Source organism: Sphingomonas sp. LR59 (genome assembly GCF_036855945.1).
GTDB lineage: Bacteria > Pseudomonadota > Alphaproteobacteria > Sphingomonadales > Sphingomonadaceae > Sphingomonas.
This window is the reverse complement of record NZ_JASPFL010000001.1, coordinates 2,583,216-2,813,901: the sequence shown is the minus strand read 5'-3', so window position 1 is coordinate 2,813,901 and position 230,686 is coordinate 2,583,216. Positions and strand designations below refer to the sequence as shown.

Annotated in this window: 189 protein-coding genes, 2 tRNA genes, 23 pseudogenes and 1 riboswitch (2 of these 215 only partly in view); of the genes and pseudogenes, 114 read left to right on the top strand and 100 right to left on the bottom strand. The window is 66.1% G+C overall.

Annotated elements, in window-relative coordinates:
- The 7 genes from flhA to QP164_RS13030 form a co-directional block, all read right to left on the bottom strand.
- A protein-coding gene (gene flhA, locus QP164_RS13060) for a flagellar biosynthesis protein FlhA (RefSeq protein ID WP_333923408.1) crosses the window boundary here: on the bottom strand, positions 1 to 563 show its 5' end (the start). The gene continues 1,498 nt to the left of window position 1, outside the view; the window shows 563 of its 2,061 coding nt (coding positions 1-563); it begins with the start codon at positions 561 to 563; its stop codon lies beyond the left edge, outside the window.
- Positions 564 to 566: 3 nt separating this feature from the next.
- On the bottom strand, positions 567 to 1,412 hold the full coding sequence (locus QP164_RS13055; RefSeq protein ID WP_333923407.1) for a lytic transglycosylase domain-containing protein: 846 nt from the start codon (positions 1,410 to 1,412) through the stop codon (positions 567 to 569).
- 244 nt (positions 1,413 to 1,656) lie between these two features.
- Positions 1,657 to 1,974, bottom strand: coding sequence for a flagellar protein FlgN (locus tag QP164_RS13050; RefSeq protein WP_121885744.1), 318 nt, complete (start codon positions 1,972 to 1,974; stop codon positions 1,657 to 1,659).
- On the bottom strand, positions 1,961 to 2,278 hold the full coding sequence (gene flgM, locus QP164_RS13045; RefSeq protein ID WP_332754905.1) for a flagellar biosynthesis anti-sigma factor FlgM: 318 nt from the start codon (positions 2,276 to 2,278) through the stop codon (positions 1,961 to 1,963). Before flgM ends, QP164_RS13050 begins: the two co-directional genes overlap by 14 nt.
- A gap of 83 nt (positions 2,279 to 2,361) precedes the next feature.
- A complete protein-coding gene (locus QP164_RS13040) occupies positions 2,362 to 2,856 on the bottom strand; it encodes a flagella basal body P-ring formation protein FlgA (RefSeq protein ID WP_333923406.1) in 495 nt (164 codons plus the stop codon).
- Positions 2,853 to 3,389 (bottom strand): hypothetical protein, encoded by a 537-nt coding sequence (locus tag QP164_RS13035; protein ID WP_332754903.1) that lies wholly within the window; start codon positions 3,387 to 3,389, stop codon positions 2,853 to 2,855. Before QP164_RS13035 ends, QP164_RS13040 begins: the two co-directional genes overlap by 4 nt.
- Positions 3,386 to 4,078, bottom strand: a complete 693-nt coding sequence (locus QP164_RS13030) for a motility protein A (protein WP_443027442.1) — start codon at positions 4,076 to 4,078, stop codon at positions 3,386 to 3,388. The genes QP164_RS13035 and QP164_RS13030 overlap by 4 nt, the downstream gene beginning before the upstream one ends.
- Before the next feature lie 590 nt (positions 4,079 to 4,668).
- On the opposite strand from QP164_RS13030, the gene QP164_RS13025 reads away from it, so the two are divergent.
- From QP164_RS13025 to QP164_RS12965, 13 genes and pseudogenes are all read left to right on the top strand, one after another.
- Complete coding sequence (locus tag QP164_RS13025; RefSeq protein WP_333923405.1) at positions 4,669 to 5,031, top strand: flagellar basal body rod protein FlgB; 363 nt, start codon at positions 4,669 to 4,671, stop codon at positions 5,029 to 5,031.
- Position 5,032: 1 nt separating this feature from the next.
- Positions 5,033 to 5,443 (top strand): flagellar basal body rod protein FlgC, encoded by a 411-nt coding sequence (gene flgC, locus QP164_RS13020; RefSeq protein WP_056061586.1) that lies wholly within the window; start codon positions 5,033 to 5,035, stop codon positions 5,441 to 5,443.
- A 2-nt stretch (positions 5,444 to 5,445) separates the two neighbouring features.
- Positions 5,446 to 6,126 (top strand): flagellar hook assembly protein FlgD, encoded by a 681-nt coding sequence (locus QP164_RS13015; protein ID WP_132736538.1) that lies wholly within the window; start codon positions 5,446 to 5,448, stop codon positions 6,124 to 6,126.
- A 29-nt stretch (positions 6,127 to 6,155) separates the two neighbouring features.
- Positions 6,156 to 7,424, top strand: a complete 1,269-nt coding sequence (locus QP164_RS13010) for a flagellar hook protein FlgE (RefSeq protein ID WP_132736535.1) — start codon at positions 6,156 to 6,158, stop codon at positions 7,422 to 7,424.
- Between the two features lie 24 nt (positions 7,425 to 7,448).
- Positions 7,449 to 8,200: pseudogene (gene flgF, locus QP164_RS13005) on the top strand (flagellar basal-body rod protein FlgF).
- A gap of 13 nt (positions 8,201 to 8,213) precedes the next feature.
- Positions 8,214 to 9,002, top strand: coding sequence for a flagellar basal-body rod protein FlgG (gene flgG, locus QP164_RS13000; protein WP_132736530.1), 789 nt, complete (start codon positions 8,214 to 8,216; stop codon positions 9,000 to 9,002).
- Between the two features lie 5 nt (positions 9,003 to 9,007).
- Positions 9,008 to 9,697 (top strand): flagellar basal body L-ring protein FlgH, encoded by a 690-nt coding sequence (locus QP164_RS12995; protein WP_132736528.1) that lies wholly within the window; start codon positions 9,008 to 9,010, stop codon positions 9,695 to 9,697.
- A 179-nt stretch (positions 9,698 to 9,876) separates the two neighbouring features.
- Complete coding sequence (locus QP164_RS12990; protein ID WP_333923404.1) at positions 9,877 to 10,983, top strand: flagellar basal body P-ring protein FlgI; 1,107 nt, start codon at positions 9,877 to 9,879, stop codon at positions 10,981 to 10,983.
- Positions 10,980 to 11,318 carry a rod-binding protein gene (locus QP164_RS12985; RefSeq protein WP_333923403.1) on the top strand — a complete coding sequence of 113 codons (339 nt, stop codon included), beginning with the start codon at positions 10,980 to 10,982 and terminating at the stop codon, positions 11,316 to 11,318. The genes QP164_RS12990 and QP164_RS12985 overlap by 4 nt, the downstream gene beginning before the upstream one ends.
- Positions 11,315 to 12,661, top strand: coding sequence for a flagellar hook-associated protein FlgK (flgK, locus tag QP164_RS12980; RefSeq protein WP_333923402.1), 1,347 nt, complete (start codon positions 11,315 to 11,317; stop codon positions 12,659 to 12,661). The genes QP164_RS12985 and flgK overlap by 4 nt, the downstream gene beginning before the upstream one ends.
- A gap of 5 nt (positions 12,662 to 12,666) precedes the next feature.
- On the top strand, positions 12,667 to 13,587 hold the full coding sequence (locus QP164_RS12975) for a flagellin N-terminal helical domain-containing protein (RefSeq protein WP_333923401.1): 921 nt from the start codon (positions 12,667 to 12,669) through the stop codon (positions 13,585 to 13,587).
- Positions 13,588 to 13,708: 121 nt separating this feature from the next.
- Positions 13,709 to 14,572 carry a flagellar motor stator protein MotA gene (gene motA, locus QP164_RS12970; RefSeq protein ID WP_132736518.1) on the top strand — a complete coding sequence of 288 codons (864 nt, stop codon included), beginning with the start codon at positions 13,709 to 13,711 and terminating at the stop codon, positions 14,570 to 14,572.
- 12 nt (positions 14,573 to 14,584) lie between these two features.
- Positions 14,585 to 15,487 carry a flagellar motor protein MotB gene (locus QP164_RS12965; protein WP_333923400.1) on the top strand — a complete coding sequence of 301 codons (903 nt, stop codon included), beginning with the start codon at positions 14,585 to 14,587 and terminating at the stop codon, positions 15,485 to 15,487.
- Positions 15,488 to 15,581: 94 nt separating this feature from the next.
- On the opposite strand, the gene QP164_RS12960 is transcribed toward QP164_RS12965, so the two are convergent.
- Entirely contained in the window at positions 15,582 to 16,082 is a 501-nt protein-coding gene (locus tag QP164_RS12960; RefSeq protein ID WP_333923399.1) for a MucR family transcriptional regulator, read from the bottom strand.
- Positions 16,083 to 16,346: 264 nt separating this feature from the next.
- On the opposite strand from QP164_RS12960, the gene QP164_RS12955 reads away from it, so the two are divergent.
- A complete protein-coding gene (locus tag QP164_RS12955; RefSeq protein WP_333923398.1) occupies positions 16,347 to 18,659 on the top strand; it encodes a glycoside hydrolase family 3 C-terminal domain-containing protein in 2,313 nt (770 codons plus the stop codon).
- A gap of 206 nt (positions 18,660 to 18,865) precedes the next feature.
- On the opposite strand, the gene QP164_RS12950 is transcribed toward QP164_RS12955, so the two are convergent.
- The 3 genes from QP164_RS12950 to QP164_RS12940 all read right to left on the bottom strand — a co-directional run bounded on the left by QP164_RS12950 (position 18,866) and on the right by QP164_RS12940 (position 23,292).
- Positions 18,866 to 19,951: a sialidase family protein gene (locus QP164_RS12950; RefSeq protein WP_333923397.1), complete on the bottom strand. Its 1,086-nt coding sequence runs from the start codon at positions 19,949 to 19,951 to the stop codon at positions 18,866 to 18,868.
- Positions 19,952 to 19,957: 6 nt separating this feature from the next.
- Positions 19,958 to 21,772: a DUF885 domain-containing protein gene (locus QP164_RS12945; protein ID WP_333923396.1), complete on the bottom strand. Its 1,815-nt coding sequence runs from the start codon at positions 21,770 to 21,772 to the stop codon at positions 19,958 to 19,960.
- A gap of 431 nt (positions 21,773 to 22,203) precedes the next feature.
- Entirely contained in the window at positions 22,204 to 23,292 is a 1,089-nt protein-coding gene (locus tag QP164_RS12940; RefSeq protein WP_333923394.1) for a mannose-1-phosphate guanylyltransferase/mannose-6-phosphate isomerase, read from the bottom strand.
- 156 nt (positions 23,293 to 23,448) lie between these two features.
- Here QP164_RS12940 and QP164_RS12935 point away from each other — a divergent pair, with 156 nt between their 5' ends.
- The 6 genes and pseudogenes from QP164_RS12935 to QP164_RS12910 all read left to right on the top strand — a co-directional run bounded on the left by QP164_RS12935 (position 23,449) and on the right by QP164_RS12910 (position 31,169).
- Positions 23,449 to 24,837 carry a TIGR03013 family XrtA/PEP-CTERM system glycosyltransferase gene (locus QP164_RS12935; RefSeq protein ID WP_132736501.1) on the top strand — a complete coding sequence of 463 codons (1,389 nt, stop codon included), beginning with the start codon at positions 23,449 to 23,451 and terminating at the stop codon, positions 24,835 to 24,837.
- Positions 24,838 to 24,856: 19 nt separating this feature from the next.
- Positions 24,857 to 26,896 carry an XrtA/PEP-CTERM system histidine kinase PrsK gene (prsK, locus tag QP164_RS12930; RefSeq protein WP_333923393.1) on the top strand — a complete coding sequence of 680 codons (2,040 nt, stop codon included), beginning with the start codon at positions 24,857 to 24,859 and terminating at the stop codon, positions 26,894 to 26,896.
- Positions 26,893 to 28,263: a PEP-CTERM-box response regulator transcription factor gene (prsR, locus tag QP164_RS12925; RefSeq protein WP_333923392.1), complete on the top strand. Its 1,371-nt coding sequence runs from the start codon at positions 26,893 to 26,895 to the stop codon at positions 28,261 to 28,263. Before prsK ends, prsR begins: the two co-directional genes overlap by 4 nt.
- A gap of 13 nt (positions 28,264 to 28,276) precedes the next feature.
- Positions 28,277 to 29,323 (top strand): tetratricopeptide repeat protein, encoded by a 1,047-nt coding sequence (locus tag QP164_RS12920; RefSeq protein WP_333923391.1) that lies wholly within the window; start codon positions 28,277 to 28,279, stop codon positions 29,321 to 29,323.
- Entirely contained in the window at positions 29,323 to 30,264 is a 942-nt protein-coding gene (locus QP164_RS12915) for a tetratricopeptide repeat protein (RefSeq protein WP_333923390.1), read from the top strand. The genes QP164_RS12920 and QP164_RS12915 overlap by 1 nt, the downstream gene beginning before the upstream one ends.
- An 84-nt stretch (positions 30,265 to 30,348) precedes the next feature.
- Positions 30,349 to 31,169, top strand: a pseudogene (locus QP164_RS12910) (DUF815 domain-containing protein).
- Positions 31,170 to 31,214: 45 nt separating this feature from the next.
- Here the strand turns inward: QP164_RS12910 and QP164_RS12905 are convergent.
- On the bottom strand, positions 31,215 to 31,496 hold the full coding sequence (locus QP164_RS12905) for a hypothetical protein (RefSeq protein WP_333923389.1): 282 nt from the start codon (positions 31,494 to 31,496) through the stop codon (positions 31,215 to 31,217).
- Positions 31,497 to 31,558: 62 nt separating this feature from the next.
- Positions 31,559 to 33,339 (bottom strand): annotated as a pseudogene (locus QP164_RS12900) (ABC-F family ATP-binding cassette domain-containing protein).
- Between the two features lie 120 nt (positions 33,340 to 33,459).
- Here QP164_RS12900 and QP164_RS12895 point away from each other — a divergent pair.
- From QP164_RS12895 to QP164_RS12885, 3 genes are all read left to right on the top strand, one after another.
- Complete coding sequence (locus QP164_RS12895) at positions 33,460 to 33,774, top strand: hypothetical protein (protein WP_333923388.1); 315 nt, start codon at positions 33,460 to 33,462, stop codon at positions 33,772 to 33,774.
- 23 nt (positions 33,775 to 33,797) lie between these two features.
- Positions 33,798 to 34,463 (top strand): response regulator transcription factor, encoded by a 666-nt coding sequence (locus tag QP164_RS12890; RefSeq protein ID WP_056061146.1) that lies wholly within the window; start codon positions 33,798 to 33,800, stop codon positions 34,461 to 34,463.
- Positions 34,464 to 34,545: 82 nt separating this feature from the next.
- Entirely contained in the window at positions 34,546 to 35,856 is a 1,311-nt protein-coding gene (locus tag QP164_RS12885) for a sensor histidine kinase (protein ID WP_132736936.1), read from the top strand.
- Positions 35,857 to 35,893: 37 nt separating this feature from the next.
- On the opposite strand, the gene QP164_RS12880 is transcribed toward QP164_RS12885, so the two are convergent.
- Entirely contained in the window at positions 35,894 to 36,796 is a 903-nt protein-coding gene (locus tag QP164_RS12880) for a prephenate dehydratase (protein ID WP_132895609.1), read from the bottom strand.
- 105 nt (positions 36,797 to 36,901) lie between these two features.
- On the opposite strand from QP164_RS12880, the gene QP164_RS12875 reads away from it, so the two are divergent.
- Complete coding sequence (locus QP164_RS12875) at positions 36,902 to 37,618, top strand: c-type cytochrome (RefSeq protein ID WP_333923387.1); 717 nt, start codon at positions 36,902 to 36,904, stop codon at positions 37,616 to 37,618.
- Between the two features lie 224 nt (positions 37,619 to 37,842).
- Here the strand turns inward: QP164_RS12875 and QP164_RS12870 are convergent, their stop codons facing one another.
- Together QP164_RS12870 and QP164_RS12865 are read right to left on the bottom strand one after the other, a co-directional pair.
- The gene (locus QP164_RS12870) at positions 37,843 to 38,727 is read right to left on the bottom strand and encodes a TIGR00730 family Rossman fold protein (RefSeq protein ID WP_333923386.1); all 885 of its coding nucleotides are present in this window, start codon (positions 38,725 to 38,727) and stop codon (positions 37,843 to 37,845) included.
- Positions 38,728 to 38,907: 180 nt separating this feature from the next.
- Positions 38,908 to 39,562, bottom strand: a pseudogene (locus tag QP164_RS12865) (extensin family protein).
- A gap of 210 nt (positions 39,563 to 39,772) precedes the next feature.
- Between QP164_RS12865 and QP164_RS12860 the strand changes: the two are divergent.
- From QP164_RS12860 to QP164_RS12840, 5 genes and pseudogenes are all read left to right on the top strand, one after another.
- The gene (locus QP164_RS12860; protein ID WP_333923385.1) at positions 39,773 to 40,927 is read left to right on the top strand and encodes a phosphoserine transaminase; all 1,155 of its coding nucleotides are present in this window, start codon (positions 39,773 to 39,775) and stop codon (positions 40,925 to 40,927) included.
- 212 nt (positions 40,928 to 41,139) lie between these two features.
- Positions 41,140 to 42,716 (top strand): annotated as a pseudogene (gene serA / locus QP164_RS12855) (phosphoglycerate dehydrogenase).
- A gap of 151 nt (positions 42,717 to 42,867) precedes the next feature.
- Positions 42,868 to 43,188 carry an endonuclease domain-containing protein gene (locus tag QP164_RS12850; RefSeq protein ID WP_056061804.1) on the top strand — a complete coding sequence of 107 codons (321 nt, stop codon included), beginning with the start codon at positions 42,868 to 42,870 and terminating at the stop codon, positions 43,186 to 43,188.
- Positions 43,185 to 44,283, top strand: a pseudogene (locus QP164_RS12845) (ATP phosphoribosyltransferase regulatory subunit). Before QP164_RS12850 ends, QP164_RS12845 begins: the two are co-directional and overlap by 4 nt.
- A 30-nt stretch (positions 44,284 to 44,313) precedes the next feature.
- On the top strand, positions 44,314 to 45,603 hold the full coding sequence (locus QP164_RS12840; protein WP_333923384.1) for an adenylosuccinate synthase: 1,290 nt from the start codon (positions 44,314 to 44,316) through the stop codon (positions 45,601 to 45,603).
- Positions 45,604 to 45,662: 59 nt separating this feature from the next.
- Here the strand turns inward: QP164_RS12840 and QP164_RS12835 are convergent, their stop codons facing one another.
- The 7 genes and pseudogenes from QP164_RS12835 to QP164_RS12805 form a co-directional block, all read right to left on the bottom strand.
- Positions 45,663 to 46,130 (bottom strand): hypothetical protein, encoded by a 468-nt coding sequence (locus QP164_RS12835; RefSeq protein ID WP_333923383.1) that lies wholly within the window; start codon positions 46,128 to 46,130, stop codon positions 45,663 to 45,665.
- A 57-nt stretch (positions 46,131 to 46,187) separates the two neighbouring features.
- Positions 46,188 to 47,254, bottom strand: a pseudogene (aroC, locus tag QP164_RS12830) (chorismate synthase).
- A complete protein-coding gene (locus tag QP164_RS12825; protein ID WP_333923382.1) occupies positions 47,251 to 47,604 on the bottom strand; it encodes a DUF2442 domain-containing protein in 354 nt (117 codons plus the stop codon). The pseudogene aroC and the gene QP164_RS12825 overlap by 4 nt, the downstream one beginning before the upstream one ends.
- A complete protein-coding gene (locus QP164_RS12820; RefSeq protein WP_243643245.1) occupies positions 47,588 to 47,800 on the bottom strand; it encodes a DUF4160 domain-containing protein in 213 nt (70 codons plus the stop codon). The genes QP164_RS12825 and QP164_RS12820 overlap by 17 nt, the downstream gene beginning before the upstream one ends.
- A 35-nt stretch (positions 47,801 to 47,835) precedes the next feature.
- Complete coding sequence (gene fabI / locus QP164_RS12815) at positions 47,836 to 48,627, bottom strand: enoyl-ACP reductase FabI (RefSeq protein ID WP_056054995.1); 792 nt, start codon at positions 48,625 to 48,627, stop codon at positions 47,836 to 47,838.
- A gap of 23 nt (positions 48,628 to 48,650) precedes the next feature.
- The gene (locus QP164_RS12810; protein ID WP_333928694.1) at positions 48,651 to 49,526 is read right to left on the bottom strand and encodes a YihY/virulence factor BrkB family protein; all 876 of its coding nucleotides are present in this window, start codon (positions 49,524 to 49,526) and stop codon (positions 48,651 to 48,653) included.
- 82 nt (positions 49,527 to 49,608) lie between these two features.
- Positions 49,609 to 50,544 (bottom strand): DnaJ C-terminal domain-containing protein, encoded by a 936-nt coding sequence (locus tag QP164_RS12805; protein ID WP_333923380.1) that lies wholly within the window; start codon positions 50,542 to 50,544, stop codon positions 49,609 to 49,611.
- Between the two features lie 94 nt (positions 50,545 to 50,638).
- Between QP164_RS12805 and QP164_RS12800 the strand changes: the two genes are divergently transcribed.
- Positions 50,639 to 50,782: a hypothetical protein gene (locus QP164_RS12800; RefSeq protein ID WP_333923379.1), complete on the top strand. Its 144-nt coding sequence runs from the start codon at positions 50,639 to 50,641 to the stop codon at positions 50,780 to 50,782.
- A gap of 40 nt (positions 50,783 to 50,822) precedes the next feature.
- Here QP164_RS12800 and QP164_RS12795 read toward each other — a convergent pair whose 3' ends face one another.
- The 4 genes and pseudogenes from QP164_RS12795 to ku form a co-directional block, all read right to left on the bottom strand.
- Positions 50,823 to 51,707: a transglutaminase family protein gene (locus tag QP164_RS12795; RefSeq protein WP_333923378.1), complete on the bottom strand. Its 885-nt coding sequence runs from the start codon at positions 51,705 to 51,707 to the stop codon at positions 50,823 to 50,825.
- A gap of 150 nt (positions 51,708 to 51,857) precedes the next feature.
- Positions 51,858 to 54,307: pseudogene (locus QP164_RS12790) on the bottom strand (circularly permuted type 2 ATP-grasp protein).
- A 368-nt stretch (positions 54,308 to 54,675) separates the two neighbouring features.
- Positions 54,676 to 57,189, bottom strand: a pseudogene (ligD, locus tag QP164_RS12785) (DNA ligase D); the annotation flags it as partial.
- A gap of 231 nt (positions 57,190 to 57,420) precedes the next feature.
- A pseudogene (gene ku / locus QP164_RS12780) lies at positions 57,421 to 58,307 on the bottom strand (non-homologous end joining protein Ku).
- Positions 58,308 to 58,415: 108 nt separating this feature from the next.
- Between ku and pdxH the strand changes: the two are divergent.
- The 3 genes and pseudogenes from pdxH (at position 58,416) to QP164_RS12765 (ending at position 60,769) form a co-directional block, all read left to right on the top strand.
- Complete coding sequence (gene pdxH / locus QP164_RS12775) at positions 58,416 to 58,994, top strand: pyridoxamine 5'-phosphate oxidase (protein ID WP_333923377.1); 579 nt, start codon at positions 58,416 to 58,418, stop codon at positions 58,992 to 58,994.
- A complete protein-coding gene (locus QP164_RS12770; RefSeq protein WP_333923376.1) occupies positions 58,991 to 59,938 on the top strand; it encodes a cation diffusion facilitator family transporter in 948 nt (315 codons plus the stop codon). The genes pdxH and QP164_RS12770 overlap by 4 nt, the downstream gene beginning before the upstream one ends.
- A 40-nt stretch (positions 59,939 to 59,978) precedes the next feature.
- Positions 59,979 to 60,769, top strand: a pseudogene (locus tag QP164_RS12765) (PhzF family phenazine biosynthesis protein).
- A gap of 157 nt (positions 60,770 to 60,926) precedes the next feature.
- On the opposite strand, the pseudogene QP164_RS12760 reads toward QP164_RS12765, so the two are convergent.
- Together QP164_RS12760 and mnmA are read right to left on the bottom strand one after the other, a co-directional pair.
- A pseudogene (locus QP164_RS12760) lies at positions 60,927 to 61,147 on the bottom strand (UvrB/UvrC motif-containing protein).
- Between the two features lie 42 nt (positions 61,148 to 61,189).
- A complete protein-coding gene (gene mnmA / locus QP164_RS12755) occupies positions 61,190 to 62,311 on the bottom strand; it encodes a tRNA 2-thiouridine(34) synthase MnmA (protein WP_333923375.1) in 1,122 nt (373 codons plus the stop codon).
- Positions 62,312 to 62,506: 195 nt separating this feature from the next.
- Between mnmA and QP164_RS12750 the strand changes: the two genes are divergently transcribed.
- The 3 genes from QP164_RS12750 to QP164_RS12740 all read left to right on the top strand — a co-directional run bounded on the left by QP164_RS12750 (position 62,507) and on the right by QP164_RS12740 (position 63,487).
- Entirely contained in the window at positions 62,507 to 62,734 is a 228-nt protein-coding gene (locus QP164_RS12750; protein ID WP_132736423.1) for a hypothetical protein, read from the top strand.
- A 102-nt stretch (positions 62,735 to 62,836) separates the two neighbouring features.
- Complete coding sequence (gene sciP, locus QP164_RS12745; protein WP_056412261.1) at positions 62,837 to 63,136, top strand: CtrA inhibitor SciP; 300 nt, start codon at positions 62,837 to 62,839, stop codon at positions 63,134 to 63,136.
- A gap of 93 nt (positions 63,137 to 63,229) precedes the next feature.
- Complete coding sequence (locus QP164_RS12740; RefSeq protein WP_055881539.1) at positions 63,230 to 63,487, top strand: GlsB/YeaQ/YmgE family stress response membrane protein; 258 nt, start codon at positions 63,230 to 63,232, stop codon at positions 63,485 to 63,487.
- Between the two features lie 224 nt (positions 63,488 to 63,711).
- Here QP164_RS12740 and QP164_RS12735 read toward each other — a convergent pair whose 3' ends face one another.
- The gene (locus tag QP164_RS12735) at positions 63,712 to 64,452 is read right to left on the bottom strand and encodes an SIMPL domain-containing protein (protein ID WP_132736420.1); all 741 of its coding nucleotides are present in this window, start codon (positions 64,450 to 64,452) and stop codon (positions 63,712 to 63,714) included.
- A gap of 228 nt (positions 64,453 to 64,680) precedes the next feature.
- Here QP164_RS12735 and QP164_RS12730 point away from each other — a divergent pair, with 228 nt between their 5' ends.
- From QP164_RS12730 to QP164_RS12720, 3 genes and pseudogenes are all read left to right on the top strand, one after another.
- A complete protein-coding gene (locus tag QP164_RS12730) occupies positions 64,681 to 65,859 on the top strand; it encodes an efflux RND transporter periplasmic adaptor subunit (RefSeq protein ID WP_132895590.1) in 1,179 nt (392 codons plus the stop codon).
- Between the two features lie 4 nt (positions 65,860 to 65,863).
- A complete protein-coding gene (locus QP164_RS12725) occupies positions 65,864 to 69,094 on the top strand; it encodes an efflux RND transporter permease subunit (protein WP_333923373.1) in 3,231 nt (1,076 codons plus the stop codon).
- A gap of 146 nt (positions 69,095 to 69,240) precedes the next feature.
- Positions 69,241 to 70,448: pseudogene (locus QP164_RS12720) on the top strand (DUF445 domain-containing protein).
- Positions 70,449 to 70,635: 187 nt separating this feature from the next.
- Here the strand turns inward: QP164_RS12720 and QP164_RS12715 are convergent.
- The 3 genes from QP164_RS12715 to QP164_RS12705 form a co-directional block, all read right to left on the bottom strand.
- A complete protein-coding gene (locus QP164_RS12715; protein ID WP_333923372.1) occupies positions 70,636 to 71,187 on the bottom strand; it encodes a hypothetical protein in 552 nt (183 codons plus the stop codon).
- A 548-nt stretch (positions 71,188 to 71,735) separates the two neighbouring features.
- Entirely contained in the window at positions 71,736 to 71,951 is a 216-nt protein-coding gene (locus QP164_RS12710; RefSeq protein WP_277982548.1) for a hypothetical protein, read from the bottom strand.
- Positions 71,952 to 72,097: 146 nt separating this feature from the next.
- A complete protein-coding gene (locus tag QP164_RS12705) occupies positions 72,098 to 72,463 on the bottom strand; it encodes a hypothetical protein (RefSeq protein WP_333923371.1) in 366 nt (121 codons plus the stop codon).
- Between the two features lie 1,305 nt (positions 72,464 to 73,768).
- On the opposite strand from QP164_RS12705, the gene QP164_RS12700 reads away from it, so the two are divergent.
- Positions 73,769 to 74,182: a hypothetical protein gene (locus QP164_RS12700; protein WP_132895583.1), complete on the top strand. Its 414-nt coding sequence runs from the start codon at positions 73,769 to 73,771 to the stop codon at positions 74,180 to 74,182.
- A gap of 288 nt (positions 74,183 to 74,470) precedes the next feature.
- Here the strand turns inward: QP164_RS12700 and QP164_RS12695 are convergent, their stop codons facing one another.
- Positions 74,471 to 75,175: an HAD family hydrolase gene (locus QP164_RS12695; protein WP_333923370.1), complete on the bottom strand. Its 705-nt coding sequence runs from the start codon at positions 75,173 to 75,175 to the stop codon at positions 74,471 to 74,473.
- Positions 75,176 to 75,237: 62 nt separating this feature from the next.
- Here QP164_RS12695 and QP164_RS12690 point away from each other — a divergent pair, with 62 nt between their 5' ends.
- The 5 genes from QP164_RS12690 (at position 75,238) to QP164_RS12670 (ending at position 79,166) form a co-directional block, all read left to right on the top strand.
- Positions 75,238 to 76,347, top strand: a complete 1,110-nt coding sequence (locus QP164_RS12690) for an ABC transporter permease (RefSeq protein ID WP_132736411.1) — start codon at positions 75,238 to 75,240, stop codon at positions 76,345 to 76,347.
- Positions 76,347 to 77,255 carry an ABC transporter ATP-binding protein gene (locus QP164_RS12685; protein WP_333923369.1) on the top strand — a complete coding sequence of 303 codons (909 nt, stop codon included), beginning with the start codon at positions 76,347 to 76,349 and terminating at the stop codon, positions 77,253 to 77,255. The genes QP164_RS12690 and QP164_RS12685 overlap by 1 nt, the downstream gene beginning before the upstream one ends.
- Complete coding sequence (locus QP164_RS12680) at positions 77,255 to 78,217, top strand: MlaD family protein (protein ID WP_333923368.1); 963 nt, start codon at positions 77,255 to 77,257, stop codon at positions 78,215 to 78,217. Before QP164_RS12685 ends, QP164_RS12680 begins: the two co-directional genes overlap by 1 nt.
- 8 nt (positions 78,218 to 78,225) lie before the next feature.
- Complete coding sequence (locus tag QP164_RS12675; protein ID WP_333923367.1) at positions 78,226 to 78,807, top strand: ABC-type transport auxiliary lipoprotein family protein; 582 nt, start codon at positions 78,226 to 78,228, stop codon at positions 78,805 to 78,807.
- Positions 78,808 to 78,872: 65 nt separating this feature from the next.
- Positions 78,873 to 79,166: a plasmid stabilization protein gene (locus QP164_RS12670; RefSeq protein ID WP_333923366.1), complete on the top strand. Its 294-nt coding sequence runs from the start codon at positions 78,873 to 78,875 to the stop codon at positions 79,164 to 79,166.
- Between the two features lie 139 nt (positions 79,167 to 79,305).
- Here the strand turns inward: QP164_RS12670 and QP164_RS12665 are convergent, their stop codons facing one another.
- From QP164_RS12665 to QP164_RS12635, 7 genes are all read right to left on the bottom strand, one after another.
- Positions 79,306 to 80,142 (bottom strand): HpcH/HpaI aldolase/citrate lyase family protein, encoded by an 837-nt coding sequence (locus tag QP164_RS12665; RefSeq protein ID WP_333923365.1) that lies wholly within the window; start codon positions 80,140 to 80,142, stop codon positions 79,306 to 79,308.
- A 19-nt stretch (positions 80,143 to 80,161) separates the two neighbouring features.
- Positions 80,162 to 81,781 (bottom strand): alpha-D-glucose phosphate-specific phosphoglucomutase, encoded by a 1,620-nt coding sequence (locus QP164_RS12660; RefSeq protein ID WP_333923364.1) that lies wholly within the window; start codon positions 81,779 to 81,781, stop codon positions 80,162 to 80,164.
- On the bottom strand, positions 81,778 to 83,223 hold the full coding sequence (gene glgA, locus QP164_RS12655) for a glycogen synthase GlgA (RefSeq protein ID WP_333923363.1): 1,446 nt from the start codon (positions 83,221 to 83,223) through the stop codon (positions 81,778 to 81,780). The genes QP164_RS12660 and glgA overlap by 4 nt, the downstream gene beginning before the upstream one ends.
- Before the next feature lie 146 nt (positions 83,224 to 83,369).
- On the bottom strand, positions 83,370 to 84,629 hold the full coding sequence (gene glgC / locus QP164_RS12650; protein WP_443027486.1) for a glucose-1-phosphate adenylyltransferase: 1,260 nt from the start codon (positions 84,627 to 84,629) through the stop codon (positions 83,370 to 83,372).
- A gap of 90 nt (positions 84,630 to 84,719) precedes the next feature.
- On the bottom strand, positions 84,720 to 86,882 hold the full coding sequence (glgB, locus tag QP164_RS12645) for a 1,4-alpha-glucan branching protein GlgB (RefSeq protein ID WP_333923361.1): 2,163 nt from the start codon (positions 86,880 to 86,882) through the stop codon (positions 84,720 to 84,722).
- Positions 86,879 to 89,305, bottom strand: coding sequence for a glycogen/starch/alpha-glucan phosphorylase (locus QP164_RS12640; protein WP_333923360.1), 2,427 nt, complete (start codon positions 89,303 to 89,305; stop codon positions 86,879 to 86,881). Before QP164_RS12640 ends, glgB begins: the two co-directional genes overlap by 4 nt.
- Positions 89,306 to 89,458: 153 nt before the next feature.
- A tRNA-Tyr gene (locus QP164_RS12635) sits at positions 89,459 to 89,545 on the bottom strand.
- Positions 89,546 to 89,721: 176 nt separating this feature from the next.
- Between QP164_RS12635 and rlmB the strand changes: the two are divergent.
- Positions 89,722 to 90,464 (top strand): annotated as a pseudogene (rlmB, locus tag QP164_RS12630) (23S rRNA (guanosine(2251)-2'-O)-methyltransferase RlmB).
- Positions 90,465 to 90,628: 164 nt separating this feature from the next.
- Here rlmB and QP164_RS12625 read toward each other — a convergent pair.
- Positions 90,629 to 90,946 (bottom strand): 2Fe-2S iron-sulfur cluster-binding protein, encoded by a 318-nt coding sequence (locus tag QP164_RS12625; RefSeq protein WP_056484766.1) that lies wholly within the window; start codon positions 90,944 to 90,946, stop codon positions 90,629 to 90,631.
- Positions 90,947 to 91,006: 60 nt separating this feature from the next.
- On the opposite strand from QP164_RS12625, the gene QP164_RS12620 reads away from it, so the two are divergent.
- Positions 91,007 to 91,630 (top strand): DNA-3-methyladenine glycosylase family protein, encoded by a 624-nt coding sequence (locus QP164_RS12620; RefSeq protein ID WP_333923359.1) that lies wholly within the window; start codon positions 91,007 to 91,009, stop codon positions 91,628 to 91,630.
- 191 nt (positions 91,631 to 91,821) lie between these two features.
- Positions 91,822 to 93,138, top strand: a complete 1,317-nt coding sequence (locus QP164_RS12615) for an Nramp family divalent metal transporter (protein ID WP_333923358.1) — start codon at positions 91,822 to 91,824, stop codon at positions 93,136 to 93,138.
- On the opposite strand, the gene QP164_RS12610 is transcribed toward QP164_RS12615, so the two are convergent.
- The 4 genes and pseudogenes from QP164_RS12610 to QP164_RS12595 form a co-directional block, all read right to left on the bottom strand.
- On the bottom strand, positions 93,135 to 94,652 hold the full coding sequence (locus QP164_RS12610; RefSeq protein ID WP_333923357.1) for a lipopolysaccharide biosynthesis protein: 1,518 nt from the start codon (positions 94,650 to 94,652) through the stop codon (positions 93,135 to 93,137). The two genes, QP164_RS12615 and QP164_RS12610, sit on opposite strands and share 4 nt — an antisense overlap.
- Positions 94,653 to 94,770: 118 nt before the next feature.
- A pseudogene (gene polA / locus QP164_RS12605) lies at positions 94,771 to 97,546 on the bottom strand (DNA polymerase I).
- 309 nt (positions 97,547 to 97,855) lie between these two features.
- Entirely contained in the window at positions 97,856 to 98,812 is a 957-nt protein-coding gene (locus QP164_RS12600) for an isopenicillin N synthase family dioxygenase (RefSeq protein ID WP_333923356.1), read from the bottom strand.
- A 123-nt stretch (positions 98,813 to 98,935) separates the two neighbouring features.
- Positions 98,936 to 99,433, bottom strand: coding sequence for a hypothetical protein (locus QP164_RS12595; protein WP_132736366.1), 498 nt, complete (start codon positions 99,431 to 99,433; stop codon positions 98,936 to 98,938).
- Between the two features lie 128 nt (positions 99,434 to 99,561).
- Here QP164_RS12595 and QP164_RS12590 point away from each other — a divergent pair, with 128 nt between their 5' ends.
- Both QP164_RS12590 and QP164_RS12585 read left to right on the top strand, forming a co-directional pair.
- Positions 99,562 to 100,821 carry a multidrug effflux MFS transporter gene (locus QP164_RS12590; RefSeq protein WP_333923355.1) on the top strand — a complete coding sequence of 420 codons (1,260 nt, stop codon included), beginning with the start codon at positions 99,562 to 99,564 and terminating at the stop codon, positions 100,819 to 100,821.
- 78 nt (positions 100,822 to 100,899) lie between these two features.
- Entirely contained in the window at positions 100,900 to 101,244 is a 345-nt protein-coding gene (locus QP164_RS12585; protein WP_132736360.1) for a DNA primase, read from the top strand.
- 51 nt (positions 101,245 to 101,295) lie between these two features.
- Here QP164_RS12585 and QP164_RS12580 read toward each other — a convergent pair whose 3' ends face one another.
- Positions 101,296 to 101,505 (bottom strand): hypothetical protein, encoded by a 210-nt coding sequence (locus tag QP164_RS12580; RefSeq protein ID WP_132895566.1) that lies wholly within the window; start codon positions 101,503 to 101,505, stop codon positions 101,296 to 101,298.
- 308 nt (positions 101,506 to 101,813) lie between these two features.
- Here QP164_RS12580 and QP164_RS12575 point away from each other — a divergent pair, with 308 nt between their 5' ends.
- The 4 genes from QP164_RS12575 (at position 101,814) to QP164_RS12560 (ending at position 104,465) form a co-directional block, all read left to right on the top strand.
- The gene (locus QP164_RS12575) at positions 101,814 to 102,479 is read left to right on the top strand and encodes an outer membrane protein (protein WP_132736355.1); all 666 of its coding nucleotides are present in this window, start codon (positions 101,814 to 101,816) and stop codon (positions 102,477 to 102,479) included.
- A 538-nt stretch (positions 102,480 to 103,017) separates the two neighbouring features.
- Complete coding sequence (locus tag QP164_RS12570; RefSeq protein WP_333923354.1) at positions 103,018 to 103,824, top strand: thermonuclease family protein; 807 nt, start codon at positions 103,018 to 103,020, stop codon at positions 103,822 to 103,824.
- A 220-nt stretch (positions 103,825 to 104,044) separates the two neighbouring features.
- The gene (locus QP164_RS12565; RefSeq protein WP_333923353.1) at positions 104,045 to 104,335 is read left to right on the top strand and encodes a type II toxin-antitoxin system RelE/ParE family toxin; all 291 of its coding nucleotides are present in this window, start codon (positions 104,045 to 104,047) and stop codon (positions 104,333 to 104,335) included.
- The gene (locus tag QP164_RS12560; RefSeq protein WP_333923352.1) at positions 104,319 to 104,465 is read left to right on the top strand and encodes a hypothetical protein; all 147 of its coding nucleotides are present in this window, start codon (positions 104,319 to 104,321) and stop codon (positions 104,463 to 104,465) included. Before QP164_RS12565 ends, QP164_RS12560 begins: the two co-directional genes overlap by 17 nt.
- A gap of 34 nt (positions 104,466 to 104,499) precedes the next feature.
- Here the strand turns inward: QP164_RS12560 and QP164_RS12555 are convergent, their stop codons facing one another.
- Genes QP164_RS12555 through QP164_RS12540 form a run of 4 tightly spaced genes read right to left on the bottom strand, consistent with a single transcriptional unit; the run spans position 104,500 to position 106,906 of the window.
- Positions 104,500 to 104,745 (bottom strand): helix-turn-helix domain-containing transcriptional regulator, encoded by a 246-nt coding sequence (locus QP164_RS12555; RefSeq protein WP_333923351.1) that lies wholly within the window; start codon positions 104,743 to 104,745, stop codon positions 104,500 to 104,502.
- 22 nt (positions 104,746 to 104,767) lie between these two features.
- On the bottom strand, positions 104,768 to 105,562 hold the full coding sequence (locus QP164_RS12550) for an HAD family hydrolase (RefSeq protein ID WP_333923350.1): 795 nt from the start codon (positions 105,560 to 105,562) through the stop codon (positions 104,768 to 104,770).
- 27 nt (positions 105,563 to 105,589) lie between these two features.
- Positions 105,590 to 106,642 carry a ribonucleotide-diphosphate reductase subunit beta gene (locus tag QP164_RS12545; RefSeq protein WP_132895561.1) on the bottom strand — a complete coding sequence of 351 codons (1,053 nt, stop codon included), beginning with the start codon at positions 106,640 to 106,642 and terminating at the stop codon, positions 105,590 to 105,592.
- A gap of 60 nt (positions 106,643 to 106,702) precedes the next feature.
- Positions 106,703 to 106,906, bottom strand: coding sequence for a hypothetical protein (locus tag QP164_RS12540; RefSeq protein WP_132736349.1), 204 nt, complete (start codon positions 106,904 to 106,906; stop codon positions 106,703 to 106,705).
- Positions 106,907 to 106,962: 56 nt separating this feature from the next.
- On the opposite strand from QP164_RS12540, the gene QP164_RS12535 reads away from it, so the two are divergent.
- Positions 106,963 to 107,223, top strand: coding sequence for a DUF2171 domain-containing protein (locus QP164_RS12535; protein WP_056055125.1), 261 nt, complete (start codon positions 106,963 to 106,965; stop codon positions 107,221 to 107,223).
- Positions 107,224 to 107,361: 138 nt separating this feature from the next.
- On the opposite strand, the gene QP164_RS12530 is transcribed toward QP164_RS12535, so the two are convergent.
- The 4 genes from QP164_RS12530 to QP164_RS12515 all read right to left on the bottom strand — a co-directional run bounded on the left by QP164_RS12530 (position 107,362) and on the right by QP164_RS12515 (position 115,815).
- The gene (locus QP164_RS12530; protein ID WP_443027441.1) at positions 107,362 to 109,248 is read right to left on the bottom strand and encodes a ribonucleoside-diphosphate reductase subunit alpha; all 1,887 of its coding nucleotides are present in this window, start codon (positions 109,246 to 109,248) and stop codon (positions 107,362 to 107,364) included.
- A gap of 705 nt (positions 109,249 to 109,953) precedes the next feature.
- On the bottom strand, positions 109,954 to 112,059 hold the full coding sequence (locus QP164_RS12525; RefSeq protein WP_333923349.1) for an ATP-binding protein: 2,106 nt from the start codon (positions 112,057 to 112,059) through the stop codon (positions 109,954 to 109,956).
- Between the two features lie 105 nt (positions 112,060 to 112,164).
- A complete protein-coding gene (locus QP164_RS12520) occupies positions 112,165 to 112,890 on the bottom strand; it encodes a haloacid dehalogenase type II (RefSeq protein ID WP_333923348.1) in 726 nt (241 codons plus the stop codon).
- A 210-nt stretch (positions 112,891 to 113,100) separates the two neighbouring features.
- On the bottom strand, positions 113,101 to 115,815 hold the full coding sequence (locus QP164_RS12515; protein ID WP_333923347.1) for an EAL domain-containing protein: 2,715 nt from the start codon (positions 115,813 to 115,815) through the stop codon (positions 113,101 to 113,103).
- Between the two features lie 201 nt (positions 115,816 to 116,016).
- Here QP164_RS12515 and QP164_RS12510 point away from each other — a divergent pair, with 201 nt between their 5' ends.
- Both QP164_RS12510 and QP164_RS12505 read left to right on the top strand, forming a co-directional pair.
- A complete protein-coding gene (locus QP164_RS12510; protein ID WP_333923346.1) occupies positions 116,017 to 117,156 on the top strand; it encodes a Gfo/Idh/MocA family protein in 1,140 nt (379 codons plus the stop codon).
- A 4-nt stretch (positions 117,157 to 117,160) separates the two neighbouring features.
- Entirely contained in the window at positions 117,161 to 117,748 is a 588-nt protein-coding gene (locus QP164_RS12505; protein WP_333923345.1) for a 3'-5' exonuclease, read from the top strand.
- Positions 117,749 to 118,250: 502 nt separating this feature from the next.
- Here QP164_RS12505 and QP164_RS12500 read toward each other — a convergent pair.
- The 3 genes and pseudogenes from QP164_RS12500 to QP164_RS12490 all read right to left on the bottom strand — a co-directional run bounded on the left by QP164_RS12500 (position 118,251) and on the right by QP164_RS12490 (position 124,353).
- Positions 118,251 to 119,839: pseudogene (locus QP164_RS12500) on the bottom strand (efflux transporter outer membrane subunit).
- Entirely contained in the window at positions 119,836 to 123,114 is a 3,279-nt protein-coding gene (locus QP164_RS12495) for an efflux RND transporter permease subunit (RefSeq protein WP_333923344.1), read from the bottom strand. The pseudogene QP164_RS12500 and the gene QP164_RS12495 overlap by 4 nt, the downstream one beginning before the upstream one ends.
- 6 nt (positions 123,115 to 123,120) lie before the next feature.
- Positions 123,121 to 124,353: an efflux RND transporter periplasmic adaptor subunit gene (locus tag QP164_RS12490; protein WP_435368407.1), complete on the bottom strand. Its 1,233-nt coding sequence runs from the start codon at positions 124,351 to 124,353 to the stop codon at positions 123,121 to 123,123.
- Between the two features lie 570 nt (positions 124,354 to 124,923).
- Between QP164_RS12490 and rpiA the strand changes: the two genes are divergently transcribed.
- From rpiA to QP164_RS12420, 14 genes and pseudogenes are all read left to right on the top strand, one after another.
- Complete coding sequence (gene rpiA / locus QP164_RS12485; protein ID WP_333923343.1) at positions 124,924 to 125,598, top strand: ribose-5-phosphate isomerase RpiA; 675 nt, start codon at positions 124,924 to 124,926, stop codon at positions 125,596 to 125,598.
- Between the two features lie 69 nt (positions 125,599 to 125,667).
- Positions 125,668 to 127,758, top strand: coding sequence for a transketolase (gene tkt / locus QP164_RS12480; protein WP_333923342.1), 2,091 nt, complete (start codon positions 125,668 to 125,670; stop codon positions 127,756 to 127,758).
- Positions 127,758 to 128,882, top strand: coding sequence for a transaldolase (gene tal, locus QP164_RS12475; protein ID WP_333923341.1), 1,125 nt, complete (start codon positions 127,758 to 127,760; stop codon positions 128,880 to 128,882). Before tkt ends, tal begins: the two co-directional genes overlap by 1 nt.
- 127 nt (positions 128,883 to 129,009) lie before the next feature.
- Positions 129,010 to 129,993, top strand: a complete 984-nt coding sequence (gene gnd, locus QP164_RS12470) for a phosphogluconate dehydrogenase (NAD(+)-dependent, decarboxylating) (RefSeq protein ID WP_333923340.1) — start codon at positions 129,010 to 129,012, stop codon at positions 129,991 to 129,993.
- An 8-nt stretch (positions 129,994 to 130,001) separates the two neighbouring features.
- Positions 130,002 to 130,814: a Cof-type HAD-IIB family hydrolase gene (locus QP164_RS12465; RefSeq protein WP_333923339.1), complete on the top strand. Its 813-nt coding sequence runs from the start codon at positions 130,002 to 130,004 to the stop codon at positions 130,812 to 130,814.
- A complete protein-coding gene (locus tag QP164_RS12460; RefSeq protein ID WP_333923338.1) occupies positions 130,811 to 131,554 on the top strand; it encodes an HAD-IIB family hydrolase in 744 nt (247 codons plus the stop codon). The genes QP164_RS12465 and QP164_RS12460 overlap by 4 nt, the downstream gene beginning before the upstream one ends.
- Before the next feature lie 4 nt (positions 131,555 to 131,558).
- On the top strand, positions 131,559 to 132,026 hold the full coding sequence (locus QP164_RS12455) for a GreA/GreB family elongation factor (RefSeq protein ID WP_333923337.1): 468 nt from the start codon (positions 131,559 to 131,561) through the stop codon (positions 132,024 to 132,026).
- On the top strand, positions 132,026 to 132,208 hold the full coding sequence (locus QP164_RS12450) for a hypothetical protein (protein ID WP_055881387.1): 183 nt from the start codon (positions 132,026 to 132,028) through the stop codon (positions 132,206 to 132,208). Before QP164_RS12455 ends, QP164_RS12450 begins: the two co-directional genes overlap by 1 nt.
- A gap of 481 nt (positions 132,209 to 132,689) precedes the next feature.
- On the top strand, positions 132,690 to 133,862 hold the full coding sequence (locus QP164_RS12445; RefSeq protein ID WP_333923336.1) for an NAD(P)/FAD-dependent oxidoreductase: 1,173 nt from the start codon (positions 132,690 to 132,692) through the stop codon (positions 133,860 to 133,862).
- Positions 133,863 to 133,918: 56 nt separating this feature from the next.
- Positions 133,919 to 135,739, top strand: coding sequence for a DEAD/DEAH box helicase (locus QP164_RS12440; protein WP_333923335.1), 1,821 nt, complete (start codon positions 133,919 to 133,921; stop codon positions 135,737 to 135,739).
- Positions 135,740 to 135,968: 229 nt separating this feature from the next.
- Complete coding sequence (locus tag QP164_RS12435; protein ID WP_333924252.1) at positions 135,969 to 136,427, top strand: YaiI/YqxD family protein; 459 nt, start codon at positions 135,969 to 135,971, stop codon at positions 136,425 to 136,427.
- Positions 136,428 to 136,651: 224 nt separating this feature from the next.
- Positions 136,652 to 137,950, top strand: a complete 1,299-nt coding sequence (locus QP164_RS12430) for an Hsp70 family protein (RefSeq protein WP_443027440.1) — start codon at positions 136,652 to 136,654, stop codon at positions 137,948 to 137,950.
- Positions 137,947 to 138,608, top strand: a pseudogene (locus QP164_RS12425) (spermidine synthase). Before QP164_RS12430 ends, QP164_RS12425 begins: the two are co-directional and overlap by 4 nt.
- Positions 138,609 to 138,732: 124 nt before the next feature.
- Entirely contained in the window at positions 138,733 to 139,662 is a 930-nt protein-coding gene (locus QP164_RS12420) for an AbrB family transcriptional regulator (RefSeq protein ID WP_333923334.1), read from the top strand.
- 124 nt (positions 139,663 to 139,786) lie between these two features.
- On the opposite strand, the gene QP164_RS12415 is transcribed toward QP164_RS12420, so the two are convergent.
- Together QP164_RS12415 and QP164_RS12410 are read right to left on the bottom strand one after the other, a co-directional pair.
- Positions 139,787 to 141,112, bottom strand: coding sequence for a sigma-54-dependent transcriptional regulator (locus tag QP164_RS12415; protein WP_333923333.1), 1,326 nt, complete (start codon positions 141,110 to 141,112; stop codon positions 139,787 to 139,789).
- Entirely contained in the window at positions 141,109 to 142,893 is a 1,785-nt protein-coding gene (locus QP164_RS12410) for a sensor histidine kinase (RefSeq protein WP_333923332.1), read from the bottom strand. Before QP164_RS12410 ends, QP164_RS12415 begins: the two co-directional genes overlap by 4 nt.
- Before the next feature lie 207 nt (positions 142,894 to 143,100).
- Here QP164_RS12410 and QP164_RS12405 point away from each other — a divergent pair, with 207 nt between their 5' ends.
- The 4 genes from QP164_RS12405 (at position 143,101) to QP164_RS12390 (ending at position 148,594) form a co-directional block, all read left to right on the top strand.
- A complete protein-coding gene (locus tag QP164_RS12405) occupies positions 143,101 to 144,444 on the top strand; it encodes a dicarboxylate/amino acid:cation symporter (protein ID WP_435368404.1) in 1,344 nt (447 codons plus the stop codon).
- Between the two features lie 66 nt (positions 144,445 to 144,510).
- Positions 144,511 to 146,049 carry an alginate export family protein gene (locus QP164_RS12400; protein WP_243693162.1) on the top strand — a complete coding sequence of 513 codons (1,539 nt, stop codon included), beginning with the start codon at positions 144,511 to 144,513 and terminating at the stop codon, positions 146,047 to 146,049.
- 261 nt (positions 146,050 to 146,310) lie between these two features.
- Entirely contained in the window at positions 146,311 to 147,507 is a 1,197-nt protein-coding gene (locus QP164_RS12395) for an acyl-CoA dehydrogenase family protein (protein ID WP_192976669.1), read from the top strand.
- A gap of 4 nt (positions 147,508 to 147,511) precedes the next feature.
- Positions 147,512 to 148,594 (top strand): acyl-CoA dehydrogenase family protein, encoded by a 1,083-nt coding sequence (locus QP164_RS12390; protein WP_333923331.1) that lies wholly within the window; start codon positions 147,512 to 147,514, stop codon positions 148,592 to 148,594.
- A 105-nt stretch (positions 148,595 to 148,699) separates the two neighbouring features.
- Here QP164_RS12390 and QP164_RS12385 read toward each other — a convergent pair whose 3' ends face one another.
- Both QP164_RS12385 and QP164_RS12380 read right to left on the bottom strand, forming a co-directional pair.
- On the bottom strand, positions 148,700 to 149,017 hold the full coding sequence (locus QP164_RS12385) for a hypothetical protein (protein WP_333923330.1): 318 nt from the start codon (positions 149,015 to 149,017) through the stop codon (positions 148,700 to 148,702).
- A gap of 41 nt (positions 149,018 to 149,058) precedes the next feature.
- Complete coding sequence (locus QP164_RS12380; protein ID WP_333923328.1) at positions 149,059 to 149,973, bottom strand: LysR family transcriptional regulator; 915 nt, start codon at positions 149,971 to 149,973, stop codon at positions 149,059 to 149,061.
- A 107-nt stretch (positions 149,974 to 150,080) separates the two neighbouring features.
- On the opposite strand from QP164_RS12380, the gene QP164_RS12375 reads away from it, so the two are divergent.
- Positions 150,081 to 151,607: a CoA-acylating methylmalonate-semialdehyde dehydrogenase gene (locus QP164_RS12375; RefSeq protein WP_333923327.1), complete on the top strand. Its 1,527-nt coding sequence runs from the start codon at positions 150,081 to 150,083 to the stop codon at positions 151,605 to 151,607.
- Positions 151,608 to 151,701: 94 nt separating this feature from the next.
- Here the strand turns inward: QP164_RS12375 and QP164_RS12370 are convergent, their stop codons facing one another.
- On the bottom strand, positions 151,702 to 152,013 hold the full coding sequence (locus QP164_RS12370) for a GIY-YIG nuclease family protein (protein WP_132895537.1): 312 nt from the start codon (positions 152,011 to 152,013) through the stop codon (positions 151,702 to 151,704).
- A 127-nt stretch (positions 152,014 to 152,140) separates the two neighbouring features.
- On the opposite strand from QP164_RS12370, the gene QP164_RS12365 reads away from it, so the two are divergent.
- The 4 genes from QP164_RS12365 to mmsB all read left to right on the top strand — a co-directional run bounded on the left by QP164_RS12365 (position 152,141) and on the right by mmsB (position 156,314).
- Positions 152,141 to 153,286, top strand: coding sequence for an acyl-CoA dehydrogenase family protein (locus tag QP164_RS12365; protein WP_187504454.1), 1,146 nt, complete (start codon positions 152,141 to 152,143; stop codon positions 153,284 to 153,286).
- A gap of 115 nt (positions 153,287 to 153,401) precedes the next feature.
- A complete protein-coding gene (locus QP164_RS12360) occupies positions 153,402 to 154,445 on the top strand; it encodes an enoyl-CoA hydratase/isomerase family protein (RefSeq protein ID WP_132736282.1) in 1,044 nt (347 codons plus the stop codon).
- 94 nt (positions 154,446 to 154,539) lie between these two features.
- Complete coding sequence (locus tag QP164_RS12355) at positions 154,540 to 155,316, top strand: enoyl-CoA hydratase (RefSeq protein ID WP_333923326.1); 777 nt, start codon at positions 154,540 to 154,542, stop codon at positions 155,314 to 155,316.
- A 128-nt stretch (positions 155,317 to 155,444) separates the two neighbouring features.
- Complete coding sequence (mmsB, locus tag QP164_RS12350) at positions 155,445 to 156,314, top strand: 3-hydroxyisobutyrate dehydrogenase (RefSeq protein WP_333923325.1); 870 nt, start codon at positions 155,445 to 155,447, stop codon at positions 156,312 to 156,314.
- Positions 156,315 to 156,317: 3 nt separating this feature from the next.
- On the opposite strand, the gene QP164_RS12345 is transcribed toward mmsB, so the two are convergent.
- From QP164_RS12345 to QP164_RS12305, 9 genes are all read right to left on the bottom strand, one after another.
- The gene (locus QP164_RS12345) at positions 156,318 to 156,716 is read right to left on the bottom strand and encodes an MAPEG family protein (protein ID WP_333923324.1); all 399 of its coding nucleotides are present in this window, start codon (positions 156,714 to 156,716) and stop codon (positions 156,318 to 156,320) included.
- Positions 156,717 to 156,753: 37 nt separating this feature from the next.
- Positions 156,754 to 156,975, bottom strand: a complete 222-nt coding sequence (locus QP164_RS12340; RefSeq protein ID WP_333923323.1) for a hypothetical protein — start codon at positions 156,973 to 156,975, stop codon at positions 156,754 to 156,756.
- An 85-nt stretch (positions 156,976 to 157,060) separates the two neighbouring features.
- Complete coding sequence (locus QP164_RS12335; RefSeq protein ID WP_333923322.1) at positions 157,061 to 158,434, bottom strand: MATE family efflux transporter; 1,374 nt, start codon at positions 158,432 to 158,434, stop codon at positions 157,061 to 157,063.
- 498 nt (positions 158,435 to 158,932) lie between these two features.
- The gene (locus tag QP164_RS12330) at positions 158,933 to 160,051 is read right to left on the bottom strand and encodes an extracellular catalytic domain type 1 short-chain-length polyhydroxyalkanoate depolymerase (protein ID WP_333923321.1); all 1,119 of its coding nucleotides are present in this window, start codon (positions 160,049 to 160,051) and stop codon (positions 158,933 to 158,935) included.
- A 93-nt stretch (positions 160,052 to 160,144) separates the two neighbouring features.
- Positions 160,145 to 161,362: an adenosylmethionine--8-amino-7-oxononanoate transaminase gene (locus QP164_RS12325; protein ID WP_333924250.1), complete on the bottom strand. Its 1,218-nt coding sequence runs from the start codon at positions 161,360 to 161,362 to the stop codon at positions 160,145 to 160,147.
- Positions 161,363 to 161,399: 37 nt separating this feature from the next.
- A complete protein-coding gene (gene bioD / locus QP164_RS12320; protein ID WP_333923320.1) occupies positions 161,400 to 162,017 on the bottom strand; it encodes a dethiobiotin synthase in 618 nt (205 codons plus the stop codon).
- Positions 162,014 to 163,135: an 8-amino-7-oxononanoate synthase gene (locus QP164_RS12315; protein WP_333923319.1), complete on the bottom strand. Its 1,122-nt coding sequence runs from the start codon at positions 163,133 to 163,135 to the stop codon at positions 162,014 to 162,016. Before QP164_RS12315 ends, bioD begins: the two co-directional genes overlap by 4 nt.
- A gap of 424 nt (positions 163,136 to 163,559) precedes the next feature.
- Positions 163,560 to 164,195, bottom strand: a complete 636-nt coding sequence (locus tag QP164_RS12310; RefSeq protein WP_333923318.1) for a 2-dehydro-3-deoxy-6-phosphogalactonate aldolase — start codon at positions 164,193 to 164,195, stop codon at positions 163,560 to 163,562.
- Positions 164,192 to 165,055, bottom strand: a complete 864-nt coding sequence (locus QP164_RS12305; protein WP_333923317.1) for a 2-dehydro-3-deoxygalactonokinase — start codon at positions 165,053 to 165,055, stop codon at positions 164,192 to 164,194. Before QP164_RS12305 ends, QP164_RS12310 begins: the two co-directional genes overlap by 4 nt.
- Before the next feature lie 217 nt (positions 165,056 to 165,272).
- On the opposite strand from QP164_RS12305, the gene QP164_RS12300 reads away from it, so the two are divergent.
- Positions 165,273 to 168,440: a helicase-related protein gene (locus QP164_RS12300; protein WP_443027439.1), complete on the top strand. Its 3,168-nt coding sequence runs from the start codon at positions 165,273 to 165,275 to the stop codon at positions 168,438 to 168,440.
- Between the two features lie 265 nt (positions 168,441 to 168,705).
- Here the strand turns inward: QP164_RS12300 and QP164_RS12295 are convergent.
- Positions 168,706 to 169,260: pseudogene (locus QP164_RS12295) on the bottom strand (N-formylglutamate amidohydrolase); the annotation flags it as partial.
- 183 nt (positions 169,261 to 169,443) lie between these two features.
- On the opposite strand from QP164_RS12295, the gene cpdR reads away from it, so the two are divergent.
- The 9 genes from cpdR (at position 169,444) to alr (ending at position 178,480) form a co-directional block, all read left to right on the top strand.
- Positions 169,444 to 169,821: a cell cycle two-component system response regulator CpdR gene (gene cpdR / locus QP164_RS12290; RefSeq protein WP_055881295.1), complete on the top strand. Its 378-nt coding sequence runs from the start codon at positions 169,444 to 169,446 to the stop codon at positions 169,819 to 169,821.
- A gap of 44 nt (positions 169,822 to 169,865) precedes the next feature.
- Positions 169,866 to 169,940 (top strand) — tRNA-Val (locus tag QP164_RS12285).
- Between the two features lie 94 nt (positions 169,941 to 170,034).
- The gene (locus QP164_RS12280) at positions 170,035 to 172,119 is read left to right on the top strand and encodes a TonB-dependent receptor (protein ID WP_333923316.1); all 2,085 of its coding nucleotides are present in this window, start codon (positions 170,035 to 170,037) and stop codon (positions 172,117 to 172,119) included.
- A gap of 321 nt (positions 172,120 to 172,440) precedes the next feature.
- Positions 172,441 to 172,639, top strand: a riboswitch (cobalamin riboswitch).
- Positions 172,640 to 172,754: 115 nt separating this feature from the next.
- A complete protein-coding gene (locus QP164_RS12275; RefSeq protein WP_333923315.1) occupies positions 172,755 to 174,653 on the top strand; it encodes a TonB-dependent receptor plug domain-containing protein in 1,899 nt (632 codons plus the stop codon).
- Positions 174,654 to 174,756: 103 nt separating this feature from the next.
- Positions 174,757 to 175,194, top strand: coding sequence for an ABC transporter substrate-binding protein (locus QP164_RS12270; RefSeq protein WP_333923314.1), 438 nt, complete (start codon positions 174,757 to 174,759; stop codon positions 175,192 to 175,194).
- Positions 175,188 to 175,460 (top strand): hypothetical protein, encoded by a 273-nt coding sequence (locus tag QP164_RS12265; protein ID WP_333923313.1) that lies wholly within the window; start codon positions 175,188 to 175,190, stop codon positions 175,458 to 175,460. The genes QP164_RS12270 and QP164_RS12265 overlap by 7 nt, the downstream gene beginning before the upstream one ends.
- 151 nt (positions 175,461 to 175,611) lie before the next feature.
- A complete protein-coding gene (locus QP164_RS12260; RefSeq protein WP_333923312.1) occupies positions 175,612 to 176,580 on the top strand; it encodes a FecCD family ABC transporter permease in 969 nt (322 codons plus the stop codon).
- Positions 176,571 to 177,350 carry an ABC transporter ATP-binding protein gene (locus QP164_RS12255; RefSeq protein ID WP_333923311.1) on the top strand — a complete coding sequence of 260 codons (780 nt, stop codon included), beginning with the start codon at positions 176,571 to 176,573 and terminating at the stop codon, positions 177,348 to 177,350. The genes QP164_RS12260 and QP164_RS12255 overlap by 10 nt, the downstream gene beginning before the upstream one ends.
- Before the next feature lie 119 nt (positions 177,351 to 177,469).
- Entirely contained in the window at positions 177,470 to 178,480 is a 1,011-nt protein-coding gene (alr, locus tag QP164_RS12250) for an alanine racemase (RefSeq protein ID WP_333924248.1), read from the top strand.
- Positions 178,481 to 178,649: 169 nt separating this feature from the next.
- Here alr and QP164_RS12245 read toward each other — a convergent pair whose 3' ends face one another.
- The 3 genes and pseudogenes from QP164_RS12245 to QP164_RS12235 form a co-directional block, all read right to left on the bottom strand.
- Positions 178,650 to 181,925 (bottom strand): TonB-dependent receptor domain-containing protein, encoded by a 3,276-nt coding sequence (locus QP164_RS12245; RefSeq protein WP_333923310.1) that lies wholly within the window; start codon positions 181,923 to 181,925, stop codon positions 178,650 to 178,652.
- Between the two features lie 161 nt (positions 181,926 to 182,086).
- Positions 182,087 to 183,270: pseudogene (locus QP164_RS12240) on the bottom strand (acetyl-CoA C-acetyltransferase).
- A gap of 179 nt (positions 183,271 to 183,449) precedes the next feature.
- Entirely contained in the window at positions 183,450 to 184,298 is an 849-nt protein-coding gene (locus tag QP164_RS12235) for an alpha/beta fold hydrolase (RefSeq protein WP_333923309.1), read from the bottom strand.
- A 77-nt stretch (positions 184,299 to 184,375) separates the two neighbouring features.
- Here QP164_RS12235 and phaR point away from each other — a divergent pair, with 77 nt between their 5' ends.
- Both phaR and QP164_RS12225 read left to right on the top strand, forming a co-directional pair.
- The gene (gene phaR / locus QP164_RS12230) at positions 184,376 to 184,918 is read left to right on the top strand and encodes a polyhydroxyalkanoate synthesis repressor PhaR (protein WP_107961437.1); all 543 of its coding nucleotides are present in this window, start codon (positions 184,376 to 184,378) and stop codon (positions 184,916 to 184,918) included.
- A gap of 3 nt (positions 184,919 to 184,921) precedes the next feature.
- The gene (locus QP164_RS12225; RefSeq protein WP_333923308.1) at positions 184,922 to 185,107 is read left to right on the top strand and encodes a hypothetical protein; all 186 of its coding nucleotides are present in this window, start codon (positions 184,922 to 184,924) and stop codon (positions 185,105 to 185,107) included.
- Between the two features lie 4 nt (positions 185,108 to 185,111).
- On the opposite strand, the gene QP164_RS12220 is transcribed toward QP164_RS12225, so the two are convergent.
- The 4 genes from QP164_RS12220 to QP164_RS12205 form a co-directional block, all read right to left on the bottom strand.
- Positions 185,112 to 186,119 (bottom strand): hypothetical protein, encoded by a 1,008-nt coding sequence (locus tag QP164_RS12220; RefSeq protein ID WP_333923307.1) that lies wholly within the window; start codon positions 186,117 to 186,119, stop codon positions 185,112 to 185,114.
- Positions 186,120 to 186,186: 67 nt separating this feature from the next.
- A complete protein-coding gene (locus QP164_RS12215; RefSeq protein WP_333923306.1) occupies positions 186,187 to 186,561 on the bottom strand; it encodes a hypothetical protein in 375 nt (124 codons plus the stop codon).
- Positions 186,562 to 186,569: 8 nt separating this feature from the next.
- Positions 186,570 to 187,793: a PDZ domain-containing protein gene (locus QP164_RS12210; protein ID WP_333923305.1), complete on the bottom strand. Its 1,224-nt coding sequence runs from the start codon at positions 187,791 to 187,793 to the stop codon at positions 186,570 to 186,572.
- A gap of 489 nt (positions 187,794 to 188,282) precedes the next feature.
- On the bottom strand, positions 188,283 to 189,758 hold the full coding sequence (locus QP164_RS12205; RefSeq protein WP_333923304.1) for a CpaF family protein: 1,476 nt from the start codon (positions 189,756 to 189,758) through the stop codon (positions 188,283 to 188,285).
- 219 nt (positions 189,759 to 189,977) lie between these two features.
- Here QP164_RS12205 and QP164_RS12200 point away from each other — a divergent pair, with 219 nt between their 5' ends.
- Both QP164_RS12200 and QP164_RS12195 read left to right on the top strand, forming a co-directional pair.
- A complete protein-coding gene (locus tag QP164_RS12200) occupies positions 189,978 to 190,727 on the top strand; it encodes a S1C family serine protease (RefSeq protein ID WP_333923303.1) in 750 nt (249 codons plus the stop codon).
- The gene (locus tag QP164_RS12195; protein WP_333923302.1) at positions 190,714 to 191,481 is read left to right on the top strand and encodes a hypothetical protein; all 768 of its coding nucleotides are present in this window, start codon (positions 190,714 to 190,716) and stop codon (positions 191,479 to 191,481) included. The genes QP164_RS12200 and QP164_RS12195 overlap by 14 nt, the downstream gene beginning before the upstream one ends.
- Here QP164_RS12195 and ada read toward each other — a convergent pair.
- Positions 191,457 to 192,509, bottom strand: coding sequence for a bifunctional DNA-binding transcriptional regulator/O6-methylguanine-DNA methyltransferase Ada (gene ada, locus QP164_RS12190; protein ID WP_333923301.1), 1,053 nt, complete (start codon positions 192,507 to 192,509; stop codon positions 191,457 to 191,459). The genes QP164_RS12195 and ada overlap by 25 nt on opposite strands.
- A gap of 113 nt (positions 192,510 to 192,622) precedes the next feature.
- On the opposite strand from ada, the gene QP164_RS12185 reads away from it, so the two are divergent.
- The gene (locus QP164_RS12185; RefSeq protein ID WP_333923300.1) at positions 192,623 to 193,468 is read left to right on the top strand and encodes an oxidoreductase; all 846 of its coding nucleotides are present in this window, start codon (positions 192,623 to 192,625) and stop codon (positions 193,466 to 193,468) included.
- Positions 193,469 to 193,755: 287 nt separating this feature from the next.
- Here QP164_RS12185 and QP164_RS12180 read toward each other — a convergent pair whose 3' ends face one another.
- Positions 193,756 to 194,433, bottom strand: a complete 678-nt coding sequence (locus tag QP164_RS12180) for a dienelactone hydrolase family protein (RefSeq protein ID WP_333923299.1) — start codon at positions 194,431 to 194,433, stop codon at positions 193,756 to 193,758.
- A gap of 317 nt (positions 194,434 to 194,750) precedes the next feature.
- Here QP164_RS12180 and QP164_RS12175 point away from each other — a divergent pair, with 317 nt between their 5' ends.
- The 5 genes from QP164_RS12175 (at position 194,751) to QP164_RS12155 (ending at position 199,763) form a co-directional block, all read left to right on the top strand.
- On the top strand, positions 194,751 to 195,305 hold the full coding sequence (locus QP164_RS12175) for a F0F1 ATP synthase subunit delta (protein WP_187505215.1): 555 nt from the start codon (positions 194,751 to 194,753) through the stop codon (positions 195,303 to 195,305).
- 4 nt (positions 195,306 to 195,309) lie between these two features.
- Positions 195,310 to 196,839: a F0F1 ATP synthase subunit alpha gene (gene atpA / locus QP164_RS12170; protein WP_056488470.1), complete on the top strand. Its 1,530-nt coding sequence runs from the start codon at positions 195,310 to 195,312 to the stop codon at positions 196,837 to 196,839.
- Positions 196,840 to 197,001: 162 nt separating this feature from the next.
- Positions 197,002 to 197,895 carry a F0F1 ATP synthase subunit gamma gene (locus tag QP164_RS12165; protein ID WP_056065178.1) on the top strand — a complete coding sequence of 298 codons (894 nt, stop codon included), beginning with the start codon at positions 197,002 to 197,004 and terminating at the stop codon, positions 197,893 to 197,895.
- A gap of 17 nt (positions 197,896 to 197,912) precedes the next feature.
- Positions 197,913 to 199,394 (top strand): F0F1 ATP synthase subunit beta, encoded by a 1,482-nt coding sequence (gene atpD / locus QP164_RS12160; RefSeq protein WP_056488474.1) that lies wholly within the window; start codon positions 197,913 to 197,915, stop codon positions 199,392 to 199,394.
- A gap of 117 nt (positions 199,395 to 199,511) precedes the next feature.
- Positions 199,512 to 199,763 carry an ATP synthase F1 subunit epsilon gene (locus QP164_RS12155; RefSeq protein WP_132895509.1) on the top strand — a complete coding sequence of 84 codons (252 nt, stop codon included), beginning with the start codon at positions 199,512 to 199,514 and terminating at the stop codon, positions 199,761 to 199,763.
- A 765-nt stretch (positions 199,764 to 200,528) separates the two neighbouring features.
- Here the strand turns inward: QP164_RS12155 and QP164_RS12150 are convergent.
- From QP164_RS12150 to QP164_RS12140, 3 genes are all read right to left on the bottom strand, one after another.
- Positions 200,529 to 202,700 (bottom strand): primosomal protein N', encoded by a 2,172-nt coding sequence (locus QP164_RS12150; protein WP_333923298.1) that lies wholly within the window; start codon positions 202,698 to 202,700, stop codon positions 200,529 to 200,531.
- Between the two features lie 88 nt (positions 202,701 to 202,788).
- A complete protein-coding gene (locus QP164_RS12145) occupies positions 202,789 to 203,484 on the bottom strand; it encodes a sensor domain-containing diguanylate cyclase (RefSeq protein WP_333923297.1) in 696 nt (231 codons plus the stop codon).
- Positions 203,397 to 204,248, bottom strand: a complete 852-nt coding sequence (locus QP164_RS12140) for a GAF domain-containing protein (protein WP_333923296.1) — start codon at positions 204,246 to 204,248, stop codon at positions 203,397 to 203,399. The genes QP164_RS12145 and QP164_RS12140 overlap by 88 nt, the downstream gene beginning before the upstream one ends.
- Positions 204,249 to 204,401: 153 nt before the next feature.
- Between QP164_RS12140 and QP164_RS12135 the strand changes: the two are divergent.
- Positions 204,402 to 205,270 (top strand): annotated as a pseudogene (locus tag QP164_RS12135) (tyrosine recombinase XerC).
- Here QP164_RS12135 and QP164_RS12130 read toward each other — a convergent pair.
- From QP164_RS12130 to rsmI, 4 genes and pseudogenes are all read right to left on the bottom strand, one after another.
- Entirely contained in the window at positions 205,271 to 205,870 is a 600-nt protein-coding gene (locus tag QP164_RS12130) for a DedA family protein (protein ID WP_132736193.1), read from the bottom strand.
- Positions 205,871 to 206,091: 221 nt separating this feature from the next.
- Entirely contained in the window at positions 206,092 to 207,045 is a 954-nt protein-coding gene (gshB, locus tag QP164_RS12125; protein ID WP_333923295.1) for a glutathione synthase, read from the bottom strand.
- A gap of 176 nt (positions 207,046 to 207,221) precedes the next feature.
- On the bottom strand, positions 207,222 to 207,575 hold the full coding sequence (locus QP164_RS12120) for a YraN family protein (RefSeq protein ID WP_333923294.1): 354 nt from the start codon (positions 207,573 to 207,575) through the stop codon (positions 207,222 to 207,224).
- 124 nt (positions 207,576 to 207,699) lie between these two features.
- A pseudogene (gene rsmI, locus QP164_RS12115) lies at positions 207,700 to 208,544 on the bottom strand (16S rRNA (cytidine(1402)-2'-O)-methyltransferase).
- 10 nt (positions 208,545 to 208,554) lie between these two features.
- Here rsmI and QP164_RS12110 point away from each other — a divergent pair.
- Positions 208,555 to 209,763, top strand: coding sequence for a penicillin-binding protein activator (locus tag QP164_RS12110; RefSeq protein ID WP_333923293.1), 1,209 nt, complete (start codon positions 208,555 to 208,557; stop codon positions 209,761 to 209,763).
- A 205-nt stretch (positions 209,764 to 209,968) separates the two neighbouring features.
- Here QP164_RS12110 and coaD read toward each other — a convergent pair.
- The 7 genes and pseudogenes from coaD to QP164_RS12075 all read right to left on the bottom strand — a co-directional run.
- Positions 209,969 to 210,472 (bottom strand): annotated as a pseudogene (gene coaD, locus QP164_RS12105) (pantetheine-phosphate adenylyltransferase); the annotation flags it as partial.
- Positions 210,473 to 210,493: 21 nt separating this feature from the next.
- Positions 210,494 to 211,384 carry a polyprenyl synthetase family protein gene (locus QP164_RS12100; protein ID WP_333924247.1) on the bottom strand — a complete coding sequence of 297 codons (891 nt, stop codon included), beginning with the start codon at positions 211,382 to 211,384 and terminating at the stop codon, positions 210,494 to 210,496.
- A gap of 13 nt (positions 211,385 to 211,397) precedes the next feature.
- Positions 211,398 to 211,637 (bottom strand): exodeoxyribonuclease VII small subunit, encoded by a 240-nt coding sequence (locus QP164_RS12095; RefSeq protein ID WP_056060585.1) that lies wholly within the window; start codon positions 211,635 to 211,637, stop codon positions 211,398 to 211,400.
- A gap of 74 nt (positions 211,638 to 211,711) precedes the next feature.
- Positions 211,712 to 211,912, bottom strand: a complete 201-nt coding sequence (locus tag QP164_RS12090; RefSeq protein ID WP_333923292.1) for a hypothetical protein — start codon at positions 211,910 to 211,912, stop codon at positions 211,712 to 211,714.
- A gap of 91 nt (positions 211,913 to 212,003) precedes the next feature.
- On the bottom strand, positions 212,004 to 213,683 hold the full coding sequence (locus QP164_RS12085; RefSeq protein WP_443027438.1) for a diguanylate cyclase domain-containing protein: 1,680 nt from the start codon (positions 213,681 to 213,683) through the stop codon (positions 212,004 to 212,006).
- Positions 213,684 to 214,231: 548 nt separating this feature from the next.
- Positions 214,232 to 216,549, bottom strand: a pseudogene (gene clpA / locus QP164_RS12080) (ATP-dependent Clp protease ATP-binding subunit ClpA).
- 305 nt (positions 216,550 to 216,854) lie between these two features.
- Positions 216,855 to 217,049, bottom strand: coding sequence for a DUF1192 domain-containing protein (locus QP164_RS12075; protein ID WP_333923290.1), 195 nt, complete (start codon positions 217,047 to 217,049; stop codon positions 216,855 to 216,857).
- A 124-nt stretch (positions 217,050 to 217,173) separates the two neighbouring features.
- On the opposite strand from QP164_RS12075, the gene QP164_RS12070 reads away from it, so the two are divergent.
- Together QP164_RS12070 and QP164_RS12065 are read left to right on the top strand one after the other, a co-directional pair.
- Positions 217,174 to 218,154, top strand: coding sequence for an NAD(P)H-quinone oxidoreductase (locus QP164_RS12070; RefSeq protein ID WP_333923289.1), 981 nt, complete (start codon positions 217,174 to 217,176; stop codon positions 218,152 to 218,154).
- A gap of 92 nt (positions 218,155 to 218,246) precedes the next feature.
- On the top strand, positions 218,247 to 218,474 hold the full coding sequence (locus QP164_RS12065) for a hypothetical protein (RefSeq protein WP_333923288.1): 228 nt from the start codon (positions 218,247 to 218,249) through the stop codon (positions 218,472 to 218,474).
- Positions 218,475 to 218,899: 425 nt separating this feature from the next.
- Here QP164_RS12065 and QP164_RS12060 read toward each other — a convergent pair whose 3' ends face one another.
- Positions 218,900 to 219,151 (bottom strand): hypothetical protein, encoded by a 252-nt coding sequence (locus QP164_RS12060; RefSeq protein WP_333923287.1) that lies wholly within the window; start codon positions 219,149 to 219,151, stop codon positions 218,900 to 218,902.
- A gap of 179 nt (positions 219,152 to 219,330) precedes the next feature.
- On the opposite strand from QP164_RS12060, the gene QP164_RS12055 reads away from it, so the two are divergent.
- The 8 genes from QP164_RS12055 (at position 219,331) to QP164_RS12020 (ending at position 225,158) form a co-directional block, all read left to right on the top strand.
- Positions 219,331 to 220,215 (top strand): UDP-2,3-diacylglucosamine diphosphatase, encoded by an 885-nt coding sequence (locus QP164_RS12055; protein ID WP_132895496.1) that lies wholly within the window; start codon positions 219,331 to 219,333, stop codon positions 220,213 to 220,215.
- A gap of 161 nt (positions 220,216 to 220,376) precedes the next feature.
- Positions 220,377 to 221,399 carry a glycosyltransferase family 4 protein gene (locus QP164_RS12050; RefSeq protein ID WP_333923286.1) on the top strand — a complete coding sequence of 341 codons (1,023 nt, stop codon included), beginning with the start codon at positions 220,377 to 220,379 and terminating at the stop codon, positions 221,397 to 221,399.
- Between the two features lie 99 nt (positions 221,400 to 221,498).
- On the top strand, positions 221,499 to 222,176 hold the full coding sequence (locus QP164_RS12045; protein WP_056484483.1) for a DUF1013 domain-containing protein: 678 nt from the start codon (positions 221,499 to 221,501) through the stop codon (positions 222,174 to 222,176).
- Positions 222,177 to 222,377: 201 nt separating this feature from the next.
- A complete protein-coding gene (locus tag QP164_RS12040) occupies positions 222,378 to 222,740 on the top strand; it encodes an MBL fold metallo-hydrolase (protein ID WP_333923285.1) in 363 nt (120 codons plus the stop codon).
- Positions 222,737 to 223,111 (top strand): hypothetical protein, encoded by a 375-nt coding sequence (locus QP164_RS12035; RefSeq protein ID WP_333923284.1) that lies wholly within the window; start codon positions 222,737 to 222,739, stop codon positions 223,109 to 223,111. The genes QP164_RS12040 and QP164_RS12035 overlap by 4 nt, the downstream gene beginning before the upstream one ends.
- Entirely contained in the window at positions 223,006 to 223,440 is a 435-nt protein-coding gene (locus QP164_RS12030) for a hypothetical protein (RefSeq protein WP_333924246.1), read from the top strand. The genes QP164_RS12035 and QP164_RS12030 overlap by 106 nt, the downstream gene beginning before the upstream one ends.
- A 34-nt stretch (positions 223,441 to 223,474) precedes the next feature.
- Entirely contained in the window at positions 223,475 to 224,344 is an 870-nt protein-coding gene (locus QP164_RS12025) for a dienelactone hydrolase family protein (protein ID WP_333923283.1), read from the top strand.
- A gap of 199 nt (positions 224,345 to 224,543) precedes the next feature.
- Positions 224,544 to 225,158, top strand: coding sequence for a glutathione S-transferase family protein (locus QP164_RS12020; RefSeq protein ID WP_333923282.1), 615 nt, complete (start codon positions 224,544 to 224,546; stop codon positions 225,156 to 225,158).
- Between the two features lie 818 nt (positions 225,159 to 225,976).
- Here the strand turns inward: QP164_RS12020 and QP164_RS12015 are convergent.
- The 3 genes from QP164_RS12015 to QP164_RS12005 form a co-directional block, all read right to left on the bottom strand.
- Positions 225,977 to 226,495 carry a thioredoxin family protein gene (locus QP164_RS12015; protein WP_332754975.1) on the bottom strand — a complete coding sequence of 173 codons (519 nt, stop codon included), beginning with the start codon at positions 226,493 to 226,495 and terminating at the stop codon, positions 225,977 to 225,979.
- A 5-nt stretch (positions 226,496 to 226,500) separates the two neighbouring features.
- Entirely contained in the window at positions 226,501 to 228,210 is a 1,710-nt protein-coding gene (locus tag QP164_RS12010) for a DEAD/DEAH box helicase (protein ID WP_333923281.1), read from the bottom strand.
- A 267-nt stretch (positions 228,211 to 228,477) separates the two neighbouring features.
- Complete coding sequence (locus tag QP164_RS12005; protein WP_333923280.1) at positions 228,478 to 228,969, bottom strand: hypothetical protein; 492 nt, start codon at positions 228,967 to 228,969, stop codon at positions 228,478 to 228,480.
- Positions 228,970 to 229,090: 121 nt separating this feature from the next.
- Between QP164_RS12005 and QP164_RS12000 the strand changes: the two genes are divergently transcribed.
- Entirely contained in the window at positions 229,091 to 230,491 is a 1,401-nt protein-coding gene (locus tag QP164_RS12000; RefSeq protein ID WP_333923279.1) for an FAD-binding oxidoreductase, read from the top strand.
- A gap of 131 nt (positions 230,492 to 230,622) precedes the next feature.
- A protein-coding gene (locus tag QP164_RS11995; protein WP_132895488.1) for a SapC family protein crosses the window boundary here: on the top strand, positions 230,623 to 230,686 show its 5' portion. The gene runs 719 nt beyond the window's last position; the window shows 64 of its 783 coding nt (coding positions 1-64); its start codon is at positions 230,623 to 230,625; its stop codon lies off the right edge, out of view.

Here is a 230,686-nt window from a genome sequence, read left to right as displayed (position 1 = left end):
TCCATCGAGCCGTAGAAATCGGCTTCGGTCGAGACTTCGACGCGGCGCGCCTTGGCTTCGTCGGGCGTGATGAGGCCCGCGTTCAAGTCGGCATCGATCGCCATCTGCTTGCCGGGCAGCGCGTCGAGCGTGAAGCGCGCGCTGACTTCGGACACGCGACCGGCGCCCTTGGTAACGACGATCATGTTGATGATCATCAGGATCGCGAAGACGAAGATGCCGACGACGTAATCGCCGCCGATCAGGAACGTGCCGAACGCTTCGATGACATGGCCCGCCGCGCTCTCGCCCTCATGGCCGTGGACCAGCACGATGCGGGTCGAGGCGACGTTCAGGCCGAGGCGGAACAGCGTGGCGAACAGGAGGACGGTCGGGAAGGCGGAGAAATCGAGCGGCTTCTGCGCGTTCAAGGCGACCATCAGCACGGCGAGGCTGATCGCGATGTTCGCCACGAAGAAGATGTCGAGCATGAACGCCGGGATCGGCACGACCATGACGAGCACGAGCAGCAGAATCGCGAGCGGCAGGACCGACGCGCGAGCATTGGAGAGGATGCGGTTCATGGCTTAGCCGCCCAACCGTGCGAGCATCATGTAGGCGAGGCGCGCGGTGTCGGGCGTCGGGCGCAGGATGCTCGCGGCGGCCTGCGTCGTCTTGCCGGTGAACCTGCCCATCGCGGTAGTTGCCCAGGCCAGCGCGTCATCGGCGCTTTCGTTGTTGCCGGTGATGACCGTGCTGCCATTCATGTCGAGCGCCTGCGCGGCGTAGTTGGCGGGCGTCGCGGTCGCGCTTGCCCCGGCGGCGGCACCGCCGAGCTTGTCGGCAAACCGGTCGTAGATCGCCGACAGCGTACGTGGCTGGTTGTTCGAATCGTAGAAGACATTATGGTTCGCGCGCGCCGCGGCGGGGAAGAGCGCGGCGCCGCTCGCCTGCGGGTTGGCCTGCATCGTCTTGAGGAACTTGGTCGCGCCACCGAGACCCATGAAGTGCGCCATATACAGGTCGGTGCCCGACGCCGGGCGGTTCAGCGTGCCTTCGAGCGAGGCCTTGTTGTCCGAGGCGTATTCGGCGGCCATCAGCGAGGCGGCGTTGGGATCGTTGCGGAGTGCGAGGATCGCCGCCTTGGTGCCGGCGTCGCCGACCGAGAGGCGGCCGCTCGACGACTGGCCGATGCTGTTCGCGGCCCACGCCATGCCGTGCTCGGCGCCGTGCTTCTTGACGACGGAGAGCCAGCTCTGTTCGATGAACTGGTAGAGGCCGGAGGCGCTCGACGTGCCGGCCTTGGCGTTGGCGTTGAGCCCGCTCTCGAGCTTCGCCTGGCCCAGCAGATAGTCGAAATCCACGCCCGTCTTGCTGCTCGCAAGCGCGATCGCGGACTGGATACGGCCGGTAGTGATAGGATTGACGGTCATGCCCGTGTGCGGTGCCCCTGGTTCAAGGGATCCTCAGCAAGGGGCGTGCCAGTTTCGACTTTGGGGCTCTAATCTTAAGATCGGCGATACGGCGCTCTCTCGGAGCACCGTCCCCAAACTCCGTCACCCCAGCGAAAGCTGGGGTCTCCCGCTGCAAGGATGCGCCCTATCACGGGGATACCCCAGCTTTCGCTGGGGTGACGGACATTTGGGGGAAGGGGGCCCGTGTCAGACGGTCGCGATGTTACGCGTACGCTGCCCTAAGTCCCGGCCGGTACCCGGCAACGGCACCGTCGCCGGTCAGGGTTTGCAGGCGGCGGCGAACATTTGCCGCCATCAAATTGGTGTAGATCCGGCACGTCTCGTTGAGCCGGTTCGCCTCGTCGGCCAGCTCGCGGATCTCGGTGCCCGCAGGCCCGGTGCCGAGCAGCGCGACCTGTTCGATCCCGGCGAGCTTGTCCGCGGTCGCGCGCTCGAGGCTGGCGACGTCGTTCGACTTCAGCGCGGCGATCTCGGCATGCAGCGAGTCGATCACGCGGATCAGGGCTTCACGCCGCTTCATTGGAATTCCAGGCGAGGCTGAGCGCCATCAGCCGATCGGCGATGGTCGCGGGAAGGATGGGGAAGGTGCCGCTGGCGATCGCCTTCTTGATCTCGGCAACGCGCGTCGCGTTGATCGGCGGCGACGATGCCATCGTCCTGGCCAGTGCCAACGAGTCCGAGAGGACCGGGTTTTGCGCCTGTGCCGCGGCTTGCGGCGAGGGCTGTACCGGAGCCTGAACGGGCGTCGTCGGCGTCGCGGCGGCGACGCGCGCGACGGAGCGATCTCCTGCTACTGACGGCTTCGCACCGATCGAGTCCACCATGTCCGCATCCTCTGGTTTGCGCTGACATGAAAAGAAACGACCGCACCGCGAAAAGCTTTAGCAAAATTAATCTGTTCGAAAATTTAGTTCGACCAGCCGGGCAAAGTCGCGCGCCCCGCCTCCACGGCGATCGCCTGGACCGGCGTTCGCGTCGCGTCCACCTTGACCATGAAGCGCCCGCCGGGCGCGGCATCGCCCATCGCGACGCCTTCGCGGCTGATCGAGAAGCCCTCGGTGCCAGCCTCGATCACGATCGGATCGCCGCGCTTGATGACCGGCGCGGCCTTGGCCACGGGTACGAACGACGCGGCAATCGCGGCGGGAGCGTTTGCCGGCCGGATCACGGGCACGAAGATCCGCCATGATGGCCCTTCGCACGAGACGACAACCGCATCATGCTGTTCGGTACGCCACGACAGCGACACCGTCGGGCAGGTCGCGAGCCGCAGCCGGACATCGACGGGCGTGCGTGCGCCACCCTCGGCGCCGATCGGGCGCCCGGTAAACGCGGTGACCGAGCGATCGAGCGCGGCGGTATCCTGGAAGCTCGCGGCCATGAGCAGGAACGGGATGATCATTGCGGTGTCCTTCGAACTGGTCCCGTTTGGAGTTCGCCGACAAAGGCGACGGAGACGATCGCGGCGCGGCGGCCGGGTTTGGTGGCGGTGACGATCGCGACACGAGACGGCGCGACCGCGGCGAGCGCGGCGGCGACGGTGCGCGCGCGGTCGGCGGCGAGGATCGCGGCGCTACCGGTGACGCGATCGATATCGCCTGGCGTACCGTCGGTGGATCCGGTAACCGTGAGCATCACGCGGGGATCGCGTGCCGCTTCCCGCGCCCAGGCGACGAGCGCGCCGGGCGTGGTCGGCAAGATCGCCGAGCCGGGCGCGAAATCGAGGATCCCGGCGGCGGCGACAGGCATCGGCGCGGGCTCGGCATCGTTGGCGCCAAAGCCTTCGCGGATACCCTTTGCCAAATCCTTGCCGCCGATGTGCTGGGTCGCTTGCAGGAGCACGAGGAAGCCGACCAGCAACAAGGCGAGGTCGGCGAGCGTGATCAGCCAGAGCGGCTTGCCGGTCGGCGCATCAGGATAGTCGCTGGCGTTCATGCCACGGTAGCCAGGGTCGGTGCCAAGCTTGGCGCGACATAGCCCCGCGGCGTCTCGCGTTCGGCGAGCGCCAAGAGCGGCGCTTCGATGCGGGCGCGCTCGAACGCTTCGTTGCGTCCTTGCGCGCGCAGGCGGTTGGCGATCGGCATGAAGAGCAAATTGGCGAACAGCGCGCCGTACAACGTGGCGAGCAGCGCAACCGCCATCGCGCCACCGATCGCGCCGGGATCGCTCATCGTCGCGAACATCTCGGCCAGGCCGATCAGCGTGCCGATCATGCCCATCGCGGGGGCGACTTCGGCAGCGCCGGCCCAGACGTCGGCGGCGGCGACGTGGCGCTCGATGCGGGCACGGCGGCGGTGCTGGACGAGCGTCGAAACGTCTGTCGCCGAGGCTCCATCGACGATCGCGGCGATCGCGGCGGCGACGTCTGCATCGGCAATGACCGAGCGATCGAGCGCCATCACGCCGTGGCGCTTGGCGATCCGGGCGAGCGCGGTGATCTGCTGGAGCAGCGGGTCGGCATCGAACCGACCGCGGGCGAGCGTCGTGACCGCAACGAGCGCGCGGCCGAGATCGCGGAACGGGGTGCGGAGGATGACCGCCAGCGCGGTGCCGCCACCGACGATGGCGAGCGCTGCTGGGTCGAGAAGTTGGGCGAGCGTGATCATGTGCGTGGGGTGATGCAAGGGGTGTGCCGGATTGGGTTTGGGGCGTCTCCGTCATGCCGGACCGGTTCCGGCGGCTACCTACCGGGTAGGCGATGGCATCCAGTGTGCGGAGCAATGGACCCCGGATCAGGTCCGGGAGGAAAGAGCGGGTGGGACCTCTCAATCCCTCCACCAAAGCACCTCCCCGGCGAAGGCCGGGGCCCAATTGAGGGACGTCGCTCACTGAGCGCGCGCTTCGTTACTGCAACCTCTCCAATTGGGCCCCGGCCGTCGCCGGGGTGGTCGACCTGTTGGGATAGGTACCCGCGCGCCACTCCGGTGAAGGGTGTCGCAACCATCGCACGGCAGCACTCTTCTCCTTGTTCTCCCGCGAAGGCGGGAGCCCAGGCTGGATCCCCGCCTTCGCGGGGAAACATGATAGGGCGGGTGTCGGAGTTCGGTTTGCCGACTTGACCGATCCAACCGGCAACCGCCTTGCCGGCCATCCCTGCAACACCGGCAACCGCTTGCCGCTCGCCTTGCCGCCCGCTTGCCGTCACCCGGCAAACCGCCATCCGCCACCCTCGCACCAAAAACTGGCACGGCCATTGCTTATGTCCGGTTGCGCAATGGTTGCGCCGGGAGACGGGCTTGTGTCAGGCGACACGCTTTTCGGGGTTCATGGGGCGGCACTCGAGGTGCGCTCGCAGCGCATGGGTGTGCTGGCGTCGAACATCGCCAACGCGTCGACGCCCGGCTTTAAGGCGCGCGACATCGATTTCCAGTCGGCGCTCGCGTCGGTCGAGAATGAGGGCAGCACCAGCGCCGCGACCAAATACCGCGTGCCGACGCAGACCTCGATGGATGGCAACACCGTCGAGCTGAGCCAGGAGCAGACCGCGTTCGCCGAGAACGCCGTCCAGTATCAGACGACCCTGTCGTTTCTGAACGGGCGGATCGGCCAGATTACGCGCGCGCTGAAGGGGGAATAAGATGTCCAATCAGCCCATGACGATTTTTCAGGTCGCCGGCCGCGCGATGTCCGCGCAGCTCGTCCGGATGAACACCACCGCGTCGAACCTCGCCAATGCCGGCGGCACCACCGGCTCGGCGGAGACCGCGTACAAGACGATGAAGCCGGTGTTCCGCACCAGCTTCGATGCGGCCAGCGGCATGTCCACGGTCGACGTCGAGCGCGTCGTCACCGCCGGTGAAGCGCCGACCAAGCGCTACGACCCTGACAATCCGATGGCCGATAAGGATGGCAACATCTTCGAGGCGGCAGTCGATGAAACCCGCGAGATGGTCGACATGATGGAGACCGCCCGCAGCTACCAGAACAACATCGAAGTGATGAACACCGCGAAGTCGCTCATCATCGATACCCTCAAGCTAGGCCGCTGATCATGGCAACTTCCTTCGATTCCACGCTGAACGGTCTGGGCATCACGCGCACCTCGACGACCGCCACTACAAGCACCGCGGCCAGTGCATCGACGCTGAATCAGAACGACTTTCTCAAGCTGATGACCGCGCAGATGCAGAATCAGGACCCGTTCAATCCGGTCGACAACACGCAGATGGTCGCACAGATGGCGCAGTTCTCTTCGCTCGCCGGCATCTCCGAGATGAACACGACGATGAAGGCGATCTCCGACAAGCTCGGCGCGACCAGCACCAGCGATGCGCTCGCCTATGTCGGCAAGACCGTGCTGACCGAAGGGTCGACGGCCTATGGACGCAGCTCTGGCGGGATTGCGGGATCGGTCGAACTCGGCGGTGCGGCAACCGGCGTCAACGTCACGATCAGCGATGCCAACGGTGTCGCGATCAAGACGATGCAGCTTGGCGCGCAAGCCAAGGGCACGGTCGGCTATGACTGGGACGGCAAGGACAGCGCCGGGGCCGACGCCGGCAGCGGCCCGTTCAAGGTCAGCATCAACGCGCAGAACGACGGCACCGCGGTCGCCGCGACCAGCCTGGTCTGGGCGCCCGTCCAGTCGGTCTCGACCACCACCGGTTCCGCCATCCTCACCCTTCCCGGGATCGGCGAAGTGCCGGTCAGCGCCGTCCGCCAGATCGGCTGACCGCACCCTAATTCAACGGAGTCAAACGCATGTCCTTCTACACTTCGCTTTCCGGTCTCCAGGCATCGCAGACCGAGATGTCGACGATCTCGCACAATCTGGCGAACGTCTCGACCAACGGCTTCAAGAAGAGCCGCACCGATTTCGCCGACGTGATCGCGTCGAGCGTCTCGGTCGCGCCGTCGCAGCAGATCGGCTCGGGCGTCATGGTCAAGGGCAACCGCCAGCAGTTCGCGCAAGGCAATCTGATCCAGTCGTCGAACGCGCTTGATCTTGCCGTGTCGGGTGACGGGTTCTTCGTGGTGAAGCCCGACAGCGCGTCGTCGCAGGTCAACTTCACCCGCAACGGCGGCTTTCTGGTCGACGCCAACCGCTTCGTCGTCGATTCGAGCGGCAGCCATCTTCAGGTATATCCGGTGGATGGGTCGGGTTCGGTCGTCGCGACCGGTCTCAATTCCGCGGTCAGCCTGCAGCTGCCGGAAACGAGCGGCACCGCAGCGCCGACCAAAGCCGTCGCGCTCAGCGTCAATCTCAATTCGAGCGCGACCGTGCCGACGACTGCGACCTTCGATCGCTTCGATCCGTCGAGCTACAACCAGTCGGCGCAGACCACGGTCTATGACGCGTCGGGCAATGCGATGACGCTCACCAATTATTTCAAGCGCACGTCGTCGCCGACCGCGGACAATCCGAACAGCAGCTGGGAAGTCCATAGCTTCGTCGGCGACAAGGAGCTGACGTCGGGCGGCAATGCCGGCACGACGATGACGTTCGACTCCGCGGGCAAGATGACCGCACCGACCGGCCCGATCACGTATGACGAGTTCACCACCGCCGGTTCGGCCACGCCGCAGAACATCGCGTTCACGTTCGGCGCGGATACGACGCAGAAAGCCAGCGCGTTCAACGTCACGTCGCGGACGCAGGACGGCAAGGCGGTCGGTCAGATCCAGGGCGTGACGATCGACGAGAAGGGGATCGTCAAGGCGAGCTTCTCGAACGGCGATACGCAGGCGCTGGGTCAGGTGATGCTCGCCAATTTCTCGAACCCGGAAGGGTTGCGGCAGATCGGCAACAGCAACTGGTCGTCGACCGGCGTGTCGGGCGAGGCGAAGCTGGGGTCGGCGGGCGCCAATGGGTTCGGCAATCTGATGTCGGGAACGATCGAGCGATCGAACGTCGATATCACCGAGGAACTGGTCGACCTGATCGCGGCGCAGCGCAATTTCCAGGCGAACTCGAAGGCCTTGGATACCGCCAGCCAGATCTCGCAGACCATCTTCAACATCCGCAGCTAAGCAAGCGCGCGCAGGGGACCCTGAATGGACAAGCTGGTCTACACCGCGGCGACGGGCCTGCGCGCGCACATGGCGGCGCAGGCAGCGATCGCCAACAACATGGCGAACGCGTCGACCACCGGATTCCGCGCCGACCGCGTGGTGTTCGACCGGTTGAACCTGAAGGGCGATGGCACCACGATCGAGGCGCGCGCGCCGACCTCGGAAGAGGTGACCGACGCGGACCGCGCACCCGGTGCGATCCAGCTGACCGGGCGTCCGCTCGACGTTGCGATCACCGGCACCACCGCATGGCTCGCGGTGCAGGCGTCGGATGGGTCGGAGGCGTACACCCGCCGCGGCGATCTCGAGGTGGCGCCATCGGGCGTGCTCCAGACCGGCGACGGGCACCCGGTGATCGGCTCGGGGGGCCGATCACGCTGCCACCCTATCAGTCGCTGACGATCGCCGGCGACGGGACGATCTCGATCGTGCCGCAGGGGGGCGACGCGAAGAACCCGCAGGTCATCGACAAGCTCAAGCTCGCCGACACCAAGGGGTCGGACACCGTCAAGGGCCTCGACAACCTGCTGCGCGTGAAGGGCGGCGGCACGCTGCCCGAGGATCTCGACGCGAAGGTGCAGGGCGGCGCGATCGAGGGATCGAACGTCAACATGACCCAGGCGCTGGTCGACATGATCGAGAACCAGCGCAGCTACGAAGTCCAGGCGAACATGATGAAGAACGCCAAGGACATGGATGAGAGCGGTGCATCGCTGATGCGCCTGCCGAGCTAGAAGGAACCGACGAATGTCATCCGCAGCCATGCATATCGCGCGCACCGGGCTCGACGCCCAGGACATGCGCATGCGCGTCATCTCGAACAATCTCGCCAACGTGAACACCACCGGCTTCAAGAAGGACCGCGCGGCGTTCGAAACGCTCGCCTACCAGACCGTCACGACGCCGGGTGCGCAGAGCACGTCCGAGACCAAATATGCGACCGGGCTCAATCTCGGCACCGGCGTCAAGATCCAGGGCACCGCGCGCGTCGATACGCAGGGCGCGATGCAGACAACCGGCAACAGCCTCGATCTCGCGCTCGACGGCGATGGCTATTTCCAGGTGCAGATGCCCGGCGGTACGCTCGGCTATACGCGTTCGGGCAATTTCTCGCGTTCGGCCGAGGGCTTGCTGGTCACCAGCGAAGGCTATCAGGTGCAGCCCGGAATCACCGTGCCCGAGGGTACGACCGCGATCACGATCGGCTCCGACGGGACCGTGTCGGCGACCATCCCCGGCCAGACCGAAGCATCGCAGCTCGGCCAGATCCAGGTCGCGAACTTCCCCAACGGCGCAGGCCTGCAAGCGACCGGCGATAATTATCTCGTCGAGACCGCCGCTAGCGGCGCGGCCAATGTCGGCGTCGCGGGCCAGGATGGTCGCGGCAATATCAAGCAGGGGATGCTTGAGGCGTCGAACGTCAACGTCGTCGAGGAGCTGGTCGACATGATCGAGACGCAGCGCGCGTACGAGGTCAATTCGAAGATGATCTCGGCGACCGACGACATGCTCAAATACATCAACCAGAACATCTGATCGTGATGCGCAACGCTCAAATCGTCGTGCTGGTCGGCACGCTCGTCATCGCCGGACTTGGTGCCTCCCCGGTGGACGCCAGCCTGTTCGGCAAAAAGGCTCCGCCCGAGGATTTTTCGGTGGCACGGCCCTTGCCGGTCCAGCCGGTGCCGGTCGTCGCGACCGGATCGATCTTCCAGGCGCAGGACGGCTATGCCGCGCTGTACGAAGGCTGGCGCGCGCGCAAAGTCGGCGATCCGCTGACGATCGTGCTGGTCGAGCGGACCGCCGCATCGAAGTCGTCGGGTTCGAAGCTCGACAGCAATGGCTCGGGCAGCATCACACCGCCCACTACCGGCGCGCTCAATCTGTTCAGCAAGACCGATGCGACGATCAGCGGCGGGCGCAGCTTCAATGGCACCGGCGCCGCCGACCAGGCGAACTCGCTGTCGGGCGAAGTCAGCGTGACGGTCGCCGAGGTCTATCCGAACGGCACGATGCTGGTGCAGGGCCAGAAGCGCGTCACGCTCAACCGCGGCGACGAGTTCCTGAAGATCAAGGGCCTCGTCCGCACCGCCGACGTCGATGCGAACAACCGCGTGCTGTCGACCCGCGTCGCCGACGCGCAGATCTCGTACACCGGCAAGGGCGACGTCGCCCGCGCCGGCCGCCAGGGGTGGCTCGGCCGCTTCTTCTCCGTCGTCAGCCCATTCTAATGCGTCTCCCCCAGCCGTTCGTCCTGAGTAGAGACCGAGTAGTGCCGAAGGCGCGTATCGAGGGCTCGTATCGAAGGACAGGTTGGCGCGCGGAACTCATGCTTCGATACGCACCCTCGATACGCCGCTGCGCGCCTACTCGGTCGCTACTCAGCACGAACGGTAAAGGACTAAAGACCGTGTTTCGTACTTTTGCAGGTCTCCTCACCACCCTCCTGGCATCGCTCCTGATCGCCGCGCCGGCCTCGGCCGACCGGATCAAGGACCTTGGCGGGTTCCAGGGTATTCGTTCGAACCAGCTGACCGGCTACGGCATCGTCGTCGGCCTACCAGGCACGGGCGACGATAATCTCGAATACACCGTGCAGTCGCTCAAGGCCGTCGCGTCGCGCTTCGGCCTGCAGCTACCGCCGTCCGCGAACCCTGGCATGAAGAACGCGGCGGTCGTCATGATCACCGCCGAACTGCCGCCGTTCGCCAAGCCCGGCCAGCGCCTCGACATCACCGTCGCATCGATGGGCAAGGCCAAGTCGCTCCGCGGCGGCAGCCTGATCATGACCCCGCTGCTCGGTGCGGATAACCAGATCTACGCGATGGCGCAGGGCAACCTCGCGGTCGGCGGGCTCGGTGCGGAAGGCGCGGACGGGTCGAAGATCGTCGTCAACGTGCCCTCGACTGGCCGCATCCCCGAGGGCGCCACGGTCGAACGTGCGGTCGCCACCGGGTTCGACAGCGCGCCGACGCTCACCTTCAACCTCGCGCGTGCCGATTTCACGACTGCGCAGAACGTTGCCGGCGCGATCAATTCCAAGCTGGGCTTCGGCAGCGCGCAGGCGATCGACGCGGTCTCGGTCGCGGTCCGTGCACCGATCGGTGCCGACATCCGGGCCACGCTGATGTCGACGATCGAGAATCTCGACGTCGTCTCCGCCGAACCGTCGGCCAAGGTGATCGTCAACGCGCGCACCGGCACCGTGGTCATCAATTCGGCGGTCCGGGTCGGTCCGGCGGCGATCACGCACGGCAAAATGACGGTGCGGATCGACGAGAAGCCGCAGGTCAGCCAGCCCGCACCGTTCAGCGGCGGCCAGACCGTCGTCACGCCGAACAGCGCGGTCGCAGTGGAGGAGGAGCGTCGCCCGATGTTCCTGCTCGCACCCGGCCCCAAGCTCGCCGACATCGTCAAGGCGGTCAACGCGATCGGCGCCTCGCCGGCCGATCTGGTCGCGATCCTCGAGGCGCTGAAGGAAGCCGGCGCGCTCAAGGCCGAGTTGATCGTCCTGTGAGCGTGATCTCCACCCCTACGACGCCGACTGCGGGCGCCACCACCGGGATCTCGACCGATACAAGCCGGCTCAAGTCGAAGGAGAATCTCGACAAGGCCGGCCAGAAGTTCGAGGCGGTTTTCACGGGCATGATGCTGAAGAGCATGCGCCAGGCGAAACTCAGCGACCCGCTGTTCGATTCGAAGGCGATCGATACCTTCACCGACATGCAGGATGGGCTGACCGCAAAGGCGATGGCCGAGCACACGCCGCTCGGCATCGGCAAGGCGATGACGGACTTTCTCGCCAAATCTCAATCCGATATTAACCCGGCCGCGACAGACTCACCGCCATGAGCGATCTCCTTTCAATCGGCGCTTCGGGCGTGCGCGCGTATCAGACCGCGCTGTCGACGGTGTCGGAGAACATCGCCAACACGGGCACGGCGGGCTATACCCGGCGGACGACCACGCTTGGCGAAGTCGGATCGATCAGCGGCGGGATCAACGCGCGCACATCCTCGATCGGCAGCGGCGTGACGGTCACGGGCATTGCGCGGAGCGCCGACGCCTATCGGTCGCAGGCAGTGCGCAGCGCCGGTACCGATCTCGCCAAGACCGAAACCAGCGTCACCTGGATGGGTCGGATCGAAACGTCGCTCGGCGACAACAAGCTGGGCGACCGGCTCACCAGTTTCTTCGGCGCGGCGCAGGCGCTGTCCGCCGACCCCACATCGGTTCCGGCGCGCGCGGTCATGCTCGAATCCGCCGGCACGGTCGCGGCCGCCTTCGCCACCACCGGCAAGGCGCTCGATACCGCGGCGACCGAACTTGATGCATCGGCATCGCAGGCGGTCCAGTCGCTCAATTCGCTTGGAACCGCGCTGGCCAAGATCAACGACGGCCTCGCCCGGACTCAGCCTGGTTCGTCGAGTGCGGCGCAGCTCGCCGATCAGCGCGATCAGGTGCTCGAACAGATGAGCACGCTCACCGACGTCAACACCGCGTTCGACGATCTCGGACGCGCGACCGTGCGTCTCGGCGGCGCGGCGGGGTCGGTGTTCGTGGTTGGCACCGATAGCGGTCAGGTATCGTTCGCCCGCAACGACGAGGGTGCGGTGCAGTTCGCGGTGACTCGTGCCGGCGCCACCTCGGCCTTGTCGCCATCGGGCGGGACGCTGGCCGGGTTCGCCGACGGGGCGCAACGGATCGCGTCGGCGCGCGAGGGTTTGAACGCGATCGCCAGTGATTTCACCGCGCAGGTCAACGCCGTGCAGATGCAGGGGCGGGACCTCGACGGCAAGGCCGGGGCCGCGCTGTTCACGACCGGTGCCACGCCGACCGATATACCCGTCACGATGACCGATCCGCGCGGTATTGCCGCGGCGAGCGCGAACGGCAGCATCCGCGATGCGTCGAACCTGTCGGCGCTGCAGGCAGTGCGCGGCAGCGGTGGGTTCGAGACGCGGACGACCAACCTTATTGCCGGTAACGCCGCCGCATTGGAGCAGCGCAAGACGGTTGCCGATGCGCAGAGCGCGATCCGCGATGGTGCGGTCAGTTCGCTGGCGGCGGCGTCGGGGGTCGATCTCGATAGCGAAGCGGTTGACCTGCTCCGCTTCCAGCAGGCCTATCAGGCATCGAGCCGGGTCATCCAGACCGCACGCGACACGTTCCAGACCATCCTCGAGATCCGGTAACGCCCATGCAGATCGCCACCAGCCTTTTCTATGATCGTTCCGCGAGCGCGATGACGTCGCTCTCGGCGAAGGCCGATTCGCTCCAGACGCAGATCTCGACGACCAAGCGATTCTCCGCGCCGTCGCAGGATAGTGTTGCCTATCAACGGTTACAGGGGCTCGCGCGCGATACCGCGAACGACAAGGTCTATACGGCCAATCTCGGCACCGCCGAATCGGTGCTCAAACAAGGCGATACCAGCCTCAGCGCGATGACCGATCAGCTGCAGAGTGCGGTGACGCTCGTGACCCAGGCGAAGAACGGCACGCTCAATGCCGTCGACCGCAAGGCGATCGGCGAACAGATTGCCGGAATCGTCGCCTCGCTCACGGCGATCGCCAATACCAAGGACGCCCGCGGCCAAGCCCTGTTCGGTGGTGGAGACGGCGCCGCCGCGGTCGCCACCGACGGCAGCTTCGCGTTGGCGGCGAAGCCGGTATCGGGCATCCCGATCGGCGATGGCCAAAGCGTCCAAGCCAACGAGACCGCAGCACGGATCTTTACGGTCGGTGGCGCGACCAAAGCCGATGGCAGCATCGAGGGCGGCACGAACACGCTGGCGATGCTGTCGGCGATCGCCACCGCGTTGCAGTCGGATGATTTCAAGCCGGGATCGCTCGACAGCTCGCTGGCCGACATCAGCGCGGCATCGGATCAGGTGACCAGCGTCCAGGCGTCGCTCGGCGCGCGTGCGGCACGAGTCGATCTCGAGACGTCGCGGCTGAAGGACGTCGGCACCGACCGCGAGGCGACCCGGTCTGGTCTCGAGGATACCGACATCACCAGTGCGGTCGTCGAGCTGCAAAAGACCATGACGGTCCTGTCCGCGACACAGGCGAGTTTCTCGAAGCTGTCTGCGCTATCGCTGTTCGACTATTTGCGCTGAGCCGCGGCGACCGGGAGTTTTTTGCCGTGCGCCGCGCCGCGGTAACGGGTTGGCTACGAAATCCGGTTAATTCTCTGGCTACGCATTAACCGTCGTCGACCCAGAGGGATTTTCCAGCAGCATGTTTCCGGTCATCGGCATCGTCGTCCTTCTCGTCATGGTGTTCGGCGGGTTCGCGTTCACCGGCGGCGCGCTCGGTCCCGTCCTGGAGGCGATCCCGCACGAGATGTTGATCATCGGCGGTGCCGCCGCGGGCGCGCTGATCATCGGCAATTCGGGCAAGGAACTGAAGGCGCTTGGCGGCGGCCTCGGCAAGGTCTTCAAGGGCCCGAAATACAAGAAGCAGGATTATCTCGACGTCATCTTCCTCGTCAGCAAGCTGATGAAGATGCTGCGGATGGACGGGCCGATCGCGCTCGAGCCGCATGTCGAGGACCCGCAGTCTTCCGCGGTGTTCGCCGAATATCCCAAGCTGTTGAAGGATCATGCGCTCATCAACCTGATCGCTGACACGCTCCGCCTGGTCGTGGTGTCGTCGGGTACGCTCGACGTGCACGCGGTCGAGGAGGTGATGGACCAGTCGATCAAGACGCATCATCACGAGGAAGAAAGTGCCCACGGCACGCTCACCAGCCTCGCCGACGCGCTGCCCGCACTCGGCATCGTCGCCGCGGTGCTGGGCGTGGTGAAGACGATGGGGTCGATCGACAAGCCGCCGTCGATCCTCGGCTCGATGATCGGCTCGGCGCTGGTCGGCACGTTCATGGGCGTGTTGCTCGCCTACGGCATGGTCGCGCCGCTTGCCAACCGGCTACGCCAGGTGCTCGATGCCGACGCGGCGATCTACGGCGTGGTCAAGCAGATCATCATCGCCTCGCTCCACGGCCATCCGCAGCCGCTGGTGATCGAGGCCGCGCGCTCGGGGATCGCGCACAAGAACCAGCCGGGCTTCGCCGAAGTCTTCGACGGCCTTCGCGGCAAGTAAGGCGCGATCGATATGGCCCGCGCACCCCATGGCAACATTCAGCCGCCCAAGATCATCGTCAAGAAGATCTATATCGAGGGGCATGGCGGCCATCATGGTGGCGCCTGGAAGGTCGCCTATGCCGATTTCGTGACCGCGATGATGGCGTTCTTTTTGCTGCTGTGGATCCTTGGCGCGACCACCGAGAAACAGCGCAAGGGTATCGCCGATTACTTCGCGCCGACGCTGCTCGATACGCGCTCGCTCGGAATTGGTGGCGGTGGACTGTTCGGCGGGGAGTCGATTCTCGACAAGAACAAGATCGGTCCGAAGGCTGGGCAGACGAGCATGCCGCAGATCGCGGTGCCCGATGCAGGCAAGGGCGGCGCGTCCACCGGTACCGGCGAGCAGGGTACGATCAAGAACCGCCAGGCGCTCGCCAACGAAGATCGCAAGAACTTCGAATCGATGCGCAAGCGCGTGCTGAGCCAGATCGCCGCGTCGCCCAAGCTGTCGCGGCTCGCGAGCCACGTCCGCTTCGTTCCGACGCAGGACGGCATGCGGATCGACCTGGTCGACGATGCGGATTATTCGATGTTCGCGCTCGGTACGACCGCGCTCGATCCGCAGGCGGGCGACCTGATCGGGATGATCGCCACATCGATCAAGGGCATGCAGAACCCGATCATGATCCGGGGCCATACCGACAGCGTGCCGTATGGCGATCCGCGCGCGATGAACAACTGGATGCTATCGTCGGGGCGTGCCGAGGCGACCCGCCGCCGGTTGCTGTCGGGCGGAACCCCGGAAGCGCGCTTCGAACGGATCGAAGGCGTCGCCGACCGGGAGCCCCTGATCGTGAAGGATGCGGCCGATCCGCGTAACCGCCGCGTCGCGATCACGTTGCTCTACCGGCGGGGCCGCTTCGGCAAATAGGCCGGTATCCTCCCGACAAATCGACGCAGATAGAAAAGGGGACCGGTGCTTGGCGCACCGGTCCCCTTTTTCGTTTTACACCCTGTGCAACCGCTTATTCGGCGGCGACGGTATCCGTCTTGCGCTTGCGCGCGGTCGCGGCGGGGGCAGGCGCCGCTTCGGCCTTGCGCGCACCCGGCTTGCGACCCAGGCCGATCTTCTTCGCCATCGCACGACGGCTTTCCGAATAATTCTCGGCGACCATCGGATAGTCGGGCTTCAGGCCATAGCGTTCGCGGTACTCGGCTGGCGTCATGCCGTGCGTCGCCAGATGACGGCGCAAGGTCTTGTAGGACTTGCCGTCGATCATCGAGATGATGTGATCCTTCGATGCCAGCGACTTTCGTGCCGACACGGCCGGCGTATATTCAGCCGCTGCTTCGACGGGAGGCGCTTCGGTGGTAGTGCCCAACAGCGCTGCGACCGTATCGTGCATTCTGCCCAGAAAGGCAGGAACGTCATCGGCCGAGCTTCGCGTATTGGGATTACCAAGCCAAGCAATGGTCAGCTCTGTCGCAAGTTCGACGGCACTCAGGTCGGTGGTATCTTCGGACATGTTCAACTCCATTGACTGACGTCGCCGTAACAACGTGTGAGACTGGGTTCAACCGCCAGATTAGCAATTATGCGGTAATTTTTGTAAAAACGTACATGGAGAGACACGACTACATCGCGAAGCCGCCGACAATTTGCTTTAGATTAAAGTATGTCGCGGGCCGATCAATTTAACGATCGGCCAGCTCTGGAATGCCCGCACCCACTAGGCGACAGCCTCGGCAGACCGTATCCGACGTGCACATCAGTCAAAAAAGAGGGTTCCATGACCGCATCTCGCACCAAGACCATTTTCGCACGTCTCCTTGCGGGTTCGGTCGTGATCGGCGTCGTGGCGGCATCGCCCGCCATCGCACAGACGACCAACAACGCGCCCGGCGCCGCGGCGGCGCGAACCGAAGCGCCGAAAGCGCGGCCATGGATGAACACCGCGCTCGACGCCGACGCCCGCGTCGATCTACTTCTCAAGGAGATGACGCTCGACGAGAAGCTGCAACTCACCTTCGGCTATTTCGCGACCAATGCCGACTGGCTGAAGACGCCGGTCAAGAACTGGGTCTATCCAAAGGACGGCTTGCCCGCGTCTGCCGGCATCGTGCCCGGCATTCCGCGGCTCGGCATCCCGAACCAGTGGCAGACCGATGCCGGCGTCGGCGTCGCCAGCCAGCGTGGGCCGACGCCGCGGCTGCGCACTTCGCTGCCGTCGGGGATCGCGACCGCGGCGACCTGGAACCCCGAACTCGCACAGGCGGGCGGCGCGATGATCGGCCGCGAGGCGTTCCTGTCGGGCTTCAACGTGCAGCTCGCTGGCGGCATGAACCTGACGCGCGAGCCGCGCAACGGTCGCAACTTCGAATATGGCGGCGAGGATCCGTTGCTGGCGGGTGTGATCACCGGCCACGAGATCAAGGGGATCCAGTCGCAGCACGTCGTCTCGACGATGAAGCATTACGCGTTCAACGGGCAGGAGACGAACCGCAACAACATCGATCACAAGATCGGCGAACAGGCCGCACGCCAGTCCGATCTGCTCGCGTTCGAGATCGCCAACGAGGTCGGCCAGCCCGGCTCGGTGATGTGTTCGTACAACCGCGTGAACGGCCATTACGCGTGCGAGAACGACTGGCTCTTGAACAAAGTCCTTAAGCGCGACTGGGGCTTCAAGGGCTATGTCATGTCCGATTGGGGTGCGACGCATTCGACCAGCGAGGCGGCCAATGCCGGGCTCGACCAGCAGTCGGGCTGGGCGTTCGATCGCTCGGCGTATTTCGCGGATGCGCTGCGCGAGGCTGTCAACAACGGCCATGTCAGCGAAGCGCGCGCGACCGACATGGCGCGCCGCGTGCTCTGGGGAATGTTTTCCGTGGGGGCGTTCGACACCGTCGTGAACGGCGATCAGGCGACCAAAATCGACTATTCCGCGCATGCTGCGGTGACGCGCGCGGATGCCGAGGAGGGCATCGTCCTTCTCAAGAACACCGCCGGGCTGCTGCCGATCGCGAAGACGGCGAAGTCGATCCTGCTGATCGGTGCGCATGCCGATGTCGGGGTGCTGTCGGGCGGTGGATCGAGCCAGGTCTATTCGCATAATGCGCCGACCAACGGCCTGGTCGTGCCGGATGAATTCCCGAGCGGTTTCCCCGGTCCCAAGACCTATCACGCGTCGTCGCCGATGAAGGCGTTGCAGGCGCGAACCGGCGCGACGATCACCTATCTTGACGGCAAGGACGTCAAGGCAGCGGCTGCGGCGGCGCGGAAGGCGGACATGGTCGTCGTGTTCGGCGAGCAGTGGACGGGTGAGTCGATCGACGTGCCCGACCTGAACCTGCCCGATGGCCAAAACGCGCTGATCGATGCTGTCGCGCGCGCGAATGCGAAGACGGTGGTCGTGCTCGAAACCGGCGGTCCGGTGGTGATGCCGTGGCTCGGCAAGGTCGGCGCGGTGCTGGAGGCGTGGTATCCGGGCACGGCGGGCGGCGAGGCGATCGCGCGCGTGCTGACCGGCGAGATCAATCCGTCTGGGCATCTGCCCGCGACCTTCCCTGCGTCGCTCTCGCAGATCCCGCGGCCCAAGCTGGAGGGCGATCCCAAGCTCGATCGCGATTCGCACCCGATGGGGAATTATGACATCGAGGGCGCGGCGGTTGGCTATAAGTGGTTCGACAAGACCGGTGCCAAGCCCCTGTTCCCGTTCGGTTATGGGCTTTCCTATACCAACTTCGCGATGATCGGCCTAACCGCGTCCCCCGCGGGCAAGGGCATCAAGGCGGACTTCACGGTCCAGAACACCGGCGCGGTGCAAGGCAAGACGGTCGCGCAGGTCTATGTTTCGGGCGCAGGCTGGGAAGCGCCCAAGCGGCTCGGCGCTTTCCGCAAGGTCGATCTCGCACCTGGTAAGGGTCAGACGGTCTCGGTCACCATCGACCCGCGCCTGCTCGCGACGTTCGACGTCGCCGGCGGCGGCTGGAAGATCGCGGGCGGCGACTACAAGGTGATGCTGGCGACGTCGGCGGCGGATGTCGTCCAGACCGCAACAGTCCGCGTGGCCGCACAGACGCTCGACGCCCGGGGACGCTGAGCGGGTCAGGGGTGCGTGAGGTTGAGGCGCACCCCTTGAATAGACGTTGGGCACCTGGACTGGTTCAGCAAGCAAGCGTTGTTTCCCCGCGGAGGCGGGGATCCAGACTGGGCTCCCGCCTTGGAGGGAGAACAAGGGTAGGGTGCCGTACGATTATGAAGTCCAAACTGAACCCCGAGACGTCCAACCACCGCTTTCCGTCCGGATCAGTGTAGCCGGCGCGGGTCGACCACGACGTATTTGATGTGCTTGCGATCATAGGTGTAGGTGATCCGGACCAGCCCGTCGCGAGTCTGGATCACCGCGGGATAGGCATAGCCGTCGGGCAGCGGCTTGCTCTCCAGCGTCAGCACCTGATGCCAGCGCACACCATCGTCCGACAGTGCGAGATTGAGCGGCCAGCGCGGTCCGTCGCCGGGGCGGTCGGGCCAATGACCGCTGTGATTGTACACGATCAGCTGTCGCCCATCGCGCAACGTCACCGCATCGGTGCCGGCGTTCGGGTTGGGAAGGTCGATCGCGGCGAGGGGCGACCAGGTCCGGCCGGTATCCTTCGACCAACTCATGGCGAGCGCACCCTGGCGCGTGCGGGCGATCAGTTCGAGCCGGCCATCGGGATAGGACAGCACGCTGGGCTGGATCGCCTCGATATGCATCGGCGAGGGGATCGGTGGCTCGACCGTCCAATGCGCACCGCGATCGGTGCTGCGTTCCATGCGGAGCGACCAGTGATTGGCCTCCGCGGTGCCTTCTTCGCGGCTCGATGGTGCAAGCCAACTGCCGTCGCGCAGCACGACCGGCTTGTTCTTGATCGGGCCGAGGACGCCATCGGGCAGGCGCTCCGGCTTGCTCCAGCTACGGCCGTTGTCGGTCGAGCGGATCATCATCCCCCACCAATCACGCGGGTTCGGCCCGACCTTGTAGAACAGGCGGAGGTCGCCCGGGGCAGGCTGGAACAGGACAGGGTTCCAAGTCGGAAGATGGCGACCATCGGCGCCGATACCCGCCGCCACCGGTTCGGGCGCACTCCATCCGCCGTCCCCGCCGCCGCTGCTACGCGACGTCCAGATGCGGACGTCGGTATTGCCTTCGCCCGATCCGGCGAACCAGGCCGCCATCAAGGTGCCGTCGGCGAGCTGCACAATCGTCGACGCGTGCGCCTGTGGATAGGGGGCGTGCGCGTCGATCAGTTCGGCCGTCAGGATGGCATCCGACGCTGACGGCCGCGGGGCATTGCCGGGAGCGCCAGCCCCCGACAGCATCGCGGCCAGCCCGATGATCGTCACCTTCATGGCGACTTACGCCCGCCCGCGTATCGCCGCGATCCGCTCGTCGACGCGGCGTTCCAGGATCGTCAGCGGCATGGCGCCTTCCTTCAGGATGTCGTGAAACTGCTTCAGGTCAAACCGGTCGCCCAGTGCCGCCTTCGCCTTCACCCGAGCCCGCGTCCACGCCATGTGCCCGACCTTGTAGCTGCACGCCTGCCCCGCCTGCGTGCAGTACCGCTCCACCTCGCGCAGCGTCCTTGGCCGCGCAAAGCCGGTCGTCGCGACCATGTAATCGGTAGCCTTCTCGCGGCTCCACTGCTTCGCGTGAATGCCGGTATCGACCACCAGTCGCGTCGCGCGGAACAGGAACGACTGGAGATACCCTGCGCGCTCCAACGGCGATGCATACGCTCCTAGTTCATCGGCCAGCTGCTCGGCATACAGCGCCCAGCCTTCCGAATAGGCCGAGAAGAAGCCGATTTTCCGCAGCGTGGGAATGTCCTTCGACTCCTGCGCGAGGCTGATCTGGAGGTGATGCCCCGGCACGCCCTCGTGATAGGTGAGCGACGGCAGCGTATATTTCGGCCAGTCGCCGACGTCCTTCAGATTGACGAAGTAGATCGCCGGACGGCTGCCATCGAGCGAGGCGCGGTTGTAATAGCCGTTCGCCGCACCGTCCTGTATCTCGACCGGTACGCTCCGGATTTCGAGCGGCTGCGTTGGCACCTCCGAAAAGGCTTGGGGCAGCTTGGCGTACATCGCCTTGATACCGTCGTTCAGCCCGGCGATCAGTTCGGTCCGCCCCTCCGCCGTGTTCGCGTAGAGCTGATCCGGCATCACGTTCAGCTTGGCGAGCCGCTCGCCGACCGTCCCCGTCGCATAGCCCTGCGACTTGAGGATCGTGTCGAGCTGGGCGGTGATCTCGGCGACCTGTGCCAGGCCAATCCGGTGGACCTCGTCGGGGTTCATCGTCGTGGTTGTCGCCTGGTTCAGCGCCATCGCGTAGATCGCGTCGCCGTTCGGCACGCGCCAGATTCCGTCGCCTGGCTTGGTCGCCGGCTTTAGTCGCTCGATCAGCGCGATCTGGCGATCGAGCGCGGGATAGACTTTCTCGTCGACGATCTTCGCGGCGCGTGCTTGCCAGTCGCCTGTAAGACCCTTGGCGGCGGCACGCTTGACCAGCGACTGGACGATGCTCGACGTTGCGGCGGGCTGGCCCCGCAACTTCCGCATCTGGCCGAGCGTCAGGTCGAGCGACCAACCGGGTGCGAGCAGCCCGCGCGCTGCCTCCGCCTGCTGCATCGCGCTTTCCTGGTCGAGCACCGTGCCAAACTGGTCGAGCCGTGACAGATACGCTTCGGCATCGGGCGTCGCGGCAATCGTGTGCGCGGTGTTGAGAAAGTCGGGCACCTGGAAATAGGCGCCGCCCTGCTGGAAGATCCGGTAGGGGCGGATCGGGCTGTCCATGCCGAATTTCTCGGGCGCGGCGATCTGCGTGTTCAGCGAATACCGCACCACTTCGAGGTTCAGCTTGGCCGCTGGCGACAGGCCGACGCCGTCATAGCGCGCGAGGCTGGCGAGCGCAGCCTTCGTCTCGGCGACATCGCGCGCGCGCTTGTCGGGTGTTCGCGGCGAAAGCTGGCTCTTGAGTCCGGCGAACGGTCCCTTGTCGAGACCCAGCGAGGTCGCGAGTTCAGGCGACCGCGCCACGCTACGCTGGAAAATCCGTTCGAAGTCCGCGTTGAGCGCAGTATCGCTGCCCGACTGCGCGAGGGCCGAAGACGGCAGCAGCGTGGTGGCAAGCGCGGCGACGCCTCCCGATGCGAGGAACTGGCGACGATCCATGACGAATTCTCCCGTGAACTTTCGCGCATCTAAGCCGATCGGCACACGGACCGCCAGAGCCGGAGGGGGCGGAAAATCGGGCGCGCGTTTCGCGGGACGGCGCATGCCCCGGAACCAGACCAACGATCGTCGGTTAGACCTGCGAGCCCGGCGGTGTCCTTACCCCCCCGAAGGACCCGTCGGGTTTAGTATGCGTGATAGAGGTTGAAGTGCGAAACGAGACAGCCAAACGTCAAGCCGGCGCCCGATTGCAGGATGTCGGCGAAACGCTGCGCTCGTCTTGGCAGACCCCGACCGACACGATGATTACCGATGACATTCCAACGCTGCTGACCCGCTTGTCGCGCGTGCCCAAGGTTCGCCGAAAAGCCGAGTAGAGGCGGGCAGACGGCCTGCCCCGGATCCTGTCGAGGATCCGGAGAAGGTTTGGCTCAGTGCGCCGCGTCTGTCTTTGCCGCGTCTGTCTTCATCGCCTCGATCAGCTTCTTGACCTCCTGGCTGCGGCCGCGCCGCATGATCAGGACGTCGTTGCCGCTTGCTACGACGATCAGATCTTCGACCCCGACGAGCGACACGCGGATCCCGTCGCTTCGCACGAAGCACTGCTTGGTATCGATCGCCAGTACGTTGCCGCCGCCTTCGCTGCGATGCGCGTTGCCGGCATCGTCGAGGTCGCTGATCGCGTGCAGGGCGTCCCAGCTGCCGACGTCGTTCCAGCCCATCGCAACCGGTACGACGGCAACGCGCTCGGCCTTCTCCATGACGGCATAATCGATCGAATCGTCAGGCGACGCCGCGAACGCCGTCGCATCGGGATAGATCCGGGTGCCTTCGGTGCGTGCCTTGTCCATCGCTTCCCGGGTCGCAATCAGGATACCCGGATCGAATTGGGCGAGCGCTTCGAGATAGGCATCTGCCTGGAACAGGAACATGCCGCCGTTCCAGGCATGATCGCCGCTGGCAAGCATCGACTGTGCCTTGTCGAGCGGCGGCTTTTCGACGAACCGCGCGACGCGGTGAACGCCTGGCTGGAGTTCGTCGCCGATCTGGATCCAGCCATAGCCGATCTCGGGCGAGTCCGGTGCGATACCGAACGTGACGAGCCAGCCCTGCGACACCAGCGGCATCGCCGCCTCGATCGCTGCGTGGAATGCGGCGACGTCGTTGATGACGTGGTCGGACGGCATCACGAGCAGCGCGTTACCGCCGCCGCCGGCTGCGATCGCTGCCAGAGCGATCGCCGGCGCGGTGTTGCGACCGGCGGGTTCGAGAATCAGGGCCTGGGGCATAGCGCCCGCATCGGCAAGCTGCTGCTCGACCAGATCGGCGTGACGCGCATTGGCCACCACGATCGGCGCCGCATAGCGTTCGCCCTGGGTGCGGCCCGCGGTGAGTTGCAGCATCGTTTCGTTTGCCGTCAGTGCCAGCATCTGCTTGGGCATCTCTGGGCGCGACATCGGCCACAGGCGTGTGCCGGAACCGCCTGAAAGTATCACGGGAACGATCGTACGTACGGTCATGGAGCCTCCTGCCGGTCGCGCTATAGTGCCGGCGTTAGCTTCGCAATCGTCAAGTGGCCCAAGCGGTTGCAGGGTCTTCAGCCTTTTTTGGGAATTGCTGCCAAGCTCTGTCCAGCGTCGGCAGATTTTACAGATAGGCGTCGGGAACAACGGACCATGATACGGCTCTTCAAGCACTATGTACCCCATGTGGTCCTGATGCTCGGTCTGGTCGATCTGGTGCTGCTCATCACGTCCGCGGAGATCGGCTGGGTCGTCCGCGCGCACCAGATCGGTATGCAGGTCGAGCCGATCCAGACCCGTATCGGGCAGTTGCTTACTTTTGCATTCGCCTTGCAGGTGTCGCTGGTGGCAGTCGGCGCGTACGGCGTGGCGTCGTTCCTGTCGCTGCGCTTTGCCGCCGCGCGGCTCGCGGTGGCGCTGTCGATCGGCGTGATGTTCTTGTCGTTGATCTTCTTCCTGGTACCGCCGCTTGCGCTGTGGCGCTCCAATCTTCTCTATTCGACCGTCATCGCGACGGTGTTGCTCGTCACGGTTCGCGCGCTGCTCGGCAAGACGCTGGGTGGCGAAACGTTCAAGCGGCGCATCGTCGTGTTGGGCGCGGGGGTGCGTGCCGCCCAGATCCTGAGCCTGTCGGGACAGCCCGGGGTAAACTTCATCGTCGCCAAGTTCGTCTTGATGGGAGAGACCGAGCCGGTCGTCCAGGGAGCGCTGCCGCGTGGCGATATTCCCAATCTGGCGGCTTATATCGTCGATCAGAATGCGAGTGAGGTCGTGCTCGCACTCGACGAACGCCGCAATGCGCTGCCTATGAAGGATTTGCTCCGCGTCCGTACCACGGGCGTGCAGGTCAGCGAGATATCGAGCTTCCTCGAACGCGAGACGGGGCGGATCGACCTCAAGAGCGTGAACCCGTCCTGGTTGATCTTCTCCGACGGGTTTGCCTCGAGCCGGATGCTGTCGAGCGTCTTCAAGCGGGCGTTCGACATCATCGCCGGCGGGCTGCTGCTGGCGATCACCTTGCCGATCATCCTGGTCACTGCGGTCGCGATCAAGCTCGAGTCGAAAGGGCCGGCCTTCTACCGTCAGCGTCGCGTCGGCCTCTACAGCGAGGGGTTCGATATCCTGAAGCTGCGATCGATGCGGCAGGATGCCGAGGTGTCGGGCAAGGCAGTGTGGGCGGCGGAGGACGATCCCCGGATCACGCGGATCGGTCGCTTCATCCGAAAGGTCCGGATCGACGAACTGCCGCAGACCTGGACCGTGCTGAAGGGCGAGATGAGCTTTGTCGGCCCGCGCCCCGAACGGCCCCAGTTCGTCGAGCAGCTCGAGGAGCAACTCCCCTATTATGCCGAGCGGCACATGGTGAAGCCCGGCATTACCGGCTGGGCACAGATCAACTATCCCTATGGCGCATCGATCGAAGACGCCCGGCACAAGCTCGAATACGACCTCTATTACGCAAAGAATTATTCGCCGTTTCTCGACCTGCTGATCCTGTTGCAGACGCTGCGCGTCGTACTGTGGCCGGCGGGGGCACGATGAGCGTCGTGATGTCCCAGGCATGATCACCACGTTAATCCTGTGGAGTTACGCGCTGGCCGCTCTGCTGTTCGGTGCGCTGGCGCTGACCCAGGTCCGGCAGCCGAGCGGGCAATGGCCGCATGCCGCGTTCGTCGTTGCGCTCGCGACGACGAGCCTTTGGGCGCTTGCGGTCGCCGGGATCGACACGCGCGATGTCGCGACACGGATCGTCGCAAGCGCGCGCGACATCGCATGGCTCGGCTTCATGCTCGCGCTCGTCCGGCGCGATCGCGCCGGCAATTATGCGCTCGGCGCGGTGTATTTCGTGGTGATGGCGCTTGCCGGAACCGCGGCGATGCTCGCGGTTGCCGTGCGGATGGAGCTGGACGCCGAGGCGCTGACGGCGGTCGAGTCGGCCCGTGTCGTGTTTCGAATGATGAGCGCGGTCAGCGGTCTGGTGCTGGTCCACCATCTGTACCAGGCGGCACCTCCGTCGAGGGGCGGCATTCGTCTTGTCGTGCTCGCGCTCGCAGCGATGTGGGGCGTCGACCTGCTCGTGTCTGCGGGCGTGTATTTTGACATGCGGTGGATGCCCGCGGCGATCGTCGTGCGCGGCATCGTCATGACCGGCGTCGCGGCGTTGCTGGTGGTCGGCGTACACCGCAGCGGCGACTGGACGCTCGCCTTGTCGCGGCCGATCACGGTGCGTGCGTTGTCGACGGTGGCGTTGATCCTGTACGCCGGCCTGACCGCGCTCGCGACCAGCATCGCCGCCAGCTATGCCGGTCCCTATGTCCGCGTCGCCCAGACCGCGATCGTCTTCGGTGCGACCGCCGGCGCGTTGGCTATGCTCTCGACCCCTTGGCTGCGAGCCTGGACCAAGGTGAAGGTCGCCAAGCATCTCTTTCGTCATCGCTATGATTACCGCGCGGAATGGCAACGCTTTACCGACACGCTGGGCAAGCCGGCGGCCGGTGCCGATACGCTGCACGCGCGTGTCGTAAAGTCGATCGCCGACCTGACCGACTCGCCTGGTGGCCTGTTGCTGGTGGCCGACGGCATATCGCTAGGGCCGGAGGCCATGTGGAACTGGGACTGTGCCGCCACCGGTCCGCAGGATGACACGCTGGCCCGGTTCCTCGCCAGGGACGCCCGGATCATCGAACTGGATCGTGTCCGCGCAGGTACCGCACCGGCCGAAGACATGGCCAGCGTCCCCGGCTGGCTTCAGGAATGCCCGGATGCATGGGCGATCGTCCCGCTGATCCATGGCGGCGCGCTGGTAGGGGCGATCGTGCTCGCGCGACCACCCGTCGACCGGGCGCTCGACTGGGAAGATTTCGACCTGCTCCGGGTCGCCGGGCGGCAGGCGGCAAGCTATCTCGCCGAGGGCCGGGCGCATGCCGCACTCGCCGATGCGGCGCGGTTCGACGAGTTCAACCGGCGCTTCGCGTTTATCCTGCATGACATCAAGAACCTCGTCAGCCAATTGACGCTGGTCGCGCGCAATGCCGAGCGCCATGCCGACAATCCCGAGTTTCGCGTCGACATGGTTGCCACCCTCAGGGATTCTTCAGACCGAATGAACGTGTTGCTCGCTCGTCTCTCGCAGCATGGCCCGGTCCGCGGAGAGCCGCTTCAGCCGCTCGACGTCGCGGCGATCGTCGAGCGCGTCGCAGCCAGCCGACGTGGCCAGCACCCGATCGCCGCGCGCGCCGCGTCGGTTTTCGCGCTCGGTCACGCCGCGCGTCTCGAACAGGTGCTGGGTCATCTCGTCCAGAATGCGATCGAGGCGAGCGACGCCGATGCGCCCATCCTGCTGTCGGTCGAGACGGTCGGCGATCGGATCGCGGTCGACGTGATCGATCATGGCAACGGAATGGCGCCGGGCTTTGTACGCGACCAGCTGTTCCGCCCGTTCGTGTCCTCGAAACCGACAGGATTCGGTATCGGTGCGTTCGAGGCACGCCAGCTGGTGCATGCGATGGGCGGCGCGCTCGACGTCACCAGTCGCGAAGGTGAGGGGACTCGGTTCCGCGTCCTGCTTCCTGCGGTCGCGTCGCTGGAGGCGGCGGCATGAGCGGCGGCACGAGCGAGGGCCCGCGTCGGGTCCTGCTGATCGTTGAGGACGATGTTGGGCTTCAGCGTCAGCTTCGCTGGGCGTATGAAGGGTATGAGATCGTCGTCGCCAGCGATCGGACACAGGCGCTGGATGCGATCCGCGCGCATGAGCCCGCGGTCGTCACACTCGACCTGGGGTTACCGCCCGACCCGGACGGCGTCACCGAAGGGTTCGCCACGCTACGCGACATCCTCGCCATCAAGCCCGATACCAAGGTGATCGTCGCCTCTGGCCACGGCGCGCGTGAAAGCGCGTTGCAGGCGATCGCCGACGGAGCCTGGGATTTCTACGCCAAGCCGATCGATATCGATGCGCTGGGCATGATCGTCAGTCGCGCGTTTCACGTCCATGCGCTGGAGGCTGAAAACCGACGCCTCGCGGCACGGATCGACGCAGGCGGGTTCGGTGGCCTTATCAGCGCGTCGCCCGAGATGGCGGCGGTCACGCGTACGCTGGAGCGAGTCGCCCCCGCCAACGTCTCGGTGATGCTGCTCGGTGCGAGTGGTACCGGCAAGGAACTGCTCGCGCGCGGACTCCACGACGCCTCGCCGCGATCGCGCGGCAATTTCGTCGCAATCAACTGTGCGGCGATTCCCGAGACGTTGCTCGAAAGCGAGTTGTTCGGTCACGAGAAAGGCGCGTTCACCGGCGCCGTGAAGACGACCGAAGGCAAGATCGAACAGGCAGCCGGTGGCACGCTGTTCCTCGACGAGATCGGCGATGTGCCGCTGGCGCTTCAGGTAAAGCTTTTGCGGTTCCTTCAGGAGCGCGTGATCGAACGGGTCGGCGGACGCAAGGCGATCCCGGTGGACACCCGGATCGTCTGCGCGACCCACCAGAATGTCGACGCGATGGTCGCCGATGGGCGGTTCCGCGAGGACCTGTACTACCGCCTCGCGGAGATCGTCGTGCGGATCCCGGCGCTGGCCGATCGGACCGGCGACGCGGTATTGCTCGCGCGCCACTTCGTCACGCGCTACGCCACGTCGATGAACCCCGTCGTCACCGGCCTTGCTCCCGACGCGCGCGCTGCGATCGATGGCTGGGGGTGGCCGGGCAACGTCCGCGAACTGGAGAACCGGATCAAGCGTGCGGTTATCATGGCGGACGGCAAGCTGATCACCGCAACCGACCTCGATCTCGACGGCAAGGCGGAGGACGCGTCCATGCTCAATCTGCGCGCCGCGCGCGAGCTCGCCGATCGCAAAGCGATCCGCCAGGCGCTCGCGCGCTCGGATGGCAATATCGCGAGCGCATCGCGGTTGCTCGGGATCAGCCGACCGACGCTGTACGATCTGCTGAAAAGCTACGATCTCCATGCCTGAGGCGACCTATCCGATGCTGCGACGGCGCCGGCGGCGGCGGTTCAGGATGCCGATTGCGCTGTCCGCCGTGCTGTCCGGCAATCGTCCGCGGCTGCTCGCGATCTGCGTGTTGTGTCTGATGGTGGTGGCGGTCGGCGTCGGGTTGGCGATGCGCTCGCCGCGGCCCGATGCGCGCCGGTCGCTTGCCGACAGCCTGACGACGTTGGAGGCAGGGAATTACAGCGCGGCGCGGACCAATGCGCAAGCGGCCGTCGCCGCGATGCCGACGCTGGGAATCGCCCATGCCGTGCTGGCGCGCGCCTATCTCGAACTCGGCGATGGGCTTGCAGCCGAAGCCGAGCTCGCACGAGCGGTCGACGCCGGGCTGTCCGCGGATCGGCTACATCAGCTTCTGGCGCATGCACGCCTGTTGCAGGGCGACCCGGAAGGCGCGATCGACGAAGCCGCAGCGGCGCAGCCTCGCTACGCCGCCTATGCTCAGCGTATCCAGGCGCGCGCGCTTGCGTCGCAGGGCAAGCTGGCCGACGCACGCACAATCCTGCAGACGCTGCTCGACGGCGCGCCGGATGACTCAGCGGCATGGACCGATCTCGGCCGTATCCGACTGACTGCCGGCGATGTCGGCGATGCATCGGTCGCCGCAGCGCGCGCGGTGGCGCTGGCGCCGCGCGAGCCCTCCGCACTGACGCTGCAGGGCGAGGTGATCCGTGACCGCTACGGGTTGGTGGCGGCGCTGCCGTGGTTCGAAGCAGCGCTCAAGCGTGATGCCTATTACCATCCGGCGCTGATCGAATATGCCGCGACGTTGGGCGACGTCGGACGCAACGCCGACATGCTGGTCGCCACGCGGCGCGCATTGCAGGCCCGACCGGGTAGCCCTCAGGCGCTGTATCTCCAGGCGGTGCTCGCCGCGCGGGCAGGGCGAATCGACCTGGCCCGTGCGCTGCTTCGCCGCACGGGGGAGCGATTGGTGGGCTGCCGGGCGCGTTGCTGCTTTCGGCGAAGCTCGATCATGCGCAGGGTAAGTTCGAACAGGCCGCGACCACCTGGCGCCAACTGATGACCGAACAGCCGCTCAACATCGTCGCCCGACGCTTGCTGGGCGCGGCTCTGCTGCGTTCCGGCGATCCGCGTGGCGCGCTCGACGTGCTGCGACCGATCGGATTGCGCCGCGACGCCGACAGCTACACGCTCATGTTGATCGCGCGCGCCTGCGAAGCCACCGGCGACCGGGCTATGGCCGCACAATTTCTCGACCGCGCTGCGACCGGCCCCGCCGCACCTGCCGCTGCGTTTGCGACGGACGATTCGCTTGGCGCATTGATGGCCGGGGCCGATACCGCGATCGACGACCCGACCTATGTTCTTGGCGTGATCCGCGGCCAACTTGCTAGTGGCGATACCGCAGGCGCGATCACGCGTGCGCGTACGCTGGTAGCGGCGGGGCCGGGGGCACCGGCCGCGCAGCTGGCACTCGGCGACTCGCTGGTCGCCGCGGGGCGTTTTGGCGAGGCCGCCGGCACCTATGCGCGTGCGGCGGACCTCGCGTTCGACGAGCCGACGATGCTCAGGCTGGTCGACGCCCTGGGCCGCGCTGGTCGCGGCGAGGATGCCGCGGCGTCGCTTGCTTTGTATCTGTCGCAGAACCCTCAGAGCGTGGCCGGACAGCGGCTGCTAGGCCATTGGCAGGTTGCGTCGGGCGATTGGGGGCGGGCGATCGAGACGTTGGAAGGGCTCCGCCGCCGTGTCGGCAACCGCGATGGCGGCGTGCTTGTCGATCTTGCGCTGGCTTATGCGGGAAGCGACGATGGTGCGATCGCGGTCCGCTACGGCCGCGCGGCCTATGCCTTGATGCCGATGAATGCCGCTGCCGCCGATGCCTATGGTATCGCGCTGGCGGCGAGCGGCGATACCGCGGGCGCTCGGCAGGTGCTGGTCAAGGCGACCCGGCTCGCACCGGACGATGGTGCGATCGCAGGACATCTCCGCCAACTCGGTTGAAGGCCGTTCAGCCGGTGTCTTGCCAGCTGAAGGCTGTCTCGTTGGATGCTTGTTCAACCGGCTCCAAGCCGCCAAGAGCGAGCCATGACCGACCCATTGGACCGCATCGCCGCCGCGCTGGAGCGGCTCTCGCCGCCGCCGCCGCCGCCGGCCGATCCCCATATTCACCCCGCCTATGTCTGGCGTAGCGGATCGTTGGTTCCGGTCCGTCGCTTCGCGCCGCTCGCGCTCGACATGCTGATCGGCGTCGATCGTCAGAAAGCCGCGCTGATCGCGAATCTGCGTCATCTGGCGACCGGCTATGCTGCGCAGGACGTGTTGCTGTGGGGTGCCCGCGGCACGGGCAAGTCGGCGCTGGCGAAGAGCGCGGTCGGAGCGGTGCAGGGGAAGCACGGGATGCAACATCGCCTGGTGATCTCGCGCTCGTCGAGGTGTCGGATCTGAGCGGGCTACCGGCATTGTTCGATGCGTTGGCACGGGTCGATCGGGCCTTTGCGGTGTTCATCGACGATCTGGGGTTCGATGTGCCGGCCGATGCGCGCGCGCTGCGATCGATCCTGGAGGGCGGGGCAGAGCCGAGGCCCGCCAATGTTCGCTTGGTCGTCACCGCAAACCGTCGGCATCTCGCGCCACGTGATATCGCCGAACAGGAAAGCGCGATCAATCCGCGCGATTCGGCGGACGATCACATGGCCTTGGCAGACCGTTTCGGTCTCAGCCTGGGCTTTCACGCGTTGGATCAGGATGGGTATCTTGCGATCGTTGCGGCCTATGCCAGAGCAAACGATCTGAAGTTCGAAACCACCGATGCGATTTCGTGGGCAACACGCCGCGGGAGCCGTTCGGGCCGCGTAGCGTGGCAGTTCATCGTCGATCTCGCGGGCCGGGCCGGTAAGCCACTCTAGCCGCGAAACGAGTGGGCCGACGCGTTTCGCGTCGGCCCGAAACGCTTAGTTGCTGTCCGAATCGTCGTTGTTATCGTCCTTGACGATAGCAATCACGCCGATGGCTGCAACGCCAGCTGCGATCAGGATCGCGAAGATGCCGCCGCCGCCAGCGAGCTCGCTCTTGTTGGCAGTTGCCGAACCCGTGCGTGCGTTCGCAACCGACAGGCTGGCAGGAGCAGCCGACGCTGCAACCGAGGTGGTCATCATTGCAACAGCAAGTGCGCTGCCGGTAAGGGCCTTGAGCTTCATAAACATCTCCACAATAAACGAACCGAACTGCCGCAACGCAGCAATTGCAAGCTGGTTCCCCTAGTTATCAAAGGCATAAAAGTCCAGCTAAATCTAGTTTAAGACGTGCCTTCAACCATTTCTGCAAGCTCGAGCCAGCGTAGCTCGGCCGACTCCTTCTCGGCCCGCGCGCTTTCGATCGCCTTGGTCAGTCTCGCGAACGTCGCATTGTCGCGCATGTACAGGTCGGGCTTGGCGAGTTTAGCCGCATCGGCCGCCATCTGCGCGTCGAGTTCCTCGATTCGTTTGGGCAGCAATTCATAGTCTCGCTGATCCTTGTACGTCAGTTTCGCGCGGGGGCGGCAGCCGGCGGTGCAGTGGCGGCGACCTTCTTCGAGGCGCGCTTGCCGGTCGTCGTCGAGGCGCGACGCTTTTCCCAATCCTCATACCCGCCCGCAACGACATCGACCGTCCCCGAGCCGTCGAGCCCGAGCGTGATCGTCACGGTCCGGTCGAGGAAGTCGCGGTCATGGCTAACGATCAGCACGGTGCCGTCGTAATCGCCGATCACCTCCTGCAACAGGTCGAGCGTCTCGAGATCGAGATCGTTGGTCGGCTCGTCGAGCACCAGCAGGTTCGACGGCTTGGCGAATTCGCGCGCGAGCAACAGCCGCGAGCGCTCGCCACCCGACAGCGAGCCGATCTTCGCGTCGACCATGTTCGGGTCGAAGAGGAAGTCCTTCAGATAGCCGTGGATATGCTTGCGCACGCCGAGCACGTCGATCCATTCGCCGCCGTCGACGACGACCTCGCGGACCGTCTTTTCGGGCGCCATCAGGCTGCGCTGCTGGTCGATCACCACTGCGTCCAGGGTCTGCGCGAGCTTGATCGTGCCGCTGTCGGGTTGGATCTCTCCCGTCAGCAACTTGAGCAAGGTCGACTTGCCCGCGCCGTTGCGGCCGACGATGCCGATGCGGTCGCCCCGCGTTACACGGAGCGTCAGGTCGCCGATGATCGTGCGGTCGCCGTAGACCTTGGTGACGTTCTTGGCGTCGATCACGACCTTCGTCTTGGAGTCGTCGCTGCTCGTGGTCAGGTTCGCAGAGCCCTGCGGTCCGATCATCGAGGCGCGTTCGGCGCGCATCTCGTGCAGCTTGGTGAGACGGCCCTGGTTGCGCTTGCGCCGGCCGGTGACGCCGCGGAGCAGCCAGTGCTCCTCCAGCTTGAGGCGTGCATCGAGCTTCTCGGCCTGGCGCTGTTCCTCGGCATAGACCTGCTCGGTCCAAGCCTCGAACCCGCCAAAGCCGATCTCCGCACGCCGGATCGCGCCGCGATCGAGCCACAAGGTCTGCTTGGTGAGCCGTGTCAGGAAGGTACGGTCATGGCTGATCACGACGAATGCGCCGCGGAAGCGCTTGAGCCAGTCCTCGATCCATTCGATCGCGCCGATATCCAGATGGTTGGTCGGCTCGTCGAGCAGCAGCACGTCCGGGTCCTGCGACAGCGCCCGGACGATCGCCGCGCGACGCCGCTCGCCGCCCGACGCGGACGCCGCTTCGCGCGACAGGTCGATGCCGAGCTGGTCGGCGATCGAATCCGCCTCGTAGTTCACCGGCGCATCGTCGCCTGCCATCACGTAATCGCGCAGCGTCGCGAAGCCGCGCAGGTCGGGCTCCTGCTCGAGGATCACGACGCGGGTGCCGGGGACGATCGTCCTGCGCCCCTCGTCGGCGATGACGCTGCCGCCGAGCAGTTTCAGCAAGGTCGTCTTGCCGGCGCCGTTGCGGCCGATCAGCGCGAGCCGGTCGCGCGGTCCGATATGGATGTCGAGATTGCGAAAGAGCCATCCCGAGCCCTGGACGAGTCCGAGGCCTTCGAATGCTAAGATTGGTGCTGCCATGTTCGCGCCACGTAGGGGGCGAAGTGATGCAGGCAAGTTACACCGCGCGGGCTTCGTGCTGTCGGCGGCCTGTCGCGATCATTCACAGGCTGTTCAATGCGGGAGGCCTATGCCACCGCCATGAAGATGCTGCTTTTCCTTGCAACCCTGGCCGCTGCGCCGTTCCTGATGGGTGCCGCACCCATGCTGGCGGGCGAGCCCCCGCAGCGCCGCAGCGACCAGATGTCGGCGTTGCAGGCGCGCAAGACCGGAGCGCCGTCTTTGCGCGAGATCGAGTCCCGCGTAATCCCGACGATGCGGGGCGCGCAGTATCTCGGCTCCGACTATGATTCGGGCAGCGCCATTTACACGCTGAAATTCCTGCGCGATGGAACCGTCATCTGGGTCGACGTCGATGGCCGCACCGGCCAGATCGTCGGCCGCACGGGTCGCTGAAAACCCCAATCGAGAGGATAATCATGCGCGTTCTGATCGTCGAGGACGAGCCGAATCTCGGCCAGCAATTGAAGAATACCCTGGAGGGGGCCGGCTATGCGATCGATCTCGCGGTCGATGGCGAGGAGGGGCATTTCCTCGGTTCGACCGAGAATTACGACGCGGTCGTGCTCGATCTCGGCCTGCCCGAGATCGACGGTCTGACCGTGCTCGATCGCTGGCGCAAGGAGGGCAAGACGATGCCCGTGCTGGTGCTGACTGCACGCGACAGCTGGTCGGACAAGGTTGCGGGCCTCGACGCGGGCGCGGACGATTACGTCGCCAAGCCGTTCCAGAGCGAGGAGCTGATCGCGCGTCTTCGTGCGCTGATCCGTCGCGCGAGCGGCAACGCCTCGTCGGAGCTGACCGCGGGCGACATCCGCCTCGACACGCGAAGCGGCAAGGTGACGCGCGCTGGCGAGCCGGTGAAGCTGACCGCGCAGGAATACAAGCTGCTGAGCTATCTGCTCCATCACAAGGGCAAGGTCGTCAGCCGCACCGAGCTGATCGAGCATATCTACGACCAGGATTTCGATCGCGATTCGAACACGATCGAGGTGTTCGTCACGCGGATTCGCAAGAAGCTCGGCCAGGACGTGATCACGACGATCCGCGGCCTTGGCTACAGCCTCGAAGATCCGGACGCCTGATCGGCGCACGATGGACAGCGCGCCGGTCATAGACACGCCGATCCGTGTACCCGCCGCAGTGAAGGGGTCGCTGTCGCGGCGGATGATCCTGATCGCGGCGGTGTGGATCGGCGTGCTGCTCAGCGGCGGCGGGTTCGCGCTCGACCGCGTGCTGTCGGCGGCGGTGACGCGAAACTTCGACGACCAGCTCGAATACGTCCTCCGCTCGCTGCTGAACTCGTCCGAAATCGGTCCTGAGGGCGAGGTGATTTTCACCCGCGAAGCCGTCGCCGACCAGCGATTCCTCGAGCCGTATTCCGGACTATATTATCAGGTGTCGGCCAAGGGGCAGGACGACCTGCTGTCACGTTCGCTGTGGGATCGGAAATTGGCGTTCGGCAGCACGCATGACGATCGTACTGCGCATTTCTACGATAGCGCGCAGTTCCCCGACGAGAAGCTGCGGATCGTCGAGCGCGATGCGGTGATACCGGGATCGAAGGTGCATTGGCGGTTCCAGGTCGCGCAGAGCCGCGACGGGCTCGACGCGCAGATCACGACGTTGCGCCGGACGCTCGTCCGCAGCTTCGCGCTGCTGGCGCTCGGGCTGATCGTGATGGCGGCGCTGCAGACCTTCTACGGGCTGTGGCCGCTGCGGCGGGTGCGCGAGGAGATCGCGCGGATGCGCGCCGGCCAGTCGAACCGGGTGTCGAGCGCGATGCCGGTCGAGGTTGCGCCGATGGTCGAGGAACTCAACGCGCTGATCGAGCATAACGAGCGCCAGGCGGAGGAAGCGCGGCGTCACGCCGGCAATCTCGCGCATGCGCTGAAGACGCCGCTCACGGTCATCATGAACGCCGCCACCGCGCAGTCGGACGACCTTGCCGACACGGTGATCCGCGAGGCGCGGACGATGCGGCGGCAGGTCGATCACCACCTCGCGCGCGCGCGGGCTGTCGGGCGGCGCGGGTCGGCACATAGCCGCGCGGACGTGTGGCCGAGCCTCGAATCGGTCGAACGCGCGGTTGGGCGGCTGTATCGGCATGTTCGGATCGACGTGACGGGGCCGCGCGGGCTTCAGGTCCATGTCGAACGGCAGGATCTCGACGAGATGCTCGGCAATCTGATCGAGAACGCGGCGAAATACGGTGGCGGTAGCGTGTTCGTGACGGTCGGTGCGCAATCGGGGTTCGTCGAGTTCCTGGTCGAGGACGACGGCGTCGGTATTCCGGAAGAGGAGCGCGTGCGTATCTTCGATCGCGGGGTGCGACTGGATACGGGCAAGCCTGGGACCGGGCTAGGGCTCGCGATCGTGCGCGATGTGGCGGAGATCTACGAGGGGACCGTCGCGCTCGAAGAGAGCGAAGACCTTGGCGGGTTGCTCGTACGGCTCAGGCTGCCCGCGGCGAACTGACCCTGCTTCGATCCTCCCCTTGCAGGGCAGGATCACGTCACCCCCGCGAGCGGGCCTGGCGGTACGTCCCCAACACGCGCAGCCACTTCGAATGGAACCCGAGTTCCTCCAATGCATGATCGAGGTTTGCGTCGCCGGGCTTCCCAACCACATCCGCATAGAACTCGGTCGCGGAGAAGCTGCCGTTGCGCTGGTAGCTCTCCAGCTTGGTGATGTTCACCCCGTTGGTCGCGAACCCGCCGACCGCCTTGTAGAGCGCGGCGGGAACGTTCTTCACCTCGAAGATCAATGTCGTCATCCACTCAGCCCCGACCGGCTCTTGCGCCGCCGGGGGCTTGCCGCCCCGCGCGAGAACCACGAACCGGGTCGTGTTGTGATCCGCATCGGCGATGTCGGTCGCGAGCAGCTCCAACCCGTACAGCCCGGCTGCGGCAGGTGGCGCGAGTGCCGCGATCGCAGGATCGGCGAGTTCTGCGACCTTCGCCGCGGCGCCCGCGGTGTCGGGATAGCTCACCGGCTCGATCCCGTGCGCCTTCAGCCAATGCCGGCACTGGCCGAGCGCCTGCGGATGGCTCATCGCCTGGCGGATGCCGTCTCGCGGGCCGGCGCCCATCAACGCATGGCGGATCGGCAGGAAATGCTCGCCGGTGATCACCAGCCCCGATTCGGGGAGCAGAAAATGGATGTCGGCGACGCGGCCGTGGAGCGAATTTTCGATCGGGATGATCGCGCAGTCGGCGCGGCCGTCCTTCACCGCGTCGATCGCGTCGGAGAAATCGAAGCAGGGCAGGGGCAGGCCGTCGGGGAACGCCTCGACCGCCGCGACATGGCTGTTGGCGCCCGGCGCGCCCTGGAACGCGACCGCACGCGTCGGGTCTGCCGCAGCGGCCTCGGTCATCCGCGCGACGATCGGGCGGGCGGGTACGGCGAAGTTTTCCATGAGCCGGGCGCCTAGAGAGCGGAGAGGCCATGTTCAAGCGCGGCTTGCGGTGCGCGCCCGCGTTTTCTATGGCTGTCCCAAATAGAACAGGGGCGGACGCGCAATATGGACAATCGGACCAATACGATCGCCGGCTGGGTGCTCGCAGGGTGTGGCGCGGCGCTGGGTCTGTCGATCGTCGGGGGCATGATGTTCCACGGCGAGCGCCCCGAGAAGATGGGCTATGCGATCGAGGGCGTGGTCGCCGAGGGCGGCGAAGGTGCCGCCGCCGAAGTGCCGATCGCCTCGCTGCTGCCGACCGCCGACGCCGCCAAAGGCGCCGAAGTGTTCAAGAAGTGCGCCGCTTGCCACACGATCAACCAAGGTGGCGCGAACGGCGTCGGCCCGAACCTGTACGGCACGGTTGGTGAGGAAATCGCCAAGGGCAAGGGCGGATACGCCTTCTCCGCGGCGCTGGCGGGCGTCGGCGGCAAGTGGGACTTCGACAAGCTCAACGCGTGGCTGACCAGCCCGCGGAAGTTCGCGAACGGCACGAAGATGACGTTCGCTGGCCTGGGCAATGCGCAGGACCGCGCGAACGTGATCCTGTATCTCAACCAGCAGGGGTCGAACCTGCCGCTCCCCGCGGCGCCTGCGGCTGGTGCTGCGCCGGCGGCCAAGGCTGCGGCGGCAAAGGATCAGCCGGCGACGGCGAACGCAGCCGAGGCTGCAGCTACGAAGGGCGCGCCGACTGCCGACATCGCCAACACCGGAACGCCAGCGTCGGGTGCGCCGTCGGTCGATCCGGAAGCAGCGCGCAAGGGCGCTCGCTCGGAGAAGTAATCGCTACTGGCTGGGATGATCGGCGAGGCTTGATCCTTCCCCTTGATGGGGGAAGTTCCACGTTAAGGGTCGCAGTTGACGTTTCGATCCCGCTCTATTCCGTCATCCCGGCGGAAGCCGGGACCCACGGTTACGGTCAGCGTCATAAGCGGACGCTCCGTGTCCATGGGTCCCGGCATGCGCCGGGATGACGGAGTGGGTGGTAGTTGGAACCGCGAGTAAGCTTACCCCTCGGTCGCGTCCCGCTCGGCCCGCTCGCGATAGAACGACTGCACCGCGTCCCAGGCCTCGTCCGCGGTCTCGACATAGCGGAAGATCCCCAGGTCCTTCTCGCTGACGACGCCTTCCTCGACCAGCGCGTCGAAATTCACGACCCGCTCCCAGAATTCGCGTCCGAACAGCAGCACCGGGATCGGCTGGATCTTCCCCGTCTGGATCAGCGTCAACAGCTCGAACAGCTCGTCGAACGTCCCGAATCCACCCGGAAACGCCGCGAGCGCGCGGGCGTGCAGGAGGAAGTGCATCTTCCTGAGCGCGAAATAGTGGAACTGCACTGACAGCGACGGCGTCACGTACGGGTTCGGTGCCTGCTCGTGCGGCAGGACGATGTTGAGCCCGATCGACTCGGCGCCGACGTCGTCAGCGCCGCGATTGGCGGCTTCCATGATCGACGGACCGCCGCCCGAACACACCACGAACTGCCGCCAGCCACGCTCGTCACGCGGCAGCACGCTAACCTTCGCCGCCAGTTCCCGCGCGACGTCGTAATATTTCGACTTCTCGACCAGCCGCTCGGCGATCTTCTTCGACTTCTCGTCGGTCGCGAGCTTCAGCAGCGCCTGCGCCTTCGAGGGCTCGGGGATGCGCGCGGAGCCGTAGAACACGAACGTCGAGCCGATCTTCGCCTCGTCGAGGACGAGTTCGGTCTTCAGCAGTTCGAGCTGGAACCGCACCGGCCGTAGGTCTTCGCGCAACAGGAAATCCATGTCCTGGAAGGCGAGCCGGTAATGCGGGTGCTGTGTCTGCGGGGTGGAAACGGAGTCGCGGGCGGACTCGGCATCCTGGCTGGCGTTCGGAAAAACGCGCGTCGGTACTCGTGTATCTGTCATTCAGGCGCGATTAGAGGAAAGGGGCAGGGAGGGCTAGACCGAGTTACCCCAAGCTCCGTCCTCTAAGCAGCCGTCATCCCAGCGAAAGCTGGGATCCAGGGTTACGGACCGCGACGCTCTTGGCTCTTGGCTCTTGGCTCTGGGTCCTGGGTCGAGCTTAGGATGACGGCTGGGTGCGGGTCAGCGGCAGAAACCCGCGCGATCATCTTCGAGGTGGAGGTGGTTGCGGTGCGCGGCGTTGTAGTCGGGGCTGAGCACCGTTCCGAACCGCTTGCAGGCCGACGCGCGGATCGTCTGGAGGAATTGCTGGACCTGTGGGTCGGGCGAGTTCCAGTCGTTGAGCACGGTGATTCTGCCGCCCGTCCTTCAGCACGAACCCGCCGATATCGATCGCGTTGGCGATCGCGTGGCCGGAGCGCCGGTTTGCGTTGCGCGTCGACCCGACGATGTTGCGGCACGAATAGCTCCCCATGCTGTCGATCCGCGCGAGTTCGCTGCCGAGCATCTGGTACGCGGCCGGCGCGACCGCGTTGCGCGTCCAGCCGATGAACGCGCGCGCCGCGCCGCAACGGACCGCGGTGAGGTTGGCGACGGGGACGCCGATGTCGACGAGCTTCACGGTGCCGGCGAGCCCGCAACCGGGGCCGGTCTCGCGGTCGGGCAGGACCTGGAACGACACGTGCAACGTCCGTAGGTCGGCAAGGCACTGCGCTGTTTCCCGATTGCTCGGGACGGAGAGGTTGGGGCGGGTTTGTTGCGGGGCAGTGGGACGATCGGCACGTCCGCAGGCGGCAAGCAGAAGGGTGACGATAAGGGAATAAAATACGCGATACATGGGCGTACAATCCTCGCCTTGGCCATCATTGTCACCCTATCTCCGTTCGTGCTGAGCGAAGTCGAAGCATCTCGCCGCAGGCACGGGACCCTTCGACTTCGCTCAGGGCGAACGGCAGGGAGAAGAGTTGACACCCCCGCGAACGCCGCTAGGGCCGGCGACGGGCCACGCGGTCCCAACGCCGCGCGTGCTCTCTGTGAGGAGAGATACATGACTGATACGACCTACGCACCCGCTACAGATGCGCCTGCGCTGCCTGCTACGAAGCCCGCACGCCCCTTTTTCAGCTCCGGTCCCTGCGCGAAACCTCCGGGTTGGTCCGCGGACAAGCTTGCCACCGATTCGCTCGGTCGCTCGCATCGCTCGAAGATCGGCAAGACCCGCCTCCAGTACAGCATCGACCTGATGCGCGAACTGTTGAAGCTCCCCGATACGCACCGCATCGGCATCGTCCCCGGCTCCGACACCGGCGCGTACGAGATGGCGATGTGGACGATGCTCGGCGCGAAGCCCGTCACCGCGCTCGCGTGGGAAAGCTTCGGCGAGGGCTGGGTCACGGATGCCGTGAAGCAGCTCAAGATCGACCCCACGGTGGTGCGCGCCGATTACGGTCGGCTGCCTGACCTCGACGTGGTCGACTGGTCGAACGACGTGCTGTTCACCTGGAACGGCACCACCAGCGGCGTGCGCGTGCCGAACGCGGACTGGATCCCGGACGACCGCGAGGGTCTGTCGTTCGCCGATGCGACCTCGGGCGTGTTCGCCTACGACATTGACTGGACCAAGATCGATGTCGCGACATTCTCGTGGCAGAAGGTACTCGGCGGCGAGGGTGCGCACGGCGTGCTGATCCTTGGGCCGCGTGCGGTCGAGCGGTTGGAGAGCTACACCCCTGCATGGCCGTTGCCGAAGGTGTTCCGCCTCGTCTCCAAGGGCAAGCTGACCGAAGGCGTGTTCAAGGGCGAGACGATCAATACGCCGTCGATGCTGGCGGTCGAGGACGCGATCTTCAGCCTCGAATGGGCGAAGTCGCTCGGCGAGGACGGGCTGATCAAGCGCTCGGACGCGAACGCGGCGGCTTTGGACAAGATCGTGGCGGAGCGGGATTGGCTCGGCCATCTCGCGATCGACCCGGCGACGCGGTCGAAGACCAGCGTGTGCCTCACGGTCGAGGGTGCGGACGAGGCGCTGATCAAGGCGATGGCGGCGGCGCTCGAAAAGGCGGGCGCGGCGTATGACGTGGCGGGTTACCGCGACGCGCCTCCCGGCTTGCGCATCTGGTGCGGCGCGACCGTCGACACCGTCGATATCGAAGCGCTCGGCCCCTGGCTCGACTGGGCCTACGCGACCGCCAAGGCCGCTTAAACCACCCTACCGCGCTTCTTCCGTTAGCCCGCCTTCCAACAACTACCCTTAATCCGTCATCCCGGCGCACGCCGGGACCCATGGACACGGAGCGCCCGCTCATGAAGCGGACCGCAACCGTGGGTCCCGGCTTCCGCCGGGATGACGGGGAGGGTGGGGATGGGAACGGGAGCGAAGCCTTCCAATCCCCCGAAATTCCTAGGAGCAATCCCATGCCAAAAGTCCTCATTTCCGACAAAATGGATCCCCGTGCGGCGCAGATTTTCCGCGAGCGCGGCGTCGAGGTCGATGAGATCACCGGCAAGACACCCGCCGAACTGATCGCGATCATCGGCGAGTATGACGGCCTCGCGATCCGCAGCTCGACCAAGGTTACAAGGAAATCCTCGAGCACGCGACCAACCTGAAGGTCGTCGGCCGCGCCGGGATCGGTGTCGACAACGTCGATATCCCCGCCGCGTCGGCGAAGGGCGTGGTCGTGATGAACACCCCGTTCGGCAACTCGATCACCACCGCCGAGCACGCGATCGCCCTGATGTTCGCGCTCGCCCGCCAGCTGCCCGAGGCCGACGCCTCGACGCAGGCCGGCAAGTGGGAGAAGAACCGCTTCATGGGCGTCGAGCTGACGTCGAAGACGCTCGGCCTGATCGGTGCGGGCAATATCGGCTCGATCGTCGCCGACCGTGCGCGCGGCCTGAAGATGAAGGTCGTCGCGTTCGACCCGTTCCTGACGCCCGAGCGCGCGATCGAGATCGGCGTCGAGAAGGTCACACTCGACGAACTGCTCGCGCGCGCCGACTTCATCACGCTGCATACGCCGCTGACCGACCAGACGCGCAACATCCTCTCGGCCGAGGCGCTCGCCAAGACGAAGAAGGGCGTGCGGATCATCAACTGCGCGCGCGGCGGCCTGATCGACGAGGTCGCGCTGAAGGCAGCGCTCGACTCGGGGCAGGTCGGCGGCGCCGCGCTCGACGTGTTCGTCGAGGAGCCCGCCAAGGCATCGCCTCTGTTCAACACGCCGAACTTCGTCAGCACGCCGCATCTCGGCGCGTCGACGACCGAGGCACAGGTCAACGTCGCGATCCAGGTCGCCGAGCAGATGGCCGATTTCTTGATGTCGGGCGGCGTCACCAACGCGCTCAACATGCCGTCATTGTCGGCCGAGGAAGCGCCGAAGCTGAAGCCGTACATGGCGCTGGCGGAGAAGCTAGGGTCGTTGGTCGGTCAGCTGACAACCGGCGCAGTGTCGCGAATTTCGGTGCATACCGAGGGCGCGGCGGCTGATCTGAACGCAAAGCCGATCGTGAGCGCGGTGCTCGCCGGGTATCTTCAGACGCAGACCGCGACCGTCAACATGGTCAACGCGCCGGTGTTGGCGCGTGAGCGTGGTCTTGAGGTGCGTGAAGTGCGTACCGAACGCGAGGCGGATTATCATACGCTGCTGCGCGTCTCGGTGAAGACCGAGGATGGCGAGCGGTCTGTTGCCGGCACGCTGTTTGGCGATTCGGCGCCGCGTCTGGTGGAACTGCTGGGGATCAAGATCGAGGCCGATCTGGCCGGGCCGATGCTGTACGTCGTCAACGAGGATGCGCCGGGGTTCATCGGTCGTCTTGGGACGGCGCTTGGCGAGGCGGGCGTGAATATCGGGACGTTCCATCTTGGTCGCCGGTCTGCGGGTGGCGAGGCGGTGTTGCTGCTGTCGGTCGACGAAGCCGTGACGCCGGACTTGTTGACCAAGGTCCGCGCGCTCCCCGGTGTGAAGACCGCAATGGGCCTCAACTTCTAACAAGACTCCCTCTCCCCTTGGGGAGAGGGTAGGGGAGAGGGGCAGTACCAAGAGATGGCGTTTGGGGCGCCCCTCTCCCCGGCCCTCTCCCCAAAGGGGAGAGGGAGCAGTGACCAAGACCGACGACATCATGCTGGGCCGGGCGAAGGCGATGCGGTCCGGGCAGACCGGGCCGGAAATGCGGTTCTGGTACGAAGTTCGCGCCAAGCGCTTCCAAGGCGTGAAATTCACCCGCCAAGTGGTGATCGGTGCGTTCATCGCTGATTTCGTCGCGCGTTCGCACATGCTGGTCGTCGAGCTTGACGGCGATACGCACACCGACCAAGCACGCGACGCCCGCAGGACGGCGTGGCTGGAAGAGCAGGGATATCGGGTGATCCGTTTCGCCAATACCGATGTGATGACCAATCTCGAAGGCGTTTTGCAGGTGTTGGGCGATGCACTTGTTACACGCGTGGACCTGACACGATGACCGCACTCCTCCCCGAAGGTTTCCGAGATCGCCTCCCCGTTTGCCGATTCGGCAGCGGCGCTGGAAGCTCGCGTGCTCGAAGCAGCCCGACTCCACGGCTACGAACGCGTCGATCCGCCGCTCGCCGAATTTGCCGATGGTCTGGAAATGCGGCTGAAGGCTGGCGGCCTCCACGACGCTGTGCGCTTCGTCGATCCGGTGTCGCAACGCACGCTGGCGATCCGGCCGGACATCACCGCACAGGTCGCGCGGATCGCTGCCACGCGGATGGGGCATCACCCTCGGCCGGTTCGGCTGAGCTATGCTGGCTCCGTGCTGAAACTGCGCGCGTCGCAGCTCGCGCCCGCGCGTGAGACTCGGCAGATCGGCTGCGAACTCATCGGGCTCGACTCGGTCGCTGCTGCGCAGGAGCTCGTCGCGGTTGCAGTCGACATGATCTCGGCCGCCGACGTTACCGGCGCCTCGATCGACTTCACGCTGCCCGACCTGGTGCCGACGCTCGCCGCTGGGCCGCTCCCCGTGGCGGATGACCTCGTCGCAACCTTGCGCGATCGCCTCGACGCGAAGGATGCCGGCGCCGTCGCCGCGCTCGCCCCCGCCTATCTCCCGCTGATCGAAGCCGCCGGGCCGTTCGACCAAGCAATGGACCGCCTCCGCGCCTTCGACACGACCGGCGCTCTAGCCTCCCGCCTCGACGGCCTCGCCCGCATCGCCGAAGCACTCGACGGTCGCGTTGCGCTAACGCTCGACCCGACCGAGCGGCACGGCTTCGAATACCAGACCTGGCTCGGCTTCTCGCTCTTCGCCGATGGTAGCGCACGGGAAGTGGGCCGTGGCGGCACCTACACAGTCGTTCACGAAACTGGCGCCGAGGAAGCTGCGACCGGCTTCTCACTGTTCGCCGACGCCTTGGTCGAGCGTGTCGCCACCGTCGACCGTCGCCGCCTCTTCCTCCCGTTCGGCACGCCAGCCAGCGAAGGCGCCGCAATGCGCGCAAAAGGCTGGGTCACCGTCGCCGCACTCGACGCCGGCGACACCCCCGAAGCACAAGTCTGCACGCATCTATGGGTGGCGGGCGAGCCCCGCGCGCTGTAGGCGCTGCGCGTAATCCTCAGGAGATAGAGTTTGGCCAACGTAGCAGTCATCGGCGCGCAATGGGGCGACGAAGGCAAGGGCAAGATCGTCGACTGGCTCGCCGAGCGTGCCGACATGGTCGTGCGGTTCCAGGGCGGCCACAATGCCGGCCACACGCTGGTCGTTGGCGACAATGTCTATAAATTGTCGCTGCTGCCGTCGGGTATCGTCCGCGGTACGCCGTCGTTCATCGGGAATGGCGTGGTGCTCGATCCCTGGGCGCTGAAGGACGAGATCGCCCGGTTGGGCGCACAGGGCGTCGTTGCGACGCCGGAGACGCTGCGCATCGCCGATACCTGCGCGCTGATCCTGCCGTTCCACCGCGACCTTGACGGTCTGCGCGAGGACGCCAGCGGCGCCGGCAAGATCGGCACGACCCGCCGCGGCATCGGACCCGCGTATGAGGACAAGGTCGGTCGCCGTGCGATCCGCGTCTGCGACCTCGCGCATCTCGACGATCTCGGGCCGCAACTCGATCGCCTCACTGCGCATCACGACGCGCTGCGCGCTGGCTTCGGCGAGCCACCGATCGATCGCGCCCGCCTGGTTGCCGAGTTGCGTGAGATCGCCGGCTTCGTGCTGCCGTTCGCCAAGCCTGTCTGGCGCGACCTCAACGCCGCACGTTCGGCCGGCAAGCGCATCCTGTTCGAGGGCGCGCAGGGCGTGCTGCTCGATGTCGACCACGGCACCTATCCGTTCGTCACTTCCTCGAACACCATCGCGGGCGCCGCAGCCGGCGGGTCGGGCCTCGGGCCATCCGCGGTCGGCTTCGTGCTCGGCATCGCCAAGGCGTACACGACGCGCGTTGGTTCAGGGCCTTTCCCGACCGAGCTCGAGAACGAGACCGGCGAGCGCCTCGGCGTGCGCGGGCACGAATTCGGCACCGTCACCGGGCGTAAGCGTCGCTGCGGCTGGTTCGACGCGGTGCTGGTGCGGCAGGCGGCGGCGGTCGGTGGCATCACCGGAATCGCGCTGACCAAGATCGACGTGCTCGACGGGTTCGAGACCGTGTCGATCTGCACCGGCTACAAGCTGCGTGGCGAGACGCTCGATTACTTTCCGGCGCATGCGGCCGACCAGGCGCTGGTCGAGCCGATCTACGAGACGATGGAAGGCTGGCAGGAGACGACGGCGGGTGCCCGCAGCTGGGCCGACCTTCCCGCACAGGCGATCAAGTATATCCGCCGGATCGAAGAGCTGATCCGCTGCCCGGTGACGCTGGTGTCGACCAGCCCGCAGCGTGCCGACACGATCCTCGTCCGCGATCCGTTCTCGGACTGATACGCAAAAAAGCCGGGCGATCGCTCGCCCGGCTTTTCATTTACGTAAGAACGGTTGGATCAGCGCGGCGTGGTCGTGCCGGTCGTTCCGCCCGTGGTCGAACCCATCGAACCGGTGGTCGTGCCACCCATAGTGCCGCTCATCGTACCGGTCGTGGTGCCCGTGGTGCCGCCCATGGTATCGGCGCCTATCGTGCTGCCGGTGGTCCCGGACATCGTGCTGCCCGTCGTGCCGGTGCCCATGGTGCCGCTCGTCGTGCCCGACGTGGTACCGCGCGTACGGCTACGGGCCTTGGTGCCACGCTGCGTGCGCGTCGTGGTCGACTGCGTGGTCGTCGAGGGATTCGCCTGATTCATCGTGCCGGTCGACATCCCGCCGGTCGTGCCGCCCATGGTCGAACCACCCATGGTGCCGCCGCTCATCGTTCCACCGGTGGTGCCGCCCATCGAGCCAGTGGTGCCCGTCTGAGCCATCGCCACACCTGGAATGATCAGGGCTGCGGCTGCGATCGAAGTTAGAATACGCATTATCACTCTCCTAAGTTATTGAAGAGCAAGCGCTTCAGTGCCGCATATGTTCCGTCGTCAGCCGCACTGGCCCCGATGCAGCAACGCCTGGTCGGCCAGCACAAGCGCCACCATCGCCTCGACGACAGGGACTCCGCGGATACCAACGCAGGGGTCGTGACGCCCCTTGGTGGCGATCGTCGCAGCCTCGCCGGTCGGGCTGATCGTCTCGACCGGGGTGAGGATCGAACTGGTCGGCTTGAACGCGACGCGCAAGGTGATCGGCTGGCCGGTCGCGATCCCGCCAGCGATCCCGCCTGCATGGTTGGCAAGGAATTCCGGACCGTCCACGCCGGGACGCATCGGATCCGCGTTCGCCTCGCCCGACAGTGCGGCGGCGGCGAACCCGTCGCCGATCTCGATGCCCTTGACCGCATTGATGCTCATGCAGGCGGAGGCGAGTTCGGAATCGAGTTTGGCGTAGAGCGGCGCCCCCAGCCTGCGGGCACGCCGGTCGCCTCGCACGCGATTACCGCGCCGAGCGACGAGCCCGATTTCCGCGCGGCGTCGACAAGGATTTCCCAGCGAGCGGCCGCAACGGCATCCGGGCAGAAGAACGGGTTGTGGTCGATCTGTGCATCGTCGAAGTTGGCCGGATCGATCGCATCGCCACCGATCGCCTCGACCCACGCGCGGACATGGACCTGCGGCACGACTAGCCGCGCGACCGCACCGGCGGCGACGCGCGCTGCCGTCTCGCGGGCCGACGAGCGCCCACCACCACGGAAATCGCGAAACCCGTATTTCGCGTCATAGGCATAATCGGCGTGACCGGGGCGATACGCCTTGGCTACGTCGGAATAGTCCTTGGAGCGCTGGTCGACATTCTCGATCATCAGGCTGATCGGCGTGCCGGTGGTGCGCCCCTCGAACACGCCCGACAGGATGCGGACAGTATCCGGCTCGCGCCGCTGCGTGGTGAAGCGCGAGGTGCCGGGGCGACGCTTGTCAAGCCAGGGCTGGATATCGGCCTCGCTCAACGGAATGCCAGGAGGGCACCCATCGACCACCGCACCGAGCGCAGGCCCATGCGACTCACCCCAGGTCGTAAAGCGGAACAGCCGTCCGAACGTATTGAAGCTCATTCCGCTGCGACCGCATCCCAGGCAGCGCCGAACCGCTCCGCCATGTAACGGGCCGTGCCGAAACGGCCGGCCATGAGCCCCGCCACGGTAAAGTCAGCGTCGAGCGACTCCCAATGCAGGCCAAATCCGACGCCCAGAATTTCGACTTCGGCGATCTGGTCCGGGGTCGCGCGATCAAAGCCCTGCAACATATGCGGAGGGAACGCGAACGTCGATCCATTCACCAGATCGACCACGATCCGATCCTGGTCCCGATCGTAGCGCGCGCTTTTGGCCCGTGGCTTGGTCGCCATTGCGATGCGACCGCGCTCGTTCGCAGCCAGGATATCTTCGTCAGTCAGTTCGGCCATGGATTTCGACCCATCTCGTCAGCAGCATTGCCCGGTTCCGTGCGACGGCGGCAAGCGCACGCCGCTGCATCGCGCCGCTCAGTCGTTCCGCGTATAACATGCGCGGAGAGCCCCCGTCGCCTCCGATCTCGATCTTCGCTTCGCCGTCTCCGAATACATGAACATGCGCTGGTGCGTGATCGTCGAGGAAGATCATGAACCGCAGGCCATGCAGCCGGAGCACGGTTGGCACTAGACCAGCGCGATGTCGGGGGCGTCTTCTGCCTTCATGCCAATCACGTTGTAGCCGGCGTCGACATGGTGCGTTTCACCCGTCACGCCGCTCGCCAGGTCGCTCAGCAGGTACAGACCCGCGCCGCCGACGTCGTCGATCGTCACGTTGCGCTTTAGCGGCGAGTTCAGCTCGTTCCATTTCAGGATCAGGCGGAAATCGCCGATCCCGCTCGCGGCCAGCGTCTTGATCGGGCCCGCCGAAATCGCATTCACGCGGATGTTGTCGCGACCAAGATCCACCGCGAGATACTGTACGCTCGTCTCGAGCGCCGCCTTCGCCACGCCCATCACGTTGTAATGCGGGATGACCTTCTCGGCGCCGTAATAGCTGAGCGTCAGCATCGCGCCGCCCTCGGTCATCATCTTGGCGGCGCGCTGCGCAACCGCGACGAACGAATAGACCGATATGTTCATCGTCATCAGGAAATTGTCGAGGCTGGTATCGACGAACCGCCCGCGCAGCTCGTTCTTGTCCGAAAAGCCGATCGCGTGGACGACGAAGTCGATCGTCGGCCATTCTTCCGCCAGCTTGTCGAAGGTCGCGTCGAGCGCGCCCATGTCCGACACGTCGCAATCGAACAGCCGCGCCACGCCAAGCTGCTCGGCGAGCGGGCGGACGCGCTTCTCCATCGTCTCGCCCTGATAGCTGAACGCCAATTCGGCGCCTGCCTCGGACAGCTTCTTGGCGATCCCCCAGGCCAGCGACTTATCGTTCGCCAGGCCCATGATCAGCCCACGCTTGCCCGCCATCAAACCGTTCACGCCATCCCCGCCTATACCTGCATATCCGTAGCGGGTTGCTCTAGCGTTGTTTCGGGTGGTTCCGCCAGTGCCGCGTTGAGATGCGCGCCGAATACCAGCCCGAGCCCGATGACGTAGAAAAACAACAGCATGATGACAACGCCAGCCAGACTGCCATAGGTCAGGTCGTAACCACCGAGCCGCGACAGGATCACCGGCAGCAGCGCGGTCGCGCTGACCCACCAGGCGGTCGTGAACAGCGCGCCCGGCCATTTGCGGCATTTCGAATAGCGATAGCGCGACGGCGTCACCGAATAGAACAGCAGGTACAGCGCGCCGAACATCAGCAGGCCGGGGATAAGACGAGATAGCCCAACCCACCCGGCGGCGTCCTGCGCGAACGGCAGTAGGCGGTAGATGAACTGCTCGGCCGCGGTGAGGATACCCTGTACTAGGAACGACAGCAGCGCGATCACCACCGACAGGATGATCACCGCGGACGAGCCAAGCCGCGATTTCCAGAACGGCGCGGTTGCCTTGATCCCGTAGGCGCGGTGGAAGATGTCGCGGATCGTCTCGACGAAGCTGCCGACCGTCCACAGCCCGACGAGCGCACCAAGCCACAATAGCGACCCGGTCCGTGCGGCCAGCACGTCGGCGATCGGCTTGCGCAACAGATCACCGACGTTGGGCGGCAGGACGTTGAGGAACGACTCGACCGCGCGCACAGTCTCGACGCTCTGCCCAAAGATCGACAGGATCGCGGCGGCGACGATGAAGAACGGGAACACCGTCATCAGCGCGAGATAGGCGAGGTTGCCTGCGTGGATGAACCCGTCATTGAACACGCCGATCGCCGCGCGCTTGAAAACCTCGAACGCGTAGCTGCCGGGCCTGACCTTCGCCATGCCGCGATTGAGACGGGATCGCGCGGCGCCATGTTCGTGCGCGCGCGCTTCGGGCGTAAGGGGACTATCGTTCACAAGGCGTTCAGACGCCCATGGCCCCCCGCGGGTTCCCCGCATCGCGACCATCCCAGCTTTCGACGAACGCGGTCAGCGCCGCATCGCTCGCGGGAATGTCGATCATCAGCGTGACCAGCTGGTCGCCGCGCGTGCCGCCCTTCTTGTGGAAACCCTTGCCCTTGAGGCGGAGCGTCTTGCCCGAAGTGGTGCCCTTGGGGATCGTTAGCATCACCGGTTTGTCGACCGTCGGCGCCTTGACCGAACCGCCCAGCACCGCCTCGGCCAACGTGATCGGCAGTTCGAGGCGGACGTCGTCGCCATCGCGCGTGAAGAACTTGTGCGGCTGGACCTCGATCGTCAGGATCGCATCGCCGGCGCCGCCCGGACCCTGCTCGCCCTTGCCGGCAAGCTTCATCTGCGTGCCGGTCTCGACGCCGGCGGGGAGCTTGAGGTCGAGCGTCTTGCCGTCGGACAGCGTCACGCGCTGCGGCTCCAGCGTTGCGGCTTCGACGAACGGCACCTGCAGGCGATACGCGACGTTCTCGCCCTTGGGCTGCGGCCTGCGACCGAAGCCGCCGGAGAATCCGCCGCCACCGCCGCGCTGCGCGCCGCCGAACAGGCCCTCGAAGATGTCGCTCATGTCGGGGGCCCCGGGGCCGCTCTCATAGCCTTCGCTGCGGAAGCCGCCGGGCTGCGGTCGTCCACCGCCACCGCCGCCAAAGCCGAACGGCGACGCCGGATTGCCGTCGCCATCGATCTCGCCGCGGTCGAACCGCGCGCGCTTGTCCTTATCGTTCAGCAGGTCGTACGCGTTGGTGACCGTGCTGAACCTCTCCGACGCCTTCGGATTGTCCTTGTTGCGATCGGGGTGAAGCTCTTTCGCGAGCTTGCGGTACGCCTTCTTGATGTCGGCTTCGGTCGCGTCGCGCGCTACACCCAGAGTCTTGTACGGATCGGCCACTTACGTCCCCATTCTTACTTGCGCGTCTATGTGGGGCGAGCGCCCGCGCAACGCAATTGCGCGCGGGGTGTTTGGTTGCACGAAAGGAACGATCATGACCGACAAGCAACCGATGCAGGGCGTGCCGAAGGATGAAGATGGCGCGAAGGAGAAGGACGGCGTCAACAACGCGCCGGCCAAGGACAAGAGCGGCGAAAGCGGCGGCGGCTCGTATCCGAACCCGCACGACGAGAAGTAACGCCTTCATCCTCCCCTTGCAGGGGAGGATCGCATCGCTCTTATGCGGACTCCAACGGCGCAACATCGACGCTGACGTCCATGTTCTGCGCGCCCGACCCGAGCACCACGCCGTCGACCGGCGCGATCTCCGCATAATCCCGCCCGACCGCCATCACGATGTGATCGCTCGCCATCCAGATTCCGTTGGTCGGATCGACCCCGACCCAGCCACGCACCGGCCCGCACCACAGCAGCACCCACGCATGCGTCGCATCCGCGCCGACCAGCCGCGGCTGGCCCTCGGGCGGGATCGTGCGGATGTAGCCCGAGGCATACGCCGCGGGGAGGCCCGCCGCACGCAACCCGGTGATCATGATCTGCGCGAAATCCTGGCACACGCCCTTGCGCTGGAGGAACGCCTCGTGCGGCGGCGTATCGACCAACGTCGCGTCGGCGTCGAACTCGAACTGCTGCTGGATTCGCCGGGCTAGCGCGATGCCGGCCTCCAATGCACCGCGCGACGGATCGAGATCGGGTGCGCAATAGTCCGCGATCGCCTGGTCGAGCGGGATCAGCGGCGAGGGGTAGATATAGTTCGCCGGGCTCGCCGCAGACAGATCGGTGCTGGCCCGCGCCATCGCCGCGATCTCTGCGAGCGTCGGATCGCTGGCGTCGGGCACCGGCACGAGCCGATCTACCGTCATCCGCGACCGGCTCTCGATCGTCAGATGGCGCACCGGGCTGTCGACCACCAGCCGGGTCACGTTGGCGAGTCCTGCCTCGGCGCGCGCGGCACTGGTCCGCCCCGCCGGGTGCACCGACAGCGCGTAGGAATCCAGGTGCTGCCCGGGCCAGTCGATCGGCTTCAACCGCAGATTGCACCGCGCGAACTTGACGCTCGCGCCGTAATCGAACGTCGTGACGTGGCGGATATCGTAGATCATAAAATCCTCCCCGGCACGGGGAGGGGGACCGCCAGCCGCTTGCTGGTGGTGGAGGGGGCGCCACGGAGGATACGCTGGTGGACAGCCCCTCCACCATGCGCTGCATGGTCCCCCTCCCCGTACCGGGGAGGATTTGCACGCTCATGCCCCTCACGCCAACGTCAGCCCACTCGTCCGCAAGGGTTCGGCCCCCTGCAGGAAATACCGCCGCGCCAGCGCATCCGACACCGCGCCGAGACGCCGCTCGATATCCCCTAGCGTCTCCGCATTCAGCTCAGCCGCCGTCGCGGTCATGACGATCGCCAGCAACCCGGTCGCTTGCGCCTGTTGCGGCTCCGCCATCTCGTCGTCGCTCAGTACCGGCAACTCCGCCAACCGCGCCGCAATCCGCTCCGCCGAAAACGCCAACGACCGTGGATTGCCCGGATCGAGCGCCACCAGGTCCATCACCGGCACCCGCGCGATCCCGGTCGGATAGCGCTGGCGATAACTGATCTGACTGTCGGCAAGGTCGAGCAGCACCGACAAATCGTCCGGCGACGCGCCCGGCATCCCGAACAACCGGATCGCGCGCGCCATCGCCATCGCCCGCTCGATCCGCCGGCCGAGATCGTGGAACCGCCACGCCGCCGTCCGCCCCATATGCTCGGCCGATAGCCCCGCGATTGCAGCATACCGCCGTTGCAACGACCCGGCTCTCTCCAGCATCCCGCGATGCGTAGGGAAGGGCGCCTCGAGCAACCGCACCATGTCCGCCGACAACCGATCGCGCGAGCCTTCGCCGATCTCGCGCGCATGGCGGTTGAGCGTCAGGATCGATTGCCAGCGTTCGTCCTCCATTGCGGTCCGGGCGAGCGCGGTCAGGTCTGCGCGGCGCAGCGATGGCGGGTGCGGCGCGCTGCCCGCCCCGACGATCAGCCCGACCAGCTTGCCGACCGTGGTCGGCGACAGGACGGCCCCCCATCGACGTCGATCGAATTGCCGAGCATCACGCGGATCGCGCCGAGCAGCGCTTCGCCGCGCTCCAGATACCGCCCGAGCCAGTAGAAATTGTCCGCCACCCGGCTCGGCAAAGTCCCCGGATTGCGGCGGACCTGAAGCGAGTCCGCGGCGGTCAGCAACGACACGGGGGCGACCGGTTCGGCACCGTAGATGCACACGTCGGCGGACCAGATCCCTTCGCCCATCACCGCCGCCCGCGCGTCGGGATGCTCGCCGATCCGCGCGAACCCGCCGGGCAGGACGGTCCATTCGCCGTCGCCACCGCGCGCCGCGAAGACGCGCAGGGTGAAGGGGCGGGGGACCAGCGCATCGCCGACGACGACCGGCATCGTCGAGAGCTGGACGAGTTCCTGCCCGACATAATCCTGCGGCCTGTTCGCTATGTCGGCGAGCAGGCGCGTCCGGTCTTCGCCGGTGATGTCGGCGCCAGTGGTCGGGCCGCCGGTCATGCCGAGCGGGCGCGCATGGAACGCGGGCCCGATCAGCAGGCGGTCGAAGTTGGCCTCGACCTGCGCTCGCGCGCCGTCCTGTCCGCACCACCAGGTCGCGATATTGGGTAGGAGCAAGTCTTCGCCGAGCAGCGATTTCGCCAGCTGCGGCAGGAAGGCCGAGAACGCCGGCGCCTCCAGCACGGCCGAGCCCGGCGCGTTCGACAGCACGACGTTGCCGGCCGCGTACGCGTCGATCAGTCCGGGCACGCCGATCTGCGAATGCGTGTCGAACGCCAGCGGATCGAGCAGCCGTGGGTCGAGTCGCCGCCACAGCGCATCGATCCGCTTGAGCCCACCAATTGTGCGGACATACACCTTGTCCTCGAGCGCGGCGAGATCGGCGCCCTCGACCAGCAGCAGCCCCAGATAGCGTGCAAGATGCGCCTGTTCAGGATAGCTCGGGTTGAACCGGCCGGGCGTGAGCAGGCCGATCCGCGGATCGGTCCGCTTGCACATCGCCGCGATCCCTGCGCGAAACGCGGCAAAGAACGGCGCGTGCCGCTGGACGTTGAGCCGATCCTGCAACCCGCCGAGCGTGCGGCTGACGGCGATGCGGTTCTCCAGCGCGTAACCAGCACCAGCGGGCGCGCGCAGGTGATCGGCGAGCACGCGCCATTCGCCGGTCGGCCCGCGGCCGAGATCGATCGCAATGAAATCGAGATGACGGCCACCGGGCGGGTCGAGCCCGACCATCGGCCGCAGGAAGAACGGGCTTCCGGTGACGAGCGCGGCGGGGATATGGCCGTCGGCGACCAGCTTTCCTTCGCCGTAGAGGTCGCCGATCACCGTCTCCATCAACGTCGCGCGCTGGATCACGCCGTGCTCGATCCCCGCCCATTCGCTGGCCTCGATCAGCAGCGGGACGGGCGAGACGGGCCAGGGGCGCTCGTCGGGTTCGTCGGCGATGCGGAAGCCGGTACCGATGTCGACCGCATGCCGCTGGACGCGTTCGCGGATGTGGCCGAGGTCGTCCGAGGCGACCATCGCGAGTTCGGCGAACATCGCCGCCCAGGCGGGGTCGGCGCTACCGTCTTCAGCGGGGCACAGCACGTCGGCGCCGGTGGTGCGCGCGCAATAGTCGGCAATCCAGCGCTCGGCATGGATCATCGCGTCGAAAAGGGGCGCGGTGTGCGTCGCCGTGTCCGCCGTGTTCAATGCCTCAAGCCCCCGAATACAGGCGGCGGTGTTTCACCTTTCGACGCGGCGGTGCAACATAAATTGTCGCGGGGCGATACCTTGCCCTTTTCCCTCGCGAACGCGGGGCCCAGGAATCCCAAGCGCTGCGTTCAGTTATCCTGGACCCCGCGTTCGCGAGGGAACAGCAGTAAGGTATGGCGCCCACCAATGCCGCCACCCCGGCGAAGGCCGGGGCCCAGTTGGAAAGGTGGTCGTAACGAAGCGCTGCCCTCCATTAGCAACGTTCCCCAACTGGTCCCCGGCCTTCGCCGGGTGGTTATGGTTTTGGGGGGGCAGGCTCACAAATCCGGCAACACCTGATCCGCCACACCCCAACCCGCCAGCGCCCGCGACCCGGCCCGCGCAATCAACTCAGCCCCATCCTTCACACCCCATCTCGCCGCCGTCTCGATATCCCGCAACTCGGTCCAAGACACCGGCGCCGCCACCGGCGCGCCCGCCCGAGCCCGCGCCGAATACGGCATCACCGCGGTCGCCCCGCGCTGGTTCCGCAGCCAGTCGATGAAGATGCGGCCCTTGCGCTTGGCCTTCGCCATCGTCGCGACGAAGCGCTCGGGGTCGGCCCCCGCCATCGCCCGCGCGAAACGGTCGGCGAAGTCCTTTACCGCCGGCCATTCCGCCTCGGGGGTCAGCGGGACGACGACGTGCACGCCCTTGCCCCCCGACAGCATCGGGAAGCTGACCAGCCCGAGTTCGGCGAGCTGGTTCTTCAGATGCTCGGCCGCCTTCTTCGTGTCGCCGAAATCGAGCCCCTCGTCGGGATCGAGATCGAACACGAGGCGGTCCGGCTTTTCCAGAGTCGCGTTCGACGATCCCCAGCCGTGGAACTCGATCGTGCCCATCTGCACGCAGGCGACCAAGCCGTCTGCGTCGTCGACATAGAGATAGTCTTCGGTCGAGCCGTCCTTCTCGCGGATCGGCACCTTATGCACCGCGTCGCCGAAGCTCCCCGCGTCGTGTTTCTGGAAGAAGCACGCGCGCGATCGACCTTGAGGACACCGCACGAGGCTGATCGGGCGGTTGCCCGCGACCGGCAGCATGATGCCCGAGACCGCGACGTAATAATCCGCGAGATCGCCCTTGGTGACGTCCGACTTGTCGAAGATCACGCGGTCGCGGCTGCTGACCTTTATGCTGGTCGCGGGAGCCGCGGCTTCCTCCACATCCGGCAGCGGCGCGGGCGTCTCGGCAACGACGTCCTTCGCCGCCTTGTCCTCGCGCAGGCCGATGAAGCTCGAATGGCGAAGCACGCCGTCGGGCGTCACTTCGGCAAAGGCGACCTCGGCGACCAGTTTCGGCGTCACCCATTTCGCGCCGCGGACCGCGGCCTTGGGCGCCTCGACCGTCGGCGTCTTGCGATCGAGTGCGTCGAGCTTGTCGCGGATCTCGTCCATCAACGCCTGGTCGAAACCGGTGCCGACCTTTCCCGCATAGCGATACCCTTTGCCCTCGCGGACGCCGAGCAACAGCGACTTGAACCCGCGCTTCTTGTCGGATGGGAGCCAGCCGACGATCACGAATTCCTGGCGGTGCGTGCATTTGACCTTGAGCCACACCTTGGTCCGCTTGCCGACATAGGGCGCGTCGGCGCGTTTCGAAACGATGCCTTCGAGGCCCTCGCGGCACATCGTCTCGAACAGTTGCTCGCCTGCGCCGATGACGTGGTCGGAGTAGCGGAGGCGGTCTTCGTCTTCGGCGATCAGCGGTTGCAGCCGCGCCTTGCGGTCGAGGTTGGAGAGGTCGGTCAGGTTTTCGCCGTCGAGTGCGAGCAGGTCGAACGCGAACAACGTCATGTCGCCGTTGGCGGAGATCGCGTCCTTCAAGGTCGAGAAATCGGGGTGGCCGTCCTTGAACGCGACGATCTCGCCGTCGATCAGCGCGGATTTTACCGGGAGCTTGGCGGCGGCGGCGGCGATTGCGGCGAACTTTTCGGTCCAGTCGAGGCCGGTGCGGGTGAAGACCTTGGCCTTGCCGTTGGCGATCGAGACGAGGGCGCGGTAGCCATCGTATTTTACTTCGTGGAGCCAAGCGGAGCCGGTGGGGACGGCGTCGACGAGGGTGCAGAGTTGGAGATCCTGAAAATCCTCCCCGGCACGGGGAGGGGGACCGCCGCGACCTTTCGCGGTGGTGGAGGGGGCTGCCACTGGCGAGAGCTTTACGGCTGGCGGTACTCTTGCGGCCCGCCCCCTCCACCAGCTTCGCTGGTCCCCTCCCCGTGCCGGGGAGGATTTGCCTTCTTCGATCTCGATCATTGTGCGGCCGGTCGAGACGCTGGTCAGCGCTTCCTCGACCAGCGTGTCCGTGCCGCCCGCCGCCGCATCGTCGATTTTCCGCAGGAGCCAATTCTCGCGCTTCTCCTTTGCGCGCGGCTTCAGGCGGATCAGCAGCCATTCGCCCTTCATCCGTTCGCCATCGAGGACGAAGTGGAGGTGGCCCTTGTCGAGATCCTTCGCCGACTTGCCCTTGATCGGCGACCATATGCCGCGGTCCCACAGCATGACGGTGCCGCCGCCATATTCGCCCGCGGGGATGGTGCCTTCGAAGGTGGCGTAGCTGAGCGGGTGGTCCTCGGTGCGGACGGCGAGGCGTTTTTCGTTGGGGTCGAGGCTGGGGCCGCGGGTGACCGCCCAGCTTTTCAGGACGCCGTCGATTTCGAGGCGGAAGTCCCAGTGGAGGCGGGTGGCGTCGTGCTTCTGGACCATGAAGCTGTTGCCGTTGCCGGGGGCCAGCGTACCCGCGGGTTCGGCGGTCTTGGTGAAGTTCCGCTTTGAATTGTAGAGGGCGAGGGGATCTGGGGCGTGGCCATCAGCAGCGTCCCATCTTCGTCATCCCGGCGAAAGCCGGGACCTCGTGCAGCAGGGGGAAGGTCTGCAACGGGGAGATCCCAGCTTTTGCTGGGATGACGGGGAGGGGGCCCAAATATACGTCATCCCAGCGAAAGCTGGGATCTGGTGCGGCAAGGGCGACCTCGCCAACCGGGATATTCCAGCTTTCGCTGGAATGACGGTGAGGGGGCAAGGGCGCTATGCACGTTTTTTTGCAGGAGCTTTGGCAGCCGTTTTCGCCGGCGCGCGCTTGGCGGGGGCTTTCTTCGCTGGTGCCTTCTCCGCCGCCGCACTCCCCCGCTCTTCTCCATCGACTTCTTCAACGCCGCCATCAAATCGACCACGTTCGAGCCGGTCTTCCCGCCGGTGTCCTTGTCCTCGATGATCTTCTTCCCGTTCGCCTTGCGCTTGCGTTCGATCAGATCCTTCAGCGCGTCAACATAGCGATCGTGGAACTCCTGCGGGTGGAAGTCTGCGCTGCGCTTTTCGATCAGCGCCTCGGCGAGTTCGAGCAATTCCTCGGACGGTTTGTCGCCGGGGATATCCCGGAAATAGCCCTGCGCTTTGTGCACCTCGTCGGCGTAGCGAAGCGTCTCCAGCACCATCCCGCGCCCGCACGGCTTCAGGCTCACGACATATTCGCGCCCGCGCATCGCCAGCTGGCCGAGCCCGACCTTCTTGGTCCGCTTCAACGCCTCGCGCAGCACGATGAACGCCTCCTCCGCGAGATCGTCCGCGGGCACCACGAAATACGGTTTCTCGTAATAGAGCACGTCGATCTCGCTCGCGTCGACGAACTGCGTCAGCTCCAGCGTCTTCTTCGATTCGAGCTTCACCGCGTCGATCTCGTCCTGCTCCAGCAGCACATATTCGCCCTTCGAGACTTCATATCCCTTCATGATTTCGTCGGCATCGACCGGGCCGACGCCGGTGACGACCTTGTCGTAGTGAATCGGCTGGCCCGACGGCTCGTGGATCTGCTTGAACGACACCGCCGCGCCGGATTTCGTCGCGGAGTAGATCTCGACCGGGATCGAGACGAGGGCCAGCCGGATCTGCCCCTGCCAATATGCGCGTGCTGCCACTTGGCGTTCCTTCGTTGCGGAAACGATTCGATTACCTGGGTCAATCATCGGCACGGTAGAGTCGTTCCCAAGTTTCGTTCCGCGCCAAATCCCGCTAAAGCGCGCGGCATGTCAGACGATCCCTTCACGCTGTTCGATAGCTGGTACGCCGAGGCCAAGCAGTCCGAGCCGAACGACCCGAATGCGGTCGCGCTCGCGACGGCGGATGCCGAGGGGCGGCCTTCGGTGCGCATGGTGCTGTTGAAGGGCCACGGCCCCGACGGCTTCGTGATCTACACCAACCGCGAGAGCCGCAAGGCGGGCGAACTGGCGGCCAATCCGCAGGGTGCGCTGCTGTTCCACTGGAAGTCGCTGCGCCGACAGATCCGGATCGAGGGGCAGGTATCATGGGCGACGGACGAAGAGTCGGATGCCTATTTCGTCTCGCGCGGCCGTGATTCGCAGCTTGGCGCCTGGGCGTCGGCGCAGTCCCGGCCGCTCGACAGTCGCGACACCTTCGAGCAGCGCTTTGCCGAAATGGCCGCGAAGTTCGAGGGGCAGGATGTGCCGCGGCCGCCGCATTGGGGCGGCTACCGCGTCACGCCGACGCGGATCGAATTCTGGCAGGACCGCGCGCATCGGTTGCACGAACGCCGGCTGTTTACGCGTCAGGACGGCGCCTGGAGCGAAGGATTGTTGTTCCCATGACCCATGACGAACGGCGCCGGATCATCCCGCTTGCGACACGCGCGGCGCTCGCCAGCGTTGCGATGGCGTGTTTCCTGCTGTTGTTGAAGGGCTTTGCCGCCTGGTCGACGGGCTCGGTGGCGATGCTCGGTTCGCTCGCCGATACCGCGCTCGACTTGCTCGCGTCGCTGGTCACGCTGTACGGCGTGCGGCTCGCGGCGACGCCTGCGGATCACGACCACCGCTTCGGCCACGGCAAGGCTGAGGCGCTCGCCGCGCTGTTCCAGGTCATGCTGATCACCGCGTCGGCGGTCGGCATCGCGTGGCGCGCAATCCTCGCGTTCGGCGATCCGCAGCCGACCACCGGGGCCGATTTCGGCATCGGCGTGTCGGTGATCGCGATCGTCGCCACGGTGTTCCTACTCTCCTATCAACGCCGCATCATCCGCCAGACCGGCTCGGTCGCGATCCTCGCGGACAACGTCCATTACCAGTCCGACGTGCTGCTCAACGGCTCGGTGATCGTCGCGCTCGTGCTCGATCAATATGTCGGGTGGAGCGGCGCGGATCCGATCTTTGGCATCGTCATCGCGCTGTGGCTCGCCTGGGGGGCGTTCCAGGCGTCGTCGAACGCGATCGACCAGTTGATGGACAAGGAATGGCCGGAGGATCTGCGGTCGCAGTTCCTCGATGTCGCGGCGCGCCAGCCCGGCATCCGCGGCATCCACGATTTCCGCACGCGCCGCTCCGGCAGCCACGACTTCGCGCAGTTCCACATGGAGGTCGCGCGCGACCTGACGGTGGCGAACGCGCACGACATCGTCGAGGCGGTCGAGCGCAATTTGCGCACCGCGTTCCCCAAGGTCGAGGTGCTGATCCATCTCGATCCCGAGGGCCATGTCGACACCGACAATCCGCTGGTCGAGGCGGACGTGACGCCGCATTGGTTTGGCAAACGCGTCTGATCCGTTCGGGTTCTGCACGCGCGTCTGAGGGGCTCCAAACATGAGAATACCGTTCGCGCAGATCGATGCGTTTTCCGACACGCCGTTTGGCGGCAACCAGGCGGCGGTGATGCCGCTGTCGGCATGGCTCGACGACGCCGTGCTGCTCGACATCGCGCAGGAGAACAACCTGAGCGAGACGGCGTTCATCGTTGCGTCGGACGACGAGGGCGTCGATTTTGACCTGCGCTGGTTTACGCCGGGCGCCGAGGTCGCGCTGTGCGGCCATGCGACGCTGGCGAGCGGGCATTTCGTGCTGTCGTCGGATACCGCGCTCGACCGGGTGCGGTTTCGGACTCGGCAGGCGGGGATGCTCGAGGTCGCGCGGGCGGACAGCGGGTATAGGCTGGAGTTGCCGGCGTGGGGGCCTAGTCCGAAGGCGATTCCGGAGATCGTCGCGGCGTTGACCGTCGAGTCGCCGGTCGAGACGTTGTGGCACGAGAAGGGCTATGCGCTTGTCATCGTCGAGAACGAGGCCGTGGTGCGCGATCTGAAGCCAGACTTTGCTGCGCTGGCCAAGTTCCCGATCGTCGCGATCGTCGCTGCGCGGGGGAGGCGACCGACATCGTGAGCCGCGTGTTTACGCCGTACTACGCGATTAATGAGGATCCGGTGACGGGCTCGGCGCATGCTGTGATGGTGCCGTATTGGGCGCCGATGCTGGGGGACAGCTTTACGGCGTATCAGGCGAGTGCTCGGGGCGGGAAGCTGACGTGCCGGTTGGCGGGCGACCGGGTTGTGCTCGGTGGGGCGTGCGTGACGACTATCGAGGGTACCTTTTTGCTGCCTTGAGGTTTGGCGCATCCGTCACCCGCCCTTATTCGTCACCCCAGCGAAAGCTGGGGTCTCATGCGTGGCAGATGACGGGAGATCCATGCTGATATCCCAGCTTTCGCTGGGATGACGGTCGGAGAGGGGCTCGGCAAGCGGCTGGCGGCACGGGCACCGTCTACCGCTTCCGCCCCTTGGTCATCGGATCGGGCTTTTCGGTTTCACCCAGCCCGGCGGCGGTGTCATGCGTTGCTGGCTTGTGCCGAGCCCCATCGCGCCGGGCTGCTGGCGGGTAAGGCCGGATGTGTCGGTACTTTCGCCACCGCCGCGCAACACGCTGATCTGATCGCGCAACTTACCCGCGGTTTCGAAGTCCATTGCGGCGGCGGCGGCTTCCATCTGGCGGCGCAAGGTTTCGATATCCATGCCGCCCTCAACGCGTCAGGCGGCGACCAGTGCCGCCTCGGTGTCCGCGATCCAGCCGCCGCCGAGCACGCGCTCGCCCGCATACAACACCGCGGCCTGGCCGGGCGCGACGCCGTATTCGGGCGCATCGAACACCACGCGGTCGCCGACCAGACGGGCAGGGACGGGTTTTGCCATCGATCGCACCTTGGCGGTCAGCGGTCCGGTGAAGTCGCCGCCGAGCCAGTTGATGTCGGTCATCCGCGCCGCCTCGACCGCGAGTGCGCGACGGGGGCCGACGACGACTCGCTTCGTCTCGGGCTCGACGCGGACGACATAGAGCGGCTCGGGACTGCCACCGATCTCCAGCCCGCGACGCTGTCCAACCGTGAAGTGGATCAGCCCGCGATGCTCGCCGAGCTTCGCCCCGCCGAGATCGACGATATCGCCCGCGGTTTCCGCCGCCTCCGGCCGCAGCTTCTTCACCAGCCCGGCATAATCGCCGTCGGGGACGAAGCAGATGTCCTGGCTGTCGGGCTTGGCCGCGACGCCGAGCCCGAGTTCCGCCGCGATCTCGCGCACCCGCGCCTTGGGCAGGCCGCCGAGCGGAAAGCGCAGATAGTCGAGCTGGCTCTGCGTGGTGGCGAACAGGAAGTAACTCTGATCGCGCGCCGGATCCGCCCCGCGGTGCAGTTCGGCGCCGTGCGTGCCCTCGACTCGGCGGACATAATGCCCGGTCGCCAGGCAATCCGCACCGAGATCGCGCGCGAGCTTGAGCAGGTCGGTGAATTTCGGCCCCATGTTGCACTGGACGCAGGGAATCGGCGTCCGGCCCGCGAGATATTCGTCGGCGAACTTGTCGACCACCTGCTCGCGGAAACTGGTCTCGTGATCGAACACGTAATGCGCGATACCGAGTCGGTCGCACACCGCGCGGGCATCGCGGATGTCGCGACCGGCGCAACATGAGCCCGCACGGCCGACCGCTTCACCATGGTCGTAGAGCTGCAACGTCACGCCGATCGTCTCGGCGCCCGTGGCATGCGCGAGCGCGGCGACGACCGAGCTGTCGACGCCACCGGACATCGCCACGACGATGCGCTTTCCGGCCGCGCCTGCACCGGCAGGGGGCCCGAGCTGAAAATCGGTCTGATCCATGGTCACCACATAAGCGCGACGGCGTGCGGTTGCAAAAAGATGCGGCGGTTAACGTATATCAGGACGAGTTGACGGAAAAACGCGACCGACGATTGCAAAAAGGCAACAAGTCCACGAACTTTTTTGTCGAGTTTTACGGTCCCTTCACCCCCTCGCGCTAAACCGGGCATCCCAAGAGTAAGCGCGAGTATCCCGTTGGACCTGAGTTTTCCCCGTTTCGATCGCGACGCAGAGGTCACCGTACTTCCGGGTGACCTTGCGGTCCTGATCGTCGGGATCGCCGCCCGCCAGGCAGCGAGCCCGACTGCGGTGGTGCAGGCCAGCTTCGCGCGAACGACGGTCGACCCAAAACTGTTCGCGCCGCTTCACGGTGCGTTCAACGGGCCGATGGCAGCGGCCTTAACCCGGTGGAAGGACGAGTGAAGATGCTGTTTACCGCGGCGTTTCAGCCGATCTTCAAATCCTGCGACTATGTGTCGTGCGTGCGTATCGATAGGGGGCCCCCGCCCCGATCAGAGGTTTCAAATGATCGAGAACCAGAAAATCCGTCCCGGCAAGGTCATTGGCCCATTGGGCGAGCAACTTACCCTGGATACCCTGCCGCCGCCCAGCACCACGCGGTGGGTAGTGCGTCGCAAGGCCGAAGTGGTCGCGGCGGTGAATGGCGGGTTGCTCAGCGTCGACGATGTCTGCGCCCGTTATGGTCTCACGGTCGAGGAGTTCGCCAGTTGGCAGCGCGCGATCGACCGATCGGGCATGCCGGGTCTCCGGGTTACGCGGATCCAGCACTATAAGTCGTTGTACGAGCGCCAACAAAAGTATTGAGGGCTAAAACTCAAAACGCGGGCGGAACAAAAAACGCCGCTCGCTCGTCTTTCCGCCATCGCCCGGATACGGGTTCAACGGAGGGAAAATATCATGGGTCTCATTCTTTGGCTGATCATCGGCGGCGTCATCGGCTGGATCGCTAGCATGATCATGCGCACCGACGCGCAGCAGGGCATTTTCCTGAACATCGTCGTCGGCATCGTCGGCGCCTTCATCGGCGGCCTGGTCCTGTCGGGTGGTTCGATCAACAACGCGCCGCTGACGCTGACCTCGTTCCTGGTCTCGCTGCTGGGTGCGGTTGTCCTGCTCGCAATCGTGAACCTCGTGCGTCGCGGTAGCGTCCGCTAAGAGTTCGCATCGTCACGCGAAGTAAAAAGGCCGTCCGGGCAACCGGGCGGCCTTTTTCGTGCGTGCGTTGTTTGCCGCATCTCCCTTGCGATCCTCCCCCGCCAGGGGGAGGTGTCGCCGAAAGTGACGGAGGGGGAGGACATGGAGCAGACGTTGCCCTTTCCTCCCCCTCCGTCTGGCGAGCGCCAGCCACCTCCCCCTGGCAGAGGAGGATCGTAGAAGGGTCAGTTCAGCAGGAACCGCACCGACAGCGTCACCGTCACGTCCTTTTCGCCGGGTGCGATCTGCGTGCTGTCCTTGGCCATCGCGCCACGCATCATCGCCATCATCGGTTGCGGCGAGCCACCGGTGTCCTGCCCCGATTCGGCGATCGAAACGATCCGCGCCACCCGCAACCCGGCCGCCTTTGCGTAGAGATCGGCACGGCGCTTGGCCTGCGCGATCGCGTCGGCCCGCGCTTCGTCGAGCGCCGCCTCGGGCTTGTCGATCGACAGGTTCGGCCCGTCGATCTGGTTCGCGCCCTGCGCCACCAGCGCATCGAGGATCGTGCCGGACTTGGCGACGTCGCGAAAACGGATCGAGACGGTGTTGGTCGCCTGGTAGCCGGTGATGACCGGCGGCTGGTTGTCGGCATAGCGATATTGCGGCGAGAGCTGCACCGACGAGGTCGCGATATCGCGCGGCGCCACGCCGGCGCGCTTGAGCGCGTCCAGCACCTTCGTCATCCGCTGCGCATTGTCGGTGAGTGCGGCGGCGGCGGTCGGCGACTGCGAGACGACGCCCGCGCGAATCGTCGCGAGATCGGGAACGCGCGTCGTCCGCCCCTCCGCAGACACGTCCAGCACAGTGCCGGCGGCGGGCACCATCGGCTCGACCGTGGTCGGCGCCGTCTGGGCGATCGCGCCGGCGGCAGGCAGGATCGCGGCGACGCCAGCCAGGGCGGTCAGGAACGATGCGGTCTTCATGATGGTCTCTCCCGTGGAACTCGGTTTGCGTGTCGCCCGGAACGGTTCAACGCAAGCTGAACGTCTTTCCAATCTGCCAAAGCGCATTGCGGATAGATCGAAATCGAAGCATGTCTGTGACCGGCGCTCGTCGAAAGACTTGAGCAAGGTGACTTATTCAGATAACACAGCGTATGAGCGATGGTGCGGGTCGAGGCAAGACCGGTCGAAAGTGGGATTGTGGCGCGCATGAATTACGAGACGAAGATGGTCGGTAACGAGAGCGAAGAGCATCTGGCGTTGCCGGATTATAGCGCTCCCTCGCACCGCCGTCGCAACATCATCATCGCTGTTCTCGTGGTGCTGGCGATCGTCGCCGGGGTCTATGCCTTCAAGTCCGGCAAGAAGGACGCCGCGGCCGCAGCGCCCGGATCGCAGCTGCCGACCGTGTCGGTGGTGGTGCCGGGGCGCCAGTCGGTCGATCGGACGATCTCGGCAACGGGTACGCTGGCGGCGCGACGCGAGATGCCGGTCGGAGTCGCGGGCGAGGGCGGGATGATCACGCGCGTGCTGGTCGAACCCGGCACCTGGGTTGCCGCAGGGCAGGTGCTGGCGACGGTCGATCGCTCGGTCCAGACCGAGACCGCGGCGTCGCTCGCCGCTTCGGTCAGCGTCGCGCGCTCGGACGAGACGATCGCGCAGGCCGAACTGGATCGCGCCAAGCAGTTGGTCGATCGCGGCTTCATCTCGAAGGCCGATCTTCAGCGCAAGGCGGCGACGCGCGATGCGGCGGCGGCGCGCGTGAAGGTGGCGCAGGCGACGCTCGGCGAGGCGCGTGCACGCAACGGCCGGCTCGATATCCGCGCGCCCGCGGCGGGGCTCGTGCTGACTCGCGGCGTCGAGGCTGGCCAGATCGTCGGGCCATCGGCGGGCGTCCTGTTCCGCATGGCGATGGGCGGCCAGATGGAGATGCGCGCGCAGTTGAGCGAAGCCGATCTGGCCGGGCTGCATGTCGGCGCGCGCGCGACGGTCGTGCCGGTCGGCACCACGCAGGGCTATCCCGGCGAAGTGTGGCAGGTCTCGCCGGTGATCGATCCGCAGACCCGCCAGGGGATCGCGCGGATCGCGGTCAAATATGATCCGGGCCTGCGCCCCGGCGGATTCGCCGCAGCGACCATCGTCGGCGGCGTGACGCAGGCGCCGCTGCTCCCCGACTCCGCGCTGCAGAGCGACGAGAAGGGCAATTACGTGTATATCGTCGGACCGGACAACAAGGTCGCCCGGCGCAACGTCAAGATCGGCCAGGTCTCCGATGCCGGCGTGACGATCGTCGGCGGGCTCGACGGCTCGGAGCGCGTCGTCCAGTCCGCGGGCGGTTTCCTCGCCCCCGGGCAGGCGGTCAAGCCGATCACCAAGAAGGCGAGCTGAGCTCATGAACTTTCGCAACATCTCGGCCTGGTCGATCCGCAATCCGGTTCCGCCGATCGTGCTCTTCCTGGCCCTGATGCTTGCGGGCGTCGTCAGCTTTATGCGGATGGACGTCAACCGCGATCCCGACATCGATTTCCCGATCGCGGTCGTCGTCGTCAACCAACCGGGCGCCGCGCCGACCGAGATGGAGACTCAGGTCACGCAGCGCGTCGAGGCGGCCGTGCGCTCGCTTCAGGGCATCGACGAGATCAACTCGACCGTTACCGAAGGCAATTCGGAAACGGTGATCCAGCTCACCATCGGCACGCCGATCGACCGCGCGGTCAACGACGTGCGCGACGCGATCGCGCAGATCCGTAGCGATCTTCCCGACGGGATCCTCGAGCCGCAGGTGTACCGCGCGAACACCAGCGGCAACGACGTCGCGAGCTTCGCGGCGATCACCAGCGACATGACCGTCGAACAGCTCTCCTGGTACATCGACGACACCGTCACCAAGGATCTGCTGTCGATTCCCGGCATGGCGACGATCAGCCGCAACGGCGGCGTCAGTCGCGAGATTCGCGTCATCCTCGATCCGCTCAAGCTCCAGAGCCAGGGGCTGACCGCAAGCCAGGTCAATCTGCAGTTGCGTCAGGTGAACCTGAACGCGGCGGGTGGTCGTGCCGAAATCGCCGGCTCCGAACAGTCGATCCGCGTGCTCGGTAATGCGCGTGACGCGGCCGATCTCGGCCAGACCCAGATCAACGTCGGCAATGGCCGTACCGTGCGCCTGGCCGACATCGCGCAGGTCCGCGATCTCTATGCCGAGCAGCGCAGCCGCGCGACCGTTGACGGACGCCAGGCGATCACTTTCGATTTCCAGCGGGCCAAGGGCGCGTCCGACGTCACCGTCTATCACGCCGCGGTCGAGAAGCTACGCGCGCTCGAAAAGCGCAATCCTTCGGTCAAGTTCGTCCAGCGCTATACCAGCACCGACTATACCGAAGCGCAGTATGAAAGCGCGATCCATGCGATGATCGAGGGGGCGATCCTCGCCGTCATCGTCGTCTTCATCTTCCTGCGCGACTGGCGCGCGACCGCGATCTCGGCGCTGGCGATCCCGCTGTCGGCGATCCCGGCCTTCTGGTTCATGGACCTGCTCGGTTTCGACCTGAACGGCATGACGCTGCTCGCGCTCAGCCTGGTGGCGGGTGTGCTGGTCGATGACGCGATCGTCGAGATCGAGAACATCGTCCGGCACATGCGAATGGGCAAGTCCGCCTACCAGGCATCGATCGATGCCGCCGACGAGATCGGTCTTGCCGTGCTGGCGACGACGATGGCGATCGTCGCGGTGTTCCTGCCGGTCGCGCTGATGCCGGGTATCGCCGGGCAGTTCTTCAAGAATTTCGGCCTGACCGTGGTCGCAGCCGTGCTGATGAGCCTGGCGGTCGCGCGGCTCGTGACGCCGATGATCGCCGCGTATTTCCTGAAATCGTTCGGCCATGCCAGCCACGGCGAGGGCCGGATCATGGACTGGTATGTCCGCACGCTCCACTGGACGCTCAACAGCGACAAGGCGGCGGCGTGGCGCGCCCGTGGTGGTATGCGGAAAATGTTCAACCGCGTGATGGATCACCGAATGTGGGCGATCGGTGCGGGCGTGCTCGCGTTCGCGCTCACGCTGTTCATGTTCACCGTCATCCCCTCGCAGTTCCAGCCGACCCGTGACGAGGATGATTCGTCCGCGCAGATCGAGATGGTGCCGGGCACCACGCTCGCGCAGACCGATGCGGTGGTCGCGCGCGTCAGCGAGATCCTCCGTCGGCAGCCCGAGGTAACGACGGTCTATGCGCGGACCAGGGTCGGCAGCGGTTCGGTGACCGCCAATCTTCGCCCCGATCGCAAGGAGACCTCGGTCGAGTTCGAACGCCGGATGGCGCCACAGCTCACCGCGATCCCCGATGCGCGCGTGTCGTTCCGCTCGCAATCGGGCTGGGGCAGCAGCGGTCGCGACGTGACCGTCGTGCTCGGCGGCAGCGACCCCGCCAAGCTGCAACAGGCGGCGGACAAGATCGTCGCCGAGATGGGCTCGCTGAAATCGCTGACCGCGCCGCGCGTGTCGGGCGGGATGCAACGCCCGGAAATCGTCATCCGCCCGCGCTTCGATCTCGCCGCCAATCTCGGCGTGACCACGCAGGCGCTGTCGTCGGCGATCCGGATCGCGACGCTCGGCGATATCGACCAGAACTCGGCGCGCTTCTCGCTCTCCGATCGCCAGATCCCGATCCGCGTCGCGCTCGACCAGTCGGCGCGGACCAGTCTGTCGACGATCCAGAACCTGCCCGTGTCGACCGCGTCGGGCGGCTCGGTGCCGCTCAACCTGGTCGCGGATATCGGCCTCGGCTCGGGCCCGACCAAGATCGACCGCGTCAACCAGCAGCGCCAGATCACGCTCGGCGCTGATCTCGCGCCCGGCGTGGTGATCTCGGACGCGATGAAGCAGGTCCATGCGCTGTCGTCGATGAACAACCTGCCGGTCGGCGTCAGCGAACTCACGCTCGGCCAGAGCAAGTGGCAGGCCGAGATGATCACCAACTTCATCACCGCGGTGATCGCGGGCACGTTCCTCGTGTTCGCGGTGCTGGTGCTGCTGTATCGCCGCGTGTTGCCGCCGTTCGTCAACATGGGGTCGTTGCTGCTCGCGCCGCTCGGCGGGTTGCTGGCGCTGTGGGCGACCGGACAGCCGTTGTCGCTGCCGGTCTATATCGGCCTGCTGATGCTGCTCGGGATCGTCGCCAAGAACTCGATCCTGCTGATCGATTTCGCGCTCGACGAGATGAGCAAGGGCGTCGACGCGTTCACCGCGATCATCGATGCCGGGCACAAGCGCGCGCAGCCGATCGTGATGACCACGGTCGCGATGGTCGCGGGCATGGTGCCGACCGCGCTGTCGCTCAGCGGCGATTCGTCGTCGCGCGCGCCGATGGGGACGGTCGTGATCGGCGGCCTCGCGCTGTCGACCTTGCTGACGCTGCTGATCATCCCCGCGGCATTCAGCCTCGCGGTCGGGATCGAGCGCTATGTCGGGCCGCGGCTTGGTCGCCGCCTGCTCACCTATCGTCCGGGTGACAATGGCGACGAGGTGATCGGGATCGCCGGACCCAATCCGGGTCCGCTGCTCGGGCCGGCGACCGGCAAGCTGGGGCATGGCCGCGATCACGGTGACGGCACGCAACCCGCCGAGTGAGTCATCTCCGGCACGCCCCTCTGCACCCGGGCACCCGAACCGCCGCAGCGGCGTGAACATTCGGGGCGCCCGGGGATTGTTACGGGCATGACGCTTTTACCCCGTATGCGCCCGGCCGGCGAAGCACCCCGCCGGCGCTCGTCCGCATGCGGATCGTCGCCACCGGCCTGCTCGTGTTCATGGCCGCGACGTTCTTCGTCAGCCGCGCGCTCGTCCCGGTCCACCCGGGCTTCGGGTTCGTCCGCGCGTTTGCCGAGGCGGCGATGGTCGGCGGTCTGGCGGACTGGTTCGCGGTCACCGCGCTGTTCCGGCATCCGCTCGGCCTGCCGATCCCCCACACCGCGATCGTGCCGCGCAACAAGGATCGGATCGGCGACACGCTCGCGCAGTTCCTCCGCGCGAACTTCCTGATCCCGGTCGTCATCGCGCGGCGCACGCGACGGCTCGACGTGGCGGGGGCGATTGCGCGCTGGCTCACCGATCCGCCCGAGGGGCAGGAGGCCGCTTCCGGCAGGGCGCGTCGAAGCTGGTCGCGCAGGTCCTGGAGGGTCTCGATCCGGCGCGGCTCGGCGGGATGGTCAAGGCCGGGATCGGCGCGCGCCTGCGGGAAACCGAAGTCTCGCCGATCCTGGGCCAGTTGCTCAAGGCCGCGATCGCCGAGCGCCGTCACGCGCCGCTGCTCGAAAGCGCGATCCGCTGGGCCGCCAAGACGCTCGCGGCAAACGACCACCTCGTCCGCGCGATGGTCCATGACAAGGCCGGCTCGATCCTGCGCTGGACCGGGCTCGACACGACCGTCGCGGACAAGCTGATCAGCGGCTTCGACAAGCTGCTCGCCGAGATGGCCGAAGACCCCGAGCACCCCCTGCGCCTGAAGGCGGAAGAGGGGCTCGATCGCCTCGCTTGGGATCTCCAATACGACCGCCGAATGCGCGAGCGCGTCGAGACGATGAAGAACGACCTGCTCGACAATCCGGCGATGCAGCGCTGGCTCGACGGTCTGTGGGAGCAGGCACGCGGTGCCCTGCTGGCGATCGCCCGCGACCCTGAGCGCGCGATGGCGGGCAAGCTCGGCGACATCCTCCGCCAGCTCGGCGAAACGCTGCAGCACGACCCCCGCATGTCGCGCACGATCAACCGCTTCGTTCGGCGTGCGGCGGTCGGCGCGGCGGCGGATTACGGCGACGGCATCGTCAAGCTCGTGTCCGAAACGGTCCGCAGCTGGGATGCCGACACGATCACCAGCCGCCTGGAGAACGCGGTTGGCCGCGACCTGCAATATATCCGCGTCAACGGCACGATCGTCGGCGGGCTGGTCGGACTGGTGATCCACAGCGTCGACGTGCTGTTGTGACGGGGGCGGCGTAGGATTGTTTGGATTGCACGCGGAACGGCAGTTCTACAGGTATGGTCCGGTCGTCGGTACCTGTCTGGGTTAAGTAAGACCTGGAGAGGTTGGCGCTGAAAACGGATCGAGACGGGATGGCGCTTGCCGACATCGAATGCCTGGATTGGGAAGAAAAGCAGTCGTTCCCGATCTGTCAGTAGACGATCGATGTCCCCCGCTTCAGCGGCTTAGGCGGCGTCGGCGGACGTAGGCCGGCGGCATGATAGTCGGCAGCTACCGGCTTGAGATCGAGGGCAGCTTGGTAGCAGCCTCCCAACGGCCGATCGGCGAGCCCTGCCGCCTCCCAGAATTTCTGCCCGGCTGCGGTCGACAGAGATTTCCGGACGTCCGCGATCTCACCAGTCGACAGTCGGCGCGCTATCCCATCCATCGCACATGCCGCAACCGCAGTGTCCAACTGGCTCGAGTTCGCGGGCACACGGCGGGCGATTATCGGTTTTAATCGGTCGTATGCACCCAGATAGATCTTGGTCACCGACTGCCTCGGACTCGGCCGCATGCCGATCGTGTAGAGCGCCTGCCTCGTTGCCTCCGCCAGGGCGCTGTCGATCGCCTGCTGCTTCGTAAATTCTGCCGGTGGATGATCCGCCCACAACTGGATGGCTGCCGCAAGGCTGTCGGCTGGCGGTGATGGCACGGGTGGGGCCGACGAAGCTTGCAAAAGAAAGGCGAGCAGCTGAAGCATTCGCCGTTCGTGCCATACCCGAGCCGATGTCCGCAATTGGGCGATTGCGGAACGGCCTGTTTGGGAAGGAAAGCGGACAGGCCGCTTATTGTTTGAAAGGCTGTCGTTTCGACACCCGAGCTACCAACCTCGATCTTTGTCGTTTCAGTACGTCAGGCATCTGACGGAGAAGGGCGGGCAGGCCGACGAGGATAAAAAAAGGAGTGACCACTTTTCGAGATGCCTGTCGCGTTCGGTTATCTCGACGCAGTAAGGTCCCGAATACACGCGCCCGCAAAGCCAATCGGCAGGAATGGCCGCGAAACGAGAGCCTACGGCCACCACCGGACGGTTTTCCATGAGATAGATGTTAGCCGCGAACGGCGCGAATATCATCGACGTACAAGCGGCTAAGATAAGTCGACGCTTCACGACAATCTCCCTGCGGCCCCGGGTGTGCGTCACCTGATATACGATCCAACGTCCGTTATCGGGAAGTTACAATTGCAGTGTCAACGTCCGCAAGTGGGCGTAAGCGGAGCGGCTGGAATGGGAAGGATGGCGGACGTTCAGCTCATCTGTCCGAAAGCTGCTGCAACACCGATCAACGCCACTGCGCCGTTGGTAGCCATCAGCAGCCAAAAACTCTTTGGTTGCGTGTCTCGATCGCAGCTAATCCCGATTATTTCCGCGATTCCGGGCGCTGTCTCGGTTAAAAGTCCGAAGACGAAGAGCGATCCAAACAGCAGGATCAGGACAAAATCTATGAAAAACTGCTCGCTCATTAATATAAGCTAGCTTCGCTACGGAATGTCCGCAATTGGGTGGAGCAGAGTACCGCCTTAACGACCGCAATTGCGCGTAAGCCGCCACTGAGCCAAAATCGGTTCTCGGAATGATGATCGCGTCAAACAGGCCGTGCGTTTGGTGGCTATCTAGGTGTGAGCTTTCCGGAGCGAACGTGGCGCTTGCAATCCCAGGCGAGCATGCTGTTCCAAGTTGACCACTGCGAGTTGACGACTTTTTCATTTGCCACCAGTGCCGACACCCAGATTTCTTCCCGGGGAACCTTGCCGTGATTTGTCGCGACCATGCCGCAGGTGTAATCGCCGGCAGCGCTGGCAACGAGCCGGTAAGGCCATTTGAAAGTCACGTCTTTCGCGTTGGGCGCCTGGCTCAGAAGTGCAGGCTCAGCGAGCGCGATGAATTGCTCCATCGCCGGCTCGGCTCCGCTATCTGCCTTAACCGGTGCCGCTTGTGACGCGGCCAGCGTGGTTGCGAGAATGTAGGCTATCATGTCTCTTCCCTGCATGCCCGTTGAGCAGCATCATTTTAGCGAACAGGCATTACGACTAATAGGCCTTGAACTATCGTTTACTACCAAATTGCTGAATAGGCGCAGCCTGAACGAACGGCAGCTTTCGTGATTGGCCGCGAGCCTCCCGAACGACCAGAAGTGGGCGGAAGCGGAATGCGAAGGTTAGCGACCGTCCCCTTGCAAGCGACCTATTCCGCGGGCTGACGGTATTCGAGCGGAACAGGTTTGAAGATGGCAGCTAACGCGCATCCTAGAACCAAGCCCGTCAAGACTAGCGGGCTGAAAGTAGCGTTGCCTCGAATCATCTCGATCGCACCGGTCACGGCAAGCCAAGTGACAACCAGCAGAAACAGCCTTGCGAAGAACATCCGTAGTCGTGGGGGCATCCGGTTTTTAAGCCGCCTGATCCAACTCGACATCGATAGCTCCCGTTCATCCAAAGATATGTCATACGCGGGCAACGTCCGCAATTGAGCGTAAACAGAACGGCCGGGATGGAAGGGGAAAGCAGTCAGGCTACTTTAGGCTTCCGGTAAGCGACAGTGCTCGGAGTCGGCTCGGCTTAGTGCCCGCCGATACCATCCCGGAAGCCATGACCAAAGTCGCGTACAGCGTCTTTCAAGCCAGCATATTGCGTGATCGCCACGAGGACGAGCACTGCTGCAATCAAGAGGCGCTTTGGTCCAGCCCGACGAGGTTCATCAGTAGCGTTCATGGTCTGGTTCCCCACCTATAAAACCGCGTTACCCTATGCCTGCGTCAGATCGGGGGCAACCGATACTGCGGCCAACATTGTCCTATATCCTGAATGAACGACGGCTTCCAGGCGCCGCGATACGGCGCTGAACGGCGACAATTGGGCGGAAGCGGAATGGCCGGGATGGGAAGGTTGGCGGACCGTACGCTTTGGAGCGGCGTTCAGTCAGAGTAGCCGTTGGTTCAAGGCCCGCCTAATCTGCCGCTGAACGTTCGCACTGCCTTCGTTTGCGCTAGCCGAGCTGCCGCGCGTTGTCGTCCTCACGTGGCCCAAGCTTCTCCAGTACCTCCGCGATCTGCATAGCTACCGGTAATAGGTCCAAACATCTGCCTGTGGCAACGCACCGCCCAAGTCTTTGCGTAGGCGATGAACGGGCGAATGGAATAATTGAGGCATGGCTAATATATAATCTGGATCAATACCTACGCTATCTTACTCTTCAAGTTTCTTGAAGCATTTCCTATCGGCATTGTCGACATCCCGCGATCAGTATAAATGGACGTATAAATATTAGGGGGAGCGAAGAAATGCGCGGATTTTTCCTTATTTTTATTGCGTCTGTTTTCGCATTTTCAACCGGCGCACTGGCTCGGCAAGCGGGGCAGGGAACTGGGCCGAACAACAGCGGTCCCGGGGAATTCAACCGTCAGCAGAATTTCCGAGATTTCCAAGTAGGTGTTGTCGACTCCAATCGATTGACCATGCGGCCGGTCCCGGTATCGCCGGGGGACATCGTGCAGGGGCTGGAGGTCCATGACGCAAAAGGTCTTGTCATCGGCAAAATCGGAACCGTCAGTAAAGGCTTTGCGACCGTGACGAGCGCGGTCGGTAGCGTCGAGGTAGACTTTCCGTCCTTTGCAAAGAACAAGAACGGGCTTTTGATCAATATACCCAAGAGCAAGATCGACGCTTTGATGGTACGCGGGCATCCGGCACCGTGAGGTGTCGATAGCCACAGACGCGATCAGCGGAACATTCTATAGCCGTCAGTCTCGGTGCGCGCCGAACCATGCGCCCGCCGCCCGCATTACGCCGCATGCCCCAATGCCGCATCAGCCCGTTCGACCATTGCGTCGGCAATTCCGGACCCATCCCCGTCGATCTTTGCGGGATATCAATACGACCAAGAACACCCGCTAGTGGCAAATGGGATCGTTGCGGCGAACGTCCGACTCCGGGCGTTAGCGATCACGCTGGTTCTGGCAGCGGTCACTGGTCGCGCAACGGCGCTACCGCTCCCAATCCGGCATCGGCCAGCCCTTAGCCTTTGCCAGCAACCGCAAAGGCCCATGCGCATTCACCGCGAAGGGTTCGTCGGCCCATTCGAAGGTCGGGGCATCCGAAACATGGTCGGAATAGAAGCTGATGTGCGCGTGGTCTCGGGCGATGCCTTCGCGGTCCATCCAGGCCTGGATCATGCGCAGTTTTGCCGGGCCGTAGCAATTCTCGCCTTCGATGCCGGCGAGCAGCACGCCGTCACGGTCGCGCAGGCTCTCGGTGCCGATCACCGCGTCGAAGCCCAGTCGCTGCGCGATCGCCTCGACGTAGAATCGGTACGACGCGGTTGCCATCACCAGCCGGTATCCGGCGGCGCGGTCTGCCTCGATCTGCGCGCGGGCGCTCGCGAACACGCCGTCGCGCATCACGCGGTCGGCGAAGGCTTCGGCCGCCCGGCGTTCTTCGGCGGGGGTCATGCGCTTGCCGAGCATCATCCGCTGCATCAGGTATTTGAGGCGGCCGCGGCTGATCAGCTTGCCGACATAGCCGAGCGCGGCGACTCCGGCGAACGGGACGAGCGCCAGCCGCCACGGCGCGCCGCCTTTCTTCGCGGTGTGGAGCAGGAACGGCGTCCAGGTCGGCGCGTGCGTGATCGTCTTGTCCATGTCGTAGATCGCGAGGCGGACGGACGGGGCGGCGGAAGGCAATTCGGTCATCGTCGCGACTTACGCCGCATTCATCTTGCCGATCCAGTCACTTTGCCGCAAAGGTGCCCCCGATGAGCGCGATGGCCGATTTTCAGCAGGACGGTGCCGATACCGGCACGCTTCGCTTTACCGGCGATCTGTCGCTCGCAAAGATCGGCAATCTGCCCGATCGGCTCGAGGCGATCGACGCGGCTTCGGTGAAGCATGTCGACCTGAGCGGGGTCGACCGGATCGACACGATCGGCGCCTGGGTCGTCCACCGCTTCGCTGCGCGCAACGATGCGACGATCGACGGGCTCGATGCCAACGACCAGGCGCTGTTCGATCAGGTCGTCGCTTCCGATCAGCCGCTCGCCGCCAGGCCCGCCAAGGTCAACGCGGCCAGTCGCGTGCTCGGCGAGATCGGCGATGCGATCGTCCTGTCGGGCAAGACCATGCTCGGCCTGCTCGGGTTTCTCGGCGCGACCACGATCGCGTTCGGCAGCGTTATCCGCCACCCGCGCCGCTTCCGCTTCAACGCGGTGGTCCAGCGGTTCGAGGTGGTCGGCGTCGCCGCGCTCGGCATCGTCGGGCTGATGAGCTTCCTCATCGGCATGGTCATCGCCCAGCAGGGCGCGGTCCAGTTGCGGCAGTTTGGCGCAGAGGTGTTCACGATCAATCTCGTCGGCCGCCTGACGATCCGCGAACTCGGCCTGTTGATGACTGCGATCATGGTCGCCGGCCGCTCGGGCTCGGCGTTCGCGGCACAGCTCGGCACGATGAAACTGACCGAAGAGATCGACGCGATGCGCACCATCGGCGTGTCGCCGATGGAGGCGCTGGTGCTGCCCCGCGTGCTCGCCGCGATCGTGATGATGCCGCTGCTCGGCTTCTACGCCTCGGTGATCGCGATCATCGGCGGTGGCCTGCTGTGCTGGGTCCAGCTCGGCATTCCGCCGGTCACCTTCATCGCGCGTATCCGCGAGGTCGTGCCGATCACCGATCTCTACATCTCGCTGATCAAGGCGCCGGTGTTCGGCGCGATCATCGCGATCGCGGGCTGCTTCCAGGGCATGCAGGTCGAATCGGACGCCGAACAGGTCGGCCTGCGCACCACGTCGGCGGTCGTCCAGGGCATCTTCCTGGTGATCGTCCTCGACGCGTTCTTCGCGGTGTTCTTCACGTGGTTGGGTTGGGACTGATGGCCCGCAAGACGGACAACAAGACAGACGACTTCATCATCTCCGTGAAAGGGCTGAAGAACGCGTTCGGCGATTCCGTCGTGCACGAGGGGCTCGATCTCGACGTCCGCCGCGGCGAGATTCTCGGCGTGGTCGGCGGCTCCGGCACCGGCAAGTCGGTCCTGATGCGCTCGATCATCGGCCTCCAGACCCCGGTCGCCGGCGAGGTCACCGTGTTCGGCGAGGCCAATATCGGCCGCGAAGAGACCGAGGCGACCGAAATCCGCAAGCGTTGGGGCGTGCTGTTCCAGGGCGGGGCGCTGTTCTCGACGCTGACGGTGGCCGAGAACGTCGAAGTGCCGTTGCGCGAGTTCTATCCGGACCTGTCGCCGGCGCTGCTCGCGGAAATCGCGTCGTACAAGGTGGTGATGACGGGTTTGCCTGCCGACGCCGCGAACAAGTTTCCCGCCGAGCTTTCGGGCGGCATGAAGAAGCGTGCGGGCCTCGCCCGTGCGCTCGCGCTCGATCCCGAACTGCTGTTCCTCGACGAGCCGACCGCGGGGCTCGATCCGATCGGTGCGGCAGCGTTCGATGGGCTGACCCAGTCGTTGCAGAAGACGCTGGGGCTGACCGTGTTCCTGATCACGCACGATCTCGATACGCTGTATGCGATCTGCGACCGGGTCGCGGTGCTTGCCGACAAGAAGGTCATCGCGGTCGGCACGATCGACGAGCTAATCGCGCTCGATCACCCGTGGATCGAGGAATATTTCAAGGGGCCCCGCGGCCGTGCCGCGGTCGCGACGCAGGAGGCGCACGAGCGCGCCGACGAGCAAGCAGCCCGACACCCTACCGAAGTCCAGTCCAAGCAGTCCGCGCCGGACGACGCCGACGCGACATACGCCGAGAAAGAAGCAAGGACGCGCTGATGGAAACCCGTTCGAACCACGTCCTAGTCGGCGCCGTCGTGCTGATCCTGCTGGCGCTGCTGGCACTGTTCACCGTGTGGATCGCGCGGCTGGGCGGCAAGGAAGAGAAGGAATACGACATCTTCTTCCGCCAGTCCGTCGACGGGCTCGCGCGCGGCTCTGCCGTCGTGTTCTCGGGCGTGCCGTCTGGACAGGTGAAGACGATCTCGCTGTGGAAGAACGATCCGCAGTTCGTCCGCGTCCGGATCAGCGTCAACGACGAGACGCCGGTGCTGCAGGGCACGACCGCGTCGATCTCGGGCGTCGGCTTCACCGGCGTCAGCCAGGTCTCGCTAGATGGCGCGCGGAAAGGTGCACCGCCGGTCGCGTGCCCCGACGTCAATGGCCAGCCTTGCCCGTACGGCGTGCCGGTCATCCCGACCAAGCAGGGCGGACTCGGCGCGATCCTGAACTCGGCACCGCAGTTGCTAGAGCGCCTGTCGACGCTGACCGAGCGGCTGACCGGGTTGCTGACCGACCGTAACCAGGCGTCGATCGCGGGCATTCTCGAAAACACCAACCGTCTGACCGATGCGCTCGCCGATCGTGGCCCCGAGATCGCCGCGACGCTCGCGCAGACCCGCGTCGCGATCCAGCAGGCGGGCGATGCCGCGCAGCAGTTCGGCGTGCTCGCCAAGACGACCAACGGCGTCCTGTCCGAGGACGTGAAGCCGGCGATGGCGAACCTGAACAAGGCGATCACGTCTGCGCAGCAGAGCGCCGAGACGCTCAACGCCGCGATCGGCGATGCGCGGCCGGGCTTGCAGGCGTTCTCGAAGACGACGATTCCCGAGGCCAACCGTCTGGTCCACGACCTTCGGACGACTTCCGCGGCACTGTCGTCGGTCGCCGAGAAGGTCGACCAGCAGGGTGCGAGTTCGTTGATCGGGCAGCAGAAGCTCCCGGATTACAAGGGTAAGTGAGGCACGCCATGAAGACACCGCTCATCCTGATCGCGATGCTGCCACTCGCCGGGTGCATCAGCTTCGGCGCGAAACCGCCCCCCACGCTGCTGACGCTGACGAGTTCGTCGTCGGTTCCGGTCGGCCAGAACCAGGATTCGGCGACTGCGAAGTCGATAACGATCCAGGTGCCGGTGGTGCCGCAGTCGCTCGCGACCGCGCGCGTGCCGGTGCAGGCCACGCCGACGTCGATCGCGTACGTGACCGATGCGCAGTGGGCGGAGCCCCCGGCGCGGCTGTTCTCGCGGCTGGTGTCGGACACGGTCGCATCGCGGACCGGGCTCGTCGTCCTGTCGACGGCGCAGTCGATCGGCGATCCGGGCGGGTTGCTCGGGGGCGAACTGCGGTCGTTCGGGCTGGATGCGACGACGCGCGAGGCGGTCGTGACGTTCGACGCATCGCTGACCCGCGCGGGCAAGACGTCGGTCGAGAAGCGCCGCTTCGAGGCGCGTGTGCCGGTGTCGGCGATCGATGCGACCTCGGCTGCGGCGGGGATCAACCAGGCCGCGAACCAGGTCGCGACCGAAGTGGCGGACTGGATCGGCCGCTGAACGCCCCATCGCTCTGAACGTGGCGTCGCGCTGAGCGTTGTGGCTCTCTGACGAGGAGAACTGCGATGCCCCAGGGCGACAAGGACGCGTACACCGACAAGCAGAAGCGCAAGGCTGCGCATATCGCGGATGGCTACGAGGCGAAGGGTGTCCCCGAGCCCGAGGCTGAGGCGCGTGCCTGGGCTACGGTGAACAAGGATTCGGGCGGGGGTAACAAGTCCGGCTCGGGTCGGGGGAAGCCCGATACGCATGCGTCTTCGCAGGAGGGAGGGAAGCGGGCGGCCGGGCGTAGCGATGCGGCGAAGTCTGCGCCTGCGAAGAAGGGCTGGGAGACTCGGCGGAAGAAGGCGAACGGCTGACAAGGCTTGGTCCTCCCCTGCAACGGGAGGTGGCAGTCTGTAGGACTGACGGAGGGGTATCGCGCTGTCGACAGGGTTTCACGCCTCCGTCTGGCAGGCGCCAGCCACCTCCCCTTGAAGGGGAGGATCGAAGTCTGCCTCAATCCGCCAGCATCGCTTCCGCCTCGGCCAGATGCAGCCGCTCGACCATCTGGCCATCCAGCCGGATCGCGCCCTTGTCGGCATTTTCCGGCTTGGCGAACGTGGCGACGATCAGGCGTGCCCTTGCCAACTCCTCCTCGCTAGGAGCGAAACCCGCGTTCGCCGCCTCGATCTGCGACGGATGGATCAGCGTCTTACCATCGAAGCCCAGCATCGCGCCCTGCGCGCACTCGACCGCGAAGCGCGGCGCGTCGTCGAGCGCGTTACAAACGCCGTCCAGCGCGACGATCCCAGCCGCCCGCGCGGCCATGACGGTTGCTGTGAGCGCGGGGATCAGCGGCGTGCGATCCGGCCCGAGACGACACCGCATCTCCTTGGCAAGATCGTTGGTGCCGGCGACCAGCGCCGTCAGTCGCGTAGCTGATGCAGCTTGGGACAAGGTCGGTAGCGACAGGATCGCGGCACAGGTCTCGATCATCGCCCAGATCGGCGGGCCATCTTCGCCCAGCGATGCACGAACGGTTTCGAGATCGGCGGGGTACGACACCTTGGGAACGAGCACCGCGCCGACGCCCATCTCGCACACCGCCGCGACGTCGTGTGCGTACCAGGGGGTGTCGAGGCCGTTGACGCGCACTACGAGTTCGCGCGTACCGAAACCGCCTTCGCGCACGGCTTCGACGACGCGGTCGCGCGCAGCGGTTTTCTCGTCCGGTGCGACGGCATCCTCGAGGTCGAGAATGACGACGTCGCAGTCCAATGTGCGCGCCTTGGCAATCGCGCGGGGGTTGGAGGCGGGCATGTAAAGCGCGCTCCGGCGCCGACTGCTGGTCATGCTGTCAGGTCGTCGCGCATCAGGTGACGACGTCCGGTGCGGTCCGACCGGTGTGCTGCGCGATGCCCGCGATCGACTCCGCCGCGGCGACGATGCTGGCGAGCATCTCGCTGGTGTCGCGGTCGAGATCGCCGCCGACGGGTTCGTAGCGTTCGAGGTACACGCGCAAGGTCGCGCCGGTGGTGCCGGTGCCCGAGAGACGGAACACGACGCGACTGCCGCCTTCGAACAGGATGCGGACGCCCTGGTTGCGGCTGATCGAGCCGTCGGTCGGGTCGGTATAGGCGAACTCGTCCGCGGTCTCGACGGTGAGGTCGCCGAACTGCTGGCCGGGGAGGGTGGGGAGGCTCGCACGAAGCGCGGCCATCAGCGCATCGGCGCGCGCTGTTTCGACCCCTTCGTAATCGTGGCGGGCGTAATAGTTGCGGCCGAACTTCGCCCAGTGATCGCGGGCGATCGCGTCGACGCTTTCGCCGCGGACCGCGAGGATGTTGAGCCAGAGCAGGACCGCCCACAAGCCGTCCTTCTCGCGGACGTGGTCGGAGCCGGTGCCCGCGCTCTCCTCGCCGCAGATCGTCGCCATGCCGGCGTCGAGCAGGTTGCCGAAGAACTTCCACCCGGTCGGCGTCTCGTAGGCGGGGATGCCGAGCGCTTCGGCCACGCGGTCGGCGGCGGCGCTGGTCGGCATCGAGCGGGCGATGCCCTTGAGGCCGCCTGCGTAGCCGGGGGCGAGGTGCGCATTGGCGGCGAGCATCGCGAGGCTGTCCGAAGGCGTGACGAAGCGGTGCTTGCCGATGATCAGGTTGCGGTCGCCGTCGCCGTCCGACGCTGCACCGAAATCAGGTGCGTCGGGGGCCATCATCGTCTCGTAGAGTTCGTGCGCGTGGACGAGGTTGGGGTCGGGGTGATGGCCGCCGAAATCGGGGAGGGGCTCGCCGTTACGGACCGTGCCGGGCGCAAAGCCGAGGCGGCGTTCGAGGATCTCGGTCGCGTAGGGCCCGGTGACCGCGCTCATCGCGTCGAATGCCATCGTCAGTTTTGCCGCCCGGATCGCGTCGAAGTCGAACAGCGTCTCCATGAGCGCGGCGTAGTCTTCGACCGGGTCGACTACCTCGACGGGCATATCGCCGACGGTGACTTCGCCGTCTGTGTCGAGGTCGATGTCGTCCGCGTCGACGGTCAGCCAGCGGTCGATCTCGAGCGTCCGCGCGTTGATGGCGTCGGTGACGGACTCAGGGGCGGGGCCGCCATTGGCGATGTTGTACTTGATCCCGAAATCCTCGTCGGGACCGCCGGGGTTATGGCTTGCCGAGAGGACGAGGCCACCGATCGCGCCGCGCTTGCGGATCATGTGGCTGGCGGCGGGAGTCGAGAGGATACCGCCGCGGCCGACGATCACGCGGCCGAAGCCGTTCGCCGATGCCATGCGGATCGCGACCTGGATCACTTCGCGGTTGAGGAAGCGACCGTCGCCGCCGATGACCAGAGTCGCGCCGGCCTTGTCCGCGACCACGTCGAACACGCTCTGGACGAAGTTCTCGGCGTAGTTGGGCTGCTGGAAAACCTTTACCTTCTTGCGCAGGCCCGACGTGCCGGGCTTCTGGTCGGTGTACGGCGTGGTCGATACGGTGCGGATCATGCGGTCCCCGTCAGGCTTGCGTAAAGGTCTGCGTAGCGGCGGCCGCTCTCGTCCCACGAGAAGTCCGCGCGCATCGCGTTGCGCTGCAACATGGACCAGCGATCGGGACGTGCATAGAGGGCCATCGTTCGGCGTAGCGCGTGGCTGAGCGCTTCGGGCGTGACGCCGTCGTGCTGGACGCCGGTGGCGACGCCCGCGGCGATCGCGGCTTCGTTAGCGTCGATCACCGTATCAGCGAGACCGCCGGTGCGCGCGACGACGGGGATGCAGCCGTAAGCTAGGCCGTAGAGTTGCGTCAGGCCGCACGGCTCGAACCGCGACGGGATCAGAATCGCGTCGGCGCCGCCTTGGAGCAGGTGCGAGACGGGTTCGTCATAGCCGATGCGGACGCCAATCCGGCCGGGGTGACGTTCGGCGGCGGCGAGGAAGGCGAGTTCGAACTCGGTGTCGCCCGAGCCGAGCAGCGCGAGACGGCCGCCGAGCGCGACGAGTTCGTCGAGCGCGCCGGCGAGGACATCCATGCCCTTCTGCCAGGTAAGGCGGCTGATGACGGTAAAGATCGGGCCGTCGCCGGTGTCGAGCCCGAACAGGGTTTCGACCGCGCGCTTGTTGGTGCGGCGGCGGGAAAGGGTGCGCGCGGTGTAGCGGGCAGGGAGGGCCGCGTCGGTCCCCGGGTTCCAGACGGCGGGGTCGATGCCGTTGACGATCCCGGTGACGCGGCCGGCGCGGTCGTTGATGAGGCCTTCGAGACCCATGCCGAATTCGCCGCGGCGGATTTCGGCGGCGTAGGTCGGGCTGACGGTGGTGATCGCGTCGGCGGCTTCGAGACCGGCTTTCAGGAAACCGACGCCGCCGTAATATTCGACGCCGTCGAGCGCGAAGGCTTCGTCGGGGAGCGCGAGGTCGGCGAAGATGTCGTGGCCGTAGCGCCCCTGGAACGCGATGTTGTGGATCGTGACGACGGTTTTCGCGGGCGCGCCGGGGCCGGGGGCGTAGCGGAGATAGGCGGGAGCCATCGCCGCCTGCCAGTCGTGCGCGTGGAGGATGTCGAACGCATAGCCGGGGACTGCGCCAGAGGCGAGGTCGGCCGCGGCGCGGCTGAACGCGGCGAAGCGGCGCCAGTTGTCGGACCAGTCTGCGCCGGTCGCGTCGCCGTACGGGCCGCCGCCTCGGGCGAAGAGGGCGGGGGCGTCGAGGACCAGCAGCGCGTGGTCGCCGATCTTCGCTTTCAGGATGCGGGCTTCAGCGCCGAGGAGGTCGGCGTAGTGGTGGACGACCTTGGTACGCTTGGTGACGGCGGCGAGCGCGGGGTAGCCGGGGAGGAAGGTGGTCAGCGCCACGCCATGCGGCGCGAGCGCGGCCGGGAGTGCGCCGACCACGTCTGCGAGACCGCCGGTCTTGATCAGGGGGTAGGCTTCGGAGGCGACGGAGAGGATTCGCATCAAATCCTCCCCGGCACGGGGAGGGGGACCGTTTGCCACTGGCGAATGGTGGAGGGGCTCGCCGCCACCGTACCGCTGGTGGAAGCCCCCTCCACCATGCGATGCATGGTTCCCCTCCCCGTGCCGGGGAGGATTTGCGTTGGTCATCACGCGGTCAGCCGGTCGATCATGGATTTGGTTACGAGGGTCACGCCGCTGTCCGTGCGGCGGAAGCGTTGGGCGTCAGACTCGGCGTCCTCGCCTACTACCAGACCGTCGGGGATCTCCACGCCGCGATCTACGACCACTTTTGACAACCGCGCACCGCGGCCAATTACGCAGTGCGGGAGGATCACCGCCTGATCGAGCATCGAGTAGCTGTGCGCGCGCGTGCCGGTGAAGATCAGGCTGCGATGGATCGAGGAGCCGGAGATGATGCAATCGCCCGACACGAGGCTCGACACCGCTTCGCCGCGGCGGCCGTCGTCGGCGTGGACGAATTTGGCCGGTGGAGTGACCTCGGAATAGGTCCAGAGCGGCCAGCTGCGGTCGTAGAGGTCGAGCTTGGGGACGACATCGGTGAGGTCGATGTTCGCCTCCCAATAGGCGTCGACCGTGCCGACGTCGCGCCAGTATGCGTCGACTTCGCTGCCCGACCGCACGCAGCTGTCGGAGAAGCGGTGCGCGACCGCCTTGCCGTGCTTGACGAGGTACGGGATGATGTCCTTGCCGAAATCGCGCGACGAACCGGGCGTCTCGGCATCGCGGCGCAGTTCGTCGAACAGCAGCTTGGTGTGGAAGACGTAGATCCCCATCGACGCCAGCGCGATCTCCGGGTTGCCGGGGATTGCGGGCGGATCGGCGGGCTTCTCGACGAACGCGGTGACGTTGTCGTGCTCGTCCACGGCCATCACGCCGAAGCCGACCGCTTCCATCCGCGGCACTTCGAGGCAGGCGATGGTGACGTCCGCGCCGGTCTCGCAATGCTGTTGCAGGATCAGCTCGTAATCCATCTTGTAGATGTGGTCGCCCGCCAGGATGACCATGTATTCGGGCGCGTGGCTCTCGATGATGTCGATGTTCTGGTAGACCGCGTCGGCGGTGCCCTCGTACCACTGGAACTCGCTGATCCGCTGCGAGGCGGGAAGGATGTCGAAGCTCTCGTTGCGTTCCGAGCGCAGGAAGTTCCAGCCGCTCTGGAGGTGGCGGATCAGCGAATGCGCCTTGTACTGCGTCGCGACGCCGATCCGGCGGATGCCAGAGTTGATTGCGTTGGACAGCGCGAAATCGATGATCCGCGCCTTGCCGCCGAAATACACTGCGGGTTTCGCGCGCGTATCGGTCAGCTCCATCAGGCGACTGCCGCGGCCGCCGGCCAGCACATACGCCATCGCGTCGCGCGCCAATGGCTGTCCCCGCCGTTCCACCATGTCCGTCTCTCCCTAATATTCAGTAGTATAACGCGCCGTCACCCGCCGGTTGTTCCGTCGTTGCGCCGGATCGGTCTTCGAACTCGATCAGCCTTCGTATTCGAGCATGATCGTCGCCAGCGGGGGCAGCGTGACCCAGGCCGCGCCGTCCTTCGCGACGACGCCGCCGAGATTGCCGAGCCCACTGCCCCAATAGTCGTGCGCGTCGCTGTTGATGATCTCGCACCAGCGGCCGTCGAGCGGTAGCGGCACGCGGTAGGGCGCGCGCGCGATCGGCGTCATGTTGGCGACGATCGCGATCGGCTTCGCGTCGGGAGCCTTGCGCAACCAGGCGAACACCGAATTGGCGGCATCGTCGGCGACCAGCCACTCGAACCCCTCCGCCTCGCAGTCGCGGGCGTGCAACGCCGGCTTCTCCCGGTAGACGGTGTTGAGGTCGCGGACGAGGTTGCGGATGCCTTCGTGGCTGCGCGCGTTGCGCAGGTCCCAGTCGAGCGCGCGGGCTTCCGACCACTCGCGGCGCTGTGCGAATTCCTGCCCCATGAAGAGCAGTTTCTTGCCCGGATAGCCCCACATGAACGTGTAATAGGCGCGCAGATTGGCGAATTGCTGCCAGTCGTCGCCGGGCATCTTGGTCAGCAGCGAGCCCTTGCCGTGGACGACCTCGTCGTGGCTGAGCGGCAGGACGAAATTCTCGCTGAACGCATAGACGAGGCCGAAATTGATCTCGCCGTGGTGGTGCTTCCGGTGCAGCGGATCGCGCGCCATGTACTGGAGCGTATCGTGCATGAAGCCCATGTTCCACTTGAACCCGAACCCCAAACCGCCGCTCTTGCCGTCGTCGCCAACCGGTGCGGAGACGCCCGGCCATGAGGTCGATTCCTCGGCGATTGTGAAGACGCCTGGGTGCTGGCCGTAGATTTCGCGGTTCATGTCGCGGAGGAACGCGACGGCCTCCCAGTTCTCGCGGCCGCCGTCTTTGTTTGGGATCCATTCGCCGGCCTTGCGCGAATAATCGCGGTAGAGCATCGATGCGACCGCATCCACGCGCAGGCCGTCGATGTGATAGCGCTCGGCCCAGAACAGCGCGTTGTTGACGAGGAACGACGTCACTTCGCGCCGCCCGAAATTGTAGATCGCGGTGTTCCAGTCGGGGTGGAAGCCGAGCCGCGGATCCTCGTGTTCATACAGCGCGGTGCCGTCGAACTCCGCCAGCCCGAATGCGTCGGTCGGAAAATGCGCGGGCACCCAGTCGAGCAGCACGCCGATCCCGGCGAGATGTGCGCCATCGACGAACCGCGCAAAGCCATCGACATCGCCGAAGCGGGCGGACGGCGCGTAGAGACCGGTGGTCTGGTAGCCCCAGCTCGGGTCGTAGGGGTGTTCGCTGATCGGCAGGAATTCGATGTGCGTGAAGCCCATCTCGACCACGTACGGGATCAGGCGGTCGGCGAGGGCGTCCCAGGTCAGGAACCAGCCATCGGCGTCACGGTCCCATGATCCGGCGTGGACCTCATAGATGCTGATCGGCACGCGGCGGGGATCGACCGAGGCCCAATGTTTCCGATGATCGGTGTCGGCCCAATCGTGCGCGAGTTTTCGCGTGATCGAGGCGTTGGCGGGGCGGAGTTCGCTGGCGAAGGCGAACGGGTCGGCCTTAAGCGGTTGTAGCTGGCCGTCGGGGCCGACGATCTCGAACTTGTAGGCGCGGTATTCGGCGATATCGGGAATGAAGATCTCCCACACGCCGACGTCGCCGCGCTTGCGCATCGCGTGGCGGCGGCCGTCCCAGTCGTTGAAGTCGCCGACCACGGACACGCGCTGCGCGTTGGGGGCCCAGAGCGCGAAGTGGACGCCGTGTGCGCCCTCGTGCTCGATGAGGTGCGCGCCCATCTTGTCGTGGAGACGGCGGTGCGTGCCCTCCGCCATCAGCAAGTCGTCGATCGGGCCGAGTACGGGACCGAAGCTATAGGGGTCGGTGACCCACCACGACGTGTCGCCCGCCTTGGCGTGGTATTTCACCGGCTGTTGCGTGCCGTCGATCGGACCCTCGAACAGGCCGCGATCGTCGATGCGGGGGAGGGTGCCGAGCGCGGTGCCGTCGAGTGCGTGCGCCTCCGCCGTGTCCGCGCCGGGCAACCAGACGCGTGCGAACACGCCGGTCGGGCCGCTGTGGACGCCGAGCAGCGAGAACGGATCGTCGTGACGCCCTTCCAGCAGGGCAACGATGGCGCCTTCGGGTGGCTTCACATCACCGTCCAGATCTCGCTCGCATATTCGCGGATCGTGCGGTCGGACGAGAACCAGCCGACGCGCGCGACGTTGCGGACGGTCGAGGCGACCCACGCGTCGCGGTCGTTCCAGCGGGTGTCGACCGCGCACTGGGCGGTGGCATAGCTGTCGAAATCGGCGGCGAGCATGAACCAATCGCCCTCGTACAGCCCGCCCATCAAGCCGGCGTAGCGCGTCTTGTCGTCGGGCGAGAACACGCCGGACGCGATCGCCGACACCGCCTGGCGCAGTTCATTCGAGCCATCGATGACGGTGCGCGGATCGTAGCCGTTCGCGCGCTTCGCCTCGACCTCGTCCGCGGTCATGCCGAAGATGAAGATGTTATCGTCGCCGACACGATCCTTGATCTCGATATTGGCGCCGTCGAGCGTGCCGATCGTCAGCGCGCCGTTCATCGCGAACTTCATGTTGCCGGTGCCCGATGCCTCGAGCCCGGCGGTCGAGATCTGTTCGCTGAGATCGGCGGCGGGGATAATCTTCTCCGCCAGCGACACGTTGTAATTGGGCAGGAATGCGACCTTGAGCAGGCCACCGACCGACGGGTCCGCGTTGATCCGGCGGGCTACGTCGTTCGCCAGTTTGATGACAAGCTTCGCGTTGTGATAGCTCGACGCCGCCTTGCCCGCGAACAGCTTCACGCGGGGCGTCCAGTCGCGTTCGGGGTGGCTGCGGATCTGGTCGTAGAGCGCGACCGTCTCGATGATGTTGAGCAACTGGCGCTTATACTCGTGGATGCGCTTGATCTGGACGTCGAACATCGCGTCGGGATCGACGCGGAGCCCCATGCTCTCCTTGATGTGATTAGCCAGTGCCACCTTGTTCGAACGCTTCACGCTCGCAAAGCGCTCCCTGAAACCGGAATCATCCGCGAAAACATCCAGATCGACGAGCTTTTCGGCGTCGTCGAGGAAGCCGTCGCCGATCGCATCGCGGATCAGCGCGGTGAGGCCGGGGTTGCACTGCTGGAGCCAGCGACGCGGCGTGATGCCGTTGGTCTTGTTGTTGATCCGCGTCGGGTAGAGCTTGTGGAGATCGGCGAAGACCGTCTTCTTCATCAGTTGCGTGTGCAGCGCGGCGACGCCGTTGACGCTGTGCGAGCCCGCAAAGGCGAGGTTCGCCATCCGCACGCGCCGCTCTCCGCCTTCTTCGATCAGGCTGATCGCAGCGATCGCGCGGTCGTCGATGCCGTCTGTTCCGCGCGCCTCACGCAGCAGCTTGGCGTTGATCGCGTAGACGATCTGCATGTGCCGCGGCAGCAGGCGTTCGAACAGCGGCAGCGGCCAGCTTTCCAGCGCCTCGGGCAACAGCGTGTGATTGGTATAGCCGAAGGTGGCACGCGTGATCTTCCACGCCTCGTCGAACGCGAATTCGTGATGATCGATCAGCAGCCGCATGAGTTCGGCGACCGATACCGCGGGGTGGGTGTCGTTGAGCTGGATGGCGGCCTTGTCGGGCAGCGTGCGGATATCGCCGAAATACTGGATATGGCGGCGGACGATGTCCTGGATCGACGCGGACGAGAAGAAATACTCCTGGCGCAGGCGTAGTTCCTGGCCGGCGGCGGTGGAGTCGTTGGGGTAGAGGACGCGGGTCAGCGTTTCGGCGCGCGTCTGATCGGCAAGCGCGCCCGAGAAATCGCCGGCGTTGAAGCGGTCGAGCTTGATCGGGTCGAACGCGCGGGCGGTCCAGAGGCGGAGCGTGTTGACGTGCTTGCCGCGCCAGCCGACGACGGGGGTGTCGACTGCGGTGGCCTCGACCGCCTCGGAGGGGCTCCAGTGAACCTGACCGTTATCTGCCACGGTGACTTCACCGCCGAAGCCGACGAAATAGGCGCTCTCGCGGCGTTCGAACTCCCAGGGGTTGCCGTGCGCGAGCCAGTTCTCGGGCATCTCGACCTGCCAGCCATCGTCGATCCGCTGGCGGAACATGCCGTTCACATAGCGGATGCCGTAGCCATAGGCGGGCAGCGCGAGGCTCGCCATGCTCTCCATGAAGCAGGCGGCGAGCCGACCGAGGCCGCCGTTGCCGAGCGCCGCGTCGGGCTCGATCTCTTCCACCTCGGCGAGGTCGACGCCGTGCAGCTTCAGCGCCTGCGTGACCTCGTCGTTGCGCAGCAAATTGGTCACCGCGTCGCGCAGCAGCCGGCCGATCAGGAATTCGAGGCTGAGATAATAGACGCGCTTGGCGCCCGCTGCGTGCGCCGCCTTGGTCGAGGCCATCCAGCGTTCGACGATGTCGTTGCGGACGGTCAGGATCGTCGCGGCGAGCCAGTCATGTGGCCTAGCGGCCTGCGCATCCTTGCCGATGCGGTGGACGAGCGTGTCTAGGATCGATTCGGCGAGATCTTGGGCGGGCTGCTGTACGGCGGGGTCTGAGGTCACGCGGCTTCCGAAATCGTTACGGTCGCCACGATCCTAACCGCCCGCGAGCCGATGTCACGCGGACTTCCTTCCCGTCGTGGAAAAGAAGATTGCCGATCAATGTTTTACGTTTGGGGCTTTGATTTGGGAGGACCCATCGCCGCGCTGGGGCGGTGGTGGACAGGGTAGGGTTCGAACCTACGTAGGAGAAACTCCGGCAGATTTACAGTCTGCTGCCTTTAACCACTCGGCCACCTGTCCAGGCCGCTTTTGCGAGCGCCGCTTTTGCAAGCGCCGCTCTTTCAAGCGAGGCGGCTCAATGGCGAAGCGCGCTCGGTGTGTCAACGCAGGTTTTGCGAAGTTTCGTGGTTCATAGTTGCCGCGGGCGCGGAATGCCGACAAGGACGCCGCATACACAGACACGATAGAGAGCGAATATGGCACGCAAGGGACACAGGCCGAGCAAGGCACCGGCAGGCCGCCCCGCTTCTGGGGCAAGCATGCGGTGGGCGCGGCGCTCGCCAATCCGGAGCGCACGGTGCGCAAAATCCTCGGCACGCGTGAGGCGCTGGCCGGGTTCGACCTGCCGGCCGACGTGCCGGTGACCTTTGCCGAGGCGATGGATCTGGCGCGGCTGGTGCCGGGCGATGCACCGCACCAGGGCGTGGTGATCGAGGTGGAGCCGCTCGAGGACATGTGGCTCGCCGACCTGCTCGAGCACGGCAAGGACGACAACCGGCCGCTGGTGATCCTCGACGGGGTGACCGATCCGCACAACGTCGGCGCGATCCTGCGCTCGGCGGCGGCGTTCGATGCGCTGGGGATCATCACGCCGGATCGGAATGCGCCGCCGGAGTCGGGGACGATCGCGCGGGCGGCATCTGGGGCGCTTGAGAGCGTGCCTTGGATCCGGGTGGTGAACCTGGCGCGCGCTCTGGAAGAGATTGCGGCGGCGGGGTTCTGGCGGATCGGGCTGACGGGCCATGCGACGCAGACGCTGTCGGAAGCGATGGGCACGCAGCGGATCGCGATCGTGCTCGGCGCCGAGGGCGAGGGCATGCGGCAGAATACCGAGCAGCATTGCGACGAGCTGGCGAAACTGCCGATCTCGGAGAAGGTGGAGAGCCTCAACGTGTCGAACGCCGCGGCGATCGCGTTGTACGCCATCACCACGCGGTAAAATCACTCCCTCGCCCCTACGGGGAGAGGGAAGGGGCCCGCCGCGCTTGCGGTGGGAAGGGAGAGGGGATTGAGGCTCGGGACTTGGATCCCAACAGCCCCTCTCCCTTCCGTCACCTGCGGCTCCTCCCTCCCTCTCCCCGTAGGGGCGAGGGACTCGGAAAATCAGTCCTCCGCTGCGATCTTTACCTTCAGGCCATCGAGTCCTTCGGTCAGTTCGATCTGGCACGACAGCCGCGAAAACTCATCCCGATCACTCGTCGAATCGAGCAAATCGTCCTCGTCCGGCCCCATCGGCTTCAGTTTGGCCGCAAAGTCCGGGTCGACATGGACGTGGCAGGTGGCGCACGAGCAGCAGCCGCCGCACAGCGCCAGGATCTCGTCGATCCCGGCGTCGCGAATGACTTCCATCACCGAAAGGCCCGCCTCGCCGATGATCTCGCGTTCTTCCCCTTCGCGCGTCACGACGATAAGCTTGGGCATGTCATTCTCCGAAAAATCTTCGTGCGTTCATGCCGTTGCGCGAGCCAGGGATCAAGCATCATGGGCCTGAGCGCAGAGCAACTTGAAACCGCGATGGCGGCGTTGTGCGAAATCGAGCCGGCTTTTGCGGTCGCGGTCGGCAATGCGGGCCACCCCGCACCGCGGATCAGCGAGCGCGGCTTTGCGACGTTGTTGCGGACGATCGTCGGGCAACAGGTGAGCGTCGCCTCGGCGGAAGCGGTGTGGAACAAGCTCGACGCGGTGGTCGGCGGCGCAGGCGATCCGGCCAAGATCGCGGCCGCCAGCGACGAGTTGCTGAAGAGCGCCGGACTGTCGCGTCAGAAGCTCGGCTATGCCCGCAGCCTTGCCGACGAGGTGACGAGTGGGCGGCTCGACCTGACGAACCTGCCCGAGGACGACGAGGAGGCGATCGCCGCACTGGTCCGCGTGAAAGGCATCGGCCGCTGGTCCGCGGAAATCTATCTGCTGTTCGCGGAAGGGCGGGCCGACATCTGGCCGGCGGGTGACCTCGCGATTCAGATCGAGGTCGGGCGTATTTTGGGCCACGAAACCCGTCCGAGCGAGAAACTGACGCGCGAAGTGGCGGAAGCCTGGCGCCCGCACCGCGGCGCAGCGGCGATCTTCGCTTGGCATCATTACCAGGCGGATATGAAGGTGATCTGAGACGGCAATTTAGACCCTCCCCTGCAAGGGGAGGTGGCAGTCCGCAGGACTGACGGAGGGGTGACACCCTCCGATAGGGCGGATACCCCTCCGTCTGGCAAGCGCCAGCCACCTCCCCTTGCAGGGGAGGGCTGATTGAGTGGGTCACACCCTGCTTGTCCGACCCGCCCCCTTCCGGCAAAGCACCCCCGATGTCAGCCCCCAATCTCCCCGCGTCCGACTTCGCCAACTCGCTCGCCGAGAGTCACCGCACCGTCGTCGTCCCCGAAGGCGCGTCGTTCTGGCGGCGGCTGTTCGCGTTCGTGGGGCCGGGGTATCTCGTCGCGGTCGGCTATATGGACCCCGGCAACTGGGCGACCGACATCGCCGGCGGCTCCGCATTCGGCTACACGTTGCTGTCGGTCGTGCTGCTGTCGAACCTGATGGCGATGGTGCTGCAAGCCCTCTCCGCGCGCCTCGGCATCGTCGCCGGGCTCGACCTCGCCCAAGCCTGTCGCGCGCATTATTCGAAGCCGGTTTCGGTCGCGCTCTGGTTCCTGTGCGAGATCGCGATCATCGCCTGCGATCTCGCCGAGGTACTCGGCACCGCGATCGCGCTGAAGCTGCTGTTCGGGCTGCCACTCGTCTACGGCGTCGTGCTCACCGCGCTCGACGTGTTCCTGATCCTCGCGCTGCAACGCTTCGGGTTCCGCAAGCTGGAGGCGTTCGTCGTCGCGCTGCTCGTGATCATCGCTGGCTGCTTCATCTTCGAGCTGTTCCTGGCGCGGCCCGAATGGGCGGGCGTGCTCGGAGGTCTCGTCCCGACGACGCAGATCGTCACCAACCCGGCAATGCTCTACATCGCGATCGGCATCCTCGGCGCGACCGTGATGCCGCACAACCTGTACCTCCATTCGTCGATCGTCCAGACCCGCGCGTTCGCCAAGGACGCCGCGGGCAAGCGTGATGCGATCACGATGGCGACGATCGACGGCACGGTCGCGCTCGGCCTCGCCTTCTTCATCAACGCGGCGATCCTGATCCTCGCGGCGGCGACCTTCCACGTCGCCGGCCGCACCGACGTCGCCGAGATCGATCAGGCGTACCAACTGCTCGCTCCGATGCTGGGGATGGGTGCGGCGAGCGTGTTGTTCGCGGTCGCGCTGCTGGCGTCGGGACAAAACTCGACGGTGACGGGCACGCTTGCCGGCCAGATCGTGATGGAGGGCTTTCTCAACCTGCGCATGCCGGTCTGGGCGCGGCGGCTGGTAACACGGGCGCTCGCGATCGTCCCCGCGGTGTTCGTGGTCGGTGCGTCGGGCGATGCGGGCGCAACAAAGCTGCTGGTGCTCAGCCAGGTCGTGCTCAGCCTGCAGCTGCCGTTCGCGGTCGTACCGCTCGTCAAGTTCACGGGCGACCGCACGATCATGGGCGACCTGGTCAGCCCGGCGTGGCTGAAGATCCTCGCCTGGGTGATCGCCGCGGTGATCATCGGGCTGAACGGCACGCTGCTCTACGGGATGCTCTAGGCGACCGGCGCACCAGCATTGGGCAGGGCGGCGTCATCGGCCTTGGGTTTCTTGGCGAACAGCGCGCGGTCGGCGGGGCCGAACGCGTATTTCCACAGGATGTAGAGATAGGTCGCGGCGATCGCGGGTTCGCCGATCGCGAGTTCGACCCATTCGTAGCGCTTGGGGAGTGCGGTGAACCCGGCCCCGACGACGATGGCGGCGAGCGCGGCCCACACCAGCGGCCAGCGCCATGGCGACACGTTCGCGCCGAGCAGGTGACCGAGCAGCTTCGACTTGATAATCGACGTGAGGCCGACCGACAGCATCAGCGCGATAGCCGGGCCGGCCGCCTGGTAATTGACGGGATACCCCAGCGCCCGGATCGTGAAGATCAGGGCAAAGCTCAGACCGACCTGGAACGCGAGCATCGCCGCGGAGATCATCAGGTTGCGGTGGCGGGCGATGTAGACGAGCGCGGATTCGCTGACCGCGCCGGTCGAGGCGAGCACTTCGGCGGTCAGCAGGAACGCGAGCGCGGCGGTGCCGGCGACGAACTGCGGGCCGACCACGCCCATCACCGCTTCGCCGGGGATCGACCCCATCAGCGCGAGCCCGCCTTGCGCCGCCATGATCCAGAACGCGACCTGGCGGACCTGGTTGGCGATCGCGGCGCGGTCGTTGATCGCGAGGCTGTGGGTGATGACGGGGCCGAGGATCGGGTCGAAGCTCGTCTTGAGCTTCTGCGGCAGGCTCGCGACCTGTTGTGCCATGTAATAGATGCCGACGACCTTGGGCTCGAACATCACGCCGAGGATGAAGCGGTCGACGTTGCGGCTGCCCCATTCGAGGATGTCGGCGCCGGCGAGCGGCACGTTGGCGCGCGCGAGCGCGTAGAGCGGGCGGAGATGTGGCGACCAGCCGCGGGGCACGCCGTAGCTGCGGAGGAACGGCACGAGGCTGGCGATCAGCGCCGCGGTCATCGACGCGACGTAGCTGAGCACGAGGCCGTCGCGGATCGTGAAATAGGAGAATGCCCAGGCGGCGATCGAGATTGTCCACGGTTCGACCACCGCGCGGGCGGTGACGGCGGCCTTGACGTTGAGCCTGTACGCCAGGGCTGCGAGGCTGACGTCGGACCAGGCGATCGCGACGATGATCAGCGGCAGGAACCGGTCGAGCCCGGTGATCGCGCTGTTCGGATACATAATCTGTGGGAAGGTGCAGAGGACTGCGCTGGCGATGAGGGAGGCGACGAACGCGACCGCCATCGCGTCCCAGACGACGCACGCGTGCGGGCGATCCGCGCTGCTGAGCGCCTGCGCGAGACCGCGTTTCAGGCCGAGCGTGGCGAGCAACGCGGCGAGTTCGACCACCACGACGGCGATCGCGAAGCGGCCGACGAGGTCAGGGCCGTAGATGCGGCCGGCGATGAACAGGAACGGGATGCGCGCGGCGAGGCGGAGGACGAAGCCGGCGATGTTGGTGCGACCGCCCTTGGCGAGCGTGTCGATGTCCTGCGTGGCCTCGGTCACTGCCAATAGCCTCCGTCACCCCGGACTGGTTCCGGGGTCCACGGTTCCGCGCACTCATAGGCCGGCGAGTACGCGGCACGGTGGATGCCGGAACAAGCCCGGCATGACGGGGGCTGGCTCAATGTGCTGCGCCCCAGCTCAGGCCGGTGCCAATTTCGATGCCCAGCGGCACGTCTAGCGTCACCGCGGGTTGCGCGGCGTTGGCCATCACGCGTTCGATCACGGGCTTGGCTGCCTCCACGTCACCTTCGGGTAGCTCGAACACGAGTTCATCATGGACCTGAAGGAGCATGCGGACATTGGGCAGACCCGCTTCGAGCAACGCCGGCCCCATGCGCACCATCGCGCGCTTGATGATGTCGGCGCTCGTCCCCTGGATCGGCGCGTTGATCGCCGCGCGCTCGGCGCCCTGCCGCTCGTGCTGGATCTTCGAACGGATGCGGGGGAAGTGCGTTTTGCGCCCGAACAACGTGGTCGTGTAGCCGCTCGCGCGCACGCTCTCGGTCGTCTCGACGATGTAGTTCGAGATGCCGGGGAAGCGGTCGAAATAGCGGTCGATCATCGCTTGAGCCTCGTCCGCCGAAACGTCCAAACGCCCGGCGAGGCCCCAGCGCGAGATGCCGTAGAGGATCGCGAAGTTGATCGTCTTCGCGCGGCCGCGGGTGTCGCGGTTGACCTCGCCGAACAGCTCCTTTGCGGTGAGGCTGTGGATGTCGTCGCCATTCGCGAACGCGGCCTTCAGCGCCGGGACGTTGGCCATGTGCGCGGCCAGCCGCAGCTCGATCTGCGAGTAATCGGCGGCGAGGATGAGGTTACCGGGCTCGGCCACGAACGCGTCGCGGATCTGGCGGCCGATCTCGGTGCGGATCGGGATGTTCTGGAGATTGGGATCGGTCGACGACAGGCGGCCGGTCTGCGCGCCGGTCAGCGAGTAGGACGTGTGGACGCGGCCCGTCGCCGGGTTGATCTGCGCCTGCAACGCGTCGGTGTAGGTCGATTTCAGCTTCGACAACTGGCGCCAGTCGAGCACCTTCCGGGCGATCACCGCGCCGGGCGAGATCCTTGTCGGCGGCGATCCGTTCGAGTTCCGTCACGTCGGTCGAATAGACGCCGGACTTGCCCTTCCGCCCGCCCTTGATGCCCATCTTCTCGAACAGCACGTCGCCCAATTGCTTGGGGCTGCCGATCGTGAACGGCGCGCCGGCGAGCGCGTGAATTTCGGTTTCGAGGCTCGCCATCTGACCGGCGAACTCGGTCGAGAGCTTCGACAGTTTGGCGGCGTCGACCTTGATCCCGTGCAGTTCCATCTGCGCGATGACGGGGACGAGTGGGCGGTCGACCATCTCGTACACCCGCGTCGAGCCCTCCGCGGGGAGGCGGCGCTTGAACCGGCGCCAGAGACGGAGTGTTACGTCGGCGTCCTCGGCGGCGTAGCGGGTCGCGGCCTTAAGATCGATCTCGTTGAAGGTCCGCTGCGTCTTGCCGGTGCCGACGACGTCCTTGAACGCGATGCAGCTGTGCGAGAGGTGCGTGGCGGCGAGTTCGTCCATGCCGTGGCCGTGCAGCCCGGCATCGAGATCAAAGCTCATCACGATCGTGTCGTCGAACGGCGCGATCTGCACGCCGCCGGTCGACGCATAGGCGCGGCCGAGCACGATCATGTCGTATTTGAGGTTGTGGCCGATCTTCAGGACGCTCGGATCCTCCAGCAACGGCTTCAGTTTCGCGAGCACGAGCGCGCGATCGAGCTGGACCGGGTTTTCCGCGAGCAAATCGGTGCCGCCATGCGCGATAGGTACGTAGCAGGCGAGGTTCGGATGCAGCGCCATGCTCACCCCGACCAGATCCGCGCGCGTCGCGTCGATGCCGGTGGTCTCGGTGTCGATCGCGACCCAGCCCTGATGCTTGGCAATCGTTATCCAGCGATCGAGCGCGGCTTCGTCGACGACCGTTTCATAGTCGTCGTGTTTACACGGTTCGTCCTCGTCCATGTCCGCGACGACGGTCGACTCTTCGACCGGGGCCTCGGCGACCGCGGAGAGCTTGGCGATCAGCGACTTGAAGCCGTGATGTTCGAGGAACGCACGCAAGGGGGCGTCGGGGATGCCCTTGAGTTCGAGATCCTCCAGCGGTTCGGGCAGCGCGACGTCGCATTTAAGCGTGACGAGCACCTTCGACAGGCGCGCCATTTCGGCATGCTCGATCAGATTGTCGCGCAGCTTGCCCTTCTTCATACCGTCGGCAGCCGCCAGCACGGCTTCGAGATCGCCGTGTTCGAGGATCAGCTTCGCCGCGGTTTTGGGACCGACGCCGGGGACGCCGGGGACGTTGTCGACGCTGTCGCCCATCAGCGCGAGCACGTCGCCGAGCTGCGCGGGCGAGACGCCGTGGAATTTCTCCGCGACATGCTCCGCGCCGAGCCGGCGGTTGTTCATCGTGTCGTACATGTCGAGGCCGGGCTCGATCAGCTGCATCAGGTCCTTGTCGGAACTGACGATCGTGACTTCCCAGCCCTGGGCTAGCGCGGCTTTCGAGTAGCACGCGATGATGTCGTCGGCTTCGAGGCCCTCGGTCTCGATGCACGGCAGCGAGAAGGCGCGCGTGGCGTCGCGGATCATCGGGAACTGGGGGACGAGATCCTCGGGCGGCGGCGGACGCTGCGCCTTGTACTTGTCGTAGAGATCGTTGCGGAAGGTCTTCGACGACTTGTCGAGGATGACCGCCATGTGGGTCGGGCCGTCGGCTGCGTGGACCTCGTCTGCGAGCTTCCACAGCATCGTCGTGTAGCCGTACACCGCGCCGACCGGCTCGCCATGCTTGTTGGTGAGCGGCGGCAGCCGGTGATAGGCGCGGAAGATATAGCCGGAGCCGTCGACGAGATAGAGATGGGGCATCGCGCGCGGTCTAGCGGATGCTGGGGCGGGCTCCAATGGCGGAAGCGTGGTTGTTGGGTATCAGGTGGGGAGAAAAGCGGTGGGGGGATGGGGGCGCGTCACTGTCCCGAGAGAGGGACCACCCCGGCGAAGGGCGGGGCCCAATTGGGAAACGGCGATAACAGAGCGGTGCGTGTCGTTACGACCACCTTTCCAACTGGGCCCCGGCCTTCGCCGGGGTGGTGCAGTGGTCAGTGCCAGCGCTTCCTTGTTCTCCCGCGAAGGCGGGAGCCCAGTCTGGATCCCCGCCTTCGCGGGGAAACATGCTGCCTACTTCTTGATCAGCCCGATCTCGACCAGCCGCTCGTACAGATAATCATGCGCCGTGATCGGGGTCGGATAGCGGTTCGCGTTGTCCGGCGTGATCGTGCCGGGCAGCGTCTCGATCAGGAAATCCGGCGCGGGATGCAGGAAGAACGGCATCGAATAGCGTGAGTGACCGCGGCGCTCGGGGGGCGGGTTGACGACGCGGTGGGTGGTCGAGGGGAGCACGTTGTTGGTCAGGCGCTGAAGCATGTCGCCGACGTTGACGACCATCGCGCCCTCGGGCGGTTTGATCGACAGCCAGCGGCCGTTGGCGCGATCGAACAGTTCGAGGCCGGCTTCCTCGGCGCCGAGCAGCAGCGTGATGAGGTTGATGTCCTCATGCGCGCCGGCGCGGACGCCTTCGGCATCGGCGGGGATCGGCGGGTAATGCAGCAAACGAAGGATGCTGTTGCCGTCCTTCACCGCCGGGTCGAACCAGTCGGGATTGAGCTTCAGGTGGCGCGCGATCGCGGACAGGAGCTTGTCGCCGGCGCGGTCGAATGCGGCGAAGAGTTCGAGGAAGACCGGCTTGAAACCCTCGGGGCGGGTCGGCCAGACGTTCGGTGCCATCGTGTCCGCATAGCGGTGCCCCTCGGGGAGTTCGCGGCCGACGTGCCAGAATTCCTTGAGGTCGACGACCTTGGCGTCCTTGGCGATCTCGGTCTTGAACGGCGTGTAGCCGCGCGCGCCGCCGCCGCCGGGGATGTGATAGCCGCGCTTCTCGTCCTCGGGGAGATCGAACAGAAGTTTCGTTTCGGCCCAGGCGCGCTCGATCAGGTCGGCGGGGATGCCGTGGTCGGCGACGATCGCGAAGCCGAACCGCTCGAACGATTCGCCGAACGCGGCGGCGAAGCCATCGGGGTCGGTGTCCTGCGTAGCGAGGCTGAGCGTCGGGACCTGGGCGGCGGGGGTATCGAGCATGGGGTTCGTGTCCGGATTGGGGGACGCCCGATATAGGGGATTGGCGAGGCGGTGCCAAATGCCTGGGTTAGGGTGAGTTTACATTTTGAACGATCCTCCCCCTGGCTGGGGAGGATTGAAGCCTCAGCCGCTGATGACGATCGTGCCGGTCGCCTTGTCCTTGCCATCGGGGGCGAGTTCGAGGCGGAAGGGTTTGTTTTCGTCGGTCGTGCCGATCAGGTTCGCGCCTTCCGGGTGCACCTGATAGCCGACCTTGCCGAGCCGTGCGGCGAACCAGTCGCGGACGATCGTCGGGGTGGCGGGGCTGGCGAACGCCACGCGCAACCCGCCGGCCTTGTCGTCGCCGACGATGTTGAGCGTCTTGATCGACGAGCCCGGATATAGCCGCACGCCGTTGAGATCGAAATTGCCGGTGTCGATCTTGATCTTCGGCAGCTTCACCGAGCCCTGGAAGCCGGGGACGTCGATCTTCATCTCGCCGGTCTCGCCATTGATCGCGCCGAGGACGTTGCCGCCGTCGGCGTTGATCGAGACCGACGCGCCTTCGTTCGAGCGATCGCAGGCGGACAGTGCGAGCGCGCCGGCAAGGCTGACGGTGGCGAGCAGGAGCGGGCGGATCATGGCTTTCTCCGATGTGTATTGGTATGATAATACAGATAGGAGGCATCAACGTATCGCGCAATCATCGCCGAACCGCGCCGGTTAGCGGGTTTCGCAAGACCGGCCGAGCGGGTAAAGGCGCAGGCATCATGCAGACCCAGGATCCCCAATCCGACGCGCCAGCGATGCGCGGCGCGCCGATCGGTTTCGTCGAGTTCGTCGCGCTCGTCGCCTCGCTGATGTCGCTCACCGCGCTCGGCATCGACTCGATGCTGCCCGCGCTGCCGGCGATCGGCGACTCGCTCGGCGTCGCGACGGAGAACGGGCGGCAGTTCGTGGTGACCGCGTTCGTGATCGGCTTCGGCGTCGCGCAGCTCGTCCACGGGCCGCTCGCGGATCGGTTCGGGCGGCGAACCGTGCTGCTCTGGTCGCTCGTCCTGTACATCATTGCCAACGTCGCCTGCGCGACCGCGGGGAGTTTCACGCTGTTGCTGGCCGCACGCGCATTCGGCGGTGCGGTGATTGCCGCCGCGCGGGTCGCGACGATCGCGCTGGTCCGTGACTGCTATCACGGGCGGGCGATGGCACGGGTGATGTCGATTGCGTTCATGGTGTTCATGATCGTGCCGATCCTGGCGCCGACGTTCGGCTGGACGGTGCTCCAGTTCGGCGACTGGCGCGCGATCTTCTGGACCGTGGCGGTGCTGACGCTGGGCGTGCTGGTGTGGTTCTATCTGCGGATGCCCGAGACGCTGGCGCCCGAGAATGTCCTGCCTATTACCCCCCGCCGCATCCTGAGCGACTGGCGGCAGACGGTCGCCGATCGTAATTCGCTTGGCTATACGCTCGCGTCGACCGCGTTGATGGGCGCGCTGTACGGGTATCTCAATTCGATCCAGCAGATCATGGCGGACGTGTTCCACAAGCCGACTTTGCTGGCGCTGATCTTCGCGACGACGTCGGTGACGATGGCGGCGTGCAATTTGCTCAACTCGCGGATCGTGATGCGGCTGGGGACGCGGTTGATCAGCCACGGCGCGTTGTCGGTGTTGATCCTGGTGTCGCTGGTGCATCTGTTCGCGATTGAGATCGGGTTCGAGACGTTGGTCAGTTTCGCGATCTTCCAGGCGCTGACGCTCGGCTGTTTCGGGCTGGCGACGTCGAACTTCTCGGCGATGGCGATGGAGAATATGGGGCGGATCGCGGGCACCGCATCGAGCGTGCAGGGATTCCTGAGCGTGACGATCGGCGCGGTGATCGGCGCGCTGATCGGGCAAGCGTTCAATGGCACGACGGTGCCGCTGGTCGCCGGGTTCCTGGTTGCCGGTCTCGCCGCGCTGTTCGCCATCCTGATCACCGAGCGGGGGCGCCTGTTCCGCCCTGCGTCGACGGCGCCGTTGCGCGCTTGAAGGAACCACCGCGCACGTCCACCGTTCGCATCCGGTAGGCCTGCATCATGCGGGCGTCCTGAACGAGGGAGTGTGACGATGGGCGGACATCAGGTGCCGAGTGCCGGTTCGGGCGACGACGGCTATGACGAAGAGGGTTATGACGAGAGCCAGCGCGCCGAGATCCTCGAGGCGACGCGCAGTGGCCCGACCGATGGCGTCATCCTGACCGATCTCGATCCGGACCTTGGCGAGGACGACATCGACGACGAGTCGATCGACGAGACCAAGATGGACTCCGAAGAGGTCGGCGAGAGCGATGCCTCGGTCACGATGGACGAAGACGACATGGACGAGGACGACGTCCAGGACGAGCTCGACGATGGCAGCATCGACGACGACGAGGACCTAAAGGATGCCGACGACGTCGCGCTGAAGCCCTAACCCACGAAACCCTGAACGACCCGCGACGCGCCAACGATCGGCGCGTCGCCGCTAACCGGTGGCGTTGGCGAGGATCGCCAGGTCCCGCGCATCGAACGCAGCGCCCGTCGCATCGGTCTGCCCCTCCACGACATTGCTCGAAACCGCATTTCCGGCGGCTGGTTCCGGTGCGTCGCTGGCCACGTCATAGGCCGTCCACACGATACCGGCGGACCAGAACAGCGCCGCCCAGCGGCTGCGGAACAGACGTGAAAACCCCATCGATGCTGCATTGCACATCGATCGTCACCCACTGATAAACAGATAGCGTTAATGCCGGCACCCGCTGCTTTTTGCCGCTTTTCCGCTGTATTCCGGGTTAGTTCGCCGCGGCGAAGCCATGGTTCGTTCATGTAACTGACAGGAACCGTTGCTGTAACGCAACACAGGCGAACAGTTCCCCGGCAGTTCCCCGAATGTGACGTTTTTTGTGCAACCATGTGCCCGCCGGCCTGTTTCGACTTGCCTGGACCGAACCGACGCACCGTGCAGTCGGGGATCCACGCAACACTCGAGATAAGGTCACACGCATGCGTAAGCTTTCCCTGGCAATCGCCCTCGCCGCCGCAACGGTCGCAGTTCCCGCCTTCGCGCAGGACATGTCGGCACCGGCCCCCACCGACAACAGCGCACAGCCCGGCGAAGCAGCAGCTCCGGACGGCTCGAAGGCATTCGGCATCGAGCCGTACTTCGGCGTAATGGGTGGTTGGGAGCAGTTCGACAACGAGCGCGGCCACGGCATCCCGCAGGCGCTGAACGCCGACAACTCGCTCCGTCGTGGCTACAAGCCATCGGGCTCGCTGGTCCAGGGCGTGCTCGGCGTGAACGTGCCGCTCGGCCCGGTCTTCGTCGGCGCAGAAGGCAACGTGATCAAGGGCATCGATGGCAACATCGATTGGGAATACGGCGCAGCAGGCCGCTTCGGCTTCCGCGCTGGCGACAGCGGCCTGATCTACGGCAAGGTCGGCTACCAGTGGGTCAACTTCGACCATTTCTCGGCACGCTCGACCAACGGTGGCGACACCGGTCGTGACTACAGCGCGATCACCTACGGCATCGGCGCAGAAGTCGGTCCGCAGAGCATTGGCCTGAAGGGCATCACCGGCAACGCAGGCTTCCGCATCCGCGCCGAGGTCAACACCTTCGGCGACGCGCAGAGCTTCCGTCCGATGCTCGGTATCATCACGCACTTCTAAGCCTTTGCCTCGCAAGAGGTTCAAGCTGGACGCGTAACGGGGGCGGGGAGTGGCTAGGGCCATTTCCCGCCCTTCGTGTGTCCGGCGTTTCCAGTGGGTTGGCGAGTGAAGTATAGGAAGTGCAGACGCTCGCGCGATGATCGCGGGAGGGTGCGCAAGGCGCGTGGGGGCGGGGAGTGGCGGCACTTTCCGCCCTCTGCGTGTCCGGCGTTTCCAGCGTGTCGGGCGAGTGAAGTATAGGAAGTGTAGACGCTCGCACGATCGTCGCGGGAGGGCGGATGCCGGACGCACGGCGGGGTGCGTGCACGTCGCGCTGGACTGGGGTGGGGGCTGGCATGCGTCGAACTGGGCATGTCGGCCCCGTGTAGGACAGCGAAATCCGGCGCGTTCGCGAGCGGGTGCATTGCTGGTCCGATTCATCCAGGATCTGACATGCGCGATGTTCACGATGCGTTCGCCTCGTTTCCGACTCCGCTCGCCGCAAGACCGGGGCGCGCCAAGGTGACTTCCGCGCGCGCGCGCGTAGGCGCGAGCGATGATGGAGTATGTGTTTGATTTCATGCGGTTGCTCGGCGGCGACCGCGCTGGCGCCACGCGTGGTCGTGGGGGCTCGGCGCGGGGCACCAGGCCGGGAGTCCTGCTGCAGCTCCGCCTGGTGTTCTACGGCGTGCTGCTCGGGCTGATGATGCCGGTGATCCGCCAGATCGACTGGGCGGCGCTGGTGCCGCCGGGATTGAAGATCGAATGGCCGACCGGGTTCGGTATCGCCTGGCCTGCCGGGCATCTGCGCGTGCCGGGTGGCTGGGGTTGGGGCGCAGATGCGGCCAAGGCGGAGGCGTCGTCCGCGGCTGCCGGCGCCGCGACCAATGCCGGGGCCGCCACCGCCGCCACCGCCGCCACCGGAGCGCTCGCCACCGCGGCGGGTGTCGCCAGTGCGGCGACGACCGTGGCGGCGGCGGCGTCCGCGCTGTCGGGGGGCAAGGCGGTCTCCGCGCGCTTCACGATCTGCGGGCACGCCAAGCGGATCGACTGCATGGTCGACGGCGACACGTTCTGGATGGCGGGCACCAAGATCCGCATCGCCGACATCGACACGCCAGAGACCCACCCGCCGCGCTGCGCCCGCGAAGCGCGTCTGGGGCAGGCGGCGACGCTGAAGATGCAGGCGCTGCTCAACGCCGGCCCCTTCACGCTGACCCCGATCAAGCGCGACGTCGACCGCTACGGCCGCAAACTCCGCATCGTTGAGCGCGGCGGGGAGTCGCTGGGCGCGGTACTGGTCCGCCACGGACTCGCGCGGCGCTATGGCGGCGGCAAGCGCTCGCCTTGGTGTGGGTGGTCGTGAGTTGCCGCTGGTGGTGGTTCGCGCTGGGGTGTATCGCTGACCGGTGACGCGCGAAAACGCCTTGTTCGATACGAGCGATCCAGCCGCGGAGGCTGAGGCCGATGTGCGGGCCGACGCGGACGTGAGCAACGGGCGATTGATCAGCCACGATGCGGTCAAGCGCTGGCTATCGTCATGGGGTTCGACCGAACCTCTACCCCGACCTCGCGTCGGCGATTAGTTGCGCATCGTCTGGACGGACGATGCCGTCGCCAATCTAGAGGCGATCGTTACCTACGTCTCCGCGTTCAATCCCGTCGCTGCCAAGGCATTGGGTGTGCGGCTTATCGCGGTCGCAGACAGCCTAGCGATCTTTCCGGATCGAGGTCGCGACGTGGGCGACGGACGGCGTGAGCGGACGACGGTATGGCCGTATATTCTTCGCTATCGCGTGGTCGACGACTGCGTGATCATTTTGCGCGTCAGGCATGGTGCGCGAGATGAGGAGGGGGTAAATGATCGGCCCGACTAAGTCGGCGCAGAAGGCTCAGCGCGACTATGATGCATGGAAGCGGGCGAAGATCGAGCGCGGGATGGTACAAGCACGCGACCGATCAATGATGATCCCGATCGAACAGGTGTTGCGCGAACTGACCGTGTGAACATGGCGAAACGCTGCGCTTTGCGACGCAGTTTTTACTCCGCTTTTGCGGTTAGTTCGAGGCCGAGATCCTTGAGCTTTCGGATGACCGGGTCGAGTGAGATGTCGGGCCGGCGCTTTGGCGGTTCGGCTATACCGCGGGCCTTCGCTACGTCGGACAGCGTAGCGCCGATCAACGCCGGGTTGCCGTCCTCAAAGACCGCTTCGAGATAGACAAGGATCGCGGCGTCGCTGTCAAGGTGGTCGGTAGCGTTCCAACCAGTCGTTTCGACGTTCAACACCCTGCTATCCTCGGTACATCATCTATGGGCGATACCCAGCATTGCGCGCCATGCGGCCCAACACGCCTTTTACAGTAATATCTAGCTGCGACTTGTCTCGGTAATCTGCCGGACAAACATGGTCGGCTCTATCTTCCGCGATTAGATTGTAGACCTTGTCGGAATCCCGTCCCTTAAATCGAACTGGATCAAAAACGGCGATCGGCACACCGTGTTGGTAGCGGAGCATCTTCATGGCGGGAATATCGGTGTCGCCGTCACCTATGAAAATCATTCGTTCAAAGGGTATCGGGCGTTCGTTCATTGGTATCCAACGATTAACGGCCTTGTCGTCCGACTGGTTTAGCACACCCTTATTTATACGGAAAAGATACTGAGTTTTCCCGGTATAATTTACGGCAGCTGCCGGCCAAAGGGGTTTGCCATCCCGATAAGCATATTTCGACGCGAAAATATGTTTGAAGTGCTTCCTTATGGTTGTGCCCTCGATGATCTCATCAAGGCCAGAGCTTATGATATAATGCTCTACGTCTAAGCCTCTTAGCTTTCCGTACTCCGTAATGCGGGGGAACCAGTCGTCTACACCCGCAAAATACGGCAAGCAGGCGCCATGAGAAGCAAGGCGCTCCTTTGACATATGGTCACCTTCCTTTTGTTGAAGAAGGTGCATGTATGTCAAAATCTCGTCGCCATCGATCTCTCGATTGAGCGCCTTCACTTCTTGCCAGAAGATGTCCGCGTCGGCGTATCCCATTTCCGGCAACAGGTTGTGTTGCTGCATCGAGCCTGGCGACAATGTGCCGTCAAAATCGTACACGATCGCGGTCTCGATGCAGCAGGCCGGTCATTCAGCCGCAACCGAGTCGCTGAACATGTCCCGAACTTCGCTCAGGTCGACATTCGCAATCGGACCCTTTTTCGCGGTCTGGCGCTTGTCGAACGAGTCCCAGACGTCGTTCCACTGGCCCTTGGTCGCTGCCTTCGAATATTCGGTGGCGCGCTGTTCGAAGAAGTTGGCGTGCTCGACGCCGTTGAGCATCGGCGCGAGCCAGGGCAGCGGGTGCTCGTCGATCATGTAGATCGGCTTCAGGCCGAGCTGCGTCATGCGCCAGTCGGCGATGAAGCGGATGTACTTCTTGATCTCCTTGGGGGTCATGCCGTTGACCGGGCCCATCTCGAAGGCGAGGTCGATGAAATTGTCCTCGAGGCGGATCGTCGTCTGGCAGACGTCGGCAATGTCGTCTTTCACCGCCTTGGTCAGGCACTGGCGCTCCTGACAGAAGGTGTGGAACATCTTGATGATGCCCTCGCAGTGGAGGCTCTCGTCGCGGATCGACCAGGTGACGATCTGGCCCATGCCCTTCATCTTGTTGAAGCGCGGGAAGTTCATCAGCATCGCGAACGACGCGAACAGCTGGACGCCCTCGGTGAAGCCGCCGAACATGGCCAGCGTGCGCGCGATGTCCTCGTCGTTGTCGACGGTGAACTTCTGCATGTAATCATGCTTTTCCTTCATCTCGGCATATTCGAGGAAGGCGCCGTACTCGCTCTCGGGCATGCCGATGGTGTCGAGCAGATGGCTGTAGGCGGCGATGTGGACCGTCTCCATGTTGCTGAACGAGGTCAGCATCATCTTGATCTCGGTCGGCTTGAACACGCGGCCGTATTTCTCGTGGTAGCAATCCTGCACCTCGACATCGGCCTGCGTGAAGAAGCGGAAGATCTGCGTGAGCAGGTTGCGCTCGTGATCGCTGAGCTTCTGCGCCCAATCGCGGCAATCCTCGCCCAAGGGCACTTCCTCGGGGAGCCAGTGGAGCTGCTGCTGGCGCTTCCAGAACTCGAACGCCCAGGGGTATTCGAACGGCTTGTACTGCTTGGAGGCGTGGAGGAGGGACATGGTAGGCCTTTCGGAAGATGGGTTTTATAGCGGGAAACTGGTGGGATCAGGTCGCGTGTTTCATGTCTCGGTGCTCCATTGCCACATCGCGGCGGCGGACATTGCGAGGACGATCGCGCCCGAGGTGAGCATGATGCCGATCATGCGGAACGCGTAGGTCTGTTGCTCGGTGATGCTCGGGCTGCGCAAACGGAGCAGCATCGCGGTGCCGACGATTCCGAGCACGCCTGCGACCACGAACATGATAGCTGAACCATACGTCATGCGACCAACTCGCCCGGCGCGCGTTCAGCACCCGAACCCCAAACAGGAGAACGACCATGGTCGATGCAACCAAGATCCAGGAACATGCCGAAGTCATCGGCGCGGACGGCGTCCATGTCGGCACCGTCGACAAGGTCGAAGGCAACCGCATCAAGCTGACCAAGAAGGACTCGGGCGCGCAGGTCGTCGAGGGCACGGGCAGCCATGAAGGGCATCATCACTTCATCTCGCTCGGGCTGGTTGCGGATATCGAGGACGGCAAGGTCCGGCTTTCCGCCAACGCCGACGTGGCGGTGACGTTCGAAGAAGAGGCCTGACGCGAACGCGGTGCGTATCGAACGCGCCGCATAGCCAACCCGAACCCCGGTCCGCTTCGCGCGGGCCGGGGTTTTTGCGTCAGGCGCGCCCCGGTCCGTGATGCACGGGCCGGGGTCACGCTTGAACGCCGAGAGGCCTTACTGGCAGGCAAGGCACTCATCGTAATCCTTCGACTCGACGTCGATCTGGCGCAGGTCGATCGTGTTGTCCGCCTCGACGCCGCCGGCGAAGCCCGCGCGCTGGACCGACTTCGAACGCAGGTAGTAGAGCGACTTGATGCCGAGCTCCCACGCGCGGAAGTGAAGCATGAGCAGATCCCACTTCTCGACGTCCGCCGGGATGAACAGGTTCAGCGACTGCGCCTGGTCGATGTACGGCGTACGATCCGCGGCGAGTTCGAGCAGCCAGCGCTGATCGATCTCGAACGACGTCTTGTAGCAGTCCTTTTCCTCGACCGAGAGGAAGTCGAGATGCTGGACCGAACCGCCTTGTTCGAGGATCGAGTTCCAGACGGCGTCAGAATTCTTCGACTTCTCGCTCAGCATCTTTTCGAGATACGGATTCTTGATCGAGAAGCTGCCCGACAGCGTCTTGTGCGTGTAGATGTTCGCCGGGATCGGCTCGATGCACGCCGACGTGCCGCCGCAGATGATCGAGATCGACGCGGTCGGTGCGATCGCCATCTTGCAGCTGAACCGCTCCATCGCGCCGACATCGGCGGCATCGGGGCAGGGGCCACGCTCGATCGCGAGCTGCATCGAGGCTTCGTTGGCCTGGCTGCTGATGTGCTTGAACATGCGCAGGTTCCACGACTTCGCCATCGCGCCCTCGAACGGGATGCCGCGTGCCTGGAGGAAGCTGTGGAAGCCCATCACGCCGAGCCCGACCGAGCGCTCGCGGCCCGCGCTGTAGGCGGCGCGTTCCATGCCGGGCTCGTGGCGGTCGATATAGTCCTGCAGGACGTTGTCGAGGAAGCGCATGACGTCCTCGATCAGGCCCTTCTCGTCCTTCCACTGATCCCACGTCTCGAGGTTCAGCGACGACAGGCAGCACACCGCGGTACGCTCGTTGCCGAGGTGATCCTTGCCGGTCGGCAGCGTGATCTCCGAGCACAGGTTCGAGGTCGAGACCTTGAGGCCGAGCTCGCGGTGATGCTTGGGCATCGCCTTGTTCACGTGATCGGCGAAGACGATGTACGGCTCGCCGGTCTGGAGGCGGGTCTCGACGAGCTTCTGGAACAGCGAGCGCGCATCGACGGTGGCGCGGATCGCCTGGTCCTTCGGCGAGCGGAGATGCCATTCCTCGCCATTGCGGACGGCTTCCATGAAGTCGTCGGTGATCAGCACGCCGTGGTGGAGGTTCAGCGCCTTGCGGTTGAAATCGCCCGAGGGTTTGCGGATTTCGAGGAATTCCTCGATCTCGGGGTGCGAGACGTCGAGATAGACCGCGGCCGAACCGCGACGCAGCGAACCCTGGCTGATCGCGAGGGTCAGCGAATCCATGACGCGGACGAACGGGATGATGCCGCTGGTCTTGCCGTTGAGGCCGACCGGCTCGCCGATGCCGCGGACATTGCCCCAATAGGTGCCGATGCCGCCGCCGCGCGAGGCGAGCCAGACATTCTCGTTCCAAGTGTCGACGATGCCGCCGAGGCTATCGGGGACCGAGTTGAGGTAGCACGAGATCGGCAGGCCGCGGCCGGTGCCGCCGTTCGACAGAACGGGGGTGGCGGGCATGAACCAGAGCTTCGAGATCGCGTCGTAGAGACGCTGCGCGTGGCCGGCGTCATCTGCGTACGCGGAGGCGACACGGACGAACAGGTCCTGGTAGCTCTCGCCCGGGAGCAGGTAGCGATCCTTCAGCGTGTCCTTGCCGAATTCGGTCAGCAGCGCGTCGCGGCTGTGATCGACCTCGACCGGGTAGATCTGCGCGCGCACGGAGTGGCTGTCCTGCGCCTGGCGCGGGGCCTTCGGAGCCTCGGCTTCGATGGTGGGGGCTGCTTGTTCGATCGTGTCTGTGGTCATGTCGCTATCCCGGCTGCTGTCTCTGAAATCCATCGAAACCGCTCCTAGTGTTCTGTATTCGTTCGAATCGGTCGCCTGTCGCCATGCTACCATCGGACGGCCCCTAACGGGAGAACAAAAAGTGACCATCGCGGCGGTGGAAGGCGCGCTTACGGTCATATCGCACAGGACTATGCGAAGGTTGTTCTACCAGCGATTGGGTCCGCCCCCGAACGCAACCCCAAGAGATTGTGCCAAAGCGCGATGAGACGCAAGGGGGTGCGGGGGTGTCGGGGGTTCGGTTCGTCGTGTTCGTGAGCGGGTTGAGCGAGCCGAGGATTCGCGACGCGTGGAGTTCTGCGGGGTTCGCGATGTGCAAGGGAACGGGGCGGGAACGAAAAATTATTTCAGGGGTCAAAGTGGCAAATGTTGCTTTGGTTGTAACGCAGGGCGGGGGGGCGTTGAGTGACTTCCGCCGTTTCTAGTTCCCCCGCGGAGGCGGGGGCCCAGGAGCCGCGAGCGTCGTCCTGCGTGATTCCTGGACCCCCGCCTTCGCGGGGGAACGGGAATTGTTCGGGATCCCGCCCACACCACCACCACCACCCCGGCGGAGGCCGGGGTCCAATTGGGGGACGTCGCCAACGGAGCGCTGCGCGTCGTTACTGCGACCTTTCCATTTGGGCCCCGGCCTTCGCCGGGGTGGTGGCATTGGATGGGGGTTCTGGCTCAGCCCTCGATGATCGTCCGGATCTGCGTGGCCAGCGCCTCCATCGCGAACGGCTTGGTGATCATCGACATGCCCGGTTCCAGGAAGCCCGCCGCGAGCGCGGCGTTTTCCGCATAGCCGGTCATGAACAGCACGCGCAGCCCCGGGCGCATCGCCCGGCCGGCGTCGGCGACCTGGCGGCCGTTCAACCCCGGCAGGCCGATGTCGGTGACGAGCAGGTCGATCCGGTCCATCGTCCGCAACCGTTCGAGACCGGTGGGGCCGTCATGCGCCTCGACCGCCTGATAGCCGAGCTCGCCGAGCACCTCGACGATCAGCGACCGGACGACCGTATCGTCCTCGACCACCAGCACGACCTCACCCGCGTCGGTGGTGTGATCCTGCGTCAGGCAGGGCAGCGCCTCGTCCTGCTCCGCTTCGCCGTAATGGCGCGGCAGATACAGCTTGATCGTCGTGCCCTGGCCGACCTCGCTGTAGATCCTCGCATAGCCTTCCGACTGGCGCGCGAAGCCGTATATCATCGACAGGCCGAGCCCGGTGCCCTGGCCGATCGGCTTGGTGGTGAAGAACGGCTCGAACGCCTTGGCGATCGTGTCCGCGGACATGCCAGTGCCGGTGTCCGAGACGCAGATGCAGACATAGCTACCTGGGCGGACGTCGCGCTGACTGGCGATAAAATGGTCATCGAGCAGCGCGTTGCCCGTTTCGATCGTCAGCTTGCCGCCATGCGGCATCGCATCGCGCGCGTTGATGACCAGGTTGAGCAGCGAATTCTCGAGCTGGTTGGGATCGCACAGCGTCGTCCAGAGGCCGGCGGCGAGCACCATCTTGAGCTCAACCTGCTCGCCGATGGTCCGGCGGAGCAGGTCCTCCAGCGATGCGATCAGCGGGTTGACCTTGACCGGGCGCGGATCGAGCGGCTGGCGGCGCGAGAAGGCGAGCAGGCGGTGGGTGAGCGAGGCCGCGCGGTTGGCGGCGGCGGTGGCGCCGGTGATGAAGCGGTCCAGTTCGCTCACGCGGCCTTGCGCGACGCGGCGCTGGACGATCTCCAGGCTGCCGGTGATGCCTTGCAACAAATTGTTGAAGTCGTGCGCGATACCGCCGGTGAGTTGGCCGACCGCCTCCATCTTCTGTGCCTGGCGGAGGGCTTCCTGTGCCTCGACCAGTTCCTGCGTGCGATCGCGGACGCGCTGTTCGAGGTCGGCATTAAGCGATTGCAGATCGCGTTCGAGCATCTTGCGATCGGTGACGTCCGCGCCCTCGACGAACACGCCGACGACCGCGCCGGTCGCGTCGCGGATCGGTTGGTAGACGAAATCGACATAGCGATCGTCGATCGGGCCGCCGGGTTCGGCCTGGACCGCATACAGCATGCCGCGCGCGGTAAAGGCGTCGCCGCTCGTGAACACGCCGTCGAGCAGGTCCAGAAACCCCTGTTCGACCGCGTCGGGCAATGCCTCGGCGACCGTGCGTCCCAGCACTTCACGGTGGCCGATCAGCTTGTCGTAGCCGGGGTTGGTCAGCTCGAACCGGTGCTCGGGCCCGCGCAGCATCGCCATGAAGGTCGGCGCCTGCGCGAACATCTGGCTCATTCGCTCGCGCTCGTCGCGCAGTGCGCGTTCGGTCTGGACTCGCTCGGTGCTTTCGTAGGTTGAGCAGAACATGCCGGCGACCGCGCCGCTTTCGTCGCGCACCGGCGAATAGGAGAAGGTGAACCAGGTCTCCTCGTCATAGCCCTTGCGATTGGTGACCAGCGGCAGGTTTTCGAAGAACGACGCCTTGCCGCCGAGAGCGCGGTCGACGAGCGGGCCGATGTCCGACCAGAGTTCCGACCATATGACATCGAGCCGACCGCCGAGCGCGGCGGGGTGCTTGTCGTAGAGGATCCGCGCGTAATGATCGTTGTAGAGGAAGCCGAGTTCGGGTCCCCAGGCGACGCACATCGCGAATTCCGAGGCAAGCATCAGCGAGACGATCGACCGCAGCGATTGCGGCCATTGCTCGATCGGCCCCAACGGAGACGTCGACCAGTCATGCGCGCGGATCATCGCGGCCATCTCGCCGCCGCCGGTCAAGAAATCGGCCTCGGCCGTCTGTAGGGTCATCTCAAATTCCTGCCGGGTCGCACGCCAGGCCGAATTTTACTCCGGGGTGCGTTCGATACGGCGACGCGTCGCACGTTTCTACCGGTTCGCAGGCAGGTCGGCGGGTCATCGGCACAGCTCGTCCGCCAAACGCGTCAGGCTGTCGACGCGATAGTCCCAATCCTGCGCGGCATCCGCATCGGGTGCAGGGCGGCCGCCATATTCCTGAGGGCGGTCGACATAGGCGGTCTGCAGGCCGGCGGCGCGCGCCGCAGCGAGGTCGCTGTGGTGCGCGGCGATAAGGCAAAGTTCGCCGGGAGCGATGCCGAGAAACCGCGCGGTGGCGAGGTAGGATTCGGGGAGCGGCTTGTAGACGCGACTGACCTCCGCGCCGAGGATCGCGTCCCAGGAAAGACCGGCACGGCGGGCCATGTCCAGCATGAGCGCGATGTTGCCGTTGCTCAGCGTGACGATCGGGACATCGGCCTTGAGCCGGGTCAAGCCTTCGACGGAATCGGGCCATGGATCGAGCCGGTGCCACGCGTGCGTGAGGTCGACGAGCGCGGCTTCGTCGAGCGTGGCGGGATCGATGGCATGATGACGGAGCAGATCCTCCAGTGCCTCGCGGTGGAGCGTGTCGAGGATCACGAACGGACGGCGACCACTGCGCACTTCTTCCAGCGCCGGCTGATAGCGTTTGCGCCAGCCATCGGCAAAGCGGTGCGGGTCGATATCGCCGCGGTTCAAGCGCGCGAGGAAGGGTGCCGCCTCGCGGGCGATGCCCGAGCGCCAATCGACGACGGTGCCGAAAACGTCGAAGGCCAGGGCTTTGATGGGCGCGCGATGTACCATGGAGGAGAGACGGTGGGGGCGGGGGTTGGTTCCCCGGAATGGGCGAGTTCGAGGCCTTTGCGCATGCTGGCGGTGAGCGCGTCGTCGACGCTTTGGCCCCCATCCCGGTGAAGGTCGGGACCCAATTTGGGCACGGGGGGGTGGCGAACGCCGTCCTCTGTCACGACGACCTTCCCAGTTGGGCCCCGCCTTCTTTCGGCTTGCCCTAATTCACCCCGCGCGCCGAATGCGCGAGGCCTGTCCCTGGTTCAGCCGTTCCAGGTTGAACGCCTCGTGGAATTCGATCCCGGCCTTGCCGTCGCGGGCCCAGCGGACGCGGGCGGGGGTGAGTTGGTCCTCGATTAGTTCGATCTGCATCTCGACACCGTCGGGATTGCCGTCGATCCTTACCCCGTCGAGCATCGCGCCCGACGTCGATATGTCGCGGATCCGGACGTCGCCGCGTACCCCGCCGATCAGAATACGCGCCGAGCGCAGCATCTTGGTTCGTGGCGCGCGGCTGACCTTGAAGCCGCTTGCGGTCGCTGCACCATTCTCGCCGCCGAGTTGCAGCAACGCCTCTTCGGCACGGACCGGACGGCCATATACATAGCCCTGGATGTGGCTGCACCCGAGATCGCGCAACAGGTCGATTTCGTCCTGCACCTCGACGCCCTCGGCGGTGGTCTCCATGCCGAGCGTGTCGGCGAGCGTGACGATTGCCTTGATGATCGCGGCGTTGCGGTTGCCGGGTTCGGCGGCGCCCTTCACGAACGACTGGTCGATCTTGATCTTGTCGAACGGGGCGTTGCGCAGATAGCCGAGCGACGAATAACCGGTGCCGAAATCGTCGAGCGCGAGCCGGACGCCGACGCCTTTCAGCGCCTTGAACATCTGTTCGGACGAGCGCGTCTCGTCGAGGAACACGCCCTCGGTGATCTCGAGCTCGAGCCGGCCCGGCGCGATCCCCGACTGCGCGAGCGCGCTGGTCACGAGTGCGGGGAGGACCGGGTTGGCGAACTGTATGGGCGAGACGTTGACCGCGACGCGAATGCTGTCGGGCCAGCGCGCCGCCTCCAAACACGCGGTGCGCAGGACCCATTCGCCGATCGCCTCGATCAGCCCGCATTCCTCCGCCACGGGGATGAAGTCGGCGGGAGAGACGAGCCCACGGGTCGGGTGGTTCCAGCGGATCAGCGCTTCATAGCCGACGATCCGCACCGATTTGGTGCTGACGACGGGTTGGTAGCACAGATGGAACGCGCCTTCCCCGAGGGCGACCCGCAGATCGTCCTCGAGCAGTTTGCGCGTCCGTGCGCCTGCGAGCATCTCGTCCGAGAAGAACCGGTGGACGCCGCGCCCGTCGCCCTTGGCGGCGTAGAGCGCAAGATCGGCGTTGCGAACCAGCGTTTCGGAGTCATCGCCATCGTTGGGCGCAATCGCGATGCCGATCGAGCAGCCGATCGTGACCGCGGTACCGCTGATGAAATAAGGCTGCGACAACGACGCGATCAGGTCGCGCGCGAGCACCGCGAGCGTATCGCGGTTGTCGATCCCCGGCAGCACGACCTTGAACTCGTCGCCGCCAAGTCGCCCGACCAGCCCAGCGTGGCCGACCCCGCGTTGCAGCCGTTGCGCGACCTGCTGCAGCAACGTGTCGCCCGCCTGGTGGCCAAGCGTGTCGTTGACCGCCTTGAACCGATCGAGATCCATCAGGAACAGCGATGTCGCGCGGTAGGGGCCGGTATTCTGCGCGAGCGTCTTGTCGAGCGAGACGCGCATCCGCTGGCGGTTGGCGAGCCCGGTCAGCCCGTCGAACAACGCCAGCCGCGTGATCTCCGCCTCCGACTTGCGCTTTTCTGTGAGATCGCTGCCCGAGCCGATGAAACCCTGGAATCGACCGAGATCGTCGACCATCGGCCGACCCGAGATCGACCACCATCGCTCGCAATCCTGCGCCGCGGCGCACACCGAATAGTCGGCGAACGAGGTTCTCGACGAGATGTGGAAAGCGAGCGTGCGTTCGGTGCCCGGCGCGTCGCTGTCCATCCGGAACAGATCGGTCAGCATCTGGCCGACCGCGTCGCCCGACGGGACCAGGTCGCGCGCGACCTTGGCGGATAGATAGGTCACGCGGCCCTGACGATCCGCCTCCCAGAACCAGCCGGCGCCATGGCCCTCGAACTCGGCGATCATCTTGACCGCGACGCGGCCCTCGTTGGAGGCGGTCGCACGCTCGAGTTCGAGCGCGTGATCGATCTGCGCGAGGCTGACCGTCGCCGCGATCAGGCACCCGAAGAACAAAAGCGCGATCGCGACGGCAATGGCGAAGCCGGCGAGGATTGCGAGCGCGAACACGAGGCCGGTGCCGACGCCGAGGATCGCTGCGCGAATCGGGTGAAGGCTGACCGCGGTGATGCCGATCGTCCCGGCGACCGCGATCACGCTGCCAAACTGGATCGGCCCGTCCGGCGTCGATGTGACCGACCAGAGCAACGATGTGAGTGCGGCCCCCATGATCGCCGCACATATGGTGACGATCCAGTTGCGTCGGTGCGGCGCCAGTGCTTCCGTATCGGGAGCGCGGACCGTCACGAAAATGAGCAGCGACGCCAGCGTCAGAATGCCGCCATGCACGATGATCGCGCCAACCGACGCGTGGTCGGCTGCATCGCCGACGGCGGCGAGGCAGATCAGCAGACCGCAGGTGACGATCTGGATCGCCAGGGCAAATGGCCAGACTGCGGCGACCTGCGCGAGCTTCAGCACGAACAGGTCGGTCACCTGATCGCCGATATCCGCGGCCAGCCCGAACAGCCCGCGCATTGCGAGATGGGGTGGCCGGTCTTGCGCACGGCGATCGGCGGAGGGAAGCGGGGCGTACATCGCGGTCTTCGTCACCTTGGCGGGGCAAAATGCCAGATATGGCGCGCGAAGCCCGAACACTCGCGTGACGCGGTACTCTACCCGAAGTGGTTTCTTTCGCGTAAATCGCCAAAGGGTTTTTCGCACGGAAACAAGGCGTTCGGTATGCCCGCGGCGGGACCCGCTCGGCAGGGACGTAATGTCGTCCGTCCAAAAATTCGGGGATAGCTATGCCCGCTGTCGCGTTGAGCGCGTGACCCCTTATCCACCGAGGCATTCCCCATGAGCGCAGTTTCCACGATCACGTCCGCCCTCGGGCTGGGCAAGAAGAAGGTTCGCTACGCGATCGTCGGGCTCGGCGACATCTCGCAGGCATCGATGATGCCCGGCGTCGCGCATACCGGCAATTCCGAGATCACCGCGCTGGTCACCGACGATCCGGTCAAGGCGCGTGAACTGAGTAAGACATACGGCGTCGAGGCGACCTATCGCTACGACCAGTTCGACGAACTCCTCGCGTCGGGGCTGATCGATGCGATTTATATCGGGACGCCGAACTGGCGCCATGCCGAGTTCGCGATCCCCGCGCTGAAGGCCGGCATCCATGTGCTGTCGGAGAAGCCGCTCGAGATTTCGGTCGAGAAGGCCGAGGCGATCCGCGATGCCGAGCGCGCCTCGTCGGCCAAGCTGATGACCGCGTACCGGCTGCATTTCGAGCCGTCGACGCTCGATGCGATCCGGCGGATCCGTTCGGGTGAACTGGGCGAGCTGATCGCGTTCACCTCGTGCTTCACGCAGAAGGTCGATCCGGCCAACCATCGCGTCAAGAACGGCATCACCGCCGGGCCGCTGTTCGACATGGCGCCGTACCCTATCAGCGCAACGCGCTATCTGTTCGGGGCGGAGCCGACTGAAGTGGTCTCGGCGGTCGCCACGCGGCATCCCGAACTGGGGCTGGGCGATCTCGACGACACGTTCGCGGTGACGTTGCGCTTTCCCGGCGATCGGCTCGCGCAGTTCACGGTCTCCTATGCGGCGAACAACGTCGACAGCCTGACGATTTCGGGCACCGAGGGCAGCATCCATATGGACCCGGCGTACGGCTTCGGCGACGCCATGGAGCAGCGCGTGACGATCGGCGAGAAGAAGAGCCACGAGAGCTTCAAGCCGACCGATCAGTTCGGCGGCGAGATGCGCTATTTCTCCGACTGCATCCTTGAAGACCGCGATCCAGAGCCCGATGCCGAGGAGGGGCTTGCCGATCTGCGCGTCATCGAGGGCGTACTGGAGGCGCTGAAGACGCGTGGGCCGGTGACGTTGCCGCCGTTCGTGCGGTCGCGTCGGATCTCGGCGGATCAGGAGCAGACGCTGTCGCCGATCAAGGAGCCCAAGCTCGTCCACGCCGCCAGCCCGACCGGCTGAGGCGATGCTCGCCTTCCTCGATTTCGAAGCGTCGTCGCTGGGGAAGAAGAGTTATCCGATCGAGGTGGCGTGGGTGTTCGAGGATGGCACGTCGGAGAGCCATCTGATTAAGCCTGCGCCGGAGTGGACCGACTGGGATCCGGCGGCGCAGGCGATCCATGGGATCGAGCGGCGGGTTTTGGAGGACGAGGGCGAGGACCACCGGGCGGTTGCGGCGCGGATGGTGGAGGCGCTGGCTGGCCACGATCTGCTGGCGAGCGCGCCGTCCTGGGATGGGAAATGGCTGAGCACGCTGTTGCGGGCTGGTGGCCAGCCGCGTCGCGTGCTGCGGTTGCGCGATAGCGATGAGGCGCAACTGGAGGCGGCGCGGGCGTGTCTCGCGGATGTCGAGCCGGCGGCGGCGCGCGAGGCTCTCGCGCGGGAGGTGGTCGGCGAGGTGTCGCAGCGGCGGAACGGGCGGGTGCCGGATCACCGGGCGCTGGCCGATGCGAAGGCGGAATTGGCGCAGTGGCTGGAGGTGCGGGTCGAGGCGCAGAAGCGGGCGAGGGACTATGGGGCGCTGACTGGCAATACCGAGCACGGGCCCGTCTGAGGCACCACCCCGGCGCAGGCCGGGGCCCAATTGGGAGCGGTTAATAAGTGCGGGCGGCGTGTCGTTACGACGACCGTGCCAATTGGGCCCCGGCCTTCGCCGGGGTGGTGTTTCAGCGACACCAAGCAAGCGGCACGTTCAAACCATGTTTCCCCGCGAAGGCGGGCACCCAGACTGGGCTCCCGCCCTCGCGGGAGAACAATGGAGCAAGTGTTCCTCGGCGTTGAATCGACGCCTGTCCTCCAACGTCACCCCAGCGAAAGCTGGGGTATCCCGCTTGTGTCGCGACACCCGCCTGAGAGGGAGATCCCAGCTTCCGCTGGGATGACGGATGTTGTGGACGGGTAGCGGATGTCGTGGACGGGTAGCGGCGTGTTTGAAGTTGCGGCGCCGACCTACTCTTGTCCGTCACCCCAGCGAAAGCTGGGGTATCCCGCTTGGGTTGCGGCGCCCGCCTGACCGGGAGATCCCAGCTTTCGCTGGGATGACGGGTTGGGCGGCCTCAGTTCGTCTCCGCCCTCGGCGCGCCGCTCATCGTCACCGGTTGTGGTCCGCCTGCCGTCGCTTCCAGCGTCGAATCTCCGCCCAGCACCCGGTAGAGCGTCACGCGGTTGCTCGCGCCGACGAGCTGCGTCGCGACGAGATTACGCTGCGCGGTGTAGAGCGAGCGTTGCGCGTCGAGCGAGTTGAGGAAGGTGTCGATCCCCCGCGATAGCGCGCGTCCGAAAGGCGATACGTGTCCAGAGCCGCCTCCGAGAAATTCTGGTTCGCCTTCAGCTGGTCGGCGATCGTGCCCTGCCGTGCGAGCGCGTCGGCAGTCTCTTGGAACGCGGTCTGGATCGTCTTCTCGTAGGTCGCAAGCGCGGCGTCGCGTTGCGCCTTCGAATAGGCGACCCCGGCGATACCGGCGCCGGCGCGGAAGATCGGGTAGCTGACCGAAGGCGCGACCGAATAGTTGAACGCGCCGCCGCTGAACAGCGAGGTCAGCGACGTGCTGGCGAACCCGAGGATGCCGGTCAGCGAGATCTTCGGGAACAGTTCCGCGCGGGCTGCGCCGATCTCGGCGTTGGTGGCGCGGAGTTGATATTCGGATTCGACGACGTCTGGACGACGCAGAAGGATGCTGCTGTCGAGCCCGGCCGGGAGCGTGGCGACGGTCGGCAGGGCCTGTTCGATCGAGGCGGGCAACAGGCTGGCGTCGACCGGCGCACCGACGAGCAATTGCAGCGCGTTGACGTCCTGCGCAAGCGCGGTGCGTTGCTGCGCGAGGTCGGACTGCGCGGTGAACAGGATCTGCTGCGCCTGGCGAAGATCGGTGCGCGGGGCCACGCCGCCGCGCAGTCGCGCGTTGGTCAGCGTGACGCTCCGCTGCGAACTCGTCACCGTGTCCTGCGCGATCTTGAGCAGGCTCTGGTCCGACGCGTAGGTGAGCCACGCGTCGGCGATGTCGCCAACGAGTGTCAGGCGGGTGGCGCGCGCGGCGGCTTCGGTCGCGAAATAGCGATCGAGCGCGGCGCTGGTGAGCGAGCGAATGCGACCGAACAGGTCGAGCTCGAACGCGGTCGTGCCGAGGTCCACCGAGAACGAACTGTTCGAGCTGGAGGAACTGACCACCGACCCGGTCGAACCGGTGCCCGTTCCGACGCCGCCCGCGCCCGTGCCGGTGCCGCCGGTCCCAGTACCCGTTCCGCCGGTACCGGTGCCTGTCCCACTACCCGTGCCGCTCGTGACGGTGTTGCGCGTGCCGTTGCCGCCGCCCGAATAGGTATAGCGGCCACTGGCATCGACCTGCGGCAACAGGTCGGCGCGCTGGATGCGGTACTGCGCGCGGGTCGAGGCGATGTTGGCGGCGGCGACGCGGAGATCGCGGTTGTTGGCGAGCGCCTGGACGATGATCTGCTGGAGCCGTGGGTCCTTGAAGACGTCGCGGTAGGTGATCGCGGGCAACGCCGCCTCGGACTGGCGCAGATATGCGTCGCCGACCGGGAGCGAGGGCGGCACGGGAAGCTCGGTGCGCGCGTATTTCGGCGCGAGAGAGCAGCCGGCGAGCGCGGTCGAGGCGGCGAGGATCAGGACTAGCGAGCGCATCATGCGGGCTCCGGCCGGTGAGGGCCCTGTGGTTCGGGTGGTCCGAGCGGTTCGTTGTGATCGCCATCGGATCCATGGTCGTCATGGCCCTGGAAGCCGGTCGGCTTGCCCCGCAGCTTGGCGATGCCGTCCCGCGCGCCGCGGCGGACGAGGACGAAGAACAGCGGGATGTAGAAGATCGCGAGGATCGTCGCGGTCAGCATGCCGCCGACCACTGCCGTCCCGATCGCGATACGGCTGTTCGCGCCTGCACCGGTCGACAGCGCCAAGGGCAACACACCGAGGATGAACGCGAACGACGTCATCAGGATCGGGCGCAACCGGATCTTCGCCGCGGACAGCGCCGCCTCGATGACGCGCTTGCCCTTCTTTTCCTCCTGCTCGGCGAACTCGATCATCAGGATCGCGTTCTTCGCGGCCAGGCCCATCGTCGTCAGCAGGCCGATCTGGAGATACACGTCGTTGATCAGGCCACGCAGCGTGACGGCGAGGATCGCGCCGACCAGACCGAGCGGGATGACGAGGAGGACAGCGATCGGGATCGACCAGCTCTCGTAGAGTGCGGCGAGGCACAGGAAGACGACCAGCAGCGACAGCCCGTAGAGGATCGGTGCCTGACCCGAGGACAGGCGTTCCTGATACGACAGGCCGGACCATGCTACCGACGTGCCGGGGATCTGGCCGGCAAGCTCGGCGATCCGGTTCATCGCGTCGCCCGAGCTGACGCCCGGCGCGCCCGAGCCCTGGATTTCGTACGAGGCGATACCGTTGAACCGCGACAAGGTGGTCGGTGCCTGGCCCCAGCTCGTCTTCGCGAACGACGAGAATGGCGCCATCTGGCCGTTCGAGCCGCGCACGAACCATTGGCTCAGGTCGGACGGCTGCGCGCGGAACTGCGCGTCGCCCTGGACATAGACGCGCTTGACGCGACCACGGTCGATGAAGTCGTTGACGTACTGACCACCCCAGGCGGTCGACAGCGTCGTGTTCACGTTCGCCTGCGTGAGGCCGAGCGTGGAGAGCTTCTGCTGATCGGCATCGACGCGCAACGTGGCGACGTCGGGCAGTTCGGTCAGGCGGATCGCGGTCAGCGACGAGTCGGCGCGGGCGAGCGCGAGCAGCTTGTCGCGCGCGGCGTTGAACTCGGCCTGGCTGAGCCCACCGGCGTTCTGCAACTCCATCGTGAAGCCGTTCGACGAACCGAGACCGCGGACCGCCGGTGGCACCAGCGAATAGACCTGCGCGTCGCGGAAGCCAGCGAACGCCTTCGACGCGCGACCGGTGATCGCCTCCGCGGTGTTTTCCTTGCCCTTGCGATCGTCCCACGGCGCGAACGCGATGAAGCCCTGGCCCGTGTTTTGGCCGCTCGCACCGCCACCGCCGCCACCGCTGACGGTGAACATCGTGCGGACGTTGGCCTTCTCGTTGGTGTAGTAATATTGCTCGATCTGCTTCTGCAGCGCGAAGGTACGGCCTTGCGTGGCGCCGGCGGGAAGCTGGAACTGGACGATGCCCGAGCCCTGGTCCTCGGTCGGCAGGAAGCCCGTCGGCAGCCGCAGGAACAGCACCGCGAGCACCGCGACGATCACCGCGTAGATCAGCAGGAACAGCCATTTGCGGTCGATCACCGACTGGACCGCACTGGTGTATTTCTGCGTGCCCTTCTCGAACCCGTCGTTGAACTTGTCGCCCGCGCGCGTGAAAAAGTGCGCCACCTTGGGGAATTTACGTTCGCCCCAGCTTTTCTCGGTGTTGCCGTCCGCGTCCTTCTGCTTCTGCTTGAGCAACGTCGCGGTGAGGGCGGGCGAGAGGATCAGCGCGACCAGCACCGACAGGACCATCGCCGACACCATCGTCAGCGAGAACTGGCGGTAGATCACGCCGGTCGAGCCGCCGAAGAACGCCATCGGCAGGAACACCGCGGACAGCACCAGCGCGATCGCGACCAGCGCGACGGTGATCTCGTTCATCGACTCGATCGTCGCCTCCCGAGGCGTCATCTCGGGATTCTCTTCCATCAAACGCTCCACGTTCTCGACCACGACGATCGCGTCGTCGACCAGCAGGCCGATCGCGAGCACGAGCCCGAACAGCGTCAACGTGTTGATCGAGAAGCCGGCGAGATAGAACACGCCGAACGTGCCGAGCAGCACGACCGGGACCGCGATCGTCGGGATCAGCGTCGCGCGCCAGCTTTGCAGGAACACGAACATGACGATGACGACGAGGATGACGGCCTCGATCAGCGTCTTGACGACCTCGTCGATCGACAGCTTGATGAAGTCCGTCGTGTCGTTGGCGTAGGCGAATTTCAGGCCGGGCGGGAAGCTCTTGGCGGACTTGGCGACGAACGCCTTGACCAGTTCGGCGGTCTTGAGCGCGTCGGCGCCCGGCGCGAGCAGCACCGCGATACCGGCGCCGGGATGCGCATTCACGCGGCTGCGCGCGTTGTAATTCTCCGCGCCCAGTTCGATCCGGGCGACGTCGCGCAGCTTGACCACGGCGCTGTCGTTGGTGGTCTTCAGGATGATGTTGGCGAACTGCTCGGGCGTCTGGAGGCGCGACTGTGCGGTGACGGTCGCGTTGAGCATCTGCGTGTCGGGCTGGGGTTGCCCACCGAGTTCGCCGGCGGCGACTTCGGTGTTCTGCGCCTGGATCGCGGTGGTCACGTCGCTCGGGATCAGCTGGTAGCTGGCGAGCTTGTTCGGGTTCAGCCAGATCCGCATCGCGTATTGCGCGCCGAAGACGTTGCTGTCGCCGATCCCGGGAATACGGCCGAGCGGGTCCTGCAGATTCGAGACCAGATAGTCGGAGACGTCCTGGTTGGTCAGCTTGTCGGTCTCGTCATAGACGCCGACGATCAGAAGATTGTCCGGGTTCGATTTTCGGACGACCAGGCCCTGCTGCTGGACCTGCGTGGGGAGGCGGGAGAGCGTCTGCTGGACCTGGTTCTGGACCTGGACCTGCGCGATGTCGGGATCGGTGCCCTTCTCGAACGTCACGGTGATCGTCACCGAGCCGCGCGACGATGAGGACGAGCTGAAATAGATCAGCCCGTCGATACCGGTCAGCGATTGCTCGACGACCTGCGTGACGCTGTTCTGGATCGTCTGCGCGTTGGCACCCGGGAAGGTCGCGCGGACGGTCACCTGCGGCGGCGCGACGTCGGGGTACTGCGCGATCGGCAGGCTCATGATCGCGCCGATGCCGCCAAGCATCACGATGATCGCGAGCACCCAGGCGAAGATCGGGCGATCGATGAAGACACGGGACAACATAAGGGCTTAGCCGGCCTTTTTCTGGCTGGAATCGCCACCGGAGGACCCGCCCGAGCCATCGTCCTTGGGCGCTTCGATCTTTTGCGCGGTGTTTTCCGGCACCGGCTTCACGCCCTGGTTCGGGGCGATCTTCGACAGGCCCTGCGTGATGATCCGATCGCCGGGGTTGAGCCCGCTGGTGACCACCCAGAACGCGCCCTGCGTGCGGTCGGCCTTGATCTTCTTCTGCACCGCCTTGTTGTTGGCATCGACGACGTAGACCGTCGCATTGCCCTTCGCGTCGCGCGACACGCCCGCCTGCGGCACGAGGAACGCGCGCTGGTTGATCGCCTGCGCGAACTTGGCCTGGACGAACATGCCGGGCAGCAGCAGCCCCTGCGGATTGGGGAAGCGCGCGCGCAGCGTCACGGTGCCCGTCTCGGTATTGACCAGCGCTTCGGCGAACTCGACGGTGCCGGTCGCACCGTATCCGCTGCCGTCCTCGAGCGTCAGGCGGACTTCGGCGCGGGTGGCGACGATGCCGTTCTGGCCGAGCGAGCGACGCAGCGCGAGCAGGTCGCCCGAGGATTGCTGGATGTCGACAAACATCGGGTCGAGCCGCTGGATCTGCGCGAGCGGATCGGTCTGCGTCGCGGAGACGAGCGCGCCGACGGTGAACAGCGAACGGCCGATGCGCCCGGTGATCGGCGCGGGGACGGTCGTGAACTTGAGGTTGATCTGCGCGGTATCGAGCGCGGCGCGGGTCTGCGCGACCGAGGCTGTCGCCTGGCGCGAGGTGGCGACTGCGTTGGTATAGTCCTGCTTGCTGATCGCCTCCATCTCGGCGAGCGGCTTGTAGCGCTGGGCGAGAATGTTTTGCGCCTGCTGGTTGGCGCGCGCGCTCTGGAGGTTGGCCTGCGCCTCGTTGGCGGCGGCGCGATAGAGGCGCGGGTCGATCTCGTAGAGCGGCTGGCCCTTCTTGACGAGCGTACCCTCGGTGAAGAACCGCCGGCGGATGATGCCGGTGACCTGGGGCCGCACGTCCGAGCTTTCGAACGCGGTGGTGCGGCCGCTGAGTTCGGTGGTCATCGCGACGCTGGTCGGCTGGACGACGACATAGCCGACGGTCGGCGTGCCCTGGCCCGGTTGGCCGGCCTTGCCCTTACTCTGGGCTTTGTCACCGCCGCCGGAACAGGCGGCGAGCGCGAGTGCGGGTACGAGCAGGAGGGCGCACTGCCGCGTGGAAAATCGTGTGGCTATCAAGTGTGGTATCCGCTCGCGATCGGTGTGGGCAGCTGTTGGTCGGGCTAAACCACGAGGATGTACCAGAAGTATGTCAGTTGAAAAGCGGGGGCGAGAAATAGGGAAGAAAGAGTAACCTGTTTGACTGGTTGGGGGTGTTTGAGGGTGAAGGGCCCGGACACAGAAAGATTGTTTCCCCGCGAAGGCGGGGATCCAGACTGGGCTCCCGCCTTCGCGGGAGAACAAGGAAGGGGCGCGCTCCCGTATCCACACGCAGCACTATGCAGTCACGACCTACCCCTGAGCGCCGCACCATCCTGATCCACCGCACCTCCCCGGCGTAGGCCGGGGTCCAATCGGAAAGGTCGTGGTGACGAGGTACGGCGCTCCGTTAGCAACGTTCCCCAATTGGGCCCGGCCTCCGCCGGGGTGGTGGTGGGGGGGGGCTCGCCCCCTGCGCGCATCCCGTCATCCTGACGAAAGTCAGGATCCAGAGTTGCGAGGGGATCGTTTGTGGCTCTGGGTCCTGACTTTCGTCAGGATGACGGTTGGTTCGTTAGTGCGATGGATGTTTTTGGGGCGGCTGAGATGATCGATGACGACAAGAAGGCGGCTGCCGTTGCGGCCGTGGCCGAGGTGCGGGACGGGATGCTCGTCGGGCTGGGCACCGGCTCGACAGCGGCGTTCGCGATCAGAGCACTTGGCGAACGGGTCGCAGCAGGTCTGCAGATTCGCGCGGTCGTCACCTCCGAAGCTTCCGGCAAACTCGCCCGCGAACTCGGCATCGAGATTCTCGACTTCGCCACTATCGCGCATGTCGACCTCACGATCGACGGCGCGGACGAGATCGACGCCCGCTGTTTTGCCATCAAGGGCGCAGGCGGGGCGATGCTGCGGGAGAAGATCGTCGCCGCAAGCTCGGCACGGATGGTCGTGATCGCGGACGGCTCCAAACGGGTCGACCGGATCGGCGCGGCCAAGCTGCCGGTCGAGGTTCTGCCGTTCGGTGTTGCCTATGTGATGCGTGTCATCACCGACATGGGGGCCGCGCCCGTCGTCCGCGACAACTACCGGACGGACCAAGGCAATCTCGTCATCGATTGCCACTTCGCCACGCTCGAAGATCCCCGCGCAACCGCCGCCACCCTCTCCGCGATCCCCGGCATTCTCGGCCACGGACTGTTCCTCGACGAGGTCGATGCCGCGTATATTGCCACCGATGGCGTCGTTACGCGACTGGAACGGACGGGTGCATCCGACTAAAGGCATCCTATGTTGGCAACCAGATCGGATGCGCGGCGTTCGGTCACCGTCTAGAGCGAGGCTTCTTCCATGACCGATACCGCAACCGCCGCCCCCAAGGCGGACCCCAAGCTGCACGAGGATGGTTCGCCCGAACGCCTCGCGATCGATACCATCCGCACGTTGTCGATGGACGCGGTGCAGAAGGCCAATTCGGGCCATCCCGGCACGCCGATGGCGCTCGCGCCGGTCGGCTACACGCTCTGGTCGAAGTTCCTGCGCTATGATCCCAAGCACGCCGACTGGCCCAACCGCGACCGCTTCGTGCTGTCGGTCGGCCATGCGTCGATGCTGCTCTATTCGCTGATCCACCTCGCCAAGATCGAAGAGATCGACGCCGACGGTAACAAGACCGGCAAGGAGGCCGTCAGCCTCGCGGACATCGAGCAGTTCCGCCAGCTATCGTCCAAGACCCCCGGCCACCCCGAATATCGCCACACCACCGGCGTCGAGACCACCACGGGTCCGCTCGGTCAGGGTTGCGGCAATTCGGTCGGCATGGCGATCGCCGAGCGCTGGCTCGCGGCGCGCTACAACAAGGACGGCTTCACGCTGTTCGACCATGACGTCTACACGATCTGTGGCGACGGCGACATGATGGAGGGCGTATCGGCCGAGGCTGCGAGCCTTGCCGGGCACCTCAAGCTCAGCAATCTGTGCTGGATCTACGACAGCAACCACATCTCGATCGAGGGCGCGACCGATCTCGCGTTCGACGAGGACGTCGGCCTGCGCTTCGATGCCTATGGCTGGAACGTCATCCACATCGACGACGCAAACGACACCGCCGCACTGAGCCGCGCGATCGAGACGTTCAAGGCGACCAATGACAAGCCGACCTTCATCGTCGTGCATTCGGTGATCGGTTACGGCAGCCCCAAGGCGGGCAGCGAGAAGGCGCACGGCGAGCCGCTCGGCGAGGAGAATATCCGCCTCACCAAGCAGGCCTATGGTTGGCCCGAAGACAAGTCGTTCTACGTGCCCGACGGCGTGATCGAGCATTTCAATGGTGCGATTGCCGAGCGTGGTGCCAAGCTGCGTGACGAGTGGGTCGCGCTGACCGACAAGTATCGTGAGGCCTATCCCGAACTGTCGGGCGAGCTGGACCTGTTGCTCAAGGACGAACTGCCCGAGGGCTGGGACGCCGACATCCCGACCTTCGAGGCGGATGCCAAGGGCGTCGCCAGCCGCGATTCCGGCGGCAAGGTGCTCAACGCGATCGCCGCCAAGGTGCCGTGGTTGATCGGTGGTTCGGCCGATCTCGCGCCGTCGACCAAGACCGACATCAAGGGTCAGCCATCGTTCGAGGCGGAGAACTACGCCGGTCGGAACTTCCACTTCGGCATCCGCGAACACGGCATGGGCGCGATCGTCAACGGCATGGCGCTGTCGCACCTACGTTCGTACGGCTCCACCTTCCTCGTGTTCGCCGACTACATGCGCGCGCCGGTGCGCCTGTCCGCGATCATGGAAGTCGGCGCGATCTGGGTGTTCACGCACGACTCGATCGGTGTGGGCGAGGACGGCCCGACGCACCAGCCGATCGAGCATCTCGCCACGCTGCGCGCGATCCCCGGCCTCGACACGATCCGTCCGAGCGACGCGAACGAAGTCGTCGCGGCGTGGAAGGCGGTTCTCAAGGACGCCAGCACGCCGGCCGCGCTGATCATGTCGCGCCAGGCCCTGCCGACGCTCGACCGGACCAAGTACGCAAGCGCCGATGGGCTCGAGAAGGGCGGCTATGTCCTCGCCGACAGCGACGGCACGCCCGACGTGATCCTGATCGCGACCGGCAGCGAAGTGTCGCTGGTCGTCGAGGCGCATGAGAAGCTGACCGCGGACGGCGTGAAGAGCCGGGTCGTGTCGATGCCAAGCTGGTATCGCTACGAACTGCAGGACGCCGCGTACAAGGAAAGCGTGTTGCCGCGCGAAGTGCGCGCGCGCGTTGCGGTCGAGATGGCCGGGTCGATCGGTTGGGACCGCTATGTCGGGCTCGACGGCGCGACCGTGACGATGTCGACCTTCGGAGCTTCGGCACCGCTCGCCAAGCTGCAGGACAAGTTCGGGTTCACCGTCGACAATGTCGTCAAGGTCGCCCGCCAAGTGATGGAGACCAAGTGATGGGTGCGCTCAACGATCTCGAAGGCTTCGGCCAGGCGGTATGGCTTGATTTCGTCGACCGGAAGTTCCTGGAGGCCGGTGGTCTCCAGAAGCTGGTCGACGAGGACGGCCTGACCGGCGTCACGTCGAACCCGTCGATCTTCGAAAAGGCGATGGGTCACGGCGATGCCTATGACTCGACGCTCGCCGAATACGACAAGCAGCATGCCGGCGCGGCGACGATCGACCGCTACGAGCATCTCGCGATCCAGGACATCAAGGCGGCGGCGGAGACGTTGAAGCCTGTCTACGACAAGCTCGACGCGAAGGACGGCTATGTCAGCCTCGAGGTGTCGCCGTATATCTCGGACGATACCGACGCGACGATCGCCGAGGCGAAGAAGCTGTGGGGGATGGTCGACCGGCCGAACCTGATGATCAAGATCCCGGGGACGCTTGCGGGCGGTCCGGCGATCTCGTCGACGATCGCTAGCGGCATCAACGTCAACGTCACGCTGCTGTTCGCGCTCGACGCCTATATCCGCGTTGCCGAGGCGTATGCGGCGGGTCTGGAAGAGCGCGTCAAGCAGGGGCAGCCGATCGACAAGATCGCCAGCGTCGCGAGCTTCTTCGTCAGCCGGATCGATTCGTCGATCGACAAGGAGATCGATGCGCGTCTTGAGAAGGGCGATGCCGAGGCCGAGGCGCTGAAGGCGGTCCGCGGCAAGGTCGCGATCGCCAACGCGAAGATGGCGTATCAATGGTATCTCGACTTCCTGAAGTCGGATCGCTGGCAGGCGCTCGCCGCCAAGGGTGCGCAGCCGCAGCGGCTGCTGTGGGCATCGACCGGGGTGAAGGACCCGAGCTATCCCGACACGCTGTATATCGACACGCTGATCGGCAAGGACACCGTCAACACGATGCCGCCGAAGACGATGGACGCGTTCCGCGACCACGGCACCGCGGCGGAGACGATCACGCAGGACGTCGAGGGCGCGAAGCACACGCTCGCCGAAGCCGAGCGGCTGGGCCTCGACCTCAACGGCGTGACCGGCAAGCTGGTCGAAGAGGGCGTCGCGTCGTTCGTGAAGGCGTTCGACGACCTGCTCGGCTCGATCGCGAAGAAGCAGCCCGCGACGGCGTAAACTTCTGCTCCCTCTCCCCGTTGGGGAGAGGGCCGGGGTGAGGGGCGCCGCGAGCGCTGCCCTCCCCAACTGCCCCTCACCCCAACCCTCTCCCCGGCGGGGAGAGGGGGTAAGCAAGGAATTCCCCATGAAGATCGGACTGATCGGCCTCGGCCGGATGGGCGGCAACATCGCGCGCCGGTTGATGAAGAACGGCCACGAGGTCGTCGCGTTCGACCGCGATGCCGAAGCCGTGAAGAAGCTCGCCGCCGATGGCGCGATCGGGGCGGACTCGCTCAACGACATGCATGCGAAGCTCGACACGCCGGCGATCTGGTGGGTGATGGTCCCCGCGGGCGAGCCGACCGAGAGCACCGTCCAGGCGATCGCCGCGAAGTCGAATTCGGGCGATATCATCATCGACGGCGGCAACAGCTTCTACAAGGACGACGTCCGCCGCGCGAAGGAACTGGCCGAGAAGGGCATCCACTATGTCGACGTCGGGACGTCCGGCGGCGTGTGGGGCCTCGAGCGTGGCTATTGCATGATGATCGGCGGCGACAAGGAGACTGTCGACCTGCTCGATCCGATCTTCGAGACGCTGGCGCCAGGCATGGGGACGATCGTCCGCACGCCGGGCCGCGTCGAAGGCCAGGCCGATCCGCGCGCCGAGAAGGGCTATATCCACGCAGGCCCCTCGGGCGCCGGGCACTTCGTCAAGATGGTGCATAACGGCATCGAATACGGCCTGATGCAGGCCTATGCCGAGGGCTTCGACATCCTCAAGGGCAAGTCCGGCGAGCACGTCGTCGAGGAGGAGCGCTTCGACATCAACCTGACCGACGTCGCCGAAGTCTGGCGTCGCGGCAGCGTGATTTCGTCGTGGCTGCTCGACCTGTCGGCGATCGCGCTGGCGAAGGACGGCACGCTCGAAGGCTTCAGCGGCAGCGTCGCGGACTCGGGCGAGGGCCAGTGGACGATCGACGCGGCGATGGAGGAGAAGGTGCCCGCCAACGTGCTGAGCGCTGCGCTGTATGCGCGCTATCGCAGTCGCGTGGACCATACGTTCGGCGACAAGCTGTTGTCGGCGATGCGCTATGGCTTTGGCGGGCATGTCGAGATGCCCCAGTGAGCGGTGGCATGAGCGATATCAAGCTCCTCGTTTCCGATGTCGACGGGACGCTCGTCGACAAGGAGAAGAAGGTCACGCCCGCCACCGTCGACGCGGTCAAGCGACTGAAGGCGGCCGGCCTTGGCTTCACGATCATCAGCGCGCGGCCGCGTTCGGGGATGATGCCGATCGCGGACCTGCTCGGCATCGACGAGCCGATGGGTGCGTTCAACGGCGGGATCGTGTTCAAGCGCGACGGCACCGTGATCGAGCACCACATGATCGACGTCGATGTCGTCCGCGGCGCGATGGAGATCATCGGTGACGCGCCGGTCGACACGTGGTTCTTCGCGGACGATGTCTGGTACGCCAGCACCGACCAGGGTGGCCATGTCGGCAGCGAGAAGAAGGCGTCCGCGCAGGACCCGGTGATCGTCTCCGACTTCACCGACCTGCTCGCCAAGGCGGACAAGGTGACGTTCGTAAGCGACGACGAGGATTTGTTGCGCGACCTGCACGCTAAGGTCGCCGCGAAGTTCGATTCGCAGGCGACGATCGTCCAGTCGCAGACCTATTATCTCGACATCACGCCGGTGGCCGGCAACAAGGGCAGCGGGATCGAGGAACTGGCGGATGCTTTCGGCATCTCGTTGACCGAGACCGCGGCGATCGGCGATCAGGCCAACGACATCGCGATGCTCAAGCGCGCCAAGCTGGCGATCGCGATGGGCAACGCGCCACAGACTGTTCGCGATGTCGCGCACGAGATTACCAGCGCGAACGATGCCGACGGCGTCGCACACGCGATCGACACCTTCATCCTTACCGGAGTTTCCGCATGAAAGACCTCGTTGCCTTCGACCTCGATGGAACGCTGGCCGAGAGCAAGCAGCCCCTGCAGGAGCCGATGGGCGAGGCGCTGGCGAACCTGCTCGACGTCGCGCATGTCGCAGTGATCTCGGGCGGCGACTGGCCGCAGTTCGAAAAGCAGGTCGCGTCGCGGCTGCCCGAGCGGGCCGATCGCACCAAGCTGTGGCTAATGCCGACGACGGGGACCAAGCTGTACCGGTTCGATGGCGAATGGCGCGCGGTGTATGCCGAGCTGTTCGAGGAAGACGAGAAGCAGAAGATCCTCAAGGCGTTCGACGAGGCGCTCGAGGCGACCGGCTTCGTGCCGGAGAAGACCTGGGGCGAGCGGATCGAGGATCGTGGCAGCCAGATCACGTTCTCTGCGCTCGGCCAGGAAGCGCCGATCGACGCCAAGCACAGCTGGGATCCGGATTTCGCCAAGCGCAAGGTTATCCAGGCGGATCTGCAGAAGCGCCTGCCGGGGCTGTCGATCAACATGGGCGGCGCGACCTCGATCGACATCACGCGTGAGGGTGTCGACAAGGCGTATGGCTTGAAGAAGCTCAACGAGGCGAGCGGCATCGCGCTCGACAAGATGATGTTCATCGGCGACGCGATCTTCCCGGGCGGGAACGACTATCCGGCCGAGCAGCTTGGGCTCGACGTCGTGAAGGTGAAGAACGTCGACGGCACGCTGGCGGCCATCGCCGGGATCGTCGCGTGCCTGAAGTAAGGGCATGAGCGTCGCCTTCCGTCGCGAGAGTGACGAGGAACATCTCGAGCCGAAGTTCGAACAGCCGATCGCGCCGGGGCCTAATCTGGTCACGGCGCGAGGGTTGCGGTTGCTTGGCGAGCGCGTGGCCGAGATCGAGGCGGCTGTTGCGGCGGAGACGGACGAGGAGGCGCGCAAACTGCTGCTGCGCGACCTGCGCTATTGGCACACGCGTCAGACGACCGCCGAACTCGCGCCGGAGCCGGAAGAGGATGAGGTCGGGATCGGCTCGCGGGTCCGTGTTCGGATGAATGGGGTTGAGCGCGTGATCGCGATCGTCGGTGGCGACGAGGCGGAGCCCGGCGAGGACCGGCTGGCGTTCTCGGCACCGCTGGCGCGAGCGCTGATGGGCGCGGCGGTTGGCGAGACGGTAGCGTTCGCGGACAAGGCGGATGCGATCGAGGTTCTGGCGATCGACAAGGATGACGGCTGATGGCTGAAGCGAAATTCGAACGGCATCGTCAGGCTTGGACTCAGGACGAGATCCAGAAGCTGCACACGCTCGCCAAGAAGGGCATGGCGTTGAAGGCGATCGCCAAGGCGCTGACTCGGAGCGAGGAGTCGGTGAAGGTTCGGGCGAAGGAAGACTCGCTGAATATTGCCAAGCTGCGGTAGTTTTTGGATGCTTAGCCCTCTCCCCTCCGGGGAGAGGGTTGGGTGAGGGGCTGTTCTTGGCGGTGCATTGCTTGGCTGCCCCTCACCCCGACCCTCTCCCCGGAGGGGAGAGGGAGCAGAAGGGGCGTTATCGCGCTCTACTAGTTCGTTGGAGGCCGTGGCTTCTCCATTTGGCGCCCCTCCGAATGGCACCACCCCGGCGGAGGCCGGGGCCCAGTTGGAAAGGTCGCTGTAACGAGACGCAACTTGCGCCACTGCCGTCCCCCAACTGGGCCCCGGCCTTCGCCGGGGTGGGGCGGTTTCTGTGTATTGCACTCTAGGTGCGCAGCAGATCACCACCTTTGTGAGCACACCCCGAACACGCTACAGCGACCACCCCTTACTTGTTCTCCCGCGAAGGCGGGAGCCCAGTCTGGGTCCCCGCCTTCGCGGGGAAACATTCTAATTAGCGGCTGCTGACCGAAGCCGCACGGAGCCACACTTGTCCGAATACGACGCGATAATCCTCGGCGCAGGCGCAGCCGGCCTCATGTGCGCCGCCGTCGCCGGCCAGCGCGGGCGGAAGATCCTGCTCGTCGATCATGCCGACCAGGCCGGCAAGAAGATCCTCATCTCCGGCGGCGGGCGGTGCAATTTCACCAACGTCCACACCGCCGCCGACCGCTACATCTCCGCCAACCCGCATTTCGCCAAGTCCGCGCTCGGCCGCTACGCCGCGCAAGACTTCCTCGCACTCGTCGAGTCCTACGGAATAGCGTGGCACGAGAAGACGCTAGGCCAACTCTTCTGCGACGGCTCCGCCAAGCAGATCGTCGGGATGCTGCTCGAAGAATGCGACAAGGGTCGCGTCGACCTGTCACTCGGCCGCGCAGTCACGGGGGTCGACCATGCCGACGGCCGCTACCGCGTATCGCTAGACGGCCGCACCGTCACCGCCCCCGCGTTGGTAATCGCAACCGGAGGCCCATCGATCCCGAAGATGGGCGCAACCGGGTTTGCCTACGACCTCGCGCGGCAGTTCGGGTTGAAGGTCGTCGAGCCACGCCCCGCACTCGTCCCGCTGACGCTGGGTGGCGACGAAATCCTGTTTCGCGAACTCTCGGGAGTCGCTGCCGACGTGGTCGCCACCGCCGGCAAGACCGCCTTCCGCGAGGCCGCACTGTTCACGCACCGCGGCCTATCCGGCCCCGCGATCCTCCAAGTGTCGTCATATTGGCGCAACGGCCAGCCTGTCGGCATCGATTTCCTTCCCGATCGCGAGTCCGGCTGGCTGCCCGCCGCCAAGCGTACCACGCCGCGCACGACTCTCCGAAAACTGCTCGGCAGCACGCTCCCGGACCGACTCGCGGAGACTTTGAGCGAGCGTTTGGGCATGACGAGCGAGATTTCCACGCTCACCGATCGGAAACTCCAGGACGCCGAACGCGCGCTAAGTCATTGGCAATTCACGCCGAATGGCTCCGAAGGCTATGCCAAGGCCGAGGTCACCGCGGGCGGAATCAGCACCGCGGAACTGTCATCGCAAACAATGCGAGCCAAACGCGTACCAATGCTGTATGCAGTCGGCGAAGCGGTCGATGTCACAGGGTGGCTCGGCGGCTACAACTTCCAATGGGCATGGGCGAGCGGGTGGGCCGCGGGTCAAGTCCTGTAGGGACCACCACGCCAGTGCCTTGCCGTTGCGTAAGCCGGCCACCAATTAGGACGTACATGCCTTTTACAAATATTCCGTCGCTTCTTTCCGAGGCGCTCGAAGCGCGCGGCTATACCGCGCTCACCCCCGTCCAGGCTCATGTGATCGAGGACAATGCGATCGGTCGCGACCTCGTCGTGTCGGCGCAGACCGGCTCGGGCAAGACCGTGGCGTTCGGCCTGGCGATGGCCGGCGAACTGCTCGGTGAAGCCGGCGAGGACGGCGTCCAGCGCCTGCCCGCACCGCACAAGCCGCTCGTGCTCTGCATCGCACCGACTCGCGAGTTGGCGCTCCAGGTCAGCCGCGAGCTGATGTGGCTCTATGCCAAGGCCGGTGCGCGGATTTCGACCTGCGTCGGTGGCATGGACGCCTCGAAGGAGCGTCGTTCGCTCGCACACGGCGCGCATATCGTCGTCGGCACGCCGGGCCGTCTGCGCGATCACCTCGAGCGTGGCGCGCTCGACCTGTCGGCCTTGAAGGTCGCGGTGCTCGACGAGGCCGACGAGATGCTCGACATGGGCTTTCGCGAAGACCTCGAGCAGATCCTCGACGCTTCGCCTGAAGCACGCCGCACGCTGTTGTTTTCGGCGACGATGCCGCGGCCGATCGTCGCGCTCGCCAAGCGTTACCAGAAGGACGCGCTGCGGATCTCGACCGTCGGCGAGGATCGCGGTCATGGCGACATTTCGTACCAGGCCGTCACGGTCTCCCCGTCCGAGATCGAGCATGCGGTGATCAACCTGCTGCGCTTCCACGAGGCGGAGACGGCGATGCTGTTCTGCGCGACTCGCGATAACGTGCGTCATCTGCATGCGAGCCTGGTCGAGCGTGGCTTTGCCGCCGTCGCGCTGTCGGGCGAGCACTCGCAGAACGAGCGTAACGCGGCGCTTCAGGCTCTGCGTGACCGTCGTGCGCGTGTCTGCGTGGCCACGGACGTTGCCGCCCGCGGCATTGATCTGCCGACGCTGAGCCTCGTCGTGCACGTCGAATTGCCGCGTGACGCCGAGACGCTCCAGCATCGCTCGGGTCGTACCGGTCGTGCGGGCAAGAAGGGCACCGCCGTCCTGATCGTGCCGTTCCCGCGTCGCCGTCGCGTCGAGATGATGCTCCGTGGTGCGAAGATCAACGCGGAGTGGGTCAACGCCCCGACCGCGGAGGACATCCGCAAGAACGATCACGAGCGGCTGATCGGCATGCTGTTGCAGCCGGTCGAGGTCGAGGAGGAGGATCGCGCACTCGCCGTCCGCCTTATGGCGGAGAAGACGCCGGAGGATATCGCCGCCGCGCTGGTGCACATGCACCGCGCGACGATGCCGCAGGCCGAGGATCTGATCGACCAGAGCAAGCAGCCGACTCAGGACGAGCGTTCGCAGGGGCCGCGCGCGGGCTTCGAGGACACCGTCTGGTTCCGCATGGACATCGGTCGTCGCCAGAACGCCGATCCGCGCTGGATCCTGCCGCTGATCTGCCGTCGCGGGCACATCACCAAGTCGGAGATCGGCGCGATTCGGATTGGGCCGAACGAGACCGCGTTCGAGATTCCCCGCGCGGTGGCGTCGCGTTTCTCGGCGGCGATCCAGCGTACGGCACAGGCTGGTGAAGAAGAGAGTGGCGTGGCGATCGAGGCGATGCAGGGTGCACCCGAGAGCGGTGCGCGGCATGACGGCGGTGGCGGTGGTCGCAGCAATGCGAGCGGCCCCCGCTCGACGCTGCACCGTGCGGCCCCCGCGGCGGTCCGGTTCCTACGCGCAAGCCCCCGTACCGCGGCAACCGCGAACGGACCTGACCCAGTCGATCCTTTGGTTGGGCTCTCCAGTCAACCAAAGTCCTTTGCCTAAAGCCTTTCCCAAACCCGTCACCCCAGCGAAAGCTGGGGTATCCCACGTGGCTCGCGACACGCGCCAAACAGGGAGATCCCCAGCTTCCGCTGGGATGACGGAATTGGGGTGGCGGTTCTCTTTGGATGTGCGGCGGCGGGCAACGGGCGTGGGACGACGGATTTAGCGCGCTGAATAAGGATACGGGGATGGCCGGCATTCGATCGCGAGGGTTCAGGTGACTGCCGACATGCCAACTACGCTCCGCATACTCGTCGACGCCGACGCGTGCCCCGTCAAAGACGAGATCTACAAGGTCGCGTGGCGCCACGAAGTCCCCGTGACGATCGTCGCCAACAGCCATTTCCGCATCCCCGTCCACCCGCTGATCTCCCGCGTGGTGGTCAGCGACGGATTCGACGCGGCCGACGACTGGATCGCCGAACAGGCCGACGCGAAGTCGGTCGTGATCACTGCCGACATCCTGCTCGCCGATCGCTGCGTGAAGGCTGGCGCGACCGTGCTGGCCAACACCGGCAAGCCGTTCACCACCAGCTCGATCGGTGGCGCCATCGCCACCCGCGCGATCATGGCCGACCTGCGCGCGGGTGGCGACATTATCGGCGGCCCTGCGCCGTTCTCCAAGACCGACCGGTCGAGCTTTCTGTCCGCACTCGACGCGGCACTTGTGCGGTTGAAGCGCCTCTAAGGTCGCGTGCCGATCCTCCCCTATGAGGGGAGGTGGCAGGCCGCAGGCCTGACGGAGGGGTAGCCCGCCATCGAGAACGCGATACCCCTCCGTCTGGCAGGTGCCAGCCACCTCCCCTTGCAGGGGAGGATGTAGATATGGTTTTACCGCCCGCCGAAGCACGCGCGGGGTTGCCATCCTGTGCCCCGCATCGCCATAGGCGCGCGTTCATACAAGGACGACGCATGCAGATGGACGCTGGCGGCCCCGCGCTGGGGCTGGATTTCGGCACGACCAACAGCGTCGTGGCGCTGGGGACCAAAGACGGCACGCCCGAGCTGGTGACGTTCGCGGCCCCCGCCGAGACGAGCCCGGTGTTCCGTTCGGCGTTGTGTTTCTGGCAGGACGATAGCGGCAAGGGGCTCGCGTCGGATGCGGGGCCGTGGGCGATCGCGGAATATATGGAGTATCCGCTCGACAGCCGGTTCATCCAATCGTTCAAGTCGGTTGCGGCGATGAAGACGTTCGAACAGGCGTCGGTGTTCGACAAGCGCTATCGGTTCGAGGAAATGGGGCAGCTGTTCCTCGAAAAGCTGATTTCGCATGCAGGCGGCAAGCTCGACACGCGGCCACACCGGATCGTCGTCGGGCGGCCGGTCGAATATGCCGGCGCGCGGCCCGACGAGGCGCTGGCGCGCATGCGGTATGACGCGATGTTCAAGGGCTTCGGCGCGGAGATCCATTATGTCTACGAACCGCTGGGCGCGGCGTACAGCTATGCGACGCGGCTGACCGAGCCGGCGACCATTCTGGTGGCGGATTTCGGCGGCGGTACGAGCGACTTTTCGGTGGTGCGCGTTGCCGAGCCGGGCGCGACGCGTCGGTGTACGCCGCTTGGGCATGCGGGTGTCGGGATTGCGGGTGATCGGTTCGATTACCGGATCCTCGACCGGCTGGTGCTGCCGATGCTGGGCAAGGGCGGCGCGTACAAGTCGTTCGGCAAGGAACTGGAGATTCCGCGCGCGTATTTCGCCGACTTCGCGGACTGGTCGCGCCTCGCGCTGATGCGCAATCGCAAGACGATGACCGAGTTGGAGCGGTTGCAGAAGACCGCGATCGATCCGGATGCGATCGGGCGGATGATCGCGGTGATCGAGAACGAACTCGGCTATCCGCTGTACGATGCGGTCGGGTCGCTGAAGCGTGCGCTGTCGAGCGGCGAGGACGCGCATTTCCATTTTGCGGGCGCGGGGCTGGAGATCGAGGCAGACGTGACGCGCGCGCAGTTCGAGGGCTGGATCGCCGACGACGTCGTGCGGATCGAGGCGGCGGTCGACCGCGCCTTGGAGGTTGCCAACGTCGGCGGCGGCGAGATCGACCGGGTGTTTCTGACCGGCGGTTCGTCGCTGATCCCGCGCATCCGGCAAATCTTCGTCGAGCGGTTCGGCGAGGCGGCGATCATGAGCGGCGGCGAACTGACCTCGATCGCCCACGGGTTGGCCTTGATCGGCGAGCAGGACGATATCGCGGCGTGGTCGGCATGATCCCGAGGGTTCTGCTCGGGACGGCGCAGGTGCCGGGTGGAGGTGAGCTTCGGTTGCTCCAGCGTGGCGCCGAGTTCTCGATCATGCTCGGCGCGAACGAGTTGATGAACAGCCGGTTGAGCGGGTCGGAAGAGGCGCTGGCGGAGCAGGCGTGCGACCGGATCGGTGGGCGTCCGGGCGTGCGGATGCTGATCGGTGGGCTCGGGATGGGCTTTACGCTTCGTGCAGCGCTGTCCAGGCTTGGCCCTGACGCGGAGGTGGCGGTTGCGGAGATCGTGCCGGCGGTGATCGAATGGGCGCGGGGGCCGATGGCGCCGCTGCACGGCGACAGCCTGACCGATCCGCGGACGCGCATCTTCGAGGGCGACGTCGCTGCTGCGATCGCGGAAGGCGAGTGGGATGCGATCCTGCTCGACGTCGACAATGGCCCGGACGGGATTTCGCGGCCGGGTAACAATCGGCTGTACGGAGCCCGCGGATTGTCCCTGGCCCGTGCTGCCTTGCGACCGGGGGCGTACTTGCCGTGTGGTCGTCGGCGCCGAGCAAGCCGTTCGCTACCCGACTTGCCGAAGCGGGGTTCGCGGTCGACGAAGTGATTGCGCGGGCGACGCGGAAGGGCGGCGCGCGGCACACGATCTGGTTCGCTACCAGGGCATGATCTGGCGGTGGGCCGTATTGATCGCGCTGTCGGCGGTGATCGCGGGGGTGCTGGAGGTCGTTGGGCTGCCTGCGGGGTTGTTGCTCGGGCCGATGGTCGCGGCGGTGGTGCTTGCGGTGAGGGGTTGGTCGTTGACCGTGCCGACTTCGGCTTTCGCGGCGCGCAGGCGGCGGTGGGGACGCTGATCGCGGGCTCGATCACGACCGGGATCGTCGCGACGGTGGCGGATCACTGGCCGGTGTTCCTGATGGTCAATTTCGTCACGCTCGCCGCCAGTAGCGTGCTCGGATATTTGCTGAGCCGGTGGCAGGTGTTGCCGGGCACCGTCGCGGTGTGGGGATCGACGCCGGGCGCGGCGAGCGCGATGGTGTTGATGGCGCAGGCGTACGGCGCGGATTCGCGGCTGGTCGCGGTGATGACGTACACGCGGGTGGTGAGCGTGGCGGTGGTCGCTTCGGTGCTGGCGGCGGTGATGGTCGGCGGCGGGAGCGGGCATCATGTTGCGGCGACTTGGTTCGCATCCGTAGACGCGGTGGTCGTGCTGCGGACGATCGCGATTGCCGGTGTCGGTGCGAGTGTTGGGGTCGTGCTGAAGCTTCCCGCCGGCGCGCTGCTCGGGTCGCTGGTGGCGGGGGCGGCGCTCAATGTCACCGGCGTCGCGCAACCGGTGTTGCCGCAGTGGTTGCTGGCGGTCAGCTATGCAGTGGTCGGGTGGCGGATCGGGCTGTCGTTCACGCGCGATACGCTGCGGGTGGCGGGGAAGGCGATGCCGCGTATCCTGTTGTCGGTGGCGCTGCTGATCGCGTTCTGCGGCGGGATTGCGGCGGTTTTGACACGGTGGTGGGGGATCGATCCGGTTACCGCATATCTGGCGACGAGTCCTGGCGGGATGGACTCGGTCGCAATCATTGCGGCGTCGAGTCCGGTCGATGTGCCGTTCGTAATGGCGCTTCAGGTGTTGCGGTTTCTGGGGGTGTTGCTGATCGGGCCGCCGCTCGCGAAGTTCGTGGCGACGCGGCAGGGCGGCGTGCCGCCGCCGGTCATTCCGACTTAGATTGATCCTCCCCTGCAAGGGGAGGTGTCGCGCAGCGACGGAGGGGTGTCGCGCTATCGGGAGCGGGTCACCCCTCCGTCAGCGCTTCGCGCTGCCACCTCCCCTTGCAGGGGAGTATCTGCGGTCAGCCCTTGGTCGGACGATACGCCTCCACGTCGATGTCGTGGCGCTTCAGCTTGTCGTAGAACGTCTTTCGCGGGATGCCGAGTGCGGCTAGCGCCGAGCGCACGTCGCCGCTGACCTGTTGCAGGGTCGCGCGGATCGTGGCTTCCTCGAACTTGTCGACGCGGGCGGGGAGGGGGATATCGCTGTCTTCGTCGACCGCCTCCTCCGCCTCGACGCGCAGGACGAGGCGCTTGGCGAGGTTGTCGAGTTCGCGGACGTTGCCGGGCCAGTCGTGCTGGCCGAGATACGCTAGCGTCGCGGTGTCGATCGTCGGGACCTCGCGGCCGAACCGTTCCGCCGCCTGATGGAGCAGATGCCCGAACAGCAGCGGGATGTCGTCGCGACGTTCGCGTAACGGGGGGATGCGCAAGCGTACCGCGTCGAGCCGGAAGAGCAGGTCGGCGCGGAAGCGGCCTTCTTCGACCGCCTGTTCGAGGCCGGGTTTGGCGGCGGCGATCACGCGCAGGTCCAGCGCACGCGGGAGGTCGCCGCCGACCGGCATCACCTCGCGCTCCTCGAGTACACGGAGCAGTTTCGCCTGGAACGCTGGCAGCGTGCTCTCGATCTCGTCGAGGAACAGCGTGCCGCGGTTCGAGGCCTCGATCCGGCCGGTGCGCGGCAGGCGGGAGTCGCCGTCGTGGCCGAACAGTTCGATCTCCGCGACCGCCTCGGGCAGCGCGGCGCAGTTGACCGCGACGAACGGGCGCGAGCGGCGGTTGCTCCAGCGGTGGAGTAGTACAGCGACAAGTTCCTTGCCGGTGCCGGTCTCGCCTTCGACCAGCACGTCGATGTCGGCCTGCGCGATCTGGCGCATCGTTTCGCGCAGGCGGACCATCACCGGGGTCTCGCCGATCAGGGGTTCGGCGCCGACCGTTTCCTCGGCGGCGGCGCGGAGGCGGCGGTTGTCGAGGACGAGGCGGCGCATTTCTAGCGCCCGGCGTGCCCCCGCAATCAAATGGTCCGTCGCGAACGGCTTCGGGATGAAGTCGAACGCGCCGTTCTTGAGCGCGGCGATCGCCATCGCGACGTCGCCGTGGCCGGTCATCAGCAGCACCGGGATCTCGTGGTCGATCGCGGCGATCCGGCGGAAGAGTTCGAGGCCGTCCATCTTCGGCATGCGAATGTCGGATACGACCGCGCCGTCGAACCCGGCGGTTACGCGGGCAAGTGCGACGGTCGGGTCGCGCTCCGCGATCACCGCGATGCCGGCGAGTTCAAACGATTGCTCGAGCGCTCCGCGGAGGACGTCGTCGTCGTCGACGAGCAAGACGGCTTGCTCGCTCATGCCTTCACCAGGATCATACGGAAGATGGCGCCTTCTGGAGCGGGGACGAGGTCGAGCGTGCCGCCGAACTCGGTCATGATGTCGCGCGCGATGCCGAGGCCGAGGCCGAGGCCGTCCTTCTTGCTCGTCGCGAACGGGGTGAAGAGGTGGTCGGCGATGTCGGCCTCGATGCCGGGACCGTTGTCCGCGACGGTCAGCACGACATCGCGGCCTTTCCGACCGACCGTGACACTCACGCGGGCATCGCGTCGGTCGGCGACCGCGTCGAGTGCGTTCTGGAGGAGGTTGACCAGCACCTGTTCCAGACGGACGCGGCCGGCGATCACCGTCAATCGCGCCTCGGGGCCATTCGGCAGGTCGAGCATGACCCCCTTCGCGCGGAAGCGGTCTCCGATCAGCAGGCGGACGCCGTCGATCGCCTCGTCTAGCGCCACCGGGCCGATCGAGCCTGCGCCGCGCCGGGCATAGCGCCTCAGCCCAGCGGTAATCGTGCCAATCCGGCTAGTGAGATCGACGATCGACTGGAGATTGGTCGCCGCACGCGCGGGTTCTCCGCGGTCGAGGAAGGCAGCGGCGTTGTCGGCGAAGGTGCGGATCGCGGCGACCGGCTGATTGATCTCGTGCGCGACGCTGGCGGTAATCGTGCCGATCGAGCCGACGCGGTTGGCGTGCGCCAGCTCCTCGCGGGCCTGGCGGAACCGCTGGTCGGACGCCTCGCGCTGTTCGACCTCGATCTGGAGGCGGTCGGCGGTGGCGCGGAGTTCGGCGGTGCGGCGGGCGACTTCCGCCTCCAGTTCAGCGCGCGCGCCGACGTTGCGCTTGCGCCGCTCGTACAGCCACCATGCGCCAAGCATGGCGGCGATCGTCAGCATCGCGGCGATCGCGGTTGCCCAGCGCGTGCGCGCTGCGGCGGTGCGCAGGGCAGCGTCGAGCGGCTCCATATGCACCAGCCGCCAGCCGGAGATCGGTACCGGCAACGACACCGTGATCGCAGGCGATCCGTCGGGCAGCCGCGAAACCCCCTCGGCAAGCGTCAGTGGGGCGGGAGCCAGTGGCGACGTCCCGAACTGGCGCGTCTCGACCAGCTCGGCGCGGCGCGAAGGCGAGAGTGGGCGGGTGGTCCGAAATTCGAGCTTCGGATCGCTGGAGATCAGGATGACGCCGTCGGGATCGGTGACGAAGGTCGCCATCCGGTCCTGGATCCACGCGCGTGCGATCTTTTCGAACTCGACCTTGACCACGACCACGCCGAGCGGTCGACCGGCGCGGTCGATCCGTCGTGACAGGTACAGGCCCGGCCGCCCGCTGACGCTGCCGAGTGCGAAGAACTCGGTTGCGCCGGAGGCCATCGCCTTGGTGAAATAATCGCGGAAGCGGTAGTCGTGGCCGAGGAAGCTGTCGGGGCGGCCGGCGTTCGAGGCGGCGATCGTCATGCCTTGCGTATCGAGCGCATAGATCACCGGGGCGCCGGTGCGCTCGGCCAGCAGCGCAAGCTTGGTGTTGAGCGCCGGGTCGACCTGGCCCGACGCGAGTGCCGCGCGGACGTCGGGGTATTCGCCGAGCATTATCGGCAGCAGGCGATAGGTCTGCAGCTCCGCTTCGAGCAGGCGAAGGTTGCTCCGCGTCTGCTGGACCGCGCGCATCCGAACGCCTGCGCGCGCGTCTTGGGCGGCGCGCTGGCCGTAGATCGAGGCGACTCCCGCGACGATCACGCCAAGCGCCGCGAACGCCAGCAGCACCGTCAACGCCGTGACGAAAAGGGGAGATCGGAGTCGCGTCATTTTGTGCGGATTATCACACACGCACCGCCCGCACCATTGATGAAATGCGGCGATTTCCACACGTCCGAACAGTGGGTATGCTGATAAATGGCTAAAAACCAACGTTTTAAGCGCTGAAGGCGCGGCTCTTGTAGTCCTGGGTTCGGCCCGGCATTACCGTCGCACATAACGTCCCGCGTGAGTGGACGAGAATGCCAGGAGGCGATGTTGACCCTACCCACCCAGACATATGGCGTCGCGGAAACGCCCGCGCGGAAGCGCTGGAGCGGCCAGCTCTATATCCAGGTCCTGATCGCGATCGCGCTCGGCGCGGCGCTCGGGCATTTCTACCCGACCTACGGCGCGGCGCTGAAGCCCCTCGGCGATGCGTTCATCAAGCTGGTGAAGATGATCATCGCCCCGGTGATCTTCCTGACGCTCGTCACCGGTATCGCGGGCATGAAGGAGCTCGGCTCGGTCGGTCGCGTCGCGGGCAAGGCGTTCGCGTACTTCCTGTTCTTCTCGACGCTGGCGCTGATCGTCGGCCTCATCGTCGCCAACGTCGTCCAGCCGGGCGCGGGGATGAACATCGACGCTGCCACGCTCGATACCAAGGGCATCGCCGACTACACCGTGAAGGCGCACGAGACGACGATCACCGGGTTCCTGATGAGCATCATCCCGGACACGATGGTCAGCGCGTTCACCGAGGGCAACATCCTTCAGATCCTGCTCGTCGCGATCCTGTTCGGCATCTCGCTGAGCCTAGTCGGCGAGCCTGCCAAGCCGGTGCTGAACTTCCTCGAGCGCCTCAGCCTGATCGTCTTCAAGCTGGTCGGCATCCTAATGCGCGCAGCGCCGCTCGGTGCGTTCGGTGCGATCGCGTTTACGATCGGGAAGTACGGGATCGGCAGCCTTGCCAATCTCGGTGCGCTGGTCGCTACCTTCTATCTCACCGCGGCGCTGTTTGTGGTCGTCATCCTCGGCACCGTCGCCCGGCTCACCGGCTTCTCGATCTTCAAGCTGATCAAGTATCTGAAGGCCGAATTGCTGCTGGTGCTCGGGACGTCGTCGTCGGAAGCCGCGCTGCCGAACCTGATCCAGAAGATGGAAGCGGCAGGCTGCGAGAAGTCGGTGGTCGGGCTGGTCGTGCCGACCGGCTATTCGTTCAATCTCGACGGCACCAACATTTACATGACGCTGGCGGCGCTGTTCATCGCGCAGGCGACCAACACGCACCTGACGCTCGGCCAGGAACTGTTGCTGCTGGTCGTCGCGATGATCTCTTCGAAGGGTGCGGCGGGCGTGACCGGCGCGGGCTTCATCACCCTGGCCGCGACGCTGTCGATCGTGCCGACCGTGCCGATTGCCGGCATGGCGCTGATCCTCGGTGTCGATCGCTTCATGAGCGAGTGCCGCAGCCTTACCAACTTCATCGGCAACGCGGTCGCGACGATCGTCGTCGCCCGCTGGGAGGGCGCACTCGACCGCGACAAGCTGAACGCGGCGCTGTCGGGCAAGCTCCCCGAGTTCGTGCCGGCGGCAATCCCCGCCGCTGCCACCGCCCATTGATGCCGGCGGGGACGGCCAGCCCGTCCCCGCCCGCCCGTTCCCGCCAGCCAGTACCGGAACTTGCTTATGACCTCGATGACGATGCGCCGCTTGCGGCACGCGGCTGGCCTTGCCACGTCCGCGCTCTCGATCTTCGCGTTCGCGAATGTCGCCACCGCACAGGCCGAGGCGCCGCCTTCGCGCCAGGCCAATGTCGGCGCCAAGGACGTGTCGAGCACCGCCGAAGCCTCGCCGATCGCGGAGAGCTATCCCAACGCCGCGATCGGCGACGGGACGACGTCGGGTGGCTATAACCAGTCGCGCTGGGCTGAGGATTGGTCGAAGCTGCGCGACCCGAAGAAGCGCAAGGACATCGTCGACCAGCTGAAGTTCATCTCTATTGCCGGCGATGGCGACGTCTATTTGACACTGTCGGGCGAGGCGCGGTTGCGCGTCAACCAGACCACCAACCCTAATCTCCGCGACTCGGAAGCGCAGCGGCAGGACATTCTTCGCCTGTTCGGTGGTGCCGATCTGCATGTCGGCGAGCATCTCCGGTTCTATGGCGAGCTCGCGCATGGCACGCTGGAAGGGGAGAATCTCGGCACTGCGCTACCAAACCTGCGCAACAAGCTCGCGGTGCAGCAGGCGTTCGTCGATCTGACCGGGACGGTGGCCGATGTCGACGTCGGCGTGCGCTATGGTCGCCAGACGTTCGCCGATGGCCCGAACCTGATGGTGGTGCCGCGCGACAACAACACGTTGTTCTTCGGTTTCAACGGCTTCCGGGCCTGGGCGCGCGCTGCCGGCGTCCGCGCCGACGTGTTCGACTTCAAGCCGACCGCCTATGGCAATGGTGGTACTCAGGACGACAACGCCGAGAGCGCGCGGCGCTTCTCGGGTATCTCGACCGGGATCGTCGTGCCCGAAACGCTGTTCGGCGGGTCGAAGCTGTACGTCGATCCGTTCCTCTGGCGGCTGCGCAATCGCACGGCAGTATGGGGCACCGACACCGCGCGCGAAGTCCGCAATTTCTACGGCCTGCATGTCTGGGGTGACGCCGGGCCGGTCAATCTCGACTGGACGATCAATTACCAGGGCGGCAGTTACGACAACCGCTCGATCAAGGCGTGGCTGATCCTGTTGGCGCAGACCTACAAGATTGGCGACGGCAAGTCCGCGCCGCGCGTCGGTTTCCACGCCGATTATGCGAGCGGTGGCGGCGCATACGGGAAGGGCACGCTGCGCAACTCGCTCGCGCCGTTCGGCAACAACATCTATTACAGCTACCAGCTGTTCGCGACGCCGACCAACCTGATCGCGCTCGCGCCGAACGTGACGTTCACGCCGTTCGGCAAGCTGCGCATGACCGCGGAATATCAGCTGTCCTGGCGCGATACGACGAGCGATGCGGTGTACCGCGCGAACGGCTCGGCGTTTGCGGGCACGCAGAATTTCGGGGGCAAGAAGATCGCCGACACGATCCGGTTCCAGGCGGTGTACCCGTTCACCTCGCGGCTGTCGTTCACCGGGCGGTACGAGCATCTGATCGCCGGGCCGGCGCTGACCAATGCCGGGTATAAGAACTCCGACTTCCTTGCCGGCTGGATCAGCTACCGGTTCTGACGCCCTATCGATCCTCCCCTCTGAGGGGAGGTGGCAGCCCGCAGGGCTGACGGAGGGGTGGCGCGCCATCGAGAGCGTGACACCCCTCTGTCTGGGGAGCGCCAGCCACCTCCCCTGCCAGGGGAGGATCAAGGTGTGGCGATACCGCCCAGATTAACCTGCGTCGCACCACGCAACAAATTCGGTTATCCAGACCATACCGGTCCTTCAATTCCTCGATCGACTGTGGCACATGGACTCCAACATCAGGAGCACATGGCCATGGATCTCAGCTTCACGCCCGAGGAAGAAGCCTTCCGCGAGGAAGTCCGCAGCTTCTTCCGCGACAAACTGCCCGCCCGCCTTTCGACGCTGGTTCGCGAGGGCAAGCGGCTGCGGAAGTCGGACATGGAGGAGTGGCACGCCATCCTCAACGAGCGCGGCTGGCTGGCGAACCACTGGCCCGAGGAGTGGGGCGGCCCCGGCTGGAGCGTGATCCAGCGCTTCATCTTCGACAATGAGTCCGCGCTCGCGCACGCGCCCCGCGTCGTGCCGTTCGGCGTCAACATGCTCGGCCCGGTGCTGATCAAATACGGCTCGGAAGAGCAGAAGAAGCAGTGGCTGCCGCGGATTCTCGATGGCTCCGACTGGTGGTGCCAGGGGTATTCCGAGCCCGGTGCCGGCTCCGATCTTGCGGGCCTCAAGACCACCGCGGTCAGGAAGGGCGACGTCTATGTCGTCAACGGCCAGAAGACCTGGACGACGCTCGGCCAGCATGCCGACATGATATTCTGCCTCGTCCGCACCGACGCGACCGCGAAGAAGCAGGAGGGCATCTCGTTCCTGCTGATCGACATGAAGTCGCCCGGCATCGAGGTCCGCCCGATCACGCTGATCGACGGCGAGCAAGAGGTGAACGAGGTGTTCTTTACCGATGTCGAGGTGCCCGTCGCCAACCTCGTCGGCGAAGAGAACCTCGGCTGGACCTACGCCAAGTATCTGCTGACCTATGAGCGCACCAACATCGCCGGCGTCGGCTTCTCGATCGCGTCGTTCGAGCGGCTGAAGGAAGTCGCGCAGATGCAGAAGAAGGGTGGGCGCTCGCTGGCGGACGATCCGCTGTTCGCGGCGCGGATGGCGCGGGTCGAAATCGATCTCGCCAACATGCAGACGACCAACCTGCGCGTGCTTGCGGCGGTCGCGGGCGGCGGTGCGCCGGGCGCGGAGAGCTCAATGCTCAAGATCAAGGGCACCGAGATCCGGCAGGAGATCACCTCGCTGACGCGTCGTGCGTATGGATCGTACGCGGCGCCGTACATACCCGAGGCTCTGGAGGCCGGGTGGAACGGCGAGGATGTCGGGCCGGAAGATGCGGCGATGGCGGCGCCGAGCTATTTCAACAACCGCAAACTGTCGATCTTCGGCGGGTCGAACGAGATCCAGAAGAACATCATCTCCAAAGCCATCCTGGGTCTCTGATCACATGAACTTCGAACACACCGACGACCGCCGCATGCTCGCCGACACGCTCGTCCGCGCGCTGCGGGACGGCTATCCGATCGATACGCGCAATGCGGGGGCGTATAGCGAGGCGGGGTACGACCCGGCGGTCTGGACGCAGTTGAACGAGCTGGGCATCGTTTCGGCGCTGTTCAACGAGGCGGCGGGCGGCTTCGGCGGCAGCGGGTTCGACATCATGGTGGTGTTCGAAGCGCTCGGTCGCGCGCTGGTGGTTGAGCCGTTCCTCGGCGCGCTGATGGCCGGGCGTGCACTGGCGGCGGGCGGCGGGCATGACGATGCGCTGGCCGGGATCGTGTCGGGCGAGACGATCGCCGCTTTTGCACATGACGACGGGGCTAATCCTGTGACTGCGACGAAGAGCGGCGACGGCTGGACGCTGAGCGGCACCAAGGCGGTCGTTCCGCAGGCGGGCGCGGCGTCGGTGTTCGTAGTGACGGTCGAGCAGGATGGCGATCCGCTGGTGTTCCTCGTGCCCGCGGACACTGCGGGCGTTTCGGTACGGAGCTACAACGTTGTCGAGGGCGGTGGAGCCGGCGACGTGACGTTCGAGAACGTGGCGCTCGGCGCGGACGCGCGCGTCGGCGGCGAAGGGCAGGGGCAGGCGATCGTCGATGCGGCGGTCGGGGCAGGGTTGCTCGCGCTGTCGGCCGAGGCGGTCGGCGCGATGGAGTTCGTCAAGGAAGCCACGCTCGGCTATCTCCGCGACCGCAAGCAGTTCGGTGTGCCGATCGGCAAGTTCCAGGCGCTCCAGCACCGCATGGCGACGGTGCTGCTCGAGATCGAGCAGGCACAGTCCGCGGTCATCAACGCTGCGTCGGCATTCGACGGCGACGATGCGAAGGCGCGTGAACGTGCTCTGTCAGCGGCGAAATACACGATCGGTCGGACTGGTGCGCTGGTCGCGGAGGAGTCGATCCAGCTGCACGGCGGCATCGGCATGACGTGGGAATACGCGGTGTCGCATTACGCCAAGCGCTTGGTGATGATCGACCACCAGCTCGGTGACGAGGACTATCACCTGCAACGGTATATTGCGCTGGGCTGACTATTTTTCGTCATCCTGACGAAAGTCAGGACCCAGGGTCGCGGGCGTTATCGTCGATGGCTTTGGATCCTGACTTTCGTCAGGATGACGGGCGGCTAGTGGGCTCTAACGCCCGCGCTTCCCGATCATCGGCCGCAGCCGCACGCCAACACAGATCACCGTCGGCCACAGCAGCGTGTTGAGGATATCGAGCGAGGTATCCTCCCACCGCCACGACCCGAACGTCAGGCGGTCCATGATCTCGTTGAACGCCTCGCCCGCGACCACCACCCACCACGGAATGAACGTTCCAAACGACCGCCGCGTGATCAGCCGCGCGATCATCAGCAGCGCCATCCCGGCATGGATGTGCAGGATCGTATCGGGCAGCCCGGTGCCATCGCCGATCCAGTCGATCATCTTGTGGTAGAGGGTCGGGATCACGCTGTTACTCCGGGCGAACTGCCGCGGGCGCTATACGGCGCTCAATTCCGAGCGGCAATCACAGGCGTCGTGCCCAACATCAGCGGCTTCAACTCGGCGATGGTCGCGTCCAGCCACGCGATGAACCGGTCGATCCGCGCGATCCGGCGGACGTCGCGGTGGACGACGAGCCAGAACGAGCGCGCGATGTCCACCGCGTCGGGCAGCACGCGGACCAGCCCCGGCATCCGGTCGCCGATGAAGCATGGCAGAATCCCGCATCCCGCTCCCGCGGCGATCAGCTCGGCCTGCGCGACGATACTCGAACTGCGGATCGAGGCGTCGAGCCGGCCGTCGATTTCCGCCAGATAGCGGAGTTCGGGCGCGTAGATCATGTCCGGGACGTAGCCGATCAGCCGGTGGCGCATCAGGTCCGCGGTCGTAGCGATCGGCCCGGTCCGCGCGAGGTGATCCGGATTCGCGTAGAGGCCGAGGTGATAGTCGGTCAGCTTGCGCGCCACCAGCGGGCCGCTCTTGGGCCGCGCAAGCATCACCGCGATGTCGGCCTCTCTCCGCGAGGGGTTGAGGAAGCCGGTCGACGCGATCAGGTCGACGGCGATCCGCGGATGCTGGTTGGTGAACGACGCGAGGCGCGGCGCAAGAATGCGGCTGCCGAACCCTTCCGAGACGCTCAACCGGATCGGGCCGGCGAGTACCCCTGCATCATTGCCGACGACTTCCTGGATGCCGAGCGCGGACGCCTCCATCGTCTCGGCGTGTTCCAATAGCGCCGCGCCGCGTTCGGTCAGCGCGTAGCCGGCGACGGTCTGTTCGAACAACGTCGTCTGGAGTCGCCGCTCGAGGCGTTGCAGCCGCCGCGACACCGTCGTCGCGTCCTGCCCGAGCAGTTTTGCGGCCGGTCCGAGCCGGTGCGCGCGCGCCAGAGCGAGGAAATATCGGACGTCGTCCCAATCCATGAACGCCTCACCCTATACTGCATATTCGCAGAGCGATTCTGCAAACAGCCCCACTTGGCTGCGAAAGCCTTATGGCCGACGGTGCGGATAACTAGAAGAGGATGCCCATGCGGACGATCGAGAATTTCGTGAGCGGTGCGGCGAGCACGGCGGAGCGCTTCGGCGACGTGTTCGACCCGAATTCGGGCGAGGTGCAGGCGCGGGTACGGCTGTCGGGCGCGACCGATTTGGACCGCGTCGTCGCCGCCGCGCAAAAGGCACAGCCGGGCTGGGCCGCGACCAACCCGCAGCGTCGCGCCCGCGTCATGTTCGAGTTCAAGCGGCTCGTCGAAGCGAACATGGACGAACTCGCGCGCCTGCTGTCGTCCGAGCACGGCAAAGTGATCGCGGATTCGAAGGGCGATATCCAGCGCGGGCTCGAGGTAATCGAGTTCTGCTGCGGCATTCCGCACATCCTCAAGGGTGAATACACCCAAGGCGCCGGCCCCGGAATTGACGTGTATTCCATGCGCCAGCCGCTCGGTATCGGCGCGGGGATCACGCCGTTCAACTTCCCGGCGATGATCCCGCTGTGGATGTCGGGCGTCGCGATCGCCACCGGCAATGCGTTCATCCTCAAGCCCAGCGAGCGCGATCCGTCGGTGCCGGTGCGGCTCGGCGAATTGTTCGTCGAGGCGGGGCTGCCCGAGGGGATCTTCCAGGTCGTCCACGGCGACAAGGAGATGGTCGACGCGATCCTCGATCATCCCGCGATCTCGGCGGTGAGCTTCGTCGGATCGTCCGACATCGCGCATTACGTGTATCGTCGCGGCGTCGAGGCGGGCAAGCGCGTCCAGGCGATGGGCGGCGCGAAGAACCACGGCATCGTCATGCCCGACGCCGACCTCGACCAGGTCGTCGCCGACCTGTCGGGCGCCGCGTTCGGGAGCGCTGGCGAGCGCTGCATGGCCTTGCCCGTGGTGGTGCCGGTCGGCGAGAAGACCGCCGTGGCTTTGCGCGAGAAGCTGATCCCGGCGATCGCGGCGTTGCGCGTCGGCGTGTCGACCGACAACGACGCGCATTACGGCCCAGTGGTGAACGCAGCGCATCGCACTCGGATCGAAAACTGGATCCAGACCGGCGTCGACGAGGGCGCGGAACTGGTCGTCGACGGGCGCGGGTTTGCGTTGCAGGGGCATGAGAAAGGCTTCTTCATCGGGCCGTCGCTGTTCGATCACGTCACGACGGAGATGTCGGCGTACAAGGAGGAGATCTTCGGGCCGGTGCTCCAGATCGTTCGCGCCGCCGATTTCGAGGAGGCGGTGCGGCTGCCGAGCGAGCATCAATACGGCAACGGCGTCGCGATCTTCACCCGCAACGGCCACGCGGCGCGCGAATTCGCGGCGCGGGTGAATGTCGGGATGGTCGGCATCAACGTGCCGATCCCGGTGCCGGTCGCGTATCATACGTTCGGCGGGTGGAAGCGCTCGGCGTTCGGCGACACCAACCAGCACGGCATGGAGGGCGTGAAGTTCTGGACCAAGGTCAAGACGATCACGCAGCGCTGGCCGGATGGGTCTGCGCTGCCGGCGATGGCCGAGGATGGCGGGCCGGCGCGCAACAACGACGCGTTCGTCATCCCGACGATGGGGTGAGTGGTTTGCCATCCCCGGATCCCGTCATCCTGGACTTGATCCAGGATCCAGAGTTACGGAGCGCGACGCTTTTGACTCTGGATCCTGACTTTCGTCAGGATGACGGGAGGGGATCGAAACCCCAGTCTTCGGCCAGATCGCGCCACGTAGGATTGTCGGTCTCGATAAGCTCGATCTTCCACGAGCGCTTCCAGACCTTGAGCTGCTTCTCGCGCGTGATCGCCCCCTCCATCGTGTCGGCCATTGCGAACCACACCAGCCGGTTAACCGCGTATCGCTTAGTAAACCCAGCGAACGCGCTCTCACGATGCTGAACGATCCGTGCCATCAGGTCGGAGGTTACGCCGATGTACAGCGTTCCGTTACGCCAGCTCGCCATGATATAGACCGCGGGTTGTCTAGCCATATCATTCCCCCACCCCGTCATCCTGACGAAAGTCAGGATCCAGAGCCACGAGCATCAGCATTCGCCGCTCTGGATACTGGGTCAAGCCCAGTATGACGGACCCAGTATGACGATTCAGGAAAGTCCGATGACCAACCAGTTCGACCTCACCGACGACCAGCGCGAGATCCAGGAGCTGGCACGCCGGTTCACCGCCGACCGGATCACGCCGCATGCGGCCGAGTGGGACGAGAAGCACATCTTCCCGCGCGACACGATCAAAGCGGCGGCCGAACTCGGCTTCGCGGCGATCTACGTCAGCGAGGAAAGCGGCGGGATCGCGCTTGGGCGGTTGGAAGCCGCGCTGATCATGGAGGCGATGTCCTACGGGTGCCCGTCGACGTCCGCGTTCATCAGCATCCACAATATGGCGGCGTGGATGATCGACCGGTTTGGCTCGCAGGGCGTGAAGGACAAGTATCTCCCCGACCTGGTGACGATGGACCGGCTGGCGAGCTATTGCCTGACCGAGCCGGGCTCCGGCTCCGACGCCGCCGCTTTGAAGACCCGCGCGGTGCGCGATGGCGACGACTGGATCGTGACCGGCTCGAAGCAGTTCATCTCGGGTGCGGGCGAGAACGAGGTGTACGTGACGATGGTCCGCACCGGTGAGGACGGTCCGAAGGGTATCTCGTGCCTCGTGATCGAGAAGGACATGCCGGGCGTGTCGTTCGGCGCGAACGAGAAGAAGCTGGGCTGGCATTCGCAACCGACGCGGCAGGTGATCTTCGACGGTGTCCGCGTACCGGCCGCGAACATGGTCGGCGGCGAGGGCGAGGGCTTCCGGATCGCGATGATGGGGCTCGATGGCGGGCGGTTGAACATCGGCGCGTGCTCGCTCGGCGGTGCGCAGCGGTGTCTCGACGAGGCGATCGCGTATACCAGGGACCGGAAACAGTTCGGCAAGGCGATCGCCGATTTCCAGAACACGCAGTTCATGCTGGCCGACATGGCGACCGAACTCGAAGCGGCGCGCGCGCTGCTCTACATGGCGGCGGCCAAGGTGACGGCGAACGCGCCCGACAAGACCAAGTTCGCGGCCATGGCGAAGCGGCTGGCGACCGATACGGGCTCGTCGGTGGTGGATCGCGCGTTGCAGCTGCATGGTGGCTACGGGTATCTGCAGGACTATCCGATCGAGCGTTTCTGGCGCGACTTGCGGGTGCATTCGATCCTTGAGGGGACGAACCAGGTCATGCGGATGATCGTCGGTCGTGAACTGACGCGGCAGTGAGTCCGCGCAGCTTCAAGTCTTTCTTCTGCTCCGCGCCTCTGCGCCCCTGCGCGAAAAAGTCTTTTGTTCGCGCAGAGGCGCAGAGGCGCGGAGATGATGTTCGGGAGGTGAACGCGTGACCGATGATCTGATCGTCGAGAGTAAAGGGCCTGTCGGCCGGATTCGGTTGAACCGCCCGAAGGCGCTGCACGCGTTGAACCTAGCGATGTGCGAAGGCGTGCTGGAGGCGCTGGAAGCGTGGCGTGGCGACGCGGCGGTCGAGGCGATCGTCGTCGATCATGCCGAGGGGCGCGGGTTCTGTGCTGGCGGGGATATCCGCATGCTCGCCGCGTCGGGCGCGACCGATGGCGTCGAGGCGCGGGCGTTTTTTCACGCCGAGTATCGGATGAACCACCGGCTGTTCACCTATGCCAAGCCAATCGTCGCGTTCATGGACGGGATCACCATGGGCGGCGGCGTCGGGCTAGCGCTGCCGTGCCGGTTCCGGGTTGCGACCGATAACACCAAGTTTGCGATGCCGGAAACGGGGATCGGGCTGTTCCCGGACGTTGGCGGCGGCTGGTATCTGTCGCGGCTGCCGGGGCGGATCGGGCAGTATCTCGCGCTGACCGGGCACCGGCTCGATGGTGCAGAGTGTCTCGCGCTCGGGTTGGCGACGCATTTTCTCGCGAGCGATACGCTCGATACCGCTAAGGCACGGATCGCGGAGACGCCGCAGGATATCGCGGGCGTGTTGGACGCATTGGCCACGTCGGCACCCGACGCGAAGATCTTGGCGCGCAAGGATGACATCGACCGGCTGTTCGCGTCAGACGTGCTGGAGGAGATCTATGCCGCGCTCGACGCCGATGGTGGGGAGTGGGCGACTCAGACTCTCGCGACGCTGAAGACCAAGTCGCCGCAGACGATGAAGGTGTCGCTCCGGCTGCTCCACGAGGGCGCGGGGATGGCGAGTTTCGCGGACGAGATGCGGCAGGAATATGCGGTTGGCGCGCATGTCGTGCAGCGGCATGACTTCATTGAGGGCGTGCGCGCGGTAATCGTCGACAAGGATAACGCGCCGCGCTGGGATCCGGCGACGCCCGAGGCTGTGACCGATCACGTGATCGACCAGATCTTCGCGCCGTTGCCGGAGCATGAGGCGTGGACGCCGGGCTGAGTAGAAAGAACACACGTCACCCCAGCGAAAGCTGGGGTCTCATCATTATCGAGAGACCCAGCTTCCGCTGGGGTGACGGGATAGGAGAGATTGAATGGCCGACTACGAAACGATCCTGGTCGAGCAGCGCGGTGGCGTCACGCTTGTCACGTTGAACCGGCCCCAGGCGCTCAACGCGCTCAATTCGCAGGTGCTCGCCGACCTGATCGCCGCGTTTGCCGCGTTCGATGCGGACGCGTCGCAGGGGTGTGCTGTGCTGACCGGTTCCGCCAAGGCGTTCGCGGCCGGGGCGGACATCAAGGAGATGCAGTCGCAGGGCTTTGCCGAGATGTACGCGAGCAACTTCTTCGCCGGCTGGGAGAGTTTCACGCGGACGCGCAAACCCGTGATCGCGGCAGTCGCGGGCTATGCGCTCGGCGGCGGGTGCGAGTTGGCGATGATGTGCGACTTCATCCTTGCGGCCGATACCGCGAAGTTCGGGCAGCCGGAGATCAAGCTCGCCGTATCGCCGGGGATGGGCGGATCGCAGCGGCTCACGCGCGCGGTCGGCAAGGCGAAGGCGATGGAGATGTGCCTGACCGGGCGGATGATGGACGCCGCCGAAGCCGAGCGCGCTGGCCTCGTGTCGCGGATCGTGTCCGCCGACGACCTGGTCGAGGAGGCGGTTAAGACCGCTGCGACGATTGCCGCGATGGCGCCGCTGGCGGTGCTGGCGAACAAGGAAATGGTCAACGCGGCGTTCGAGACGGGGCTTGCGATGGGCGTCCAGTTCGAGCGGCGGCTGTTCCACGGGCTGTTCGGGACGGCGGACCAGAGCGAAGGCATGGCCGCGTTCGTCGAGAAGCGCGCCGGGACCTGGACGGGGAAGTGACCCGACAAACGTCCGTATCAACCCCGTCACCCCAGCGAAGGCTGGGGTCTCCCCATTGGCGGTCGAAACGCTAGCCCCATAAAGATCCCAGCTTTCGCTGGGATGACGATCGTTAAAGAGGATAAGCAATGGCACGGATCGGATTTATCGGGCTCGGCAACATGGGCGGCGGAATGGCGGCGAACCTCGCCAAGAAGGGCCACGACGTCCGCGCGTTCGATCTGAGCGCCGACGCGCTGGACAAGGCGAAGATCGCAGGATGCCTGCCGGTCGCGTCTGCTGCCGAGGCCGCAGGCGGTGCCGAGGCGATCGTGACGATGCTCCCCGCCGGCAAGCACGTCGCCGAGGTCTACGACACGCTGTTCGGCGTTGCCCCTCCGTCCGCGATCCTGATCGACTGCTCGACGATCGACGTCGCCACCGCCAATCAGGTCGCCGCCGCCGCGCACGCCAAGGGCCTCGCCGCGGTCGACGCGCCGGTGTCGGGCGGGATCGGGGCTGCCAATGCGGGCACGCTCACCTTCATGGTCGGCGGGTCGGCGGAGGCGTTCGAACGGGCGCAGGCTATCCTCGCCGATATGGGCAAGGCCGTCATCCATGCCGGCACAAACGGCGCAGGGCAGGCGGCGAAGATCTGCAACAACATGATTCTCGGCGCGACGATGATCGCGACCTGCGAGGCGTTCGTGCTGGCGGAAAAGCTCGGGCTCGATGCACAGGCCTTCTACGATATCGCCAGCGTGTCCTCGGGCCAGAGCTGGTCGATGACCACCTATGCGCCATTGCCCGGGATCGGCCCCGATACCCCCGCCGATCACGACTATCAGGGCGGTTTCGCGACGGCGCTGATGCTCAAGGACCTGCGGCTCGCGATGGCCGCGGCAAAGGACGTCGGCGCGGATACGCCGATGGGCGCGAAGGCTGCCGAGCGCTACGAGGCGTTCGCCGAGGCCGGGCAGGGTAGCCTCGACTTCTCGGCGATTATCCGCACGCTTTGAGCCCTAAAGGAAGCGGATCAGCATCAGCAGCAGGCCAAGGATCGACACCATCCAGCACAGGCTGCGGACATATTTGATGCCGAACAGATACAGCGGGACGTACGCGATCCGCGCGCCGAACCAGAGCCATGCGCCGATCGCCCCCACCCCGCCGGTGCGATCGGCCACGGCCAGCCCCAGCGCGAGCGCGACGAACACGGGGTAGGTTTCCTGGAAGTTCTTGAGCGCACGTTCGGCGCGCCCTGCCATCTCGCCGAGCGGCTTCTGCTCGCCGTCGCGTGGACCCGCATTCCAGTCGAGCCCGCGATCGCGCGTGGCGGTTTGCCCCTGGATCATGACGTACGCAAACAACAGGACCGTCGACCAGCCGAGCAGCAGTAATTCGGTAGGCAAATGCGTCATGATCGGTCTCCGCTAAGGTAGCGGGTGTCGAACGCCGCTATCGCGCCGATGTTGCGACCTGGATCTGTGGATTGGCAAGCGATTGGCGGGCGTCGTGCGCGCGGTGGAACGCGCGGTCGGCATCGTCGATCGCCCCGAGCAGCGCGCCGAAGCACGGCACTTCGTCGATCGGATAGACGCGTGACAGATCGTGGCCGAGCGCGAAGACGTCGCGCTGCGTGAGGAGCCCGATCGCGACGATACGGTCTTGGTCGGACATGTTAGGCTCCCGTGGTGCAATGTATGTTAACGCACTCAACGAGTTAACGGTACCGTCATAAGTGCGAAACGGGGCCAGTGGAGCCTCAACCGAGGCCGAGCCGCTCGCGGGCGTGCCATCGCGCCATCATGAGCACCGAAACCACGGCCAGACCGGTCGCAAGTCCGGTCCATATCCCCACTCCGCCCCAGCCGCGGGCGAAGGCCAGCCACGCGCCGACACCGATGCCGATCCCCCAATAGCCGATCGCCGCAAAGATCATCGGCACTGTGGTATCTCCCAATCCGCGCAACATCCCCGCGCCGATCACCTGCGCGCCGTCGACCACTTGGAACACCGCGGCCACCGCGAGCAGCGAGATCGCCAGCGCGACGACCGGCGCATTCGCGGGCGCATCGACGTCGAGGATGATGCCGATCAGGAGTTGCGGGGCGAGGATCAGCAGCGCGGCGGTCAGCACCATGAAGCCCTCGCCGATCGCGAACGCCGCCCAGCCGGCGCGTCCGATGCCGGCGCGATCGCCGCGTCCGGTGGCGAGACCGACGCGGATCGTGGCGGCCTGCGCGATGCCGAGCGGGACCATGAAGGTGACGCTGGCGATCTGGATTGCGATCGCATGCGCCGCAAGTGGCACGGTGCCGAGCAAGCCCATCAGGAAGACGGCGGCGATGAACACGGTCGATTCGAACCCGAGCGTGATCGCGATCGGCAGGCCGAGTGTCCACACTGCGCGGTATCGCGGCCGGTCGGCGCGCCAGAACCGGCCGAGCAGGCGATAGCGGCGGAACGGCTTTGCGTAGACGATCACGACGGCCATCGCGACGAAGCTGAGGCCGTTGGCGATGCTGCTCGCGGTGCCGGATCCGAGCAGGCCGAGCGCGGGCAGGCCGGCATGACCGAAGATCAGCAGCCAGTTGAGCCCGGCGTTGACGATTAGCAGCCCGACCATCACCACCAGCGACCAGGCCGGTTTCTCGAGCGCGGCGACGAACGCGCGCAGCACGAGGAAGGCGAGGCTCGGCAGCATCCCCCACATCACTGCGCGGACGAACCTCGCCGCCTCGTGTGCAAGCTTCGGATCCTGGTCGAGCAGGTGGACGAGGATCGTTTCGGCATTCCACAGCACGATCCACGACGGGATACAGAGCGTGGCGGCGACCCATATGGTCTGGCGCACGGTCCGCCGGATATCGCGCACCGCATGCGGCCGCGCACCCCGCTCGCGCGCGATCATCGGAACGGCGGCGGTGGTGAGTCCCATGCCAAAGACGAGGAACACGAGATAGAGGTTCAACCCCAGCGTCGCCGCCGCCAGCGTATCGGGCCCGAGCCGCCCCAGCATCGCCACGTCGGTCGCACCGACCAGCGCCTGCGCGAGATTGGTCGCGACCAGCGGCCAGGCGAGCTTCAGCGTGGCCGCGAATTCGGTTCGCCAAGGGCGGGGCGGGGTCGAGGTCATGTAGCGGCTTTACCGGGGTTCACGGCCAAGTCGATCATCGCATGGGGACGCAGCGTAGCTGCCGGAGCAACCAATCCTCCCCCGCAAGGGGAGGTGGCGCCGAAGGCGACGGAGGGGGAGGACACGAAACAGAGGTCTCCCTTACCGCCCCCTCCGTCTGGCAAGCGCCAGCCACCTCCCCCTGGCGGGGGAGGATCGATGCGGAGCGACTTTGCTTGTTGAAGCGCGGACGATTGGATTGACGAGCGACCGACCGGATCGTCGAAGGCCGCATCGCTCCCAAACTCCGTCATCCCAGCGAAAGCTGGGATATCATCGTGGGGCGTGCGTCGTCTGCCTCGTGAGATACGCCAGCTTTCGCTGGGGTGACGGTTGTGCCGGGGTGACGGCTATGTTGAGGTCGCCCCTATACCGCGGTGAGGGCCGCGGAGGTGATGGCTGGCGGATGCTGTTCTCGTAGAAATGACGCTGTCGACGGCGTCGGCGGTTGACGGAACGCTACCGCATCAACCCGGCGGCGCGGAGGGCGTTCTCGATCGTAGCTTGGATACCGGCAGGGGGCTCCGGCCGAGGCTTCGGCGCGGGCTTCGACGAGAACGGGATCGCCATCTTCGCGACGCGTTCGATCGGCACTGACTTTGCCGCAGTCTCCGCCTTCGCCGCCGCAATCAGCCCCCAAGATTTCGCAATCACCGCCGTGCTCGAAATCCCGACATCGAGCATGAACGGCCCCGCGGCCCCCAGACGCTCGCCGCGCAACGGATCGATCGGCGTGCCGTGACCCATGCCCGGCACGGTCCAGTCCTCGACCACGTCACGCCCTTCCGCGTCCGACCAGATCCGGTGGACGGCGGTGCCGACGCGCTCCGTGCGCACCGCGTTCGCATCGACGCCGTGGATACCGCGCCATTGCCGCGCGATCGTGTCCGCATTCGCGACGCTGACCGTCGCGTCTGCGCCGCCGTGCCAGATCGCCAGCGTCGGCCACGCTCCGTCATGGCCGCGCGCGCCGCTGCGAACCTTGTCGATCAAAGCCGTATCGCTCGTATCGCCATGCCCGCGCATCCGGTCGAGTGCCTGCGACACGCCGGTCGCGGTGCCGTACGCCAGCCCGCCGATCGCCGCCCCGCCCGCGAACAAATCGGGTCGCGTGGCGAGCATCGCAACCGTCATAGCTCCGCCCGCCGACAGCCCGGTAACGTACACGCGGCTGCGATCGAGGCCGTGGCGTGCGATCATCGTCTCGGTCATCTGCGCGATCGATTCGGCTTCACCGCCGGCTTGCGCGGTGTCTTCGGAGGCGAACCAGTTGAAGCAGAGATTGGGATTGTTCGCGCGCGTCTGCTCGGGAAACAACAGCGCGAAGCCGGCGCGATCGGCAAGCTGCGACCAGCCCGACCCGTGATCATAGCCTGCCGCGGTCTGCGTGCAGCCGTGCAGGACGACGACCAACGGCGCGTTCGCAGGAAGGTCGGCGGGCACATAGGCGTACCCGAGCAAGGCCCCCGGATTGGTCCCGAACTCGATCAACGGCGTCAGGCGGCTAGGCGCGGTGGTGCGCGGCGTGGGGGCCCCGGCGCGGGCCATGCGAGCGATGGTGTCGGCGATGTTTCTCACGTCAATCGAGCCTTTCGTCGCAAGGCGTACTCGGCCGCGATCTTATCTCAACGTGGGACGTACATCATTTGTTGCTGCACCGCAGCAAAAACGTCAGGAGTCTTGCCCCAGCACGTCGCACGCCTCGCCGATCGCCGCGTAGATCCGATCGAGATCGGCATCGTCGATGCAATAGGGCGGCATGACGTAGACGGTGTTGCCGAGCGGCCGGAGCAGCAGGTCGCGCGCGCCGAAGAAGGCGAGCAAGCGCGGACCTATCTGCGAAAGATAGCCGTCTTCGCCGCGCAGCTCGACCGCGGTGATGGTGCCGATCTGGCGCGCATTGGCGATGCGGGGGTTCCGGGCGAGCGTCTCCAGCCTTGACGCCTGGCGGGCGGCGAGATCTGCGATCCGTTCGCGCACTGGTTCCTCGCGCCAGATCGTAAGATTGGCATTGGCGGCGGCGCAGGCGATCGGGTTGGCGGTGTAGCTCGACGAGTGGAAGAACATCCGCGACCGGTCGGTCCCGTAATGCGCCTGGTAGATCGCCTCGGTCGCCATCGTCACCGCGAGCGGGATCGCGCCGCCGGTCAGGCCCTTCGACAGGCACAGGATATCGGGCACCACGCGCGCCTGTTCGCAGGCGAGCAAACTGCCCGTGCGGCCCCAGCCGGTCATCACCTCGTCGGCGATGAACAGCACGTCGTGATGGGCGCAGATTTGCCGCATCTCGGCGAGAATGTGCGCGGGATAGATGTGCATCCCGCCCGCGCCGAGCAGCAGCGGCTCGACGATGAACGCGGCCGGGTGCGCGGCGCAAGCCTTCTCGAGCGCATCAAGTGTTGCTTGTTCGAGCCCGGCGGCGGGGAAGGGGATCGTGCCGACATCGAACAGCAGCGGATCGTACGCCCGGTTGAACACGCCGCGCGCGCCGACCGACATCGCGCCGATCGTGTCGCCGTGATAGCCGTGCTCCATCACAAGGATGCGGTGGCGATCCTCGCCGCGATCGAGCCAATAGCCGAGCGCCATCTTCAGCGCGCACTCGACGCTGGTCGAGCCGGAATCCGAGAAGAACACGCGGGTCAATTCGGGCGGCATGATCGCGGTCAGTCCGCGCGCGAGGTCCTCGGCAGGCTGGTGCGTCCAGCCGGCGAAGATGATCTGGTCGAGCTTGCCCGCCTGCTCCGCGATCGCCGCCATGATCTTCGGGTTGGCATGGCCATGCGTGGTCACCCACCAGGACGAGATCGCATCGACGATCCGCCGGCCATCCGAGGTGTAGAGTGCGGCGCCCTCGGCATGCGTGACGAGCGGGATCGGCTCGCGCAGGCCGTGCTGCGTGAACGGATGCCAGACGGGGAGTCACTCACCGGAACGCCTCCAGGTCGAAATTCGCGGCGAACGCCGCGGCCAGCGTCGCGGCGTTCAACGGATCGAGGCGGGGCAAGCGGCCGAGCCTCCGGACCTTACCGAGTGCGGCGATCGTCGCCTCGCTATCCTCGACCGCGTCGCCAACGAACGCGATGCCGAGGATCGGTACGCCGCGGCTCCGCAACGCCTCGATCGAGAGCAGGCTGTGGTTGATCGTGCCGAGCCCGGTGCGCGCAACGAGCACCACCAGCTTGCCCCATCGCGCGAACAGGTCGGCGAAGATCAGGTCGCGCGTCACCGGGACCATCACGCCGCCCGCACCCTCGACCACCAGCGGGCCATCGACTCCGGGAAGCGTTAGCCGCTCGGGATCGATCGTCACATCATCGATCTCTGCGGCGAGATGCGGCGAGCACGGCGTGGTCAGCCGGTAGGCTTCGGGGAGGACGTGGTCTGCGGGAACGCCCAGGGTCACGACCGAAGCCGTATCGCTGCCGTCCGCGAGCCCGGCCTGCACGGGCTTCCAATAGCGCGCACCGAGTGCCGCGGTCAGGCCCGCAGCGAACACCGTCTTGCCGATATCCGTGTCCGTTCCGGTGACCACGATCGTCATTGCAGCGCCTCTCCCAATACAGTTCCCAAAGCCGCGATATCTGCCGCCGTCGCGTTCAGCGTCAACGAAATCCGCAATCGCGAACCGCCTGCGGGCACTGTGGGTGGCCTGATTCCGCGGACGTCGAAGCCGGCCGCCTGGATCGCGCCGGCGACCCGCATCGTCCGCGCCGCATCCCCCAGCACCAGCGGCAGGATCTGCGACCCGGTCGCCGCCACGCCGTACGGTGCCAGCACGCGGCTCGCCGTCGCGATCAGGTCCCGGAGCCGTCCCCGCCGCGCCGGTTCGTCGGCGATGATCCGCAATGCCTCGCCGACCGCCAGTGCCATCAGCGGCGACGGTGCGGTCGAGAAGATGAACCCGCGGCCGCGATTGACGATGAATTCGCGCATCACCGCCGGCCCGCACAACAGCGCGCCCTCGCAGCCGAGCGCCTTGCCGCAGGTCCGCAGCGTTATGACGTTCGCGCGTCCGTCGAGTCCTTCGGCCAGGCCACGGCCGTCGGTGCCGAATACCCCGGTCGCATGCGCTTCGTCGATCAGCAGGATCGCGTCGTGGCGGTCCGCGACCTGCGCGAGATCGGCGAGCGGCGCGCGGTCGCCGTCCATGCTGTAGAGGCTCTCGACCGCGATCCATACGCGGCCCGTGCCACCCGTCGCGCGCCATGCGGTAATCGCATCTTCGAACGCATCGGCATCATTGTGCGCCGCGCTAACGCAGGTCGCCCGTGTGAGACGCATGCCCTCATGCGCACTGGCATGGATCAGCGCGTCGTGGACGATCAGGTCGCCGCGCTGGGGCAATGTCGCGAACAGGATCGTGTTGGCAATGTAGCCGCTGGCGAAGAACAACGCCGCCTCGGTGCCGAAGAACCGCGCGGCCTCCGCTTCCAGCGTTTCATGCTCGGGCGCATTGCCGCGTAAAAGCCGCGAGCCGCCCGAGCCGACCGGTACGCCCCTCGACAAGGCGTCGATCATCGCGGCGCGCAGCCGGTCCGACCCGGCGAGCCCGAGATAGTCGTTCGAGGCGAAGTCGATGCCGGTGCGCGGGCGGAGCGATCGATATCGGTCGGCGGCGGCCAGCTTGGCGAGGTCTCGGTCCTGGTCGGCGAAGATCATCGCGCCGCCCTAAACCCAACGCGGCGGGAAGACGATAGCGGGTCCATGATGAGCCCCAATCGGTTGCCCCCTCCGTTACCCCAGCGAAAGCTGGGGTATCCCTGTTGTCGCGAGGGAGACCCGAACCGGGAGACCCCAGCTTTCGCTGGGGTGACGAACGGGGGTGCGCGGCCTAGCGTACGCTGTGCCCAGCTCGACCGGTGCGGCGCTGCGCCGCCCCAAACCCAGCGCGCTGCGAAGACGATAGCGGGTCGATCGTGAGCTCAATCGGTCGCCCCTCCGTCACCCAGCGAAAGCTGGGGTATCCCTGTTGTCGAGCAGGAGACCCGAACCGGGAGACCCCAGCCTTCGCTGGGGTGACGGACGGGTGTGCGCGGCCTAGCGTACGCTACGCCCAGCTTCAGCGACGCCAACCGGTACGGCGCTACTCCGCCTTCAGCGCTTCGATAAACCCGCGCGCTCGCGCGCCGACGTCCGCCGCGGTCATCCCCGGCGCATACAGCGCCGAGCCCAGACCGAAGCCAGCGGCCCCCGCCTTGCGCCACTCGGCCATGATCTCCGGCACGACTCCGCCGACCGGCAGAACGCGCGTATCCTTGGGGAGGACGGCGCGCATCGCCTTCAGCACGGCGGGGCTCGCGGCTTCGGCGGGGAAGAGTTTCAGTGCTGCAGCGCCTGCTTCCAGCGCTGCGAACGCCTCGGTCGGCGTGGCGATGCCGGGGAGCGCGACATAGCCGCGCTCCGCGGCTGCCGCGATCACGCGCACATTCGCGTTGGGCGCGATGATCAGCGTGCCGCCGGCCGCGCCGACTGCCTCCACATCCTCGACACGCAACACCGTGCCCGCCCCGACGACCGCGCGACCCTTCAGCGTGCGCGCGAGGCGGGCAATGCTGTCGAGCGGCTGAGGCGAGTTCATCGGCACTTCGAGGATCGTGAAGCCGGCCTCGACCAGCGCCTCGCCGATCGCCTCGACCTCCTCCGGCTTCACGCCGCGCAGGATCGCGATGAGCGGGCACTTCGCGAAGGCGTCGTCGAAAGCTTGGCGGTGCGTGGTCATGCTGCAAGATCCTGGATGCGGGTAATGCCGGCGACGAACGCGGCCTGACTATCGATATGGTGCGACGTGCCGCCGAGCGCATCGATCGCATCGGCATAGAGTGCGCCGAGGGCCGGGTCGGCGAGGATGTGCACCGTCGTGCCGCGCTCGATCCGTGCCGCGGTATCCGCCCCGATCAGCAGACCGCTCGCGAACGACGCGGCATGCGCGTCGTCGGCGATCCCGAGCACGCCGCGCGCGCGGATCGCGAACAGGCTGGCGGCGAGATCGCGTTTCGCGCCCTCCGTGACGCCGTCGCGGAACGCTGCACCGGGTTCGACCGGATGGCCGAGCTGGCTGGCGAGGATGCCGTGCGTCCGCAACAGCGCGAAGAGTTCGCCGGTCATCGCGGTGGTGAAGCGGGTGATCGCGCCCGCTTCGATCGTCGCCCATTTGCAGTGCGTGCCGGGCTGGCACAGCAGTGCGTCGGCGGGCACCAGCCCGGCGGCGACCGCGCCGAGCAACTGCACCTCTTCGCCGCGCATCACGTCGGCATGCAGTCCGTCGCGGTACGACAGCCCCGGCACGATCGCAGTCCGGTCGTCGATCCGGAGGAGCCCTGCGGCGATCTCGCCGAGCCCGGCGGGGGCGGCGACATACGGCACGCTACGCCAGCCAATGGTCGATCCGACCATTCCCGCGAGGAGGATCGGCAGGTCGCCAAGCCGGTCGCGGATGCCCATGACCTCGGCCGCATAGTCCGCAGGCGCGACCGTCGCTGCGCCGCGATCGTCGCGTTCCGAGGCGATGACGAGCCCTGCCTCGATCCGGAACGCGCGGCGGTTCGAGGTGCCCCAGTCGACCGCGATGAAAGACGTCATGTTCGCCACCTCACTCCCGTCGCGATGCAACGGTATTGATCGCCGGAATTATACGACAAATTTTCGTTGTCCAGCACCGACCACGTCGCGCACGTCGCGCACGTCGACGGCGGCACGCATCGGCAGCATCCACCGGCAAACGCACTGATCGAGGATAGCGTCGCAGGAACACGCGTCGATGCGTCTCGTTCAGTTCGGACCAGCGAGAGGAATGCGTGTGCTTCAAACCAGCCGTCAGGCCGAGACCGAAACCGGCATCATACCGGCCGCGCCGCTTGCAGCGCCCCCTGCGGCGATCGCGGCGGCAATCGCCGATCGGCTCGCACAGGGTGATCTCGTCTACGTCGCGCTAAATGATCAGCGCGCGACCGATATTGCGGCGATCGCCACGGCGCTGGTGCCCGACGCGGTGGTCGTCCAGTTGCCGTCGAGCGATGCCTTGCCCGGTGACGACGCGCCCGCGTCGCCGGCCAATGTCGGATTGCGCGTGGCGGCTTTGCGTCGCGTGCGCGCGGCGACCTTGGGCGATACCGGGCCGGTCCTGCTGGTGACCACCGCCGAGGCGACCGCCGTGCGCTATCCCGAGCCGGCGATGTTCGACGCCGCCCCGCCGCGGCTCACGGTAGGCGATGCGATCGACGTCGAGGCGTTCGCGGCGACCGCAGCGGAGATCGGTTACATCGTCGACGATCGGATCGACGAGCCGGGCGAGATCGCGGTGCGCGGCAACGTCATCGACATTTTTCCCGCCGATCGTGCGACCCCCGTCCGCATCGAATTCGCCGAGGGCCGGATCACCGCGTTGCGCGAATATGATCCCGTCTCGCAATTGGGATCGGCCGATATCGCCTGTATCGAGGTCGGCCGCGCGACCGAGCCCGCGGTCGAGAAGGGCGTCGCCCTGCTCGCGCATCTCCCCGACGCGGCGATTGCGTGCGACCCCGGCGTCGATCGCCGGCGCGCGCGGTTCATGGATCTTGCCGCCGATGGCCTGCCGCGTCGCAAGGCCAGTGCCGATCTGGTCGCGACCCGGTCTTGGGATGCGGCGATCGCCAAACGTGACATGGTCGCGATCGATCCGGGCGACGCGCCGTCGCCCCGTTTCGTCGAGCACCGCGATCCCGCCCGCGCGTTTGCCAAGCTCGCACGCGACGTGCTTGCCGATTCGCGCCTCGTGCTGGTCGGTTCGCCGCGCGACCTGCGTTTCCTCCAGCCGCGGCTCGAGCATCGTGCCAAGATCGCGTTTACGGCGATCGAGCGATGGTCGGACGTCGCCGCGGCTAAGCCCGGCACCGCGATGCTGTTGGTCGCGCCGATCGACCGCGGCTTCGTGGCGCCCGGCGTCACCGTCATCGCGGGCGCCGACCTGCTTGGCGGCCGCGCCCGCGGCGACGAGATCGGTGCAAGCGGCCTTGGCGCGCTGGCCGGCCTGTCGAGCGAACTGCGCTGCGGCGACGTCGTCGTTCATGAGGAGTTCGGTATCGGCATCGTCCGCGGGCTTGAGGCGCTGCCCGACGCGGGCGGTGACGCGATCGTGCTGGGCTATGCCAAGGACGGCCGCCGCCTCGTGCCGGTGGCGGAAGCCGATCGGATCTGGCGCTATGGTGCAGATGCCGATGCGGTGACTCTCGACGCGCTGGACGGTTCGTCGTGGCAGAAGCGACGTGGCGCGATCGATGCGGCGATCGCCGAAAGCGCGCGCGATCTCGCGGCGATCGCGGCGGAGCGCGCGGCGCGCACCACTGACCCGATCGTCCCCGACCGCGCGGCCTATGAACGCTTCGCCGCCGGCTTCGCGTTCACCGAAACCCCGGATCAGGCACGCGCGATCACGACCACGCTGGCGGACCTGGCCAGCGGCAAGCCGATGGACCGTCTGGTGATCGGCGATGTCGGCTATGGCAAGACCGAGATCGCCTTGCGCGCGGCGGCGGCGGTTGCCTTGTCGGGCCGACAGGTCGCGATCGCCGCGCCGACGACCGTGCTCGTGCGGCAGCATATCGAGACCTTCGCGCGGCGCTTCGAAGGGACCGGCATCACCGTCGCCGGGCTGTCCCGCCTGTCGAGCACGGCGGAAAAGGCGCGTGTGAAGGCGGGGCTCGCGGATGGTTCGATCGGCGTCGTCATCGGCACCGGGGCGATCGCCGGCAAGGGAGTCGCCTATAAGGATCTCGCGCTGGTCGTGATCGACGAGGAGCAGCGGTTCGGGGCGGCCGACAAGGCCAAGCTGCATACCCTCGGGGCCGGTCACGTGCTGACGCTCAGCGCGACGCCGATCCCGCGGACGCTGCAATCGGCGATGATCGGGCTTCAGGGCATGTCGGTGATCGCCACCCCGCCCGCGCGCCGCCAGCCGATCCGCACCGCGGTCGCCAGCTTCGACGACGCCACCGTCCGCGCTGCGCTTCGGCGCGAACGCGCGCGCGGCGGGCAGAGCTTCGTCGTGGTGCCGCGGATCGACGACATGGCGCCGCTCGCCGCAAAGCTGGCCAAGCTGGTGCCCGAACTCGGGCTCGTCCAGGCGCATGGCAAGATGCCTGCGGCCGAGATCGATGAGGCAATGGTCGGCTTTGCGGCCGGCGACGGCGATGTGCTGCTCGCCACCAATATCATCGAGGCGGGGCTCGACGTGCCGCGCGCCAACACGATGATCGTCCATCACGCCGACCGGTTCGGCCTGTCACAGCTCCATCAGTTGCGTGGCCGGGTCGGGCGCGGCGGGCGACGGGGGCAGGTGATGCTGTTGACCGACGGCGATGCGACGATCGCCGAGGCGACGCTGAAGCGGCTGCGGACGTTGCAGGCGTTCGACCGGCTCGGCGCAGGCTTCGCGATCAGCGCACGCGATCTCGATCTGCGCGGTGCGGGCGACCTCGTCGGCGAGGCACAGGCGGGGCATATGAAGCTGATCGGGATCGACCTGTACCAGCATCTGTTTGGCCGTGCGTTGCGGCTGGCGCGGGGGGAGGCGGTCGACGACTGGGTACCCGACCTGCACCTCGGGGTTGGCGGCAGCCTGCCCGACACCTGGATACCCGAGGAGGAGGTGCGCCTGTCGCTCTACGGGCGGTTGGCACGGCTGGAGGACGTCGCGGCGCTCGACCAGTTCGAAGCGGAGCTGGAGGATCGCTTCGGGGTGGTACCCGATTCGGCGCGTCGGCTGCTGTTGCTGGCGCGGATACGGTTGCGCGCCTGTGTTGCGGGTATCCGGCGGATCGACGCCGGTCCTGCCGCGATCGCGTTCACCCCGAACGACCGTCGCGCCGACGCGCCGCTTGAGGATCTGGTCGAGAAGAACGGCCGCTGGATCGCGCAACGGGCGGTGGCGGATCCGGTCGAGCGTGCCGCGCAGGTCGAGGCGTTGCTCGATGCGTTGACCGACTGATCGGCCTGCCAGTTGGAATCAGGCGAGGCCTATTCGGCCGCCGCGGCAAGCGGTGTCGAAAGGGCCTCGTCGGCAAGTCCGGCAAGCATCGCGCCCACCATATCCACCACCCGCGCGAAACCGGCACCCGGTGCATGCAGTTTGCGATCGAGATAGATGGTGCGATCGAGCTCGAGCTGGATCGCGTGGATGCCCAGGTCGGGGCGGGCATGGCGTTCGAGGATGTGCCCCCCGCATAGGGCGTGTTGCGCGCGACCGAAAAGCCATGCGCGGTGCAGACCGTTTCCGCGCGGTCGACGAAGCGTGGCGCGGCGGCATGGCCGAACCGATCGCCGAGCACGATCCGCGTCCCACCAGGGCCGAGCGGGGGCATCGAATGCACGTCGAGCAGCACCGCCACCCCGAACCGCGCATACGCCGCCTGCAACGCGGCTGCGACCGCTGCGTGATAGGGCCGGTGGTCGTTGACGATCCGCGCGGTCACTTCGGCATCGGTGAAGCGGCGTGCCCACAGGTCGCCGGCGCCCGAGACGCGGCGCGGCACCAGGCCGAGGCCGCTGCGCAATTTGGCGGACTGCTGCGCGGGCGGGATCGATCGCGCGCCTTCGTCGAGTTGGGCGTCGCGTTCGTCTTCACCGCGGTTGAGATCGATCCAGGCGCGTGCGCGACGCTGGATGATCATCGCCTGATCCGTCCGCGCGCTCCGTGCCACCGCATCGACCAGCCGATCCTCGAGCGGCAGCAGCGCCGCCAGCGGCACGCGCAACGCGGTCTTGAGCGAGAGCGGATAGTCGCGTCCGGCATGGGGTACGGAGATCACGACCGGGCTGGTCGGCGGCGCGGTATCTTGGTGTTCGAAAGGGGGCAAGCGCTCGAAGGGGGCGATGACATGGCAAGCACGCTAGGGCGACGCGTCGGAACGGGCAATCGATCTGGAAATGTTAACCACTTTGCGCGTAGGGAAAGCGCGTCAATGTACGCGTGAAAACAGGACTTTAGATCGATGTTGCGAATTCTGCTGGCCGAGGACGATCAGGTCATGCGCGAATATCTGACGCGGGCGCTCGAGCGCTCTGGGTATGCCGTCACCGCCGTGGACCGCGGGACCGCGGCGATTCCGTTGCTCGAGACCGAGACGTTCGACCTGCTGCTCACCGATATTGTGATGCCCGAGATGGACGGGATCGAACTGGCGCAGAAGGCCGGTGAGATGTGCAAGGACCTGCGCGTGATGTTCATCACCGGCTTTGCGGCGGTCACCCTGAAGGCCGGGCGGGCGATGCCGCAGGCCCGCGTCCTGTCGAAGCCGTTCCACCTGCGCGACCTGGTCGCCGAGGTCGATCGGCTGTTCGAGATGGATAATGTCACCGGCATGCATTGAGCGCTTGCACCCCGCGATAAGCGCGGCTAGTGGAGCGCTCCGGCGGGCGTGTAGCTCAGTGGTAGAGCACTGTGTTGACATCGCAGGGGTCGCAAGTTCAATCCTTGCCACGCCCACCACAGAAAGCCCCGCTAACCTCCGGGTTAGCGGGGCTTTTTGCTGTCTGGGCGTTTCCGACCTTCCGGTATCGTGAAAAGCTGTCATGCGGCACGGATGATCCGCTTCTCGATTTCCGCCACCGCTATCCTGTCATCCAGCGTCCTGCTGTCGCCTGGCGCCGTGCTTGCGCAGTCCGACGTGCCGCCGCCGCCCGCCGCCGACAGTCCGGCCGAGATCGTCGTGACCGGGCGCGGATTGGCCGACGCACCCGGCGACCGCGCCTATTCGATCGTTACGATCGGGCGCGACCGGATCCAGGCGAATGCGAGCAACCGGCTGGAGAGCGTGCTGGCCGACGTCGCCGGGTTGCAGCAGTTTCGTCGCTCGGATTCGCGCAGTGCCAACCCGACCAGCCAGGGGATTTCATTGCGCGGGATCGGCGGCAACGCCTCCAGTCGCGCGCTGCTGATCTTCGACGGCGTGCCGCAGGCGGATCCGTTCGGCGGCTGGGTCGCATTCCCGGCCTATGCGACGGGGCGGCTAGGGCGCATCCGCGTGACGCGCGGCGGTGGCAGCGGCTATCAGGGACCGGGCGCGCTGGCCGGGACGGTCGAACTGGAGAGCGCGACGCCTGACGACCTGACACCGTTCCAGGGCAGCGTCGCCTATGGCAGCCGCGATTCGGTCGATGCGCAAGGGTCGGCGGCGCTGGTGCGCGGGTCGGGGTTTGCGACCGTGTCGGGCGCGTACGCGCGCGGTGACGGCTTTACGCCGACCGTCGCGGAGAGCCGCGGGATCGTCGATCGGGCCGCGCCATACGAGCAGGCGTCGGGCGCGTTGCGGACCGTCGTCGGGATCGGCGCGAAGACCGAATTGCAGATGAATGCGAGCGCGTTCACCGATCGGCGCGATCGGGGGAGCGACTTCACCGCGAATAAAAGCGAGGGGGCCGATGCGAGCATCCGGCTGATCGGGCGGGGCGCGTGGGGCTATTCGGCGCTGGCGTATCTGCAGACGCGCGCGTTCGCGAGCAGCTTCAACAGCATCAATGCCGCGCGGACGACCGCGATCCAGTCGCTGAACCAGTATAATACGCCTGCCACCGGGCTTGGCGGTCGGATCGAGATTGCGCCGCCGCTGGGCGAGACCATTACGCTCAGGCTGGGCGCGGATATCCGCGACGTGAGCGGCAAGACGCAGGAGCTCTATACGTTCGTCAACGCGGCGCCGACGCGACGGCGCGAGGCTGGCGGGAGCACGACGACGACCGGCGTGTTCGCCGATGGAAGCCTGGTCGCGGGCGACCTCACGTTCAGCCTTGGCGGGCGGGTCGACTGGTGGTCGATCGATGGCGGCTATCTGACGGAACGGCCGCTGGCGACCGGGGCTGCGCTGACCAACCTGCGCTACGCGGAACGCGACGGCAGCGAGACGACCGGGCGGGCAGGCGTGGCATACCAGCCAGTCGAGGCGATCACGCTGCGTGTCGCCGGCTATCGTGGCTGGCGATTGCCGACGCCCAACGAACTGTACCGGCCGTTCCGGGTCGGCAACGACGCGACCGCGGCGAACGCCTTGCTGTCGCCAGAGCGGCTGACCGGGGTCGAGGGTGGCGTCACGCTGACGCCAACGCCGGGGGTCAGCATCGCCGCGACCTATTTCTACAACCGGCTGAAGGATGCGATCGCCAACGTCACGACGACCAACCCGCCGCAGGTGCTGCCGGGGGTCGCCACCTACCGCGTCCGCCAGAACCTCGATGCGATCCGCGCGCATGGCTTCGAACTGGATGCTGCGTATCGACCGGGTCCGCTGGGCGTGCAGGCATCGTGGTCGCACACGAACTCGAAGGTCGAGGGTTCGGGGATCACCGCCGCGCTGGACGGCTTGCAGCCAGCGCAGACCCCGCGCGACCAGGTGTCGGGGACGGTCGACTGGCGGCACGATGCGGCGGCGCTGTCGCTGACCGTGCGTCATGTCGGCCGGCAGTTCGACGACGACCAGAACACGCGGGTGCTTGGGGCCGCGACGACGCTGGATGCCTATGCTGCGCTGCCGATCCTGCGCTCGCTTGTCGCCGAACTAAGCGGGGAAAATCTATTCAACGAGCGCGTCGAGGCAGGGATTAGCGGCGCGAACATCGTCGAACGCGCAACGCCGCGGACGATCTGGGTGGGGCTGCGCTACGGGGGGCGCTGATATTCGATCCGTCGCTTGCCAAGAGAAACGAAGACAGCATGTTTCCCCGCGAAGGCGGGGACCCAGTCTGGGCTCCCGCCTTCGCAGGAGAACAAGGGAAAGCGACGTCCTGACCAACACGCCACCACCCCGGCGGAGGCCGGGCCCAGTTGGCAAGGTCGCGGTAACGAAGGACCGCGCTCCGTCAGCGACGTTCCCCAACTGGGCCCCGGCCTCCGCCGGGGTGGTGCGATAGACGGTGAGCCAGCTTTACCGCCAGCGCGTGCTATCGCGGGTCGATGCTCATTATCCCCCGCGTTGACCCGTGTCTGGCGTGCGACTAATGCCACTCCCGTGAAGGGTTCCCGGCGACGGGATCAAAAGGGAAGTCGGTGCGCGGGAATCCGCAAGACCGGCGCTGTACCCGCAACTGTGACCGGATAGCGGCCACCCCGAATATGCCACTGGGTTTCGACCTGGGAAGGCGGGGTGGGCGCGATGACCCGGAAGCCAGGAGACCTGCCTCTCACGGTCGATCCACTGCGCGGGCGGGTGTCCGGCGCGGACGAGTGCTCCGGTCCAGCCGGGTTTCCTCGAGCGAGAGACGTCTGGCCGCCCCGCGAATGGTCGCAGGCGGTTCTGCTTAGGACGTACCCATGACGAAATTCTTCCTTCTGCTCGGCGCCGCGGCGATCGCAGCGCCCGCTTTTGCCCAGACCATCCCCGATCCCGACGCTTCCGAAGTCGTCGTCACCGCGACCCGCGCCGCGCAACCGCTGAGTGAGATCGGCCAGGCCGTCACCGTCATCGACCGCGCAGAGATCGAGCGCCGCCAGACCGTTGTCGTCTCCGACCTGCTCGCGACCACGCCGGGCGTGACGGTAACGCGCAATGGCACCATCGGCGCGCTGACCAGCGTCCGTATTCGCGGTGCCGAGGCGGACCAGACGCTCGTCGTGATCGACGGCGTCCGCGTCAACGATCCGTCGTCGACCGGCGGCGGCTTCAACTTCGGCAATCTCCTCTCGAGCTCGGTCGAGCGGATCGAGGTGCTGCGCGGCCCGAACTCGGTGCCATGGGGCAGCCAGGCGATCGGTGGCGTCGTCAACATCATCACCGCCGCACCGACCGAAGGCATTCAAGCACGCGCCAACGCCGAATATGGCTACGCCGACAGCGTGTTCGCGAGCGCGGGCGTCTCGGGCAAGTCCGGGCCGGTGTCGGGCTCGCTGACCGGCGGCTATCTGCGCACCGACGGCATCTCGTCCGCCGCCAGCGGCACCGAGCGCGACGGCTATCGCCAATATGGCGCGACCGGGCGCGTGGGCGTCGAGTTCGCGCCGGGCATCGGCCTCGACCTGCGCGGCTATTTCGCCGACAGCCGCGTCGAGATCGACGGCTTCCCGGCCCCCGATTACGTGCTCGCCGACACGCCCGAATATTCGAAGACGCGCGAGGCTTACGGTTACGCAGGGCTGCACGCGAACTTCGCCGACGGCCGGTTCAACAACCGCGTCGCGTTCACGATCGCCGACATCAACCGCGACAATTACGACCCGAGCTTTGGCAGCGATCCGACCTTCATCGGTCGCGGCCGCAGCGAACGCTACGAATACCAGGGCGACTTCCGCCCGCTCGACCAGGTCCGCGTGGTCGCGGGAGTCGAGCGCGAGAACAGCCGCTTCAATGACGGCTTCACCTTCGCGGATACCGGCATCACCAGCGTCTACGGCCAGCTGATCGTCAAGCCGCTCGATATCCTCACCATCACCGGCGGCGTCCGCAACGACGATCACGACGATTTTGGCAGCCACACCACATTCGGCGCGAACGCGGCGCTGGCGTTGCGCACCGGCACGACGATCCGCGCAAGCTATGGCGAAGGCTTCAAGGCACCGACCCTGTACCAGCTCTTCTCCGACTACGGGAATCGCGGCCTCGATCCGGAGACCGCGCGCAACTTCGACGTCGGGGTCGAGCAGGCGTTCCTCGCCAACCGGGTCCGCGCAGGCGTGACCTATTTCAACCGCCGTACGCGCAACCAGATCGACTTCCGCGATTGCAGCCCGGCGGAGCAGACGACCGCCGGTTCAATCTGCATCGACCGCCCGTTCGGCGTCTACGACAATATCGCCCGCGCCGAGGCGGACGGCGTCGAGTTCACCTTGGCGCTGCGCCCGGTCGACGCGCTGACGCTGACCGCGAACTACAGCTATATCGACACCGAGAACCGCTCGATCGGCAGCGATTTCGGCAACGATCTCGCGCGCCGTCCCAAGCAGACCGCGAGCGTCGACGCCGATTACCGGTTCGCGTTCGGGCTGTCGGTCGGCGGCACCGTGACGATGGTCGGCGACAGCTTCGACGACGCCGCCAACACCGTGCGGCTCGACGGCTATGCGCTGGCGGGTGTCCGCGCGGAAATGCCGATTACCGACCGGATCGCGCTGTACGGCCGCGTCGATAACCTCACCGACTCGCGGTACGAGACGATCGCGGGCTACGGCAATTACGGTCGCGCGGCGTATGGCGGCGTGCGGTTGCGGCTGAAGTGAGGCGCGGGGCGATCCTCCTCGCGCTCCTGCTCGGGGGCTGCGCGCAATCCCCGGCGCGGGCGGCGGCGGCGGGATCGTCTCGACCAATCCGTGCGTGGATTCGGTGCTGGTCCGGATCCTGCCCGCATCGCGGATCGCCGGGATCAGCCATTATTCGCAGGACCCGGCGGCGACCTCGATCCCGCTGACCGTAGCGCGCCGGTTTCGCGGCATCGCCGGGACCGCCGAGGAGGTGATCGCGCTCCACCCCGATCTCGTCATCGCCAGCACGTATACGCCGCCGGCGACCCAGACGGCCTACGCGCGGGCGGGACTGAAGACCCTGCTGCTCGGCATCCCGGACTCGATCGCGGAGAGCCAGGCACAGGTGAAGCAGATTGCCGACGCGGTCGGTGCGCCCGCGGGTGGCGCGCGGATCAATGCCGATATCGATCGCGCGGTGGCGCGCTGGAGTCGCAAGGATGGGCCCAAGGATGACATGCCGCCCAGCGCTCTGCTCTATATCAGCGGCGATCTCGCAACCGGGGGAGCACGTTGCTGAACGAGATGATGACCCGCGTCGGCTTCCGCAACGCCGCCGCCAGCTACGGCCTGACGCATACCGGCACGCTGTCCGCGGAGACGATCGTGACCCAGCCGCCGGCCATCGTGATCGCCCCCGAACGCGCCAGCCGCGGCACCGCGCTGCGCCACCGGTTGTTGCCGACCACCCCGCAAGCCGTGTTCCCGCGCGTCCTGATCAACTGCGGCGGCCCGACCATTCCACCCGCGCTAGAACGCCTCGCCGCGATCAGGGTCGGGCTGTGATGCGACACCCATACCAAAGCCACCCCGGCGGAGGCCCAATTGGAATGGCGGAAATAATGGAGCGCTGCACGCCGTCACGATCGTCCCCCAATTGGGCCCCGGCCTTCGCCGGGGTGGCGGCAGTCGTCGGTATGCTTGCGGTGGACCTGTGATGACCCGCACGCCCAAACTCATCACCCTCGGCCTGCTGGTCATCCTCCTGTTTGGCCTGTCGCTCGGCTGCGGGAAAGTCTGGGTGCCGCTCGACGCGTGGTTCTCGAGCGACCCGCGCTGGTGGATCATCCTCGAACTCCGCCTGCCACGCGCGGTACTCGGCCTCGTGCTCGGCGCCACGCTCGGGCTGTCGGGCGCGGTGCTGCAAGGCTATCTCCGCAACCCGCTCGCCGACCCCGCCGTCGTCGGCATATCGTCGGTCGCAGCACTCGGCGCGGTCGCCGCGATCATCTTCGGCCTCGGGTCGGGCGCGGCCATCTTCGCCGCCGCGATGCTAGGCGCAGGCGGCGCGGTCGCGCTGCTCGCCGCGCTGACATGGCGGTCGCCGAGCGCGATCACCTTCATCCTCGCCGGCACCGTGCTCGCCAGCCTCGCCGGTGCGCTGACCGCGTTCCTGATCTCGATCGCGCCCAACCCCTATGCGGTCGCCGAGGTGATCGACTGGATCATGGGCGCGCTGACCGATCGCGGCTGGGACGATATAAAGCTCGCGCTGCCGCCGATGCTGCTCGGCGGCGTCCTGCTGATGCTCACGGGCCGCTCGCTCGATGCATTGTCGCTGGGTGAGGCGGCGGCGCGATCGCTCGGCATTAGGATGGGCCGCATCCGGTGGCTGGTAGTACTCGGCACCGGGCTCGTGGTCGGCGCGGGCGTCGCGGTGACCGGCGTGATCGGCTTCGTCGGCTTGGTCGTGCCACATCTGTTGCGCCCGATCTTCGGCCACCGCCCGAGCGCCCTATTGCTCCCCTCGGCGCTAGGTGGCGCGGCACTCGTACTCGCCGCCGACAGTCTCGTCCGCCTCGCCCCCGGCGCCGGCGAAGTCCGGCTCGGCGTCGCGATGGCCTTGATCGGCGCGCCGTTCTTCCTCGGGTTGCTGGTCAAGGAACGGGGCCGCGCATGGATCTGATCGTCGACGCACTGCGCGTAAAGCTCGGCAAGCGCACCGTCCTCCACGACGTCTCCGCGCACCTCCGCCCCGGCCGCGTCACCGCGATCCTCGGCCCCAACGGCGCCGGCAAGAGCACGCTGGTAAAGGCCGCCGCCGCACTCGTCGATCGTAGCGGGGGAAGCGTCCGACTCGACACGCAGGACGTCGCGACGATGGACCCGCGCGCCCGTGCCCGCGCGATCGGCTACCTCCCGCAGGACGCAACGGTCCATTGGAACATCGTCGCACTCGACGTCATCGCGCTCGGCCGCCTGCCGCACCTCGGCGCACACGCTGCCCCATCGCCCGAAGACGCCGCCGCCGTCGACCGCGCGATGTACGATACCGAGACCATGCACATCGCCGATCGCCCGGTCGGCGAACTCTCCGGCGGCGAGCGCGCCCGCGTCCTGCTCGCGCGCGTCCTGGCAGGCGAACCCCGCTGGCTGCTCGCCGACGAACCGCTCGCCAGCCTCGACCCCTCGCACCAGATCGACCTGCTCGCCCGCCTGCGCGCCTACGCGGCCGGCGGGGCAGGGGTGGCGATCGTGCTCCACGATCTCGTCCAGGCGCAGCGCGCGGCCGACGACGCGCTGCTGATCGCCGACGGTCGCATCGTCGCGTTCGGTCCGGTCGCCGAGGTGATGACCTCGGACACACTCGCCCACGTGTTCGGTGTCCGCGTCGCGCCGCTCGACGACGGTAGCCGCCGCCTGCTGGTCCCGGTCGGGCGTGTCGAGATCGGCTAGCCAAGCGACACGCCCGGTGGATCGGGGCCAAGTCGGGGCTGGCGGGGTGAAAGATCATCGACGCGCCGGGCCCGGTTCACTATCCCGCGCCGGGTGATCGACATTCCCGCCCCCTCCGCCTGCGCCTCGACGGCGACGCCCTCGTCCAGAACTGGCGCACGCTCGACCGCATGAGCGGCACCGCGGCATGCGGCGCGGCGGTCAAGGCAAACGGCTACGGCCTCGGCGCGATCGAGGTCGCCCGCCGCCTCGCCGACGCCGGCTGCCGCGACTTCTTCGTCTCCAACTGGCAGGAAGCCGCCGAACTCGCGCCCTTGGGCCTGACCGTGTCCGTCCTCCACGGCGTTCGCGAAGACGACATGCCCGCCGCCGCAGCCGGTTTCGCCCGCCCGGTCCTCAACACCCCCACCCAGGTCGCCCGTTGGAAAGCCGTGGGGGCAGGCCCGTGCGACGTCATGGTCGACACCGGCATGAACCGCCTCGGCATCTCGACAGACGACATCGCCGGCGGCTTGCTCGACGGTGTCGAAATCGAAACGCTGATGAGCCACCTCGCTTGCGCCGACGAAGACTCACCGATGAACGCGGTCCAGCGCGACCGCTTCGCCGCGCTGTCAGGCACGACGTCGGCGAAGCGCACGAGTCTCGCCAACTCCGCCGGCATCGCACTCGACGGCTACGCGTTCGATCTCACGCGACCGGGGCTAGCCCTTTACGGCGGGGTTCCCCGGCCCGAACTGAGCACGATCCGGCAGGTCGTCCGCCCCGAAGCGCAGATCCTGCAACGCCGCCGCGTGCGCGCTGGCGACAGCGTCGGCTACAACGCGCGCTGGACGGCCGAGGACGACACCGAGGTCGCGATCCTCAACCTCGGCTATGCGGACGGCTATCGACGGCATTTCACCAATGTCGGCGCGGCATTGGCGTCGGGCCGGGTGTTGCCCGTCCTTGGCAGGGTCTCGATGGACCTGGTCGCGATCGACGTCGATGCGGCCCGTGAGTTGGAGGAGGGCGACTGGGTCACGCTGGACTACGCCCTGCCGACGAGTGCCGCGGCCTCGGACCTCTCGCAATATGAGTTGCTGACCGGCCTCGGCCAGCGGTTCGACCGGGTGTGGTCGGTTAGCTGATCGTAAAAGGTTAGCCGACCATCGGGGCCAACGCGTCCCGATGTGCTTCGGAGTAGGCGAGCAGACGCCTTGTAGCTGCCAGCCCACCGCATCCATCGCCTCGACCTGAAACGAAAAAGGACCGGGAATGCCCCGGTCCTTTCTCGTTTTCATCGCTGGTCCGGAGGGATCAGAACTTGGCCTGGAACCCTGCGTAGAACTTGCGACCCAGCGGTTCGAAGATCGCGGTGCCGGCACCGATACCCGTCGAGCCGAGCGGCGGCAGGCGATCGGTCAAATTGTCGATACCGAAGTAGAAGTTGGTATCGCGCGTGACGTTCAGGCCCAGCTTGATGTCCATGTAGAAGACATCGGGATAGTAGGGGATGTCGAAATCATCGAGGTTCTGCGCCACGCGGCCCTGGAAGGACTCGCGGTTCTCAATCGCGCCAACCGACTGCTTGGTGATGTAGCGCATCTGCAGGTTGCCGAAGAGCGTCCCGAAGTCTGCCCCCAGGTTCCAGTTGACCTGATCCTTCGGCGAACCGATCTCACCAACCGTCGTGTCGGCAAAGCCGGGCTGCGTCGGATCGGTGAACGAGCTGTTCGTGAACACGTGCGTGTAGACGATGTGGCTGTTGAAGCGGACATCACCAAAGGTGTGCGAGTAGTTCAGATCGACGTCGATGCCGCGGACCTGCAGCTTGGCGTAGTTCAACAGCGTCTGCTGAAGGCTGCCCTCGACGATACGATACTGCTCCTCGCCAACCGCGCCGGTCTGGCCAGCGCCCACGCGGGTGAACAGCGAGCAGAACTGGTTTGCCGTCGTCGGCGAGTCATAGCAGCTGTTGATGATCCCCTGTGCCGATGGCGCGGTGATCACGTTGTTGACCTTGATGTTGTAGTAATCGACCGACAGCGTCAGCCCGGGGGTCACCTTCGGCTGGAACACCACGCCGTACGTGTAGGAGTCCGACTTTTCGACATTGAGGTCGGGATTGCCGCCGCTCAGGATCTCGAGTGTCTGCGCGTAGACGTAATCATAGGTGGTCGGGATGCCAGCCGCCGCGCAATTTGCCGCACGGAACTGCGTACCGCCGGCCAGGTTGCGGGCCGAGCAGGGATCGCTGACGCTGGCGAAGTTCTGCGACTGCGGCGAGTACAGCTCCGACAGGTTCGGCGCACGCACCGACCGCGAATAATTGGCCCGCAGACGGATCCCGTCGATCGGCGCGTAGGTGACGTTGCCGCTATAGGCGTACACCGTGCCGGCCGATCCCTTATAGTCGGAGACACGGCCCGATCCACTGAGCGTCAGCTCGCGGATCAGCGTAAGATCCTTCAGCAACGGAATTTGGATCTCGCCAAACGCTTCCTTCACCTCGAACGAGGTCGGATCGAGCTTACCGATCGCGTTGTAGAAGGTGTAGCCGGCCGAAACCAACGGATCCTGCTCGTAGAACACCGTCTCACGACGATACTCACCACCCAGTGAGAAGCCGATGTCGCCACCCGGCAGCGTGAACAGCTGGCTCAGGTCACCCGACACGAAGCCGTTGATGTCGAGCTGCGTGATCTTGCCGCTCGAAGTGGTATCTTGCAGCACGTAGTTCTTCGCGGCCTGCGAGATGTTGCCGGTACCGAACGGGTTCAACGGCTGGCATGCGGCAATATCCGCGGCCTGAACCGCGGCGTTACCCGCGAGATCGCCACCGAACGATGCATCGGCGCGAGCCTGTCCAACGCCCGCCAGTTGCGAACCGCAGACGATCTGGCCGGTGGCCGGATTGGTGACCGCATCCAGCGCCAGCACCATGCGCTGGACGTTCAGATTGCCGAGTACCTTGGTGCGCTCGCGGAACTCGCCGTAGTTCCCCGACAACTCGTAATGCCAATCGCTGTTGAAGTTGCCGCGGATGCCGCCGACCAGGCGGTAGGTTTCACGACGTGCCTGCTCGGTGCGGACGCCAAGATCGGTCAGGTTCTTGCGCAGGATGAAACGGTAGGAACCATTGTTGATCGCCGCGATGTTGGCTGCGGTCAGCGGTGCATTGGTCGTAGGATTGATGCCACTGGCCAGGATCTGTGCGGCGATCGTGTTGCGCGCGTCCGTCGACAGATAGGGGTTGTCCAGGCGCGGACGCTCATACAGCAGATCGAGCGTACCACCGGTAAAGAATGCGGGGCCGGAGCTTCCCTGACCAACCGAGTCGGTCCGCGAATACTTTGCTTCGATGAACGGAACGAAGGCGTCCGAAACCTCGAAATGACCGATCAGGTTTGCCGAATAGCGATCAAGCTGCGGCAGGATCTGAACCAGCTGACCTTCACGACGCGTGTCGCCGTTGCCGCCGAGATAGTTGCCGGCTGGAACCGCGCTGGCGCGGAACGGGTTGGTGGCCGACCCGGTACCTGCCGTGGCGGCGAGCCCGACGCGCGTACCCGTCTCCTGGGCCAATGCCCCAGACGACTGGAACAGATAGTTGCAGGAGAACGGCCGCCCGGCGTTGTTGAAGACCGCGCTTGGTGCGTTGTCACGTCCGCAGGCACCCGTTGGGCTCGCAAAAGCGACGAGGCCACCGGCCGATAGAGTGGCCGACCGGATATCGTTGAAAAATACCGAGTCGGGAATGCCGTCATAGTTCAGTTTCGTCTGACCGGCCGCAACGCCTGCGGTGTCCGAATCGGTCGCGATGAAACCGTTTACTTGGCGAAGATAGTCGCGCTGCGAGGCGTACAGCGAATTCTGACGCGAATATTCGAGATCGACGGCGAGGTTGCCGCGGCCGTCGGCGAAGTTCTTGCCGGCGAGGACGCTGCCGAAATACGAGCCGGCGTCGCCGCGCTCGCTGATCGCGCCCTGGCTGCGGATCTGCAGACCTTCGTAATTGTCCTTCAGGATGAAGTTGACGACGCCGGCCAGCGCGTCCGAACCATAAACGCCGGAGTTGCCGCCGGTCGTGATATCGACACGCTGGATCAGGTCGGTCGGAATGGTGTTGGTATCGACCGACACCGCGTTGTTCAGGACGTCCGAGCCGACATGGCGGCGGCCGTTGACCAGAACGAGCGTGCGCTGCGTGCCCAGCCCGCGCAGATCGAGCAGGTTAAGACCTGCGGTGCCGAGAAAGCGGGTCGAGTTCGCTTGGCTGAAGGTGCTCTGAAGCTGTGGCAGATCGTTCAACACGTCGCCGATCGACGTCTTGGCGGTCGAGGTGAGTTCGGCCACGCTGACGCTGGTCACGGGGACCGCGGACTGACCGTTGGGGCTTGCGATACGCGAGCCGGTGACCAGGATTTCCTCGCCGGCCTGCGGCGAAGCCTCCGTCGGGGCCTGCGCCGGGCTGGCCTGCTGCGTATCTGCAGGCAGGGTCTGATCGGTGGCGGACTGTGCGTGCGCTACGTTCGGCAGACCCGCAAAGGCACCGACAAGCGCCGTCGCGCTTAGAAAGCGTGAGAACTTCATAAAAACCCCCGTTTATCGGCGTTTACGCCTTATTTGATAACCAAGGGTGATCGCATCACTGGAGTGAATCAACCGGTTTGTTGCGCCAAGATGAACGAGACGTAATTTCAGGTCCAAATTGTATCTTATTTGCAACAAACCGACAGCATGGCTGGATTATCCTATCGTTCCAAACACATTGCGATCCCCATGCCGCCGCCGATGCACAGCGTGGCCAGGCCCTTCTTCGCGTCGCGCTTCTGCATCTCGTAGATCAGCGTCGTGAGGACGCGCGCGCCGCTCGCGCCGATCGGGTGGCCGATCGCGATCGCGCCGCCGTTGACGTTGACCTTGCTCGCGTCCCAGCCGAGTTCCTTGCCGACCGACAGCGCCTGCGCGGCAAACGCCTCATTGGCTTCGATCAGGTCGAGATCGCCCAGCGTCCAGCCTGCCTTTTCGAGCGCGCGCTTGGTGGCAGGCACGGGGCCGATGCCCATGATCGACGGGTCGACGCCGGCCGAGGCCCAGCTCCTGATCGTCGCGAGGATGGTCGAGCCGCGGCGTTCGGCTTCATCGCGGCGCATCATCACGAGCGCGGCGGCGCCATCGTTTAGGCCGCTCGCGTTCGCCGCCGTCACGGTGCCGTCCTTCTTGAACGCGGGTTTCACGCCCGAGACGCTCTCGATCGTCGCGCCGGCGCGGATGTATTCGTCGTCTGCAACGACCGTGTCGCCCTTGCGGCCCTTGATCGTGACGGGGGCAATCTCGTCCTTGAAGCGGCCCAAGCCGCGCGCCGCCTCGGCCTTGTTCTGCGAGGCGACCGAGAAGGCGTCCTGTTCGCCGCGCGTGACCTGGTATTGCTCGGCGAGGTTCTCGGCGGTGATGCCCATGTGATAGCCGTTGAAGACGTCGGTCAGGCCGTCGCTGACCATCGTGTCGACGAGGCTGAGATTGCCCATCTTCTGGCCGCCGCGGATCGACTGCGCGTGCGCGGAGAGCGACATCGATTCCTGGCCGCCCGCGACGACGATGGTCGCGTCGCCGGTCTGGATCGCCTGTGCCGCGAGCGCGACCGCGCGCAGGCCCGAGCCACAGACCTGGTTGACCCCCAGGCGGGGATTTCCTTCGGTACGCCCGCCGCCATCGACGCTTGGCGCGCGGGGTTCTGGCCTTGCGCCGCGGTGAGGACCTGGCCGAGGATCACTTCGGAAACGTCCTCGCCGGCAACGCCTGCCTGTTCGAGCGCGGCCTCGATCGCGATGCGGCCGAGTTCGTGCGCTGGCGTGGTGGCGAAGGCCCCCAGGAAGCTGCCGACGGGCGTGCGCTTGGCAGCGGTGATGACGACGTCGGTGGGGAGATCGGTCATGTCAGGATCCTCTATGGTTGGACCCCATGTAGGTCACCCGAGCGCGGCGATCCAGTTGGCGAGCGGCTCCCAGAGGCGCGCGCGGGCGCTGCGGCCGACGATCATGCCGACATGCCCTGCGCCAAGATCGCGGCGGTCGGCGAGGCCGATCGCGGTGGCGGCGGGGACGATACGATCGCTCAGCGAGACGAACTCGACGGTCGGGCAGGCGAGTGCGAGCGGATCGACCGAGGTGCCTGCGATGACCCAGCCGCCTTTGCCGGGAAGATCGTCGGCGATGCAGTCCTCGAACAGCGACGCGGCGGCAGCGTAGGGGAGGGGGCGCCCGCGTTCGCCCAATCCTCGAGTCGGACAAACGCGCGCGCCGCGTCGCTGTCGGGAGCGAGATCGGCGAACGCTTCGTATTTGGCGATCGTGCGCGTCGGGTCGAGTTGCCAGAAGCCGGCTTGCAGGACCTCCATCGGTAGCAGGCCGAGCATCGCGGCGGCGGGTTTGACCGCGCCCCAAGTTGCGGCGAGTGTGGGACGGCCTTCGTCATAGCCCGCGAAATGCCACGGCGCAGCGATCGTCGCGACTCCGGCTACTGGCGTGATCGCCGCGGCCCCCAGCGCCAGCGTGCCGCCGAGGCAATAGCCGACCAGTACCGGCGGTTCGGGCAATGCCTGGAGCAACGGGACCAGCAAGCGCTCGACATGCGCCGCCAGATCGAGGTCGCGGTCGTCGCTGCCGGGTGATCCCCAGTCGACCAGCCAGACACGAAATCCCTGCGCGGCAATCCATCGCACCAGCGAAGTCGCGGGCGAATGGTCAAGTATGTCGGGCGGATTTATCAGCGACGGGACGAACACGACGGGGCGCCCGCTGCCACCATAATCGCGCAGCGAAACCCGGCCTGCGCGGTGAATTGCGGGCATCGGATCGGGCCGCTGCTCTCGTAGTGCGGCCTGATAGGCGCGCAATCCGGCTAGCGCGCGCGCCATCCGTTCGGGCGATGCTGCGGTCTCGCTGCGCAGCACGTTGAGGAACAAGGGTAAGGGCCTCGGACCTTGTTGCGGTGCGTCATCAAAGACTGTAGCCTCCGTTTCAAACATAAGACGGGGGATCCATGAAGAAGCAACCGGCTGCCGACGGAATCGTCATCATCAAGAAATACGCCAACAGGCGGCTCTATAACACCGAGTCCTCATCCTACATCACGCTCGATCATCTCGCGACGATGACCCGCGAGGGCCGCGACTTCAAGGTGGTCGATGCCAAGACCGACGAGGACATCACGCACAACGTCCTCACCCAGATCATCATGGAGGAGGAAAGCCGCGGCGAGACGATGATGCCGGTGAACTTCCTGCGCCAGCTGATCTCGATGTACGGCGATTCGATGCAGACGATGGTGCCGGGCTATCTCGAAGCGTCGATGGACAGCTTCCGCCGCAACCACGATCAATTCAAGTCCGCGGTCGAGGGTGCGTTCGCCAACTCGCCGTTCGCCGATATCGCCAAGCGCAACCTCGCGATGTTCGACGTCGCCGCGCAGGCGATGACGCCGGCCGCGACGACGCCGGCCCCAGCTGCCAGCAAGGACGACGAGATTGCAGCATTGCGCAGCGAACTCGCTAAGTTGCAGGAAAAGGTCGAGAAGCTCGGCTGAACGATGAGCGCGGTGTTGTGGAGCGCGAGTGGCGGGCTCGCCGCATTAGCCATCGCCGCCGGGTTCGGCGAACGACGCCGGCGACGGCGGCACGATCCGGACTCGGTCGGCTGGGTCGACTGGCCGACCGTTCAGGTGCTCGCGCTGATCGCCCTCGCGGTCACGATCGGGCTCGCGTTCAAGTCCTGACGGCTTAGCGGTTCAGGCGATACACCGTGTGCGGCAGGGCGCCGACCTTCACGACGCCCACCAACCGATAGCGGTCTGCGATGGCCGCTGCCACGCGTGCCCGGGTTGCGGGGTTGGTATCGGCTTTGTCCGCACGGACGACGATCACGCCGGGATTGGCGGCGAGCAGGCGCGCGGTCTCGGTGGCCGGATCTATGCCAAGGCCATGCGCTTCGGTCATCCGGCTGAGATGGCTGCGGAAAATGTACGGCGTCGGCAAGCAAGACTGTGTCAGATAATACAGGATCGGTTCGCTGCCGAACGTGAACAGGCAGCCTGGGGGATGCTGCCCGACCATGTGGACGAGTGCGGCGACCTGTCGGGCCGTGCCGCGGCGGGCGACGCGTATCCCGCCGAGGACCGCCGCCGCGACCACGCCGAACATAAGCACCGCGATCAGCGATCTACGGCGTGCACGTGTCGAAACGCGAGCCAGACCGGTGCCCGCAGCGACGGCAAGCGGAAGCGCGACGGGTAGAAGGTACAGCAGCTCGAAATTGCGCATGATGACGACGGCGAGACCCGCCGCCACGAGCCAGCCCATCGCGAACGGTGCCGATCGCCGACCGTGCCACGCCAGGACGACCAGCGGACAGCTCAACGCAAGCGCGCCGGCCAGTTTCAGCAGGCTGGAGCCGAAACCGTCATCGTTCTGCTGGCCGAAGATCGACAGGAAGTTCGCGAAGACGAACGCGTCGTTTTGGCCAGCCAACGCATAGACCACCCAGGCGATCGCAGTCGGGAATAGCGCCGCGGCGACCCAGAACGCGGCGTCGCGGATCAGGCGTGCGATCGAGCGGTCGGCTTCATGGGACTGTTTGAGCAGGACCAGACCGAAGAATATCCCCTCGAACATCGCGGTATATTTGATCTGCATCGCCAGGCCGATCAGCAGCATGGCGCCTACCCCGCGCAGGCCAACATGGCGATCGTTGGAATCGCGGCCGAGCACCAGCAACGCGGCGCCGGCCATGAGCGCGTTGCCCCAGATCGCGGATTGCCCCCTGCGCCGTCGAAGATCATCACCCAAATGAGGTAGATCAGGCCGGCGCCGAGCTCTGCCGTGGATGCCGTCGCAGACGATCGCGCGGGCGATCCGGGGCGGTAAGTCGGTGCACGATGCGACCGACCAGGAACGCCGTCCCCGCCGCAACGAGCGTCGCGGCAAGCTGATACATCACGATGCCGTTACCGCCGACGCTGCGGATGCCGGCGAAGATCAGGAACAGGCCGACCGGCTTGCGATCGAAGATATCAACGAACGGCCACGCCCCGTGGAGCAGGCGATCGCCGACCAGCAGGTAGAATTGCTCGTCGCTATGGATCACCGGATTGCCGAATAACGGGCTGCGGAGGGCGAAGGCGATGAGGAGCAGGACAAAAGCCTGCCCCGATCGGTGACGCAGGCTAAACATGGGCAGTCCTAATAAAAATGCGTCAGTTCGAGCCGTCGCACAGTGCCGTCGCACAAGCCGAGCGTGACGATCCGACCCGGCGCGCCCGCCGACCATGCCGCGATCGGGCTGGTCGCATAGTCCGCGGCGATCGGCACGCCGTCGATGCTGCAGATCAGATCGCCGTCCTTCCAGCCCGCCGCGGCCGCGGGGCCGCCGCGCATGACATGGAGAACTTTCAGCCGGTCCTTCTCGATGCCGATGAGCAAGCCGCTGGTCGATCGCGGCGGTGGCAGGTCGGCTTTGGGACCGCGGCTGAGCACCATCCGCCGCGCGCCGGGGTCGAGCAGCACGCGGTAGTTCTGGAGAAATCCCGAGCCGATCCGGCCTGCGGTGCCGATCGCCTGCGAAAAGCCGTCCGCGGGCTCGATCCGGACTTCGGCCTCGCGCGCAACCATCTCGCCGACGCTAATCTCGGGGACGATCGCGAGGCCGCTGACCGCCGGGCCGGCAAGCCCGAACGAGATCGCGCTGGTGGTGCGCAACGCCTTCAGGTTCGCCGCCTGCCATCCCGCGGCCGTAACAGTGACCGACGAGCCGTCGCCGGTGTCGACCACGATCGGCGCGAGGCGTCTGCCCCCCAGCGTGATCGTGCTTTCGTAGACGCTGCGCTCGGTCGAAACGCGGAGCGGCGCGGTTTCGCCCTTGAACGGCAGGCGCCCTGAGCGGAGCAGGCGAAAGCGCTTGGCGGTATAATCGATGTCGAGCGCGTGGCCGGCGAGCATGTCTGCGCCGACCAGCAGGTCGACGGCTGACATGCTGCCGGTGGCGATCGCGGGCAGGTCGGCGACCGTCACGCCGCCGCCGATACGCGCAAGACCGCCGAGCGCGATCGTACGCGTCGGCATCCAGCCGAGCGCAACCGATCCGCCGATCGCGGTCGCGCTGCCGCCGGCCACCAGCTTGGCGGTGTCGAGCGCGGGGGAGGCCTTGGCGAGCAAACTGTAGCTGACGCCGGTGTCGAGGATCGCGGTGACGTCGCGTCCGTCAAGCTGCATCGTGAAGCGGATCTGGTTGCCCGGGGTAAGGTCGAACGGAATCCAGCGCGCCTCGGCATCGGTCGCGAGCCGATAGACGCCGCGATCTCGCGCGGCCGGGGAGATGGCAGGCGCGGGCGCCGATTTCGAGGGCTCGCGCGCCGAGACGAAGAGGACCGCGATCAGCGGGACGAGGGCTAGCAGGGCGCGACGCATGTAGGGGCGTCCCTAACGGGTCGGTCGCTGCGCACAAGCGTGGGCAGGGCGGGGCCCCAGAAGAAGATGCCTATCCCCTCGCTGCAAGGACGTGGCCGTGACGAGTGACGGTCCTCGCGTCCATGTTCTCCTGCGAAGGCGGAAGTCCAGTATGGGTCCCCGCCTCCGCGGGGAAACAATCTTCTCTCAGTTTGAGCGCAAAAGTCGATCGATGATCCTCCCCCGCCAGGGGGAGGATCGTTGGGGCGCACATTTATGTGAGGACGGCAGAAGGTAGGTCGAGGCTATTGAAACCAGCCGGCAAACTCAGACAACTATCCAGCCCGCGAAGATGCGCAGCGCATAGAAAACTCACCACCCCGGCGGAGGCCGGGGCCCAGTTGGGAGACGTTGCCAACTGCGGACTGCGCTTCGTTATTACCACCTTGCCGACTGGGCCCCGGCCTTCGCCGGGGTGGTATTGGGAGGCGAAGGGCGCCAAAAAACGCCTTACAGGCACGCCTCGAGATACGCCTGGTCGAACCCGAACTGCTTGGCCTTCTCCAGCGTATACGGCCGCAATCCCATCGAGCGGTATTCGCCCAGGATCTTCCCGTCGGCCGACTCGTCCATATACTCGAACTTGAACAGCTCCTGCGTGACGATCACCGGGCCCTCCATGCCGATCACCTCGGTGATGTTGGTCACCCGTCGCGAACCGTCGCGCAGGCGCTTCACCTGGATGATCAGCTCGACCGAGTCGGCGATCTGGCGCGAGATGGCTTCCTTCGGGACCTTGATGTCGGACATCATCACCATGTTCTCCATACGCGCGAGCGCCTCGCGCGGGGAGTTGGCGTGGAGCGTGCACATCGAACCATCGTGACCCGTGTTCATCGCCGCGAGCATGTCGAAACATTCGGAGCCACGAATTTCGCCCAGGATGATCCGGTCAGGTCGCATACGCAGCGCGTTCTTGACGAGATCGCGGATTGAGATCTCGCCCTGGCCCTCGAGATTGGCCGGCCGCGTTTCGAGCGGCAGCCAGTGCGGCTGTTGCAGGCGAAGCTCGGCGGCATCCTCGATCGTCAGCACGCGCTCGCCGGGGTCGATCATCTTCGACAACGCATTGAGCATCGTCGTCTTGCCCGAACCCGTGCCGCCCGAGATCACCACGTTGAAGCGCGACGCCCCTGCGATCTTCAGCGCGGTCGCCATCTTCGGCGACATCGATCCGAACCCCGCCATCATGTCGAGCGTGATCGGTTTCGCGGAGAATTTACGAATCGAGATCGCGGTACCGCGAAGCGACAGCGGCGGCACGATCACGTTGACGCGACTGCCGTCCTTCAAGCGCGCATCGGCGAGCGGCGAAGTCTGGTCGACGCGACGGCCGACCGAGTTCACGATCCGCTGCGCGATCTGGAACAGATGCTCCTCGTCGCGGAACTGGATCGGCGCGAGCTCGAGCTTGCCCTTGCGCTCGACGTAAGTCTGCTCCGGCCCGTTCACCATGATGTCGGTGATGTTCGGATCCGCCAGCAGCTCTTCCAACGGCCCGAGCCCGAGCAGCTCGTCGACCAGCACCTTTTCCAGCGCGAACTGTTCGCGGCGGTTGAGCGTCAGCTTTAGTTCGGCGAGCACTTCGCCGATGATCGGGCGGAATTCCTCGGCGAGTTCGTCCTTGCCGAGCGTCGCTGCCGCCTCAGGATCGACGCGTTCGAGCAGGCGCGGGAGCACCTGTTCCTTGATCTTGTGGATCGACTGTTCGAAGCCCTCGACGCGGCTGTTGCCCGCCTCGCCGCTCGCGTTCTGGCGGTCGGACAGGCGCTGCATCGCGTCCATCTGCGTGCCGGGCATCGTGCCGGGGCCGAAGCCGTCGGATTCGCCGGGCATCGGCAGCGATTCGATTGGCGGGAATTGCGACCCGCCCTCGGGCTCGGATCGCGGCGCGGGGCCGCCGCCTTGCATAGACCCGCCCTGCATGGGACGGGCGACGCCGAATGCGGGCCGGGCCGCTTGCCCCCGCTCATGCCATTACGACGCCCGAATGCACTCATGCCCAAATCCCCGGATAAGTGCAGACAGGGTTAAGCGCGAAGGCTTGATAATTCGCTAACCAAACCGGAATGGTGCCGGAGTGGTGGGTGTCGTCGGATCGGCTGCAGGGTTGATCGCGGTCGAGAACTCCCCGAAGGCTGGGGAATGATCCGCCTGCTGCTCCTTCTCGCGCTGACTTTCGGGTTGGCGAGTTCCGCGTCTGCCGACGACATCGCCGCCACCGGGCGCGGCGTGGTGCGCGTCGTGACGATCGCGGTGGTCGACGATCAGGTGGTCGGCTTCGGTCACGGCAGCGGCTTCGCGATCGCGCCCAACCGCATCGTCACCAACGCGCACGTCGTCGATCTCGCCGAGCGCTATCCGGACAATGTCGTCGTCGGGATCGTCCCCACGGAGGGCACCAAGTCGTACCAGGGCAAGGTGATCGCGTATGATTCGCAGCGCGACCTGGCGCTGATCGAGTTCACCGGCGCGCGCCTGCCGCCGAGTGCGCTCTATACCGGGCCGATGAGCGAGGGCGACGCGGTGGTGTCGCTCGGCTTCCCGGGGAACGTGGATCTGGCAACCGCGCGGTCGGCGGCGGATTACATCCGGCCGATGACGCCGGTGCGGTCGGAGGGTGTGCTCTCCGGGCGGCGCGTGCTGAGCAGCGTCGAGGTCTTGCTCCACACGGCCAGCATCGCACGGGGCAACTCGGGCGGGCCTTTGCTTGATCGCTGCGGGCGAATAATCGGCGTGAACTCGGCGATCACGCGCGGCGAAGAGGGCGATCTCGACGTTCGGCTTCGCGATTGCGGATACCGAGCTCGCCGGCTTCCTGCACGACGCGAAACAGCCCTACGCGTCGATCGGGACAGGCTGTACGTCGATCGAGGACCGGTTGCGGCAGGATAGCGACGCAGACGCGCGCGCCACCGCCGATGCGGCGTCGGCAAAGCGCGATGCGGCGACGCAGGACGCGATGGCACGCGAGGTTGCGCTGGAGAAGGCGCGGACCGAGGCGTCGCGCAGCCGCGAGAACGTGATGGCGATCGCCGGGCTGTTGCTGGTGGCGGGGGCGCTGGTGATCGGGAGCGCGGGTCTGCTCGAATCGCGGGGGCAGCGGCGGCAGGCGGTGTGGGCGCTCGGCGTCGGCGGGCTGAGCGTGCTGGTCGCGATCGTCGTGTTCGTGCTCCGGCCCTCCGGGGAGGTCGACGTGCCGTTATCGGCGTTGCCGAAGACGCGGATCTCGACGCCCGACGCGGCGCTCGGCAAGCTGATGTGCACGCTCATCCCCGAGCGCAGCCGGATCACGATATCGTCCAGCGACGACGTGCCGATCGACTGGGGCGCGAAGGGCTGCGTCAACGGCAAGACGCAATATGTCGAGGCGAACGGTCGATGGGACCGCGTGCTGGTGCCCGACGCCGAGCAGACCGTGTCCGTCCTGTCGTTCGATCCGGCGACGCGGGTGTATTCCAACACGCGCTATCTGCTGTCGGCGGCGGGGATGACCGCGGCGCGGACCGCGCGCGGTGTCGTGCCCAACGTGTGCAACATGGACGACGCGGCGCTGGCGCGGCTTGCCGGGCAGCAGGCGGCGGTGCGCGCGGTATTGCCGCCGCTGCCGAACGAGAAGCTCGTCTATTCCTGCAAATCGGCGCGCTGAGCCTCGGAAGCTAGGAGAGCGCGCTTGCGGTCGAGCCCGTAGGCATAGCCGCCAAGCGCGCCGCCGATCCGCTGCGCACGGTGGCAGGGGATGACGATCGACACCGGGTTCTGCCCGCAGGCGGTGCCGGCGGCGCGGACTGCGGCGGGGCGACAGGCGAGCGCTGCGAGTTCGCTGTAGGTGCGGGTTTCGCCGATCGGGATGGTCCGCAAGGCTTGCCAGATCGCCTCCTGGAAGGCCGTGCCGCGGACGTCCAGCGGGAGGTCCTGGTCGCGCTCGGGGGATTCGACGGCGGCTACGACCTGTGCGGCTAGGTCGGCGAGCGCGGCATCGCCGGGTTCGATCGTGGCGTTGGGGAAGCGGCGGTGGAGTTCGTCTGCGTCTTCGTCGAACGAGACGCGGCAGAGGCCTTTGTCAGTCGCGGCGACGAACAGTGCGCCAAGGCTCGTGTCGGCGGTGGTCCAGCGGATCGTGACGCCTTCACCACCGCGGGCCCAGGCGCTGGGGGCCATGCCTAGCCTTTTTGCGTCTGCCTCGTAGAAGCGGCTGGGGGCGGAATAGCCGGCGTCGTAGATCGCTTCGGTCACGGTCGAGTCCTCCGATAAAGCATTAGCCGCCCGCCCGGTGCGCAAGGCGCGCGCGTAGGCGGCCGGGGTGACGCCGGTGGCGCGCTTGAACAGGCGGTGGAAATGATGCGGCGCGTAACCGACCTCAGCCGCGACTTGGTCCAGCGAGAGGCGGTCTTCGGCGGCTTCGAGCAGCGCGATGGCCGCGGCGACAGCGATACGGTCGCGGCCGACCTCGTCCGGGGTGCAGCGCAGGCAGGCTCGGAAGCCGGCGGCACGTGCGCTCGCCGGGTCGGGGTGGAAGGTGACGTTCTCGCGCTTGGGGTGGCGCGCGGGGCAGCTCGGCTTGCAGTAGATGCCGGTGGTCTTCACGCCGACGACGAACCGGCCGTCCCACGCGCGGTCGCGGCGCTCGAACGCGATCCAGGCGGTGTCGTCGTCGAGGCGGGGGGCGGTGCTCATCGCGTCGTTATAGGCGCTCGGGACGCGCGTGCATCCCGTGGCTTGCGCTCAAAGCGGAGCCATTCGGCGGCCCGGCCGTTTCTCCACGCATACCCCATAACGAAAGATGTCTCATGGCCTCCGACACGCCCGTCTGGTTCATTTCCGGCTGCTCGACCGGGTTCGGTCGTGAACTCGCCAAGCTCGTGCTCGCGCGCGGTTGGCGGGCGGTGGTTACCGCGCGGGATGCGGGGCGGGTGGCCGACCTTGCGGAGGGTGCCGAGGATCGTGCACTCGCGCTGTCGCTCGACGTGACGGAGCAGGCGCAGATCGATGATGCGGTCGCGCAGGCCAAGGCCAAGTTCGGGCGGATCGACGTGCTCGTGAACAATGCGGGATACGGCTATCAGGCGTCGATCGAGGAGGGCGAGGATACAGAGATTCGCGCGCAGTTCGATGCGAACGTGTTCGGGCTGTTCGCGCTGACCCGCGCCGTGCTGCCGGTGATGCGGGCGCAGAAGAGCGGGCATGTGATCAACATCACCTCGGTCGCGGGTCAGGTCGGGTTCCCGGGGTCGGGTTATTATGCTGCGTCGAAGCATGCGGTCGAGGGCTGGTCCGATGCGTTGCTCGCCGAGGTGAAGCCGCTCGGGATCGCCGTGACGTGCGTCGAGCCGGGGCCGTTCCGGACGGATTGGGCTGGGCGTTCGCTGAAGCAGACGCCTGTGAAGATCGCCGACTATGCGGACACGGCGGGTAAGCGGCTCGATGGTACGCGCGAGGTGAGCGGGACTCAGGCTGGCGATCCGGTGCGCGCAGGCGAGGCGATGATCGCGCTGACCGAGAACGCGAACCCACCGCGGCATCTGGTGCTGGGCGCCTGGGGGTATGACGCGGTGACGAAGAAGCTGGCGGAGCGGTTGAAGGAGATCGAGGCGCACAAGGCGGACAGCCTTGGTGCCGATTTCCCGGAGGAGTGATTTGAGGGGCTAGCTCTAGTTGTTTCCCCGCGAAGGCGGGGATCCAGACTGGGCTCCCGCCTTCGCGGGAGAACAAGGAAGCAGGGGATGTCGTTACGTCTGTAGCGCCAGCCTGTTGTCCCACGGACCTTCTGCCAGAGCCTCCACCACGCTAGGACCACCCCGGCGAAGGCCGGGGCCCAGTTGGAAAGGTGGCAATAACGAAGAGGTGTCCTCCGTTAGCTATGTCCCCCAACTGGGCCCCGGCCTTCGCCGGGGTGGCGTTAGTGTTGGGGAAGGGGCGGTGATCAGCCCCCATTCGCGCGGAACAGCTCCAGCGTCCGCGCCTTCGCCAGATCCGCACTAGGCTCGTGATAATCCTTCCGCCGGTCCGAATTGAATCCGTGGCCCGCCTCGTAGACATACACCGTCGCATTCGGCCAATCCTTGGCGATGACCTGCTCGACGCCCTCCATCGGAATCCCGTGGTCGTGGCGACCGAAGTGCAAGATCACCGGCACCTTCGGTTCCTCGTCTGCCGCGGCCGGGATCATGCTGCCGTAATAGCCGCTGGCCGCCGCGACGCCGGTGAGCTTGGTCGCGGCGAACCACGCGACCGAGCCGCCATAGCAATAGCCGACCACGAACACCGGCCCGGCGGGGGCGAGCGTGTCGATGCAGGTCTGGACGTCCTTCAGCGACAGCTCGAACGGGTGGAGTTGCCGCGCCAGTTCGACGCCGCGGGCGAGGCCTTCGCCCGAATAGTCCGCTTCGAAGCCCGGATGCTCGCGATCGAACAGGGCCGGGGCCAGCACTTCATAGCCGTCGGCTGCGTACTCGTCGCAGAGGTCGCGGATGTGGTCGGTCACGCCGAAGATCTCCTGCACCAGCACGAGGCCACCGCGGCGCTCGCTGGTCGGCTGCGCGTGATAGGCCGCGACGCTCGCGCCGTCGGACATCGTCATCGTTTCCATCGTGCCGGTCATTCTCTCGTCCTCGTCGATTGGTCGTAACGCCCGCCCAATACCGTCATTCCCGTAGAGGCGGGAACCCATAGTGGCAGGCCGTGCGGCGAAAGCGCTGGGTCCGTAGGATATCGATCCCCGCCTTCGCGAGGATGACATAGGAAGGGTGGCCGCCTCGACACGAATGACAAAACAGTCACAAACCCATCGCCCCGACCCTCCCGCTGGGTTGCCAATCCGACAACCCGATGCTAACCGCGCCGCGTCCCAGGAGAGGTGCTTTCGCGCCCTCTCTTCCTTTGGGTCGGTTATTCGTTGCAGGCGAGGATAGAGGTTCCGTGGAGACATCCGGCGGTATTCAGGCGAGCTTAGGCGGGCGTTATGCGCTGGCCCTGTTCGAACTCGCGCGTGACGCGAAAACGATCGATGCGGTCGAGTCGAGCCTGGCGAACGTGCGCGACGCGCTCGCGCAGTCGGAGGACTTCCGCAATCTGACGGTGAGCCCGATGGTCTCGCGTGGCGCGGCGGTGAAGGCGGTCTCCGCGGTCGCCGACGAGCTCGGTGTCGACGCGACCACCAAGAGCTTCCTCGGCGTGCTCGCCGAGAACCACCGGCTTGGCGCGCTGCCGAAGATCATCAAGGCATTCCGCGCACTTGCCGCGCAGCATCGCGGCGAGATCGCCGCCGAGGTGACGTCCGCGCATCCGCTGACCGACGAGCAGGTGATCGAGCTGAAGCATCAGCTCCGCCAGCGGGTCGGCCGTGAAGTTTCCGTCGACCTCAGCGTCGACCCATCGTTGCTGGGTGGACTCGTCGTCCGCGTCGGCAGCCAGATGATCGATTCGTCGATCAAGACGCGTCTCAACACTCTCGCGCACGCGATGAAGGGCTAAGCTAATGGATATCCGCGCCGCAGAAATCTCGAAGATCATCAAGGATCAGATCGCCAATTTCGGCACCGAGGCTCAGGTCAGCGAGACCGGCCAGGTGCTGAGCGTCGGCGACGGCATCGCGCGCATCTTCGGCCTCGACAACGTCCAGGCCGGCGAGATGGTCGAATTCTCGAACGGCGTGCAGGGCATGGCGCTCAACCTCGAGGCCGATAACGTCGGCGTCGTGATCTTCGGGAGCGATTCCGAGATCAAGGAAGGCGACATCGTCAAGCGCACCGGCACGATCGTCGACGTGCCGATCGGCAAGGAGCTGCTCGGCCGCGTGGTCGATGGCCTCGGCAACCCGATCGACGGCAAGGGCCCGATCCATACGACCGAGCGTAGCCGCGTCGAAGTGAAGGCACCGGGCATCATCCCGCGCCAGTCGGTCAGCGAGCCGGTCCAGACGGGCCTGAAGGCGATCGACGCGCTCGTCCCCGTCGGCCGCGGCCAGCGCGAGCTGATCATCGGCGATCGCCAGACCGGCAAGTCCGCCGTCGCGATCGACGCGTTCATCAACCAGAAGATCGCCAACGCCGGCGACGACGAGTCGAAGAAGCTGTATTGCGTCTATGTCGCGATCGGCCAGAAGCGCTCGACCGTCGCGCAGCTGGTCAAGACGCTCGAAGAGAATGGCGCGATGGAATACACCATCGTTATCGCCGCGACCGCGTCGGACCCGGCACCGCTCCAGTATCTCGCACCCTATACCGGCGTCGCGATGGGCGAGTATTTCCGCGATCGCGGCATGCACGCACTGATCTGCTACGACGATCTGTCGAAGCAGGCGGTCGCGTACCGCCAGATGTCGCTGCTGCTGCGTCGTCCTCCGGGCCGTGAGGCGTATCCGGGCGACGTGTTCTATCTGCACAGCCGCCTGCTCGAGCGTGCGGCGAAGATGTCGGACGCGAACGGCGGTGGCTCGCTGACCGCGCTGCCGATCATCGAGACGCAGGCGGGCGACGTTTCGGCGTACATCCCGACCAACGTGATCTCGATCACCGACGGCCAGATCTTCCTCGAGACCGACCTGTTCTTCTCGGGCGTCCGCCCGGCGATCAACGTCGGCCTGTCGGTGTCGCGCGTCGGATCGGCCGCACAGACCAAGGCGATGAAGAAGGTGTCGGGCTCGATCAAGCTCGAGCTGGCGCAGTACCGCGAGATGGCGGCGTTCGCGCAGTTCGGGTCGGATCTCGATGCGTCGACGCAGAAGCTGCTGAATCGTGGTGCTCGTTTGACCGAGCTGCTGAAGCAGGCGCAGTTCTCGCCGCTGCCGTTCGAGGAGCAGACCGTGTCGATCTTCGCCGGCACCAGCGGCTATCTCGACAAGGTGCCGGTCGCCGACGTGACCCGCTACGAGCAGGCACTGCTGGCCGACATGCGCGCGAACCATGCCGACGTGCTGACGCTGATCCGCGATACCCGCGACCTGGGTAACGAGGCGAAGGACAAGCTGAAGGCAGCGCTCGAAGCGTTCGCGAAGACGTTTGCCTGATTAACTCCCTCTCCCCTGCGGGGAGAGGGTTGGGGTGAGGGGCCGTACCGGGCGTTGCGCTTTGCAACTGCCCCTCACCCCGACCCTCTCCCCGACGGGGAGAGGGAGCAGAGCGTGTAATCCGACCCTCCTCTGTGAGGAGCGAGGGAGCAGGAAGAGAAGATGGCATCACTTAAGGCCCTCAAGATCCGCATCGGCTCGGTGAAGTCGACGCAGAAGATCACCAAGGCGATGAAGATGGTCGCCGCCGCGAAGCTGCGCCGTGCGCAGGATGCGGCTGTCGCCGGGCGTCCGTATGCCGAGCGTCTCGAAGCGGTAATGGCGAGCCTCGCGGGGCGCGTCGGCATCGCGCCGGGCGCATCGCCGCTGCTCGCGGGCACCGGCAAGGACCAGGTCCACCTGATCGTCATCGCGACGTCGGAGCGTGGTCTGGCGGGTGCGTTCAACACCAACATCGTCCGCGCGGCGCGCCGCAAGGCCGAGGAACTGATCGCAGCCGGCAAGACCGTGAAGTTCTACGTCGCCGGCAAGAAGGGGCGCGTGATCAAGCGCTTCTTCCCGAACGACATCCTCGCCGATCACGAGATGGGACAGATCAAGCGGCTCGCGTTCAGCGATGCGCAGGAAATTTCCGAAGACCTGATCAAGCGCTTCGGCGAGGGCCAGTTCGACGTCGCGCATTTGTTCTACGCGAAGTTCGTGTCGGCGCTGGTGCAGGTTCCGACCGGCATCCAGATCATCCCGATTCCGCTGTCGGCGATCCCCGGTGCGGAAGCCAAGCCGGGTGCGCCCGCCGAAGCCGTGGTCGAGTACGAGCCCGACGAGGAAGCGATCCTTGCCGATCTGCTGCCACGCAACGTCGCGATCCAGATTTTCCGTGCGCTGCTCGAAAACGCGGCGTCGGAGCAGGGCTCGCGGATGAACGCGATGGACAACGCCACGCGCAATGCCGGCGACATGATCACGCGCCTCTCGATCCAGTATAACCGTACCCGCCAAGCCGCGATCACGACCGAGCTGGTCGAAATCATCTCGGGCGCCGAAGCGCTCAAGTAAGTCCAAGGAAGCAGACAATGGCAACCGCCCCAGAGACCCTCGGAACCACGCTCGCCCCCAAGGCCACCAACAACACCGGCCGCATCTCGCAGGTCATCGGTGCGGTCGTCGACGTGCATTTCCCCGACAATTTGCCCGCCATTCTGTCGGCGCTCGAAACCGACAATAACGGCAACCGGCTCGTCCTCGAAGTCGCGCAGCATCTCGGCGAGAACACCGTTCGCACGATCGCGATGGACGCCACCGAGGGTCTGACCCGCGGCCAGACCGTCACCGACACTGGCTCGCAGATCCGCGTGCCGGTCGGCCCGAAGACGCTCGGCCGCATCCTCAACGTCATCGGCGAGCCGATCGACGAGCGCGGGCCCGTCGGCGCAGAGACGACCGCCCCGATCCATGCGTCGGCACCGCTGTTCGTCGACCAGTCGACCGAGAGCGCGATCCTGGTCACCGGCATCAAGGTCATCGACCTGCTTGCACCGTACGCAAAGGGCGGCAAGATCGGCCTGTTCGGGGGCGCAGGCGTCGGCAAGACCGTGCTGATCCAGGAGCTGATCAACAACATCGCCAAGGGCCATGGCGGCACCTCGGTGTTCGCAGGCGTCGGCGAGCGTACCCGCGAGGGTAACGATCTGTACCACGAGTTCCTCGACGCGGGCGTCATCGCCAAGGATGCCGACGGCAATCCGCAGTCGGAGGGCTCGAAGGTGGCGCTCGTGTTCGGCCAGATGAACGAGCCGCCAGGCGCGCGCGCTCGCGTCGCGCTGTCGGGCCTGACGATCGCCGAGTATTTCCGCGACGTCGAAGGCCAGGACGTGCTGTTCTTCGTCGACAACATCTTCCGCTTCACGCAGGCGGGCGCCGAGGTTTCGGCACTGCTCGGCCGTATCCCGTCGGCCGTGGGCTATCAGCCGACGCTGTCGACCGACATGGGCGCGCTGCAGGAGCGCATCACCTCGACCAACAAGGGGTCGATAACCTCGGTGCAGGCCGTGTACGTTCCCGCAGACGATCTCACCGATCCGGCACCGGCGACGTCGTTCGCGCATCTCGATGCGACGACCAACCTCAACCGCGCGATCTCGGAGCTGGGTATCTACCCGGCGGTCGATCCGCTCGATTCGACCTCGCGTCTGCTCGAGCCACGCGTCGTCGGCCAGGAGCATTACGACACCGCACGCGCCGTTCAGTCGACGTTGCAGAAGTACAAGTCGCTGCAGGACATCATCGCGATTCTCGGCATGGACGAGCTGTCTGAAGAAGATAAGCTCACCGTGCAGCGTGCGCGGAAGATCCAGAAGTTCCTGAGCCAGCCGTTCCACGTCGCCGAGGTCTTCACCGGCATCAGCGGCAAGTTCGTCCAGCTCGAAGACACGGTCCGGTCGTTCAAGGCGGTGGTCGAGGGCGAGTATGATCACCTTCCCGAGGCCGCATTCTACATGGTCGGCGGCATCGACGAAGCCGTCGCCAAGGCCGAGAAGATGGCTTCCGAGGCTTAAGCTTAGCTCCCTCCCCTTTAAGGGGAGGGTTGGGGTGGGGCCTGACCGCGAGCGTCGCGCCTGCCGCACTCCCCCACCCCGACCCTCCCCTGAAGGGGAGGGAGTGAGAAGATAGACATGCTGCATTTCGAACTCGTCACGCCAGAAAAGCTCGTCCGCTCGGAGGAGGTCTACATGGTCGTCGTCCCCGGCACCGAAGGCGATTTCGGCGTCCTCGAAGGCCATGCGCCGTTCATGTCGACGGTCCGCGACGGCGGCGTGCAGATCTTCCGCACGCAGAACGGCACCCCCGAGGTCATCGCGATCAAGGGTGGTTTCGCCGAGGTCAACGCCAAGGGCTTGACCGTCCTCGCCGAACACGCCGAGTAAGCTCTCCAACTGACCTAAGCTTGTTTCCCCGCGAAGGCGGGGACCCAGACTGGGCACCCGCCTTCGCGGGTGAACAAACTTCCTCGATTTGAGCCGGCGAGCGCGCCCCGCAAACCGTCATCCCAGCAAAAGCTGGGATCTCCCCGTTCCGGGTCGCAGCGCCCGCCCCGATGATATCCCAGCTTTCGCCGGGATGACGGTCGCGCGAGGGGGCACGCTCCGAAGAAAATATGCAGGCAGACGTATACAGGCTTACGAGCTTTCGTCGGTTAGCCACGTCCCCCTCAAACCGTCATCCCAGCGAAAGCTGGGATCTCCCCGTTCCTGGCCGCAGCGCCCGCCCCGATGGTATCCCAGCTTCCGCTGGGATGACGGTCGTGAGAGGGGACGCGCTCCAAAGAAATATGCGGGCAGACGTCTATCGGCTTGCGAGCTTGCGCCGGCCAGCCGCGCCCCGCCAGTCCGTCATCCCAGCGAAAGCTGGGATCTCCCCGTCCCGGGGCGCAGCGCCCGCCCCGATGATATCCCAGCTTCCGCTGGGATGACGGTCGTGAGAGGGGGCACGCTCCGAAGAAAATATGCAGGCAGACGTATACACGCGTGCGAGCTTGCGCCAGCCAGCCAGCCAGCCAGCCAGCCAGCCAGCCGGCCAGCCGCGCCCCGCCAGTCCGTCATCCCAGCGAAAGCTGGGATCTCCCCGTTCCGGGTCGCAGCACCCGCCACGATGATATCCCAGCTTCCGCTGGGATGACGGGTGGGGCGCCGCTACAGGAAATTATACGGGTCGACGTCTACCGTCACGCGAACCTTCGACGGCCAGTCCAGCTTCCCCAGCCATTCCCGGATCACATCCTGCACATCCAGCGCCCGCCGCGCATGGACCAGCAACCGATACCGGTGCCGCCCCCGCAACATCGCCAACGGCGCCGGCGCAGGGCCATAGACGTTCATGCCCTCGACCTCAGGCGCACTCCGCCCCACCAGCTTGGCCGTATCGTGCGCACACCCCTGGTCCTCCGACGACACCACGATCGCGGCGTAACGCCCGAACGGCGGCGCCCCCGCATCCTTCCGCGCATCCGTCTCCGCCGCATAGAACGCATCCGCATCGCCGGTGATCAGCGCCTGCATCACCTGCGCCCCCGGACTATGCGTCTGGATGAACACGTGCCCGGGCTTCTCGCCACGCCCCGCACGTCCCGACACCTGCCGGATCTGCTGGAACGTGCGTTCCGCTGCACGCAGGTCGCCGCCATCGAGTCCGAGATCCGCATCGACCACGCCGACCAGGGTGAGGTTCGGAAAATGATACCCCTTCGTCACCAGCTGCGTGCCGACGACGATGTCGATATCGCCCGCCTCCATCCGCCCGACGAACTCCGCCGCCTTGGCCGGCGACCAGATCGTGTCCGACGTGACCACCGCGGTTTTCGCCTCCGGAAACAGCGCCGTCACCTCGTCCGCGATTCGCTCGACGCCGGGCCCGCACGCGACCAGCGTATCCTCGCCCTTGCATTCCGGACACACCCGCGGCGTCGGCTCCGCATGCCCGCAGTGATGGCACGCCAGCCGCCGCGTCAGTCGATGCTCGACCATCCACGCCGTACAGTTCGGGCACTGGAACCGGTGCCCGCAGGTCCGGCACAACGTCAGCGGCGCATAGCCCCGCCGGTTGAGGAACAGCAGCGACTGCTCCCGCCGCTCCAGCGTCGCCTGCATAGCCTTCACAAGCCGCGGGGCCAGCCAGCGACCACGCTCGGGCGGTTCCTTGATCAGGTCGATCGGCTCGATCGTCGGCATCTCCGCCGCGCCGAACCGCCCCGGTAGCTTCAGCTCCGCATATCGCCCGGTCACGACCTGTTGCCGCGTCTCGATCGCCGGCGTGGCGGAGGCGAGTATCACCGGGCACCCCTCGAACTTGCCGCGCATCACCGCCACGTCGCGCGCGTGATAATGCACGCCCTCCTCCTGCTTGAAGCTGGTCTCGTGCGCCTCGTCGACGACGATCAGTCCAAGATCGCGGTACGGCAGGAACAGCGCCGAGCGCGCACCGACCGTCACCAGCGCCTCGCCACTCGCGATCGCCCGCCACGCGCGGCGGCGTTGGGTCGAGCGCAGCCCCGAGTGCCAAGCGATCGGCTCGCACCCGAACCGGTCGTGAAAGCGCTTGAGGAACGGCTCGGTCAGCGCGATCTCGGGCAGCAGCACCAAGGTCTGCCGACCATCGCGAATCGCCTGCGCCACCGCCTCGAAATACACCTCGGTCTTGCCCGAGCCCGTGACCCCGTCGAGCAGCGTCGGGTGGAACGCGTGTTCCGCCACCCCCGCTACCAGAGCATCCGCCGCCGCGCGCTGGTCGTCGGACAGGACCGGCTCGTGATGCGACGGATCGGGCGCGGGGTAGGGGGCGTCGATACTCACCTCGACCGCCTCGATCGCACCGACCTTCACCAGCCCGCGAATGACGGCGTCGCTCACCTCCGCCAGCGTCGCCAGTTCGCGGATCAGCCCTTGCCGATCGCCGATCCGTTCGAGCGCCTGCTCCCGCTGCGGCGTCAGACGCGGCGGCACCACTCCCGTAGAACGATATTCGATAGCCGTCCGCGCGCCCTCCAGCGCCGAGGTCGAGGCGAGCGTCATCCGCAACACCGACGCCGCCGGCGCGAGATAATAATCCGCGGTCCACTCGACCAGCCGCCGCAGCGGCGCCCCCAAGGGCGGCACGTCGGAGACCGCGAGCAGGTTGCGCAACCGGTTGTCGCCGACCTCGGCATCCGACGGCATCCGCTCCGCCTCCCACACCACGCCGAGCAGTTGCCGGGGCCCGAGCGGCGCGACGACGATCGAGCCCGGCCCGACGTCCATGCCGGCAGGCACGCGGTAGTCGAGCGGCCCGAGGGCGGCGTTGAGGATCAGGACACGGGCGCGGGACGACATCGTCTCGGTATATGGGGGCAGATCGACTCCGCGTGAACCGCCTACGCGACCTGTGCGTCAGACCCGGCCTGGACGGCGGCGCCGAGAGCTAGGCCGCGGTCTTTCGATCGGAGCGTCGGCGCTCGCCGACCCGCTCGCGTTTCGCCTGATACAGGATCGTATCGGCGCGGTGGACGAAATCGCGGATCGTGTGACAGTCGTGATCGAGCATCGCGATCCCGACCGTGCCGGCACTGACCATCGCCAGTCCGCCCATCGCGATCGGAAAGCGCAGCGCCTCCTCGAGTCGTCGGCGGACGTGGCTCATCGATGTGGCCAGCACCGGATCGTCGACGATCACCGCAAACTCGTCGCCGCCGAGCCGTGCGGCAAAGCTGCCCTTGAGCCACGGCGCTTCGAGCACGCGTCCGACTCCGCGCAACACGTCGTCGCCCGCGGTATGGCCGAGCGTATCGTTGATCGCCTTGAACCCATCGAGATCGACCAGCGCCAGCAATAGCGGCGTGCCTTGTTCGTGCGCGCGGAGCATCGCGCTGTCCAGCGCACGATCGAACGCAGCCCGGTTGGCGATTCCCGTCAGCGAATCGGTGTCCGCCGTGCGGCGCAGCGTCACTTCGAGCGCGTGGCGTTCGGTCACGTCCTGGAACACGCCGACCAGCGCGGCGGGCGTGTCGCCGTCGCCCTCGCATTCGCCCATCACGCGGACCCGGCGCAGTTCGCCCTGCGCGGTGGTGAAATCGACCTCGATATCGAGCGGTGCCCCGGTCTCGACCGCGCGCGCCAACCCGGCGCTGATCTCCGCGCGCGCATGCGGGGATAGAAGTCCATTGCCGTCGCCATCGTCGGCCGCTCGGACATCGGCAAGCCATAGATATGATAGACCCCGTCAGACCATTCGATATCGTCGTTGGCGAAATTGACGCGCCACGATCCGAACGCCGCCATCCGCTCCGCTTGGCGAAAGATCCGGTCCTGCCGGGCCAGCGCGGCGGCCTGCCGGTCGGCGATGGTCGCGATCGTTATCGCCTGATGCGCGGCGGCGCGCGCCGCGATCGTCGTCTCGGCCAGCGTCGCAAGATGTTGCAACGCGCGCCGTCCGGCGTCGCTGAGGCTGCGCGGGGCGGTATCGATGATGCACAGCGCGCCGATCGCGTGACGCTCGCCGGTGTCGTCAATCGCGTGGATCGGCGCCCCCGCATAAAAGCGCAGGCCGTTGTCGGGAACGACCATCGGGTTCGATTCGAATCGCGGGTCTAGCGTCATGTCGTCGATGACCATCGGACCGCTGCCCCGGATCGTGTGCGCACACATGCCGACGTCGCGCGCGATCTCGCCCCGCGCGCCGGTGTTCGATGCCTTGATCCAGAGCCGATCGGAGTCGACCAGCGTCAACATCGCGGTCGGGCAATTGAGCATCTCTGCGGCCAGCGCCACCAGCGCATCGAAATCGCGCTCGGGTTCGCTATCCAGCAGCGCGAGCGCGTGCAGCGCGGCTAACCGCCGTGTCTCGTCCGCGAACATGTCGGCCGGGGGCAGTGCTGAAGACATGATGTTTCTAATAAAGCGAGGGCGTTAATTTTCTTTGCCGGTTCCAGCGGATACTGTCCACCGCATGACCATCGCCATCCCCCGTCTACAGTCTTGCTGCCGCGCGATGGGTCGACATCCGATGATGTTGATTCTTACAATAAGCCGCCATCAATGCTCTGGAGCGACCATTTGGCCCGCGATCGGCGTCGATCGGTCCATACGGTGCGCGCCTACCAGGCGACGGCCGAGCGCTTGACCGCGTTCCTGCAGGCGCATTGGGGCGAGCGCATCGACCGCGCCGACCTTGCTCGGGTCACCGCGTCCGATCTCCGCGCCTATCTCGCCGATCGGCGCGAACACGGGCTTGGCAACGCGTCCGCCGCACGCGAATTGTCGGCGGTGCGCGGGTTCCTCGCCTGGGCGAACGACCGCGCCGAGCAACTGCGGATGCGCGGGCCGCGCGTCAAGACCGGCGTGCCGCGGCCGATCTCGCCGGCCGAAGCCGTCGCGCTGGCCGAAGAGGTGGCGGACGATGCGACCGAGCCGTGGATCGGCGCGCGGGACTGGGCGGTGCTGATGCTGCTGTACGGCGCGGGGCTGCGGATCGGCGAGGCGCTGACGTTGCGCGGCGATATCCTCCCGCTCGGCGAGACGATCCGGGTGACGGGCAAGCGCGCCAAGACCCGCATGGTGCCGCTGTTGCCGCAGGTCCGCGCGGCGATCGAGGCCTATATCGCGCAGACGCCGTGGCCGGTCTCGCGCGACGAACCGCTGTTCCGCGGCGCGAAGGGGGTCCGCTGTCCCCGGTCATGATCCGTCGCGCGGTACAGGCGGCGCGGACCCGGCTGGGGCTGGGCGATCGGACGACGCCGCACGCGCTACGCCACAGTTTCGCGACCCACCTATTGGGGCGCGGGGCGGACCTGCGCGCGCTCCAGGAGTTGCTGGGGCATGCGAGCCTCAGTTCGACGCAGGTCTATACGCAGGTCGATGCCGCACACCTGATGGACGTCTACCGCAACGCGCACCCCAGGGCCTGATTACCCCTTCGGCTTCCACGTCACGACGCGCCAGCCATAGCCGAGGATGATGACCACGAACGTCGCCACCGCGACCGGCCCGACATAGCGGTCAAGTTCCTCGAAATGCGAGCCGAGCAGGATGCCGGCATAGGCGAGCACGGTATTCCAGATCGCACTGCCCGCCGCGGTCCAGATCACGAACTGCCAGATCGGCATCCGCGTCATCCCCGCGGGCAGCGAGATGACGGTGCGGAAGGTTGGCATGAACCGGAAAACGAAGATAACCCACCCGCCGCGCTTCATGAAGAAGCGGTGGATCTTCTCGACGTCGGACCATTCCATCGTCAGCCAGCGCCCGTTGCGCTCGATGAACGGGCGAAAGCGTTCGTAGCCGATGTTGCGGCCGATATAATACCAGAAGTAATTGCCGACGACCGACCCCGCAGTGCCCCAGGCGATCAGCGGAACGACGGTCATGTCGCCGCGCGCGACCGCCATGCCGCCGAGCCCCATGATGACTTCGGACGGCACAGGCGGCACGATATTCTCGAGCGCCATCAACAGGAAGATACCGAAATATCCGCCCCAGGCGATCAGATCGAGGATGAATGCGGTCATGGGTATGAGATACTGCCGGGACGCCGGATGGGTTCCGTTGGCCGTTATTCCACGGGCAACCAAACATGTGCACCACCCCGGCGAAGGCCGGGGCCCAGTTGGGAAACGTCCATAACGACGGGCAACGCTCGGTTACTGCAACCTTGCCAACTGGGCCCCGGCCTCCGCCGGGGTGGTGGTCTTCTGACGGTTGGGCGTACCAGCTCCAACTCGCGCTGAAATTACCGCGCCGCGACCTTCGCCTCGATCGCATCCCAGATCATGCCCGCAACATCGGTCCCATCGAAGTTCGAGATTGCGACGATACCCGTCGGCGACGTGACGTTGATCTCGGTCAGCCAGGTGCCCCCGATCACGTCGATTCCGACGAACAACAGCCCGCGCTTCTTCAGTTCCGGCCCGAGCACCGCGCAGATCTCGCGCTCCCTGTCGGTCAGTTCCGACTTCTCCGCCGACCCGCCGACCGCGAGGTTCGAGCGGATCTCGCCTTCGCCCGGCAGGCGGTTGATCGCGCCCGCGACTTCGCCGTCGATCAGCACGATCCGCTTGTCGCCCTTCGCCACGTCGGGAAGGAACGCCTGCACCATGTGCGGCTCGCGCCACGTCATGTTGAAGACCTCCATCAGCGCCGACAGGTTCGCGCCGTCCGACTCGACCTTGAAGATCGCCTTGCCGCCATTGCCGTGGAGCGGCTTGATGACGATCGCGCCGTGCTCGGCGAGGAATTTCCGCGCCTCGTCGAGTGAGCGCGTGACGAGCGTCGGCGGCATGAACTGGGGGTAATCGAGCACGAACACCTTCTCGGGCGCATTCCGCACCTGCGCAGGGTCGTTCACGACGAGCGTCTTGTCGGCGATTCGCTCGAGCAGGTGAGTCGCGGTGATGTAGCCGAGATCGAACGGAGGATCCTGGCGCATCAGCACGACGTCCGCCTCGTCGCCGAGGTCTAGGTTCACTGGCTCGCCAACCGAGAAGTGATCGCCGACGACGCGCTGCACGGTGACCGGATGCGCCTTCGCCCAGACCCGGCCGTCGCGGTAGTTCAAATCCTCTGCCGAATAATGGAAGAGCGTATGGCCACGAGCCTGCGCCGACAACATCAGCGCGAACGTCGAATCGCCGGCGATGTTGATGCTGTCGAGCGGGTCCATCTGGACGGCGACGGTGAGGCTCATTCTCGCATTCCTTCCATGCATCCCGATTTCCGTCACCCCAGCGGACGCTGGGGTCTCTCCGTAACTGGGAGACCCCAGCTTGCGCTGGGGTGACGGGTCGGGGTGGTTCGGATCGGGACTTAGGAAGGCGGGCGGGATTTGTCACCCATGCTCGCCTGATCCCCCGCCCGAACCCGTCACCCGATCCACGCGTTCTCGATATGCCGCGGCCGCGTCCCCGGCGCGAGCAGGATCACGTCGACTCGGATATCGTCGCCCGGTCCGGCATAGCGAGACATCAGATACTCCGCCGCTGCGGCGACGCGGGCGAGGCGGCGCTCGTCGATCGCGAAGTCAAGTTCGGCAGCGGTCGCGCGGGTTTTTACCTCGACGAATGCGATGAGGTTTCCCTTGCGCGCCACCAGATCGACTTCGCCGGCGGGAGTCCGCACGCGGCGATCGAGGATGCTCCAACCCTTGAGGCGCAGCCACCACCCCGCCAGCCGCTCGCCGCGCCGGCCGGTAGCTTCCGCAACCTGGCGGTCGAGCATGTTCCCCTTCCGCTTGCGGGAGGGGCTAGGGAGGGCGGGGGCGACACGTCCGTGACATGCCCTCCCCAACCCCTCCCGCAAGCGGGAGGGGAGAGCGGCCTGCTCTCCGCGAGCGGGGAAGAGATCAGGGCTTCGGCTTCAATTCCAGCGCCCGCGCATAGAGCGCCTTCCGGTCGAGCCCGAGCTTCTTCGCCACCTCACTCGCCGCCTGCCCGGTCGACAGTCGCGTCAGCGCCTCGACCAGCGCCGCGTCACCATCCTCCGCGCTCGCCGGCGGCGCTTCGCCCGGCGGTGCCACGACGATCACGATCTCCCCCGCGGCGGCGAGTCCGCATAGCGTTCGGCCAAAGTCGACAGCGTTCCCGTCACCGCCTCCTCGAACTTCTTGCTGATCTCGCGAGTCACCGCCGCCTCGCGGTCGCCGAGCCCCTCCAACAGCGCCGCCAGACACGCCCCCAACCGCGGCCCCGACTCATACATCACGAGGGTCGCGCGGATCGTCGCCACCTCCGCGATAGCCTCCGCCCGCGCGTGCAGCTTCGACGGCAGGAACCCCACGAACAGGAACCGGTCGGTCGGCAGCCCCGCCAGCGTCAGCGCCGCCACCGCCGCGCACGGCCCAGGAATCGTCACCACCAGATGCCCCGCCGCGCGCGCATCACGCACCAGCTTGAAGCCTGGATCCGAAATCAGCGGCGTCCCCGCATCCGACACCAGCGCCACCGCCTGCGTCGCCATCCGCGCGATCAGGGCTGGCCGAACGCCCTCCGCGCTGTGATCGTGATACGGCACCATCGGCGTCTTCGTGCCGATGTGGCGGAGCAACCCGGCGGTCACGCGGCTGTCCTCCACCGCGATCACGTCGGCGCGGCGGAGGATGTCGGCGGCGCGCGGCGACAGATCGCCAAGATTGCCGATCGGGGTCGCGACGATGTAGAGGCCGGGATCGAGAAGAGATTCAGGGTTCATGGGGATGGTCATGGCAGACGCGACGACGATAGGGCAACCGGGACGGCACCGCGCATTCGGCCGGTGGGTGGCACTCGGTGCGGCGTGCTTGCTTGGCGCATGTCAGACGATCGTCCCGCGCGGACCGGTCGAGCCGTCGCAGCAGCGCCCGCCCACGCGTCCCGTCGATCGTCCCGACATCGGCGTCGAGACCGGCATCCCGCGCGATGCCGAGCGCAACCGCGTCGCGCTGCTCGTACCGCTGTCGGGCAGCAATGCCGGCGTCGGCACCTCGATCGCCAACGCGACGATGCTCGCGCTGCTCGACACGCAGAACCAGCGCGTCCGGATCACCAACTACGACACCGCGACCGGTGCCGCTGCCGCCGCGCAGCGCGCGATCGCCGAGGGCGCGCAGCTGATCCTCGGGCCGCTGCTCGCCGACGACGTCCGCGCGGTCGCGCCGATCGCCCGCGCCGCGAACATCCCGGTGCTCAGCTTCTCCAACGATCTCGGCGTGGCGGGCAACGGCGCCTACCTGATGGGCTATGTCCCGACCCAGTCGATCGCGCGTGTCGTCGATTTCGCCCGGACACGCGGCGTCAGCAACTTCGCCGGCCTCGTCCCCAACGGCCTGTACGGCGAGCGCGCCTCGACCGCGTTCCTCCGCGCCGTCGAAGGCGCCGGTGGCCAGGTCGTCTCGCTCCAGACCTACGCGCGCGGTCCCGGTGGCATTTCGGGCGCGGTCACGCGGTTGGCCGCAAAGGCCCCTTATGACGCGGTGTTGATTGCCGACGGAGGCGCCACCGCAGCCTCGGCGGCAGCGATGGTAAAGCGCGGCGGCGGTGCGTCGACGCGCATCCTCGGCACCGAACTCTGGAATTCCGACACCAGCATCGCCGCCAAGCCCGCACTGTCGGGCGCCTGGTACGCCAGCGTCTCCGACACGCTGTATCGCCAATACGCCGCCAAATACCGCGCACGCTTCGGCGCCGGGCCCTACCGCCTGTCGAGCCTCGGCTATGATTCGGTCCTGCTGACGGTCCGCATCGCGCGCGATTGGAAGCCCGGCACGCCGTTCCCGGTCAACCGCCTGCGCGACGGCGACGGCTTTGCCGGCATCGACGGCGCGTTCCGCTTCGGCCGCGACAACGTCGCCGAGCGCGCGCTGGAAGTGAAGGAAATCCGCGGCGGCACGACGACGGTGGTGTCGCCCGCTCCGACCGGCTTCGGGAAATAAGCTGCGGGTTTTGAGGCAGCAGCAATCCCAGGATCGGCGCCGTCAGCCCGGACTGGGGCGGCAGTTCTCCCGACCGGCCAGGCAAAGCGTGTTTCCCCGCGAAGGCGGGGACCCAGTTCTGGGCTCCCGCCTTCGCGGGAGAACATGGTGGCGGGCGTAGCCAATTCGGTGGCGCGGATCTGACCGTCGGTCCGCCGACCTGATCAGCTCCCTTGCGGCCGATCTTCTCGACCCGCGCGACGACCTCTTCGCGCACGGCCTCGGGCACGAACTTGGCGATGTTGCCGCCGTACAACGCGATTTCCTTGACCAGCCGGCTCGCGATCGGCTGCAGCGCGACATCGGCCATCAGGAACACCGTCTCGACGCGTGGATTGATCTGCTGGTTCATCCCCGCCATCTGATACTCGTATTCGAAATCGGCGACCGCACGCAGGCCACGGACGATCACCTTCGCCCCCTGCCGCTCGGCAAAGTCCATCAGCAGCGAATCGAACTCGACGACTTCGATATCGCCGCCGATCCCCGCGACCTCGCGGCGCACCGTCGCCATCCGCTCCTCGATCGTGAACATCGGCGACTTCGACGGGTTGGTCGTCACCCCGATCACCAGCCGGTCGACCAGCTTCGCGCCGCGTCGGATGATGTCCATATGGCCCAACGTGACCGGATCGAACGTGCCTGGATAGACACCAATGCGTGCGGTCATATTGAACTCCCGGTTGTACGCTTAGCGGTCGCGTTCGAGCACGAAGCGCGCGATGTCGCGCAACAGATCGGCTTCCTTGCCATAGCTATGCAGGTGCGCGATCGCCTGATCGACTAGCATCCGCGCCTGTTCGCGCGCGCGCTCGGGCCCGAGCAGCGACAGGAACGTCTCCTTGCCCGCGACCTCGTCCTTGCGCAGCGACTTGCCGACGACCGCCTCGTCGCCCTCGGCATCGAGCAGATCGTCGGCGATCTGGAACGCAAGTCCCAAGTCATGCGCATAGCCGCGAAGACCGACCCGGCCCTCCGGTGGCAAGCGCCCGAGGATCGCGCCGGCCTCGACCGACGCCGAGATCAGCGCCCCCGTCTTCATCTGCTGCAACCGCGTAACGGTGTTCAGGTCGAAGCGCGTGCTTTCCGCCTCGATATCCATCTTCTGCCCGCCCGCCATGCCGTTCGGGCCGGCGGCGCGCGCGAGGTCCGTCACCAGTTCGATCCGTACGAACGGATCGGGGTGCGTCGCCGGATCGGCGAGGATCTCGAACGCCAGCGCATGCAGGCAGTCGCCCGCCAGGATCGCGGTCGCCTCGTCGAACACCTTGTGGACGGTCGGCTTGCCGCGCCGCATGTCGTCATTGTCCATCGACGGCAGGTCGTCATGGATCAGCGAATAGACGTGGATCGCCTCCAGCGCGGTCGCTGCCCGCGCCGAACATTCGTGCGCGACGTCGAACAGATTGGCTGTCGCGAACACGAGCAGCGGGCGCAGCCGCTTGCCGCCACCGATCGCGGCATGCCGCATCGCGCGGTACAGGTCGCCGCGCGGATCGTCGGGGATCGTCAGCAACTGGTCGAACTGCCGGTCGATCTCGGCCGCGACGTCGGCGAGGGCGGCATCCAGCGTGACGGGCATCTGGCTCACCGCGTCAGCCCGCCGCGAACGGGCGGACGCCCGCGGGCTTGCCGTCGCCATCGAGCCGGATCGCCTCGATCCGCGCCTGCGCCGCATCGAGCCGGTCGGCGCAACGCTGGCGCAGCTTGTTGCCGCGCTCGTACAGCTCGATCGCCTGCTGGAGCGGCGTGTCGCCACTTTCCAGCTTCCCGACGATAAGCTCGAGTTCCTTCAGTGCATCCTCGAACGCGAGGTCTTCGATCGGCGTGTCCATGTCCGTCGCTATGGCGCAGGCACGCGATGGGGGTCAAGGACGTGGCGCCCGGGTTCAGACGGGTTCGGACGCGTTCAGCGCAGTCGGCTGACGGTCCAGGTATAGAGTACCGAGACGCCGACCAGCCCGAAATCGACCGCCGCCTGCATCCGGTGTGGCGCGGGATCACGCGCGTCATGCGTGACCAGCTGCACAACGACGGTCGGGTGCCGCACGGCAATCGCAGTGAGCGCGATCAGCCCCGCTATCGCCAGCGTCGCCTTACGATTCCGCATCCTGTGTTCCCCGGCCATGGTTGCGATCATGTCGCACTTCGTCACCCCCGACAAGTCGGCCGCGATCAGGCGCCGACAAGTCGAGCCGCAATCAGGCGGCGATGCACAATGACGGCGCCTCGCGCGCGCGGTCGCGGCCCGCTGCCTTCGCCGCGAACAGAGCGCGGTCGGCGCAATTGTACAGCAGCTTCCAGTCGGTCTCGTCGAGCAACGGTCCGGTGCACGCGCCGATGCTTGCGGTCACGGCGATGTCGAACGGCATGCGCTGGCCGCGCAACCGGTCGAGCACGGAATCGGGCGCGACGGCAATCGCCGCATCGACCAGGATCGCGAACTCCTCGCCGCCGATCCGCGCGACCAGCGCGTCCGCCGGCACCGCGTTACGCAGCGCGCGTGCGACCACGCGCAGCACCTCGTCGCCGCCGTCGTGACCGATCATCTCGTTGACGCGCTTGAAGTGGTCGACATCGGCGATCAGCAGCATCTGGTCGCCCGGCCGGCCGATCGCACGCGTCAGGAACGCGCGGCGGTTGAGCAATCCGGTCAACGGCTCGGTATCCGCCAACAGCCGGGCGGCGATCTCCTGTTCGCGCGCGGTATCGCGTTCGACGCTGAGCAGCCGGATCCGGTAGGCGATCGCGAGGCTCGACAGCATCGATTCGAGCGCCATCGACAGGATCGTCGAATTGTCGAGCCACAGGCTCCAGTCGAGCAGCGCGAAGGCGTTGGCGATGCGTAGTCCGGCGACCGCGATCGGCACGCTCCACGCCAGCGCGAACAGCCACAGGAAATTGCTCCGCACCCGCCATGCCCGGTAGAGGACGACGGGGACCAGTATGAGCAGCGCGAGATACGCACTCGCGAGCAGCGTATCGAGCGTATGGAAATGCCACGGCGCGAAGGCCCCCCATGTCAGCCCGGCCGCCAGCAGCGCGGCCATCACGATCGTGCTCGCGGGGCGCAACCATCCGGTGAAAACCGCGCGCTCGAAGAAGGTTCGCGCGAACAACAGCGCGGCGGCGGCGGACCCTGCGAGGAACAGCGCGTTCAGCCGCTGGCGGTCGTTGTTGTCGAGGTCGGGGATCATCTGCCCAAGCGCCCCCGACGAGGTCAGCGCATAGGCGAGCAGGCACAGCACCAGCAGGCAATATGCGGGCTGGAACGCTTGGCGCAGCGCGCCCCACAAAGCGAGATTGTAGACGATCAGCGCGATCGCCATCCCGCCGAACGCGCCATACAGCGCGGCGAGCAGGATCTCGGTGGTATCGCGCTGTTCGTGATCGGCGATCGCCGGGCCGAGGATCAGCCCGCGCAGGTTCGCCGCCCCTTCGACATGCCACAGCAGCCGGACCGGCGCGGCATCGCGATGCGGGATCGGCTGGACGATCACCGCGCCAAGCCCGAGCAACCGCCCCGCGGTGCGCGAGGTAAAGCCGGTCTGGCGGATCGCGCCATCGGCGTACTGGACGTACAGCGTGACGCGGTTCACCCAGGTGCTGCCGATCCGCACGGTATGATCGTCGCCGCTGATCGCGGGCAGGCGCTGCGACAGGATCCAGAAGTCGCCGCCGCCGAACCGTGTCTGCGAGGTGGTGCAATCGAAACCGGCCGGCTTGGCGAACAGCGCGGCGGGCGTCTGGCCGGTAAGGGCAGGGCGGACGCAGACCGAAAGCGGCGTGCCCGTGATCGCGACGGCGGGCGCGGCAAGGGCAAGACCGAAGCCCAGCGCGAGCGCGCCGATCATCCATCGCAACCATGCCAAGCGTTCCATCCCACGACGCTAGCGCCGCTTCCCCAATTATCGGTAAACGCACGCAGATTACCTCGCGGCGCTTCGATCCTCCCCCGCCAGGGGGAGGTGGCTGGCACTCGCCAGACGGAGGGGGAGGGAAAGACGACGTCCGTCGCGAAGTCCTCCCCGTCCTTGCCCTCTCCGCCACCGCGTAACTGTGGATGCGTATCCCATCCGCCCATCAGCCCCACCCCGGCGAAGGCCGGGGCCCAGTCGGAAAGGTCTCAGTAACGACGCGCCGTCCGCAGTTATCACCGTTTCCCACCTGGGCCCCGGCCTCCGCCGGGGAGGGGCCTGTGGCGGTGAGGGGGCAGGTGTTTGCTGGGAGAAGCTTGGGGTTCGGTAAATGGATCGAAGCATTCAGGCGCAGCACCTGCCCCTTGTTCTCCCGCGAAGGCGGGAGCCCAGTCTGGGTCCCCGCCTTCGCGGGGAAACACGCTTTCTCATTGTAAGCGTTCCGAACCAAAAAAAGCCCGCCGCCGGATCGCTCCGACGGAAGGCCCTTCAAACCACATCAAAACCCGAGATCACTCGGTCTCGACGGTCTCCACCTTGCCCTTCTTCTTCGGCTTCTTCGGCGCGGCGGGTTCGATCGCGAACGACAGCGCGCCGTCCTTCATCTTCACCGTCACCTCGCCGCCGTGCACCAGCTTGCCGAACAACAGTTCCTCGGCGAGCGGCTGCTTGATCTTCTCCTGGATCAGGCGACCCATCGGCCGTGCGCCGTACAGCTTGTCATAGCCCTTGGTCGTCAGCCACGCCTTCGACTCGTCGTCGAGCATGATGTGCACGCCGCGGTCCGCCAGCTGGAGTTCGAGCTGGAGGATGAACTTGTCCACTACGCGTGCCACGACTTCGGTCGGCAGATACCCAAACGGGACCACCGCATCGAGACGGTTGCGGAATTCCGGCGTGAACATCTTCGTCACGGCCACCTCGTCCTCGCCCTCGCGCGTCAGGTTGCCGAAGCCGACCGTCTCGCGCGCCATGTCGCTGGCACCCGCATTGGTCGTCATGATCAGGATGACGTTGCGGAAATCGACCGACTTGCCGTGCTGGTCGGTCAGCCGCCCGTTATCCATCACCTGCAACAGGATATTGAACAGGTCCGGATGCGCCTTTTCGATCTCATCGAGCAGAAGCACGCAGTGCGGGTTCTGGTCGATCGCGTCAGTCAGCAGACCACCCTGGTCGAACCCGACATAGCCCGGGGTGCACCAATCAGACGGCTGACCGAATGCCGCTCCATATATTCGGACATGTCGAACCGCTGGAGCGGAATGCCGAGGATCGTCGAGAGCTGCTTGGCGACTTCGGTCTTGCCGACACCGGTTGGGCCAGTGAACAGATAGTTACCAATCGGCTTCTCCGGCTCGCGCAGGCCCGCCCGCGCCAGCTTGATCGCCGACGACAGCTTCTCGATCGCCGCGTTCTGCCCGAACACCACGCGCTTCAGATCCGTCTCGAGCGTAGCCAGCGCCAGCTTGTCGTCGGTCGAGACCGACTTCGGCGGGATGCGCGCCATCGTCGCGATGACCTGCTCGATCTCCTTCGGGGTGATCGTCTTCTTGCGCTTGTTCGGCGGCACCAGCATCTGCATCGCGCCGACCTCGTCGATCACGTCGATCGCCTTGTCCGGCAGCTTGCGGTCGTTGATGTACCGCGCCGACAGCTCCACCGCCGACTTTATCGCATCGGGCGTGTACTTGACGTTGTGGTGATCCTCGAACGCGCTCCGCAGGCCGGCGAGGATCTTGATCGTATCCTCGATCGTCGGCTCGTTCACGTCGATCTTCTGGAAGCGCCGCAGCAACGCACGGTCCTTCTCGAAGTGATTGCGGAACTCCTTGTACGTCGTCGAGCCGATGCAGCGGATCGTGCCGCCCGACAAAGCCGGCTTGAGCAGGTTCGAAGCATCCATCGCGCCGCCGCTCGTCGCACCCGCACCGATCACGGTGTGGATCTCGTCGATGAACAGCACGGCATCAGGCAGCTTCTCGAGCTCGTTGACGACCGCCTTCAGGCGCTCCTCGAAGTCGCCACGATACCGCGTCCCGGCCAACAACGCGCCCATGTCGAGCGAGTAGATGACGGCTGGCAACAGCACGTCGGGAACGTCGCCCTCGACGATCTTGCGCGCCAGGCCTTCCGCGATCGCGGTCTTGCCGACGCCGGGATCACCGACATAGAGCGGGTTGTTCTTCGACCGGCGGCACAGGATCTGGATCGTACGATCCACCTCCGGCCCGCGCCCGATCAGGGGATCGACCTTGCCGCTCTTGGCCTTCTCGTTGAGGTCGACCGTGAATTGCTTGAGCGCGCTTTCCGTCTTGCCCTTCTCCTGTCCCTTGGCCGGCTTCTCGTCGTCCGCACCCTTTGGCGTGGATGCCTCGGTCGCCTGCTGCCCGCCCTTGCCGACACCGTGGCTGATGAAGCTGACCGCATCGAGGCGGCTCATGTCCTGCTGTTGCAGGAAATAGACGGCATAGCTCTCGCGCTCGCTGAACAACGCGACGAGCACGTTGGCACCGGTCACTTCGTCGCGGCCCGAGGACTGGACGTGCAGGATCGCGCGCTGGACGACGCGCTGGAACCCACTGGTGGGCGAGGGATCGGTCGCCGCATCGACCTTCAGCGCATCGAGTTCGCTGTCGAGGTAATGCGAGACGGTGTTCTTCAGATCGCCGATCTCGACGTTGCACGCGGTCATGACCTTCGACGCATGTTCGTCGTCGATCAGCGCGAGCAGCAGATGCTCCAGCGTCGCATATTCGTGACGCCGGGACGATGCCGCCTCGAGCGCCTTGTGCAGCGTGGTCTCGAGGGCGGGTGCAAATGATGGCATTTACAATACTCCTGTCGGGCCGCGAGAACGCAAGCCCTTTGCCACTATGTCGGAACTGATATCGGTCGCATCAAGCACTTGAACCGTGGCCCGACCGTTCCTGCGTCGGTTAAAGATCACGCGACGCGCCTCACTTGCTCCGTCATCCTGGGCTCGACCCAGGATCCAGAGCCACGAGGGCTGCACGCTATAACCCTGGATCCCAGCGTTCGCTGGGATGACGGCCGGGTAGGGCCGTTCAACAATGGTCGAAAGGACAGTGCCGATCGATGCCGTGGCAGCGAACACAGGCACCGCCGCGACGATCACCGCCTGAAAAGGTCGTCGGCACTGGCCCGGTGGCTGAGCGCGCGGTCCTTCTTGACCTGGCATCTGGCGATCTCGCCCTGCAGCACAGTGATCCGCGCATCGAGTTCGGCGACCGACAACGGATCGAGGTCCTGCCGCACCAGTGCGTCAAGCAGATCGTCGGGACGGGAGGGGGCGTCTTCCAGGTCCATCGTGGATGCAACGTTGACCCGCACCAGAGTGATGTCAATAAGGCCGGCACATCAAAAGGGACGTGACGAGCAGATGACCGCGACACCCGACACCATTTCGAGTAACTTAGGTTTACCTGACGTCATGAAGGCGATCGATCCCGAACAGCCGGGCGGTCCCGAGGTGCTGGTGCTCGTCGATCGTCCCGTGCCGCAACCAGGGCCGGGCGAAGTCCTGGTCAAGGTCGCCGCCGCGGGGGTCAATCGCCCCGAAGTCATGCAGCGCCAAGGCAAATACCCGCCCCCACCCGGCGCACCGTCGATCCTCGGCATGGAAATCTCCGGCACGATCGTCGCGGTCGGCGAAGACGTCGGCGACGAACAGATCGGCCAGTCGGTCTGCGCGCTGATCTCCGGCGGTGCCTATGCGGAATACGCGGTCGCGCCGTTCGGTCAGTGCCTGCCCGTCCCCGAAGCGCTCACGATGATCGAGGCCGCGGCGATGCCCGAGACGCTCTTCACCGTCTGGACCAATTTGTTCGAGCGCGCCTACGCCACCGAAGGCGACACCGTCCTCGTCCACGGCGGCACCAGTGGCATTGGCACGATGGCGATCGGCCTGTGCAACGTGTTCGGCATCGACATCATCGTCACCGCGGGTTCGAAGGCCAAGTGCGAAGCCGCGCTCAGCCTCGGCGCGACCCACGCGATCGACTACAAGTCCGAGGATTTCGTCGAGCGCGTCAAGCAGATCACCGGCGGCAAGGGCGTCGCCGCGGTGCTCGATATGGTCGGTGGCGACTACGTCCCCCGCAACCTGAAATGCCTCGCCGAAGACGGCCGCCACGTCTCGATCGCGGTCATGGGCGGCGCGACGGCGACCGTACCCTTGTTCGAGATCATGCGCCGCCGCCTCACGCTGACCGGCTCGACGCTCCGCCCGCGGGACACGGCGTTCAAGTCGCTGGTCGCGGACGAACTCGCGCGCACGGTGTGGCCGCACGTCGAGGCGGGCAAACTGAAACCAGTCATCGACCGCACCTTCGCCTTCGCCGACGCGCCGGCCGCGCATACCCGGATGGAAGCGGGCGACCATGTCGGGAAGATCGTCCTGACTATGGGGTAAGGGGGCCACTAGCCCCCGCCACCGGTTGGAACACGATAGCCAGTCGCATCAGTCAGTCGCAGCGGCGAGGGGTGTAGCCACCAGCCGCGTCGGTGATCGAGCAGGACACCCGCCCCAATCCCGTCGTATCGGTGATGGAGCAGTACACCCGCCCCAATCCCGTCGCATCAGTGATCGAGCAGGACACCCGCCCCACTCCCGTCGCGGCGGTGATGGAGGAGGACACCCGCCCCAATCTCGTCGCGGCAGTGATGGAGGAGGACACCCGCCCCAAACCCGTCACCCCAGCGAAAGCTGGGGTATCCCAGTTTGACGGCTAACGGTCACCCCAAGCACACACCACCCCGGCGAAGGCCGGGGCCCAGGTGGAAAGGTCGCAGTAACGACGCGCACCGCGTCGTTACTCAGCGCTCCCAACTGGGCCCCGGCCTTCGCCGGGGTGGGGTTCGTTAGGCGGGGCAGGGCATGCGAAGCGCGCTGGAGCGTTTGACGCGCCAACCCAAAGCAACCTTTTTCTCCCGCGAAGGCGGGAGCCCAGTCTGGATCCCCGCCTTCGCGGCGACACAAGCTACCTTCGCAAACCAAACGGCCCAATCCTCCCCCGCCAGGGGGAGGTGGCTGGCGCTTGCCAGACGGAGGGGGCGGGAAGGGTAACTACCGTTCCGTGTCCTCCCCTCCGTCGCCTTACGGCGTCACCGCCCCCTGGCGGGGAGGATTGCGAGGCTAAGTCACTCCCGCGCCTACCTCAGTTGCTATCCGAACTGTCATCCCCACCGCTCGTTGCCAGCAGAACACCGACCACCAGCGCCGCCAGGATACCGATGCTGACGTACGTCGCAGTCGGCCCCTCGGCGAGTTTGCCCTTGCCCGTCGTCGCCGTCCCCGCACGCGCGACCGACAGCGACCTCGCCGGATTGGCCGCCGACGCCATCGTCGGCGCAACCATCATCGCCGCGCCCGCAACCGTCACCGCGACATTCTTGAAACGAAACTTCATGATATTTTCTCCCTGTAAGACCTTACCATAGGTTCAGCTTCGCCCCGATTCGTCAACGCGTTTGCGCGCAGTTGCAGCAACGTTTTCACGCTGACTTTTAACAGTCACCAGAGTGCGACTGCCCTGTCACAATACTCGGCTAGATCATCGCCAAGGGATAGACTTGCGGGGGTAAGGCCATGAACGCCGTGACGACGTTTTCGCCATCTAGCATCATCGGCGCCGACATCACCGATATCGCCGATTTCATCCACTCACGCCCTGCCGTCCCCGAGCCGATCGTCGAGCGTCGCCAATACCGCACGATCTGGATCTCCGACGTTCACCTCGGCACGCGCGGCTGCAACGCAGGGATGCTCAACGACTTTCTCGACCACGTCGACAGCGAGACGATGTACCTCGTCGGCGACATGATCGACGGGTGGCGGCTCAAGAAGAAATTCTACTGGCCCGCGGCGCACAACGACGTCCTCTGGCGCCTACTCAAGCGCGCCAAGCGCGGTACGCGGGTCGTCTACATTCCGGGCAACCATGACGAGGTGTTCCGCCAATATTCCGGCCTCGACCTGGGCGGCATCTCGATCCGCCGCAACGCGATCCACGAGACCGCCGACGGTCGCCGCCTGCTCGTCCTCCATGGCGACGAGTTCGATGCGATCACGCTCGCGCACCGCTGGGTCGCGCATATCGGCGACGCCGCCTACACGATGCTGATGGGGCTCAACCGCTGGGTCAACGCCGCGCGGCGCAGGATGGGCATGCCCTATTGGTCGCTGTCGAAGCACGCCAAGGCCAAGGTCAAGAACGCGGTCGCCTTCATTTCGCACTTCGAGGAGGTCGTCGCGCACGCGGCGGGCGTCCGCGGCGTCGAAGGCGTCGTTTGCGGCCACATCCACACCGCCGAAATGCGCGAGATCGCCGGCATCGCCTATTACAACGACGGCGACTGGGTCGAAGGCTGCACCGCGCTGGTCGAGCATTTCGACGGTCGCATGGAACTCCTCCACTGGGGCGACGAAATCGCCGCCCGCGAGAAGGACAAGGTCGTCACGTTGGCCGCCTAACCTAAACCCTCTCCCCTCGGGGAGAGGGAAAGACGCGAAGCGGCGAGGGTGAGGGCAAGTCCACCACGCCAGTGAACAGCGTGCCCTCATCCTCCCACTTGGCTGCGCCAAGCGGGCCCCTCCCTCTCCCCGACGGGAGAGGGCAAAACGGAGAAAACACGATGCGTATCGCGATCGTCACCGACGCCTGGAGCCCGCAAGTCAACGGCGTCGTCCGCACCCTCCAGGCGGTCCGCAAGGAACTCGAATCGATCGGCCACCAGGTCCTGATCGTATCTCCCGAACAATTCGCCTCGATGCCATGTCCGACCTATCCCGAGATCCGCCTAGCCTTTGCGCGGTCCGGCGCAGTCGGTCGCCTGCTGGCGAGCTTCGGCGCCGACGCGATCCACCTCGCCACCGAAGGCCCGGTCTGCCTCGCCGCCCGCACCTGGTGCATGGCCCGCGCCCTCCCGTTCACCACCGCCTACCACACCCAGTTTCCCGACTATATCGCCGCACGCACCGGCGCGAACCCCGACTGGATATGGCGCTATATCCGCTGGTTCCACCGCCCCGCGCAGTCGATCCTCGTCTCGACGCCCTCGGTCGCCAGAACGCTGTCGGACCAGGGCCTGCACCAGGTCCGCGAATGGGGCAGGGGCGTAGACTTCGCGCAGTTCGGCCTCGACGGTGCTCGCGACCCCGAGCTGACAGCGCTGCCCGGGCCGATCCAGCTCTATGTCGGCAGGGTCGCGGTCGAGAAGAACATCGAGGCGTTCCTGTCTTCCGCGCATCCCGGTACGAAGGTCGTGGTCGGCGACGGCCCCGCCCGCGCCACGCTCGCGCGCCGCTTCCCGGACGCGGTCTTTCTCGGCCAGCGCTCCGGCCTCGACCTCGCCGCAGCCTACCGCACCGCAAACGTGCTAGTCTTCCCCAGCCGCACCGACACGTTTGGTCTGGTCATGATCGAAGCGCTCGCCTGCGGCACTCCGGTCGCGGCGTACCCTGTAACCGGGCCGATCGACGTCCTCGACGACCGCGTCGGCGCGATGCACGAAGACCTCGACACTGCGATCGCCACCGCGCTGACCCGCGACAGCGTCACCTGCGCCGCCTATGCCGCACGCTACAGCTGGCCGGCCAGTGCCCGCCAGTTCCTCCACGCGCTCGTCCCCCTTGAAGGAAAGCTCATGGCGGCCTGAGCTTGTTCGCTTGCCTGTTGCCCCCACGCGCACTAAGTCTGTCTCATGTCAGGCCGCTCCGAAAGGGGCGGCCCTTTCTATTTTTACGGAGTTTCCGCCGTGGCCCAGCCGCTCATGCCCCACGCGACCGCCGCCTGGATGGTCGACAATACCGCGCTCAGCTTCGAGCAGATCGCGGACTTCTGCGGCCTGCACATCCTCGAGATCCAGGCGATCGCCGACGACACGACCTCGACCAAGCTCACCGGTCGCGATCCCGTGCGCGCACATGAAGTGACGCAGGAAGAGATCGACAAGGGTGCCGCCGATCCCGATTACCAGCTCAAGATGATCAAGGGCCCCGAGCAGGTCCGCCGCACCAAGGGCCCGCGCTACACGCCGGTCTCGAAGCGCCAGGACAAGCCCGACGGCATTTCGTGGATTATCCGTAACCACCCGGAAATCACTGACGGCGCGATCTCGCTGCTGATCGGCACGACCCGCACGACGATCGCCGCAATCCGCGACCGCAGCCACTGGAACATCGCCAACATCACGCCCAAGGACCCGGTCACGCTCGGCCTGACCTCGCAGCGCGAACTCGACGCGGCAGTGGCGAAGGCGGCGAAGGCAGCTGGCATGGAAGCCCCTACCGACACGCGCCTCGAAGGCGACCGCGAAGTCCTGCTCCAGCAGCTCCGCGCCGAGCGCACCCAGGCGGCAGCCGACGCACAGTTCGTGGCAGACGGCGGCGTGTTGCCCGTCAAGCCCCTTTTCGACGACCCCTTCAAGCGCTGACCGCACGTCCCCTCCCGCAAGCGGGAGGGGGCAGGGGTGGGCTCGCGCTTCCCAATCGTCATCCTGACGAAAGTCAGGACCCAGAGCCAAAGATGTCGCCCTACATTATCCTGGATCCTGAACTTCGTCAGGATGACGGGGTGCAGTTCATCACGCCCGCCAGCACTATCTCCCGCCACATCCAGTTGCTAACCGCAACGGATGGCAACCGCACCCGACACCGATTTCGCGCCGACCAGTCACAAGGGCCTGACCTACCCGTTCGGCGGCGCAGAGCCCGTAGCGGGTGACGTCTTCGAGGTCGCCCCCGGCATAGACTGGGTCCGCCTCAAAATTCCCGGCCCGCTGAAACACGTAAATTGCTGGCTCCTCGCCGACACCGACGGCGACGCGCTGGTCGACACCGGCATGAACACCGCCGAGGCCCGCGACGCCTGGAAAGCCATCTTCAACGGCCCCAAGTCCGGCGTCCGCATCACCAGGATGATCGGCACCCACTTCCACCCGGACCATATCGGCCTCGCCGGCTGGATGTGCGACCACCACGCCGCCCCCTCATCATGACCCGCGCGGAGTGGCTGACCGCGCGCATGCTAGCCGCCGACGCCCGCGACTCCGTCCCCCACGAAATGCTAGCCTTCTGGCAAGGCGCGGGCTGGGACGCCGCACAGATCGACCACGCCACCGCCAAGGGCTGGGCCGGTTTCCGTAAGATCATCACCCCGCTCCCGCTCAGCTACACGCGCATCGAAGACGGCGACACGCTCACCATCGGCGCGCGCGACTGGCGCGTGGTAACCGGCTCGGGCCACTCCCCGAACACGCGTGCCTGTACGATGAAGCCGGCGGCATACTCATCGCCGGCGACCAGGTCCTCTCCCGGATCAGCCCCAACGTCTCGCTCGGCATCACCGAACCGAACGCCGACCCGCTAGGCGAATGGTTCGCCTCGATCGCCAAGCTCAAGACGCTGCCCGCCGACCTGCTCGTCCTCCCCGGCCACGGTGACCCGTTCACCGGCCTCCACACCCGCCTCGACGCGATGGACCGCGAACATCGCGAGCGGCTCGACGAACTGGCCATCTTCCTCGCCGAACCCCGCCGCGCGGTCGACTGTTTCGGCCGCCTGTTCCGCCGCGCGATCGGCCAAGACGTGCTCGGCATGGCGACCGGCGAGGCACTCGCGCATCTCCGCCGCCTCGAAGTCGAAGGCCGAGCGACCCGCGAGACGCACGATGGCGTATGGTGGTGGCGCGCGGCCTGAGTTAGCATGCGGCCAAAATCAAGAGGATAGCCCCATGTGCGACGAGCATACCGCAGACGATAACGAAGCGTATCTGGCCGGCGTCTCGCGTCGGCAGTTCGGCGTGATGACCGGCGCGATGGGCCTGACGATGCTGCTGCCCGCCCCCGCGAACGCTGCCGTCATCAAGGGCCGCGACGTCTCGATCGTCACGCCCGACGGCAAGGCCGACGCCTATTTCGTCGCCCCCGCCACCGGCAAGTACCCCGGCGTGCTGATCTGGCCCGACATCATGGGCCTGCGCCCCGCCTTCCGCCAGATGGCCGACCGGCTCGCGCAATCCGGCTACGCGGTGCTCGTCGTGAACCAGTTCTACCGCTCGACCAAGGCACCGTTCCTCGCCCCCGGCGAGTCGTACGACCAGCCCGCGGTCCGCGCACGCATCGCCCCGTTCCGCGAAGCGCTCACCTCCGAAGGCACGGTGCGTGACGCGCGTGCCTTCACCGCCTTCATCGACGCGCAACCGCAGGTCGACCGCAAGCGTGGGCTGGCCACCACCGGCTATTGCATGGGCGGCCCGATGGTGATGCGCACCGCCGCAGCCGTCCCCAACCGGATCCGCGCCGGCGCGACCTTCCACGGCGGCGGCTTCGTCACCGACACGCCCGACAGCCCGCATCTGCTAATCCCGCAGATGAAGGGCCGATACCTGATCGCGATCGCTGCCAACGACGACGCCCGCTCGCCCACCGAAAAGGACACGCTCCGCGAGGCGTTTGCCGCCGCAAAGCTCCCCGCCGAGATCGAGGTCTACGCCGGCACGATGCACGGCTGGTGCCCGCCCGACTCGAAGGTCTACAACGCAGTCCAGGCGGACAGGGCCTGGGCCCGCATGCTCGCGCTGTTCGACAAGGCGCTGGTGTAGGAGGTCCGCCGCTAATGGCGTCATCCTGACGAAAGTCAGGACCCAGAGCCAAGACGGGTGAGCGTCGCGGCTCTGGATCCTGTGTCGAGCCCAGGATGACGGGCGTAGGGCGCGGCGTTGCTACGTCCGCAGTGTAACCCTTGACCGAACCCCCTCTCCATGAGACCATCGTTCACGATCCGTTCTCAAGGAGAGTCGCATGACGTTGACCCTGTACACCAACCCGATGTCGCGAGGCCGGATCGCGCGGTGGATGCTCGAAGAGGTCGACGCCGAGTATGAGACCGTCGTCCTCGACTACGACACGACGATGAAGGCCGAGCCGTATCTGTCGATCAACCCGATGGCCAAGGTCCCGGCGATCATCCACAACCACAAGACCGTCACCGAATGCGCCGCGATCTGCGCGTATCTCGCCGACGCATTCCCCGACGCCGACCTCGCCCCCCGCGACGAGGAGCGCGCCGATTACTATCGCTGGCTCTTCTACGCCGCCGGCCCGGTCGAAGCCGCCACCGGCAACCGCGCGCTCGGCGTCGTCCCCGATTCCGCGCAGCAACGGATGATCGGCTATGGCAGCTTCGATCGCGTAATCGACGTGCTCGAACAGGCCGTGGCAGCGCACCCGTACATAGCCGGCGACCGCTTCACCGCAGCCGACGTCTATGTCGGATCGCAGGTCATCTGGGGCATGCAGTTCGGCTGGCTGCCGAAGCGCGAAGCGTTCGCAGAGTATGCCGCGCGCCTGATCGAACGCCCGGCGTACCTGCGCGCCGCAGCACTGGACGACGCCCTGATCGCGGTCGCCGCGTAGGAGCGAGGGCGTGACCAGCCAACCCAACCCGTCATCCTGAAGAAAGTCGGGACCCAGGATACCAGGAGTTAACGCCCGTGGCTCTGGGTCCTGACTTTCGTCAGGATGACGGTGGGGTTGGGCGCGCACAGAGCGTGTCGAGATCGGCTTGCTGGCAGGACTGCTTACGGTCGCAGCTCAATGGTGCGCACCGGATCGACATTACACGGGCAGGGGGCGTCGGACTCGCACTGGCTAGAAAGAGGGTCGGATCACGAACACGACTGGCACAATGGCCCCACAAACCTTGCCCTCACCCTTCCCACGGCCAAGTGGCCGCGATCCCCTTCCTTCTCCCATCGGGAGAGGGAGAGACGCGAATGCGGCGATAGGTGAGGGCACGCGCCGGCCGTCATCCTGACGAAAGTCAGGACCCAGGATACCAGGGGTTAACCTCCATGGCTCTGGGTCCTGACTTTCGTCAGGATGACGGCGAGGGTTGGAGCGAACGGAGCGGCATGAATCGGTTTCATAGAGAGCCGGTTCATGCCGCGACCAAATGGCGGACGACGGATCTCAGACTTTACAAGCAAGAGACGCGCGCTGGACCGCTTCGCAAGGGCGAGGAGAGTGTCGAACGAGCATCGACCGCCAGCGAAAGCTCGCACGGTAAAGCCGCCTCGGACCGGTTCCCTCTCCCATCGGGGAGAGGGAGAGACGCCGAAGGCGGCGATAGGTGAGGGCAAGCCAAACAGGGCGAGTAGCGGAGCGGACGAGCCCCATCGCCCGCCTCAGACTAGCGAAATGCCCAATACCGAAACGCCCTCAAAAACTCCCGATCAGGCCGCCCACTTCGCCAGCCAGTCGGCGAGCGCCTGCGGCCCCATCGACCGCGCATCCGCCAGCTCGGTCTCATGCCCGGCGTTCAGCAACCGGTTGCTCCGCGGATCGACCACCAGCACCGCCGGCACGCCCTTGAGCCGCCCCTTGATGCCGTAACCCGCCGCGATCTGCCCGTTCTTGTCGAAGCGGCCGATGTCGACCGTCACCACCACGAACTTGCTATCCACGAACCGCTTCATCTCCGGCAGGTCGATCGTCCCCGCCAGCAGGCGGCAGTCGAGGCACCAGTTACCGCCGAGATCGATCAGCAACCGCTTGTGTGTCTTCAGCGCGCGCGCCCGCGCCGCCGCAACCTGCGCATTGGCGTTCGCCGACTCGTTATACGGCAGCGGCAAGGGCTGTGGCAGCTTGTCGAAGCTCGTCGTGTTCACGTGCGGCGCCACGACTTTCGCGCGGGGCGCAGCGGGGGCGGCCACGGCAGTCGCGAGCAAGGCAAGCGCGGCGATACGGCGCATCGACATCATTCATATCCTCCGATCACGGCATTCAGGAAGCTCGGGAATGGTCCGTTCCAGCCATCCGCCGGCGTATCGGCGAGCGGTTGGCGGCGACCACCGGTTGGATCCGCAGGAATGCGCTCCGTCCGTGGCGGCTCGACCTTTGCCGCTTCCGAACGAACAGGTTGCGAGCGAGGAGGTTCCGACCGCACCGGCTCCGTCCGCACCGGCTCCGTCCGCATCGTCTCCGTCCGCGCAGGTGCCGCGCGAACCGGTTCAACATACGCCGGTTCGACCTGCACCGGGTCGACCCGTGCCGGCTCCGCAACGCGCGGCTTCACCGCGGGCACGGGCTCGTCGATCGGCGTACGCTCCCAGCGAGGACGCTTGGCCGCCGCAACCGGCTCGGCCGCAGCCAGCACCTCGGCGACGATCGCCGGGGCCACCGTATCCGCCCGTGGCACCCGCCGCGTACGGGGCCGATCCGACTCCTTGGCAGCCGCCGCCGCAACCGGCACCGGCGTAAACGTCTCGGACCGCGCGCCGCGACGCGGCCGTGCGCGCCGCGCCGTGCCATCGTCTTCGGTCGCAGCAGCAACCGGCGCCGTCTTCGGCTCGGCAACCTTCAGCCGCTCGATCGTCTGACCCGTGAGCTTCTCGATATTGATGATATTCTCGGAATCGTCGGGCGCGACGAACGTGTACGCCGTCCCCGTCGCCCCGGCGCGACCCGTACGACCGATCCGGTGAACATAGTCGTCCGGATGCCACGGCGCGTCATAGTTGAACACCGTCGACACGCCCTTGATGTCGAGCCCGCGCGCCGCGACGTCCGACGCAACGAGGATCGTCACCGCGCCGGTCTTGAACAGCTCGAGTTCGGCCAGCCGCTGCGGCTGTTCCATGTCGCCATGGATCTCGCCCGACTTGTAGCCCGCCTGCTTCAGCACCTTGTTCAGGTCGCGCACCGTCGTCTTGCGGTTGCAGAAGATGATCGCGTTGGTCACCTCTTCCTGCGCGAGAATGCGGCGCAGCGTATCGCGCTTGGCGGTCTGGCTCGGCACCGGCACCAGATACTGCTTGATGTTGAGGTTGGTCGACGCCGGGCGCGACACCTCGATCGTCTTGGGATTGGTCAGGAACTTGTCCGCCAGCTTCTTGATCGGCGGAGGCATCGTCGCCGAAAACAACAGCGTCTGGCGCTGCTTCGGCAGCTTGGTGCAGATTTCCTCGATGTCGGGGATGAAGCCCATGTCGAGCATCCGGTCCGCCTCGTCGATCACCAGCATCGAACAGCCGTTGAGCATGATCTTGCCGCGCCCGAACAGGTCCATCAGCCGGCCTGGCGTCGCGATCAGCACGTCCACGCCCTTCTCGAGCGCGGCGAGCTGGTCGCCCATCGAGACGCCACCGATCAGCAGCGCCATCGAGAGGTTCGAATTGACGCCGTATTTCTCGAAATTCTCCGCCACCTGCGCGGCGAGTTCGCGCGTCGGTTCGAGGATCAGCGAGCGCGGCATCCGCGCGCGGCTACGGCCATGCGCGAGAATGTCGATCATCGGCAGCACGAACGACGCGGTCTTGCCGGTGCCCGTCTGGGCGATACCGATGATGTCGCGCATCATCAGCACGGACGGGATCGCGCCGGCCTGGATCGGGGTCGGCTCGGTATAGCCGGAGTCGGTGACTGCCTTCAGCAGTTCGTCGGAGAGGCCGAGATCGGCAAAACTCATGCAAATGTCCGGTAAATAGAGGGTGAAATGCACTGCCCTCAAGCGTTCCGGCGCTCGCCGATTTGGCGACAAATGTCAAGGAAACGCGGTGAATGGAGGGTGGGAAGGGGCGGCGGGCGGCGTATTTCCGCAAAACCCCCGTCATCCTGACGAAAGTCGGGATCCAGAGCCAAGCAGCGTACCGTCAGTTACTCTGGATCCTGACTTTCGTCAGGATGACGGAGGGGTGACCTCGCATCCGCCAAGCACGTTAGCTGTAGGCTCCCGCTACTTCTTCGCCCGCAAGCTCTTGAACCCTTCGATCTCGCAGCGTGAACCCGATCGCATGCGGATCGCGTCACGGCCCTTGCAGATCATCCCGTCCGCGCCCGGCCGCAGATAGAACCCTGAATAATAATCGAGCGGCTTGCAGTCGCCATCGAGCCGCGCGCGCAGCCGCGTCGTATCGTCCATCACCAGGTCGACCGCGCCGTCCTTGTTGAGCATCGCACCAGCAATTTCATCGACCGCGATGCATTTTGGACCCTTATGCTCCTTCCATTCGCGCGGCGGCGCGTAGGTTCGCGCAGGCATCCGGCTCATCCGGGGCACGCGGATAATGATGCGTTCGTGGATCGAGACCTGCGCGATCTGCATGCTATCGAGCGTGAACGCCCGAGACTGGCTGGACGACTGGCTGGGCGAAGGCGCATCGCGCATGGCCGCAGCGAAGGGGCCCGCGAGCGCGAGCAGGGTGGCGGGAATCGCGGGATGAATCATGCTGGCTGGATCATGCTGACGTAACCGTTAGGGCCAATCGTTGAACGCGCGATGAATTTTGTCTAGCGCTTCGTCCGTGCCCCAAATTCAGACAGCAACCCTGACGCCTTCGCAAGCCGCGATGTTGCAAGCGCTAGCACCACAGCTCGATGCGAAAGCGGTCGTCACCGACCCCGCCGATATCGATCCCTGGCTGCACGACTGGCGCGGCCGGTTCCATGGCGCTGCGCCCGCGCTGCTGGCGCCGACCTCGACCGCGGAGGTCGCGCTGATCGTCAAGGCCGCCGCCGAGCACCGCGTCCCGCTCGTCGCCCAAGGCGGCAACACCTCGATGGTTGGCGGCGCGACCGCCCCCGCCGATGGCAGCGCGCTGATCCTGTCGCTGCGCCGGATGAACATTATCCGCAGCATCGACACCGACGCCGGGCTCGCCATCGCCGAAGCCGGCGTCATCCTCGCCGACCTCGACGGTGCCGCGCAAGGCCAGGGGTGGCGCTTCCCGCTGACGCTCGGCGCGCGCGGCACGGCGACGATCGGCGGGCTCGTCTCGACCAACGCCGGCGGGACGCAGGTGCTCAAGTTCGGCACGATGCGCGGTCTCGTCGCAGGCGTCGAAGCGGTGCTCGCCGACGGGACGATCCACGACGGCCTGTCCGCGTTGAAGAAAGACAATCGCGGCTACGACCTCGACCAGCTTTTCATCGGCGCGGAGGGCACGCTGGCGATCGTCACCGCCGCCACGCTCCGCCTCGCCCCCGCAATTGCAGCCCGCGGCACAGCCTGGGTCGGCATCGCCTCGCCCCACGCCGCGCTGAAACTCCTGCGGACGATGCAGGCGAGGACCGACGCGATCGAAAGCTTCGAGATCCTCCCCGCCGAGTCGCTCGATGCCGCCATCGCGCACCTCCCGAACGCCCGCGCCCCGCTCGCCGGCCGCCACCCCTGGCACCTCCTGATCGAGGCAACCTCCGCCACCACCGATGGCGAGTCCCCCAGCGCACTCCTCGAACGCCTGCTCGGCAAAGCCCTCGAAGACGGCGCGATCGAAGACGCGACGATCGCCACCAGCGAAGCCCAGTCGGACGCCTTCTGGCTCGTCCGCGACTCGCTCTCCGCCGCCGAACGCGCGCTCGGCCCCGCGACGCAGCACGACATCTCGATCCCGGTCGAGACGATGCCGCGCTTCATGATCGAGGCGGCGGCGGCGTGCGACGCGCGCTTCCCCGGCACGCACGCGAGCGGCTTCGGCCATCTCGGCGACGGCAACGTCCATTTCCACGTCCGCGCCGCGCCCGGCACCGACCCTGCGCATTGGTATGCCGAGGACGCGCCGGTCGTCACCCGCTTCGTCGGCGATCTCGTGACCGCGGCCGGCGGCTCGATCTCGGCGGAGCACGGCATCGGCCAGATGAAGCGCGACGAACTCGCCCGCCTTTCGTCGCCCGCGCGGATGACCGCCTTGCGCGCGATCAAGGCCGCGATGGATCCGCTCAACATCCTCAACCCCGGCAAGCTCGTCTAGCTCAGGCCACGACCGCGTCTCACCCCGACGATTCCGCACCACACTTGCACCAACCCGCCCCGCACCATAGAGCCTCGCCCCAATCGGTGGCACCAGTCACCGGCATCTGAACGACCGATCCGGAGAGTAACATGGCCAGCACCGCCCAGCTTCCGCTTTTCTACAACGGCCTCGAGCCGCTCTCGAGCGATACAC

Coding starts and splice junctions, on each gene's coding strand:
- QP164_RS13055 (WP_333923407.1), bottom strand. CDS start 1,412: ATGACCGTCAATCCTATCACTACCGGCCGTATCCAGTCCGCGATCGCG.
- QP164_RS13050 (WP_121885744.1), bottom strand. CDS start 1,974: ATGAAGCGGCGTGAAGCCCTGATCCGCGTGATCGACTCGCTGCATGCC.
- flgM (WP_332754905.1), bottom strand. CDS start 2,278: ATGGTGGACTCGATCGGTGCGAAGCCGTCAGTAGCAGGAGATCGCTCC.
- QP164_RS13040 (WP_333923406.1), bottom strand. CDS start 2,856: ATGATCATCCCGTTCCTGCTCATGGCCGCGAGCTTCCAGGATACCGCC.
- QP164_RS13035 (WP_332754903.1), bottom strand. CDS start 3,389: ATGAACGCCAGCGACTATCCTGATGCGCCGACCGGCAAGCCGCTCTGG.
- QP164_RS13025 (WP_333923405.1), top strand. CDS start 4,669: ATGGTTGCGCCGGGAGACGGGCTTGTGTCAGGCGACACGCTTTTCGGG.
- flgC (WP_056061586.1), top strand. CDS start 5,033: ATGTCCAATCAGCCCATGACGATTTTTCAGGTCGCCGGCCGCGCGATG.
- QP164_RS13015 (WP_132736538.1), top strand. CDS start 5,446: ATGGCAACTTCCTTCGATTCCACGCTGAACGGTCTGGGCATCACGCGC.
- QP164_RS13010 (WP_132736535.1), top strand. CDS start 6,156: ATGTCCTTCTACACTTCGCTTTCCGGTCTCCAGGCATCGCAGACCGAG.
- flgG (WP_132736530.1), top strand. CDS start 8,214: ATGTCATCCGCAGCCATGCATATCGCGCGCACCGGGCTCGACGCCCAG.
- QP164_RS12995 (WP_132736528.1), top strand. CDS start 9,008: ATGCGCAACGCTCAAATCGTCGTGCTGGTCGGCACGCTCGTCATCGCC.
- flgK (WP_333923402.1), top strand. CDS start 11,315: ATGAGCGATCTCCTTTCAATCGGCGCTTCGGGCGTGCGCGCGTATCAG.
- QP164_RS12975 (WP_333923401.1), top strand. CDS start 12,667: ATGCAGATCGCCACCAGCCTTTTCTATGATCGTTCCGCGAGCGCGATG.
- motA (WP_132736518.1), top strand. CDS start 13,709: ATGTTTCCGGTCATCGGCATCGTCGTCCTTCTCGTCATGGTGTTCGGC.
- QP164_RS12965 (WP_333923400.1), top strand. CDS start 14,585: ATGGCCCGCGCACCCCATGGCAACATTCAGCCGCCCAAGATCATCGTC.
- QP164_RS12960 (WP_333923399.1), bottom strand. CDS start 16,082: ATGTCCGAAGATACCACCGACCTGAGTGCCGTCGAACTTGCGACAGAG.
- QP164_RS12955 (WP_333923398.1), top strand. CDS start 16,347: ATGACCGCATCTCGCACCAAGACCATTTTCGCACGTCTCCTTGCGGGT.
- QP164_RS12950 (WP_333923397.1), bottom strand. CDS start 19,951: ATGAAGGTGACGATCATCGGGCTGGCCGCGATGCTGTCGGGGGCTGGC.
- QP164_RS12945 (WP_333923396.1), bottom strand. CDS start 21,772: ATGGATCGTCGCCAGTTCCTCGCATCGGGAGGCGTCGCCGCGCTTGCC.
- QP164_RS12940 (WP_333923394.1), bottom strand. CDS start 23,292: ATGACCGTACGTACGATCGTTCCCGTGATACTTTCAGGCGGTTCCGGC.
- QP164_RS12935 (WP_132736501.1), top strand. CDS start 23,449: ATGATACGGCTCTTCAAGCACTATGTACCCCATGTGGTCCTGATGCTC.
- prsK (WP_333923393.1), top strand. CDS start 24,857: ATGATCACCACGTTAATCCTGTGGAGTTACGCGCTGGCCGCTCTGCTG.
- prsR (WP_333923392.1), top strand. CDS start 26,893: ATGAGCGGCGGCACGAGCGAGGGCCCGCGTCGGGTCCTGCTGATCGTT.
- QP164_RS12920 (WP_333923391.1), top strand. CDS start 28,277: ATGCTGCGACGGCGCCGGCGGCGGCGGTTCAGGATGCCGATTGCGCTG.
- QP164_RS12915 (WP_333923390.1), top strand. CDS start 29,323: ATGACCGAACAGCCGCTCAACATCGTCGCCCGACGCTTGCTGGGCGCG.
- QP164_RS12895 (WP_333923388.1), top strand. CDS start 33,460: ATGAAGATGCTGCTTTTCCTTGCAACCCTGGCCGCTGCGCCGTTCCTG.
- QP164_RS12890 (WP_056061146.1), top strand. CDS start 33,798: ATGCGCGTTCTGATCGTCGAGGACGAGCCGAATCTCGGCCAGCAATTG.
- QP164_RS12885 (WP_132736936.1), top strand. CDS start 34,546: ATGATCCTGATCGCGGCGGTGTGGATCGGCGTGCTGCTCAGCGGCGGC.
- QP164_RS12880 (WP_132895609.1), bottom strand. CDS start 36,796: ATGGAAAACTTCGCCGTACCCGCCCGCCCGATCGTCGCGCGGATGACC.
- QP164_RS12875 (WP_333923387.1), top strand. CDS start 36,902: ATGGACAATCGGACCAATACGATCGCCGGCTGGGTGCTCGCAGGGTGT.
- QP164_RS12870 (WP_333923386.1), bottom strand. CDS start 38,727: ATGACAGATACACGAGTACCGACGCGCGTTTTTCCGAACGCCAGCCAG.
- QP164_RS12860 (WP_333923385.1), top strand. CDS start 39,773: ATGACTGATACGACCTACGCACCCGCTACAGATGCGCCTGCGCTGCCT.
- QP164_RS12850 (WP_056061804.1), top strand. CDS start 42,868: ATGCGGTCCGGGCAGACCGGGCCGGAAATGCGGTTCTGGTACGAAGTT.
- QP164_RS12835 (WP_333923383.1), bottom strand. CDS start 46,130: ATGCGTATTCTAACTTCGATCGCAGCCGCAGCCCTGATCATTCCAGGT.
- QP164_RS12825 (WP_333923382.1), bottom strand. CDS start 47,604: ATGGCCGAACTGACTGACGAAGATATCCTGGCTGCGAACGAGCGCGGT.
- QP164_RS12820 (WP_243643245.1), bottom strand. CDS start 47,800: ATGATCTTCCTCGACGATCACGCACCAGCGCATGTTCATGTATTCGGA.
- fabI (WP_056054995.1), bottom strand. CDS start 48,627: ATGGCGGGCAAGCGTGGGCTGATCATGGGCCTGGCGAACGATAAGTCG.
- QP164_RS12810 (WP_333928694.1), bottom strand. CDS start 49,526: ATGGCGAAGGTCAGGCCCGGCAGCTACGCGTTCGAGGTTTTCAAGCGC.
- QP164_RS12800 (WP_333923379.1), top strand. CDS start 50,639: ATGACCGACAAGCAACCGATGCAGGGCGTGCCGAAGGATGAAGATGGC.
- QP164_RS12795 (WP_333923378.1), bottom strand. CDS start 51,707: ATGATCTACGATATCCGCCACGTCACGACGTTCGATTACGGCGCGAGC.
- pdxH (WP_333923377.1), top strand. CDS start 58,416: ATGTCAGACGATCCCTTCACGCTGTTCGATAGCTGGTACGCCGAGGCC.
- QP164_RS12770 (WP_333923376.1), top strand. CDS start 58,991: ATGACCCATGACGAACGGCGCCGGATCATCCCGCTTGCGACACGCGCG.
- mnmA (WP_333923375.1), bottom strand. CDS start 62,311: ATGGATCAGACCGATTTTCAGCTCGGGCCCCCTGCCGGTGCAGGCGCG.
- sciP (WP_056412261.1), top strand. CDS start 62,837: ATGATCGAGAACCAGAAAATCCGTCCCGGCAAGGTCATTGGCCCATTG.
- QP164_RS12740 (WP_055881539.1), top strand. CDS start 63,230: ATGGGTCTCATTCTTTGGCTGATCATCGGCGGCGTCATCGGCTGGATC.
- QP164_RS12735 (WP_132736420.1), bottom strand. CDS start 64,452: ATGAAGACCGCATCGTTCCTGACCGCCCTGGCTGGCGTCGCCGCGATC.
- QP164_RS12730 (WP_132895590.1), top strand. CDS start 64,681: ATGAATTACGAGACGAAGATGGTCGGTAACGAGAGCGAAGAGCATCTG.
- QP164_RS12725 (WP_333923373.1), top strand. CDS start 65,864: ATGAACTTTCGCAACATCTCGGCCTGGTCGATCCGCAATCCGGTTCCG.
- QP164_RS12715 (WP_333923372.1), bottom strand. CDS start 71,187: ATGCTTCAGCTGCTCGCCTTTCTTTTGCAAGCTTCGTCGGCCCCACCC.
- QP164_RS12710 (WP_277982548.1), bottom strand. CDS start 71,951: ATGAGCGAGCAGTTTTTCATAGATTTTGTCCTGATCCTGCTGTTTGGA.
- QP164_RS12705 (WP_333923371.1), bottom strand. CDS start 72,463: ATGATAGCCTACATTCTCGCAACCACGCTGGCCGCGTCACAAGCGGCA.
- QP164_RS12700 (WP_132895583.1), top strand. CDS start 73,769: ATGCGCGGATTTTTCCTTATTTTTATTGCGTCTGTTTTCGCATTTTCA.
- QP164_RS12695 (WP_333923370.1), bottom strand. CDS start 75,175: ATGACCGAATTGCCTTCCGCCGCCCCGTCCGTCCGCCTCGCGATCTAC.
- QP164_RS12690 (WP_132736411.1), top strand. CDS start 75,238: ATGAGCGCGATGGCCGATTTTCAGCAGGACGGTGCCGATACCGGCACG.
- QP164_RS12685 (WP_333923369.1), top strand. CDS start 76,347: ATGGCCCGCAAGACGGACAACAAGACAGACGACTTCATCATCTCCGTG.
- QP164_RS12680 (WP_333923368.1), top strand. CDS start 77,255: ATGGAAACCCGTTCGAACCACGTCCTAGTCGGCGCCGTCGTGCTGATC.
- QP164_RS12675 (WP_333923367.1), top strand. CDS start 78,226: ATGAAGACACCGCTCATCCTGATCGCGATGCTGCCACTCGCCGGGTGC.
- QP164_RS12670 (WP_333923366.1), top strand. CDS start 78,873: ATGCCCCAGGGCGACAAGGACGCGTACACCGACAAGCAGAAGCGCAAG.
- QP164_RS12665 (WP_333923365.1), bottom strand. CDS start 80,142: ATGACCAGCAGTCGGCGCCGGAGCGCGCTTTACATGCCCGCCTCCAAC.
- QP164_RS12660 (WP_333923364.1), bottom strand. CDS start 81,781: ATGATCCGCACCGTATCGACCACGCCGTACACCGACCAGAAGCCCGGC.
- glgA (WP_333923363.1), bottom strand. CDS start 83,223: ATGCGAATCCTCTCCGTCGCCTCCGAAGCCTACCCCCTGATCAAGACC.
- QP164_RS12625 (WP_056484766.1), bottom strand. CDS start 90,946: ATGCCCAAGCTTATCGTCGTGACGCGCGAAGGGGAAGAACGCGAGATC.
- QP164_RS12620 (WP_333923359.1), top strand. CDS start 91,007: ATGGGCCTGAGCGCAGAGCAACTTGAAACCGCGATGGCGGCGTTGTGC.
- QP164_RS12615 (WP_333923358.1), top strand. CDS start 91,822: ATGTCAGCCCCCAATCTCCCCGCGTCCGACTTCGCCAACTCGCTCGCC.
- QP164_RS12600 (WP_333923356.1), bottom strand. CDS start 98,812: ATGCTCGATACCCCCGCCGCCCAGGTCCCGACGCTCAGCCTCGCTACG.
- QP164_RS12595 (WP_132736366.1), bottom strand. CDS start 99,433: ATGATCCGCCCGCTCCTGCTCGCCACCGTCAGCCTTGCCGGCGCGCTC.
- QP164_RS12590 (WP_333923355.1), top strand. CDS start 99,562: ATGCAGACCCAGGATCCCCAATCCGACGCGCCAGCGATGCGCGGCGCG.
- QP164_RS12585 (WP_132736360.1), top strand. CDS start 100,900: ATGGGCGGACATCAGGTGCCGAGTGCCGGTTCGGGCGACGACGGCTAT.
- QP164_RS12580 (WP_132895566.1), bottom strand. CDS start 101,505: ATGGGGTTTTCACGTCTGTTCCGCAGCCGCTGGGCGGCGCTGTTCTGG.
- QP164_RS12575 (WP_132736355.1), top strand. CDS start 101,814: ATGCGTAAGCTTTCCCTGGCAATCGCCCTCGCCGCCGCAACGGTCGCA.
- QP164_RS12570 (WP_333923354.1), top strand. CDS start 103,018: ATGGAGTATGTGTTTGATTTCATGCGGTTGCTCGGCGGCGACCGCGCT.
- QP164_RS12560 (WP_333923352.1), top strand. CDS start 104,319: ATGATCGGCCCGACTAAGTCGGCGCAGAAGGCTCAGCGCGACTATGAT.
- QP164_RS12545 (WP_132895561.1), bottom strand. CDS start 106,642: ATGTCCCTCCTCCACGCCTCCAAGCAGTACAAGCCGTTCGAATACCCC.
- QP164_RS12540 (WP_132736349.1), bottom strand. CDS start 106,906: ATGACGTATGGTTCAGCTATCATGTTCGTGGTCGCAGGCGTGCTCGGA.
- QP164_RS12535 (WP_056055125.1), top strand. CDS start 106,963: ATGGTCGATGCAACCAAGATCCAGGAACATGCCGAAGTCATCGGCGCG.
- QP164_RS12530 (WP_443027441.1), bottom strand. CDS start 109,248: ATGACCACAGACACGATCGAACAAGCAGCCCCCACCATCGAAGCCGAG.
- QP164_RS12525 (WP_333923349.1), bottom strand. CDS start 112,059: ATGACCCTACAGACGGCCGAGGCCGATTTCTTGACCGGCGGCGGCGAG.
- QP164_RS12520 (WP_333923348.1), bottom strand. CDS start 112,890: ATGGTACATCGCGCGCCCATCAAAGCCCTGGCCTTCGACGTTTTCGGC.
- QP164_RS12510 (WP_333923346.1), top strand. CDS start 116,017: ATGAGCGCAGTTTCCACGATCACGTCCGCCCTCGGGCTGGGCAAGAAG.
- QP164_RS12505 (WP_333923345.1), top strand. CDS start 117,161: ATGCTCGCCTTCCTCGATTTCGAAGCGTCGTCGCTGGGGAAGAAGAGT.
- QP164_RS12495 (WP_333923344.1), bottom strand. CDS start 123,114: ATGTTGTCCCGTGTCTTCATCGATCGCCCGATCTTCGCCTGGGTGCTC.
- rpiA (WP_333923343.1), top strand. CDS start 124,924: ATGATCGATGACGACAAGAAGGCGGCTGCCGTTGCGGCCGTGGCCGAG.
- tkt (WP_333923342.1), top strand. CDS start 125,668: ATGACCGATACCGCAACCGCCGCCCCCAAGGCGGACCCCAAGCTGCAC.
- tal (WP_333923341.1), top strand. CDS start 127,758: ATGGGTGCGCTCAACGATCTCGAAGGCTTCGGCCAGGCGGTATGGCTT.
- gnd (WP_333923340.1), top strand. CDS start 129,010: ATGAAGATCGGACTGATCGGCCTCGGCCGGATGGGCGGCAACATCGCG.
- QP164_RS12465 (WP_333923339.1), top strand. CDS start 130,002: ATGAGCGATATCAAGCTCCTCGTTTCCGATGTCGACGGGACGCTCGTC.
- QP164_RS12460 (WP_333923338.1), top strand. CDS start 130,811: ATGAAAGACCTCGTTGCCTTCGACCTCGATGGAACGCTGGCCGAGAGC.
- QP164_RS12455 (WP_333923337.1), top strand. CDS start 131,559: ATGAGCGTCGCCTTCCGTCGCGAGAGTGACGAGGAACATCTCGAGCCG.
- QP164_RS12450 (WP_055881387.1), top strand. CDS start 132,026: ATGGCTGAAGCGAAATTCGAACGGCATCGTCAGGCTTGGACTCAGGAC.
- QP164_RS12440 (WP_333923335.1), top strand. CDS start 133,919: ATGCCTTTTACAAATATTCCGTCGCTTCTTTCCGAGGCGCTCGAAGCG.
- QP164_RS12435 (WP_333924252.1), top strand. CDS start 135,969: ATGCCAACTACGCTCCGCATACTCGTCGACGCCGACGCGTGCCCCGTC.
- QP164_RS12430 (WP_443027440.1), top strand. CDS start 136,652: ATGCAGATGGACGCTGGCGGCCCCGCGCTGGGGCTGGATTTCGGCACG.
- QP164_RS12415 (WP_333923333.1), bottom strand. CDS start 141,112: ATGAGCGAGCAAGCCGTCTTGCTCGTCGACGACGACGACGTCCTCCGC.
- QP164_RS12410 (WP_333923332.1), bottom strand. CDS start 142,893: ATGACGCGACTCCGATCTCCCCTTTTCGTCACGGCGTTGACGGTGCTG.
- QP164_RS12400 (WP_243693162.1), top strand. CDS start 144,511: ATGACCTCGATGACGATGCGCCGCTTGCGGCACGCGGCTGGCCTTGCC.
- QP164_RS12395 (WP_192976669.1), top strand. CDS start 146,311: ATGGATCTCAGCTTCACGCCCGAGGAAGAAGCCTTCCGCGAGGAAGTC.
- QP164_RS12390 (WP_333923331.1), top strand. CDS start 147,512: ATGAACTTCGAACACACCGACGACCGCCGCATGCTCGCCGACACGCTC.
- QP164_RS12380 (WP_333923328.1), bottom strand. CDS start 149,973: ATGGATTGGGACGACGTCCGATATTTCCTCGCTCTGGCGCGCGCGCAC.
- QP164_RS12375 (WP_333923327.1), top strand. CDS start 150,081: ATGCGGACGATCGAGAATTTCGTGAGCGGTGCGGCGAGCACGGCGGAG.
- QP164_RS12370 (WP_132895537.1), bottom strand. CDS start 152,013: ATGGCTAGACAACCCGCGGTCTATATCATGGCGAGCTGGCGTAACGGA.
- QP164_RS12365 (WP_187504454.1), top strand. CDS start 152,141: ATGACCAACCAGTTCGACCTCACCGACGACCAGCGCGAGATCCAGGAG.
- QP164_RS12355 (WP_333923326.1), top strand. CDS start 154,540: ATGGCCGACTACGAAACGATCCTGGTCGAGCAGCGCGGTGGCGTCACG.
- mmsB (WP_333923325.1), top strand. CDS start 155,445: ATGGCACGGATCGGATTTATCGGGCTCGGCAACATGGGCGGCGGAATG.
- QP164_RS12345 (WP_333923324.1), bottom strand. CDS start 156,716: ATGACGCATTTGCCTACCGAATTACTGCTGCTCGGCTGGTCGACGGTC.
- QP164_RS12340 (WP_333923323.1), bottom strand. CDS start 156,975: ATGTCCGACCAAGACCGTATCGTCGCGATCGGGCTCCTCACGCAGCGC.
- QP164_RS12335 (WP_333923322.1), bottom strand. CDS start 158,434: ATGACCTCGACCCCGCCCCGCCCTTGGCGAACCGAATTCGCGGCCACG.
- bioD (WP_333923320.1), bottom strand. CDS start 162,017: ATGACGATCGTGGTCACCGGAACGGACACGGATATCGGCAAGACGGTG.
- QP164_RS12315 (WP_333923319.1), bottom strand. CDS start 163,135: ATGATCTTCGCCGACCAGGACCGAGACCTCGCCAAGCTGGCCGCCGCC.
- QP164_RS12310 (WP_333923318.1), bottom strand. CDS start 164,195: ATGACCACGCACCGCCAAGCTTTCGACGACGCCTTCGCGAAGTGCCCG.
- QP164_RS12305 (WP_333923317.1), bottom strand. CDS start 165,055: ATGACGTCTTTCATCGCGGTCGACTGGGGCACCTCGAACCGCCGCGCG.
- cpdR (WP_055881295.1), top strand. CDS start 169,444: ATGTTGCGAATTCTGCTGGCCGAGGACGATCAGGTCATGCGCGAATAT.
- QP164_RS12280 (WP_333923316.1), top strand. CDS start 170,035: ATGATCCGCTTCTCGATTTCCGCCACCGCTATCCTGTCATCCAGCGTC.
- QP164_RS12275 (WP_333923315.1), top strand. CDS start 172,755: ATGACGAAATTCTTCCTTCTGCTCGGCGCCGCGGCGATCGCAGCGCCC.
- QP164_RS12260 (WP_333923312.1), top strand. CDS start 175,612: ATGACCCGCACGCCCAAACTCATCACCCTCGGCCTGCTGGTCATCCTC.
- QP164_RS12255 (WP_333923311.1), top strand. CDS start 176,571: ATGGATCTGATCGTCGACGCACTGCGCGTAAAGCTCGGCAAGCGCACC.
- QP164_RS12245 (WP_333923310.1), bottom strand. CDS start 181,925: ATGAAGTTCTCACGCTTTCTAAGCGCGACGGCGCTTGTCGGTGCCTTT.
- phaR (WP_107961437.1), top strand. CDS start 184,376: ATGAAGAAGCAACCGGCTGCCGACGGAATCGTCATCATCAAGAAATAC.
- QP164_RS12225 (WP_333923308.1), top strand. CDS start 184,922: ATGAGCGCGGTGTTGTGGAGCGCGAGTGGCGGGCTCGCCGCATTAGCC.
- QP164_RS12220 (WP_333923307.1), bottom strand. CDS start 186,119: ATGGCCGGCGCCGCGTTGCTGGTGCTCGGCCGCGATTCCAACGATCGC.
- QP164_RS12215 (WP_333923306.1), bottom strand. CDS start 186,561: ATGTTTAGCCTGCGTCACCGATCGGGGCAGGCTTTTGTCCTGCTCCTC.
- QP164_RS12210 (WP_333923305.1), bottom strand. CDS start 187,793: ATGCGTCGCGCCCTGCTAGCCCTCGTCCCGCTGATCGCGGTCCTCTTC.
- QP164_RS12205 (WP_333923304.1), bottom strand. CDS start 189,758: ATGCAGGGCGGGTCTATGCAAGGCGGCGGCCCCGCGCCGCGATCCGAG.
- QP164_RS12200 (WP_333923303.1), top strand. CDS start 189,978: ATGATCCGCCTGCTGCTCCTTCTCGCGCTGACTTTCGGGTTGGCGAGT.
- ada (WP_333923301.1), bottom strand. CDS start 192,509: ATGAGCACCGCCCCCCGCCTCGACGACGACACCGCCTGGATCGCGTTC.
- QP164_RS12185 (WP_333923300.1), top strand. CDS start 192,623: ATGGCCTCCGACACGCCCGTCTGGTTCATTTCCGGCTGCTCGACCGGG.
- QP164_RS12180 (WP_333923299.1), bottom strand. CDS start 194,433: ATGACCGGCACGATGGAAACGATGACGATGTCCGACGGCGCGAGCGTC.
- atpA (WP_056488470.1), top strand. CDS start 195,310: ATGGATATCCGCGCCGCAGAAATCTCGAAGATCATCAAGGATCAGATC.
- QP164_RS12165 (WP_056065178.1), top strand. CDS start 197,002: ATGGCATCACTTAAGGCCCTCAAGATCCGCATCGGCTCGGTGAAGTCG.
- atpD (WP_056488474.1), top strand. CDS start 197,913: ATGGCAACCGCCCCAGAGACCCTCGGAACCACGCTCGCCCCCAAGGCC.
- QP164_RS12155 (WP_132895509.1), top strand. CDS start 199,512: ATGCTGCATTTCGAACTCGTCACGCCAGAAAAGCTCGTCCGCTCGGAG.
- QP164_RS12150 (WP_333923298.1), bottom strand. CDS start 202,700: ATGTCGTCCCGCGCCCGTGTCCTGATCCTCAACGCCGCCCTCGGGCCG.
- QP164_RS12140 (WP_333923296.1), bottom strand. CDS start 204,248: ATGTCTTCAGCACTGCCCCCGGCCGACATGTTCGCGGACGAGACACGG.
- QP164_RS12130 (WP_132736193.1), bottom strand. CDS start 205,870: ATGACCGCATTCATCCTCGATCTGATCGCCTGGGGCGGATATTTCGGT.
- gshB (WP_333923295.1), bottom strand. CDS start 207,045: ATGAGCCTCACCGTCGCCGTCCAGATGGACCCGCTCGACAGCATCAAC.
- QP164_RS12120 (WP_333923294.1), bottom strand. CDS start 207,575: ATGCTCGACCGCCAGGTTGCGGAAGCTACCGGCCGGCGCGGCGAGCGG.
- QP164_RS12110 (WP_333923293.1), top strand. CDS start 208,555: ATGGCAGACGCGACGACGATAGGGCAACCGGGACGGCACCGCGCATTC.
- QP164_RS12100 (WP_333924247.1), bottom strand. CDS start 211,384: ATGCCCGTCACGCTGGATGCCGCCCTCGCCGACGTCGCGGCCGAGATC.
- QP164_RS12095 (WP_056060585.1), bottom strand. CDS start 211,637: ATGGACACGCCGATCGAAGACCTCGCGTTCGAGGATGCACTGAAGGAA.
- QP164_RS12090 (WP_333923292.1), bottom strand. CDS start 211,912: ATGCGGAATCGTAAGGCGACGCTGGCGATAGCGGGGCTGATCGCGCTC.
- QP164_RS12085 (WP_443027438.1), bottom strand. CDS start 213,683: ATGGAACGCTTGGCATGGTTGCGATGGATGATCGGCGCGCTCGCGCTG.
- QP164_RS12075 (WP_333923290.1), bottom strand. CDS start 217,049: ATGGACCTGGAAGACGCCCCCTCCCGTCCCGACGATCTGCTTGACGCA.
- QP164_RS12070 (WP_333923289.1), top strand. CDS start 217,174: ATGAAGGCGATCGATCCCGAACAGCCGGGCGGTCCCGAGGTGCTGGTG.
- QP164_RS12060 (WP_333923287.1), bottom strand. CDS start 219,151: ATGAAGTTTCGTTTCAAGAATGTCGCGGTGACGGTTGCGGGCGCGGCG.
- QP164_RS12055 (WP_132895496.1), top strand. CDS start 219,331: ATGAACGCCGTGACGACGTTTTCGCCATCTAGCATCATCGGCGCCGAC.
- QP164_RS12050 (WP_333923286.1), top strand. CDS start 220,377: ATGCGTATCGCGATCGTCACCGACGCCTGGAGCCCGCAAGTCAACGGC.
- QP164_RS12040 (WP_333923285.1), top strand. CDS start 222,378: ATGGCAACCGCACCCGACACCGATTTCGCGCCGACCAGTCACAAGGGC.
- QP164_RS12035 (WP_333923284.1), top strand. CDS start 222,737: ATGACCCGCGCGGAGTGGCTGACCGCGCGCATGCTAGCCGCCGACGCC.
- QP164_RS12025 (WP_333923283.1), top strand. CDS start 223,475: ATGTGCGACGAGCATACCGCAGACGATAACGAAGCGTATCTGGCCGGC.
- QP164_RS12020 (WP_333923282.1), top strand. CDS start 224,544: ATGACGTTGACCCTGTACACCAACCCGATGTCGCGAGGCCGGATCGCG.
- QP164_RS12015 (WP_332754975.1), bottom strand. CDS start 226,495: ATGCGCCGTATCGCCGCGCTTGCCTTGCTCGCGACTGCCGTGGCCGCC.
- QP164_RS12010 (WP_333923281.1), bottom strand. CDS start 228,210: ATGAGTTTTGCCGATCTCGGCCTCTCCGACGAACTGCTGAAGGCAGTC.
- QP164_RS12005 (WP_333923280.1), bottom strand. CDS start 228,969: ATGATTCATCCCGCGATTCCCGCCACCCTGCTCGCGCTCGCGGGCCCC.
- QP164_RS12000 (WP_333923279.1), top strand. CDS start 229,091: ATGTTGCAAGCGCTAGCACCACAGCTCGATGCGAAAGCGGTCGTCACC.